General features: G+C 64.0%; 179 protein-coding genes, 1 tRNA gene and 7 pseudogenes (2 of these 187 only partly in view). 71 read left to right on the forward strand and 116 right to left on the reverse strand.

Features of this window, described 5'->3' with window-relative positions; translation table 11 throughout:
• The 5 genes from ACOYYX_RS18470 to ACOYYX_RS18490 form a co-directional block, all read right to left on the reverse strand.
• A protein-coding gene (locus ACOYYX_RS18470; RefSeq protein ID WP_422931387.1) for a WD40 repeat domain-containing protein crosses the window boundary here: on the reverse strand, window positions 1–326 show its beginning. Its footprint begins 538 nt before the window's first position; only the first 326 of its 864 coding nucleotides appear in the window; it begins with the start codon at window positions 324–326; its stop codon lies off the left edge, out of view.
• Window positions 323–883: a WD40 repeat domain-containing protein gene (locus ACOYYX_RS18475; protein ID WP_422931388.1), complete on the reverse strand. Its 561-nt coding sequence runs from the start codon at window positions 881–883 to the stop codon at window positions 323–325. Before ACOYYX_RS18475 ends, ACOYYX_RS18470 begins: the two co-directional genes overlap by 4 nt.
• A 329-nt stretch (window positions 884–1212) precedes the next feature.
• Window positions 1213–2109 carry a GIN domain-containing protein gene (locus ACOYYX_RS18480; protein WP_422931389.1) on the reverse strand — a complete coding sequence of 299 codons (897 nt, stop codon included), beginning with the start codon at window positions 2107–2109 and terminating at the stop codon, window positions 1213–1215.
• Window positions 2046–3515, reverse strand: a complete 1470-nt coding sequence (locus ACOYYX_RS18485; RefSeq protein WP_422931390.1) for a serine/threonine-protein kinase — start codon at window positions 3513–3515, stop codon at window positions 2046–2048. The genes ACOYYX_RS18480 and ACOYYX_RS18485 overlap by 64 nt, the downstream gene beginning before the upstream one ends.
• A gap of 20 nt (window positions 3516–3535) precedes the next feature.
• Window positions 3536–4135 (reverse strand): RNA polymerase sigma factor, encoded by a 600-nt coding sequence (locus ACOYYX_RS18490; RefSeq protein ID WP_422931391.1) that lies wholly within the window; start codon window positions 4133–4135, stop codon window positions 3536–3538.
• A gap of 1005 nt (window positions 4136–5140) precedes the next feature.
• On the opposite strand from ACOYYX_RS18490, the gene ACOYYX_RS18495 reads away from it, so the two are divergent.
• Together ACOYYX_RS18495 and ACOYYX_RS18500 are read left to right on the forward strand one after the other, a co-directional pair.
• Complete coding sequence (locus ACOYYX_RS18495) at window positions 5141–5560, forward strand: response regulator (protein WP_422931392.1); 420 nt, start codon at window positions 5141–5143, stop codon at window positions 5558–5560.
• Between the two features lie 395 nt (window positions 5561–5955).
• Window positions 5956–6902 (forward strand): annotated as a pseudogene (locus ACOYYX_RS18500) (IS1595 family transposase).
• Between the two features lie 370 nt (window positions 6903–7272).
• On the opposite strand, the gene ACOYYX_RS18505 reads toward ACOYYX_RS18500, so the two are convergent.
• Window positions 7273–7764 carry a response regulator gene (locus ACOYYX_RS18505; RefSeq protein ID WP_422931393.1) on the reverse strand — a complete coding sequence of 164 codons (492 nt, stop codon included), beginning with the start codon at window positions 7762–7764 and terminating at the stop codon, window positions 7273–7275.
• Window positions 7765–8038: 274 nt separating this feature from the next.
• Here ACOYYX_RS18505 and ACOYYX_RS18510 point away from each other — a divergent pair.
• Window positions 8039–8170 (forward strand): annotated as a pseudogene (locus ACOYYX_RS18510) (RNA-guided endonuclease TnpB family protein); the annotation flags it as partial.
• A 225-nt stretch (window positions 8171–8395) separates the two neighbouring features.
• Here the strand turns inward: ACOYYX_RS18510 and ACOYYX_RS18515 are convergent.
• The 3 genes from ACOYYX_RS18515 to ACOYYX_RS18525 form a co-directional block, all read right to left on the reverse strand.
• On the reverse strand, window positions 8396–12019 hold the full coding sequence (locus ACOYYX_RS18515; RefSeq protein WP_422931394.1) for a protein kinase domain-containing protein: 3624 nt from the start codon (window positions 12017–12019) through the stop codon (window positions 8396–8398).
• Between the two features lie 31 nt (window positions 12020–12050).
• A complete protein-coding gene (locus tag ACOYYX_RS18520) occupies window positions 12051–12674 on the reverse strand; it encodes an RNA polymerase sigma factor (protein WP_422931395.1) in 624 nt (207 codons plus the stop codon).
• Between the two features lie 262 nt (window positions 12675–12936).
• Complete coding sequence (locus ACOYYX_RS18525) at window positions 12937–13143, reverse strand: hypothetical protein (protein ID WP_422931396.1); 207 nt, start codon at window positions 13141–13143, stop codon at window positions 12937–12939.
• A 441-nt stretch (window positions 13144–13584) separates the two neighbouring features.
• Between ACOYYX_RS18525 and ACOYYX_RS18530 the strand changes: the two genes are divergently transcribed.
• Window positions 13585–16743, forward strand: a complete 3159-nt coding sequence (locus ACOYYX_RS18530) for a PAS domain S-box protein (RefSeq protein WP_422931397.1) — start codon at window positions 13585–13587, stop codon at window positions 16741–16743.
• Complete coding sequence (locus ACOYYX_RS18535; RefSeq protein ID WP_422931637.1) at window positions 16683–16931, forward strand: diguanylate cyclase domain-containing protein; 249 nt, start codon at window positions 16683–16685, stop codon at window positions 16929–16931. The genes ACOYYX_RS18530 and ACOYYX_RS18535 overlap by 61 nt, the downstream gene beginning before the upstream one ends.
• A gap of 169 nt (window positions 16932–17100) precedes the next feature.
• Here the strand turns inward: ACOYYX_RS18535 and ACOYYX_RS18540 are convergent, their stop codons facing one another.
• From ACOYYX_RS18540 to ACOYYX_RS18560, 5 genes are all read right to left on the reverse strand, one after another.
• A complete protein-coding gene (locus ACOYYX_RS18540) occupies window positions 17101–17448 on the reverse strand; it encodes a hypothetical protein (RefSeq protein WP_422931398.1) in 348 nt (115 codons plus the stop codon).
• A 621-nt stretch (window positions 17449–18069) separates the two neighbouring features.
• Entirely contained in the window at window positions 18070–18390 is a 321-nt protein-coding gene (locus ACOYYX_RS18545; protein ID WP_422931399.1) for a hypothetical protein, read from the reverse strand.
• Window positions 18391–18986: 596 nt separating this feature from the next.
• Window positions 18987–19199, reverse strand: coding sequence for a hypothetical protein (locus tag ACOYYX_RS18550; RefSeq protein ID WP_422931400.1), 213 nt, complete (start codon window positions 19197–19199; stop codon window positions 18987–18989).
• Window positions 19200–19880: an isocitrate lyase/PEP mutase family protein gene (locus ACOYYX_RS18555; RefSeq protein ID WP_422931401.1), complete on the reverse strand. Its 681-nt coding sequence runs from the start codon at window positions 19878–19880 to the stop codon at window positions 19200–19202.
• Window positions 19881–19941: 61 nt separating this feature from the next.
• Window positions 19942–20439, reverse strand: a complete 498-nt coding sequence (locus tag ACOYYX_RS18560; RefSeq protein WP_422931402.1) for a ferritin-like domain-containing protein — start codon at window positions 20437–20439, stop codon at window positions 19942–19944.
• Window positions 20440–20876: 437 nt separating this feature from the next.
• Here ACOYYX_RS18560 and ACOYYX_RS18565 point away from each other — a divergent pair, with 437 nt between their 5' ends.
• The 3 genes from ACOYYX_RS18565 to ACOYYX_RS18575 all read left to right on the forward strand — a co-directional run bounded on the left by ACOYYX_RS18565 (window position 20877) and on the right by ACOYYX_RS18575 (window position 22826).
• Complete coding sequence (locus ACOYYX_RS18565; RefSeq protein WP_422931403.1) at window positions 20877–21515, forward strand: cysteine hydrolase family protein; 639 nt, start codon at window positions 20877–20879, stop codon at window positions 21513–21515.
• Window positions 21516–21666: 151 nt separating this feature from the next.
• Entirely contained in the window at window positions 21667–22092 is a 426-nt protein-coding gene (locus ACOYYX_RS18570) for a low affinity iron permease family protein (protein WP_422931404.1), read from the forward strand.
• Window positions 22093–22412: 320 nt separating this feature from the next.
• Entirely contained in the window at window positions 22413–22826 is a 414-nt protein-coding gene (locus ACOYYX_RS18575) for a hypothetical protein (protein WP_422931405.1), read from the forward strand.
• A gap of 62 nt (window positions 22827–22888) precedes the next feature.
• On the opposite strand, the gene ACOYYX_RS18580 is transcribed toward ACOYYX_RS18575, so the two are convergent.
• The 3 genes from ACOYYX_RS18580 to ACOYYX_RS18590 form a co-directional block, all read right to left on the reverse strand.
• Window positions 22889–23239: a hypothetical protein gene (locus tag ACOYYX_RS18580; RefSeq protein ID WP_422931406.1), complete on the reverse strand. Its 351-nt coding sequence runs from the start codon at window positions 23237–23239 to the stop codon at window positions 22889–22891.
• Between the two features lie 108 nt (window positions 23240–23347).
• Complete coding sequence (locus tag ACOYYX_RS18585; RefSeq protein ID WP_422931407.1) at window positions 23348–23569, reverse strand: hypothetical protein; 222 nt, start codon at window positions 23567–23569, stop codon at window positions 23348–23350.
• 261 nt (window positions 23570–23830) lie between these two features.
• On the reverse strand, window positions 23831–24160 hold the full coding sequence (locus ACOYYX_RS18590) for a hypothetical protein (protein ID WP_422931408.1): 330 nt from the start codon (window positions 24158–24160) through the stop codon (window positions 23831–23833).
• Window positions 24161–25030: 870 nt separating this feature from the next.
• On the opposite strand from ACOYYX_RS18590, the gene ACOYYX_RS18595 reads away from it, so the two are divergent.
• Window positions 25031–28006, forward strand: a complete 2976-nt coding sequence (locus ACOYYX_RS18595; RefSeq protein WP_422931409.1) for a class I SAM-dependent DNA methyltransferase — start codon at window positions 25031–25033, stop codon at window positions 28004–28006.
• A gap of 339 nt (window positions 28007–28345) precedes the next feature.
• Here ACOYYX_RS18595 and ACOYYX_RS18600 read toward each other — a convergent pair whose 3' ends face one another.
• Window positions 28346–28879 carry a hypothetical protein gene (locus ACOYYX_RS18600; RefSeq protein ID WP_422931410.1) on the reverse strand — a complete coding sequence of 178 codons (534 nt, stop codon included), beginning with the start codon at window positions 28877–28879 and terminating at the stop codon, window positions 28346–28348.
• Complete coding sequence (locus ACOYYX_RS18605; protein WP_422931411.1) at window positions 28876–29250, reverse strand: hypothetical protein; 375 nt, start codon at window positions 29248–29250, stop codon at window positions 28876–28878. The genes ACOYYX_RS18600 and ACOYYX_RS18605 overlap by 4 nt, the downstream gene beginning before the upstream one ends.
• Window positions 29251–29389: 139 nt before the next feature.
• Here ACOYYX_RS18605 and ACOYYX_RS18610 point away from each other — a divergent pair, with 139 nt between their 5' ends.
• The 4 genes from ACOYYX_RS18610 to ACOYYX_RS18625 all read left to right on the forward strand — a co-directional run bounded on the left by ACOYYX_RS18610 (window position 29390) and on the right by ACOYYX_RS18625 (window position 33183).
• A complete protein-coding gene (locus ACOYYX_RS18610; protein WP_422931412.1) occupies window positions 29390–30175 on the forward strand; it encodes a hypothetical protein in 786 nt (261 codons plus the stop codon).
• Window positions 30176–30366: 191 nt separating this feature from the next.
• Window positions 30367–30771 carry a hypothetical protein gene (locus ACOYYX_RS18615; RefSeq protein WP_422931413.1) on the forward strand — a complete coding sequence of 135 codons (405 nt, stop codon included), beginning with the start codon at window positions 30367–30369 and terminating at the stop codon, window positions 30769–30771.
• An 81-nt stretch (window positions 30772–30852) separates the two neighbouring features.
• Window positions 30853–31182, forward strand: coding sequence for a hypothetical protein (locus ACOYYX_RS18620; protein ID WP_422931414.1), 330 nt, complete (start codon window positions 30853–30855; stop codon window positions 31180–31182).
• A gap of 795 nt (window positions 31183–31977) precedes the next feature.
• The gene (locus ACOYYX_RS18625) at window positions 31978–33183 is read left to right on the forward strand and encodes a tyrosine-type recombinase/integrase (protein WP_422931415.1); all 1206 of its coding nucleotides are present in this window, start codon (window positions 31978–31980) and stop codon (window positions 33181–33183) included.
• Between the two features lie 568 nt (window positions 33184–33751).
• Here the strand turns inward: ACOYYX_RS18625 and ACOYYX_RS18630 are convergent.
• The 4 genes from ACOYYX_RS18630 to ACOYYX_RS18645 all read right to left on the reverse strand — a co-directional run bounded on the left by ACOYYX_RS18630 (window position 33752) and on the right by ACOYYX_RS18645 (window position 37306).
• Entirely contained in the window at window positions 33752–34606 is an 855-nt protein-coding gene (locus tag ACOYYX_RS18630; protein ID WP_422931416.1) for a ParA family protein, read from the reverse strand.
• Window positions 34607–35116: 510 nt separating this feature from the next.
• Window positions 35117–35722, reverse strand: a complete 606-nt coding sequence (locus ACOYYX_RS18635; RefSeq protein WP_422931417.1) for a hypothetical protein — start codon at window positions 35720–35722, stop codon at window positions 35117–35119.
• Window positions 35723–35924: 202 nt separating this feature from the next.
• On the reverse strand, window positions 35925–36458 hold the full coding sequence (locus ACOYYX_RS18640) for a hypothetical protein (RefSeq protein WP_422931418.1): 534 nt from the start codon (window positions 36456–36458) through the stop codon (window positions 35925–35927).
• 62 nt (window positions 36459–36520) lie between these two features.
• The gene (locus ACOYYX_RS18645; RefSeq protein WP_422931419.1) at window positions 36521–37306 is read right to left on the reverse strand and encodes a hypothetical protein; all 786 of its coding nucleotides are present in this window, start codon (window positions 37304–37306) and stop codon (window positions 36521–36523) included.
• Window positions 37307–38080: 774 nt separating this feature from the next.
• Here ACOYYX_RS18645 and ACOYYX_RS18650 point away from each other — a divergent pair.
• The 3 genes from ACOYYX_RS18650 to ACOYYX_RS18660 all read left to right on the forward strand — a co-directional run bounded on the left by ACOYYX_RS18650 (window position 38081) and on the right by ACOYYX_RS18660 (window position 40545).
• Entirely contained in the window at window positions 38081–39031 is a 951-nt protein-coding gene (locus ACOYYX_RS18650; protein WP_422931420.1) for an alpha/beta hydrolase, read from the forward strand.
• A 308-nt stretch (window positions 39032–39339) separates the two neighbouring features.
• Window positions 39340–39522 (forward strand): hypothetical protein, encoded by a 183-nt coding sequence (locus ACOYYX_RS18655; RefSeq protein ID WP_422931421.1) that lies wholly within the window; start codon window positions 39340–39342, stop codon window positions 39520–39522.
• A 528-nt stretch (window positions 39523–40050) separates the two neighbouring features.
• On the forward strand, window positions 40051–40545 hold the full coding sequence (locus ACOYYX_RS18660; RefSeq protein ID WP_422931422.1) for a hypothetical protein: 495 nt from the start codon (window positions 40051–40053) through the stop codon (window positions 40543–40545).
• Between the two features lie 484 nt (window positions 40546–41029).
• Here the strand turns inward: ACOYYX_RS18660 and ACOYYX_RS18665 are convergent, their stop codons facing one another.
• Window positions 41030–42733 (reverse strand): ArnT family glycosyltransferase, encoded by a 1704-nt coding sequence (locus ACOYYX_RS18665; RefSeq protein ID WP_422931423.1) that lies wholly within the window; start codon window positions 42731–42733, stop codon window positions 41030–41032.
• 107 nt (window positions 42734–42840) lie between these two features.
• Between ACOYYX_RS18665 and ACOYYX_RS18670 the strand changes: the two genes are divergently transcribed.
• Window positions 42841–43647 (forward strand): glycosyltransferase family 2 protein, encoded by an 807-nt coding sequence (locus tag ACOYYX_RS18670; protein ID WP_422931424.1) that lies wholly within the window; start codon window positions 42841–42843, stop codon window positions 43645–43647.
• A gap of 185 nt (window positions 43648–43832) precedes the next feature.
• Here ACOYYX_RS18670 and ACOYYX_RS18675 read toward each other — a convergent pair whose 3' ends face one another.
• The 5 genes from ACOYYX_RS18675 to ACOYYX_RS18695 form a co-directional block, all read right to left on the reverse strand.
• The gene (locus ACOYYX_RS18675) at window positions 43833–44993 is read right to left on the reverse strand and encodes a peroxiredoxin family protein (protein ID WP_422931425.1); all 1161 of its coding nucleotides are present in this window, start codon (window positions 44991–44993) and stop codon (window positions 43833–43835) included.
• Between the two features lie 20 nt (window positions 44994–45013).
• Complete coding sequence (locus ACOYYX_RS18680; RefSeq protein WP_422931426.1) at window positions 45014–46099, reverse strand: DUF1559 domain-containing protein; 1086 nt, start codon at window positions 46097–46099, stop codon at window positions 45014–45016.
• Window positions 46100–46243: 144 nt separating this feature from the next.
• Window positions 46244–46864 (reverse strand): hypothetical protein, encoded by a 621-nt coding sequence (locus tag ACOYYX_RS18685; protein WP_422931427.1) that lies wholly within the window; start codon window positions 46862–46864, stop codon window positions 46244–46246.
• Window positions 46865–47964: 1100 nt separating this feature from the next.
• Window positions 47965–48462 (reverse strand): DUF1573 domain-containing protein, encoded by a 498-nt coding sequence (locus ACOYYX_RS18690; RefSeq protein WP_422931428.1) that lies wholly within the window; start codon window positions 48460–48462, stop codon window positions 47965–47967.
• Window positions 48463–48528: 66 nt separating this feature from the next.
• Window positions 48529–49008: a DUF1573 domain-containing protein gene (locus tag ACOYYX_RS18695; RefSeq protein WP_422931429.1), complete on the reverse strand. Its 480-nt coding sequence runs from the start codon at window positions 49006–49008 to the stop codon at window positions 48529–48531.
• Between the two features lie 1573 nt (window positions 49009–50581).
• Here ACOYYX_RS18695 and ACOYYX_RS18700 point away from each other — a divergent pair.
• Complete coding sequence (locus tag ACOYYX_RS18700) at window positions 50582–51388, forward strand: hypothetical protein (RefSeq protein WP_422931430.1); 807 nt, start codon at window positions 50582–50584, stop codon at window positions 51386–51388.
• A 132-nt stretch (window positions 51389–51520) separates the two neighbouring features.
• Here ACOYYX_RS18700 and ACOYYX_RS18705 read toward each other — a convergent pair whose 3' ends face one another.
• The gene (locus tag ACOYYX_RS18705) at window positions 51521–51865 is read right to left on the reverse strand and encodes a hypothetical protein (RefSeq protein ID WP_422931431.1); all 345 of its coding nucleotides are present in this window, start codon (window positions 51863–51865) and stop codon (window positions 51521–51523) included.
• Window positions 51866–52887: 1022 nt separating this feature from the next.
• Here ACOYYX_RS18705 and ACOYYX_RS18710 point away from each other — a divergent pair.
• From ACOYYX_RS18710 to ACOYYX_RS18735, 6 genes are all read left to right on the forward strand, one after another.
• A protein-coding gene (locus ACOYYX_RS18710) for an IS3 family transposase (RefSeq protein ID WP_422923185.1) occupies window positions 52888–54013 on the forward strand; the annotation gives its coding sequence in 2 pieces (ribosomal slippage) (window positions 52888–53171 and window positions 53170–54013; 1128 coding nt in all).
• Between the two features lie 69 nt (window positions 54014–54082).
• Window positions 54083–54610 carry an ECF-type sigma factor gene (locus tag ACOYYX_RS18715; protein WP_422931432.1) on the forward strand — a complete coding sequence of 176 codons (528 nt, stop codon included), beginning with the start codon at window positions 54083–54085 and terminating at the stop codon, window positions 54608–54610.
• Between the two features lie 89 nt (window positions 54611–54699).
• The gene (locus ACOYYX_RS18720; protein ID WP_422931433.1) at window positions 54700–57864 is read left to right on the forward strand and encodes a bifunctional serine/threonine-protein kinase/formylglycine-generating enzyme family protein; all 3165 of its coding nucleotides are present in this window, start codon (window positions 54700–54702) and stop codon (window positions 57862–57864) included.
• Between the two features lie 873 nt (window positions 57865–58737).
• Window positions 58738–58953, forward strand: a complete 216-nt coding sequence (locus ACOYYX_RS18725; RefSeq protein ID WP_422931434.1) for a hypothetical protein — start codon at window positions 58738–58740, stop codon at window positions 58951–58953.
• A 113-nt stretch (window positions 58954–59066) separates the two neighbouring features.
• Window positions 59067–59381 carry a hypothetical protein gene (locus ACOYYX_RS18730; RefSeq protein WP_422931435.1) on the forward strand — a complete coding sequence of 105 codons (315 nt, stop codon included), beginning with the start codon at window positions 59067–59069 and terminating at the stop codon, window positions 59379–59381.
• A 110-nt stretch (window positions 59382–59491) separates the two neighbouring features.
• On the forward strand, window positions 59492–59851 hold the full coding sequence (locus tag ACOYYX_RS18735; RefSeq protein WP_422931436.1) for a transcriptional regulator: 360 nt from the start codon (window positions 59492–59494) through the stop codon (window positions 59849–59851).
• Between the two features lie 98 nt (window positions 59852–59949).
• On the opposite strand, the gene ACOYYX_RS18740 is transcribed toward ACOYYX_RS18735, so the two are convergent.
• The 6 genes from ACOYYX_RS18740 to ACOYYX_RS18765 all read right to left on the reverse strand — a co-directional run bounded on the left by ACOYYX_RS18740 (window position 59950) and on the right by ACOYYX_RS18765 (window position 65708).
• Complete coding sequence (locus ACOYYX_RS18740) at window positions 59950–60153, reverse strand: hypothetical protein (RefSeq protein WP_422931437.1); 204 nt, start codon at window positions 60151–60153, stop codon at window positions 59950–59952.
• Window positions 60154–60161: 8 nt separating this feature from the next.
• A complete protein-coding gene (locus tag ACOYYX_RS18745; RefSeq protein WP_422931438.1) occupies window positions 60162–62495 on the reverse strand; it encodes a hypothetical protein in 2334 nt (777 codons plus the stop codon).
• Window positions 62496–62584: 89 nt separating this feature from the next.
• Window positions 62585–63022, reverse strand: a complete 438-nt coding sequence (locus ACOYYX_RS18750) for a hypothetical protein (RefSeq protein WP_422931439.1) — start codon at window positions 63020–63022, stop codon at window positions 62585–62587.
• 6 nt (window positions 63023–63028) lie between these two features.
• Window positions 63029–64891: a hypothetical protein gene (locus ACOYYX_RS18755; protein WP_422931440.1), complete on the reverse strand. Its 1863-nt coding sequence runs from the start codon at window positions 64889–64891 to the stop codon at window positions 63029–63031.
• Window positions 64888–65250 carry a hypothetical protein gene (locus tag ACOYYX_RS18760; RefSeq protein WP_422931441.1) on the reverse strand — a complete coding sequence of 121 codons (363 nt, stop codon included), beginning with the start codon at window positions 65248–65250 and terminating at the stop codon, window positions 64888–64890. Before ACOYYX_RS18760 ends, ACOYYX_RS18755 begins: the two co-directional genes overlap by 4 nt.
• Window positions 65251–65324: 74 nt before the next feature.
• Window positions 65325–65708 carry a hypothetical protein gene (locus ACOYYX_RS18765; RefSeq protein WP_422931442.1) on the reverse strand — a complete coding sequence of 128 codons (384 nt, stop codon included), beginning with the start codon at window positions 65706–65708 and terminating at the stop codon, window positions 65325–65327.
• A gap of 378 nt (window positions 65709–66086) precedes the next feature.
• On the opposite strand from ACOYYX_RS18765, the gene ACOYYX_RS18770 reads away from it, so the two are divergent.
• Complete coding sequence (locus ACOYYX_RS18770) at window positions 66087–66491, forward strand: hypothetical protein (RefSeq protein WP_422931443.1); 405 nt, start codon at window positions 66087–66089, stop codon at window positions 66489–66491.
• A gap of 369 nt (window positions 66492–66860) precedes the next feature.
• Here the strand turns inward: ACOYYX_RS18770 and ACOYYX_RS18775 are convergent, their stop codons facing one another.
• The 10 genes from ACOYYX_RS18775 to ACOYYX_RS18820 form a co-directional block, all read right to left on the reverse strand.
• On the reverse strand, window positions 66861–67325 hold the full coding sequence (locus ACOYYX_RS18775; RefSeq protein WP_422931444.1) for a hypothetical protein: 465 nt from the start codon (window positions 67323–67325) through the stop codon (window positions 66861–66863).
• Window positions 67326–67437: 112 nt separating this feature from the next.
• Window positions 67438–67827 (reverse strand): hypothetical protein, encoded by a 390-nt coding sequence (locus tag ACOYYX_RS18780; RefSeq protein WP_422931445.1) that lies wholly within the window; start codon window positions 67825–67827, stop codon window positions 67438–67440.
• Window positions 67824–69701 carry a hypothetical protein gene (locus ACOYYX_RS18785; RefSeq protein ID WP_422931446.1) on the reverse strand — a complete coding sequence of 626 codons (1878 nt, stop codon included), beginning with the start codon at window positions 69699–69701 and terminating at the stop codon, window positions 67824–67826. The genes ACOYYX_RS18780 and ACOYYX_RS18785 overlap by 4 nt, the downstream gene beginning before the upstream one ends.
• A complete protein-coding gene (locus ACOYYX_RS18790) occupies window positions 69679–70347 on the reverse strand; it encodes a hypothetical protein (protein ID WP_422931447.1) in 669 nt (222 codons plus the stop codon). Before ACOYYX_RS18790 ends, ACOYYX_RS18785 begins: the two co-directional genes overlap by 23 nt.
• Before the next feature lie 233 nt (window positions 70348–70580).
• Window positions 70581–70772, reverse strand: a complete 192-nt coding sequence (locus ACOYYX_RS18795; RefSeq protein ID WP_422931448.1) for a hypothetical protein — start codon at window positions 70770–70772, stop codon at window positions 70581–70583.
• A 101-nt stretch (window positions 70773–70873) separates the two neighbouring features.
• Complete coding sequence (locus ACOYYX_RS18800; RefSeq protein ID WP_422931449.1) at window positions 70874–71173, reverse strand: hypothetical protein; 300 nt, start codon at window positions 71171–71173, stop codon at window positions 70874–70876.
• 124 nt (window positions 71174–71297) lie between these two features.
• On the reverse strand, window positions 71298–71903 hold the full coding sequence (locus ACOYYX_RS18805) for a hypothetical protein (protein WP_422931450.1): 606 nt from the start codon (window positions 71901–71903) through the stop codon (window positions 71298–71300).
• Between the two features lie 710 nt (window positions 71904–72613).
• Window positions 72614–73408, reverse strand: coding sequence for a DJ-1/PfpI family protein (locus ACOYYX_RS18810; RefSeq protein ID WP_422931451.1), 795 nt, complete (start codon window positions 73406–73408; stop codon window positions 72614–72616).
• 118 nt (window positions 73409–73526) lie between these two features.
• Window positions 73527–74009, reverse strand: coding sequence for a DUF6010 family protein (locus ACOYYX_RS18815; RefSeq protein WP_422931452.1), 483 nt, complete (start codon window positions 74007–74009; stop codon window positions 73527–73529).
• A 34-nt stretch (window positions 74010–74043) separates the two neighbouring features.
• The gene (locus ACOYYX_RS18820) at window positions 74044–74655 is read right to left on the reverse strand and encodes a TetR/AcrR family transcriptional regulator (RefSeq protein WP_422931453.1); all 612 of its coding nucleotides are present in this window, start codon (window positions 74653–74655) and stop codon (window positions 74044–74046) included.
• Between the two features lie 555 nt (window positions 74656–75210).
• Here ACOYYX_RS18820 and ACOYYX_RS18825 point away from each other — a divergent pair.
• Window positions 75211–76584, forward strand: coding sequence for a hypothetical protein (locus tag ACOYYX_RS18825; RefSeq protein WP_422931454.1), 1374 nt, complete (start codon window positions 75211–75213; stop codon window positions 76582–76584).
• A 662-nt stretch (window positions 76585–77246) separates the two neighbouring features.
• Here the strand turns inward: ACOYYX_RS18825 and ACOYYX_RS18830 are convergent.
• Window positions 77247–78372 (reverse strand): IS3 family transposase gene (locus ACOYYX_RS18830; RefSeq protein ID WP_422931455.1). Its coding sequence is split into 2 segments (ribosomal slippage): window positions 77247–78090 and window positions 78089–78372, totalling 1128 coding nucleotides; the frame shifts between segments, so codons are not numbered across the junction.
• A gap of 258 nt (window positions 78373–78630) precedes the next feature.
• Window positions 78631–79057, reverse strand: a pseudogene (gene tnpA, locus ACOYYX_RS18835) (IS200/IS605 family transposase).
• Window positions 79058–79484: 427 nt separating this feature from the next.
• Here tnpA (ACOYYX_RS18835) and ACOYYX_RS18840 point away from each other — a divergent pair.
• The 3 genes from ACOYYX_RS18840 to pelA all read left to right on the forward strand — a co-directional run bounded on the left by ACOYYX_RS18840 (window position 79485) and on the right by pelA (window position 85381).
• A complete protein-coding gene (locus ACOYYX_RS18840) occupies window positions 79485–82457 on the forward strand; it encodes an FG-GAP-like repeat-containing protein (protein WP_422931456.1) in 2973 nt (990 codons plus the stop codon).
• A 35-nt stretch (window positions 82458–82492) separates the two neighbouring features.
• Window positions 82493–84295 carry a cation:proton antiporter gene (locus tag ACOYYX_RS18845; RefSeq protein ID WP_422931457.1) on the forward strand — a complete coding sequence of 601 codons (1803 nt, stop codon included), beginning with the start codon at window positions 82493–82495 and terminating at the stop codon, window positions 84293–84295.
• A 105-nt stretch (window positions 84296–84400) separates the two neighbouring features.
• Window positions 84401–85381, forward strand: a complete 981-nt coding sequence (gene pelA, locus ACOYYX_RS18850; protein ID WP_422931458.1) for a pectate lyase — start codon at window positions 84401–84403, stop codon at window positions 85379–85381.
• Between the two features lie 24 nt (window positions 85382–85405).
• Here pelA and ACOYYX_RS18855 read toward each other — a convergent pair whose 3' ends face one another.
• Window positions 85406–85744, reverse strand: coding sequence for a hypothetical protein (locus ACOYYX_RS18855; protein ID WP_422931459.1), 339 nt, complete (start codon window positions 85742–85744; stop codon window positions 85406–85408).
• Between the two features lie 286 nt (window positions 85745–86030).
• Here ACOYYX_RS18855 and ACOYYX_RS18860 point away from each other — a divergent pair, with 286 nt between their 5' ends.
• Complete coding sequence (locus tag ACOYYX_RS18860) at window positions 86031–86483, forward strand: YybH family protein (RefSeq protein WP_422931460.1); 453 nt, start codon at window positions 86031–86033, stop codon at window positions 86481–86483.
• 146 nt (window positions 86484–86629) lie between these two features.
• Here ACOYYX_RS18860 and ACOYYX_RS18865 read toward each other — a convergent pair whose 3' ends face one another.
• Window positions 86630–88603: a fructose-bisphosphatase class III gene (locus ACOYYX_RS18865; protein ID WP_422931461.1), complete on the reverse strand. Its 1974-nt coding sequence runs from the start codon at window positions 88601–88603 to the stop codon at window positions 86630–86632.
• Between the two features lie 1103 nt (window positions 88604–89706).
• Between ACOYYX_RS18865 and ACOYYX_RS18870 the strand changes: the two genes are divergently transcribed.
• Window positions 89707–91104 (forward strand): alkaline phosphatase PhoX, encoded by a 1398-nt coding sequence (locus ACOYYX_RS18870; RefSeq protein ID WP_422931462.1) that lies wholly within the window; start codon window positions 89707–89709, stop codon window positions 91102–91104.
• A 102-nt stretch (window positions 91105–91206) separates the two neighbouring features.
• Here ACOYYX_RS18870 and ACOYYX_RS18875 read toward each other — a convergent pair whose 3' ends face one another.
• Window positions 91207–92373, reverse strand: coding sequence for a family 16 glycoside hydrolase (locus ACOYYX_RS18875; RefSeq protein ID WP_422931463.1), 1167 nt, complete (start codon window positions 92371–92373; stop codon window positions 91207–91209).
• A gap of 378 nt (window positions 92374–92751) precedes the next feature.
• Between ACOYYX_RS18875 and ACOYYX_RS18880 the strand changes: the two genes are divergently transcribed.
• Window positions 92752–93837: a DUF1559 domain-containing protein gene (locus ACOYYX_RS18880; protein ID WP_422931464.1), complete on the forward strand. Its 1086-nt coding sequence runs from the start codon at window positions 92752–92754 to the stop codon at window positions 93835–93837.
• 80 nt (window positions 93838–93917) lie between these two features.
• Here the strand turns inward: ACOYYX_RS18880 and ACOYYX_RS18885 are convergent, their stop codons facing one another.
• From ACOYYX_RS18885 to ACOYYX_RS18895, 3 genes are all read right to left on the reverse strand, one after another.
• Window positions 93918–94199, reverse strand: coding sequence for a hypothetical protein (locus ACOYYX_RS18885; protein WP_422931465.1), 282 nt, complete (start codon window positions 94197–94199; stop codon window positions 93918–93920).
• A 131-nt stretch (window positions 94200–94330) separates the two neighbouring features.
• Window positions 94331–98602 (reverse strand): serine/threonine-protein kinase PknK, encoded by a 4272-nt coding sequence (locus ACOYYX_RS18890; protein WP_422931466.1) that lies wholly within the window; start codon window positions 98600–98602, stop codon window positions 94331–94333.
• Complete coding sequence (locus ACOYYX_RS18895; RefSeq protein ID WP_422931467.1) at window positions 98595–99188, reverse strand: ECF-type sigma factor; 594 nt, start codon at window positions 99186–99188, stop codon at window positions 98595–98597. The genes ACOYYX_RS18890 and ACOYYX_RS18895 overlap by 8 nt, the downstream gene beginning before the upstream one ends.
• A gap of 455 nt (window positions 99189–99643) precedes the next feature.
• Here ACOYYX_RS18895 and ACOYYX_RS18900 point away from each other — a divergent pair, with 455 nt between their 5' ends.
• From ACOYYX_RS18900 to ACOYYX_RS18915, 4 genes are all read left to right on the forward strand, one after another.
• Window positions 99644–100795, forward strand: a complete 1152-nt coding sequence (locus ACOYYX_RS18900; RefSeq protein WP_422931468.1) for a bile acid:sodium symporter family protein — start codon at window positions 99644–99646, stop codon at window positions 100793–100795.
• Between the two features lie 127 nt (window positions 100796–100922).
• Entirely contained in the window at window positions 100923–101402 is a 480-nt protein-coding gene (locus tag ACOYYX_RS18905) for a PepSY-like domain-containing protein (RefSeq protein WP_422931469.1), read from the forward strand.
• A 183-nt stretch (window positions 101403–101585) separates the two neighbouring features.
• The gene (locus ACOYYX_RS18910; protein ID WP_422931470.1) at window positions 101586–102278 is read left to right on the forward strand and encodes a response regulator transcription factor; all 693 of its coding nucleotides are present in this window, start codon (window positions 101586–101588) and stop codon (window positions 102276–102278) included.
• A complete protein-coding gene (locus tag ACOYYX_RS18915) occupies window positions 102275–103807 on the forward strand; it encodes a sensor histidine kinase (RefSeq protein WP_422931471.1) in 1533 nt (510 codons plus the stop codon). The genes ACOYYX_RS18910 and ACOYYX_RS18915 overlap by 4 nt, the downstream gene beginning before the upstream one ends.
• Window positions 103808–104003: 196 nt before the next feature.
• Here the strand turns inward: ACOYYX_RS18915 and ACOYYX_RS18920 are convergent, their stop codons facing one another.
• From ACOYYX_RS18920 to ACOYYX_RS18935, 4 genes and pseudogenes are all read right to left on the reverse strand, one after another.
• Entirely contained in the window at window positions 104004–104693 is a 690-nt protein-coding gene (locus ACOYYX_RS18920; protein ID WP_422931472.1) for a metallophosphoesterase, read from the reverse strand.
• A 23-nt stretch (window positions 104694–104716) separates the two neighbouring features.
• Window positions 104717–105153 (reverse strand): annotated as a pseudogene (gene tnpA, locus ACOYYX_RS18925) (IS200/IS605 family transposase).
• A 54-nt stretch (window positions 105154–105207) separates the two neighbouring features.
• On the reverse strand, window positions 105208–105918 hold the full coding sequence (locus tag ACOYYX_RS18930; RefSeq protein WP_422931473.1) for a response regulator transcription factor: 711 nt from the start codon (window positions 105916–105918) through the stop codon (window positions 105208–105210).
• Between the two features lie 179 nt (window positions 105919–106097).
• Complete coding sequence (locus ACOYYX_RS18935) at window positions 106098–106760, reverse strand: O-methyltransferase (RefSeq protein ID WP_422931474.1); 663 nt, start codon at window positions 106758–106760, stop codon at window positions 106098–106100.
• Between the two features lie 60 nt (window positions 106761–106820).
• Between ACOYYX_RS18935 and ACOYYX_RS18940 the strand changes: the two genes are divergently transcribed.
• On the forward strand, window positions 106821–107798 hold the full coding sequence (locus tag ACOYYX_RS18940) for a LysR family transcriptional regulator (protein ID WP_422931475.1): 978 nt from the start codon (window positions 106821–106823) through the stop codon (window positions 107796–107798).
• A 76-nt stretch (window positions 107799–107874) separates the two neighbouring features.
• Here the strand turns inward: ACOYYX_RS18940 and ACOYYX_RS18945 are convergent, their stop codons facing one another.
• The gene (locus ACOYYX_RS18945) at window positions 107875–109068 is read right to left on the reverse strand and encodes a potassium channel family protein (RefSeq protein ID WP_422931476.1); all 1194 of its coding nucleotides are present in this window, start codon (window positions 109066–109068) and stop codon (window positions 107875–107877) included.
• A gap of 399 nt (window positions 109069–109467) precedes the next feature.
• Here ACOYYX_RS18945 and ACOYYX_RS18950 point away from each other — a divergent pair, with 399 nt between their 5' ends.
• Window positions 109468–111255 carry a TolC family protein gene (locus tag ACOYYX_RS18950; protein ID WP_422931477.1) on the forward strand — a complete coding sequence of 596 codons (1788 nt, stop codon included), beginning with the start codon at window positions 109468–109470 and terminating at the stop codon, window positions 111253–111255.
• An 8-nt stretch (window positions 111256–111263) separates the two neighbouring features.
• Here the strand turns inward: ACOYYX_RS18950 and ACOYYX_RS18955 are convergent, their stop codons facing one another.
• From ACOYYX_RS18955 to ACOYYX_RS18985, 7 genes are all read right to left on the reverse strand, one after another.
• On the reverse strand, window positions 111264–112883 hold the full coding sequence (locus tag ACOYYX_RS18955; RefSeq protein ID WP_422931478.1) for an MFS transporter: 1620 nt from the start codon (window positions 112881–112883) through the stop codon (window positions 111264–111266).
• Entirely contained in the window at window positions 112880–114421 is a 1542-nt protein-coding gene (locus tag ACOYYX_RS18960; protein ID WP_422931479.1) for an HlyD family secretion protein, read from the reverse strand. The genes ACOYYX_RS18955 and ACOYYX_RS18960 overlap by 4 nt, the downstream gene beginning before the upstream one ends.
• Before the next feature lie 142 nt (window positions 114422–114563).
• Entirely contained in the window at window positions 114564–115697 is a 1134-nt protein-coding gene (locus ACOYYX_RS18965) for an AAA family ATPase (protein WP_422931480.1), read from the reverse strand.
• Window positions 115694–116434, reverse strand: coding sequence for an RNA ligase family protein (locus ACOYYX_RS18970; RefSeq protein ID WP_422931481.1), 741 nt, complete (start codon window positions 116432–116434; stop codon window positions 115694–115696). Before ACOYYX_RS18970 ends, ACOYYX_RS18965 begins: the two co-directional genes overlap by 4 nt.
• 171 nt (window positions 116435–116605) lie before the next feature.
• On the reverse strand, window positions 116606–117742 hold the full coding sequence (locus ACOYYX_RS18975) for a hypothetical protein (protein WP_422931482.1): 1137 nt from the start codon (window positions 117740–117742) through the stop codon (window positions 116606–116608).
• Window positions 117743–117959: 217 nt separating this feature from the next.
• Entirely contained in the window at window positions 117960–118748 is a 789-nt protein-coding gene (locus ACOYYX_RS18980; protein WP_422931483.1) for a CDP-alcohol phosphatidyltransferase family protein, read from the reverse strand.
• Window positions 118749–118801: 53 nt separating this feature from the next.
• On the reverse strand, window positions 118802–120334 hold the full coding sequence (locus ACOYYX_RS18985) for an amino acid permease (RefSeq protein ID WP_422931484.1): 1533 nt from the start codon (window positions 120332–120334) through the stop codon (window positions 118802–118804).
• Between the two features lie 840 nt (window positions 120335–121174).
• Between ACOYYX_RS18985 and ACOYYX_RS18990 the strand changes: the two genes are divergently transcribed.
• Window positions 121175–122038 (forward strand): hypothetical protein, encoded by an 864-nt coding sequence (locus ACOYYX_RS18990; RefSeq protein WP_422931485.1) that lies wholly within the window; start codon window positions 121175–121177, stop codon window positions 122036–122038.
• A 507-nt stretch (window positions 122039–122545) separates the two neighbouring features.
• Window positions 122546–123316 (forward strand): Rad52/Rad22 family DNA repair protein, encoded by a 771-nt coding sequence (locus ACOYYX_RS18995; RefSeq protein ID WP_422931486.1) that lies wholly within the window; start codon window positions 122546–122548, stop codon window positions 123314–123316.
• A gap of 132 nt (window positions 123317–123448) precedes the next feature.
• Here ACOYYX_RS18995 and ACOYYX_RS19000 read toward each other — a convergent pair whose 3' ends face one another.
• Window positions 123449–125605: a sulfatase family protein gene (locus tag ACOYYX_RS19000; protein WP_422931487.1), complete on the reverse strand. Its 2157-nt coding sequence runs from the start codon at window positions 125603–125605 to the stop codon at window positions 123449–123451.
• A 2019-nt stretch (window positions 125606–127624) separates the two neighbouring features.
• On the opposite strand from ACOYYX_RS19000, the gene ACOYYX_RS19005 reads away from it, so the two are divergent.
• The 5 genes from ACOYYX_RS19005 (at window position 127625) to ACOYYX_RS19025 (ending at window position 135049) form a co-directional block, all read left to right on the forward strand.
• Complete coding sequence (locus ACOYYX_RS19005; protein ID WP_422931488.1) at window positions 127625–129814, forward strand: alpha-amylase/alpha-mannosidase; 2190 nt, start codon at window positions 127625–127627, stop codon at window positions 129812–129814.
• 143 nt (window positions 129815–129957) lie between these two features.
• Window positions 129958–131010, forward strand: coding sequence for a galactose-1-phosphate uridylyltransferase (gene galT / locus ACOYYX_RS19010; RefSeq protein ID WP_422931489.1), 1053 nt, complete (start codon window positions 129958–129960; stop codon window positions 131008–131010).
• A 231-nt stretch (window positions 131011–131241) separates the two neighbouring features.
• Window positions 131242–133434, forward strand: coding sequence for an alpha-amylase/4-alpha-glucanotransferase domain-containing protein (locus tag ACOYYX_RS19015; protein ID WP_422931490.1), 2193 nt, complete (start codon window positions 131242–131244; stop codon window positions 133432–133434).
• A 155-nt stretch (window positions 133435–133589) separates the two neighbouring features.
• Window positions 133590–134522 (forward strand): DUF58 domain-containing protein, encoded by a 933-nt coding sequence (locus ACOYYX_RS19020; protein WP_422931491.1) that lies wholly within the window; start codon window positions 133590–133592, stop codon window positions 134520–134522.
• Window positions 134519–135049, forward strand: coding sequence for a hypothetical protein (locus ACOYYX_RS19025; RefSeq protein ID WP_422931492.1), 531 nt, complete (start codon window positions 134519–134521; stop codon window positions 135047–135049). The genes ACOYYX_RS19020 and ACOYYX_RS19025 overlap by 4 nt, the downstream gene beginning before the upstream one ends.
• Here ACOYYX_RS19025 and ACOYYX_RS19030 read toward each other — a convergent pair.
• The 6 genes from ACOYYX_RS19030 to queF all read right to left on the reverse strand — a co-directional run bounded on the left by ACOYYX_RS19030 (window position 134956) and on the right by queF (window position 140926).
• Window positions 134956–135990, reverse strand: coding sequence for an endonuclease/exonuclease/phosphatase family protein (locus ACOYYX_RS19030; protein ID WP_422931493.1), 1035 nt, complete (start codon window positions 135988–135990; stop codon window positions 134956–134958). The two genes, ACOYYX_RS19025 and ACOYYX_RS19030, sit on opposite strands and share 94 nt — an antisense overlap.
• 61 nt (window positions 135991–136051) lie before the next feature.
• Window positions 136052–137452: a hypothetical protein gene (locus tag ACOYYX_RS19035; protein WP_422931494.1), complete on the reverse strand. Its 1401-nt coding sequence runs from the start codon at window positions 137450–137452 to the stop codon at window positions 136052–136054.
• Window positions 137453–137513: 61 nt separating this feature from the next.
• A complete protein-coding gene (gene bioD / locus ACOYYX_RS19040; protein ID WP_422931495.1) occupies window positions 137514–138251 on the reverse strand; it encodes a dethiobiotin synthase in 738 nt (245 codons plus the stop codon).
• Complete coding sequence (gene bioA / locus ACOYYX_RS19045) at window positions 138248–139600, reverse strand: adenosylmethionine--8-amino-7-oxononanoate transaminase (protein ID WP_422931496.1); 1353 nt, start codon at window positions 139598–139600, stop codon at window positions 138248–138250. The genes bioD and bioA overlap by 4 nt, the downstream gene beginning before the upstream one ends.
• Before the next feature lie 90 nt (window positions 139601–139690).
• Window positions 139691–140473, reverse strand: coding sequence for an SAM hydrolase/SAM-dependent halogenase family protein (locus ACOYYX_RS19050; protein WP_422931497.1), 783 nt, complete (start codon window positions 140471–140473; stop codon window positions 139691–139693).
• A 72-nt stretch (window positions 140474–140545) separates the two neighbouring features.
• On the reverse strand, window positions 140546–140926 hold the full coding sequence (gene queF / locus ACOYYX_RS19055) for a preQ(1) synthase (RefSeq protein WP_422931498.1): 381 nt from the start codon (window positions 140924–140926) through the stop codon (window positions 140546–140548).
• A 259-nt stretch (window positions 140927–141185) separates the two neighbouring features.
• On the opposite strand from queF, the gene ACOYYX_RS19060 reads away from it, so the two are divergent.
• Both ACOYYX_RS19060 and ACOYYX_RS19065 read left to right on the forward strand, forming a co-directional pair.
• A complete protein-coding gene (locus ACOYYX_RS19060; protein WP_422931499.1) occupies window positions 141186–141479 on the forward strand; it encodes a MerR family transcriptional regulator in 294 nt (97 codons plus the stop codon).
• A gap of 90 nt (window positions 141480–141569) precedes the next feature.
• The gene (locus ACOYYX_RS19065; RefSeq protein ID WP_422931500.1) at window positions 141570–141941 is read left to right on the forward strand and encodes a TipAS antibiotic-recognition domain-containing protein; all 372 of its coding nucleotides are present in this window, start codon (window positions 141570–141572) and stop codon (window positions 141939–141941) included.
• A gap of 74 nt (window positions 141942–142015) precedes the next feature.
• Here the strand turns inward: ACOYYX_RS19065 and ACOYYX_RS19070 are convergent, their stop codons facing one another.
• Together ACOYYX_RS19070 and ACOYYX_RS19075 are read right to left on the reverse strand one after the other, a co-directional pair.
• Complete coding sequence (locus tag ACOYYX_RS19070) at window positions 142016–143251, reverse strand: virginiamycin B lyase family protein (RefSeq protein WP_422931501.1); 1236 nt, start codon at window positions 143249–143251, stop codon at window positions 142016–142018.
• A 493-nt stretch (window positions 143252–143744) separates the two neighbouring features.
• Window positions 143745–145169: a cytochrome-c peroxidase gene (locus ACOYYX_RS19075; protein ID WP_422931502.1), complete on the reverse strand. Its 1425-nt coding sequence runs from the start codon at window positions 145167–145169 to the stop codon at window positions 143745–143747.
• A gap of 590 nt (window positions 145170–145759) precedes the next feature.
• On the opposite strand from ACOYYX_RS19075, the gene ACOYYX_RS19080 reads away from it, so the two are divergent.
• The 3 genes from ACOYYX_RS19080 to ACOYYX_RS19090 all read left to right on the forward strand — a co-directional run bounded on the left by ACOYYX_RS19080 (window position 145760) and on the right by ACOYYX_RS19090 (window position 149943).
• A complete protein-coding gene (locus tag ACOYYX_RS19080) occupies window positions 145760–146155 on the forward strand; it encodes a thioesterase family protein (protein ID WP_422931503.1) in 396 nt (131 codons plus the stop codon).
• A 204-nt stretch (window positions 146156–146359) separates the two neighbouring features.
• On the forward strand, window positions 146360–147883 hold the full coding sequence (locus ACOYYX_RS19085; protein ID WP_422931504.1) for a fucose isomerase: 1524 nt from the start codon (window positions 146360–146362) through the stop codon (window positions 147881–147883).
• A 452-nt stretch (window positions 147884–148335) separates the two neighbouring features.
• A complete protein-coding gene (locus tag ACOYYX_RS19090; RefSeq protein ID WP_422931505.1) occupies window positions 148336–149943 on the forward strand; it encodes a DUF1570 domain-containing protein in 1608 nt (535 codons plus the stop codon).
• Window positions 149944–149973: 30 nt separating this feature from the next.
• Here the strand turns inward: ACOYYX_RS19090 and ACOYYX_RS19095 are convergent, their stop codons facing one another.
• Entirely contained in the window at window positions 149974–151263 is a 1290-nt protein-coding gene (locus ACOYYX_RS19095; protein WP_422931506.1) for a hypothetical protein, read from the reverse strand.
• Window positions 151264–151532: 269 nt separating this feature from the next.
• Between ACOYYX_RS19095 and ACOYYX_RS19100 the strand changes: the two genes are divergently transcribed.
• From ACOYYX_RS19100 to ACOYYX_RS19110, 3 genes are all read left to right on the forward strand, one after another.
• A tRNA-Ala gene (locus ACOYYX_RS19100) sits at window positions 151533–151605 on the forward strand.
• Window positions 151606–151714: 109 nt separating this feature from the next.
• Window positions 151715–152146 carry a hypothetical protein gene (locus ACOYYX_RS19105; protein WP_422931507.1) on the forward strand — a complete coding sequence of 144 codons (432 nt, stop codon included), beginning with the start codon at window positions 151715–151717 and terminating at the stop codon, window positions 152144–152146.
• Window positions 152147–152311: 165 nt separating this feature from the next.
• Entirely contained in the window at window positions 152312–152587 is a 276-nt protein-coding gene (locus tag ACOYYX_RS19110) for a hypothetical protein (protein ID WP_422931508.1), read from the forward strand.
• A 1087-nt stretch (window positions 152588–153674) separates the two neighbouring features.
• On the opposite strand, the pseudogene ACOYYX_RS19115 reads toward ACOYYX_RS19110, so the two are convergent.
• Window positions 153675–154255 (reverse strand): annotated as a pseudogene (locus ACOYYX_RS19115) (transposase).
• Complete coding sequence (locus tag ACOYYX_RS19120; protein WP_422931509.1) at window positions 154249–154647, reverse strand: helix-turn-helix domain-containing protein; 399 nt, start codon at window positions 154645–154647, stop codon at window positions 154249–154251. Before ACOYYX_RS19120 ends, ACOYYX_RS19115 begins: the two are co-directional and overlap by 7 nt.
• Window positions 154648–155021: 374 nt before the next feature.
• On the opposite strand from ACOYYX_RS19120, the pseudogene nth reads away from it, so the two are divergent.
• Together nth and ung are read left to right on the forward strand one after the other, a co-directional pair.
• Window positions 155022–155624, forward strand: a pseudogene (gene nth / locus ACOYYX_RS19125) (endonuclease III); the annotation flags it as partial.
• Between the two features lie 213 nt (window positions 155625–155837).
• Window positions 155838–156500 (forward strand): uracil-DNA glycosylase, encoded by a 663-nt coding sequence (gene ung, locus ACOYYX_RS19130; protein WP_422931638.1) that lies wholly within the window; start codon window positions 155838–155840, stop codon window positions 156498–156500.
• A gap of 557 nt (window positions 156501–157057) precedes the next feature.
• Here the strand turns inward: ung and ACOYYX_RS19135 are convergent.
• Entirely contained in the window at window positions 157058–157810 is a 753-nt protein-coding gene (locus ACOYYX_RS19135; protein WP_422931510.1) for a helix-turn-helix domain-containing protein, read from the reverse strand.
• Window positions 157811–158254: 444 nt separating this feature from the next.
• On the opposite strand from ACOYYX_RS19135, the gene ACOYYX_RS19140 reads away from it, so the two are divergent.
• The 5 genes from ACOYYX_RS19140 (at window position 158255) to ACOYYX_RS19160 (ending at window position 163535) form a co-directional block, all read left to right on the forward strand.
• A complete protein-coding gene (locus ACOYYX_RS19140) occupies window positions 158255–158719 on the forward strand; it encodes a hypothetical protein (protein ID WP_422931511.1) in 465 nt (154 codons plus the stop codon).
• 209 nt (window positions 158720–158928) lie between these two features.
• Complete coding sequence (locus ACOYYX_RS19145; RefSeq protein ID WP_422931512.1) at window positions 158929–159174, forward strand: hypothetical protein; 246 nt, start codon at window positions 158929–158931, stop codon at window positions 159172–159174.
• 97 nt (window positions 159175–159271) lie between these two features.
• Window positions 159272–160312: a DUF1559 domain-containing protein gene (locus ACOYYX_RS19150; RefSeq protein WP_422931513.1), complete on the forward strand. Its 1041-nt coding sequence runs from the start codon at window positions 159272–159274 to the stop codon at window positions 160310–160312.
• 102 nt (window positions 160313–160414) lie between these two features.
• Window positions 160415–161761 carry a peptidylprolyl isomerase gene (locus tag ACOYYX_RS19155; RefSeq protein ID WP_422931514.1) on the forward strand — a complete coding sequence of 449 codons (1347 nt, stop codon included), beginning with the start codon at window positions 160415–160417 and terminating at the stop codon, window positions 161759–161761.
• A gap of 136 nt (window positions 161762–161897) precedes the next feature.
• Entirely contained in the window at window positions 161898–163535 is a 1638-nt protein-coding gene (locus ACOYYX_RS19160) for an aldehyde dehydrogenase family protein (protein WP_422931515.1), read from the forward strand.
• Window positions 163536–163852: 317 nt separating this feature from the next.
• Here the strand turns inward: ACOYYX_RS19160 and ACOYYX_RS19165 are convergent, their stop codons facing one another.
• The 16 genes and pseudogenes from ACOYYX_RS19165 to ACOYYX_RS19240 form a co-directional block, all read right to left on the reverse strand.
• Window positions 163853–164557 (reverse strand): hypothetical protein, encoded by a 705-nt coding sequence (locus ACOYYX_RS19165; RefSeq protein WP_422931516.1) that lies wholly within the window; start codon window positions 164555–164557, stop codon window positions 163853–163855.
• A gap of 46 nt (window positions 164558–164603) precedes the next feature.
• On the reverse strand, window positions 164604–165719 hold the full coding sequence (locus ACOYYX_RS19170) for a redoxin family protein (RefSeq protein ID WP_422931517.1): 1116 nt from the start codon (window positions 165717–165719) through the stop codon (window positions 164604–164606).
• 150 nt (window positions 165720–165869) lie between these two features.
• Window positions 165870–166769 carry a polyphosphate kinase 2 family protein gene (locus ACOYYX_RS19175; RefSeq protein WP_422931518.1) on the reverse strand — a complete coding sequence of 300 codons (900 nt, stop codon included), beginning with the start codon at window positions 166767–166769 and terminating at the stop codon, window positions 165870–165872.
• A gap of 85 nt (window positions 166770–166854) precedes the next feature.
• Window positions 166855–167442 carry an HdeD family acid-resistance protein gene (locus tag ACOYYX_RS19180; protein WP_422931519.1) on the reverse strand — a complete coding sequence of 196 codons (588 nt, stop codon included), beginning with the start codon at window positions 167440–167442 and terminating at the stop codon, window positions 166855–166857.
• Window positions 167443–167519: 77 nt separating this feature from the next.
• Window positions 167520–169346 carry a tetratricopeptide repeat protein gene (locus tag ACOYYX_RS19185; RefSeq protein ID WP_422931520.1) on the reverse strand — a complete coding sequence of 609 codons (1827 nt, stop codon included), beginning with the start codon at window positions 169344–169346 and terminating at the stop codon, window positions 167520–167522.
• Window positions 169347–169410: 64 nt separating this feature from the next.
• On the reverse strand, window positions 169411–170361 hold the full coding sequence (locus tag ACOYYX_RS19190; RefSeq protein WP_422931521.1) for a YybH family protein: 951 nt from the start codon (window positions 170359–170361) through the stop codon (window positions 169411–169413).
• Window positions 170358–170786 carry an efflux RND transporter permease subunit gene (locus ACOYYX_RS19195; RefSeq protein WP_422931522.1) on the reverse strand — a complete coding sequence of 143 codons (429 nt, stop codon included), beginning with the start codon at window positions 170784–170786 and terminating at the stop codon, window positions 170358–170360. Before ACOYYX_RS19195 ends, ACOYYX_RS19190 begins: the two co-directional genes overlap by 4 nt.
• A 70-nt stretch (window positions 170787–170856) precedes the next feature.
• The gene (locus ACOYYX_RS19200) at window positions 170857–171759 is read right to left on the reverse strand and encodes an efflux RND transporter periplasmic adaptor subunit (protein ID WP_422931523.1); all 903 of its coding nucleotides are present in this window, start codon (window positions 171757–171759) and stop codon (window positions 170857–170859) included.
• A 462-nt stretch (window positions 171760–172221) separates the two neighbouring features.
• Complete coding sequence (locus ACOYYX_RS19205) at window positions 172222–174741, reverse strand: glycogen/starch/alpha-glucan phosphorylase (protein ID WP_422931524.1); 2520 nt, start codon at window positions 174739–174741, stop codon at window positions 172222–172224.
• Between the two features lie 99 nt (window positions 174742–174840).
• Entirely contained in the window at window positions 174841–175008 is a 168-nt protein-coding gene (locus ACOYYX_RS19210) for a hypothetical protein (protein ID WP_422931525.1), read from the reverse strand.
• A gap of 243 nt (window positions 175009–175251) precedes the next feature.
• Window positions 175252–175722, reverse strand: a pseudogene (locus tag ACOYYX_RS19215) (glycogen debranching enzyme); the annotation flags it as partial.
• 30 nt (window positions 175723–175752) lie between these two features.
• Window positions 175753–176148, reverse strand: coding sequence for a hypothetical protein (locus ACOYYX_RS19220; RefSeq protein ID WP_422931526.1), 396 nt, complete (start codon window positions 176146–176148; stop codon window positions 175753–175755).
• 42 nt (window positions 176149–176190) lie between these two features.
• Window positions 176191–176412 (reverse strand): hypothetical protein, encoded by a 222-nt coding sequence (locus ACOYYX_RS19225; protein WP_422931527.1) that lies wholly within the window; start codon window positions 176410–176412, stop codon window positions 176191–176193.
• A 242-nt stretch (window positions 176413–176654) separates the two neighbouring features.
• Window positions 176655–177053, reverse strand: coding sequence for a response regulator (locus tag ACOYYX_RS19230; RefSeq protein ID WP_422931528.1), 399 nt, complete (start codon window positions 177051–177053; stop codon window positions 176655–176657).
• Window positions 177054–177232: 179 nt separating this feature from the next.
• Complete coding sequence (locus ACOYYX_RS19235; protein ID WP_422931529.1) at window positions 177233–177871, reverse strand: response regulator; 639 nt, start codon at window positions 177869–177871, stop codon at window positions 177233–177235.
• Between the two features lie 33 nt (window positions 177872–177904).
• Entirely contained in the window at window positions 177905–179725 is a 1821-nt protein-coding gene (locus tag ACOYYX_RS19240) for an ATP-binding protein (protein WP_422931530.1), read from the reverse strand.
• Window positions 179726–179749: 24 nt separating this feature from the next.
• Here ACOYYX_RS19240 and ACOYYX_RS19245 point away from each other — a divergent pair, with 24 nt between their 5' ends.
• Both ACOYYX_RS19245 and ACOYYX_RS19250 read left to right on the forward strand, forming a co-directional pair.
• Complete coding sequence (locus ACOYYX_RS19245; protein WP_422931531.1) at window positions 179750–179998, forward strand: hypothetical protein; 249 nt, start codon at window positions 179750–179752, stop codon at window positions 179996–179998.
• Window positions 179999–180353: 355 nt separating this feature from the next.
• On the forward strand, window positions 180354–181163 hold the full coding sequence (locus ACOYYX_RS19250) for a sensor histidine kinase (protein ID WP_422931532.1): 810 nt from the start codon (window positions 180354–180356) through the stop codon (window positions 181161–181163).
• A 237-nt stretch (window positions 181164–181400) separates the two neighbouring features.
• On the opposite strand, the gene ACOYYX_RS19255 is transcribed toward ACOYYX_RS19250, so the two are convergent.
• Window positions 181401–182798, reverse strand: a complete 1398-nt coding sequence (locus ACOYYX_RS19255) for a hypothetical protein (RefSeq protein ID WP_422931533.1) — start codon at window positions 182796–182798, stop codon at window positions 181401–181403.
• A gap of 636 nt (window positions 182799–183434) precedes the next feature.
• Between ACOYYX_RS19255 and ACOYYX_RS19260 the strand changes: the two genes are divergently transcribed.
• The 3 genes from ACOYYX_RS19260 to ACOYYX_RS19270 all read left to right on the forward strand — a co-directional run bounded on the left by ACOYYX_RS19260 (window position 183435) and on the right by ACOYYX_RS19270 (window position 189971).
• Complete coding sequence (locus ACOYYX_RS19260; protein WP_422931534.1) at window positions 183435–183674, forward strand: hypothetical protein; 240 nt, start codon at window positions 183435–183437, stop codon at window positions 183672–183674.
• 242 nt (window positions 183675–183916) lie between these two features.
• A complete protein-coding gene (locus tag ACOYYX_RS19265; protein WP_422931535.1) occupies window positions 183917–186766 on the forward strand; it encodes a beta strand repeat-containing protein in 2850 nt (949 codons plus the stop codon).
• 292 nt (window positions 186767–187058) lie between these two features.
• On the forward strand, window positions 187059–189971 hold the full coding sequence (locus tag ACOYYX_RS19270; RefSeq protein ID WP_422931536.1) for a tetratricopeptide repeat protein: 2913 nt from the start codon (window positions 187059–187061) through the stop codon (window positions 189969–189971).
• A gap of 240 nt (window positions 189972–190211) precedes the next feature.
• Here the strand turns inward: ACOYYX_RS19270 and ACOYYX_RS19275 are convergent, their stop codons facing one another.
• The 4 genes from ACOYYX_RS19275 to ACOYYX_RS19290 form a co-directional block, all read right to left on the reverse strand.
• Window positions 190212–193379, reverse strand: a complete 3168-nt coding sequence (locus ACOYYX_RS19275; protein WP_422931537.1) for an efflux RND transporter permease subunit — start codon at window positions 193377–193379, stop codon at window positions 190212–190214.
• Window positions 193380–193453: 74 nt separating this feature from the next.
• Window positions 193454–194695, reverse strand: a complete 1242-nt coding sequence (locus ACOYYX_RS19280) for an efflux RND transporter periplasmic adaptor subunit (RefSeq protein WP_422931538.1) — start codon at window positions 194693–194695, stop codon at window positions 193454–193456.
• Window positions 194696–195064: 369 nt separating this feature from the next.
• The gene (locus ACOYYX_RS19285) at window positions 195065–195430 is read right to left on the reverse strand and encodes a hypothetical protein (RefSeq protein WP_422931539.1); all 366 of its coding nucleotides are present in this window, start codon (window positions 195428–195430) and stop codon (window positions 195065–195067) included.
• Between the two features lie 645 nt (window positions 195431–196075).
• A complete protein-coding gene (locus tag ACOYYX_RS19290) occupies window positions 196076–198037 on the reverse strand; it encodes a TolC family protein (RefSeq protein WP_422931540.1) in 1962 nt (653 codons plus the stop codon).
• A gap of 845 nt (window positions 198038–198882) precedes the next feature.
• On the opposite strand from ACOYYX_RS19290, the gene ACOYYX_RS19295 reads away from it, so the two are divergent.
• Entirely contained in the window at window positions 198883–199092 is a 210-nt protein-coding gene (locus tag ACOYYX_RS19295; RefSeq protein WP_422931541.1) for a hypothetical protein, read from the forward strand.
• Between the two features lie 115 nt (window positions 199093–199207).
• Here ACOYYX_RS19295 and ACOYYX_RS19300 read toward each other — a convergent pair whose 3' ends face one another.
• The 16 genes from ACOYYX_RS19300 to ACOYYX_RS19375 form a co-directional block, all read right to left on the reverse strand.
• Entirely contained in the window at window positions 199208–200293 is a 1086-nt protein-coding gene (locus tag ACOYYX_RS19300) for a glycosyltransferase family 2 protein (protein WP_422931542.1), read from the reverse strand.
• A gap of 30 nt (window positions 200294–200323) precedes the next feature.
• Window positions 200324–201193: a methyltransferase domain-containing protein gene (locus ACOYYX_RS19305; RefSeq protein ID WP_422931543.1), complete on the reverse strand. Its 870-nt coding sequence runs from the start codon at window positions 201191–201193 to the stop codon at window positions 200324–200326.
• 241 nt (window positions 201194–201434) lie between these two features.
• Complete coding sequence (locus ACOYYX_RS19310; protein WP_422931544.1) at window positions 201435–202685, reverse strand: DegT/DnrJ/EryC1/StrS family aminotransferase; 1251 nt, start codon at window positions 202683–202685, stop codon at window positions 201435–201437.
• Window positions 202682–203251, reverse strand: a complete 570-nt coding sequence (locus ACOYYX_RS19315) for a sugar transferase (protein ID WP_422931639.1) — start codon at window positions 203249–203251, stop codon at window positions 202682–202684. Before ACOYYX_RS19315 ends, ACOYYX_RS19310 begins: the two co-directional genes overlap by 4 nt.
• Before the next feature lie 171 nt (window positions 203252–203422).
• Entirely contained in the window at window positions 203423–204796 is a 1374-nt protein-coding gene (locus ACOYYX_RS19320; RefSeq protein ID WP_422931545.1) for a nucleotide sugar dehydrogenase, read from the reverse strand.
• Between the two features lie 139 nt (window positions 204797–204935).
• Window positions 204936–205862 (reverse strand): efflux RND transporter periplasmic adaptor subunit, encoded by a 927-nt coding sequence (locus tag ACOYYX_RS19325; protein WP_422931546.1) that lies wholly within the window; start codon window positions 205860–205862, stop codon window positions 204936–204938.
• 37 nt (window positions 205863–205899) lie between these two features.
• Window positions 205900–208176 carry a polysaccharide biosynthesis tyrosine autokinase gene (locus ACOYYX_RS19330; protein ID WP_422931547.1) on the reverse strand — a complete coding sequence of 759 codons (2277 nt, stop codon included), beginning with the start codon at window positions 208174–208176 and terminating at the stop codon, window positions 205900–205902.
• 313 nt (window positions 208177–208489) lie between these two features.
• Window positions 208490–210910 (reverse strand): glycosyltransferase, encoded by a 2421-nt coding sequence (locus ACOYYX_RS19335; protein WP_422931548.1) that lies wholly within the window; start codon window positions 210908–210910, stop codon window positions 208490–208492.
• Between the two features lie 54 nt (window positions 210911–210964).
• On the reverse strand, window positions 210965–212863 hold the full coding sequence (gene asnB / locus ACOYYX_RS19340) for an asparagine synthase (glutamine-hydrolyzing) (protein ID WP_422931549.1): 1899 nt from the start codon (window positions 212861–212863) through the stop codon (window positions 210965–210967).
• Window positions 212863–213960, reverse strand: a complete 1098-nt coding sequence (locus ACOYYX_RS19345) for a glycosyltransferase (RefSeq protein ID WP_422931550.1) — start codon at window positions 213958–213960, stop codon at window positions 212863–212865. Before ACOYYX_RS19345 ends, asnB begins: the two co-directional genes overlap by 1 nt.
• Window positions 213961–214130: 170 nt before the next feature.
• Window positions 214131–214994: a polysaccharide deacetylase family protein gene (locus ACOYYX_RS19350; protein WP_422931551.1), complete on the reverse strand. Its 864-nt coding sequence runs from the start codon at window positions 214992–214994 to the stop codon at window positions 214131–214133.
• A gap of 164 nt (window positions 214995–215158) precedes the next feature.
• Window positions 215159–216592 carry an O-antigen ligase family protein gene (locus ACOYYX_RS19355; protein WP_422931552.1) on the reverse strand — a complete coding sequence of 478 codons (1434 nt, stop codon included), beginning with the start codon at window positions 216590–216592 and terminating at the stop codon, window positions 215159–215161.
• Between the two features lie 71 nt (window positions 216593–216663).
• Entirely contained in the window at window positions 216664–217845 is a 1182-nt protein-coding gene (locus tag ACOYYX_RS19360) for a glycosyltransferase (protein ID WP_422931553.1), read from the reverse strand.
• 77 nt (window positions 217846–217922) lie between these two features.
• Window positions 217923–219041, reverse strand: coding sequence for an NAD-dependent epimerase/dehydratase family protein (locus ACOYYX_RS19365; RefSeq protein WP_422931554.1), 1119 nt, complete (start codon window positions 219039–219041; stop codon window positions 217923–217925).
• A 131-nt stretch (window positions 219042–219172) separates the two neighbouring features.
• A complete protein-coding gene (locus tag ACOYYX_RS19370) occupies window positions 219173–219763 on the reverse strand; it encodes an SIS domain-containing protein (RefSeq protein ID WP_422931555.1) in 591 nt (196 codons plus the stop codon).
• 73 nt (window positions 219764–219836) lie between these two features.
• Window positions 219837–221744, reverse strand: a complete 1908-nt coding sequence (locus ACOYYX_RS19375) for a polysaccharide biosynthesis protein (RefSeq protein WP_422931556.1) — start codon at window positions 221742–221744, stop codon at window positions 219837–219839.
• 1848 nt (window positions 221745–223592) lie between these two features.
• On the opposite strand from ACOYYX_RS19375, the gene ACOYYX_RS19380 reads away from it, so the two are divergent.
• The 5 genes from ACOYYX_RS19380 to pseC all read left to right on the forward strand — a co-directional run.
• Window positions 223593–224555: an SDR family oxidoreductase gene (locus tag ACOYYX_RS19380; protein ID WP_422931557.1), complete on the forward strand. Its 963-nt coding sequence runs from the start codon at window positions 223593–223595 to the stop codon at window positions 224553–224555.
• Window positions 224556–224933: 378 nt separating this feature from the next.
• Entirely contained in the window at window positions 224934–225476 is a 543-nt protein-coding gene (locus ACOYYX_RS19385) for a hypothetical protein (RefSeq protein ID WP_422931558.1), read from the forward strand.
• A 242-nt stretch (window positions 225477–225718) separates the two neighbouring features.
• A complete protein-coding gene (locus ACOYYX_RS19390) occupies window positions 225719–228346 on the forward strand; it encodes an O-antigen ligase family protein (protein WP_422931559.1) in 2628 nt (875 codons plus the stop codon).
• Window positions 228347–228641: 295 nt separating this feature from the next.
• Window positions 228642–229616 carry a UDP-N-acetylglucosamine 4,6-dehydratase (inverting) gene (pseB, locus tag ACOYYX_RS19395; RefSeq protein WP_422931560.1) on the forward strand — a complete coding sequence of 325 codons (975 nt, stop codon included), beginning with the start codon at window positions 228642–228644 and terminating at the stop codon, window positions 229614–229616.
• Window positions 229613–230686: the 5' portion of a UDP-4-amino-4,6-dideoxy-N-acetyl-beta-L-altrosamine transaminase gene (gene pseC, locus ACOYYX_RS19400; RefSeq protein WP_422931561.1), read on the forward strand. It continues 129 nt past the right edge of the window; only the first 1074 of its 1203 coding nucleotides appear in the window; it begins with the start codon at window positions 229613–229615; its stop codon lies off the right edge, out of view. Before pseB ends, pseC begins: the two co-directional genes overlap by 4 nt.

The raw sequence follows: 230686 nt of genomic DNA on the forward strand, positions 1-230686 counted from the left end.
AGCAACGAGCCGTCGGGCGAGAACGCGAGCGTGGGGACCCCGCCTGCGTGGCCCGGCAATGTCGCCAGCAACCGTCCCGTATCCGCGTCCCACACGCGCACGGCCTCGGACGCATCGCCGCCCGTCGCCAGGGCCCCGGCCCGGGGCGAGAAGGCCAGGCCGCTGACCAGCGTCGGCTGGGCCCGGAACGAGCAGAGACGCCCCAACCCCCCGGCGTCCCGCAGCGTGACCGTCCCGTCGAGCCCTCCCACAGCGACCGAACCCCCGCCCGGGGCATATGCGAGGGCACCGATGAACTGGCCGGCGTGCGCTCGGGCCCGGATCATGCCATCGCCCACATCCCACAGCGCGAGCCCGCCGTCGAGGCCGGCCAGGGCCAGCGTCCGGCCGTCGGGGGCGAACGCGAGCCGGTGGAATCGGCCCCCTCGATCGCGATCCGGCCGGCCATCTCCCCGCCCTCGGCGTCCCAGAGGCCGATGCTCGATCCCGATCCGGTCGCCGCCAGCGTCCGGCCGTCCGGCGAGATCGCGACGCGGGGATGCCAGCTCCAGGCGGCCGAGGAGCTCACGCGGCACGTCGCGAGATCCCATCTCATCACCCGGCTCTCTCGAGACGCCAGGAAGAGGCCCTCCCCGTCGGGGGCGTATGCCAGCGATGCGATCGCCACGTCGAGGGGATAGGCCCTGTGCCCCTTGGTTGCTCGCGATTCGCCTCCGCGACCCGACACCTCCCCTCCGAAGTCGAGCACGAGCCACCCCATCAGGGCCAGCAGCCCCGTCGCCAGGGACTGCGTCATCCAGGTGCGGGCGCGCTCCCGCGACCGTGCCGGGATGCGACAGGAATCATGTTCATGATTGTCAGCGATGGAACATCGCGTGGCCATCGAATCCTCCCTCAAGGATCACCTCCGCGCGGCAAATCAGGCCTGCCCCTCGCCACGCGGGAACGGTATCGGGATCGGCAGGGCCTCCCCCGAGCCGGCCCCTCTTCGCCGGGGCGGGATGACGCGCGGGCGTCGGTCTCTTGCCAGATCAAGCGGATCATCCGGCCGATCGGCGGGCACGAACCCCATGTCGATCGCGCTCGCCTGGCCGATCTGGGGCGCGGGCGGGAAATGGCTCCCGGCGGCCCGGCCATCAGACCGGGCCCTGGTGAGAGTGCCGGCACGAACGCCTGGTGACGCCAGGAGTCGTGACGTCGCCCCTTCGAAAATTAGTCCTCGGCCGGCGTGGATCGGGCCGAAGAATCGGGCGAGGCCTCGGCTCGCCCGATGGCCGGCCCGCCCAGGTATTTCAAAGCCGAAGAGCCCTCGACCGTGTAGTCGAGCTTCCCGTCGACGGCGACCGTCGCCGAGGAGCCGAGCTCGATGCGGACGTCGGCGGAACGCAGCCCGAGGCGACCGAGCTCGAGGACGCTCGACGCGGTGGCCCTGAGCTTGGCATCTCGCGTCGAGCCGGCGAGCCGCACCCGGCTCTCGTGCGATGCCTCGATGGCGACCTCATCCGCCTCGATATCGCCAATCAGCGTGCTGCACGCCGCGAGCCTGGCCTCGAGCCGTCTCGCAGAACGGAGGCTGAGCGACGCGGAAGAGTTGTGCTCCAGATCGACCCGGGCACCTCCGCCGCCGAGGGCGAGGCCTCCGAGCTCGAGATGGCCCGAGGCCCTGGCGATGAGTCGGGCCTCCTTCGCCGAGCCCCGGAGCGAGACCCGACCGCCATGCTCGACGCGGCAGATGAACAGGTCGGCGTCCAGTGTGCCCTCGAGCGTGCCCTCGGCGACCACCTCGGCCTCGAATCGCCCCAACCGCCCGAATCCGTCGAGCGAGGCGCGGGCCCCCTCCCCGAGGCGGATGCCCTCCAGCGAGGGCAGGGTCACGGCCAATCCGAGGGAATTTTTGCGGAGCCTGTAGCTCAGGCCTCCCTCGAGGGCGATCGTGAGGCGGCGACCCTGCCTGCGTGCCACGATGTGCCCGAGCACGTTGTCGTCGGCCGTGATCGAGACCCCGAAGGCGTCGGAATGCCGCACCTCGAGCTTGAACGGCTGCGTCACCTCGATCGCCGCGAAGTCCGCGAGGTCGAGCGACTTCGCGGCCGCCGTCCCCGAGCCCACGATGTCCGCGCCCTCGCGCCCCGCCGGGGCCGTCCGCGATGATGACCCGTGGGCCGCCGGAGACCGACGGAGAGCGAGGCGATGGGCCTCCCCCTTCGGCGGGCCCCGGCGGGATGCACGCGGGCGGCCATGCCTTTGCGACGGCCAGGGCGATCCCGATGCCCGCGAGGACGCAGAAGGCGAGGCCGGCCGCCCGGATTCCCCCCGCCGCGGAGAGCGAACGACCCGCCCGAGGGGGCCCGGTGCCGCGGCGGGATCCCGCCCTGCAAGTCGGCGAGGAGGCTCCCGAGCAGGTCGGACACCTCGGCGGCGGATTGATATCGGTCGGCCGGCTCCTTGGCGTGGAGCTTCTCGACGACGGCGGCCAGCCAACCCGGCACCTCGGGGTCGATCTCGCGGAGTGCCCTGGCATGCTCATCGCTCACGCGTCGCAGGACCGCGAGCGGGGACTCCCCCAGGAATGGGGGCCGCCCGGCGGCCATCGCATAGAGGACGCTCCCCAGGCTGAACAGGTCGGACCTCGCATCGATCGGCCCGCCCCTCGCCTGCTCCGGAGACATGTATTGCGGCGTCCCGGTCACCACGCCACTCTGGGTCAGGCTCGCGTCGTCCGTGGCGCGTGCGAGCCCGAAGTCGGTGAGCTTGACCCGCTCCATGCCATCCTCGAGGAGGATGTTGGAGGGCTTGACGTCGCGGTGGACCAGGCCCTGCGCGTGGGCCGCCGCCAGCCCGGCCGCGGCCTGCATGCCGATCCTCAGGATCTCCTTCGCCGCCAGCGGTCCGTCGCGGTCGATCCGCTCCTGGAGCGAGCCCCCGGCGACGTAGGGCATGACCAGGTAGGGCAGCCCGCTCCGGTCGTCGACGGAGACCGCGTGGATCGCCGTGACGTGCTCGTGGACCACGGCCGCGGCGGCCCTGGCCTCGCGGTCGAAGCGGCGCCGGGCGGCGGCGCCGGTGGCGAGCTGGGGCGCGAGGACCTTGATCGCCACGGCCCGGTCGAGGACCTCGTCGAACGCCCGCAGCACGACGCCCATGCCCCCGCGGCCGAGGACCTCGTCGACCCTGAAGTGACCGAGGCGACCGAGGCAGCCCGGATCCTCCGAGGGGGCGAGGAAGCCGAGCGCCTCGTCCCCCGGCTTCCCGGCGGCGCGCCGCATCCCGCGGCAGGCCCTCTTCTCCTGCTCGCAGCCCCCGCGGCGGTCCGTCGCCGACGGCCCCACCGCGTCGTCGAGGCGACGCAACGCGCCCCACCACGGGGCCTCGGCGGCCAGCTCGTCGAGGCGACGCTGGCATGCCCGGCATGCGTCGAGGTGGGCGACCAAGGCCGGCTCGTCCGCGCCCGGCAGGCGGCCCTCGAGCAGGAGTGCAAGCCGGGCCGTGTCGCATCGGTCGGCTCGTACGTTCATAAAGCGATTCCGCTCGTCGTTCATCGCTCGCCCTCGGCTTGCCCGATCTTCTGACGGAGACGGGCCATGATGCGGCTCTTGTATTGATAGACGGTCCCGACCGTCACGTTCAGCTCCCGCGCGACCACCCCCGCCGACTTGCCCTCGACCCCGGCGGCCCAGAAGACCTGCCAGGCTAACGCGGTGAATTCGCCGCGGACCTGCTCGGCCGCCCAGGCGAGCACTCGGCTCCGATATTCGTCGTCGAAGGCGGCCGAGTCCCCGCCGGAGGGGGCCGGGTGGGACTCGAGGAGGATCCGGAGCCCGGTATCGCCGGAGCCCGATGCCAGCGACTTCTGCCGGGTCATCAGGTTGATCATCAGGTTGCGGGCGATCCTGAAGAGCCAGCCCCGGAACGAGCCCCGCGCCGGATCGGGATCCCACCCGTCGATCGCTCCGGCCACGGTGCGGAGGACCTCCTGGACCAGGTCATCGGCGTCGGCGTCCTGCAGGCCACTCCGGCGCGCGAGCCGGTGGACCAGCGGGGCGTAGATTTGCTCGAATTCGCCCCAGGCCTGCTCATCACGCGGGTCTCGCAGGCGGACCAGCAGGCTGGGTCGCGTGCTCGGCATCTCGTCCATCCCATCCCTCCTGCCCGGTTACACACATCCCGGCCGGGGATCTGAATGGCTTTTTGCGCCGCTTCACCGAATTCGCCTCGATTCCGATGGCGATCCTTTGGGGGCATACCGTTGATCCGAGCCGGCACCCATCGTCGAGTGCACACGACGCGGGCGCTCGCGCGTCACGCTTGGGTGTGACGCGCGAGCGCCGCGACGAGCCGATCTCTCGCCCATCGGGGTTCCGGGGCGTCGTGCGGGAGCCATATCCTCGACGTGGAGCACATGGCCAAGTCGATGCCGATTGGGAGGTTACGGCGAGCCGGACCGCGTCGGGGTCGAGGGCATCACAAGAGCGACACGCCCCGTCACGCATCACGCGTGACGCGTCACGTTGCGAGCGCGTCGCGTCACGCCGTCACGCGCTCGGGTGTGACGGTGGAAGCGTGACGAGGCCCGTTCGACATTGCTGAAAACGTATTGTCAACATGAGGCACGGGGATGAGGGTCCGCACCTCGGATTGAGAGGTTTCTCAAATTGATATGCCTCAGTCGGGCCTCCGCGGCCTGGCAAGTCCGGCTTCCGTCAAAATTCCCAGTTCCTCAACTCATTGCCGCACAGTGCCTTGGATAAAGAGAGTGACCAATCCACCTCGCCCCGATGCCGTACGGCTCACTCTAGCCGCCTCGGTCGGCCCGCTTGGCATTCCCTTCGCCTTACATCCTCACAACGACTCGCGAGGATGCGAGGCGTCGCCGGAGGGGGTCTGGCCGACGACGATGACCGTCGCCGGTCTGAAGTAGACCGTGGCGCGATTCGGCGGACCATGCAGCGTCCGTCGGCGTCCGTCCCGGTTTGCTCGACCCGCTGCCGGATTCGCAGGCGAGTCCCGGGCGATGCACGCCCCCGCCGATGTCGGCGGTCCCCACGATGGAGTGGGAAGGCTTGACACGGCGAGGACGGGGGGGCCCCGGGGTCTTTATCGCATCCCCAGCACGGATGAAGGGGCTCGGAGGAATCCGCCATTGAGACACCTTAGGATCTATATAGCCGACGATCACGCCGTCATCCGCGATGGGGTGCGGCATCTCATCGACTCCGAGCCCGACATGGCCGTCGTCGGCGAGGCGTCCAACGGCGAGGGGGCCGTCGAGGGCGTTGGCCGGCTCTCCCCCCACGTCGTGGTGATGGACGTCTCCATGCCCGGGATCGGCGGGATCGAGGCGACGCGTCGGATCTTCCACTCACGCCCGTGGATCCGCGTCATCGCGCTGACCACTCACGAGGGAGCTGGGTATCGTCGGGCCATGTTCGAGGCGGGGGCTTGCGGCTACGTGCTCAAGCGTGCGGCCCCCGAATACTTGATCGAGGCGATCCGTAAGGTGGCGTCCGGAGAGGCGTTCATCGCACCCGGGGCCGACGACGGGCTGGAGTCCTCCCGCTGAACGTCACTGGGCGAATCAGGACGCCGATCTCCGCGGACCTCGGGAGCGACGACGGATGGGTTGGCATCCGGAAATGTATCGCGCGGCGCGAGGCCTTAGACCCATTCGAAAGGAGGTCAGGGCATGGGCCTCATCGCATCGATGCCCCGCGAGGGGGGATCGATGGCTTGTCCTCTCCCCCCGATCGCCCGCTCCCGGTTGCTCCCCTCGTAAGTCGATGGATTGTCGCCGGATCCGGGCATCGGTCAACGAGGGAAAGGAGGGCTGGGATGGGATAATATCGAAGGCTCAAGGCGGATTCCGGGGTGATGAGGAATTCGACGTTCTGCTCTGCTAGGATCGAGGGCCTTGCACGTCCCTGACCGCCGTCGCGATCGGCACCGCGAGCCCCCATCATGGTGAACATTCAGGACCTCTTCGACGACGCCAAGTGCTTCCAGACCGTCCGCGATATGCGGTGGCCAGATGGCGTCGCCTGCCCTTCCTGCGAATCGGCCGCGGTCGTCAAGAACGGCCGCGATGACACACAGCCCGAGCGCCAGCGATACGAATGCCATGGCTGCGGGAGGCGCTTCGACGACCTGACCGGCACCGTCTTCGCGGGCCATCACCAGCCGTTGAGGGCCTGGATCGCCTGCTTATATCTCATGGGGCTGAACCTCTCGGGATTGCAGGTCGCCCGCGAGCTCGGCATCGATAAGTCCGACGCCCGCGAGATGATCACGACCCTCCGCCGCGGGATCGTCGCCCGGACGCCGCCCGAGCCGCTCTCCGGCGAGGTCGAATGCGACGAGGTCTATGTCGTGGCCGGGCACAAGGGCCATCCCGAGGCGGTCAAAAAAAAGGGCGAGCCGGCCGACGGCGACGCCTGAGAGGGGGCCCGGGCCGGGGGACGCTCGAGAAGGAGAAGCCTCCGATCTTCGGCATGCTGCAGCGCGGCGGGCGGGTCGTGATCCGGATGCTGGCGAACGTCCAGTAGGCCACTATCCGACCCTTGATCGAGGCGACGATCGCCCCGGGGACGCTGATCCACACCGACGAGTACGACATCGACTGCCGGCTGGAGGAGTGGGGATATCGGCATAAGACGGTGTGTCACGGGAGAGGTGAATATGCCCGGGACGAGGACGGCGACGGCTTCCATGAGGTCCACGTGAACACGATGGAAGGCTTCTGGTCGCTCCTGCGGAGTTGGCTCCGCCCGCACCGCGGCATCCCGCAGGAATCGCTGCCGCTCTACCTCGCATTCTTCCAGTTCGTCCACAACGCCCGGGCCCGCGGGCGGGCACTCCTCGGCGCACTCATCGCTCAATTGCTCGCACCACCCTGGAATCCATCTTGAGCCATATCGAATTGCGGCATGAGCCGCGATGCAAGGGCGTGCCGCCAGGCTCAGCAACGGGTGCGGGGCACCCTAGGATCGCACGCAGTGCCTCGGCCGGATAGCGTTCGACACACAGGGTGCCGAATTCGTCATGGACTTCGACCTCGGCCCATTCCCAACGCCTCGGGGAGTTTCCCGAGAACATTAGGGCGAGAGCCTCCAGGCTCGCCACCTTGCATTCCTTGACGTCGAGTCGTCCATCTTCGTCGTGGCCATACAACAACACATCAACCATCTTCAACCTCCCTATCCTGTCCAATTGAGATCATGCCCATGCCGGGGCGGTCGGCCATGGCCCCCGAAGTCCGGAAGGCACTCGCCGCGTGCATCAACCGGCAGGGAGGCTTTCCTCGGCGGGCGTCGCCTTATGCTTCCGTGGCGACGAGGCGAAGGCTTCCCGCTCGATGACCGCGGAACAGATCGTCGAGATGTTGAGAGGCTTGCGGAGCAAGGCATGAGGCGAATGTTGATCGTCCTGCTCATACCGCTCCCGATCGCCACCCCCGGTGGTGGCGATGATCCAAGCCAAGGGACTCGTGTTCTTCACTGCCCTGAGGATCGTCTCGCCCTCCCCGTCGCAGAGCATCAGGTCAACGATGATATAGCCCGGGCCCATCTCGAGGAGCGTGAGGGCTTGCTCCAGGGTTGTCGCAGTGGCCACGGTCCACCCGCAATGGCGGAAGAGGCATTCCATAGCCCTTCGGGTTATCGACGGCTCTTCGATGATCAGGACGATCTTAGAAGGGCCGTCCGGCTTACATCCTGGATCCCTCGCACGTGTGGCGTGCATCATGGGCCTTGTACCTTTAAGGCGTACCATTGATTTGAATTCGCATCCTTGCCTCGTACATCAGCATCCACCGCAAGCTACTGCCGGTTTGATCACGGCGGTGTCCCCGCATTCATCCCTCCCCGCGGGCCCGGCGCCAGCGGCCCCGCGAGGAAGATGATTCTCCGCCCTCCTTTACCCCTCGCGGCCTCACACTCCCGTCAAGACATTCCGCGTGGCGATCAGCTAATGAATCTACGGCGGAGCCGGTCGAAACCTAATGGATCATGCCCAAAAATTTATGTAAGAACGATTCATTCGATTCATGGAGGAGAAGAATTTGGCTGGATACCGCCGCAAGCTCGGCTCGAAACGCCGGGAGGAGGCGAAGAAGCGGCCCGCCCACCGCAAGTCAAAGAACCAGCGGAAGGACTTCCTCCACGAGCTCAGCACCGACCTCGTGGATCGGCATGAGGCGATCTGCATCGAGGACCTGAACGTCGAGGGCCTTGCGAGAACCAAGCTGGCCGGGTCTTTCGGCGATGCGGCGAGGGGCGAGTTCCGGCGGCAACTGGAGTTCAAGTGCGCCTGGGGCCGCCGGGCTCTCGTCGTGACCGATCGCTTCTTCCCCTCGTCGAATGTCGATTGGGAGTCGCGTCGGCTCTGGCGAATGCAAGAAGGGTTAATCGCGGGGGATGCTCCAAATGCGAAGGTGGCCGAATACGTCGCATGTCGCGATGTACGGCACCCCCGGGGAACAGGCGAGAACAGTCACTTTCCCGGCATTCGTCAACTCGGGGCCGATCTGACGCCCGGTCCCTTCGTCCCATAAGCGAATACCGCCCGTCCAGCCGCCGGTCACTAGGAGATGCCTGACCGGATCGAATCCGACCGTACGGACGTTCACGCGATAGGGTAGACGCTGCGGGGGGCCCGTCGAGAGAGGATCCCAGAGATAGACGAATCCATGACTCTCCACTCCATAACCGGCCACGGCATAGGCCCTAGCGCCCCTGCCCGTGAATGCGGCCCGCCATACCAATTCCTCAATGAAGGCGGCCTCGGTGACGCTTCCATCCACCAAGTCCCAGCAACGCACCACTCTTTCATCATCGCCCGCGATCACCTTGCGTCCGTCCGGGCTGATGTCGGCGGAGAGGAATCGCCGGGCCGGCCGGAGCCGGACTTCGCCAGCGGGGGCATTTTTCTTGATATCCCAGAGGCCGAGCCCCGCACTATCTCGGTCGGTCACCACCATTCTCCCGTCGGGGCTGATGGCCGTCACCACGGACATGTCCCCGGGAGCCGAGGCCCAGGCAATCCTCCCGGTTCGCCAATCCCAAGCCTTCGCCATCTTCGAGGGCGCCTTGGCGAGCACCAGGTCGCCGCCGGGCGCGAAAGAGATTGAGGAGACGGGGCCCTCGAGCATCTGGTCGGGGCCTGCGGCTTTGTCGGAGCGTGAGTCGAGGACTCGGACCAGTCCATTCGCCATGCCCAATGCGTAGGAATTTCCGTCGGCGGATATTGCCAGGGAAAGGACGATCGACGGATGCTCGAGGGGATGACGGGCGGGCTTGCCGGTCTCGGTATCCCAGACCTGACTCCACCCCTTCCCCGCCGGATCCGGCCGCTCCCCAACCGTGACCAGCAGCTTGCCTCCACGGCCGAATCCCATCGAAATGCATGTGGACGACAGATGTCGCTCCGCAATCAAGGTGTGGTTCAATTTAAAGACACGTAGATGTCCATCCCTGCATGCGGTTGCAATCCGCCTGCCGTCAGGAGCGAACGCGAAGCCATGCACGACGTCGGGGTGGCTTAACGGTGTCGAGACCGCATTGCCGCTGGCGATGTCCCATAGCCTCACGCTTGACTCCCTGCGTGCCATCGATCCGAGCGAAGGGTTCTGCTCGATCTCACCCCCCCCGACCGCGAGAATCTTCCCGTCCGGAGCGAACGCCAGCGTCGTGATCCGGTCCGGGTGCAGGAATCTCAGGCCGGTTCGCCTGCCTTTCGACACGTCCCAGAGGGTCGCTACCCTGGAGTCGCCTCCCGTGGCAATGTGATTCCCGTCCGGGCAAAGGGCGATGGCGCGGACGATGGAATCATGGATGAGCCTCGGTCCCGCTCGCTGTCCGGTCGCCAGGTCCCACCGGCATACCTCGGCGCTGTCCGATTCGAGCGGCGTTCCGGGCACCCGGGACGCCGTCGCGAGCGTCTTACCGTCGGGGCTGAAGACAAAGGCGTCCACGGGACCCGCCAGCGAAAACGAGGCCGCGACCCGGTCCCCGCCATCCACTTCCCATAAGCATACCTCGCCTCGGACCGAGGCAAGCGACACCCCTCCTGCGGCGAAACGCCGACCGTCAGGATGGAACGCGATCCCGGAGAGGGAGCGCAATGCGCGGAGCACCGGCCCGACCGGGCTCCCCGTCGCAGCGTCCCAGAGTCGAACTCGCCCCTCGGCATCGCCCGTGAGGATTCGCCGCCCGTCCGGGCTGAAGGCGACGCATGCCATGGAGGCCTCGATCTGGAGTGCGGGGCCGACCGGCTTCCATCCCTCCGGATCCCAGAGCCGCGCAACGCCGGGGCCGGCCTTCTTATGGGCGTTGACCCACTGTCCGGCGAGGACCCGTCGGCCGTCCGGGCTGAAGGCGACGGACAGGACGCTCGAGCCGAGCGGCGGGCTCACCGAGGTCGTCGCCTGGTGATGACTCCAGCTCGCGATATTGGCACGGCACGCGTGCGCGATGTCCCGCAGGCCCGCGGCTTCGGCCTTGTTCCGGGCGAGGCCGAGCCCATTCAGGCCGGCCTCGACTTCGCCTCGCTCGCAAGCCGCCAGGCTCTCGTCCAGGAGCAACTCCGCGGCAAGGCGATCGGATTCTGCCCTGGCACTTGACGCCTCGTCCCTCTGCCTCGAGGCGATCTCCTTCGCCAATCCCTCCGAGACCACCAAGGCTTCGGCCCGACCGCGAGCGGCGGCGGCATCCCGCCACAACCAGAGGATGGCGGCGAATGTCGCGAGGGCGACCATGGCCGTGCCGAGCAGCAAGCCTGCCAAGGCGGGCTTGCGCCGGATCCAACGCGCCAGGCGACCGAGAGTGCCCGCCGGGCGGGCCAGGATGGCCTCCGAGGCGAGGTAGCGTCGCAGGTCCTCGGCCACGGCCGCCGCCGTCGGATATCGACGAGGAGTTTCCTTCTCCATGCACTTTGTGCAGATCGTGACCAGATCTCTGGGCAGCCTGGGCCGATTTATAGTCAATGGAGAAGGCTGCTCGTGGACCACCCTGAAGAGCGTCTTGAGCGGCGTCTCCGCGGGGAATGGGGGGTGGCCGGCCAGCAATTCGTAGAAGATAGCCCCCAGGGCGTACACGTCGGCTCCCGGTCCGATAGCCTCGCCGGTCAGGCGGGCCTGCTCCGGGGCCATATATTGTGGCGTCCCGACGATCAAGCCCGGCTCGGTCCGGGGGCCGGCCGGCGTCCCCAAGTCGTCGAGGACTTTCGCCAGGCCGAAGTCGGACACTTTAATCGGCGGCATTAGAACCTGATGCTTCGCGTCGCCAGGTGGCTCCTCGCCCTCCGATTCTGCCCCGGTTGTGTGGCCGATCAGGACGTTTGCCGGGGACAGGTCTCGGTGGAGGACGCCGTTCCGGTGGGCATAGTCGATCGCGATGGCGATCTTCATGACGACCCTAGCGGCGAGCCTCGGATCCTGGGGGAGCCCGTCCATCCAGCGGGACAAGCTCGTGCCCTCGACCAACTCGAGGGAGAAGAAGGGGAGCCCGTCATGCTCGCCGATGTCATAGACCTTGACGATATTGGGGTGGCGAAGCCGGGCGAGCGTCCGAGCCTCCTCGCGGAGCCGGTCCCGCGAACCCTCGTCGTGCCGTCGGCCCAGCAGCAGCATCTTGAGGGCCACGACCCTCCCGAGGCCGACATGCCTGGCCCGGAAGACGACGGCCATGCCGCCGCGGCCCAACTCGCCCAGGATTTCGTACCCCTCGATACGCGGCCACGCCTCCTCGGCCGCGGCGCATCCTTCCCGAGGCCCTGGCGGGAAGGAGTCCAGGCCCGCAATCCTCTCGACGACGTGGTCCCAGGTCTCCTGGGCCTCGATCGCGGGGCCGAGCCTGATCATGCGGCCCAGGGAGCTCGTCGACTCGGCCTCCTCCCGGGTCAGCCGGTCGAGTTCGCGCTGGCAGTCGGGGCACTCGTCGACGTGGGCCTCGACTGCCGCCCGCCGCGTCGCAGCGAGTTCGCCGTCCAGCAGCCGCGTCAACTCGGATTCGTCGGGGCAGTTTCCCATGGCGCTCGTCGGGGCTCGAACCCTTCCTCGGTCATATGCTCGGGGCGGAATCCCATTCTCCGCGCTCCAGCATGGCGACCACGTCCCGGAGCATCCGCTGGACTTTGCTGCGCGCGACGAAAACCGTCGCGGGCTTCATCCCAAGATGGCGGGCGGCATCGAGCCCCGACCAGCCGTCGAACGCCAGCAGTCGGAAGGCTTCCCAGGTCTTCGGCTCGACCCGGAGTCGGACCCTATCCATCGCCTCGCGGAACAGCTCCAGGTCGAAGGACTCCTCCAAGCATTCGGCGAGGCTCTTCCTGGCCTCGGCCCTATCGAGCATCAGCAAGACTGCGTCGTCGCCGCTCCCTCGATCCCGCCCGGCATGGCGGTCGGCCTGGTCACGCCAGGCATTGTGAGCGAGGGTCTTGAGCCAGCCGCGAAAGCTCCTAGAGGGGTCGAAGACGAACTCACGGAGCTTGAGCGCGAGTTTCATGAGCACCGCTTGGACGACGTCCTCGGCGTCGGCGTCCTGCACCCCCCATCTCAAGGCCCAGGCGTAGATGGATGGCCCGTAATGGCGGACGAATTCCTTCCAGAGTTCGGGATCGTCCGGATTGCGATGGAGCCTGCCGAGGAGTGAGGCTCGCGTCTTCCCATTCTTGACGGATCGCATTCAACATCACTCTTGCCGAGCGGCTGCACTCGCGTGGCAGGCAAGTCGTCGGGAGTCGATCGATCCTCGGCCGGGCTTGCCGCATCATGATTGCTAAAGTGACGCTTGACAATGGGGGTAGTCTTGCCTCCACCCATTTCAAGCCTCAAGAGCTAAACTCTCGTTGCCTTCATATAACAATGATCTTTGAAGTGCAAGATTTATGATTGGTTTTGTTGTTTTATTTCATCGTAGCCCGAGGCACGCTTCGGGACTGATCCCTTCATCGCCTCATCGCCGATTCCTCGAGGATTTTCCAGACCGCGTCCGACCACGCCTCGCCCTCCGTCGCCCCGGCCCCGTAAGATTCGTCGACGATCTCATCGGATCGAAGGATAATCCATCGGGCCTCATCGGCACCGGGCTCGCTGCCCCATCGCGCCAGGGCCGTCGGATATGCGGTCAGCACCGTCTCTTTGTCGCTCAGCATGAGGGCTCCTCTGCTCCCAAGGCCCGAGTTATAGCCAGCAGTTCCGGGCATCAAACTTGATGGCCGACGCATGGGTGAAGGATCGTCACCGGATACCAGCCCCCAGCCATAACCTAAGTGCGACACGCTGCGATTTGTGAACCAGGACGCCCGGATTTTGTTGACGGGGGGAATGGAGACAAATATTTACTTATCCGTGGAAAAATTTAGACATGTCTAAGTAAAAAAGGATGCGAATACTTATGGCGCCGAGGAGGCATGCGGGCATATCGAAGGACGGCCTCGATGGTGAGCCGCCGCAACACCCGTCCAAGGAATCGGCTCAATTTGCAATCACAGGTCCCGAACCTGTCCTACGTTTCGGTTAGGTATCATGTAGCGGGACGAAGCTCCGCCCGTCGGCGGGCTCGCCGTGCCGCCCTCCGACGCCGGACGAGGCCGATGATTGTCGATCCCAAGGACGAATTGGCGCGGCTCGCCGCCCTCGGGCGATACGCGATCCTCGACACCGGGCCCGAGCAGGCCTTCGACGACCTCGTCAGGCTGGCCGCCTTCATCTGCGGCGCCCCCATCGCCCTGATCAGCCTTGTGGACGCCGACCGCCAGTGGTTCAAGGCCCGATACGGCCTGGGAGTGGTCGAGACGCCGCGCGACGTCTCCTTCTGCTCCCACGCCATCCTCGGCGAAGGCACCTTCGTGGTCCCGGACGCGGCGCTCGACGACCGCTTCGCACGAAATCCGCTGGTGACGGGCGACCCGGGGATCCGCTTCTACGCCGGCTCCCCCCTCGTCGACCCCGCCGGCCACCCCCTGGGCACGCTCTGCGTCCTGGACCGGGTCCCGCGCGAGCTCGGCCCCGCCCAGCTGGAGATGCTCAGGGCGCTGGGACGCCAGGCCATGGCGCAGCTCGAGGCCCGCCAGGCCTGGTTCGCCGCCCGGCGTTCCGAGGGCGAAGCCCGCGAGTCGCAGGCCCGCAAGGCCGCCCTCTTCGAGGCCTCCGACGACGCCATCGCGACCGTCGACGTTGGCGGGAAGATATTGGAGTTCAACCCGGCGGCCGAGCGCATGTTCGGCTACACGGGGCTCGAGGCCAGGGGGCTGGGCCTGGACGAGCTCGTCCTCTGCCCGGACGGCGTCACCGCACGGCTCGCCGGGCCCGACGGGCCCCGGGCCCGCGACCGCGTCGAGGCCGTGGCGCGACGCAAGGACGGCGGGACCGTCCTGGCCGAGATGTCCTGGATCGCGGTCCGGCACGACGGCCGCCCCGAGTTCATCGTCCGGGCCCGAGACATCGAGGACAGGAGGCGGATCGAGGAGGAGCATCGGGCCCTGGCGGCCATCGTCGAGTCGTCCGACGACGCGATCATCTCCAAGGACCTCGACGGGATCATCTCCAGCTGGAACGCGGGCGCCGAGCGGCTCTTCGGCTACTCCCGGGAGGAGGCCGTCGGCCGGCACATCTCCTTCCTCATCCCCGACGAGCGGGCGGGGGAGATGGACGCGGTCCTGGCGCGAGTCCGCCGCGGCGAGCGAGTCGAGCACTTCGAGACCCGGCGCCGGGCCAAGGACGGGCGCATCATCGACGTCTCGCTGAGCGTCTCCCCGATCCGGGACGCCCGGGGGCGGATCGTCGGCTCCTCGAAGGTCGCCCGGGACATCACCGACCGGGTCCGGTCCGAGCGGGCCCTGCGCGAGAGCGAGGCCCAGGCCCGCAGGCTGGCCCTGGTGGCCAGCCGGACGGACAACGCCGTCATCATCACCGACGCCCACGGGCGGATCGAGTGGGTCAACGAGGGCTTCACCCGGGTCACCGAATATTCCCCCGAGGAGGCGATCGGCCGGCGGCCCGGCTCGTTCCTGCAGGGCCCCGGCACCGACCCTGAGGCGGTCCGCCACATGCGCGAGCGGCAGGCCGCCGGGCTGGGCTTCACGGCGGAGGTGCTCAACTACAGCAAGTCGGGCCGGGAGTACTGGCTGGCCATCGACGCCCGGCCGATCCGCGACGAGGCGGGCATGCTCAGGAACTTCATCGCCATCGAGAGCGACGTCACCCAGAAGAAGCGGGCCGAGGCCGAGCTGCGGCGGGCCCACGACGAGCTCGAGCTCCGCGTCCGCGAGCGCACGGCCGAGCTCCTGGCCCAGGCCGACTCGCTCCGCCGCGCCGAGGAGGCGTACCGGAGCATCTTCGAGAACGCGATCGACGGCATCTATCAGGTCGGCCCCGACGGCCGCTTCCTCCGCGCCAACCCGGCCCTGGCCCGCATCCTGGGCTACGCGTCGCCCGAGGAGCTGATGGCGGACCTCGGGGTCCTCGGCCGACAGCTCTATGTCGACCCCGCGCGGCGCGGCGAATTCCTCGCGATCGTCGACGAGCGCGGGCTCGTCGCCGGGTTCGAGTCGCAGGTCCGCCGCAAGGACGGGGCGGTCATCTGGATCTCGGAGAGCTCGAGGGCCGCGCGAGACGCGGCGGGGCACGTCCTCTACTACGAGGGCTTCGTCGTCGACGTGACCGAGCGACGCGAGTCCGAGGCGAAGATCCGCTCGCTCAACCGGGAGCTGGCGGCCGCCTACGACGAGACGATCGAGGGCTGGGCCAAGGCGCTGGACCTGAGGGACAAGGAGACGGAGGGGCACACCCGCCGCGTCACCGAGATGAGCCTCCGCCTGGCCAGGGCCATGGGGCTGGCGGGGGAGGACCTGGTCCACATCCGCCGCGGGGCCCTCCTGCACGACATCGGCAAGCTCGGAGTGCCGGACGCCGTGTTGCTCAAGCCGGGCAAGCTGACCGAGCCGGAGTGGGAGGTGATGCGGCGGCACCCGACGAATGCCCGCGACTGGCTGGAGGGGATCCCCGTGCTGCGGAGGGCGCTGGAGATCCCGTACGGGCACCACGAGAGGTGGGACGGCACGGGCTATCCGGAGGGCGTGGCCGGGGAGGCGATCCCGCTGTCGGCCCGGCTCTTCGCCGCGGTGGACATCTGGGACGCGCTGCGGTCGGACCGGCCCTACCGTGCCGCCTGGCCCGAGGAGGAGGTCCGCGGGCACCTGAGGTCCCTCTCGGGGACGCACCTGGATCCGGCCGTCGTCTCGGCCTTCATCCGCCTCCTGGAGGGGAAGCCGGGCCCCGCCGCGGCCGCGGCCAACGGCCGGGCGACTTCGCCGACCCCGGCCGGCCCGGCGGCTCGACGGCCTCGGATCCGGGTCGGAGATCCTCGGCCGGGGGGCTCGCCCGCACGCGTGAGGGAGCTCGAGCGGGAGAACGCCCGGCTCGCCGAGCTGGCGAACACCGACGACCTCACCGGGCTCCGGAATCGCCGCCACTTCCGCCGCGCCTGCCGGGCGGCGATCGAGGGGGCCCTGGCCCGGGACGCCGGGCTGACGCTGGTCGTGCTCGACCTCGACGGGTTCAAGGCCTACAACGACCGCCACGGCCACCCGGCCGGCGACGAGGCCCTCCGCGACGTGGCGGTGCTGCTCAGGTCGCGGACGGGCCCGGGGACCTGGTCGCGAGGTACGGCGGCGAGGAGTTCGCCGCCCTCCTGGCCGACGCCGACGAGCGCTCGGGAAGGGACTGGGCGGAGTCGGTGCGCGCGGCGTTGAAGGCCCATCGCTGGCCGCACGGCCCGGTTACGGCGAGCTTCGGCCTGGCGACCCTGTCGCCCGACGCCCGCACGCTCGAGGACCTGATGGGGCAGTCGGACCGGGCGATGTACCGGGCGAAACGCCTGGGCCGCGACCGCGTCGTCGGACACGAGGAAACCCCGCCGCAGGGCGGGGATGGCCCCTGAAGGCCAGGAGATTTCGGGGTGGAACTTCGAATCGTACCGTTAAGTTGATGAGGAGGAGCCACGGAGATCGGGCCCAATCCCGAGGAGCAGGGTTGCTCGAAGTTGCACTCTGCTTTCCTGGCCATGTTCGGTAAGGCGTATCGTCGCGGCGACGTGCTGAGTAAGCAGGTCAACGCCGGAGGAGCTCCAGGCGGACGAGGTCGCTCTCTTCGAGGTCGTAGTCCTCGGCGAAAAGGTGTTCGGCGAACAGGTCGAACATCGAGGTCTTGCCGAGATGATCCTTGATATCCCGCTCGAGATCGCCGACGGGCTCCTCGCCCTGACCGACTTGGCCGGCCTTCGACGCCTCCGCCTGGGGAGCCCCCGTCGCCGAGGGCTCGGCCCGCTCGCCCGCCACGCGGAGCGTCGACAGCCGGGCCGCCTTCTCCTCCGCCCGCTTCCGGTGGTAATTGGAGCGATCCTTGAAGTGCTTCTTCAGCTCGGGAGACGTGAACCTGAGTCGGAATCCCCTGACCATGCGACGTGAGCCCCTCCGTTGAATGATGGTGGATGCGAAGTAACCTTACGGGGGCGGTAAAGCCCCCGCGGGCTTTTCTTTCACCCTATGCGGATCGTCCCTCGCGAGGGTTGAGATCCGGCCTCGAAAATGCGCCCCCCGCGCCCAAGAGGCCCTGCGGCGAAGGCTCGCCGAGTCTCATGAGGGGCCGACCCGTCGTACCCCGGCTCGGCCGCCGATCCATCCCTCGACTTTGGTGACGGCGAGGACACCTTGTCCTAAGGTTTCCCCGAGCGGCGTGGCCCTCCGGCATGATGCCCTCCTTCGGTCATTGCCCCTGGAGGTGGCATTGCCCACGGCACCGACTCTCTCCACCACCGACGGAGAGCCCGGCTTGCAGCGTTGCAGCAACGCCATGCAACGCGTTGCAGCAACGCCATGCAACGCGTTGCAGCAACGGTGTCTCGGATTTGTCCGGGGCTACCTTTTGGAGGTAAGGAACTCGAGCCATCCCCGACAGGTTTGTAGCGCTACGCGTACGTTACCGTAACGTTACATCGACGGGGCTCGATCGACGCAAGTCTTGGAATGGTCCAGGGCGTCCGCCGTGGCGAAGCCCCCCGATAGCGAGGTTTTCGTGATTCACCCGTGGGGCAAGCCGGTTCGCCGACCTTTCCCGGCCTTGGACTCGGAGACGAACCCGAGCACGCCGTCGTAATCCGCGGCCGAGTCCTCGGTCCCCTCGTACACGCACTGGCCGCCCGACTCCAGGTCATCATCCCGATCGAGGAGGGGGACGGGGTCTACGACCCGGCCGACCCAGGTGATCGAACCCCGGCTCGGCTCGAACGTCGAGGCGACGACCCGTCCCGCGGAGTCGATCCAGAGGCGATCGGGGACCCGATTCGCGTGCCCGACGCCGGATGGAGCATTCCCCGAATGGGCCGTCCTCGAGCAGCACACGCATCGGCCTCCCGGCCGGGGCCGGATCCTCGGTCGCCCGGCTTTGGCCCGCAGGGGCTTACTCTCTCGGAGTGAGCTCACGATCGTCGCGATCGCTAATGGCGCCCTCGGAGACTTCCGCCACATCGAGCCGGCCGGCGAGACCGTCCGCGAGTCGGGCTTTCCGAGCGTTCCCCCCCTTGCGGCCGATGGCGGCCATATGCTCGCGATCCCGACTGACGGATCGGCCGCCTAGCTTGCCGGCCGAGGCGGCCTCCTCCGAACTGAACCGGCGAGTCGTCCCACGAAGTTTGGCAATAGGCCGGCCCTTGATGCAGTCAGCCCGTCGCTTCTACGGCTCTATCGACGCGGATCGTTGCTTGCCCTTCTCGGCCAAGATCTAACCTCCTGATGCCGACGCATGGGGTTCCGTGGCATTCCATTCGGGCGGGCGCCTGCGTTGCCGATCCGGGCTCCATGCGCCCTCGGTCGCTCGTCGATCGTGAGGTGCCCGTCTCGGCCTTGATCATTGAGGTGACTGACATCGAAGAAAGGGGTCGAGCGCGTCCCGCCCCATGCTCTCGTATCAAAAATCGCCCGAACGTTTATTGCCCGGATCATCCGCCGAAACGCTTTTCTGCCGCCCGCCAGGCCGGCAGGTCCACGATTTCCTCGAAAGCATCGAGGTTCATGACTCCCTCGCCCGGCATCGGCTCGCCCGCCTTGAGTCTCGCCAACGCCCGCTCGATGGCGCTGCCCACCTGGAAGAGCACCGTCGTCGGGTACATGATCATCGCGAACCCTAGCTCGTAAATCTCGTGCGGCGGCATCTACGGGAGTCGCCCGCCCCCCTCCATGAGGGTCGTCGCCAAGGGGACGTCCTTGAGCGCCTTGCCGACCCGCTTGAGCTCGGCTGCACTCCTCAGGCCCTCGATATAGACCCCGTCGGCGCCGGCATCCGCGTAGGCCTTCCCCCGACGGATGGCCTCGGCGACATCCTTGGCGCTGCGGCCGTCCGTGCGTGCGAGGATGAACGTGTCGGCATTCCTCCTCGAGGCGAGCGCGGCCCCGATCTTCCCCTCCATCTCGCGGATGCCGACCACCTCCCTCTTGCCCATCTGGCCGCAGGTTATGGGCGACTTCTGATCCTCGATGAAGATCGCGCCCACCCCGAGTTCCTCGTAGCCGCGGACCGTCCGCACGACATTCTTCACGTCGCCGAATCCGTTCCCGGCGTCGACGACGACGGGAAGCGGAGAGGCGGCGACGATCTGGCGGATCGCCTCGTTCTCCTCGTAGTAATGGATCAGGTCGATATCCGGGAAGGCGTAGCGGGACCCGGCCAGGGCGAAGCCGCCGACCTGGTAGGCCCTGAACCCGGCCCTGGCGATCAGGCGGGCCGTCAGGGCGTCGTGGGCCGCGGGCAGGACGAGCGGCCCGCCCCCGTCGAGGAGCGTCTTCCAGGAGGGGCGGGAAGAAGATGATATCAACGGGTGATCGGCTGTCGGCAAGGTGTTCGCTCCTTCCTCACGGGCGACCCGGGTTTTCGGATCCGCAACTTCGGCCGCGGCATCATTCGGCCGCGGCGGCCTCGAGGTTGATGGTCGACTCGGCGAGGCCGCTGAGCGACTTATCGGTCGCCTTCTCTTCCGTGAGCGTACGCTTCAGCAGCTTGACGACGGCCGACTCATTGAGCAGCTTCGCGTAGGCGAGGACGGACCCGTATCCGGCCATCTCGTAGTGCTCGACGCGCTGGGCGGCCGCGATGAGGGCGGCATCCTTGACCTCGGGCTCGGCGTCCTCCTCGATCGCTTCCTCCCCCTCCTTGATCAGGCCCTGGATGGCCTTGCAGGCCTTCTTCTTGGCCTTCACCCCGAGCAGCTCGAAGGCCTCCTCGAGGCGGGCGACGTGCCCCTCGGTCTCTCCCAGGTGCTTCTCGAAGGCGGCCTGGAGGTCGGCCGAGGTCGCCGCCTCGGCCATCTTGGGGAGGGCCTTGGTGATGCGTTGTTCGGCATCGTAGAGGTCCTGGAGCTGTTCGATCAGCAGGTCACGCAACGATTCGAGCTTCATGGAAATCCCTCGAGATTTGACATGTGTGGGTAGGCCGACGAGTGTGTCGGCTCCGGAGCGGGAATTGGGCAAATCGCGTTCCCGTCTTGAACGTCGCCCCTTGGATCGCCAATGATTTCGGCCGATCGTTCGGTGTGATTCTTGCCATCGAGACGGCCCTCCCGCGGTGCTTGACCGGGATAATCCCGGATAGCTGCGGGATCCGAGGCTGCTGTGGCCGACGTCTCCTGGGGGTCGGAGCGAACTTGACGATAGCTTGGGGACGCTCGCATTTCCCGATTCCTCGGGATCATCTCGAATTCTCGGTGCCGCCACATCCCGCGGCTCGCGTGTAGCTGGTGATCCTCAACTGCTCGGATGGTTCGGTGCGCCGGAGGCGATCTCCGGGCATTGGCGGTGTCAGCGACCCAGGAACCGATCGATAGAGGACGGCATCGATGGCAAAGACGCAGGACCTCCACGGCAATGCTCCCGACAAGTCGAGCGTGGCGCTGCTCATGATCGACACGATCAACGACCTGGAGTTCCCTCAAGGCGATCAGATCTTGGGGCCGGCCCTGGCGATGGCCAGATGCCTCGTCGAGTTGAAGCGGCGGGCGAGATCCGCGGGCATCCCCGTGATCTACGTCAATGACAACTTCGGGCGGTGGCGGTCGAATTTCCACACGCAGATCGAGCACTGCCTCAAGGATGGCGTCCGGGGCAAGGAGCTCGTCGAGATCCTGAGGCCGGACGAGGACGATTACTTCGTCCTAAAGCCCAAGCACTCCGCCTTCTTCTCCACGACCCTGGACATCCTGCTCGACTACCTGGGCACGCAGACGTTGATCCTGACCGGGCTCGCCGGGAACATCTGCGTCCTCTTCACCGCGAACGACGCCTATATGCGGGATTTCGCCCTGTTCGTGCCTCGTGACTGCACGGCGTCGAACACCGAGGAGATCAACTCCATCGCGCTGGCCCAGATGGAGCAGGTCCTCAAGGCGGACATCCGGCCGGCGTCGGAAATCGACCTCCACGCCCTCCTCCGACGTCCGCCCTCACCGCCTTCGGAGTCGAGGACGCGTTCGCAATGAGGTATGTTTGATCCGATAGGCAACCCACTGCGATGGAGCAATCGATATCGTGATTTGCTGCTCCGCATTGGTTGAGCGAAGGATTCCCCCCCCAATCGCGACTCATCTCGGAAAGGCCGATCCTCCGTCCCATGTTGGGAGGTTCACAAACGTGTTCAAATTGCGCACGACCGATCGGCTGGAATCCTTGGCCGGGTGGGCGGCCGATTTCGCCAGCGGGCCGTGGGGGACCCACGCGGGTTTCGGGCTGCTCGCCTTCTGGCTCGGCGCGGCCGTGGTCGTGGGCTGGTCCGAGGCCTATCAGTACGTCGACGAGGTCGTGACGATGAGCTCGTTCCTCCTGCTGTTCCTGCTCCAGCGGGCCCAGGCGAAGGACACGCTGGCCATGCAGGTGAAGCTGAACGAGCTGCTGGCGTCGGTGAACAAGGCGAGCGACACTCTCATCAACCTCGAGGACAGGCCCGAGGGCGAAGTCCAGCAGATCCACGACATGTACGAGAAGCTGCACGAGGGGAATGCCGATCGCTCGTCCATCGACGAGCTTGCAGGCGCCACGGAGGCCCAAGGGCCCCGATGAGCGGGACGTCGTCCCGTCCCCGCCCGGGCTCAACTGTTCGAATGCAGGCCGGGCTTCTCCAACCCAGCCCTTTGACATCTACCGAGTCAATTGACATAATCCGCCGACCTGCCCCGACCATGGGGCAGGACGGATCGAGGCCGGCGACGACGGCCACGCTCAGAATCGCCGGCAGCCGCTCCGCCCCCCGAGGATCATCCCCGCCCCGGGGCGACACTTCGCGGTGCAGCTCATCCGCCGAGATGATACGTCGTACCAGGAGGTCTCATGCCCGCCAGGGTGAGCCACAGATTTGCGATGACCACTTCGGGCGGCCGATCGTGATGACGCCGTTCCAAGGGGTCTTCGTCAATGACGAGATGCACGCTCGTGTGAAGTTCGCGGGGACTCTGCGCTTTGACGGGGAACCGGACATCTCGCGGATCAGGGAGTTCTACGGGACGTTCACACTGGAACTGAGCAACTTGCCCAAAGGGAACCGGCTCCTCTTCCGGAGATTTGCCGCCTCGGAGGACACGGGCCTGGACCTCGACTTCGACATTCCCGCGTACGGCCCGAATCCGACCCTCCTGCCATACTGCAATGGAAAGGGATTCTCGATCGAAGTTACCCGGATCGAAGACTCTGCCCCCCTGCCATCGCCCCTGAAGCTCGAGGTCTCCATCACGATCCTGGCCTACACGCGGGGCAAGTCGGTCGCCGTCGAGTGGCATAGTCACGGCCACAGTCTCTGATTGGTCCGGAGTCGACCGACCTGGCGGCGGATCGCCCAAGGTCGGGATCTGGATGGCCTCGACTATGGCCTCGTCAACGCGATGGCCCGCTCCACGGCACGACTTGCGATCGCGTACCAGCTCTCCTGCATGAACTGGTCCGAGCGATCCAATCCCCATTCGTCGAAGACGAGCCGGAACATGCCGGCGAGGTTGATCATCCCGATCGGCCCGCCGCGGGCGAGGTCCTCGGCCTCGCGGGCTTCGCCATCGTCATCCAGGGCTTCCTGGAAGGCTCGGGCGATATCGCGGCGGATCCGGCCCTCGTCGAGGCCCCGGTGCCGCCCCATGGCTACCTGGGCCTCGACGATGAACTCGATCGCCCGGCGGGATGTGCTTCGTCGCTTCGGTGATGGCGGATTCCCGTCGCTCATCGAGTATCCCTCGCTATGCCCAGGCTCTGCCGGTGAGTCCTTGATCGCTTGAGTGGCCGGCCGAGGCCTGGCTCCCGCCGCTCCGGTCGGGGGCGACAAAGCCGATTCCTACTCCCCGGAGTGACGCCGATTCTCGTCCTCCAATGCGACCGCCAGCCTGCGTTGCAGGTCGAACACCGCCAGGAACTCATCCCCGGGCAATTCGCCCGCAGGGACTCGCACCAGGACCGTCCCGTCGGAGATCCGGCGGACGATCGTGTCGCCCAGGGGATCGCCGGGCTCCCGGACAATCTCGAATCGTCGGATCGGCGGTCCATGGCCCTTGGGCATAGGTCTCGACGGCCTCCTCAGGATGCACGCTCCGAGTCACGGGGCGGCGGCATCGAAGCCGCCCCAAACACCCCCATTCGCCGTCCCGGCCTTCGCCGAGCCTCTGTCACTTGTCGCGGACCTGCTGGACCTTCCTCTCGAGCCGCCCCTCGAGGCGACGGTTTGCCGGCGGAGGTTTTGATTTCCGGCGGGTCGCGATCGCCGGGGGATGAGGGACCGGCTCTCGCGATGCATTTGTCGGTCGTATCGCCGGGGCGTGGCCTACTCGGGCAGGCCACCGCTCGCGGGCTTGTCGCCCGGCACCCAGGAGAGGGTGTCGGCGAATCTGAACACGACGTCAAATCCCTCCTCCGGCTCCGAGGTCCTCTCGTACCCGAATTCGGTGCAGGGCTCCCAGATGCCTTCCAACTCGAGGTGGGGCACGGGTTCGACCACCCGGCCCATCCACCGGGAGAGGCCCTCATCGCGATCGGTCGTCGCGTCGGTCAGCTCGCCCGCGCGATTGAACCACATCATGCGTGGGACGCAATCGGACCCGTCGAGCCTGAGCGTGCAGCCCCCGAATGGGCCGTTCTCGAGGAGGATGTGCACGGATAACACCCCGCGGGGATGAGATTGCGACAGGGCATTCGATTCACGCCCTATCGGGGTTCGAGCCATGCGAGGGGCCGGCATTCGCCGACACACAGGAGACAGGGTCGTGTCGCATCCGCCCAATTTAAATTAGTGAGGGTAAGAATGCAAAGGTAGGGATTTACCTGATGCAGAGCGGGTATAGGCGAAGCCTCGACGAGCCGATGATCGTCGAGGGCCACCCCTGCGCGAATGGGCCGGGGGTTCGCCCCGGCCCATTCGCCTGCTCCGCCGGATGTAATCTCATTCGGACCGCCCTCATTCGGCAGTAACCACCTCGACAACCCGCCAGCCGAGGATGCGGATGAAATAACCTCGGCCGCCCTCGTCGGCAAGTCCAGCGAATAAACCAGTTCGAAGTCCGCATGATCGGGCTCCCCCCATCCCGATCGATGGAGCAGCAGACCGTCGGGTTGAGGTCGGCCGCGATCGCATCGGTCGAACCCAGGCCCGGTCGGCACCTGAGCAGCGACCGGGCGATTGACGGCCATAGTGTGGGATACCGCGCCTTGAGCTCGTCGAACGTGGCACTTCGGGGACCGTCGGGGCCGATTCGTCGGTCCAGACAAGGTCGGCGAACCCAGAGAGTGCGATGGGATGTTCTCGGTTTGATCCCGATGATCCATCACATGGGGATAGGCCCGATGTCCGACTAAAAAATGCGGAACCTTAATCTTTGTTTGATCAATCCACATGTACGGAGCAACAGCTTGCGTTTGGTGAAATCCCCTTTTTAGCTTTATATTTCCTGATTCTATGGATAATCGGGACAATAGAGATAAGGAAGGAAAATACACGTCCCCTCCGACGCAGGCGGGAGCAGCCTCTGTGAACGTTTCTCAATTCGTATCCAAGTGGCGTAGGTCTACGCTGAAAGAGCGTTCGGGCTCTCAAGAACACTTTATTGATCTGTGCAGGGTCTTTGATCATCCCACGCCATCCGAGATGGATGGAGTGGGAGACACGTTTACGTTTGAACGAGAGATAGCCAAGGCAAATGGAAGGCGTGGACGGGCCGATGTCTGGAAGCGTGATTTCTTCGCTCTGGAATACAAGTCCCAGGGGAAAGAGCTTGATCAGGCCCATGAACAGCTGCGCCAATACCGCGAGTCGCTGCTAAATCCGCCCCTTCTTGCTGCATGCGATATGAGGATTTTGGACATCAGGACGAATTTCACGCGCAAGGCAACCAAGCGATACGCTGTCGAGCTGCTCGACCTGGGCAATACCGAGAATCGTCGCATTGTAGAACGTTTATTTTACGATCCCGACAAGCTGTCCCCCGACGAAGATGTCGAGGTCATCACGGACAAGGCCGCCGCGGGCCTTGCGAAGATCGCGCAGGATATGAGGGCCCGTGGTCTCGATCCGCACCAGGTGGCGATGTTCCTCGATCGCGTGGTCTTCTGCCTCTTCGCGCAGAGCGTGAGATTGCTCGATGGCCAGGTTTTCACGAAGATCATCGAGAAGACCCATCGCGACCCGCGATGGGTATCGAGGGAGATATTCAAGCTGTTCGAGACCATGAACACCGGGGGCGAATGTGCCCTCGAGAAGATCCGATATTTTAACGGTGACTTATTTGCAAACGTCCAACCGCTCGAATTGACGAGCTTCGAAGTCGAGGCGATCCACAGGGTGTCGCGCCTCAATTGGGCTGAGGTGGACGCTTCAATCTTCGGGACCTTATTCGAGCGGGGGATGGACCCCAAGAAGTTGGCCGAAGTCGGGAGGCACTACACGAGCCGGACCGACATCGCCACCCTGATCGAACCTGTCGTGTTGTCCCCGCTGCGGAGGGAGTGGGAGACAGCCAGGATCGAACTCGACGGGTGGCTTGATAAAGGCGAGGCCCGATCCCGCAAGAAAGTTCTCGCGAAAAAGACAAACCAGGATTCTCTGTGGTTGCGCAAAGCCAGGAGCATCGTCCACGAATTCTTGCTCCGGCTCAAGCAGGTCACGATCCTGGATCCGGCTTGTGGTTCCGGGAACTTCCTCTACGTGGCGCTCCAGAAATTGAAAGATCTCGAGAAGGAAGTCCTGGTCTATGCCTCCGAGAGGAACATCGACGGGTTCTATCCCAAAGTGGGGCCTGCACAGCTTAGGGGCATAGAAAAGAGCCCCTATGCCTACGACCTGGCCCGCGTCACGATCTGGATCGGATGGCTCCAGTGGACCCGGGCAAACGGGTATCAGGTGGACAAAGAACCGATCCTGAGCTCGCTCGACAACCTACTCAACGAGGATGCGATCCTGGATCTATCCCGCCCGGAGGAGCCGATGGAGCCCGTGTGGCCTTCGGCCGAGTTCATCATCGGCAATCCGCCCTTCCTGGGGGGGAAGCGGCTCCGGCACGGGCTCGGTGATGAGTATATAGATGCACTCTTTCGATTATGGAAAGGACGCGTTCGCCCCGAATCGGACTTGTGCTGTTATTGGTTCGACAAGGCCCGCCGCCTAATCGCCGATGGGAAATCCAAGCGAGCGGGGCTGATCGCCACGCAGGCCATCCGGGGAGGGGCAAATCGAGAATGCCTGAAAAATATTAAGGAATCCGGAGAGATATTTTTTGGAATAAGTGATCAGGAATGGATTCTAAATGGGGCCGCCGTCCACGTTTCCATGGTGGGATTCGACGGAGGCGTCGAAGCTTCCAGGTTCCTCAATGGCCAATCGGTCGGGCGGATCAATAGCGACCTGACCGCTTCCGAGGCAGATCTGACTTCATCGCGGCGGCTGTCGCGCAACCTCAGTATGGCCTTCATGGGCGACACGAAAGGCGGGAAGTTTGAAATCACAGGCCCCGAGGCGAGGGCGTTGCTAGAGGCACCGAATCCCCATGGCAGGCCTAATAGCGATGTCATCGTGCCCTGGATGAATGGATTGGATCTCGCACGGCGAAACCGAGACATGTGGATCATCGACTTCGGGCTCGATCGCTCGGAAACGATGGCCTCGTTTTACGAAGCCCCATACTCGAAGGTTGGGCATTTGGTCAAGCCGATGCGGGCCAATAACAAGAGGGAGGTATACCGCGAGCGGTGGTGGTGTCATGTGGAACCTCGCCCCGCTCTCCGGCGAGCAACCGGCAAGCTGGATCGGTTCCTATGCACGACGACGGTCTCGAAGCACCGACTATTTTCCTGGGTGGCTTCCCCGACGCTGCCCGATCATCAACTTATTGTTTTTTCGAGGGATGATGATTATTTCTCGGGGATCCTGCGATCTCGCGTCCACGAGGTCTGGGCCAGGTCCAGGGGGACTCAAGTCCGCGAGCGAGAAAGCGGATTCCGCTACACGCCGACGACGTGCTTCGAGACATTCCCGCTCCCCGAGCCTTTCGAGAATCTTAAGGCCGTGATAGCGGAGGCGGCCCGCTCCTTCGACGACTCGATAGAAGCCTGGCTAAATCCGCCCGAATGGACTCGCACGGAAGTCCTCGAATTCCCGGCGACGATCGAGGGGCCTTGGGGAAGACTCGTCCGGGCCCCTGATGAAAATGGGATCGGGATCGTTCGTCACGGGCGACTTGTCCCGAAGGACTCGAAGAGCTCGGATCTTCTTGCTCAGCGTACGCTCACGAATCTCTATAACCAGAGGCCTAGCTGGTTCGAGCTGTCCCGACGTGCGCTGGATGAAGCGGTACTCGCCGCATACGGGTGGAAGCCCGATGTGACTGATTACGAGATCCTCTCTCGTCTCTTAGCACTTAACTTAGAGGAATCGAAGGCTGTCGATGTTCATCAGGACCCGCCCGCGAATGATGCTCCGGCCATTCGCGTCTCCGAGGCAAGCAATTTGTAAAATCCGAGTTCCCAGGGATCCAATTCCAACTCTCACTTGGCGCGTTTTGATTCCTTAGGCCTGCCAAGGCATTAGACATCGGACCATGCTACGGGGAGGTAAAGAGGCCTTAGACGTCACGAGCTGTGACGGGATTTCTGGATAGGTTGACCGAGCTCTAATGAATTTCCTACTCCAGGAAGGGGATCAGTTCTCCAGCATCGGCGATCACCTTCGGAGAGGTGGTCGCCGATGCTGTTCATTAAGCCGATCCACGAACAAAGTGGCCACGCGGTAGCGTCAACTACCGAGGACCAGTGCGTTGGTTCAGGGATCGTGGTCCCTGACATCGGGGGACTGTCAAGCTTGTGAGTTTGGCACAGTCCGAGAGTCCAGCAAGCACGCATAGGCATATGCGAGGACAAAAGCAAAAATGTCATCGCCGGCTCGCTCGCCACGATGCTCGACATCCACACGCTGGGTAAATACGTTGAAATCGATGTCGAAATCATCGTCGAACTCGCCAGGCAATGCCCGGAGCTTTTCGACATAGGCACTGAGCCCATGGACGATGGGCTTGGCGAGTTCAAGCCATGTCTTGGGGTCATAACCCGCGGGGCTTCCTACCGCCCGCCACATCCGTGTGGCATTAATCACGGTGCTGACCATGCCCACGGTTTCGTCGAGCTCCTGCCATACGTACTCGGTGGCATACACACGACGCCACTTGGCCGAGATTGCGGTCAATGGAGAGGGGCCTTCCGAAAGTGCTGGCAGGTGGCTGAAGGAGTTGGATACACCTATAAGTCTCAGTGAGGGGACGTCACTCATCGGAATCCTTTCCTGTGCGATCTCAAAGTGAACGAAGTTGCCACATGGCAATGCGTCGCTCATCGATCGGGTGGTTCCTCTTTGAATCCGATTTTCCTCGCATAGTCGGACAATGCCATACCTACTAATGCGCTTAAAGAAACGGGAAGTCCGAGTTTTTTCGAAGTAAACTCGGCCAGGCGATTCGCCCATCCTCTCCACTCGTCGTGGCCACGGACGGTAATCGCGATAGGACGGCTTTTCTGGGATTCCCCACTGGAGTCGACATTTCTGTCAGATCGTGCCACAAGCAACATCCCATCAAGAGCCATATCCCGCCCCGTTGACTCAAGTCTTGTTCGAAGAGAACGCAAGTAATTGTACAGCAGTCCGCTGGCAAAATCAAAATCGCATCGCTCATCGTGTTTCGCCGAGATTTCTTCGATATTGCTCATCTTCGGAAGCTTGACATCCGCTAGCGGTTCGATAGACTTTTGGTGTTGAGGGAAGAATCGCTCTTCCCAGAAAAATGGCTCCGCTCGATGTACTAGATCGAGCGGAGCCGGTGGTAAGGCTGTCAGAGGAGCCCAACCGATGGCGATCGTACCCGCACGTACCGTCCGCGTCTACGTCTACCAGCTGCCCATCAAGCCCACCAGGGTTGCCCCCCATCACGACCGCCCCTTCGCCGAAGGGGTCCTGCCCGAAGAGACCCCGCTGTACTGCCCGATCGACCAGAGGCAGTTGCCGAACATCAACGGCTCCGGGCTGACTTGCGAGGAGTCGCGGCGGATCAACGGGGCGAAGAACCGGGCCTTCGCCGAGTACGCCAGGTCCTGTCCCGAGGCCTCGCTGCCCGAGTGCGAGCGGGTGGCACGCAAGGCCGCGGCCGACGAGATGCGTCGCCTGCTCAAGGAGCGGCCCCCGGCGCCGCCGCTCAAGGCCGCCGAGGATGAGCTCGAGGTCGTGCTGCTCAAGGATTCGCAGATGACGGACAAGGAGGCCAGGCGAGTCGTCAGCGCGTTCTGGCGGGGGTACTGCGACTTCGAGAACAAGCACCCGGGTGTCGATGCCGGCTGGTGCGAGCCGCATGGCCAGAAGGCCGCGGACGAGATGCGGTGGAGGATCAGCCGAGAGCGGGCGCTGGCCAAGCGAGAGGCCGAGAAGGCAGCCCAGGAGCCGGAACCCGCCCCGGTGACCAAGCCTGCCAGGAAGGCCGGGAAGACGCTGCCGTTCTCCCTGGAAGATGCCCAGTGGTGGGCTGAAAACTCGCCGACCCGGAACTACGGGTATGAGGTGCTCTCCATGGGACGCCGCTGGGATCGCCGGGCTGACGAGGCCGCGGCCCAGCACCTCCTCGAAGTCGGCCTGGCGTCCTGAACCCTCCCGGGGCCGGGGACAGACCCCGGCCCATCCCCCAACACCAACGGGAGGGCCCATCCATGGCCACTGCTTCTGCTGATCGAACCATCCTGGTGCACCTGATCGATTCGCGGGATGAACACAATGCTCCCGACACGATGACCATTCGCGTAACCGACGATTCAAGTGGGGATGAGCTCCGTTACTTGGTGGGTCGGGAACGACGCGGGATCAACTACGGACGGCCGTTCGACCTCGAATCGTTCGCGACACCCGAGGCGGCCGAATCCTACGCCGACGAACTGGCGAGTTGGAGCCGACAAGAGCTCGAGCTCGAAGCCTCCGAACGGCGGGAAGCTCGGGCCCAGGCGCTCCGCGACTTGGTGGCCGACTGTTACCGCAACGACCCGGCCCGCGAGATCGTCGAGGCCATCGCCGAGGCGATCCAGAAGGGGCTGGAGTCGAACGTCATCGCCGCCTTGGCCAGCCATGCCCCGATGCCGCAGAGGCGGGGGTCCACATCTGACGTGTACCCCCGCCGACGGCAAGCCGACTCGAGCCCTTCCAAGCTCGATGACCTCGACATCATCTCGGCGACCGGTTGCGTCGCCTGACCCTCGAAGGGTGTTGTCATTGACAATACCCCTCGGCAGCGGCGCCCCCACCTCATTAGCACACGCACCAGGATCTACATCATGACTAAAGCCAAGCGACAGCCCGCGAACCCGCACAAGCTCCTGAGAGAAGCCCTGGCCACAGGGCACCGCATCACGCTCTGGGTTGACGACTGGAGCGGAAACACGATCGACGATCGCGACCTCGACAAGCCGGGCGAGGATGGCATCACGTTCACCCAGACGCTGGCGGGCTACATCGAGGCTCGCGTCCGTAACGAGCTCGACGATGGCGACCCGCGCTCCGACCTGCTGATCGAGCATGCGCTTCTCCTTGTCGAGGAGATCCGGGCCTCGGGCTGCAAGAGCCTCGACGAGTTCATCGCTCACCGCGAGCGACTCTCGATCTGATCGTTCCCGATGACGTCGGGAGTAGCGACGTCATTGCCCGTTCGCCGTTCCTTCTCAATCCGGGCGCAGACAGGGGGACCGGGCGGGGGCTGCCTCGTGGGTGGCCTCGGCCCGGATCCCCAGGAATGTGACAGGCAAACTGGAGTGCGTCAGCCGCGCGGAGTCGTCAGGAATGTTCACACACGCATCAGGAGCATCTAAATTTAGAGCCTGACAAGGAAATCTCTCCGAAAAAAAAAATGAAAAACCGCGTTGACCGCGTTAATGGCGTAGGCTGATAGATCGCACGCGTGGCTACCGATCGCGTTAACCGCGTTAAAGGCGTCCTTCTGGGCTTCAAAAAAAGACCGAGAGAGGTGCCGTTCACCGTGGAAGAGACCGCGTTAATGGCGTCAATGGCGTTGCCTGTAGCTTTAACGACGTCAGCTTCATCCTCGTGGCCCCCTCCCCAGCAACCCGCGTCAGTCTCAAAGGCCCAGGCACGGTACTACTTGGTACTACCGAACCGCCGGGATACTACCGACAAATGGCGGTTTTTAGCGGCTTTCATTGGGGCTTGCAGCGATCTAGACATCGGCTAAACTCTCTGACGCCAATAGACTTCCGGGCATGACCGCGTATCTACTTTATAGCTCGACACGCTGGGGGTCGCAGGTTCGAGTCCTGCATCGCCCATTACCCGAAAGTGTTACGCCGAAAGCACTTACGCTTACCCTCCGGTGGTCGGAGGTGCGGCCCCAAACCCTTGGCTAAAGCGGTACATACCGCTTTGTGACCTCGGAATGGAACCGCACTATGCCCCGACTCACAAAGAAACTCCCCTCCTATCGGCTCCACAAGGCCAGCGGACATGCGGTCGTCACTCTGGGCGGCCGTCAGGTCTATCTCGGGCCCCACGGCTCTCCCGGGAGCAAGGCCGAGTACGATCGCGTCATCGCGGAATGGCTAGGAGGCGGGAGGTCCGCACGGGCCGTCGACGTCTCCTCCTCGCGGGGAGACCGGCCCCGGCAAGATGACCTCTCCGTCAACGAGCTCATGGTGCTGTACTGGCGCCATGCCGAGCGGTACTACACCCGAGAGGGCGAGGTCGCCCGTGAGCTCGACAACATCCGGGACGCGCTCAGGCACCTCAAGCCCCTCTATGGACACACGTCCGCGAGGGCCTTCGGGCCCAAGGCCCTCAAGACGATCCGGCAAGGATTGATCGACAAGGGATTGGCCAGGAGCACCATCAACGCCCGCATCCAGAGGATCCAGAGGATGTTCCGATGGGCGGCGGGCGAGGAACTGATCCCCGCCGACGTGCATCACGGCCTCAAGGCCGTCGAGGGCCTCCGCCGAGGCCGCGACGGAGCCCGGGAGGCCCCCGCGGTGAAGCCGGTCCCCGACGAGCACGTCGCGGCCGTCCTTCCCCACGTGACCGCGCCCATCCGGGCCATGATCCAACTCCAGGACCTGACCGGAATGAGGCCCGGCGAGGTCATGACGATGCGGGGCTGCGAGATCGAGCAGGGCGAAGGCGTGTGGATCTACCGGCCCGGCCGGCACAAGACCCTGGAGCGTGGCAAGGACCGGTCCATCCCGATCGGCCCCAGGGCCCAGGCGATCCTCGCCGAGTGGCTGCAGGCCAACCCGCAGGCCTACCTCTTCAGCCCGATCGTCGCGGTCGAGCGGAGGAACGCGGAGAAGCGTCGCAACCGCAAGACGCCGATGACTCCCAGCCAGGCGGCCCGACGCCCCAAGGCCTCCCCGAAGCGGGCACCACGCCGGCGTTATGACAAGCGGACGTACAACACCGCCATCGCCCGGGCGTGCGACAAGGCGGGCGTGCCCAAGTGGGCTCCGAACCAGCTCCGCCACGCGGTGGCGACCCGCATCCGCAAGCTCTTCAGCCTCGAGGCGGCCCAGGTCGTCCTCGGCCACGCCAAGGCCGACGTGACGCAGATCTACGCGGAGCGTGACCTGTCGCGGGCCTCGGACATCGCCCGGCAGGTCGGCTGATAAAGCCCCCTGCTCTTCTTCCTCTCTCCTCTCTTATTTTTCTTTTGAACCTCTCAAGATTGGAAACAACCGTCCCAACCGTCCCAACCGTCCCGAAACGACCAGGCGAGCGACGCAACTTGTTTCAGGCAAATAAGTTGCGGCTTGACCGATTTCGGGACGGTTGGGAAAGGTAACCGTCCCGACCGTCCCGGGCAACCGTCCCGGGTCGATGGGCCGATCCCGTCGAAACCGCTCATAGTCGACTGGTCCCTTCGACCGTCCCGACCGTCCCAGGGTCAAACCGTTCTCGACGCAAGCCCTTCGAAGGACATGGCTTACCATCCAGCCCCGGCGGGACGGTTCCTCACCCGGATCCGTGCAGCCGGTTCGGAGTTCGCGCCGAGCTGTCTCGCAACGGTTCGAGGAATGATGACAGGCTACTTGCCCCGGACGCCCCTCGAAGGACGATGAATGCCGCAAGGTCCTCGGCACAGGTCAGGTCGGGATTGAGTGTCGCTCGTCCAGGATGATTGGATCTGCGAGCGAGTAAAAGATGAAGTTACTCGACCCTGGGCAGCCGCACGCACTAGGCGAGAGGGTATGTCTCGAAGGCCGACTCACCAGTGGTCGACTCGTCAATTCGGGGGGCCGGAAGCGGCGTGGGTAACGCAAAGCTCGAGGAGTGCTTCATGTAGACCGGAAGCAGGCTCGACATCACGCCCATGGGATCCTTATGCCGCGAGTTCGATCGGACCATCCTCCCCTCCTTGTCGGCCCTGGCGGGTCGCTTGAGCGCCTCCAAAGTCGGGATGGTCATCGGCAGTACGTCCTTGCCGAAGTCTTCCCGGAGAAGGGACTCGTGATAGGTCGTGTCCAGAGATCTGGCCGGGCGTAGATTGACCACAACTCGGCTCTCGATCATCGTCCCTCTGGCCGCGGCCAGCGTCCAATTGATCCACCGGATGGTACGCCGGACTCCCCTGACCCCCGACGGCTCCGCCCTGGTCGGGATCAGGACGAGGTCCGCCATGAGGATGCAGCCCCTGGCACGCCGCCCGTTCCCCGACGCGCAGTCGATGAGGATGATCTCGAACTCGCGGAACCGGTCGTAGAAGTACATCTCGACATTCCCCCAAGCCTGACGCTCCCTGATCGGTATCCGCGCGAGCTCGTTCAGCTCGGAGCACGCGCGGATCCGGAAGAGGTTGGCGTAGCGGCTCCGGATGACCTCGTCCTTCAGGCGGACGGACTCCTTGTTCCCCGATGAGCGATACTCGTGCTCGTCCGCCGCGGCCAGCAGCGAGGTCAGGCCGTGCGACGCGTCGTTGTCGACGAGGAGCACCTTCAGGCCGTCGTTGGCCAGGGCCCCGCCCAGGTAGTGACATATCGTCGTCTTGCCCGTACCGCCGTTCAGGCCCGCCAGGACGATGACAGTTGTCATGAGCCCAACCTCCGTGTCGAGTTCAAATCCGGGTAACTTTCCTCCCGGAGTGAGAGTTCGGCAGGGCGAAGCAATCGCTTTAGTAAACATCTACTCATCGCTGATAGGCAGCCGAACGCGATTAGTGTTCAAAACTCAGTTTAGATCATATTCAACAACAGTTTGTTGTCGGGTTTCCGCGGCAAATTAACTACCCAGCAGCCACAATTTGTTGTCAGGCCCCGGTCAATGTTCCCGGAGAAAATTTTCGGTCCCGATCAAAATCTTAGTCAGAATGGACCATGAATGCATGGCCGCCCGCCCGTTCATGATGGACGGGCGGCCATGTAAAATACCGAGCACAGATTGTCAAAGATCATCGGGACGGCTTCGGGCGGTGCCTCTCCATCCCTCCCCTGCCCCACGTCGTTCGTGAGGCGAAAGGCAGAGATCGACGCGACCGGCAATATCGTGAGGCTTTAGACCCCGAAAGGGGCGATGACGTCGGTATGCCGACGTCATCGCGAGGGATCACTTGCAGTCGGCCACCTCGACCAAGTGAGGGAAGGCGCGGAACCTCGCGATGATCCTGTCGGCGTCGGGATCGGGGTCGGGAGTCGGCTCGGGTGCAGCCTCGACCGTCGGGCCGTCGTAGTCCTCGAGCGGGACCATGCAGGCGTCGAAACCCGGCCTGCGCCCCGATGCGAAGGCAGTGCATCGCATGCAGCGGCGGCAGGTGCTAACGTCACCCGGGTTCCAGACTCGCGCCACGCAAGCCATGCGACCTTCGCCGATGATCTCGGTCGAGACGGGCTCGGGCTCCGGTCCAGGGGTCAGGACCTCGTCGCGGTGGGCCCGCCGAAGGCCGAACCAGCCCACACCGGGGATGTGATCGAGGCCTTCGGCACGCTCCTCGTCAGATAAGGCCTCCCACGACCCTTCGGGCCAGAAGTCGAGGGCGAAGTAGCCGCCCGATAGCCCGAGGCCGTCCCCGTCATAGAAGATGGTCGTCGGCTCGGCCGCCTCCCGCAGGCTGGCAACCTTGCCGAACATCAACCCGTGCAGCAGGCTCCCCAGCATCGAGCGCCGGGTCTGCGAGTCGTCGGAGCCTTCGTGGTCGCGAGCGAGCATGATCATCGTGGTATCTCCTCAGGGGAAGCGCAGGCCGTGCGCCCCCTCGGTTGTGGTCTCTTGGATGGGTCGTCAGTCGTGAAGGGGTGTGCTAACTGCGCACACCCTCTGGGTTTGCCTCGAAGGGTATCCACTTAACGGATACCCTTTGCCTCGCTCGGGGCGGCGCCGGCCGAAGGGTATTGTCATTGACAACACCCTTTGGTGTTCAGCCGCAGCATCCGGTTGCCGTGATGACGTCGAGGTCATTGAGATCGTTTGGGCAGGAGTCGGCTTGCCGTCGGCGAGGGAGGCCATTTAGTGGACTCCCCCGCCTCCGCGGCATCGGGTCATGGGTGGCCAGGGCCGCGATGACGTCAGGCTCCAGGCCCTTCTCGATCGCCTCGGCGCAGGCCTCGACGATCTCGCGGGCCGGGTCGTCGCGGTACCAGCCCGCAACCAGGTCGCGGAGTGCCTGGGCCCGAGCTTCCCGGCGTTCGGTGGCCTCGAGTTGGAGCTCTTCTCGGCTCCAACTCGCCAGCTCATCGGCGTAGCTCTCGGCCGCCTCTGCAGTGTCGAAGGACTCGACGTCGAAGGGCCGGCCCGAGTTGATGCCGCGTCGCTCCCGACCCACCAGGTAGCGAAGCTCGTCCCCACTGGAAGCGTCGGTCACGCGGATGGTCAGGGTGTCGGGGGCGTTGTGCTCGTCCCGCGAGTCGATCAGATGCACCAAGATCGTTCGATCAGCGTAGGCAGTGGCCATGGCTGGGCCCTCCCGTTGTATTAGGGGATGGGCCGGGGGACAGGCCCCGGCCCCGGGAGGGTTCAGGACGCGAGGCCGACTTCAAGGCGGTGCTGAACCGCGGCCTCATTGGCCCGGCGATCCCAGCGACGTCCCATGGAGAGCACCTCGTACCCGAAGTTCCGGGTCGGCGAGTTTTCAGCCCACCACTGCGCGTCTTCTCGGGAGAAGCGCAGAGTCTTCCCGGCCTTCCGGGCCGGCTTGGCCACCGGGGCGGGTTCCGGCTCCAGGACAGCCGCCTCGGCCTCTCGCTTGGCCAGCGCCCGCTCTCGGCTGATCTTCCAACGCATCTCGTCGGCCGCCTTCTGGCCGTGCGGCTCGCACCACCCGGCATCGACGCCGGGGTGAGCATCTTCGAAGGCACAGAACCCCTTCCAGTACGCGCTGACGACGCGCCTGGCCTCCTTGTCCGTCATCTGGCTGTCCTTCAGCAGCTCGACCTCGAGCTCGTCGGCGGCGGCCTTGTGCGGCGGCGCCGGGGGGCGTTCCTTGAGCAGGCGACGCATCTCGTCGGCCGTGGCCTTGCGGCCCACCCGCTCGCAATCGATCAGGGAGGCCTCGGGACAGGAGTGGGCGTACTCGGCGAACGCCCGGTTCTTCGCCCCGTTGATCCGCCGCGACTGCTCGCAGGTCAGGCCGGAGCCATTGATGTTCGGCAAGGGCCTCTGGTCAATCGGGCAGGAGAGCGGTGCAACCTCGGGCAGGATCCCCTCGGCGAAGGGGCGATTGTGGTGAGGGGCAACCCTGGTAGGTTTGATGGGCAGAAGACAGGTGTAGACGCGGACAGTACGTGACGGTACGATCGCCATCGGTGAGGCTCCCCAAACAGCCTTGCTACCGGCTCCGCCCGATCTCGAACATCGGGCGGAGCCATTTTTTGTTTCTGAGAGACGTTCTCTCAGGCACACTCACAATGTAACACGATAAAGATTGCCGTCAATACCCAAGCAGGTCTTTTTTTGTGTGACAATGTCGTTGCATTAAAGGGGCGATGGCGTACAATTGCTCTGGGGCGAACCTGTGTTATTTCGTAAAACCTAAGAGCAGGAGTTTGGGAGATGTCCGCGTCACCCTTCTTGATAGGATCTCCAGCGATGGGCAAGAAGGGGAAACCTTCGCCTGAAGAATCTACGCCCAAACTTGGCCGGCCACCTATTTTAGGTGGAGCGAAGGTTGAGACGTTCACCCTACGCTCTAGGCCCGAGTGGAAAGAATGGCTCGCTCGATTCGCGGAGTTCTGTCGACGTGACAAAGCGGATGTAGTTGACGACGCCTTGGAAGCCTATGCCAAGTCGAAAGGCTTTGAGGCGCCGCCCAAGCGTTGAGCCCAAGGGTGAGCACTTATCGCGCTGCCTTTCGTCGGGCTCTTGCGAAGCGACTCGCCGCGAGTAGAATCCGACGCGAGCTACGGCTCGCGTGAGAGGCATCTATCCTGGCCATCCAGGCTGCCTTAATCGTGCTCGAAGCTCCTTCCTTTTTGGATGCACGAGAAAGCCAGAGGGTTTCGACCGCCATTCCCCCTTCGTGAGAGGTCAGCTATGAGACCTCGCCTCAACCGGCGGGCTTTCCTCGGATTGTCGGCCTTGGGGGCAACTTCTTGGGCGATGCCGACCGCGGCGTCAGGTTACGAGGAGGATGGGCCCCGCGAGACGTATGATTACAAGGTCGTCGACGGCTGTCGGATCAAGCTCGACGTCCACGGCGCCCCGCGGGACGGGGCCCGCCCCGTGATCGTCTGGATCCACGGCGGGGCGCTCATCTTCGGCCATCGCGGCGGCATCGCCCAAGGGAAGAGCGATCGCGCCTTGCTCGACGCCCTCACCGGGGCCGGCTATGTCGTCGTCTCCATCGACTATCGCCTCGCGCCCGAGACGAAGCTGCCGGCGATCCTGGAGGATGTCCAGGACGCCTGCCGCTGGGTCCGCGAGCGGGGGCCGAAACTGCTCCATATCGCGCCGGAGCGGCTCGCCGTGATGGGTGCATCGGCGGGGGGATATCTCGCCCTGATGGCGGGATTTCGGGTCGAGCCGCGTCCCAGGGCCCTCGTCTCGTTTTATGGCTACGGGGACATCGCCGGGGCCTGGCTCAGCCGGCCCGATCCGTTCTACCGCAGCCGGGCCATCGTCTCGGAGGAGGAGGCGCGGGGCTCCGTGGGCCGTGCGGTCATCTCGGAGGATCCCGGCGAGAACGATCGCTCGCGGTTCTATCTGTATTCCCGACAGCAGGGGCTCTGGCCCAGGGAGGTGGCCGGTCGCGACCCCGTCGCCGAGCCGTTGGCGTTCGACCCCCTCTGCCCCTTGCGCAACGTGACGGCCGCCTATCCTCCGACACTGCTCATCCACGGGACCAAGGACACGGACGTGCCCTACGAGCAGTCGGAGTTGATGGACCGGGAGCTTGCTCGCAAGGGCGTCGAGCACGACCTCATCACTGTCCCGGGCGGGGCACACGGATTGGGCGGGACAGATCCGGCGGTCCTCGCGGACATCCGCCGTCGCATCCTTGCCTTCCTGGCCGAGCATCTCCGGGCCTAGAGAGTCGACACCCTCCTCGGCCGAGCGTAATAAGATTGCATGGGTCGCCTCATCGGACGCTATCGTCCGCTTCAAGGTCAGCGAGAGTTGATCCTGGCCCGATTGGCACTCTCGTGTCGTCCCCTTGCAGCTTGGCCCGGCTCAAATCCGAGCGCCGGCTCGCCCAGGCTGGTGCGTCACGCGATGGCAAGGGGCCCTTGTGCCGTCGCACAGGCCCTGCGGGAGTTGAAGCTACTGTGGGGCCGCTTGTTTTCGCGTTAAGCCAGTGTGGCAGTTTGGAAACCTTTGCGATTTCACGAGGGCTAATTATGGAGACGAAGAGAAACCTGGAAAGGCTGGCCAAAATGACGCCCGAACAACTCGAAGCCTTGGAGCGACTCAAGGCCAGCAACCTGATCCCCGAGCGTCGCGAGGAGGATGCCCTAGAGGCCGGCCTGATCCGTGAGGAATTCCCCCCGCTCCAGCGAGATCATAAGACCATCGAGCCTTGATCGGATCGGCTCGAAGCGGAGTGGAACACTCGCCACTTTTCGAAGCCTCTGCCTCTGCAACCCGTTCGGCGCCATCGGGTTGGTGGAGTGTATCGATCGAACCGGACCAACTGGCCATTTCCAGAGCTATTCTCGCCACAACTATTGGCAGTGCCAGAGGTTATCCAATCGGATCAACCCGATCCATGCATCCGAACACTTTTAGGGCAGTTCGCGCCGCAAGGCTTGACGATGCCATGGCTTGACATCTCGCACTCCTCGCTGTGACCGAAGGGCGGGCCAGTCGGTGCGTGTCGATAACTGACATACACAGCTACCGTGTCGATAATCGATACAGGCCTGGAGATACCATAATGGTAGCACCAGGAAGTCCATAACGTCACGCAACGTAAATCTGGGCCGAGCCTCAAGGGCTGTTGCACCGACAAAAGTGGCGAGTCGGTCACCATTCACTCGAACGCCTTCGATTTCAACTACGTACGTGATGGGAGGAGCAGCCAAGAACGGGATGCCTTGCGGAGATAATGCGTGGATCATGACGGACTGGTAGTAGCTGCGCATCACGAAGCTGGTCACGCGATCATGGCCTTGGAGAGAGGCGTTGGGCTAATCTCAATCACCCTCGAACCCCCGTCAGGCGGAGAGACGAGGTACGACTTCGAGGGCGAACTAGAACTCGATGAGTCGAATGCCGAAACCTACCTCTGCCTCGCCCTGGCAGGATCGATCGCGGAAGCTATCTACGTTCACGCTGACGAGTACGCGCACGATAAATCACTGGAAGTTCTTAAAGCTCAGAATGATAGCTCCAATAATTCGACGGACCACGCGGCAGTCTTCAGCTGCACTAGCGTCTTACTGGGAATACCTATTGAAAATGTAAGCATTGTTCATTTCTTCAAATTCATCCCCAGGATCCACTCAATTCTCACCACAGCCGAGAATTCAGGTCTTGTGAATTCGATCGTGAATGAGCTTTTGGCCAAAGGTCACATCGCTTGGGATGAATTCATCTCTCGCTAGGGAGGCCCGACTGAAATGGCGACTCCATCGCCGCCCAAGGTTTGGTCAAAAGCCGCATACCTGGCTTGCGCGTAAAAGCAGCCCCGAGATAACCGGGAGGCTGTTTCGCGTGCACCTTGGGCGGAGCATCAATGTTCAGCCGGGTACCGACCCCGGCGTCGGAAACTTGTAGGGCTGTCGATTGGTACAGAGTCCTATGGATGCCTCGACGAGTCAAAGACTTGAATTTCGATCGAGCTGACGACGCAGCTCGAGCAACTCAGTCAGGTCTTGCTCCACATTACGCGCCGTCCTGCCCTTCGTTCAGGACGTTACGCTTGAGTTCGCCGAAAACATCGAGAATCGGTCCCAGGCGCTGTCGGTTACGCCACCGGTCCAGGGCGATCGCCTCCCGCTCACGAGGGCCGCATCGACGTCCTTGAGCCGCAGGATGAAGTTGCACACGTCGGCCGAAAAGCCCCGGTGGTTGGTGGCGATCGGTCGCCTACCTCTGATCGGCTTCCTGTTGCTCGAGGAGGAGGAAATGCCACTTGCCGGGGATCAGCCACAGGCGATATGGCTCGGAATCGAGCACGATGGTGCCGGGGATTTGCGAGAAGGCCAGCGCGTACCGCCCGGTGATGTGCGGATGCCTCACGTGGTTGAAGGGGAGCATGAGTCCGGGGGAGAATTTGCTCAAGGGCTCGAACGGCGAAGCGACGACCGGCCCAGGAGCATACCAACTGTCCCACTCGAAGCCGCCTTCGATGTCGTCGACGGAGATCCCCCTCGCCAGTGCGCGGCGGCCCAGGTCCCAACGCGCCGAGTTCCAGGCGTACCAGTCGTGCACCAGGCAGACGGAGAAGGTGGCGGATATCGCGAGCACGGCGAGCCCAATCGTCCAGCGTGCACGTCTCGCGGCCCCGGCCGTCAAGGCCAGGGCCCCGGGCATCAGGACGATCAGGTAGCGGTCGAATAATACCGGCGAGGCGAGCAAAATCGTCGCGTGAAGTATCGTGAATAAGAGGAATGGATTGGCGGCCCACCCGGCGCGGAGTCGTGCAAATCCCCGGTCGGCAAGCGCAGCGCCGCCCACGCAGGCCAGGACAGTCACCACCCATTGGGTATTGCGTCCCATCATCAGGGGGCGGGCCCCGACCCCGCAGAAGTTATCTTCCAGCACGCCCCACGGGGTGAACATGTGGGGCAAGTACGGGAAGAGGCCGCCGTAGAATGTCCGCGGCGGGAACATATGATCACCCAGCTGGATGCAGAGGGCGACCCCGTTAAGCAGCGCAAACAATGAGACGGCATACCGGACTCGGGACACGAGCCCTGGCCTCAGTGCCAGCAACGGAAGCACCGTCAGGCCCATGTAGATGGCCGCGGTGTAGCACAGCACGAGGACATCCCGCGCGGAGGGCATCCTCGGCTCCATGGGCAAGGAGTCGGGACGCGCCGTGAACCAGCGGTGGACCAAGATCCCCGCTATCAGCGGGAGGCCGACCCCAAGGTACCAGGATGGCCTCCATCGCAGATCGCGGCATTGCAGGAGCAGGATGCCCGCGACGAGGGGCACGACGACGGCATTCTGCCGGGTGATCGTGGCCAGGGTCGCGACGGCCGATGCTAATACCAACTGCCAGGAACCCCCTCCTCGCAAGGCGCGGATGTAGAGGGCGAGCGCCGCGAGCGAAATGGAGAGGGAAGGCACATCGGTCATGAAACATCCGCACATCATGACAAATATAGGATTCAACGCCAGAGATGCCGCAACGAAGCTCGCCTCGCCTCGCGAGAGGCTCGCAACCCGACGCAGCAGGTCGTAAAAAGCCAGGATGCCGATCATCGCGAGGGAGATCGTCACCACGCGGAGCGCGGCGTGCGACTCCCCAGCGACCAGTACGGCGGGATAGGCCAGGAGCCACTGGCCGAGCAGCGGCATCGAAGGCTGGTGGAAGTAATGGATGCCCTCGCCGCGAGCGAGCCCGAAGAGCCCCCTGCTATAAGCCCAGTCGTCGACCAGCGGGAAGTCCTGCCGCCCCGGCGGATGGATCGAGAAAATAAATCCCCAGAGGACGATGAGCGAACCGGCCGGGAGGAGGGGGATGATCCACTCACCGCGGAACGGGTTACGTCGCGTGACGAGCCGTCGCGACGGCTCCGGGGCTTCGGATTCCGCCCGATGCGTCTGGAAAGGTATGGCCACCGTGCAACACTCCGCGATAATAGTTACAGGTGTATTGAAGATTTCACAGATTTAAAATCTTCATTCCACAAGGTTAACCTCACCGACTCGGCTAACGGGTAATCACCATGATCACGCATCCAGGGACAATTCAACTCAGCACCATCCTCAGGCCATCCGGGGCCGCCGATAAGGTCGTCGCCGTGCTTCCGGCCTACAATGCCGAGCGGACTCTCGCCGCGACGCTGGCGGAGATCCCAGTGGGCTGCCTGGACGAAATCCTCCTCGTCGACGACGGCAGCCAGGACCGGACCGTCGAGCTGGCGCGGAGCATGGGCTTGAGTGTGCTCGTCCACCCCCGGAATCGCGGCTATGGAGGTAATCAGAAGACGTGCTATCGCTATGCCCTGGACGCGGGTGCCGACATCATCACCATGATCCACCCGGACTTCCAGTACGACAGCCGCGTAGTGCCCGTCGCCATTCGCCTCGTCGAGCTCGGCATCTGCGATCTCGTGCTCGGGAGCCGCATACGCTCGCGTCGCGAGGCTTTGGACGGCGGGATGCCGCTCTACAAGTACGTCAGCAACCGCGTCCTGACCACGATCGAGAACATCGCCCTGGGGCAGAACCTCGGCGACTTCCACAGCGGCTTCCGGGTCTATCGACGCGCCGTCCTGGAACGCATACCCTTCGAGCGGAACTCCGACGACTTCGTTTTCGACACGCAACTCCTGGCACAAGCCGTAAGGTTCGGTTTCAAGCTGGGCGACGTCCCGATGCCCGTGAGATATTTTCCCGAAGCGAGCAGCATTAACTTCAGGAGGAGCGTGAAATACGGGCTCGGGACACTCGGGACGATGGCCCTCTACTGGATGGACACATTAGGGCTGCGACGATCACCGCTATTTTCCGAGCATAAGCCCGTCTGCTAGGGCACTCCGCGTTCCGTGATAGATCCTGGATCTGGCCCACGCCTGACAAGTGTTCGAAGCCTCCCTTGCAAACCCGTGGGCCGTCCCGTCAACCCTGCCCGACTTGACACGTTTGACCTCCAAGCCGTTCAAAGTCGGCCAATCGAGGTCGAGGCATTTTTAAATGAAGCCGAGACCTCTCGGATTCATTTCCGATCGGCCTCAGTCAAGAGCTTGTCGATGGCCTCATCCAGGTCCTTTCCCTGCAGATTCTTGAAACGGATGACCCCCGAAGCATCGAGGACGTAAGTGGTGGGGAAGCTATCCACGCCCCAACCTTCCGTGATCGGGCCTTCCACGCCTCCGTCCGCCCAGCAGCGCCACGTGATCTCGCCGGCGGCGATCGACTTCTTGAGGGTCTCGACAGGGTCTGTGTTCACGCTCAGGGCGGCGAACTTGCGGCCCTTCAAGCGCTCCACGAGTTCGCGTTCATGGGGATAGGCTGCGCGGCAAGGCCCGCACCAGTTCCCGCTGAAGCTGAGGGCGACGACGCGTCCTTTGAATTCGCTCAAGCGGAAGCGATGGCCTTCCGCATCCATCCCGTCGATCTCGGGCGCAGCCTGGCCGATCTTCAGGCGGCGGAGCTCCGTCAGTTCGCCCGCGGAACGCTCACTTAGGCTCCGACCTCGGCGATCCTTGAGGTCTCCATATTTGTCCGCGACCTTCTCGTAGAGCCTTGCAGCCTCCTGGCGTAGCGGCTTAGGGTCCCGGGAGCGGAATGCCTTCAGTCGGTCGGCCCCGAGAGCGGGCTCGAAGAAGGCCGCGTACTCGGGGTGAGCCGCCCACTCGTCGAGCGTGTCGGCATACCATTGGAGGAATATGGCCATGGCGAAGCAGGCCTGCCCCCTTACCTCCCTATGGGGGCTGGAGGCCTGAACGGAGCGGAGGAAATTCTCGACCTCTTCGAACTCGCCGAGGACAACCCTGCGGGTATCGATGCACGCGGGGGTGAGTTTCGGACTCGTGATATAGTCTTTCCTCAAGGTCTCCAGCGCGCGGCCGGCCTCGGGAGAGTAGCCTTGGTTCACGACCCACATGAGTGCATCGACCGCCTCGGGGCTCGAAGGAAATCGACTCGCCAGGTCTAGCGCACGCCTCCCGAAATCGTGCGTCCGCCTTCGGTTCTCATCGTTCCACAGCTTCAGCGATTTCTCGTCCTTGGCCGCCTCGCGCGTCCTGGTCATCTCCGAGACGGCGACTTTCCACTCCTGCAGGAAGCTATCGAGAACATCTCGGGGCGACGCAGGAGCAGGAGCCGCCTTGCCGGAGCCCTGGGCGAGCGCGCAAATCAGCATTAGTGAGAACATAGACACCGACTCCCTGGAATCTACCAAGCTTCGTTGATCGGCTCATTGCCGGACTTGCTGGCCAATGACTGCCAGACGCCCCTGGGAGGCGTGTTCGACCACCAACCCCCGGGGCCACGCACGGCGCCGGCGGGGTTACCCGTCGACGGGTCGAATGGCCAACTCTGGATGGTGTCCCTCACGAAACGGACCGAACCGTCTGCCAGCAGGGTGTTGATCCCGTTAGGGTGCATGCTGCTCGCGGCGAACGCATGATTCAAACCCGCCGCGGCGGATACCTTGTGCGGCATGTTCGGCGGGAAGAATGTCGAGAAGAGCGTGTCCCCCCAATTCCCCGTGGTGTACCAACCACGCTCCTCGAGGATGGACGGATTGACGGCCATGAGCGAATGGAAAATGGAGACGGCCTTCTCGGACACGAAGATCGTGGAACTGAGCCCATCGCTGATCGAAGCGAGAGAGATCGGCGATGAGTCATTGAACGCGCCGTCGGATTGGGCCGAAACCTGCTGAGGCACGACGCAGTTCCCGGCGGGCCGCGGAACAGCATTCACGTAGTAGGATCCGTAACATGCCGAATAGCTGGTCAGCACCATCTTGATGGGCGACCCTCCGGGATCGCTGCACCAGGGGAGCATCTGGCCGGACGGCAGGAGGTGAGGGCGACCGGCCCCGGAATCGCTCGGGCAGGCGAAGATGCCCACCGACACGCCGTGGATCGTCACGTTCTCATCGGTCAGGATCGAGAGGCTGTTATTGATCGAATTATAGAGATTTTGGTTCTCAAGGCTCGGCAGCAAGAAGAGGAGGATGCTCTTGTCGACGATGGGCGAGGTGCAAGGGGGATCGGTACCCGCGTACCGGGGATCATACGTGAGGAGTCTGCCGGGAGGGAGTGATCCGTGCACGCCTGCGTAGTCGTGGAGGGCTAGCCCCACTTGTCGAAGATTCGATGAGCACCCCATACGGCGGGCCGCCTCGCGGGCCGCTTGGACGGCGGGCAGCAGCAGCAGGGCCAACAAGGATATCAGGCCGATCACGACGAGCATCTCGATGAGAGTGAAACCGGCAGTCGATCGACGGTGGATCAATGCTCGTGGCCTCATCGGTGCAAAATCCCCATTTGATCATCCTGTGAAATCGAACGAGATTTGACACCTCGGGTTATAAGCCAAGGGGCCCGCATAACGGCCCGAGCTCGAGGGCCGTGGCAAAACGGCTCAGTTACTAACCGCTTGTCCGCTCGCCTTTCAGGGGGTTCGCAACACGGCCCTTTGGTCCCGCTCCGTGTATCGCTTAATCGCAACCGAGGCGATGCCGCAGACGATGAGGGATGCCAAGAGGACATGGCTCACCGAGAGTCCCCCGGACGACGCCGGCGGACGCTCCAGGTCCGGCATTCCGTAATATGGCAGGGTGAACTCCGACTTTTCAGGCGGCTCCGACACCGATATTTCCGCCAACTCGAACTCGCGAATTGCATTGGGCTGGTTAACTGTCACGTGGCTGGGGATGATGCCTGCGACCCCTCGCGAATCGTCATAGCGTACTTCCGTCCTCAACGCTTTACCGCCGGTAAGTCCCAGAGTGTTCTCGCTCAAGACGATCCTCCAGCCCTCGTCGGGAGATACGACGAGAGACCCCGAGGCGATGCGGAACTCCTTGCTCCTATAATTGTATTCGATCTTGAGATGCTCCTTGCCGCCTTCCAATATCGGGGTCACGTTACGGATTGAGAAACTTGGGTCGGACATCATGCTGCTGACCGGCAGGCCGAAGACCGAATACGCCGCCCCGACGAATTGGTCGAGCGTCATCTTGAGCATTTCGTCGACCGTCGCATCGTCTCGCGACGAGAAACCCGAGAGCACGTAGGATGAACTCCCTTTGGACTTCGTCAGCGAGAATGAGGACGTGCCATTTCGGCAGTAGACATGCTCGGTTTGCCTGCTTTCACCTCGGTGATCGACCGAGGCCTCGGGTTGGATCGGCACGCGTTCGACCTTCCTGAGCCCGCCCGAGATCGCGAAGCGGAGCGTCGACGAAGTTGTGTCGACTATCTCGGCCTTGCGAAAGTGCGTTAAGGTCAGTCTCGCGGAGCCTCGAAATTGGCCGGCCCCCCGCTCGAGCCGTTCCAGGGCGGCCGGATATTCCGCCAGGACCCTCGCCTTGAGCTGGCTCGCTTGTTGGGCCGAGCTGCAGATTGGAGTGGCGAGGTACAGGATCGCTGCTGCCGAGCATAATCGCTTGATCATGGCAAGCATCTCCCTCCGGTGCGGCCCGGCGGATCGCTGCTCGATCCCGCCGGGCCGCATATCACCATTTGCTAGGGCTGGTTAATTGCACGCGCAATATCGGACCCCGAGCGTGCACGTCTCGCCGGCTGGGCAGGGAGGTACATTGGGACAGTCCGCCGTGCCAGCCGGGGGCGTGCCGCAGTACGCACCGCTGGCATCCGGCGCGAAAGGAGCCGTGGCCGCCGAGGCGACACCGCACGTTAGGGCGAGATACAGGCCACACTGCACCACGAATGCGGCCCCGAAGAATGCCGACGCGAACCGGTAGCAGCGAAGCATAGCAATCTCCTAAGCTGTTGATGCGAAGCGCGAAAGTCGTGCCCGATGCCGGGCATAAAACCGAATTCAGCGCGAACTCAAAAGTCGATGCGACATCCAGAGGAGGTTGTCCAATCATTAGGCCTTGAGCACGGTTCCAATCTGCTAGGCGACGACTTAGAACCATGTCGCCCGACGCTATCGCGAACATTTCATCATTCATGCTTGCTATCCAGCCCCAAGGGGGCGCAGGGGACCGGATAGTGAGGCAGGCATAATTACTTGCCTCCACTTGTAGCATCGCAACGCATTATGCGAAGGCTCGAACTCTTGGCTTTGCCGGATTGCTGATTAAGCCTTCAGGGAGCCTCCGCCGTCGCATTAAATCGCTTGCCTACATTCGAGTATCAAGCAAGTCAGGATTTCTCGGGGCCGCGGCCGTTCCTCCCATGCTCGCCCTTGACATTGCCGCTGATGCTGAGAATCAACCTTGTTTGGCTCGGGTTGTCGGTAAAGAACGTGGCACGCTCTGAAATCCAGCCGGACAAGGAACGATTCCGGAAATCGATCCTCAAATCCCCTCGTTCACCGGGCAGAATCCGCTTCGGTAGGTCGCTGGTGACCACGCAACTGCACGAGGATTCGGAGCCTAGGATGGTGATCGGCCTCCCCGAGTAGTTGGTCACATGGAAGGTCAGCGTAGCTCCCTTCCCCATTTCAATCGTCCCGAATGATTTAGACCTCGTGTCCACGATGAGCCGCTCGCCGGCCAAATAAGCCAGGGCCGACCCGAGCGATCCGAACCATATCATTGCAAAGGCCAGGACCAGGGCGACGCATATATTCGTGCATATAAATGTCAGCGTCAGCCAAGACGTCGTCTTCCGCTCGATCTGGACCGGCGAGCTCTGCATGCTGCACTCCTTCCAGGTTTATGGTTCCATGGCACGAATAGCGGGAGTGGCGCCGATGGCCTTTCCCTAATCGGTTCGGACTTCCAGATTGACAATAGTCTGGAAAACGATGGTGTTTCCTGGACCGTGCCCTACGACTTGGACCGCCAACCGGCCTCGGAATTCGGGGTCGTGAGAGGGATCGAAAGCAGCCTTCAGCGAGGTTGTCTCGCCCGGCGCGAGTCGGAGTGATCTCGGATTCACTACAACGCAACCGCAGCTCGTCTCGACGTTCTCCACCACGATTTCTCGCGAGCCCGGATTATGCAACTCCCCATCCGCCTCTGCCCCCTGATGCGGTTTGAGTATGCCCAAAGACAATGGATTGGGGATGATATCGAGCGGAAATCGTTGCGTCGGTGAATCGCTCGGAATCGCGGCCTCAGGGCGATGCAACCACGAAGAACCGATGAGTATTAGGGAAGCAAGAATGCCCCCTAATATCCCGAGTGAAGCTTGCCAGCCCCTGACCCTTAGGCGGCAAGCCGTCTCGCGGAATGCAAACATCTTAAGCCCTCGATTTGAAATCCGAAGGGGCTTCGACTGAGGAGCATCTTAATTAGGGAATCGAAGCACTGTCAAGCACCTCCTTGTCAGTCACGTTCGTGAATTTTTAGATAGGTTAGAGGCTGGAAGTTTGGCGAACTTGGGAGGGTTCTTTCAGATCGAAACTATATCTACTCCCAACCGATACATGTCATCACGTCTGTTACGCTTCTTCTCGAGCGGTCTCAGCATTGGCACTATGTGGACGGGCCCATTCGGAAGGGCCGTTCTCATGTTCCATCTATCCCGCGATCTACGCCATCTCGGTTTCAAATTGCCTTGCGAGTTCGACATGCATTCGCAAGAACCGCTTATGTCAAGTATCTCTATCAGGTTCACCTTGGGATTTGCATTGCGTGCGATTGTCCTGAAACTTCCTCTTAATGCATGTCGGAAGTATGTTTAACAAGCTTTTATAAGAGGGGTAAGCAAGTTGGAGCGTCCTCGCAGTTTCAGGCTAAAAATATTAGACACTGGATTGCCTGGTCGATTTCCAAGATTTTTCATTTCTATGACCTCAGCCTAGCCGACCGCCATGTTTGATATCCGGGTCATCCGGTGGTGAGAGGCAGTCCGTGGCGTCAAGCTCGGCCCGAGGCGGGGCTGTGGTCCCTCGCCGTGGAGCGTTCGACGGGGATAATGAGTTGCGGATGCTCGCCGCATGCCTTCGACGGCTCAAGGCGTCCATCCATCATCGCCTCGACGGCACCGACTTCAAGTGCGCCAGCTTGCCCCTGGTGGCCGCCCCTCCCTCGGTCCTCGATCCCGCCTACTGCGACTTTTCCCCGCGGTTTCGCCCTTACCGGATGTGTGTTGCGATTGGAGGCCCCCTCGCAGCGGACCGATGCCCCTCGCCTCATCACGCGAGGATCGAGCAAGGCAAGGGGGGAGGTCGCCAGGACGAACGCTCCGGACCAAATCAGGAGTTGCGTCGATCGAACCACGGCGATGTAACGTTACGGTAACGTACGCGTAGCGCTACGAGCCGGGAGGAGATGGTCCGAGTTCCTCACCTCAAAAGGAGCCCAGGACAAATCCGAGACACCGTTGCCGAAGCGTTGCACGGCGTTGCCACAACGTTGCGGCAACGCGTTGCATGGCGTTGCTGCAACGCCTCATAGCGGGCGGCCGCCGCGTGTCGAACGTGTCGGCAGAGCACGACCCCCTACTCAACTCGGCGGGCCCACCCGATTGTGAGGAAGCAAACTGGTGTATCTCTACTTACGGCATTCGGTCTGGCGGACGAATGGCACTTAGATTTTCACAAAGGGTTCCGTGCCTGCGGGATAGGAAACCATGGGCGTTCAGGCTCTGATGACGGTGGACTCCCCCCACCGGCTCGGAGCCAGAGTGATGTTCAATCACCTGCAAGGACATCTCCGTCGGCAAATCGGCTTCTTCCGGCAGCAGTTCACCTTCAGCAAGGCAGCCTCCCTTTCACTGAGGTCCTCTCGGAGGAGCATCTCGTGGACGCCCTCCAGGAGGTCGACGTCACCTGGAAGGACCGGATCTTCACCCCCTGATCACGCTCTGGGTGTTCCTCGGTCAGGTGCTCAACGCCGACCAGTCCTGCCGCGCCGCCGTCGCCCGCCTGATCACCCACCGCGCCTCGCAAGGGCTCGAGCCGTGCAGCTCCGAGACCGCGGCCTACTGTCAGGCGAGGGGACGCCTGCCCGAAGGGTTCTTCGCCGCGGTGGCCCGCCTCGTCGGGCGCAACCTGGACGGGCGGGTCGATCGGCGGTGGCTCTGGAGTGGCCGCCGCGTCTGCCTCTTCGACGGCTCGACGATCTCCATGCCGGACACCCCGGAGAATCGGCGTGAATACCCGCTGGCCTACAACCAGGTGCCCGGGACGAGCTTCGCACCCGCTCGGATCGGCGCGATCATCTCGCTGTCCTGCGGCGCGATCCTCGACCTGGGCGTCTGCCGCTACGCCGGCAAGGGCCAGGGGAAGGTCAGCCTGCTGCGCCAGCTGTGGGACGTGCTCCGCCCCGACGACGTGCTGCTGGGCGACCGCCTGATGTCGGGCTCGGTCGGCATGTACCTGCTGAAGGGGCGCGGCGTCGACACCGTCAGCCGCCTCTCGGCGCACCGCCGGGCCGACCTCCGCAAGGGGACGCGACTGGGCAAGGATGACCACCTCGTCGTGTGGAAGAAGCCGTCGTCGATCCGCTCGGTGGACCGGGCGACATACAACGCGTTGCCCGACTCGATCACGGTCCGCGAGGTCCGTTTCCGGGTGGGGTCGCCGGGGTTCCAGACCCGGTCGGCCGTCGTGACGACCATTCCGGACCTCGGGCAGGCGAGCGCGGAGGAATCTAGCTTCGCTCTACCGGGCTAGGTGGAACAACGAGCTGGATCTGCGTTCGATCAAGGCCACTGACCTGCCCCCGGATTCTGGTCCAGGCGTTATGAGAGTATCGGTTCCGGGTGACCTGCTCCCCGTAGGCTGGTCCATCTGAATGCCATTCAGTTAAGCCGCATCCGCCCGGTCGATGAGTCGTTTACGCAGGACCGATCTGGGTAGGATCATGAAAGAATAATTCTTGCCACGGCGTTTCTGGCATCGCGTCTCGACGCGTTCGGGCCGGTGAGAATTGACGATCAGCCTGGAGAGCAGCGTGCCCGGCGGCGACATCACCAGCCACCGCAACGCATCCACGAAGCTGACCCGCCCGGGCGCCACCCCCTGCCGTCGCCCCTCCTCGAGCATCAGCAGGCGCACGAGGTCGTACGCCACCGCGTAGAGCGTCAGCTCCTTGAGCACGCCCTCGGGCGCGTTGCATCGCAGGATATCCGTCCCCAGCGTCGTCTTCAAATGGCGGAGGTTGACCTCCACCTGTCACCGACTCAGGTACATCCCCGCCAGTTCCTCGGCGGGATAGGCCTCGGCGTCCGGGAGGGTCGTCGCCAGCGTGACCAATTTGACTCGGAACCCTGGGAGATCGACCCAATATCTCAGCTCGCGGACCGGCAGGCGTGCGCGGGCCTGGCAGTAGTCGGAGGCGATGAACTACGTCGACAGGTTCGCGACGTTCTTCAAGATCTCGCCCGAGGTGTTCATCGAGCGCCCGGCCGGGAAGTGACGTCACCGGCTCCCCCGAGTCTTCCCGGACCCCCGCCCGCCATCGACGCCGAGCGACGCGTCGCCACCCTCCCACGCCTCGGGCTTCGACCCGGGGCGTTCGTCGTTCACCAGTCGGGGCAGGGGAGGGCGCGAGGATTTTACGACATGCCGCCCGACCCCAACGCTTGCCGTGCTCCCGACCCTAACCATCACGCACCCCCGAAGTCAGATTCTCCCCGATCTCCTGAGCTCGGCGTGTTATCGCCTCAGCCTTAGTCGCCACGGGCTCGAGGCCACCTCGGAATGGTTCGGACCAAACGTCTTCTCTCGGATCGGCGGCATCCGCTGCCGGGAGGTAGGACGTCCGCCCGCACAGCGCCGTATGGTCACGTCGGACCATCCCACGGCCTTCGTCCGCCGACTACTATGTCGCGAACTTCGCCCCGTCGTGGATTACCTCGGGACCGATCGTTGCTTAACCGTTTGCAACGTAATGGTTTGCGAAACTTTTCGGCTGGAGGGACGCGAAGATTCTCGGAAAAATTTTAGGCGGTCGAATTCGGAATCCCTTTTTGATTACGCTCTCTTTATAGCGGCCGACGTTACTGCGCCCCGTGATCACGGCGAATCGACTCGAAACTCTCTCTCCATTGGAAGCGGGAACCGCGATGAGTGAGGTCACTCGGCTCCTTGAAGCTTACGCGAGAGTATGGTGGACCCCGAAAACTGGACCATCTGTTAAGCTACTCAGACGGGTCTGAGGAGGAGGACGGATGGCGAGGAAGCGGCAAGTCCACACGGCGGCGTTCAAGGCTCAAGTCGCCCTGGCGGCCCTCAAGGGAGACCGCACGATCAACGAGTTGGCCGGCCACTATGGCGTCCATCCCACATCGATCCATGGCTGGAAGAAGCAGCTCATCAGCAGTGCCGAGGAGGTCTTCGGGAGTCCGGCCAAGGCGGCCTCGGCTGACGCCGAGGCACGCCAGGCCGAACTCTTCGAACAGATCGGGCGCCTCAAGATGGAACTCGAGTGGCTGAAAAAAAAAGTCGCCCCATTCAGTTGAGGACCGAAGGCCCTTGATCGAGCCGGATCATCCCCGGTTGAGCGTGCGCCGCCAGTGCGAGTTGCTGGGGCTGAGCCGATCGAGCCTCTACTACCGACCTGCGGGTGAGTCGCCCGAGGACCTGCGCCTGATGCGGTTGATCGACGAGCAATATACGGCATGCCCGTTCTACGGCAGCCGCAAGATGACCGCCTGGCTGGAACAACGAGGTGAGGAGGTCAATCGGAAGCGAGTACAGCGCCTGATGCGGAAGATGGGCCTGGAAGCGATCTATGCCAAGCCCAGGCTGAGTCAGGCCGGGAGAGGCCATAAGATCTACCCTTATCTCTTGCGAGGTGTCAAAGCCCGGCGAGCGGACCACGTGTGGAGCACGGACATCACTTATGTGCCGATGAGTGGAGGGTTCATGTACCTGGCGGCGGTGATCGACTGGTACAGCCGGTACGTGATCGGCTGGCGGCTGTCGAACACGCTGGACGGCTCCTTCTGCCTGGAGATGTTGGAAGATGCCTTGAGGTCGGGGAAGCCCGAGGTGTTCAACACGGACCAAGGGGTCCAGTTCACGGCCGAGGCGTTCACCGGGAGGCTTGAGGCGGCCGGGATAGCCGTGAGCATGGATGGACGCGGCAGGGCATTGGATAACGTGTTCGTCGAACGGCTCTGGAGGACCGTGAAATACGAAGATATTTACATCCAAGGCTACGAGACGGTGCCGGAGCTGCAGCGAGGGTTGAGGCGATACTTCGGCTTCTATAACGAGGATCGGCTCCACGAATCCCTGGGGTACCGGACTCCAGGGACGGTCTACCGAGCGGACAGAGCCACGACGGCCTGATTGGACAGTAGCGAAGGATCGCCGTTTTTTGGTCTAGACAATGGGGTCCACCTCAGAGGAGACCGTCGGGTGCTGAACGACATTCTGGCGTTGGTGTACGACGAGTTAAGGGGGCAGGCCGCGCATCGCATGAAATCGGAGACGGTAGGTCACACGCTTGAGGCCACCGATTTGGTCCACGAAGTCTATCTGAGGTTGTTTGAGAGGAGCAAAATAACTCGGTATGCGAACAGCAAGCATCTGATCCGAACGGCGGCTGCGGTAATGGGTCATGTCCTTACAGATGCAGCTCGCGCAAGAAGGGCCGTCAAGCGTGGAGGAGGGCTGAGACGACGGGATTTGGATGGCGTCCAACCCGTAGACGATTACGAATCGGATCGCTTGGCTGACTTGATCGACCTGCACGACGCCTTACCAGGCCTCGAGGCGATCGATGCCCGGGCCGCGGACGTGGCGAGACTCAAGGTTTTCCTAGGGTTGTCCTCCCAGGAAGTGGCCGAATCGCTGGAGATCTCGATGGCAGATGCTGAGGGAAGTTGGCGATTTGCCAGAGCTTGGCTCATCGTAACTTTGCGGGGCAAGGTGGGAGGCCATTAGGAGGGGATCAACCGACGAACTGGCCATGAACGCGATTGCAGCAGGTGGTTGCTCATTGCTGAACAAATTCACCGTTAAGGAAACTCATCGTGCGTGACCACGAGATGCCTGAGGCGGCCCGAAAGATCTTCGACGAGGCCAGGAAGATCCTAGACCCAAACTTGCGGGTGGCCTACCTGGACAAGGAGTGTCACAACAACCCGCCCCTGCGGTCACAGGTCGAGGAGTGGCTGAATGCAGACGGCCGTTCTGACGCCTTCCTCGACGATGTCGCGAGTCCTAGCCACGGATTGCGCGAATCGCTAACCCTCAGCACGACCGTCACCGCTGCGAAGTACCCGTTCATCGACCCTGCCACTGAACCGGGTGTGCTCGGGCTCTTCGCCAACAAATTCAAATTGCTGCAGTTCCTCGGCGAGGGGGCGTTCGGCGCCGTGTACCTCGCAGTCGGGAAACGCCTCGATAAATCCATCGCGCTCAAGATCTTGCTTCCCAAGTACGCCGCAATGCCGCAGTTTCGGGAGCAGTTCCTGGACGAGGCCCGGAAGATCGCGAGGGTTGCTGATGACCACGTCGTCGAGATCTACGCGGTCAGCGAGGAAGCGGACCAATACCCGTTCCTCGTCATGGAATACATCGACGGGAAATCCTTGAAGAAGCTTATCGATGACGCAAACGGTCCCTTGACCATCCCGACGGTGCTCGAAATCTCGGAGCAGATCGCGGCAGGGCTGAAGGCAATCCACTCCAAATACCTGGTCCACCGCGACATCAAGCCTGCGAACATCCTTCTCTGGAACGGCGTGCAGCGGGTGAAGATCGCGGATTTCGGCGTGGCCATGGTGCTCGACGACTACGAGGGGGCGCCCGTCGCGGGCTCGCTGCCGTATATGTCCCCGGAGCAGGTCCACGGCAAGACCCTGGATCAGCGAAGCGACTTGTTCAGTCTCGGAAGTGTTATGTACGAGATGTGCACGGGTCACCGGGCATTCAGGCAGCAGATCCCCTACCTTTTGATGAAGCAAATCACGGAAGAGATGCTTCCTCCTGCTCGAAACTTGAACCCAGACGTGCCCGAGTGGCTTGACGACATCATCGGACGGTTGATGGAGAAGAGTGTTACCCGACGCTACAAGACGGCCGAGGATGTCATCAGGGCGATCAAGCTCGGCGGCGCAGAGGGTCGGCACGTACAACCCGCCGGCACGAGTGCGCCCGAGTCCTTGCGTCGCGGATCCAAGCGTAGCGTCCTCGTGATGGGGCCCTTGATCCTCTTGATGGTCGTTGTAGTGCTGGCGATATGGAGGCTGGGACCTGTCGTCGAGGGCCTGGAGTCGAAGGGGCCTGGTCCCCTCACCAGCGAAGGAAAGGGCGATGATCCTCTGCACCTCGCGGGCGGTTCGATAAAAACCCCGGAGCCAAATCCCAGCGGTGTCGAAACACCCACGGGGAAGGCCAAGGCGGCCCCGAATAGCTCCAGGCAAGTCACCGAGCCGGGCGCTCCCGCTGTAGCGAAGCACACGCCCCCCGACACAACAACCAAGGCGGCCGAGTTTGCCCAACCGCCCCCCAAGGGATTCCCATCAAACCCGGCGCCGGGCATGGTCCACGCGATCCGATTCGGCTCTCCTGCCACCACGATGAAGTTCTGCTGGGTGCCGAGCAAAGGGGTCATGGACGGCTTCTGGATGGCCCAGACGGAAGTCACCCAAGCGCAATGGAAGTCGGTCGGGGTCCGGGTCGAAGGCGGCAAGAGGAATGCCAAGAATCAGGTAGACACGGCCAATCCGAGTTTCGTCCTCGACGACGACATGCCTGTTACAGACGTGAGCTGGAACCATGCGGTCGAGTTCTGCAAACTGCTCGGCGATATGACCGGGTTGGAAATCCGGCTCCCGACGGAGCGTGAATGGGAGTATGCGGCCCGTGCGGGTACGACGACGGATTACCACACCGGCGACGGCGAGGCGGCTTTGGACAAGGCGGGGTGGTACAAAGGAAACAGCAAGGCCTGGCCCCACGTGGTCGGGGAGAAGGAGGCGAACGCCTGGAATCTTTATGACATGGCAGGCAACGTCTGGGAGTGGTCCCTCAACACCCTCGAGACTACGGGCAATCCCGCGATCCGAGGGGGCGGGTGGGATTCCCCGGATTGGTTTTGTACGTCCTCGGCCTACAGTAGCTTCGCCGCGGACACCTGTCTCGGTGGCTTGGGCTTCCGTCCGATCGTGGCGACTTCCTACGCCAGTGCCAGGAAGAATGCTCCGACCAAGTCGACCGCCCTCGACGCCTCCCTCGAGGCCCTTCGCCGGTGCCAACTGAAGGACGGGGCATTTCGGGTGAGTTCGAGCGGGGGGATCGTTTGGATCAACCCTTATTTTGCCAATTTCGTGGCCTTGGGGTTGATGGCTTCCCACGAACGATCCCGGCCCAATCCGCAAGATCTCCAGGCCGTTGGCCGCTGGCTGGAGTGGTACGCAAAGCATCAGAACAAGTCCGACGGTACGATCAACGACCAAGAGGGCAAGCTGGTAGAAGGGTACAAGGACAACGGCAAGCGGGACAGCGAGGACTCCTACGCGGCCACCTACCTGCTGGCCATTGCCCGTTACCACAGGCTTAATCAAACGACAAGCAAACAGGTCCAAGACGCGGCGAGACTGGCCATGATTGCGATCGAAGGAGTGGTCGACCCGACTGACGGCCTGACGTGGGCAAAGCGGGACTACAAAGTTAAGTTCCTGATGGACAATCTCGAGACGTACGGCGGTCTCATCAGCGCCGTCGAGTATTTCAGAGCGGTCGGAGACGAGGCGACTGCCGCCCGAGCTGCCAGGCTGGCTGCCGTCACGGCCGCATCACTGCCGAAATTCTGGAACGAAGAGAAGAAGATCTATGCATGGGCGTTGCACCCCGACGGCAAATTCGACATCGGGCTGAAGAAGCCGTATCCCGATGGGATGGCAAATCTAATGGGCCTCTCATGGGGAACGAAGGCGGAAGAATCGACCTGGGATGCGGCAAAAGCCGCCTTCATTACCGAGGGCAAGTCGCCCGCCGAGGTCGCCCCCGAATACTGGTATATGGCCTCCCTCCGTGTCGGGAGCGTGGAGGAACAGGCAGCATGGCAGTCCGTCGTGGTCAATGAGGCTTCTAGCTATATCGTCGATCGCGTGTACGCCCACCGAGCCGCGCTAACGATCCTGTCGCTGCTCGATGGTCGTTCGTGGATGCCGAACATCAGTGGGAAGTGAAGGGAGGTTGAGGGGCAAACTGGTCGATGGCCTCGGGTTCACGACCCGAGGCCATTCCCTTTCGGCGTCGGACGTCGCCGCCGCGGCTGAGGGGGGCTCGGCGGGTTGGCTGGGGAGGGGTAGGCGATTCTTGCGAGGGCGACGAAATAGATGAGCGTGGTGTGCGAATCCTGCTGTAGAAAGCATCGTGGTTCCTGCTCCTGCGCTTGGACTCGATCGTGGTGGCGGAACTCCGGGGCCGCCGGAAGGCGAACGAAATTGATCCGTCTTCCAGGCTATTAGGCGGCGCAAGACCGGATATTTCGAGCGATTACCCGCTACGAGCACATCAACCCCTACGGCAAATACGCCTTCGAGATGAGCCAGGACCTCGGTGGTGAGAAGCTTCGCCCACTCCGTCCGGGCCGGCCTCCGGCTTAGCGTTGTTTTTTGTCCGTCTGCTACGGGAAGGCCGGGATGGCGGTAGCATTGGAGCGTGACGCGTAACATCCCGAGCGTGACGCGCGAGCGCGTCACGCCGTGACGCGTGACTGGGCGTGACGCTCATGTGATGACCTCGACCCCGACGCCGGACGGATCGGCGTAAGCTCTCAAGTGTATTCATCTTGGCCATGTTTGCAGTCCTGCGAATGTGGCCCAGCCCCGACGCCGCGGGCCTCGGAATGGCGGGAGCACGCAATGTCCTCGGCGCTCGCGCGTGACGCGCGAGCGCTCGCGTCACGTTTGCGTCACATAGCGTCACGCGCGGCGAGCGCTCGCGAGCGCATTCACGGCTCGCCCCCGGCTTGGTAGGTTGGCTGGACAGCGTGGATCCGAATCAAGGCAGTCCAACAAGTCGCCAGGGATCAGGATATGAGTCGGAAGGTTGACCCTATGATTGATCCGGATGACACAGCCCCACGGCCGCCCGTCGATCCATCGATTGCGGGCCCGATCCGCACGGAGGATGAACTCGACCGGGCCATCGCGATCGCGAACAGGCTCGCGGTCCGCGGGGACCTGACCCGGGAGGAGGACGCCTACCTCGAGGAGCTCGGCGACAGGATCGTGGCCTATGAGGATATCCACTACCCCATCTCAGAGGAGTAGGCCCGAGCGGCTTCTCGCCCGGCTATCGGGGCCGGGTTTACCGGATCCAGGCCAGGCAGCATTTCCGGCGTCGACTCATCACAAGCCTATCCGAGGACGAAGGGCACTCGCCGATGGCGGAACCGACCGATAAACGTTCGGAGATCGAGGTCCAGCACCGACACGACCTGGCGCGGGCCCTCGATCAGTTCAACGCCGCGGACGTGCGAGAGCTCTCCCGCCGCTTCGGCCCGGGCACGCGCGGGATGCACGAGCTCTGGGACCGGCTGCATGTCCTGAACGACAACTGGCACGACTTCGTCGTCGAGCATCCGGCCTGCTTGCTGGATCCGGAACTCTACGAGGAGGCGAGCCGGATCGGCGAGCTGATCGGCCGCCTGTACCAGAGGGCCGGGCAGATGGACACCGGGGCATCTACACGGGCTTGAGCCGATCGGCCCTCGGGCGGTCTATCGGGCTGTCGCACGGGACCGAGGCCATGACCGCCGCCGAGAGTTGATTTGGATCCCCACCCTCGAGTCGACCGGGGCAACGAGTCATGGACAAGGCGAGGCGAGAAAGGCTGGAGGCCCGCGGGTTCAAGGTCGGCGACGCCGCCGACTTCCTGGAGTTGAGCCGCGGCGAGCGGGTGCTCCTCGACCTCCGGATGACGATCACGAGGCGGATCAGGTCCCTGCGGCAGGGACTGGGCCTATCGCCGGGAGAGGCCGCCGGCCGCATGGGGTCGACCGAGGCCGAGTACGCGAGGATCGAGGCGTGCTCGCCCGAGGTTTCGCTCGACCGATTGTTCCTGGCCTACCTCGCCCTGGGCGGCACGATGGCGAATCTGTTCGAGTCGTTCGAGATGACGCACCGCGCCCACATCGAGGTCTCGGGACTCGACAGAGCCGAACAGTAACCTTGAAAGGAGCCCGGCATTCGACCCCGGCACCGGGGCATCGTTAGCCAGATGCCAAGGTCGACTACCATGGGAGTTTCCCACGATGATCGCGAGGGTCAGGCCACGAGCGTCGCAGGGCCTAGCGTGGATCCGTCGGCCGACCGCTGGCCGTCCACCGTACGCTCGCGCACGCCATCCACGATGATCTCGACCGCGTCCAGGCCGATCGACTTCTTCCGGCCCTTGGCCCGCATGTTGAGGCAGCCGGCGAGGCGTTTCACCTCGCGCGTCACGTCGTTCAGGTTCGATCGCAGCGGCATGGATGGCCTCAGCGTTTGCGGTTGCGGCGGGGCCGGCGCTTCTTCGGCGGGGGCGTGCCCCGCCGGTCGGCCAGCACGAGGACGGTCTTCTGCTCGGGCTCGAGCTGATAGGCGATGGTGACGATGGAGGGGAGGTTGTCCGACTCGCCCTGGGCCGTGCCGAGCGTCTGGTTCAGGCCGATGTCGCGGCCGACGATCTTGTCCAGCTTGTCGCCGACCTTGTAGCCGAGCCAGAGCCCGTTGAGCTCGACGTTGCCGGCGAAGGTGCCGGCCTCCGACTCCTTGCGGAGGGCGTCGGCGAAGGACTGCGACTCCTTCTCGTCGTCGACCTTGAATTCGTCGTTGCCGCTGGCGCCCTTCTGCTCCGACTCCGAGCTGTACTTGGAGACGGTCCGCTTGTGGAAGCGCTCGCGGGCGTCATACCTCCGCTCGACCGTGAACGAGGTCATCGTGACCTCGCGCCGCTTCGCCGAGATGTCGATCCCGGCGTCGGCCTCGATGACGGTGGTGAGCCGGAATCGGGGGTAGGGGTAATCCGCGGTGGGGTTGGAGTTCCACTCGACGACGTTGATGAGTCCGCCCTGGGGATAGGCGACGGGTTCACCCTTGCCGGGGATGCCCCCCTTGAAGTCGTTGGGATTGTCGGCCGTGATGCGGAAGCCGAGCCGGTCGGGGAGCACGTTCCAGTTCGACGGGGCGATCTCCTGCCAGTCGTCCCCGGTCCCGTCCCAGACCCCCGGCATCTCTCCGGCATACTTGGCCGAGACGAAGAGCTTGGCCTGCAGCGGCTTGCCCAGCTTGTCGAGCGTGATCAGGCTGGGCTTCCCGGGCCGGCGGCGGATGACGTAGCTCCGCTTGTCGCCCGGCTTCTTGTCGGGATCCAGCAGCTTGTCGAGGTTCCCGGGGTAGCCCTCCTGCCACGAGTTCGATTGGAAGCTCCAGTGCCCCTCGCCGCACTCGTCGAAGACGTAGACCCTATAGTCGGTCGCCTCCTTGGTGCCGGTGTACTTCTCGATGGTGTCCTTGTCGCCGGGGCTGATCTTCCAGCCCGGCGCCAGGATGAACGAGGCCTCGATCTCCTCGATGTCCGTGTCGACCCGCCACTGGTTGACGATGTCGCTGCCGTCGCGGGCGAGCTTCAGGCCCATCACGTTCGTCAGGTTGGGGTCGAGGGCGTCGCCGGGCGCCTGGAGGTAGAGCGACTTGATCAGGAGCTCGTCGTCCTTGCGGTAGACGCGGAGGTGGTGGACCGGAAATCCGTCCTCGTCGAGCTCGACGTCGAACCGCATGGCGAAGCCGTAGGGGTCGATCAGGCGATGGAGCGCCACGGGCCAGGGCTCGCCGCGGACGTTGTAGTCCTCGACCTCGATATCCTCCTTCTTGAAGGTCGAGTCGTCCTGGAGGTTGATGAATGCCCCCTCGTACGCCGGGACGATGGCGACCAGGATGTCCTTGAGCTCGGCGAGGTCGGCATACTTGACGTAGCGCTGGCGTGGGTTGCCCACGCCGATGACGTAGCGTGCGGCCATCTCCAGCGTCCAGATGCGGATCGTCTTGCCCTTGATCTTGCAGAGCGGCTCCTCGGTCTGGGGGTCCTTATCGGTGGGAGGCCAGACCGGGCCGAGGAAGACGGGGTAGGCCGCCTCGTCCTCGCCCAGCTCGCCGGGGGGCTCGCCCTCGCCCCCGATGTAGCCGAAGCCGCCGTCCTCCGAGTCGTCGTCCTTGCCCTCCTCGGTGCCGCCGATGGTGGAGTCGAGCTTGGGGTTGCTGTCGGCGTCGTCGGGGGTGGCGTTGGGCTTGCCGTCGGGGTTGAAGCGGGGCTCGAGCCCCGACCGTATGTCCGCGCCGGGCTGGTCGGGGGTGCTGGCGTCCCGCATGATGGCGCCGCGGAGCGGGAAGTCGTACTCGCGGATGGGCGTGGCCAGGGCCTCGAACGTGACCATCTCGACGGTCGACCCGAGGTCGGCCTGCGGGACCTGCACGAAGCCGTCGAAGAGGATCTGGTCCTGACCCTCGCCGAGCAGGAACATCACCACGAGCCGGTCGTCGTGGTTGACGACGTTCTGGCCCTGGGCGTCGAGCGCGTAGACGTCCTCGACCCGCTTGGGATCCTGCGCATCCCCGAAGGGGTCGCCGAAGGCGTAGCGGAAGCGGGCGACGGCGGGGCTCGGCCCCTCCTGGATCTCGACGCCGACGCAGCGGATGTTGGGCAGGAGCTCGTAGCTGCCCTGGGGGTTGCCGAAGCCGTCCTGGCCGGTCTTGTAGCGCAGGACGACCGTGGGGATGGCCTGGAAGGCCAGGGACGCATTCGGGTCGGGCTCGTAGGTGAACTGTCCGGACATTGGTGAAATACCTTGATGATCAAATCTATTTCATGCCGATATTACTATGATATCGAATGCGCAAAGAATGCGGATAGTGCAGATTCGGCTTATTCGGAGAGTTCGCCCCGGACGCAATCCGACTTGCTGACTTCGAAAGGGCTCGTGACGAACGGGCCCTTTTTCATCGCGCAGTGCCAGGTCCTGTCGCAGCCGCACCCGGCCTCGCCCTTGATCTGCTCGCCGCGATGCTCGCAAGCTTCCACGAGCTTCAAAAGGTCGGTGTAGTGGTTGGTCGGCTCGGGGTCGCTGTTGATGCGGGTGATGGTCGGCTTCGCGTCTTCGTGCGAGGCCCCGCCTTGAATTGTCGCGGTCCCGGCCCCGCACGACTGATCCCGCTCGAATGGCCTGCCTGCGGCGATGGCCTCGATGTCCCGCCGGTAGACGAGGTGCCCGGGATGGTCCTCGCGAGTCAGGCGGCAGTACACCTCGCGAGTCGCCTCGGGTATGTCGAGGCCGTCGATCAGCGGGAAATGTTCGCATGCCATTCGGATTTACTCCACCACGGTCCACGTCCCGACGAGCTGGCTGAGGTCGGCGCTGATCGGTAGCTGGTTTGTGACGCGGTCGACATCGGCTTGTGTGATTGTCATCACGTCGTGTAGCGGGCAATAGGCGGTGACGTTGGCCCCGGAGCTGCCGACGGCGTCGACTGGAGTCCCGGCGACGAGCGCGACATGGAACAGAGGCCCGCCGCACGAACGGAATCGGAACAAGATCACTCGGCCCACGGAGTACCCCACCTGGAGGTCGATGTTGGCCGGCGCGTAGCTGTCTCCGAACGACGGCGGCAGGCAACTCGTCACGTTGGCAGACAGCGTCAGGATCCCGTCGTAGACGCTGGTTAGCGGATCGGTCAGGGTGGCGGTGAAGGCCCCGGCCGGGCCGGAGATCGTGACCGTAGGCGGGATCGTGACGGGGCGGGGGACGGCGAGGCAGCCGTAGCCCGGCAGCCGGTCGACCAGGAACAGTTTCGCCGTGGGCGTGGCCGTCTGCGATGGCGGCGCGACCCAGCCCGCGCAGTCGGGCGGGGGCGTGACCGAGAAGATGTAGTTGCACTGGTTGTACGCGCCGGTGAAGGTGAAGAAGCCGTTGCTGTCGGTCGTCCCCGTGGCGAAGTAGGGGGGCGTCCCCGATGCGTTGGTGATCGTGACCGTGGCGTTCGGGAGCGCCGGCCCTGCGATGGAGGTGCAAGCGATCACCTTGACCGTGTTCGTGATCATCTGTCCCTGGAGCGGGACGTTGACCACAAGGTTGTCGCAGTGCTCGATGTGCACGACCTGGGGCGGCAGCGGCGTCCCGTTGATGATTACATAAGAGAGCGTGAAGTCGCCCGCAGGGATGATTCCGCTGAAGGTCACGGAGTAGGGGTTGGCGAGCGTCGGCGTCAGCGTCTGGGAATAGCCGCCCGGGCCCGTGAGCGTGACGCTGAACACGCCCGCGAGCGTCGAGCACCCGTTCGTGATGAAGTCCACCCGCAACTTGGCGAAGCTGGGCATGTCCAGCTCGACCATCACGGTGTCGCTGTCGACGGGATCCACCGTCCCCTCGACGCTGAAGTTCCGGAGGGAGTCCTGGGCGACGATCCCGTAGGTCGTCAGCTTCCGGACCCCGAGGCAGCAGGTGGGCGCGACCTTCGCGGTGATATGGGCCCCCGTCCCCGGGCCCGCGAAGCTGGGGAGCGAGACGGTCGGGGCCTTGGTCATGCCGACCCCGGGGTTGACGATGCGGACGTTCTTGACCTTGCCGTCGGCGACGTCGAAGAGGCCGATCGGCCCCTGATAGGGCCCACTCATGCTGTAGTTGGTGAAGACCAGCGGATATCCGACTCGATCGATGTACCCCGAGCCCGGATTGTCGAGGGTCAGCTCGACGAGGCCCAGCATTGCGAAGCAGTCATTGATGATCGTCTTGTCCGGATCCGCGGCATCATACAGGCCGACGAAGGCTTGCAGGCCGGCGACGAGGGCCCCGCACTGGGTGAACTTCACGCAGATGATGGTGGCGCAGGCGTCGTAGTAGACCCACCGGCCGCCCTCGGAGATCGAGTGGGCGACGATCATGTCGCCGGGCCGCGGCGTGCAACTTCCGATGACCAGCACGTAGACAACCTGGTCCTCGTCGAACTCCGGCGCGTCGACGTGGGCCCCGGTCTGGTCGATCGGGGGGTACTTCGTGACGGGATGGATCTTCAGGTATTTGAAAGGCCCGAAATTCGCCTCAACGTCGTCGGCTACCCTCCCGACGATCGTGGAGGAGCCGATGATCGCGCGTCCTTGCGGCCGCTGCTCGAGCACCCGACGGACGTCGATCAAACTTTCACGGACCCAGTCGGACTCGGGATCATTAATGCTCATAAGTTACTCGTCGTCCCCCAGGAGAAGACCCACGACTCGCCCTCCCGGAGCAGCAGGAGTGGCGTGCCGGGCGGCGGAATCAGCGGTCCGCGGTTGGTTGCTTCGACGAATAGCCCCGGGATAGGCTCGAGCCTGGCCTTGGTTCCGGGCGCGATAGGTCCGTCGTCATGCACCTCGACGACCTGGCAACGCTGCGGGCCGGGGGACATCTCGGGGTAGCTGTCGTCGGCGTTCGGCGCGGCTAGGGCCAGCAGGCCGGTCGCGTTTTCGAGGTCGATATCCTTCGATTCGACCCAGCGGTCGAAATTTCGTTGCCCCGGGTCCTGGGCCGGCTCGAGGCCCCGTGTGTTGTGCGTCATTTTTGCCCTCCAAAGTGATGTGTCCCATCAGCGGTCCCTTTGGTGATCCGATCACCAAAGTTGTTTTTGGTGCGTCAAGGTCCCGAGATCTCGGCTTGGGCGGCGGCCAGCGGGTCTTGAGTCGATGGGCTGTCCTCCGGGGCTTGAGAGGCGCGAGTGCGTTCGGGTGTGGGGGCGAGGGCCTCGTCAATCCGATCTCGGATCGTCTGGAGAAAAAGCCGCCTGGCCCCGGGGTGGAGATCCGCGGATGCGCGTACCGACCTGGACATGAGGTCCTCGCGAATGGACTCGTCCGGCTCGCCCCGCCTGGCCCTCATCCGGGCATTAAGCCGTGTGTAGCGGGCGAGGAAGGAGAGCAACGCGGGCTGCTCCTGGCCGTCCCAGGATGCGACCCAGGCCAGGAATTCGGCCTCCTCGGGCGTGTGCTCGGCCGCCGGATCTTGGCTCGGGGTTGGCATGTCGACGATCCCGTGAGTTTCGATGGCGACGAAGGCTCGCCATAAGCCTAGACATTTTATATGCTTGTTTTGATGAGAACCGGCGACGAACCACAGCCCTGGGAGCGACTGCCCGACGAGAGCGGTCCCGCTTATCGTGCGTTCCTGGTGTATCGCGATCTCGGGGCCGGCCGTGCGATAGACGAGGTTGCGCGACGCCTCGGGGGGCACCAAGAGGGCACCAAGCGGGCACCGGGCAGGCTCAAAAAATGGAGTTCGGACCACGCTTGGCCCTCCCGTGCCCTCGCTTGGGACACGCATCAATCTCGGATCCGTCAGAAAGCCGTCGAGGAGGCCGAGCGAGCTTCCGCCCAACGCTGGGTCAGAAGGCGGGACGAGTTGCTCGAGCAGTCCTTCGAGACCGGCCAGCTTCTGCTGCGCCAAGGCCGCCTGCTGGCCACTTTTCCGATTCTCCAACAGAGCCACGACGCCGACGGCAAGGTCACCATCGTCAACCCGGTGCCTCCAGCCACTATCCGGGCCGCCGCCTCGGTCGCCAAGGAAGGAGCCGAACTCGCCGGCAACGCCATCGCCCGAGCCCTGGAGATCCAGGGCCAGGAGGAGCGAGTGGTGGTGATGCCTCGCCCTGTGACCGAGGCCCAGGGCGAAGCCACTCGCCGCGTCGAAGCCCACCGCGCAGCGATGCGGGCCAGGATGCTCACCATGTCCCCCATCGGCCCGGGTTTGTCGCTTGAAGGGTGTACCTCCGAAGCGGCGCAAAACCCTGGCGCAGGGGGCGATTGAAGCTCGCCTCACGGCTTCGCTGGCCTCCGCTCCCGACGAGCCCGAGGCTTGGGAGCCGGGGCTGCAGGGCACAACGTCTCGAAGGCCAGGACTCGCAGCTTATACGCCACCTCGAGGGCCTCGAGGGCGGCCGCGCGGGACCACTCCTGAGACGGCCTGAGAACAACTTGAGGGCCGGCAGGACCGGCCTCGAGTTGGGTATCGATTACCGGCCACGATAAGATCGTCGTTGCCCGGGTGACGAGCTCGTCAGCGAGTCCGGCTGCTCTCTTCGATGCTTCTGCATGCTTTGGCATGTGAGGTCTCTCGGGTCTATGAGGGCTTGGGCCAACTCCGTGAGTCGGCCCGCGTAGTAAGTTGGTGGCCGACTCACCAGCACCAGCAGCCTTCCCGGGGCGGCAGGTCGGCGAACTGGTAGCGCCTCTCGGCCGGGGTGCTGAGGCCCAGGTAGTCACCATCAGCACACGCGATGATCGAGGCTCGAGGATTCGAGGTGTCGTCGGAGGCCATGACCGTCGCCCCGACGAGCTGGCCGTTGCGCACGACCTTGACTCGGCTGCCCCGAGTGGGCGAGAGCGGGTGGGGCGAGAGCGGATCACTCGAGGCGGCCCCCGATGCTTGGCTCGTAGGCCAGCACCAGTGACCGGGGCGAGGGCCATCGCTGAACGGGATGCTTCGGCTCCAGTTCATGCTGAGGTCTCGGATCGGGTTGACGAGGAGCTCGCCCTGGGGATGGCCCGGGTTCCGGAGGCCGACGACCATGCAGGTCGCTTGGCGGCCCTCGCGGTCCATGACGCTGACCCGGTCATATAGCTGGGGGATTCGATAGCTCATTTGATTGACTCCCAAACGTGAAGATTGAACCACTGATTCCGAATGACCACGCCGCTTGCTCATGGCGTCAGCACCCCCCCTACCAGGCCGGGGGCCGACGCATTCGATCGACTCATGCCATGACTTTCCTCCTTCGAGGCCGGTCCGGCTCGATCGCGAGCATCTCCGCGCGGACCGAGTCGAACGCACGCATCTCCGCTTCCTTCCAGCCGGCTTCCTCTTCCTGCATGCGATTCGCTAGCATGCCCCATCGCCGGCGCCAGGAGCCCGGCCAGGATGCGATCTGCTCGCGCCAGGCATAGCTGGGAATCGTGTTGACCGGTGTCTCGCGTCGTTTGATCAGGTCGACGAGCCCCGCCTTGCTCTCGCCGATCACGGCCCAGTCGTCGTCGCTCAGGATTCCCCTGAGGGCGCGGACGAACAATTCCTCTCCCTCGACCGAAACCTTGACGCCGATACTGGCGAGCAGGTCGAGGAGGGCTTCGTCGGCGGGAGTGCTCATAACCTCGCCTCCTCGAAGCGACCATCTTCGCTTATGCGTACGGCTGGGACGGGGCCTGGCCTGCGAGTAGACTCGCCCCCCTGCCCTGCCCCCGGATTTGAACCGGAGGTAGTTGACCAGACGTCATCCGAGGAAATCGAGGCGAGCGGTCCGACTTCGTCGACCTGGCCTTGGTTCGTGATGCGGATCAATCGCTTCCGCTGCCCGCCTGCGGCCCGTTCATTGACGACCTGGATCCCGAACTTTCGCAAGGCGGGGATGACGCGAGCCAGGCTGCTGGACATGCCCCGCGGCGACTGCGGCCAGCCCTTCGAGCGCGTCACCTTCTCTCCGACTATGTCGCCCAACCGATCCATGAGCTCCTGCGCATTGCCCTCGAACGAGGCATCTGCGACAAGCTTGCAAATTGCCGATGCGACCACCGAGCCCTCGACCGCCCTCTCGTCGGAAGATCTCCGATTCCTCGCGTATGCCGAGATCGCTGCACCTTCTCCCCACCCCAGGGCACGCCCGACGGCCTCGGACCATCGCCCGAAATCCGCCAAACGGGGGAGCTTCTCGAGTCTCACCTCGTCAAGGATCCTGAGTCCTCCCGCGACGGCATCGAGCAATCCGCCAAGGATCAGGGGCAAGTCGTCCTCAAAATCGGCCCAGAATAGATTCTCCTCTCGCCGAGATTCCTCGGGGATGCTCGGGAGGGACAGGATGACGCTGCGATCGAGGAGGTCGAATCGCGACACGACGTCGTCGCCGATGCCGTTGAGGATCACAGGCCTCATGGCATCAAAGAAGGCCTCTTCGTCGTTCTCATAGAGCATCCGGACGGCATATCCGCCGCCGGTGGCCAACCGGCAGAGCGCATCGGACAGCCAAGGGACGACAGTGGACAGATTGTCGAGCGTGAGCACCCAGCTATTGCTCGCCCCTATCATCAAATCACGGACTTCGCGCGGCTCGCACCTGAGGAGCGTGCCGTTGGGATCGATACACTTGCGGATCACGCGAGTGGTCGTGCTCTTCGCTGAGCCTTGTTCGCCGTTGACGATGAGGACGGGAAATGGCCCGCCTGGCCTCAAGTAAGCGGCCATCGCTGCGACGAGGAGTCTCCAATCCTCCTCGTCCGCGACGTTGACATACTTCCTGAGGAGGTCGACGGAGCCACCCGGCTTCGGTGTCGGCAGGCTCCCCATCCCTTTCGCGCGTCGGAACCTCACCGGAGGATTCGAGATGACGCGCCAGCCCGACTTGTCGATCTCGACGGCGCTCCAAGCGTCATCGCACAGGTCCAGGTAGATCGAGCCGTCTGAACCGGCCGCAATTCGGGTCCAAACCACATCAAGCGGACTTTCGAACTCGCACTTGGCCTCGAGAACGCCCAAAGCCGCCGACATGGCATCCGACGATGGTGGACCTCCGGTCTCCAGGTAGAAGGCACGTACGAGCCAACGCCGGAAGGACGCACTCTTGATCTGGTGCACCTCGCGGTGTTCCTCGACGGCGAGGCAGGCGTAGAGCTTGGCATCGGCAGTTCGGAAAAATTCCACATCCTCGGCAAGCCGTATCAACGCCTGGGCCTGCGTCTCGAACCCAACCTTGTTCTCACCTCCGTCCTCTCGAGCATTGACGAGCGAGCCCACCAATTCGAGCAGCTTCGCGGCGACTTCCGCGGGGTCGACCCCCGGATGGGCCTGGGCGAAGGTAGAGACGTAACGATCTCGGTCGATGGTCTTCGTCAGGTCCAGAGTGTCGACGAAAAGCGGTGAATCGCCCTCGAACGCCGCCAAGGTCCCGCGGCCGTTGCGATTCACGGGCCTGAACTTCAGGACGACCTTCCGGCCGTAAGCATGTCCATTAGCGGAAGGTTCGGCGGACATGTCCCCCCCTGTTTCTCATTGGGAGGGGCAGGAGCTCGGTCGTAATCCGCATCTTCGTCTCGGCGGAGGCGCGGATATTTGTAAGGACCGATTCCCGGGTGGCGCCGGCCATTTTCCAGGCTCGCACGTCCTTGATGCCTTCGGGCGGAGTGACGATGACGACCCGAGGGCAAGAGACCATCAGGCGGCCCGCGAGTGCTTTCGCCCCTTCGAGGCCCGGTGCATCACCATCGGCCATGATTGCGACTTGGGACGGCCGTCGCCTCCTCACGAATTCGAGGACAATCCTGGTCCCACCGCGGCACGATGGACGACCGATCGTCTCAAACCCCAAATCCAGCAATGCACACGTGTCAGATGCACCCTCGGCGATTAGTAGGGGCTCCGACCCATGCAGATCAGCGGGGACAAAAATTCCCTCATGACCGCCGCGGATCGAGATTTTGCGGCCGCCGGAGAGTCTAAGCCGGACTCCGATCACCCGGTCGTCAGACCCCACCATCGGAAAGGTCCACGCGTCATACTCTTCAGCCCAGCCTACGCCGAGCCGTTGAAGCCCCGAAGGCGAAATCCCGAGCGAAGAGGCGAAGCGCCTGAGGCGCTCGGGGTCCACGTCCCGCTGGAATTCCTCGGCGAGACGCGTCATGTCCGCGAACGACGTCGAGGTCCCGAGGCGTATTGTCCTCCATCGGGGAGAACAGGGTTGCTCGGAGTCGAATCTGAAGAGCCAACCGGCATCGCCAATTCTGCGGACCGCCCCCTGCGAGGTGCGTGAGCAGATCGCCGCGGAGTCGTCGGGACTGCGCAAGCACCAGTCGCCCTTGCCGCAGACGGGGCATCGCTGGGTCGACGACACCCGCTCGAAATCCGACCTCTCGTTCATCGCCGGCCCTCCTCGGCGGAGGAGCAGACGAGGATTCCACGCCGGCCCAGGACGCGGGCGAGCCGCCGGGCGGTATCGCTACGACCGCGGCGGGCGGCCCTATAGAGCGCGTCCTCGATCTCGGCCTCAGTGGGTCGAGGCGGGGCTTGCCAGCTGCCCAGGGGAGGGATAGTATGTTGTGTAGCCATGTTGGGTCTCCCGACGGCCGCGCGAACGGCCGACAAAACGAACACACCGGATCGCCTCGAGGTTCTCGGCCTCGGGGCGTTTCTCTTTTTCCGACCGCGGCCTAGATCCCCAGGCGGGCCAGTTCGGCCGCGGCCGCGATGGCCGCGCGTGAGCGGGCCGAGGGCGAGACGACCTGCGGCCCCTTCGCCGGCTCGGCATTCAATGCCGTTCCGAATGCGGACCAGTCCTCCGCACCCACGTACCACCGGCCGCCAACTCTCGTGGCACGCAGTCGGATACGTTCACCATCGGGACCTATCACCCCGCGGCGGATCCAACGGTGGACGCTCGCGGCGTGCACACCTTCGTCCTGTGCCAACTGCGTCGTGCTGCGACGGGCTTGAGTATTAAGTGTTCGCATCGTCATCCTCGTGTGTTTCGCGTTATTGGTGCCGCGTCACAAGGATTGTACGATACGATCAAGATGTGCAGTTGCAATTATACGAAATTATACGCCCGGGGTTGGGCTTTCGCTCCGCGCGATTTCAACCTTCGCGTATCTCTTGGAGCTTCCCACGAGCTCTTTTGAAAAGCTCAAGGTCGACAAGCAAGACGGCGAATTTCTTACCCCGACGCTCGAATTTCAAAGTCCCTTCTTGCTCGAGCTTTTCGAGGTAATTGGGGTATTTTCTGCTGACGCCCAAGGCCTCATTGAGGTCCGCCCGACTTCCAACCAACCACTCCGGCTGCTCCTTCGGCGGCAGTTCTAGCTCGGCCGCTCGCTCCAGCAGATCATTCTGGAGCTTCATCGCAAGCTCCACTACCGCCGCCGCAGCAGCCAAGGGTGCGTCGGGCGAGCTTTCAAGTCCCCTGAGCCAGCGCTCTTGTTCGAGGGGAAACTCCTCGCTCCCCTTCCATTCGAAAGGGAAGTCCAAGTATCTCACGCTCTTTATCAGGGAAGGTCCGCCCTTGGAGAGTTCCTCGACGAAGCGGCGATGTTGATCTTCATCTTGTTCCGTGCCAGCCCTCGCGTCGTCTAGCACTTGGCGATAACGCGAGATCAGTGGGGTGTAGTGCTGTAGATATACCTCTATCTCTTCGAGGAGCTTCTGGATCAGGAAGATCGACCTGGGAAGCGGATGCGGTCGCATGGTGGGTCTACCCTCTATACCCGGGCCGACGCCCGGCGCGACAGAGGGTAGGGAGTTGCGCCGGACGTCGCTTGGGATGAATCGCTGGCCGGCGATACACCCACCCGTGCAATTCGATCATAGTGTTTCTTTGGCCAGGTTTCCACCTGGTCAGCGTCACAGGCCACACGCAGCACCCGGGTCTCCCCGAGGGACGGTTCGGGACGGTTGCCCGGGACGGTCGGGACGATCAGGCAGAGCAACCGTCCCGTAATTCTCCACTTCGCAAGTCTTTTTCAACAAAAGACTTGCGTCCCTCACAAAGCCCATCTGGGACTGTCGGGACGATTGGGACGATTGTTCCCCTACTCTTTACCGTCCGGCGTGTTTTCACCCCCGATGGGACTACCTGTAACCAAGTCCCCTACCCCATCAATTTGGCGATGCCAGGCCGTACCGTTTTGATACCTCTTTGCGCCCATGATACCGCGTATTTACGCCGTTTCTCGTACCCTTTTGTTTGCCCTTGCAACACAAGTCGTTTCCGCTAAACTTCCGCTCGCCCAAGGGTTTAGGGTGCTCGTGTCGGCTACAGCCTAATCTTTCGACACGCTGGAGGTCGCAGGTTCGAGTCCTGCATCGCCCATTACCCGAAAGTGTCACGCCGAAAGCACTTACGCTTACACGCCTTTTGAGCGGAGCGGCCAAAAGTCTCCAAGATATCCGGTAGACTACCGGATTGGAGGGCCGCTCCGTTGGCATTTCGAAACCGCACCCCGTCCTACCGGCATCACAATCCGACCTCCCAAGCCGTCGTCACGATCGACGGACATGACTACTATTTCGGTCGAGTGGAAGGGAGGCTCGAGGTCGTACTCCATCGCGAGTTGGGTCATCTTGGCGATGCCTTCGCCGAGGAGCTTGGCCAGGAGGACTAGTCCGAAGTCCAGGCCCGCGGTCACTCCGCCGCCGGTGATCCGATTGCGATCGACCACGACGCGTGCGTCGACGGGCGTGGCGCCGAATATCGATAGGAGGTCGCGGCAGGCCCAATGGCTCGTTGCTTTGTAGCCTCGCATCAGGCCTGCGGCGCCAAGCAGGAGAGATCCCGAGCAGACGGAGGTGATGTATCTGGCTCGAGAGCCGCAGTCTGCGAGGAAGGCGATGGTCTCAGGGTCGTTCATGATGCCGAACTGGCCGGGGCCGCCGCCGACGAAGAGGGCGTCAAGCTCCTTCGGGCAGTCGGCGAAAGCTGCGGTGGGACGAAGGGCGATGCCCGTGTCCGACTCGAGGAATTCGCGGGACTTCCAGATCAGGTGGACGTTGCACGAGATGGATAAGGCCGTCTGGGGGCCGAGCAGGTCCATCAGCGTGAGGCCGGGATAGAGCAGCATGCCAATCTCCGGTCGCCGATCCGAGTGCATCGGCTGGATCTTGAGGTCGGGTGACTGCGACTCGCCGGCTGAAGCGACAAAAGGGGCCGCAAGCGTCGAGGCGGCGATTCCGCCGAATTGCCTCCGGTTCATATCTACGATCTCCAAAGGGACTTCGATGTCGCGGCGCGCACCGGTGGCGCACCGCCCCAAGGACGTCTCGCCGAGAGAGGCGATCGGACGCGTTGGATCGCTCAGAGCGGCCCGAGACTCAGCGGGCGCTCTCGGTTGCGATGGATTGCGATTTGAGATCCAGGAGCGACGGCCCGCCCGCGAAGCACCAGAGGGCCAGGATCGTGTCGCAGATCGCGCAGCCCGCCGAAGAGGTCGGTGAGAAAGGGACGATGGGCGAGCCGTAGCGATGATGGACGACGTCCCAGGCCGTGTGCAGGAGCCAGCCGAGGCCGATGTAGCGGTAGTCATGTAGGCCCTTGAAGGCCAGGAATGTGATGACTGGGGTGAAGACGAACTCCCAGATCCCCATACCTCCGTTCAGGTACGCGGCGCCTGCCCCTGCGATCATGATCGCGTTGAAATTCCTCCGCGAAGGCTCCCTGATGCGCGAGCAAATGAGGACATATACGATCGCCACAGCAACGGGAGAGATAACATCAATCATGTGCAGATCCGATATCATTGGCATGGCTCTTCTCCGAAAATAGGGCGGCCGGTGCGCGCACGATCCCCTGCCCATTTGAGAATGATCGTGAAACTGACGCCGGTGAGGTTTATCGACGTACGGACTTTTCTGGCGTGGCCCGCTCCAACAGAGCCTGGAAAGCCGTGAAGGCCCGGTTGTCGGAGTCGGGGCGGCGGAGGAAGCGTTGGCTGGTGTGATGGCTCAGGTAGATGCCGCAGAGTTCCCAGACGAACTGCTCGACGTCGAGGTCGGCTCGCAGATGCCCCAGTTCGACGGCCCAGCGGGTGAAGCCTTCCAGCAGGTCACGCCACTCGGCCTCCATGGCGGCGACCTTGTCGCGGACGGGCCCTTCCGCATCGTCGAGTTCGAACATCGCGGCGGCCACTGGGCATCCGCCGGGAAGGCCCGCGCGACTCGCCCAGCCGAGCCAATTGCTGACGAGGGCTTCGAGCCGAGGAAGGCCCTCGGGGGCGGCCATGGCCGGTTCGACAACCACGGGAGCGGCAACTCTCGCCATCTGCTCGAGCAGGCCGATCTGGACCTCGTCCTTTGATCTGAAGTGGGCGAACACCCCGCTCTTCGACATCCCGACCTGCTCAGCAAGCTGGCCGAGCGTGACGCCCGCCATGCCATCCCGGCTCATCAGTGCGAGCCCCTGCTGGAGGAGCCGCTCGCGCGTTTCGTGGAGTTTCTTTCCCATGACCACAAAAATAGCACGACCGGTCGTGAAGCGACAAGCACAAAATCGCACGGTCGTTCTTTTTTGAAATGTGCTGCGAGATGAAGGGATGGCCCCAATCAGTCAACACTTCATCAAAAATAAAATATTAACTCACTAGACACTTTTAAAACTCTGGGTTCCAAGGATCTCCAGACTGAAAACCCAATCAGTCTGCATGCTTCAGATCCGGATAAATTCATTGCCGCGATACAACATTCCGTTTACAAGGACGGAATGAGGCGAGGCTCTTCGACCGCCATTGTTTCGCGCGTGAACGGCAATCCTCTTCACCATCCCGAAGGACATAGCATCATGGGCGAATCAGTTGGTCGGCGTGAGTTCCTAGCCGCTGCAGGTGGATTTCTGGGTTCGGCCGGTGGTGACCCAATTCCAAGAAGAGTCGATCAGATAGCAAGTGCCGCAGGCTCGACGGCGACGGGGCAAGAGGCGTCGGCCGCGATTTCTGTGGGGGATCGCAAGCAACTTTTTATCGATCGTCGTTTCGTCGCCAGGAGCGATGGCATCGCGCTGACGATGAACCCGGCGCAAAAGTTGGGCATCGTGCTCGACTCCTCGAAGGAGCCCTGGGAGAAGGGGACGGGCGGGTATTTCCGCGTCATCGAGGACGGCGGGAAGTTCAAGATGTATTACGGGGCTTTCCTCGATTCCGGCCACGGGCTCTGCTATGCCGAAAGCGACAATGGACTGCACTGGACCAAGCCCGCGCTGGGCCTGGTTGAGGTCGGCGGGAGTAAGGCGAACAACGTCATCTATCCCGACGACGCCATCGACGCCACGATCATGGTCGACTCGATCGACGTCCCCGAGCGGCGTTACAAGCTCTTCCGCTCGAAGGTCACGGACGACCCGGCCAGGGCGGGCGTCTATGCGTCTTATTCCGCCGACGGCATCCATTTCACGGAGGCGGGCCGGGTCCTGCCGATGTGGCCGGAGACTTCGCTGATTGCGGACTGGGATTCACGCATCAAGAAGTATGTCGTCTTCCTGCGGGTCTTCGTCCGAAATCAAGAGAATCAACGCCGGGTCGGTCGGATCGAGACGGATGACCTGCTCAAACCCTGGCCGTTCCGCCAGACCGACCCGCTCCTCAGCCCGCCTTCGCCGGAGAACATCCAGGCGGTCCTTTCTGTCGACGAGCATGACAACCCGCACAGCGACCTCTATACCAACGCGGCCTGCCTCTATCCCTACGCGCAGGACGTGTATCTCATGTTCCCCTCGGTGTTCCGCCATTTCTCGCCGAGGCAACAACCGTGGTTCCGCTTCAAGCCGGGCAACGACGACGGGATGTTCGAGGTGCAGATGGCGGTCAGCCGGGACGGGATCACATGGGAACGGCCGGATCGACGACCCTACGTGCCGATGGGGCTGCCCGACGAGTGGGATCGCTGGCTGGCGATGATGGGCGTGGGGATGGTTCGCCGCGGGAATTCGCTTTATCAGTACCACTGGTCGAGCGGACGGATGCACGACTCGGCCATCCTCAGGCCCGAGTACGACCAGGCCGTGCCCCCGAAGTCCGCCATCGGTGCGCTTCGCCAGCGCGTCGACGGCTTCATGTCGGCGGACTTCGCCTATGGGGGCGGGACGCTGACGACCCCGCCGATCACCTTCGTCGGCACACACCTCCGGCTCAACATCGACACAGGGGCGATGGGCACGGCCTTCGTCGAGATCCGCGACGAGCGAGGAGAGCCCATCCCGGGCTTCACGCGAGCCGATTGCGAGGAGATCGGCGGCAACTTCCTCGACGTGCCGGTTCGTTGGAAGGGGAAGTCAGACCTCACCGCGTTGCGAGGACGTCCCATCTCGCTACACATCACGGCACGCTCGGCCAAGCTCTATGCCTTCCAGTTCCCCGCGGATCCGCCGCCCTCGGGAGGGTAATGCCCTACCCCAGTCGATATCACTTATTCGCCGCCGAGAGACTCCCAGCAGCGGAGCAGAAACCCTCGAAACAGTTCCTGCTCCTCCGGTGAGAGTTGGGAGACGAGTTGGACCTCAACGCGGGCAACAACCGCACTGCCTCGCTCATGGAGTTGCTCGCCTTCGGGCGTGAGCCTGGCACACAAGATCCTTGCATTCTGCGGGTCGGGCGAACGGCTGATGAGGCTTCCTCGCACGAGTGACGTTAGCAGTTCGCCCATGCTCTGCGGCGAGACGAACGCAGCCTCGTCCGAAGCTGAACCGACTCGCCAATCTCGAGTTCTTCCTCACCCACGATGCCCCGGCCGTTCGACGGCACAGGCTCGACCTCGATGCGCTTCGCTCGGTGTCCTCGGCGATCGTCCCTGCCGTTGGCCTCACGTCGGAGAAGGCATTCCCTCATCAATGCGCCCTGGAGCTGGCCAGGACACTGGGGACTGAGGCCGCCAGATTTCCCGGTGGGCACGGCGGATTCTCCACTCATCCTAGGACGTTCTCGGCCAGGGTTCGAGACATCCTTGGCCAGAATTAAATCCACACCTCGCCCAGTTCTCTGAATTCTTTAGTCTGAGGTGGACCCCATTGTCTAGACCAAAAAACGGCGATCCTTCGCTACTGTCCAATCAGGCCGTCGTGGCTCTGTCCGCTCGGTAGACCGTCCCTGGAGTCCGGTACCCCAGGGATTCGTGGAGCCGATCCTCGTTATAGAAGCCGAAGTATCGCCTCAACCCTCGCTGCAGCTCCGGCACCGTCTCGTAGCCTTGGATGTAAATATCTTCGTATTTCACGGTCCTCCAGAGCCGTTCGACGAACACGTTATCCAATGCCCTGCCGCGTCCATCCATGCTCACGGCTATCCCGGCCGCCTCAAGCCTCCCGGTGAACGCCTCGGCCGTGAACTGGACCCCTTGGTCCGTGTTGAACACCTCGGGCTTCCCCGACCTCAAGGCATCTTCCAACATCTCCAGGCAGAAGGAGCCGTCCAGCGTGTTCGACAGCCGCCAGCCGATCACGTACCGGCTGTACCAGTCGATCACCGCCGCCAGGTACATGAACCCTCCACTCATCGGCACATAAGTGATGTCCGTGCTCCACACGTGGTCCGCTCGCCGGGCTTTGACACCTCGCAAGAGATAAGGGTAGATCTTATGGCCTCTCCCGGCCTGACTCAGCCTGGGCTTGGCATAGATCGCTTCCAGGCCCATCTTCCGCATCAGGCGCTGTACTCGCTTCCGATTGACCTCCTCACCTCGTTGTTCCAGCCAGGCGGTCATCTTGCGGCTGCCGTAGAACGGGCATGCCGTATATTGCTCGTCGATCAACCGCATCAGGCGCAGGTCCTCGGGCGACTCACCCGCAGGTCGGTAGTAGAGGCTCGATCGGCTCAGCCCCAGCAACTCGCACTGGCGGCGCACGCTCAACCGGGGATGATCCGGCTCGATCAAGGGCCTTCGGTCCTCAACTGAATGGGGCGACTTTTTTTTTCAGCCACTCGAGTTCCATCTTGAGGCGCTCGATCTGTTCGAAGAGTTCGGCCTGGCGTGCCTCGGCGTCAGCCGAGGCCGCCTTGGCCGGACTCCCGAAGACCTCCTCGGCACTGCTGATGAGCTGCTTCTTCCAGCCATGGATCGATGTGGGATGGACGCCATAGTGGCCGGCCAACTCGTTGATCGTGCGGTCTCCCTTGAGGGCCGCCAGGGCGACTTGAGCCTTGAACGCCGCCGTGTGGACTTGCCGCTTCCTCGCCATCCGTCCTCCTCCTCAGACCCGTCTGAGTAGCTTAACAGATGGTCCAGTTTTCGGGGTCCACCATAGTCATCACTTGTATTCGCAAATGAGGCTCCTCGGCCGGAGGCCGAGGTATCAGGAAGGCCCCCCGAGGGGGCCCGATACGTGAGGAAGCCCCCGTTGGGGGCGATGACTTGAGTCGCTCCGTCGGAGCCCGGTACATGCGGTAGCCCCCGCGGGGGGCGTAAGGCCAGGAAGGCCCCCTCGGGGCCTACGGGGTTACTCCAGGTTCAACTCGCCCTGCCGACGATCCAGCTCATCCTGCTCGCGGATGTACTGCCGCACCCGGGCCTCATCAAGGCCCACCGTGCTCACGCAATAACCCGTCGCCCAGAAATGCAGGCCCGTCATCCGGCGGCTCCTTCAACAGCTCACGATGGATCCGGACGGCGCTCTTGCCCTTCAGGAACCCGATCGTGTTCGCCACGCTATACTTGGGCGGTATGCTCAAGCACAGGTGGATGTGGTCGGGCATCGCGTGCCCTTCCAACAGATCGATCCCGCGTTGACGGCACAATTCCCGAAGGATCGGGCCGATCTGATGCCGAAGCCTTCCGTAGAAGACTTTGCGGCGGTACTTCGGTATGATCACGACGTGGTACTTGCATTCCCACCGGACATGGGAAAGGCTCTGCCATTCGTGCATAGGCTCCTCCTTCCTGCCCCTCGGGGCCTTCCTGGAAGGAGGAGCCTATTTCATTGCACGTCGGATCGCTCGAAGCTCTTCGGGTCGCACGGCCAGAGGCCGTGGATTTATGACGTATTAAGGAAAACGACCGCACAACGATAGAATCCTTTGAACTCTGGCTTCATGACTCCATGCTCTTCGGACTAACTTGCCTGATCGCCATAAGAAAAATTGTCATCCCGGAATGCGCGATGTTAACTTGATCTAGTGAATGTCTCGTCGATGTTGGAGAATCATCCGACCAGGGGCCCGTCGTCAATCGTCGGGCATGAGCTGGAGTCGATCGAGGTGGATCGGGAGTTCTCCCGACCCACGCAAGGTGGCCGCTGCCGATAGCAGCCCGATCGAACGGACTGGATGATTCAACAATCCTGGAGTCGAGACGATGTCGTCTCCTCAAGCCGCTCAGGTCGCCTCGAGGCGTTGGATCTGGATCGTCGGGGTGATCGCAGGTTCGGTCCTGCTTGCGATGTTCGCCTGGGGTGCCTGGCGATTGTCGCAAGGTCCCGCGGGCGGCAAGGCTCCGGCGAAAACGGCTCGCTGGGCCCCCATCCAGGCGGCCCTCGACCGAGGGGATTGGAACTCGGTCGAGCGCCGGCTTCCCGACTGGTTGAGCGAGAACCCCGACCACGGCCAGGGGTGGCTGACCGCCGCCGCCCTGAATGTGGCGAGGGGGAAACCCTCGGAGGCCCTCGAGCCGCTCAAGAAGGTTCGCAACGAAGATCCTTCCTGGGTCTATGCCCTGGGGATGACCGGCGAGCTCGAGCTCCAGCTCGGCGACGCCGCGGAGGCCGAGCGAGCCTTCCGCGAAATGGCCGCGGCCGACCCCTCGGCGATCCCCGCCCGGAAGCGTCTCGTCTATCTCTACAGCCTGGAGCTTCGAACTGCGGAGGCCCGCAGCGTGCTCTGGGAGATCTACCGGGCCCGACCCGATCCGAGCGTCCTGGCCGAACTCGTCGACGCACTATTCCTCATCGAGAACGATGTTCGCGGCTTCGGCCCCGATCTCGAGCGCTTCCTCAGGATGACGCCGGACGATCCCTGGCTCAGGCATGCCAAGGGTCTTTCGTTGCACTGGCGAGGGCAAGACGCCGAAGCCCTGACATATCTCGAATCGGCCTCGACCGCGCTCGAGAACGATCTCACGGGCCGGTTCGCGCTGGCTGAGTGCGTCCGCAGACTCGGCCGAGCCGAGTCGATCCCCAAATCACCTCCCGCCCCTGAGAAAGTCCTTGGCCGTCGCCCCGAGCGTCCTCGTGCGGTCGCCGCAGCATGGTCGGTCCTCGCCGGCAGGCTCGCCGAGGGGGCGCATGACGAGGCCGATGCCCTCCGGTTCTACCACGAGGCCGTCGCGACCCACCCGGAGAGCCGGGAGTCCCTTTTCCGACTGGGGCAGATCCTCACCCGGACGGGAAAGGCGAAGGAGGGTCGGGAATGCCTCGATCGCGCGGAGGCCATCCGGCTCCGCCATCGGGCACTGCAAAACGCGCTAGCCGATGCGCGAGGAGAAGGCTTCAACGCGACGAACTGCGAACGGCTCGGGACGCTCTGCCTCGAGGCGGGCATGCCCGCCGAGGCTCGCGCCTGGTTCGAGATGGCCCTCAGGTACGACCCCGAACTCGCGTCGGCGACGAAAGCCCTGGAGCCACTGACGAAGGTCGGGCCGCTCGAGGAACTCCCCTTCGCCCTGGCGAGCCCGGTTCGACGCGAGGTCGAGGCCGTCGCGACTCCGGTTCCTGTTGTGGCCGAGTCTCAAGTGCCCGCATCGATCCTCTTCGAGGAGGGTGCAGCGGCGGCCGGCCTCGACTTCGTTTACGACAGCGGGGCGAACGGCGACCACTTCGTCGTCGACACCATGGGCGGGGGTGTCGGCCTGATCGATTTCGACGAGGACGGTTATCTCGACATCTACCTCGTCAACGGCTGCCGACTCCCGATCGACCCGAACCATCCCCCTCGCCCCAACCGCCTGTATCGCAACAAGGGGGACAGGACGTTTGAAGACGTGACGGCGCGTGCCAACGTCGCGGGCTTCGGCTACGGCATGGGCTGCACCGTGGCCGACTACGACAACGACGGCCACGATGACCTCTTCGTGACCGGATATCGCCACACGATCCTCTATCGCAACAAGGGGGACGGGACGTTCGAGGACGTGACGTCCAAGGCCGGCGTCGCCTCCGGTCGCTGGACCACGGCCTCGGGCTTCGGGGACCTCGACGGCGACGGCGATCTCGACCTCGTGGTCGTCTCCTACGTCGAGGCCGACCCGGCCACGGCGCCCCCTTGCGTGGATCAGTCGGGGCATCCGATCCACTGCTCTCCCGGCCGTTTCCCCGATCAGTTCGACCAGATCTTCCGCAACAACGGCGACGGCACCTTCGCCGACGTGAGCCGCGAGGCCGGGATCGAGTTGCCCCGAGGGCGAGGTCTCGGCCTGGCGATCGCCGACTTCGACGACGACGCCAAGCTCGACCTCTTCATCGCCAACGACGCGACCCCGAACTATCTCTTCCGCAACCTCGGAGGCCTGAAATTCGAGGAGACGGGCCTGTCGTCGGGGGTCGCTTGCGACGGCTCGGGCCAGGCCACGGCGAGCATGGGGGTCGTCGCCGACGACCTCGACGGCGACGGCCGGATCGACCTCTATCACACCAACTTCCTCAACGAGCCGAACACCCTGCGGCTGAATGCGGGGGGCGGCCTGTTCGTGGACTCGACCCTCGCGGCCGGGCTCGATGCCCCAAGCCGGGCGACCACCGGCTTCGGCGCGGCGAGCCTCGACGTCGACAACGACGGCCGGCTCGACCTCTTCGTCGTCAACGGCCATGTCGACGACCAGCCCTGGGTCAACAGCCCGATGGCCCAGCCAGCCCAGCTCTACTGGAACCGGGGTCAGGGGCAGTTCCTGCTAGCGGGATCTGCGGCCTCCCCCTTCCTCGCGTCGCCCAAGGTGGGCCGAGGCCTGGCCCTCGGCGACCTCGACAATGACGGCCGACTCGACCTTGTTGCAGTCTTGCGAGACGCCCCGGTCGCCCTGCTCTGGAACCGCTCGGCCAACCCGGGTCACTGGCTCAAGATCAACTTGCGCGGGACGCGTTCGGGGAAATTCCCGGTGGGCACCAGGGTCGTCTGCGAGGCTGGGGGGACGAAGTCCACGCGATGGCTCACGTCGGGCACGGGCTACCTCTCGTCGCACGCCCAAACCCTGCACTTCGGCCTCGCCGGCGCGGCGAAGGTCGACCGGCTGGAGATCCACTGGCCCTCGGGAAAGTCTCAGTCCTGGAACAGTCTCGACGCCGATCGTGCTTACCTCGTCGAGGAAGGTGCCGAGCCCAGGGCCTTGAACAGGCCGTGACGCATAACCCGCGTGGATTACGTTATGCTGGGTAGATGCAAAACCTCGACCTGATCCTTACATTGACGGGCGGCCTCGCGGCGGCCCTCGTCTGCGGCTACATAACCCTCCGGCTCGGCCTGTCGCCCATCGTCGGCTATCTCCTCGCGGGGCTGGTCGTCGGGCCTTATACGCCGGGGTTCATCGCCGACCATCACCTGGCGGACCAGCTCGCCGAGATCGGAGTCATCCTCTTGATGTTCGGCGTCGGGCTCCAGTTCCACGTCGAGGAGCTGCTCGCCGTCCGCCGCGTGGCCGTGCCCGGTGCATTGGGTAGGAGCCTGATCGCCACGGCAATTGGGGCCGGTCTCGGGCTGGCGTACGGCTGGGGCTGGCAGGCGGGGGTCGTGTTCGGCCTGGCGCTCTCGGTCGCCAGCACCGTTGTCCTGATGCGCGTGCTCGCCGACAGCGGCGACTTGCAGACCCCGGCCGGCCACATCGCCGTCGGCTGGCTCGTGGTCGAGGACCTTTTCACCGTCCTCGTCCTCGTGCTCCTTCCGGCCGTCTTCGCGCCCGGCGGCGACGCGGCCAGCCTGGCCATGGCCGTGGGAACCGCCCTGGGCAAGGTCGCCCTGATGGTGGGGCTGACGATCGTCTTCGGCAAGCGCCTGATCCCCTGGCTCCTCACCCGCGCGGCCGAGACCCGCTCGCGCGAGTTGTTCACGCTGACGGTCCTGGTCGTGGCGTTGGGAATTGCGGTCGGCTCCGTCAAGCTCTTCGGCGTCTCGATGGCGCTGGGGGCGTTCCTGGCGGGGATGGTTGTGGGCCGCACCGAGTTCAGCCTGAGGGCGGGCACCGAGGCCTTGCCCATGCGCGACGCCTTCGCGGTGCTCTTCTTCGTCTCGATCGGGATCCTCTTCCGCCCGAAGTTCCTGCTCGAGTCGCCTGGGTTGGTGCTCTGGACGCTCGCCATCGTGATGCTGGCCAAGCCCATCGTGGCCTTCGCCATCGTGACCCTCCTGAAATACCCCTTCCGGACCGGCCTCACGGTGGCATTATCAACGGCACAGATCGGCGAGTTCTCATTCATCCTCGCGTCGGTCGGCGAGCGGATCGGTGTGGTCGACGACAAGGTGCGGAATGCCCTCGTCGCCACGGCGATCATCTCCATCACGCTCAACCCCCTTCTCTACCGCATGATGGGGACGATCGAGAAGTTCCTCAAGCTATACCTCAAGAGCCCTGCGCCCGTGGATGTACCGACGCACTTCGACGCGGCCAGCAAGCCATCGTCGAGCGACGGGGCCTCGCGAGAGTCCCGCTATCGGGCCGTCATCGTGGGCTATGGCCCGGTGGGTCGGACCCTGGCCAGGCTCCTCCAGGATAATCGGATCGAGCCGGTCATCATCGAGCTGAACATCGAGACCGTCCGCCGATTGACGAGCGATGGGACCAGGGCCATCTACGGCGACGCGACGCACCGCGACACGCTCGAGAACGCCAACCTGGCGAAGGCCTCCGTCCTGATCATCAGCAGTTCCTCGATGCACGGGACCGCCGAGACGATCCGTCACGCCCGCGAGCTGAACCCGAAGATCCTGATCTTCGTCCGCTCAAGCTACCTGCGCGAGAGCACCGAGCTTCAAATGGCCGGGGCCGACCTCGTCTTCTCGGGCGAAGGGGAAGTCGCGCTCGCGATGACCGAATCCGTCCTGCGTCAACTCCACGCCACCCCCGAGCAGATCGACCGCGAACGCGATCGGATCCGCTCCGACCTCTTCCGCGACCTCCCCACCGCCGCGACCGTTCTCGATGACCGGGAGCTGCCCGAGGCCGTGAGCGGCCAGGCCGCGGAGTGAGCCGGCATATTACTCATAAAGCCTTATCATAATTTATAAAATCTAATGTATCACACCGTTGCTCGACTCAAGAGGAAGACCTTCGCCATTCTCGTCGTCTTAGGGATGACGGGAGCCGGCGCTCAGTGGAGCCAGTTCGCGGAAAAGCCGGAGGACTGGTATCGCGGCCCGGAGGGGCGTCGAATCGCGGCCAACATCCTCTCATATCAGACAGCCGCGGGGGACTGGCCGAAGAATACCGACACCTCAGCCAAAACCTTCGAGGGAGACCCTGCCAAGCTCCACGGCACGTTCGACAATGGCGCGAGCGTCGGCGAGCTCCGATTCCTGGCTCGGGCCTACGCAGCGACGAAGGACTCGCAGATTCATGCGGCCTTCCTTAAAGGCATGGATCACATTCTCGCCGCGCAATATGAGAATGGCGGTTGGCCCCAGACGTCGCCCCCCGGCGAAAAATATCCCCGCTACATCACGTTCAACGACAACACCATGGTCAACCTCATGGGGTTCGTCCGAGACGTGGCCAATTCGCAAGATTTTGCATTCGTCGATGAGTCGCGCCGGGCGTCGGCCCGAAGGGCCTTCGACGCGGGGGTCGCGTGCATCCTCAAGTGCCAGTTGAAGGTCGACGGCGTGTTGACGGCCTGGTGTGCCCAGCATGATGAGAAGACGTTCGAACCGAAACCGGCGCGGGCCTATGAGCTCGTTTCTCTGAGCGGTGCCGAGAGTGCGGGGATTCTGTCCTTGCTCATGAGCCTCGAGCGGCCGAGCGCCGAGGTCGTGCAGGCGATCGAGGGGGGCGTCCATTGGTTCGAGCGGGCCAAACTCACCGGCATCCGCCAGGAGATCGTCTCCGGCAACAAGGTCATCGTCGACGACCCCAACGCCCCGCCGGTCTGGGCCCGATTCTACGAGATCGGCACCAACCGCCCATTCTTCTGCGGCCGGGATGGCGTGAAGAAGTACCGACTTGCCGACATCGAGGCCGAGCGACGCAACAACTATGCCTGGTACGGAATCTGGGGCACGAAAGTCAAGGAGAGCTTCGCCCGGTGGTCGGCGAGTCATCGACCTGGATCGAAGTAAAGGCGGTCGGTGACATCCCGTCAGCTAATTGGACAGCGGCAGTTCGGGTTCAATGCGGACCCATGGGAACAACATGGCTCGCTGATACCTGGATTTGATCCGGGCGAGGTGGACCGCCTGTTTCTTCGAGGTTTCGACGATCTTGGACTGCTCCTCGGCGTCGTAGCCATTCGGGGCGAAGAGTCCGGTCTCGATGACCTTTGCTCGCTGGCTCGAGATGCGCTCAAGCGACGCATAATGTCGGGCCATGCGCCGATACTCCATCGAACGCTTGCAGAGCGTGCCGAGATGGATGGCGAACGCCATGATCGCGATCCCGCACATCATCCTCGCCAGGGTGAGCCTAGGTCGCTTCGCTCGCATGTGCGGTTCGCTTCGGATGGAATTGATCGAGAGATCCGACGCCACGATGGCGGTTTGCCCCATCGTAACGACAAACGTCATGGACCGCCAGCACAACTCTTTGCGGGCGTTCCTCCATTGCCGAAGTTGCGTCAGCGACATACAACCAAGCTTGGTTCGGCGAGGGCGATCATGAAGACGTCCAAGAGCACTCGGATTTTCACCCTTAAGTACCTGACCCCGCTGGTTGAGCATACCGGGGACTTCATGGATACCAACGGCTCGAGACCTCCAGGAGTTTGATCCCATGGACCGACGCCATTTCCTCGCCGCGACGGCTTGCTTGACGACAACGGGCGCCGCCAAGGCAATCCAGCCCGAGGCAGATGCTGACGCCGCCATCCGGCGCGTGATCCAGAATTATGTCGAGGCGAGGGAAGCCAGCGACCCGAAGGCCATAGGCCTGCTCTTCGTCGAGGATGCCGACCAACTCGTCTCGGACGGCACCTGGCGTCGCGGGCGCGAGGAACTCGTCAAGGGCATGCTCGAGTCCTCCAAGAAGAACCCGGCCAAGCGGACGATCGAAGTCGTCTCAGTGCGACGGCTCGCCGCGGAGATCGCCCTGGCGGATGGCCGCTACGTCCAGAAGGCCAGGGATGGCGGCAGCGACCGCGTCATGTGGACCGCGATCACGCTGAAGCATGGCCCGGAGGGCTGGCAGATCGCCGCGATCCGGAACATGCTCCCAGCGAAGGCCTAGACCAATTGCCCGAACCAGAAACGATACCGGGTGGATCGCCCCGTCGGCCCCCATCGAAGGGGAACCGCCGAAGCCATCCACCCGCTGCATCTTCATACTTCGATATCGGCTTACGATCCGTGAAGTTCGCGTGAATCTGGCTCGCGTCAATGCCGCCGACCGTTCTGGCGAAGGTCGTTGTGGTGATAGGCATCGATGAGCCGCTCGAGCAGGCGGATCTCGCAGCGGATCTGGGCGCCGCGCTCGGTGTCGGCCATGCGGTGGATACGGTCCCAGGTGCGGACGACCGAGACCTTGGGGATGATGTCCACGCCGTCCCGGATCGCGGCCTCGACCGACTCGAAGTGCGAGTGCTCGGCGAGGAGCGTGCGATCGGCCTCGAGCACGAGGGTGAACCCGTAATCCCCGTAGGCCTCGGAGAAGGCCCCGTCGATCGTGATCGCCTTGCCGCTCCGCTTGATCGGGTTCTCGCCCGCCTCGATCTTCACCGGGACATGGCCGTTGACGATCAGGCCGTTGGTCGGATCGACGTCGAACTCCTCGAGGACCCGGTCGCAGAACCAGGGCTCGTGGATCAGCTCGAAGTAGGGATTCTTCGTCTCATGGTGCGTCGCCTTATCGGTGATGAAGTCGCGTTCGAGGGTCGTGATCCGGTCCTTGCCGAAGAGCGGCGAACGCTCGCCCCCCCAGAGGTACCAGAGCAGATCCAGGTCGCTCGTCTCCCTCCGCTCCACCGCGCGACGGATGACCTTCCCGATGGCGTCGAAGAGCGGCCTGCCGCCGAGGTCCTGCCCATCGATGTTCATCGTGAGGAACTGGCCGGCCCGATCGACGGGAGCGCATGCGTGGAAGAGTAGGGCGCCGTCGCGGACGAGGTACATCGAGCCTCGGCTCGCGAAATACTGCATGTGCTCCCAGAGCTTCTGGCTCGACATGAACGACCTGCGCAGGCGTTCGATGCAGATCCGCTCGTCGTCGGAGAGCTCGTACGGGTTCTTCGGGTCGACCGTCGGCAGGTAGGCGTCCTTAAGAGGATAGCGGACACCGTCGACCTCGATCGTCTTCGCCTCGTGGTCGATCCGATGGAGCAGGCGGCGGTGATCCATGCCCCACTTCGGATTCCGCTCGATCACCTGGCCTTCGAGCTTGAACTGCATGACCGCCGCGGCCTTCTGCATGCGGGCCACGAGCAGGTCCGGGCGCATCCCGCTGGACTTGGGGAAGAACCCCGACGCCGGGTCGTCGTTGTAGACGGTGCGGACGAGGTGCTCCAGCGGCGTGAGCGGGATGCTATACCCCTCGTCGAGCTGCCCGAGCCGGCGATACCGCAGCGAGATCCGCAGGACGTGGCAGATCAGGGCTTCGTGGCCGAGGCAGGCGCCGAGCCAGGCGGCGTCGTGGTTGCCCCAGATGAACGAGACGTTGGGCTGTTGCCGCAGGTAGTCGAGGACGCGGTCGCCCCGGGGGCCTCGGTCCCAGCAGTCGCCGCCGATGATCAACTCGTAGATCGCGAGGTTACGCACGAGCCTCGCGGTGAGGTGGATCAAATGGAGCGCGCGGCCGTGGAGGAGCAGCTTGTCCACGATGGCTTCGACGAACGACGTGTCGCGTTCGGTCGTCGGCATGTGGAGCATTTCCGTCATCAGCTCGCGGTACTCGGGGGGGAAGACCTCCATCGCCCGCTTCAGGCTGTAACGCCCCGCGAGCACCCGCACGAGCTCGAATTCATGTTGCAACATCCGTGTGCAATAAGAACGCCGCTGCTCGGGGTCCGGGAGGGTCTTCTCCAGTTGCTCGACCACTTCTGCCGGGTAGAAGATGAGGGTCAAGAACTCCTGGAGTTCCTCGGGCGACATCTTCGAACCAAAGAGGCTCTGGACGAGCGGCCTGAGCGTGCCCGAGGCATTGTTGATGACGTGCCGGAGCTTCTTGTCCTCGCCGTGGATGTCGCTGATGACGTGGATGGTCCCCTTCGGGAGCGTGAGCACCGCCGACAGGCGGGCAACCTCCGCCATGGCGGAGTCCACATCCGGGAATCGGCCGGAGAGTGCGCGGAGCGCGATCAACTCGTAATCACGAGGATTCTGGCTCTCGACGTCGACTTGATTTGGGGCGAGCAAAATCCTGGACTCCCAACACGGAGGGGGGGGCGAAGGCGGGGCAAGGGCTTCAGGCCACGCGAACGGCGCAAGGTGCGTGAAATAAGTCTTCGCGGCAGGCTCCAACACGATGACCGTCTCCTCCCGCCTTTGGCGGCGTGAGTAACGGCTCTCACTCCAGCACTCATCTAGCGATGATCTAGGCCTCTCAAAACCCGATGCGTGATCATACACTCTGGGCGATGATTTCGTCGACAGAATCGGTTAATTCGCCCAAGAACCTTTCCCCAGCATCGCAGGCAATTTCCTTCCCATAACACCACCGTTAACTCTACTCTTCGTGGAGTCGACAACGTAGCTCAAGAAATCCATGCGCGGCCTGCCCACCTTCACCATACTATCCCCAATCACACTTCCACGCGTCCTTTCCGACATAGTGCGTCTCAACGGAGGGAACTCTGCCGCATGCACCACAAAAACAAACGGAATCCCCCACTCCGACCATCCAAAAATATACATTTAATTACATAATTTATTTATTAAATACATAACATTATAATTTATTATAGCCTCTCAATTTCCTTCTCACATCATGCAATTCACATTCATCAGCCCGTGGCCCAACAAAGTCCTTCGGGGAGAACAAATTCGTGCGCCATGGGAGCGCCTTCCGCCGAGCACTCATCGGCACCCGGGCTTCCTCTTTCGGCATGCCGAGTCCTGAAATCATTTCGAATGGTGGTCGCTCCGGCCGTGGATAGCTCGCGCCACTTTCCGAATTCGGGGCAGGACCGACGCGGGTCCTCGGTGGAGGCTGCGAAGGGGCTCCCTTCGGATGTATTCATAGGACGAGTCCGAACCGCTCGAGCCTTTCGCCAAGGCCACATCGGTTCTTCGCGACATCTTCAGCGTCGGACCCTAGACTGGGTTGGCCTGCCCCCGTAAGCCTCGAGAGGAACTCGGAAAGTAGTTCATGGATCGAAGTGTCTTGCCGCACTTCGACTCGCATCGCGGACCTCGTCCGTCGAGCGAGATCGCCCAGTCGGCTCGGGCGCGGTGGCCAAATCCATCGACGCAAGCTATCAGCGGATTTCGTGCAATCATCTCGTTCCAGGGATCATCCGATGTCGACCACTCGCCGTTGTTTCATGCAAGGTGCGGCCGCTCTCGGGGCGGTTTCTTACGCCCTCCCGTTCGGGGAGTGGGCCAATCGCCTCCAGGCCGGGGAGACGCCCAGGGGTTCGGGCTTCGGGCCGCTCCGACCCGCGAAGGATGAGGCCACCGGGCTCGAGATCCTCGACCTCCCCGAAGGCTTCCGCTACACCACCTTCAGCTGGACCGGCGACAAGCTCTCGGACGGGGGCGTGACCCCGGGGTTCCACGACGGCATGGCGGTGATCGCCTCGAACGGCGACACGGTCACCCTCTGCCGGAACCACGAGGAAGAGGGCTCGGGCCAGGCCTTCGGCGCCGTCAAGTCGGCGTATGACAAGTTCGGCCGAGGCGGTTGCACGAACCTCGTCTTCAACATGAAGACGGGCAAACTCGAGTCGTCCTGGACGAGCCTCAGCGGCACGGTCCGGAACTGCGCGGGGGGCCCGACCCCGTGGGGGACCTGGCTCAGTTGCGAGGAGACCCTCGTCGAGGACGGTGACAAGGACGCCAAGGTCAACGGCGGCAAGCCCATGAGCTTCGAGAAGACCCACGGCTGGGTCTTCGAGGTCCCGGCCCAGGGGGTCTCCGAGGCCCGCCCCATCAAGGGCATGGGTCGGTTCACGCACGAGGCCATCGCCTTCGACCCGGCCACGGGAATCATCTACCAGACCGAGGATCGCAAGCAGGCCGGGTTCTTCCGGTTCATCCCCGTCGAGAAGCGGAACTTCCACGCCGGCGGCAAGCTGCAGATGCTCAAGGCCAAGGGGACGCAGAACCTGGTCAAGGGTCTCAAGGCCGGCCAGACGTTCGAGGTGAGCTGGGTGGACATCGAGGAGCCGGAAGCCCCTCACGCAGACGCGAAGCGAAGCGGCGACGGCTGCTTCCACAAGGGCTACAGCCAGCAAGGCGCCATGTTCTCGGGGCTCGAGGGCTGCTGGCACTCGCAAGGCACGATCTACGGTTTCACCGCCAAGAGCGGCGGCGATTCGGCCTCGGGGCAGATCTGGAGCTACGTGCCCAAGCAGGAGATCCTCTCGCTGGTGTACGAGTCCCCCAGCGGCGTCGTGCTCGACATGCCCGACAACATCACCAAGAGCCCGCGCGGGGGTCTGGTGATCTGCGAGGACGGCGACTCCGCCCCGCAGCAACGGCTCCAGTGCCTCACGGCCGAAGGGGCCCTCTTCCCGTTCGCCGCGAATGCCCTCGACCTGCGCAAGACCCCGACCCGCGGTTTCGACCAGAATTACCGCGGCAGCGAGTGGGCGGGCGCGACGTTCAGCCCCGATGGGAAGTGGCTCTTCGCCAATATCCAGACCCCCGGCCTCACCGTCGCGATCACCGGCCCCTGGCGTGACGGCCTGATCTGAGCCCCTGCCCTCGCGATTGAAACGACAGATCCCGGCTCGAGGACGATTGAATGTCCTCGAGCCGGGATCGTTTGCTTTGATCGGCTCATCAAAATCAACGTCTCACTGCGAGACCCGCTTCATGTCGCGTTCGCCGTCGCCGATCCGGAAATGGACTCCGGTGACGTTCCCCTTCTCGTCCTTCTTGAAGGTGTAACGGCCGTCGGTGTAAGGCATGTCGAAGACGGTCTCGGAGATCGGCTCGATCACCAGGGCCTGAGGACGGAACGGATAAGTGATGACCAGGTGATTGCCCTCGCGGGCAATGGTCGCCTTGGCGGAGTCGGGCTTGCTGTTGAGGAGGTACTCGCCGGCGTACGTGTCGAGGAGTTCCGTCGACAGCGAGACCACCGGGGGCCGGGCGCGGTCGCTGGGCGAGGGCGCCGGGCGCTCGGGCAGCTCACGGAGCCAGATGTTGCGGTAGCGGACGACGTGGTTGTGATCCTGGAGGGCGATCACACCTGCATTGCCCTGGTCGGTGTATGGGAGCGACTTGAGCCAGGAGGTCGGGCCGATCGGTTCCTCGTTGTCCTGGACGAGGATCCCGTTGTGGAACAGGGTGATCCGCGCCGGCTCGAGGAGCTTGCCCGAAGTATCGAAGCGGGGTCGGCGGAAGGCGATATCATACGACTGCCACTCGCCCGGCGGTCGCGACGCATTGGCCAGCGGAGGGAATTGCCCGTAGATGGCCCCGGCCTGGCCGTCGGCGTAGGTGTCGGCCTTGTACGAGTCGAGGACCTGGATCTCAAACTGGCCCATCAGGAAGATGCCGCTGTTGCCCCGATCCTGGCCCAGGCCGTGAGGCGGGTTGGGGGCGGCCCACTCGACATGGAGTTGCATGTCGCCGAACTTCCGCTTCGTCTCGATCTGCCCGGTGCCGGGGACTGTCTGCATCTCGCCATCCGTCACCTTCCAGTTCGCCGGTCCGCCATGCGACGACTGCCAGCCGTCGAGGTTCGACCCGTCGAAGAGGATGACGGCATCCTTCGGCGCCTTGCCCGCGATCTCGTTCGAAGAGGGCTCCACGACGGGAGGCTTTGGACGACGGATGTCGTGCTGCCTCCAGGGGGCGAGGGGCGACCCTGGCTGGACCTCGGCGGCGGTCAATGCAGCGAGGAGGCCGACGAAGGCGACGATCAAGCCGATCGACGCGATCCGGGGGATCTGGAATCGGGGCCGCGACGGGCTCCCAACTGGACGGCGCAAGCCATGCGATTCGACGCGATCCAAGGGAGGTGCTCCTTCGAGGGTCGTGTATGGAAGTCTCGCCCTACCAATGGGCCTGCATGCGTTCGGATGCTTCAACGCTACCACGTCCCCCGGGCGCCCGACAGGGATTGCCCTTGGAAATCGGCGACGCGAAGCCGGCGTGTCCACTCCCTACGCTTGAATGAATCGTAAGCGGCCATTGAGAATTCCAGACGACCTCACCTCCCCATCCCCCGGATTCACGCATCCGCCATCTCTTGTTGACCAATTTCATCAAGATGAAGAAGAGAATCCTTGTCACCAATCTTGAGGCTCGTTCTAATGTCCCAATTGACAGGATCATAGCGCCAAGTCGCCACGATTCGAGCGAACCTTCTGGGAATAGGCAAAGACACTCACATGCACAGTGACGGCAAACGTCGCGGATTCACGTTGATCGAGCTGCTGGTGGTGATCGCGATCATCGCGGTCTTGATCGCGTTGCTATTACCGGCGGTCCAGGCGGCGCGCGAGGCCGCCCGACGCGCCCAGTGCGTCAACAATCAGAAGCAGATCGGCCTGGCGATTCACAACTACGTCTCGGCGATGAACGTCCTGCCCCCGGGCCGGGTCAACACCCACATCGCGGGCCGCGGCAACTGCTGGGGGGCCTATGCCGAGATGCTCGGGCAGATGGAGCAGCAGCCGCTCTTCAACGCCTTCAACTTCAACCTCCCGCCCGACACCGACCCGACCACGACGACGGCCGCGGCCAACTCCACCGGCTTCATGGCGATCATCAATACCTTGATTTGCCCTTCGGATCCGTCATCGTCGAGCCTCGTGCAGATCAACGGTGGTTTCTATGGCGTGCATAATTACAACCTTTGCACGGGCTCGACCTATTCGGCCGTGCCCCAGCCGGGCGGGAACCTCGCGGGGATCCTGCCGAACGGGCTCTTCTATGAGAATTCGGCCGTCTCGCTCGCGGCAATCACGGACGGGACGTCGAACACGGTCGCCACGGCCGACACGATCCGGTCGACGGGGGGGTCGCCGACCGGCGTGAACTCGCTCACCTTCTTCCAGCAGAACCCGCTGAGCGGCTTCGTCATCACGGGCGACAACAAGACGAGCGGCCCGCCGATCACCAGCGACGCCGACTACCTCTCGATGTGCCTCTCGAGCTCGCCCCCGGGCTTCCAGGCCACGCGCGGGGTCCGCTGGCACTACGGGGCTCCCGGCCACAGCCTCTTCAACACTCGTCGCTCGCCGAATGACAAGGGTTACGACTGCCGCGGCGGATTGCCCCACAGTGACAAATCCGACCCGAACTGGAGCTACCTATCGCTGAACATCGCCGCCAGGAGCAACCACTCCGGCGGCGTGAACGCCCTCATGGCCGACGGCCATGTCCAGTTCATCAAGAACACGGTCAGCGTCCAGGTCTGGCAGGGCCTCGGCAGCCGCAACGGCGGCGAGGTCATCAGCGCCGATTCATTCTGATCTGAGCTCGACGGCAAACCGCAAATCCTCGGCCTTCGCTCGCGAAGAGACGGGCCGGGGATGCTCATCACCTCATAGCCTCATCTAAATGCCAAGTCTCCGCCGCCTGAGGCCGACTTCAGGAGTGCCTCGAAATGATTCACGGTGCGGGCCTTGAAGGAATGAAGACGGTCGCGCCTGGGCTGGCTGTCGCAGGCTTCGGCGAGGGCGACGGAAATTCGCTGGGCCGGCACCTCTGAGTGAGCGGTTCTGGCACCTTTCGGCCCGAAATTGAGGAAGCGGGCGAAGCGTATCCGGCGTTCCTGGGCGTACCAGCCTTGCCGGGCTTGATCTTTGGTACGGCGAGTTATCGTCGCGTCCATGGTCCCCTCTCGTTTCGAAGGCTCCATCGGTTCGGATGGAGTTCAGCCGCCGGAGGAATTATCAAAGCGCGAAGGGATGTCGGACACGAAATTCGCGAGATCGGGGCGTCCTGCGGCCAGAAAAACCCGGATCAGCGGTGTGGGAAACCCGGGGCGAAGAGGTCGGCGACGCGACTGGGATTCACGACACCCTGGCCGGTGAGCCATTCATCCGACTTCCGGACGAGGGCAGCACCCTCGGGGCCTCCCTGGATCTCGCCCAGGCGACGTTCGGCCACCGAGGCGCAGAGGAACATATCGCAGTCGCGGAACCGAGAGGCGGCCTGTTCGAGCTTGGCCTTCGCCTCGGATCGACGTCCGCTGATCTCGGCTAAGGTCGCACGGATCATCAGGGCCTGGGCATCGGCCCAGGGGAGCCGTTCGCGTTCGAGCCTGGCGGCATCCTTCTCGGCAGAGCGGACGAGCTTCGGATCGTTGCGGTGGGCCGCCAGAGCGCAGCGGGCGCGGATACCCACCATGGCGACGCGGATGAACTGGACCCGGAGCAGGAGCGAACGGGCGAGGTCCGGCCAGTAATTGCTGAGGCGTTCCCAGGCCCCGGCTCCGTCCCCCGAATAGAGGTCGACCTGGATCAGCGACCAGATAAAGTCATTGTGCTGGACATGGTTGCCGTCGTGCGACCATTGTTCCTCGATTTTCTCCGCCTCTTCGCGGGCCGTCTTGGGCTCGTCGGCCCCGAGCATGACCACCGTGCGGATGTACGTGCTCAGGTTCATGACGGCATACAGGTCGCCGCGTTCCCTCGCTTCGTTGATGAGGAGCGGGAACCGGCGGGCAAGCTCGGCCCAATGCCCCTGGTGCGAGAGGGCCCAGAGGGCGTAGGCGTGGATCGTGTCGAGCTCCCAGGAAACCCCCGTGCAATGCTCGCGGAAGTAGACCTCGGCGCGGTCGCAGGCCGCGAGGGCGGCGGTCCAACGGCATTCGAGATAGGACGAGACCCCCTCCGCCAGCAACGCCATGCCGATGGCATAGGGTTGCCCCGAGTTCTCGGCCAGCGTGGAAGCGGTATTCAGGAGCTTCGCGGTCTTTTTATGGGCGGTCACCCCCGCGGTGGCGGTCTGGGCCGCCTCGAGCGAGAAGGAGCGGGCGACGCGTGATGGCTCGCCGGCCTGCAACGTCAGCAGCAGGCAGCGGGCATGGAAGTCGGCACCTCGGATCCAGTCGACGTTGCTGAGGCCAATCGCCGCGGACCAGCAGACATCGACCTTCGTCAGCACGGCGGCAGGAATCTCGTCCACCGTCCGAGGCCGGAAGCGTAAGCCCTGCATGGCGAGGCGAGTACGATGCCAGAGCATTGAGATCATGGCCCGCCTCGCGCTAGTCGGCAGGGTCATTCCGACCGACGCCAGGACGTCTCGCATCGTCTCGAGCCCGCGGTCGATGTGCCCGCTGATGAGGTGCTGCATGGCCGCCCGTCGGCGGAGCTCGAGGCCACCGGACCTGGAGGCACCTTCACAGGACTTAAGATACTCCTGGGCTGCGTCGGCGCCACGGCCGGCGTTTGCCAACGACTCGGCCAGTGATACCCTGAGCCTTTGGGCTTCTTGCGGGCTCTCGGGCCCTAATTCGAGCGCGGTGCGATAGAGGGTGGAGGCCCGCTCGAAGGCGAGCGCCTCCACGGCCTCGTCGGCGGCCCTGCCGAAATGCACCCCGGCTCGCTTGAGGTCGCCGGCCTCGCGGTAGTTGACGCCGAGGACCTCGTGATCCCCCTCCCCGGCCGCCTCGAGGACAGTCGCGAGCCGGCCGTGGCATTCCTTCTTCTCGATCGGGGAGAGGTGGGCCACCACGGCCTCTCGGACGCGGTCGTGGTAGGCTTCGAGTTGGTCGACGTCCGAGGATCGGCCGCTGACGCGGATCAGTCGGCCGGTCCTGAGCAGCGAGAGCGCGGCGCGTTCGTCCCCCGGCTCATTCAGGCATTGCCAGGCGAGGTCCGCCCGGATCGTACCGCCCAGGACCGCGACGACCGCCAGGAGCTTCCTGGCCTCGATCGGGAGCCGGAGCACGCGCGACCAGAGGACCTCGTCAAGCGCGAGCGCCTTGCCGGGCTCATGGGCCAGGGCTTCGCCGGTCTCCTGGCTCTGAGCCGAGCGGGCCAACTCGGCGACGAAGAGCGGGTTGCCCGCGGCCTCCCTCGCGATGATCTCGGATCGCTGCTCGACGTTCGCATCCTCCGACGTGACGAGAAGCCGCGCGAGGGCCCGAGACTCGTCCTTCGAAAGCGGGCCGACGACGAGGTCGCGACATTCGACGCTCTTGGGGATCGGCCCTTCGCGCATCGCGAGAAGGAATGGGCTCTCGTGCATCTCCTCGCTCCGGAAACAGGCGAGGAGCAGGAGGACCGGGGGCTCCGGCGAGCGCAGGATCTCGGTGAGGACTGCAAGGCTGTCCTGGTCCCCCCACTGGAGGTCGTCGATCGCGAGGACCAGGGACTTGCGATCTCCCAGGCGGCCCAACAACTCGCGGAGGGCGGCATAGGCTCGGCGACGGAGTTCCTGCGGGTCGGGGATCGGCGCCGATCGGCGAGGGGAACCGGAGGCCGATGGTACCCGGCCCAGGACCGGGAAGACGCGGATCAAGGGGCCCACGTCGCGCGGCAAGAGGGCCTCGGCCTCGTGTGGCGGCAGGTGCCGTAGATACCGGCTCAGCGCGTCGATCAACGAGTCCAGGGCCTTATACGGTACCGACTCGCGTTCATAGCAGCGTCCGGCGAGGACGACGGTGTCGGGCCTCTGGGCGAGGTCGTCGAGGAAGCGGCCGACGAGGGCCGTCTTGCCGACTCCGGACTGTCCCTGGACGAAGACGAGGACGGTATGCCCTTGCGTCGTCGCCTCGAAGGCCTTCCCCAGCTCGGCCCGTTGCGACTCGCGTCCCACGAACGGTTGCTGACCCGAAGGGGTCGTGATCTCGGCGGTCGGAGGAAGCTGCTCCGCGACGGGCGTGGCACCGAGCCTCGAGAGCACGTCGGGGCCGGTCGGGCGTGCTTGCGGGTCGCGACGAAGGAGTTCGATGCAGAGCGAATTCAGGTCGTCGGGGACCTTGTCGGACCAGGCTCGGGGCGGGGGCGGCTCCTTGCGTTGCTTCTCCATGAGGACGGCGAGGAGTTCGCCCGTGAACGGGCGTCGGCCCGTCAACGCCTCGTAGAGCATGCCGCCGACGCTGTACCAGTCGGCCGCGGGGGTGAGCTGCGCCCCGGATGCCTGCTCGGGGGCCATGTAGGCCGCCGTCCCGACGAATTGCCCCTCGGTGCTGAGGTCTCGGGCGCTCCCCACGCGCGTGGCCATCAGGCCGAAGTCCATCAGGATCACGCGGCCCTCTCGGGTCACCATCACGTTCGAGGGCTTAATGTCGCGGTGCAACTTCCCCGCATGGTGCAAGGCGATGAGCCCATCGGTGAGCTGCTTCATGGCCGACCGCAGGCGAAGGTAGCCGTCGTCGCTGAGGGTGTCGGACTCTGCCTCGTCGCTGAGGGGGAGCACCGGGATCAGGTCCGATGTGAGATCGCCCGCGGACGGCTCGATGGCCCTGCCCGGCTCGAGCGCCGGACGAGGGACGCCGAAGGGCACCGGCTCTCCCGTCCAGGCCGAATCCTGGCCCAAGAGCAGGTTCCTGGCCGAGTGCCAGATGGATTGGCCGGCCTGCGGCCTCGGGCCGGTCCGGATGTGCTCGAGGAAGGTGACACCGTCGATGAGCTCCATCACGATGAACCATTCGCGGCCATCGAAAAGCAGCTCATACAGGCTGACGAGGTTCGGGTGCGAGACGTCGAGGAGGCCCCGGAACTCCTGCTTGAAACGGGCGACCGAGGTCACGTCGACCTGCTTCATCGTCTTGATGGCGACCATCACTTCTCGGCGCAGGTCGCGAGCCTTGTACACGACCCCCATGCCGCCACTGCCGAGGACACCGACGATCTCGTAGCCTTCGAGCGTCGGATACCCCGAGAACGAATCGAGCTGCAGCTCGACCGGCTCTCTCCCGCCGACGCTCCGGGGCCGGGAGAGCGAGGAGGAGGATTCCTCCAGGCTCCCCTGCTCGATCGCGCCATGAATCATGAACAGATCTTCGAGCGGCGTGGCGAAGCCGGGGAACCGGGACTGGAACTCGCTGAGAGCGGGAGACTCGCCGCGTTCCTCGCGCAGGACCACCTCATGGTAGATGAGGTCGAGCAATCCGTCGGGATCGGACGCGAGCGATGGGTATTTCTCGAGATAGGCCTCGACGTGGAAGGAGTCGCCTCGAGCCGCTCGACGTCGTTGGTCGGCCATCAGGACCTGGATCGCGGGGAGGAAATCCGCCCTTTCCTCCTCGGGGGGGAGCGATCGCTCCGGGCCGGAATCAGTCATCGTCGGATCCATCGAGCCCGATTTCGCGTGAGACGCGGTCGACGGCGCGGGCGAGCTTCTTGCGCAAGGCCTCGGCGCTGCCCCCCTCATCCGCGGCGATCGCCGCCCATTCGTCGCCGTCCTGCCGGCGTTCGAGGAGCCGGCGCTCCTCCTCGCTCATCCTGGAACGCGCGGCCTCGAGCAATTCGCGGGCGGCGACGACGCGGCTCGGCGTGCCGCCGCGATCGGCGACGACCTCGGCCCAGACCTCCCCCTGCTCGACCCTGCGGACGTCGCGACGGGCCGCTCGCTGGCCCTGCGCCTGGTTGGCCAGCTTGTTCCGGGCCATGGTTGCAAGCAAGCGGAGCAACTGGTCGGGCGTGTCGAGCTCGTACTGCCCCAGGGCGGCCCTGACGAAGAAGCTCGCCATGACCGACTGGCAGATATCCATCGAATCCAGCAGTCGGCCGAGCCGGGGGTCGGACAGACGAACGCGAGCCGCTCGGCGGACCATCGGCTCATACCGCTTGACCAGCTCCGCCGCGGCCGCTTCCTCGCCGGCGCGGACGCGATCGATCAGGGCCTGGAAAGACTCGGTCTCCGACATCGTAAGCTCCCCCGGACAAGGCTCGTATCCGACGATCTCGATCCGACACAACGCCAACTGACAATTCCACGAACGAACGACGGGAACCCCTTGTGAACAAGATGTCAGGAAAGCGTCGACCTGTTGAGTTGAAGATTTTAACTCAAGGCCACGCCCCGACCAATCCTCATCCCCGTCGAACCGGAAGCTAATTGCGCAATACGAGACGGTTTCGACCAATTACGCCCCATCTCACGAACGTGACGACCATGCCCGGATTGGGCGGGTTTTGTCGTCGTCCAAGAAGTCTGCCTACCTGGGATCCGCAAAACGTTGAATCCATGAGTTCGATCTTATCTAGAATTCACGGTCGTTTTATCTCCGCCCCCTATCCTTCTCGACGTCAACCCCGACGTGTCCGACTGCCCCTGTCCGGGCAAGTTCGAAGGCGTCCGGAGATCTCGGGAGTGAAAATCATGGCGGATCATTCGGGAACATCGGGACGGCTGGGCCACTGGATTCATCAACACTTCCTCTGGCTGATGGTCGGGTCATATGCCATCGCCGCATGCGTGCCTGCTCCCGGCCTCTGGATCCGAGAGGTGGCCTGGCACGTCGCATTTCCCGGGTTCGGGACGATGAAGGTCAGCCTGTCGATGCTGATGCTCACGGCCCTGCTCCTGAACGCGGGGCTTGGTGTTGATATCGCTCATCTACGCAAGCTTGCAAGGAACCCCTGGCCGCTTTGCGTAGGACTGCTCGCGAATCTCGTGATCCCCGTGGTTTTTATTTTCGCGGTGACCCGAGCGATGGGCTCCTGGCACAATGCGGACGAGGTCCAGAGCATTCTCGTGGGCCTCGCGTTGGTCGGCTCGATGCCGATCGCCGGCTCCTCGACGGCCTGGGCCCAGAATGCCGACGGCGAGCTCGCGCTCAGCCTGGGCCTGGTCCTCTTCTCGACCCTGCTCAGCCCTCTGACGACGCCCCTCGCCCTTCATTCCGTCGGATTGATGGCGAGCGGGGAATACGCGACCGACCTCCACGAACTGGCAGGCGGCGGGACAGGGATGTTCCTCACACTCTGCGTTTTGGCTCCCTCATTGATCGGGATTGCGCTACGTCCCGCGATCGGGCCGAAGCGTATCGCGGCGGCAAAGCCCCGCCTCAAGCTCTTGAACTCGTTGGTCCTGCTGACTCTCAACTACTCGAACGCCTCGGTCTCGCTGCCCCAGGTCTTCCGCGACTTCGACGCCGACTTCCTCGCCATTACTCTCGGGATCGTGACGACCCTCTGCGTCCTCACGTTCACGGCCGGCGGGGTCATCTCGCGGGTCCTGAAGGGTTCTCCGGCCGAGCGGGCCTCTCTGATGTTCGGCCTCGGCATGAATAACAACGGCACGGGGATGGTCCTCGCCTCGTTGACGCTGGCGCATCACCCGCGGGTCATGCTCCCGATCATCTTCTACAACCTCGTCCAGCACCTCGTCGCTGGCCTCGTCGACCGCCGCTTCACCCCGAACGCCCGGCCGGGCCACCAGGCCCCCGAGGGGATTCGCCAGGATCGGTTGCACGACAAGGCCGTCCATCCCTCGATGCCCGGGTACCTGGAAGCCGCGACCGGTCGATAAGCACGAATTTATCTTCGTTTCATCTTCGGTTTAGCGTGAGACTTTAGCCTCATCCCGCGACCCGGGAGCCCTCGAAACGGAACGCAGGGCCTTCCGGCGAGCACTCGAACCGTCCAGGAGGAATCCGATGCGGAAGTGGATCCGGAAGAGCATGCTGCTTGCGTCCATCCTCGCGACCTCGGCGGCCCTGACCCAGGCCGAAGAGAAAGAGGTACCGCTGAACGAGGTCCCGGAAGCCGTCCTCAAGAGCGTCAAGGGGAAGTTCCCCAAGGCCGAGCTCAAAAAGGCGGAGAAGGAAGTCGAGGACGGCGAGACGACCTTCGAGCTATCGCTCACGAGCGAAGGCAAGAAGATGGACGTCGCGCTCAAGGAAGACGGCTCGATCATCGAGGTCGAGACCCAGATCAAGGCCAGCGACCTCCCCGAAGCGGTCACCAAGACCCTCATGGCTAAATACCCCAAGGCCACCATCAAGAAGGCCGAGGAGATCGCCAAGGACAAGAAGACCTCCTACGAGGTCGTCCTCGTCGATGGCAAGGAAAAGCATGAAGTCCTCGTTGATGCGACGGGCAAGATCGTCAAGGATGAGGAAGAGGACGACGATTGATCGCGGCCTCCTGACCTTGCCTTGAAACCCGCGACGGCCCAGACACGTCAGGCTCGGCCCCCTCGATGAGATGAGGGGGCGAGACGGGCCGTCGGCGGCGCTGCCCGAGTCTCGGGTTGACGACCGTTGCGAGCCGTCGAAAATTGACGTCGGACCCTTGGACTGATGTTTCGGGTGACCGCAATGAGCTTCCGGATCCTGGTGGTCGAGGATGAGATGGAGCTGGCCGACTTCGTCGTCCGAGGCCTGCGCGAGGAAGGGTTCCATGTCGAGCACGCGGCCGACGGCGACGAAGCCTGGGGACGCCTGCAGTCGAGCGAGTGGGACCTGATCCTGCTCGACTGGTGGCTCCCGAACACGGACGGACTCGCCCTGCTCAAACGCTTCCGGCAGGCGAACGGCACGACCCCCGTCCTGTTCCTCACCGCTCGCGACACCGTCGGCGACCGGGTCCGCGGGCTCGACGGAGGGGCCGATGATTACCTCTGCAAACCATTTGCCTTCGACGAGTTGCTCGCCCGCGTCCGGGCCCTGCTCCGCCGCCACGATCGGGCCCCCGCGCTGACGATCGGCTTCGCCGACGTCACGGTGGACCTGGCATCGCAGAAGGCCCAGCGAGCCGGCCAGCCGCTCGAGCTGAAGACCAAGGAACTCGCGCTCCTGATCTTCTTCCTGCGACACCCGAGGCAGGTGCTCTCGCGAACCCGGATCTACGACCACGTCTGGGAAGAGAGCTTCGATGGGCTCTCGAACACCCTGGAAGTCCACGTGATGGAGCTTCGGCGCAAGCTCGAAGCCCTGGGGCCACGGATCATCAACACGGTCCGCGGCCGTGGCTATGTGCTTGAAGACGCCGGGACGAAGGAGGGTTCATGAGCCTGACCGGTCGCTTCTCGGCCCTCGTGCTCGGCACCGTCGGGCTGATCCTGCTCGGATTCTCGTTCACGCTCTATATGGCGGCGAGCATCTACCTTCATCGACAGATGGGCGAGCGGCTGACCTCGGCGCTCGCCATCCTCGCGGCAGCCGCCGAGATCCACCCCGACAGCGTCGAGTGGGAGCCCCAGGAGCGGGCCCTCCCCCTCGGCCAGGAGGCGGGGGAAGAACGACTGCGCTGGATGGTCTTCGACGATCGAGGCCACCGCATCGACCACTCGCGGAACCTCAACGACAGCGAGCTCACGCCCGCCTGGACCCCGAAAACCGGCGGCCGCAACCTGCCGTCGAGGCTCCGCGATCGACAGGGGCGGTCCTGGCGCGTCGCCCAGCGCGTGATCCTGCCGAACACACCGCGAGCCACCGGCTCGGAAGGGGCGAGTCACCTCGATGGCTCCAAGCCGCCGGACCCGGCCGAGGCGGTCTACCCGTCACTCGTCCTGACGGCCTGCGCCCCAATGGAGCCGATCCGAGCCACGCTCTCGACGCTCCTGGCCCTGCTCACCGCCCTCAGCCTGGGGATCTGGTCGGCCACGGCATTGGTCTGCCGCCGGCTCTCCAAGCGGGCGCTCCGCCCGCTCGCCCAGCTCGCCGACTCCGCGAGGAGCCTGGACGCCACCGAGCCGGGATGGAGGCTCGACGAGGCCCGCACTGGCGATGAGTTGGAGGAACTCGGCGAGTCATTCAACAGCCTGCTCTCACGCCTTCACGTGGCCTATGAACAGCAGAGGCGGTTCAGCAGCCACGCCTCGCACCAGTTGCGGACGCCCCTCACCGTCCTGATCGGCCAGCTCGAGGTTGCGCTCCGCCACGACCGAAGCGGCGAAGAGTACCGCCGGGCCCTGCGGTCGGCCCTCGGCCGGGCCATGCAGCTCGGTCAGATCGTCGAGGCCCTCCTCTTCCTCGCGCGGAGCGAGGCCGAAAGCGAACTCCCCGGCCGAGAGACCCTCGACCTCAACACCTGGCTTGGAGACCACCTCGCCAGCCGAAGCGCCGGCGCGACTCACTCCAACATCGAGCTCCATCTTCAAACCAACGGCCCGGCCTGGGTTCACGTCCACCCCGTCTTGCTCGGACAGTTGCTGGACAACCTGATCGACAACGCCGAGAAGTATGGGGTTTCGGCGGCTCCGATCCGGGTGAGGGTCTCGCGCGAGAATAGCATGGTGATCCTCGGCGTCGAGGACGAAGGGCACGGGATCGCCCCTTCGGACCTGCCCCGGGTTTTCGAGCCCTTCTATCGGGCGAGTTCCGCCCGCAGGCCGACGAGCCAGGGGGTGGGCTTGGGCCTGGCGATCGTGCATCGGATCGCGACGGTCCTCGGCGGCAGGGTGGAGGTCCAGAGCGAGCTCGGGCGTGGTTGCCGGTTCGAGTGTCACCTCCCCGCCGCGAACCCCGACGAGGCGAAGCTCGGCACAGAATCGGATCCCTTCGAAGCCCCGGAACTGCCGGAGGGGGCGAGGCGCTAATGCCTCGCCCCCTCCCGGTGTTACGCCTATCATTCAAGTCTCGCAGTCGACCCGGAGATGAGTTTCACTTCTTGATTTCGAAGCGATCATCTTCCTCGCCTTCGTCCGTGACCTGGCGGATGACGAAGGTCGAGCCGTCGATGTCGGCCAGGGTCAGCGAGTGAATATTGAAAATATGCTTGTTCGTAAATTCCTACTAAGACGACGGGTCGTCTTGCTGTTCGAGGTCGTAGAGGTGCTGCCCGCCGGCGCCGGTCACCACGTAAATCTCCCCTTCGAGGCTCGTGTCCGACTTGCCGTCGAACGACTTATCCAGCGTCCACTTGCCGTCGACGTACCGCATCTTGGACACTTTCCCGTCCATGTCGACGGACGGGACCGCGCCCGTCTCGGCGGAAGGGACGAACCGAAGCGGATACGAGCGCTGGTAGTTGTGAACGTGGCCGTTGAAGACCACATCGACGTTCCTCGCCTCGAACAGGATTCGCATGTACTGCTCGTCGAAGTGGTGCTTGGACGAGTTGAAGCCGGACTGGTGGAAGCTGACGAATCGCCAGGTCGAGCCCTTGGCCGCGGCGAGGTCGTTGGCGACCCACTCCTGCAACTCGCGGTTCGTCCAGTCCACCGTCGCGTTCGCGTCGAGCACGGTCCAGTGGGCGTTGCCGTAGTTGAACGAGAAGTTGGCCATGCGGGGGAAGGCCTTGACCGCCGTCTTGGTGAATGCCTTCACATGCTCGTCGGAGCCGATCAGGGGCGCGACGAGCGGGCCGCCGACCTCGCCGTTCGGTCCATTCTGCGGCTGGACCCAGCAATGAATGCTCCACCGCCTAAAGGCGAGGGCTTCGTTGTTCGGGACTCGAGTCCCTTTCCGAGCGAAGCTCGGCACGAGGTCCACCCTCCGGAGGCGGGCTAAAGTTCCTCCCCTTCCACGCGGAAATCCCCAGGCCCGGGCCTCCCTTGATTCGTGATGCATTCGGCCGCCACCTGATCCGTCACGTTACCGCTGCTGCAGCGGAAGTACCCCGCGCCCACACGTGACGGCCCCAGAACTGCTTCCGCAGCGGCCCGAACTCCTGCGGCATACGGTACGCCGTCTTGCTCTTCAATCGCTGCACCAGCCGGCTGATCGTCACCTGCGGCGGGATCGACACCAGCAGGTGCACGTGGTCCTTGCTCACATCCCCCTTCAAGATATGCACGTCCATACCGCCGCAGACCTCGCGGATCAGCTCCCGAACTCGCTGCCCGATCGGCCCTACGAGCACCGGCCTGCGATACTTCGTCACCCAGACCAGGTGGAGATGGATCTCGAACACGCTGTGTGCCCCATGACGGTACTCGCTCATGGGGGCTATCTTACCGCAACGGCACGCTAAAGCCGTCGCCTAAAGGCAAGGGTTTTAACCCACCCAGCATGCGACAATAATCGCCGCGGAACCGTGATTTGCCGAGGAAATAGCCCTCGCCGGCCGATTGTGGATGAGGCGAGGCCCGACAGCCTCGAGCTTGCGTCGGAGTTCCTTGAGGTGGACCTCGAAGGTGTTGGACGTCGTGTCGAAATCCTCGTTCCAGACCCCCTCATCGATGCGATTGCGGCTGAGAATCTGGCCGGGATGGCGAAGGAAGAAGAACAGCAGGGCCAATTCCTTGGCGGTGAAGTCGAGATCCTGGCCCGCGCGCTGCCCCTTCTGCGAGACAAGGTCGACGCTGACGTCCCCGTGGCGGACGATCATGTTCGACGGCCGCTCGCGACGACAGGCCAGGGCCCGGACGCGGGCGAGGAGTTCCGCGAAGGCGAACGGCTTGCAGAGATAATCATCCGCCCCGACATCGAGCCCCTCGCCCCGATCGTGGACCTCGTCTCGCGCGGTGAGGAAGATGACCGGGGCGTCGCCACCGGAGAGCCGATAGCCCTTGAGCAGGCTCAATCTGTCCTGACGGGGGAGTCCCCAGTCGAGCAGGATCAGGTCCAAGGAGCGATCCTTGAGCATCCGGCCCCCCTGGAGGCCGTCCAGGGCGTGCTCGACGGAGAAACCTTCCTCGGCGAGACCATTGATGATGAACTCGGCGAAGTCGAGTTCATCATCGATGATCAAGACGGAAAGGGCCATGGGCGTTTCCGCGTGAATCGAGCCGTACAAGCCCTCGGGGCCAGGCCTATGCATCCTCCACGAAAACACCCGTGCCCCGGGGCGACTCATGAAGAGCCGAAGAAGAGTTCGAGAAAACGCGTGACGACTCGTCCAGGATCGACTCAGTCGCCCGATGGATGGACAGTTGCCCCGGCTGGTCATGTCCTGACCGAGAATTCCAGGCGGTCGCCCAGCGGGATGTCGACCGAGGTATAACCGTGCCGAGGATCGCGAACGTAATCGAGGTAAGGACGAAGGGTCTCCTCAAGGATGTCGAGGTCATCGCCCACGACGATCGAGCCCACACGCAGGCGAGGCTCGAGCATCCTGAGGATCGGCAAGTACAGATCCTTCCAACCGTCGAGGAAGAGCAGATCGACGGGGCCGTCGAGATCCTTGAGCGTCTCCCGTGCGTCCCCCAAACGGATGTCGACATATTCGAGCAGGCCGGCGTCGGCGAGGTTCTTCCTGGCGCGGTCGGCCTTCTCCGGGTTCAGTTCGGTCGTGACGACGATGCCCCCGCCGTTGTCGCGCACGGCGGCCGCGAGGTGGATGGTCGAGATGCCGAACGACGTGCCGTACTCGACGATCGTCTTACTCCCCTGGGAACGGGCGAGGCCATAGAGGAAACGGCCCCCGAGCCGATCCACGGAGATATACATCTTGTCCAGGATGCCCGCGAGGTCGGTCTCGACGATGACGCCCCCTCGACGATCCACCTCGACGCGAATCTCGTCGGATAGAGGCGGATCCACGACCTCGGACTCGGCGAAAAGGCGGTCGAGGACATCGGCCACGGGGCTCGCATACAATGACGACATGAGTCTTCTCCGAGAGGAAGAATCGGCCCTCATGGGCCTTCCTCGGTCATGGTAGGAATCATGGCGGATTTCCCAAAGCGAAACTCGGACAATGAATACTTGCGTGCCATGCACTCCATGGACCTGAACCTCCTGGTCGTCCTCGACGCCCTGCTGAGCGAGGGGAGCGTCGCCGGGGCCGCGCGGAGGCTGAACCTGAGCTCGCCCGCGGTGAGCCGAGGCCTGGGGCGGGTCCGCAAGGTCATCGGCGACCCGATCCTCGTCAGGGCCGGCAAGCGGCTCGTGCCAACCCCGCTCGCCCTCGGCTTGCGAGTGCGGGTCCAGGCCCTCGTGCAGGAGGCGAGGGACTTGCTCTGCCCCTCGGGCGAGGTCGTCCCGCAATCCATCGAGCGGACCTTCACGATCCGATCGTCAGACATCGCCGTCGGCGCCGCCTTCGCGGCCAGGCTCGTGGAGACGATCCGCGTCGAGGCTCCGGGCATCACCTTGCGGTTCGTCGGCGAGGGGGAGGAAGACGTCGAGTCGCTGCGGGATGGGAGGGTCGACCTCGATATCGGCAACCTCGGCCCGACCGGGCCCGAAGTCCGCACGCAACTGCTGATGCGAGACCGTTTCGCGGGAGTTGTGCGGGAGGGTCACCCGCTACTGAAGGGCAAGATCACGCCGAAACGGTTCGTGGAGTATCCCCACGTCTCGGCCTCGAGGCGCGGCAAGGCTCGGGGGCCGATCGACGAGGCGTTGAGGGAACTTGGCCTCACGCGGTCGGTGACGCTCGTGGTCCCGACCGCGTATTCCGCCTTATTCGCGGTCGCCGCCTCCGACCTCGTGGCGGCCGTCCCCGAGCGATCCTCGGATCACGCCCTGGGCCGGCTCGGACTCCGGACTTTCAGCTTGCCCGTGAAGACCGAGCCCGTGGAGGTCCACCAGGCCTGGCACCCTCGGCTCGACGCCGATCCCTCGCACCGCTGGCTGCGGCAGAAGGTCTTCGCCGCCTTCCGCAAGGCATCGGCCGGGGATTCGGCGAAAGGCGAGCAATGAGCCGCTCGCTCGATTATATACTAAAGACATCACTTCAACATCTATTTTATATTAGAGATCCACATCATACCAATGCTTACTTCTGACGCTCATCTTCGTCTTCCGGTGCGGCCACCGGCGGATAGGTCGGCAAGGCGTCGTCGGGCTTGAGGAAGACCCGGCCGAGGAGGATAAGCTGATCTTCATCCTCGAGCGGCCCTGCCTCGCCGCCGATCGGGTTCAGGTGCATCTGCTCGCCGCGCTGGATGCCAATGAGAAGGCACGACTTCTTGTCGTTGCGGTGGCTCGAGAACATGGCGGAGAGTTCGGCGAACTCCTTGCCGATGAGGGAGGCCGGCGCGGGCAGGAGGTACATCTCGTTGGCGTCGCGCCCGACGGTCAGCAGTTCCTGGTAGACGCGGGTCATGCCGTGGAAGAGCGAGGCTCGGGCCAGGAGCCGCAGGCCGAGCTCGTCCGACGAGATGATCTCGTCGGCCCCGGCCTTCCTGAGGTGATGGCGATGTGACGGGTTCCGACACTCGACCGAGATGTTCGGCTGGTTCTCTCCCCGGCAGATGTTGCGCAAGGCGATGCAGATGAGGACGCTTTTGCCGTCGGCGTGCTTGCCCTCGCGGTCGTCGGAGAGGACGACGACGGAGTGCGCCTTGGGAACCTTGGCCCGCTTCAGGATGATCTCGCTGGTGGGATCCCCCTTCACGATGTAGACGTCGTTGAAGGCGGCCTCATCTTGCTTGTCGGGGAGGTCGATCTCGTCCGGGGTGTCGTGGATGATGACGACGGGGCGCTTATCCTGGATGATCTTGGCGTGGACCTCGCGGATCCATTCCAGGCCGCGGTTGGACCAGTTGCAAAGGACGAGGTGCCCTTCCATCTCGAAATCGCTCACGTCGCGTCTCCGCAGGTATCGCTGCACGAGCAAGGAGGCCAGGCTGGCGGTGAACAGGCCGGCGGTGCCGACCCCGACCACGAGGATGATCATCGTGATCAACCGCCCGGCCGAGGTCTTCGGCGCGTCGTTGACCCCGCTGAAGAGGATCACCCAGACGCCCCAGAGCGAGTCGGACCAGGAAGCGAAATCCGGGTTCACGTCGCGCTCGGCGTAGTGCAACGCGGCGGCCCCCAGCAACCACGCGCAGGTGACGCCGCCGAGGATCCGGCCGACCTGGTGCCGGTTCCACGCCGAGAGCGCGTAGAGGGCTGCGTCACGCCAAGAGTCGAACCCGACGAGCTTGAGCGCCTCGTTGATTCGCCGTCGTTTCGACTTTGCCATGAACCATCCGAATCGATCGTGGGTGCATCCGTAATCAGAGCGAATCTTATGTCATTCTCCGGCACTCGGCAATCTCCCGGGTGTCGGAGTTTGACGCCCGTCGTCGTGTCGGGAGTCCATCTCGCCGCGACGAGAAATCCTTTGCCTCGACCGGCAGTGAAGGACGGAGATACGGGCGAGGCCATGTCGACATCAAATTATCTTGCCGTGAATCAGATGAGCCTGGGAACGCAACCTGATCTCCGGGATGACGCCCCTAGTCCGCCCACCTCCACAGCAACTCGTTCGCATCGAAGAGGATCGCTCGCCGCATGGACTTGACGGAAAGGGCGTCCTGAGCCATAAGGGGCGCCGTCCAAGGATGGCCGATGGAAACGACCTGATCGAAATGAGTCGTCGATGCTAAGGCGCGTTGGGCTGACCCTATCTTCGTTCGGCCTCATCCTCTCCTGCCTCTCATGCGGTTGCATGCTCCAGCGTCACGACCTCGAGGACCGAGAACCGAAGGTCAGGATCTCGGGCACGAAGGAAATCCAGGCCCAGGCGAGCCGGTCATCTGACTCCCGTAAGGAGATCGATCTGGACCTCGTCAGGACGTCAGACCTTCAGCTCGAAAGCCCTCCCCGTGAAGGAGATGTGGCGAACGCTGCGGGCCGGATCACCCTGGAGCAAGCCTTGGCGATGGCCTCCCAGAGCAGCCCCGCCCTGGCCCAGGCCCGCGCGTCGGTCGACGTGGCGAGGGGCAATCTGAAGGTAACCGACTCGGGGTTCTATCCAACAGTCCAGGGGAATTACGCGTTCCAGGCGTATTCCTCCCAAACCGGTTTCAGCGGCACTCCAGTCGGCGGCAGGTTCCCCATCCTGCCCGTTCGCGGCTTCGGGCCCGGGACGCAGGAATTCAGCGTCTCCGAGGCCCAGCTCAAGTACACGATCTTCCAGTTCGGCAAGCAGTGGAACAAGCACAGGCAAGCGACCTGGAAAGAAGAGGTCGCTCGCCTCGAGAACGAGCGAAGCTGTCAAACCGTCGCCTATGAGGTGACGTCCGCTTATTTCCAGGTCCTGGAGGCTCGCTCGGCCGTGGAGACGGCGACGAGGGCCGTCGAGCGCGCCGAGGAATTCGCTAAGGAGGCGGCCGACACCCTCCGCCGCGGGGTCATCACGCAGGAGGAGAACCTCCGAGCCCAGGCCGCCCTCGCCACCATGCGCCAGGGGCTGACCGACGCCAAGAGCGAGGAGGAAGTGGCCGTCGCCGGCTTGAACCGCGTGATGGGTATCAACGTCAACGCCCCGACGCGCGTCGTCGAGCGTCGAGTGGCCCCGGAGCTGCACCTGGAGCTCGATGAAGCCCTGCGCCTAGCCGTCGACAACCGTCGCGAGGTCGCCGTCGTCCAGCGCGGGGTCGCGATCGCGCAGGGGGACGTGAACATCGCCAGGGCCGACTTCCTGCCGACCGTCTCGGTGCAGGCCGCGTTTTCGAACATCACCGGGACCAGGGTGCAGAATGCCAACGTCGGGGCCGGAGGCATCTTCCTCTCCCAGGATCTCTTCGCCGGCGGCAAGCGCAAGGGGATCCTCGGCGCGGCCGAGGCGGGGGTGAGGGTCGCGGCCGCCCAGGCGCAGCAGGTGCTCGACAGCATCGCCTACGAGGTGAACGTGGCCTTCCGCGGCGTCGAGGACGCCGAGGAGCGCATCAAGGCCTCGAAAGTGGTGATGGACCAGGCCCGCGAGAACGCCCGCCTGGTCGCGAGCCGGGCACGAGCCGGAGATGCCACGCCGGCCGAGACCATCGAGGCCCAGGCCGGCGAGATACGCTCGGAGCAGTCGTTCTTCGCCGCGACTTATCTGTATCAGCGGGCCCTCGCCCGACTCGAATACGCCGTCGGGACCTCCGTGCCGGTCGGGCCGGGGTCAATCCGCGAGACGACGGCAACAGCCCCGGCCGAGCCCAAGCCAGAACCGTTGCCGAAGCCGCCGGACTCGTCATCCCCCTTCGATCGCCAGTCGCGACCGGGCTCCTTGCCGGACCTACCGCCGCCGCCGGATCTCGGGGGTGCCGCCCCGGTGAGGACGGCCCCCTTGCAGTCACCAACCTCCCCTGCAACGTCGGACAACCCCCGCTTGACGCCTCCCCCTTCGCTGTCTAGGCCCCCCTACGAGGCGAACTCGCCCCTCGGCGGCAAGCCTTGACCCGCCCCTCAGCCCCGGATCGGGCCGGGAGCATGCGGAGGCAGCGGCTTGAGCAGGAACGCCAGGACGACCGCGACGCCCAGCGTGAGGGCAAGCACCTGGAAGGCCGACTGATAAGCGAAGACCATCGCGTTGTCGCGGACCCAACTCCCCAGGAGTCGGCTCGCCTGGATCGCCGCCTCGTCGGGCGCGGCCCCCTTGAGCGTGAACTGGTCGATGACGCCGAGCCGTACGTCGTCCCACGGAGGCCGATTCGGCGTGATGCTCTGACGCATCGCGTCGAAGTGGGCATCGCCCCGGCGCTCGATGAAGATCCCGAACAGGTTGTTCCCGACGAACGATGGCAGCACAAGCATCAGGTTCTTGATGCCGGCCGACGAGGCGACTTGCGCCGGCGTCATGTCCTCCTGGGAGACGCAGATCAGCGGCGAGGCGACCAGGCCCGCCGAGGCTGCCCAGAAGGCCATGACCGCGGCCGTCCAGGTCTTGTCGGTGTAGAGGTCGATCGAGGAGAGGGTCCAGGTCCCCAGCATCATGCCCGACAGCCCGAGGATCAGGCGGATCTTGCGATCCTTCCTTGAACCCAGCCAGGCCGTCAATGCTAAGGTCGTCCCCATGGCCGCGACCGCCGGGAGGAGCACCAGGCCCGTCGTCAATCGCTCATATTCGCGGGTCACGGCCATGTAGCGCACGAGCACCGAGACGACGGTGAAGAACCCCAGGTCGGCGAGCGCCTTGGTCGCAACCGCCACGGTGAAGCGAGGGAGGGCGAAAAGTCTCAGGTCGAGCAGCGGATGCTCGCACGTGAACTCCTGGATGAGGAACCAGGCGAACAGGAGGATTCCCCCCGCCGTGACGAGCCAGAATTCATTCGAAGTCGCCCAACCCCACTTCTGGAACCGGAAGAGGCCCATCATCAGGCAAAGGACCCAGCCTTGCAGCAGGATGAGGCCGACGAAGTCGAACGGCTCACGCTCCGACTCGGCGGGCTCGTCGGGCTGGAGTACATGATAGGTCAGGACCACCGCGGCCGCCGCGATCGGCACGTTGAAGTAGAAGATCGCGCGCCAGCTCGGCAGGTTGATCAGGTAGCCGCTGATGCTCGGCGCCACGATCCGGCCGAAGTAGAGCCCGAGGACGTAGGCCGCGATGGCGCCGTCGCGGTGGTCGGGGAACTCGCGCCAGAAGACGGTCAGGACCGTCGTGACGACCATGCCGTTGCCCCACCCCTGCACAAACCGGGACACGCCCAGAAGTTCCATGCTCGGCGACATCGCACAGGCCAAGCTGCCGAGCATGAAGATCGCGAGCCCGGTGACATAGCTCGCCTTAAGCCCGAACCGGCCGCGCAGCCAGGCGATGAGCGACATCCCGGAGACCGAGCCGAATAGCGTGCAGCCGAGGACCCACTGGTAGCGGTAGCGGTCCGACGCCAGTTCGTTGACCACGAACGGGCGAGCGAGGTCGGTGAACGTGGAGGTGATGCCGGCCAGCAAGAGCGTCGGCAAAATCGCCGCGACCACCAGCTTTCGGCGCTCGATGCCATGCCAGGGGCGCACGTCCGGGGCGATCGGATCTTCGGACGGTATCCGCACGGGCTGCCTGGCTCGCTCGACGACACTCATCATCGCGCCCCTTCGGCCGGGTCGAGGCCTTTCATCTGCCCGTCGAAAGCCGACGTGGGGCTCACCCCCAAGCGTCCCCGTTCCCGCTGTCGTGTCGCCTCGGCGTTGGCCCAGGCGGCATCGCCAGGGACGTGCGAGATCGCCACCGTCACCGAGAGCCCCGGCCGGAGCGAATCCCAGAGGGGCCCGCGATCGACGGCGATCCGCACGGGTAGACGCTGGGTCACCTTGGTGAATTCGCCCGAGGTGATATCTCGGGGGAGGAGCGAAAAGTTCGCCCCGGTCGCCTGGCCGATCCAGACCACCTTCCCTTGCTGGGAGCCCTTGAGGGCGTCGACCCAGATCGTCACCCGATTGCCTGGGGCGACCCCTTGGAGCCGGTCTTCTTCGAGATAGGCGGTGATATAAACAAGCTCGGGGTCATACATGCTGAGGACCGGCGAGCCGAGGGGCGCGTGGTCGCCGGGGTTGCGGTAGCGCCGGACGATTACGCCGTCGAACGGGGCCACGATCTTGGAGTTTTCCAGGCGGGTGGCGACCAGGACCTCGGCCTTCGCCGCCAGCTCGACCTCGTCGCGGCGGAGCTGGACCTGCCGCTTCTGGACCTCGATCTCGAGGTTCCCGAGCTTCGCCAAACGGAGCGATTCCTCGGCCTTTTCGCGGGCCCGGACCTTCTGGTCGAGGGACTTCCGCGCGATCTCGACCTGCTCGCGATCGGCCTCGGCCCGCTCGACCTTCGCCTGGGCTGCCTCGAGCTTTGCCTGCGCGGCGTGATACTCGCGGGTCACGTCCTGGAGCTTGCGCTCGGGGGCGGATCGCTCCTGGAAGAGCTTGGTGTAGCGGTCGAACTCTTCCTTCGCGTTCACGAGCATGGCCTTGACCGCGGCGGCGTCGGCCTTGGCCTCGTTGACCGACTTGTCCACGTCGAGGGCGGTCATCCTCAGCAAGGCTCGCGACTCGTCGCAGGCGGCCTCGGCTGATGCAAGCTCGGCCTGCGCCACCGCGACCCTCCTGGGATACTCCTGCTCCAACCGATCCAGCGTGGACTCTTCGAGCTTCAGGGTCGTATCGGCGACGCGACGCTTGGCCTGCGCCTCGGCGACGGCCCGGCTCAGCGGGACCGGGTCGATCTGGGCGAGGAGTTGCCCGGCCTTCACAGTGTCGCGCTCCTCGACGAGCACGCCGGTCAGTATGCCCGACTCCTGCGGGGCCAGGTGGACGATGTGCGTCTCCACGAAGGCGTCGTTGGTCATCGACGTCGTGAAGCGGTAGTAGGAGAAATCGGCGAGGACCGCCACGCCGACCAGGGCCCCGACGGCACCGATCGTCCAGACGCCCCAACTCGCCAGATTCCGGCGAGGTCGGGCGACCATCGCTGGCGGTTCCTGGGGAGGCGGGAGCGGCTTCGGCTCGGCAACAGGTTCCTTGGAATCCTGGTCGACATCGGCTTCATCGCGGCCTTCCATGCCGCCTTCGCTGACCGGTTGGCTCATCGTCCCACCCATGTAGCCGTGGCCGCCATCGGCGAGCGGACCCGGCATGCCACTCGGCTCGGCGCAGATCCGTCGTTGGACCAGGACCGAAAACCGAGAGTCGATTTCATGGTAGGCTCGACCTCTCCGGATTTCAAACGACGAGCGAGTGCATCGCCCCGACTTCCGACCGTTGACTCACGCCCAGACTTCATCCCGCCTTCGACTGCTCCGAAGCCTCGTGAAAGAGGATGCCATGGGCTTCGGTCAATGTCGGCGGTTCACATTTGGCGGCGAGCTTCCGGATGACCTTCTCGGGGACGTTGTAAACCCTACGCTTATTCTGGGCGAGCATGACGGACTCGGGAGGCTCGACGTAGACCATCTCGACCCGGGCCCCATAGCCGGCGAAGAGGTCGACCCAGCGCTGACGTGTCACGCGAAGGAGGTTCGTCGCATTGAAGGCGAACGATTCCCGCGAGCGGAGGTATTCGCGACATCGTTCTCGGGCCGACTGGATGACCTCGCCCTGGTCGTCGGTCGGCTCGATGTCGAGGCCGCGACGGACCTCGTCGAGCGAGACGACCGGGAGATCGGGGAGGCTCCTGGCCAGCCACGTATCCTTGCCCGAGCCGGGGAGCCCCGACATCATCGTCACCGTGCAGCGATAATCCTCGAACGGGACGAAGTGCAGGTTCGAATCCGCCTGTCGGTAGAAGAGGAACCGGGCCTGGTCGTTGGCGAACGGATAGGGCCGGTCGAAGCAGCTATTCTCCTCGGCGACGAGCTTCCAAAGCTCGAGGTTCTCCTCGGGCCGCCTCATCTCGGTCGTCTTGCGGCCGCGAGTGTCGGCGATCGCGAAGAGGTAGAGCAGCTTGTTACTGACCAGCCACGAGAGCGAGACGACCTCGCGTGCCGGGTCAGGCTTCTCGAGGAGGAAGCTCGGGCGGCCGTGGAACCGCACAAGTCGGGCGATCTCCTCCCGATTGGCGAGGTCACACCCCAACGAACGCAGGACCGCGCGGGCGAGATGCTCCCCCTTGATGGCGTGCTTGTGCGACGTGACCCGCCCCGTATCCGGATCAACCTCCGAGGTGATCGGCTTGCCCGCGTCGTGGAAGAGAGCCGCGAAGGTCAAGACCGTGCGTTCGCGAGGCGTGAGCGCGTCCCAGCCTTCGAGCTTCGGGAGTTGGGCACAGACCATCTTCGTATGCGTCCAGACGTCCCCCTCGGCGTGCCATCCGGCATCTTGCCCGCAGACGGCCATGGCACGGCACCAGGGTTGGTCGTCGGCCCAGGCGACGACCTCGTCGATCGCGGCATTCGCGAGTTCTTGCCAACTCATGACCAGAGGTCCGCCCCGTCTTCGAGTTGGTTGGGCGTCATCGCCTGATACTGCCAGTGGGAGCTCTGCTTCACCTTCTCCACGAACTCGGGCCGGACGACCTTCGCCCGGCCGGTGACCACGCCCGACGCCTCGGTCCTCAAGTAAAGCCCTTCCATCCGCTCGTCGACCTGCCCGGTCGTGGGATCTTCGAAGCGGCTCCCGAAGCGCGAGACGCCGATCAGGCCGCCAAGAGATTCGCGAGCGGCCGAGCCTCGATGGATGACTGGCACCGTATGAATCCCGGAGCCTTCGAGGATCGACAGCCGGCGTTCCAGGTCGAGGAAGACGCCGCCTTGTTTGTCATAGATATCGAACTCGAAGAAATAATGCGGAAGCCGGCGATACTGGATCGAGTGCCGGGCGTAGGCCCATTCGCCGAAGAGGATGTAGCGGTCCCGGAGCCGATCCTCGAGCACCGGTCGCTTGACGACGGCCCATTGCTTGAAAAGGTCGTACTGCGGGTGCATCCCTTCGGTGATGAGGTGTCCCCGGCACTGAAGCGACAGCCTCCCGTCGGCCGTGAAATGAATTCCGACGTTCGTGCCGTCGATCTTCTCCTCGACGATGAGCGAGACGTCGGAGATGAATCGCTGGGATTCGGCCTCTCCCATATGCTTATCGTCGTCGGTCCCTCTGGAGCCGAAGAGGTGCGGAGTCCTCGGATACTTGACGAACTCGTCGTGTGAACGACCCATGACCCACCCTACCCGCAGCTCGCGACCTGGCCTCGCATGTCATGAACGAACACATGACGTCCATTCTCGTGGACGACACGCGACGCGAATGCCAGGTTCACCGGATCGCCGCAAAGGTGAACAATCCGGAGATGCATGAGCGACCAACGGCACCTCGATCGGGGTGTTTCGTCAGCGGCCCAAGCGATCGTCAGTCTTCCGCACGATGGCCTTCGACTCTTCCAGGTCCTCGAGGGGGAGGTCGCTCGTCAGGGCTCGAAATGGGGGCAAAGGAACGACGCCTCGGCCCGCCCCTGAAGGCACGAGCCCGCGATCCATGATCGACGCGAGGGTCGTGGTCAATTCGGCCGCCCCTTGCTTGTCGAGGTGGTTGGCATCGACGAAGACGTCGGTCGGGTAGCCGGCGTGACGGCCGTCGACGACCACGACGTTATCGTATTTCCGCTGTATGGAAAGGACGAACTGCATCAGCCGTTCGTCGACGCCTCGACGTTCCAGTCGCCCCTGGCAGGCCGGGCTGAGCGGCGGCAGGAGCCAGTAGACTGGGATCTTCCGCGAGGACGCGAGTTCGAGGAACTTGCGGACATAGAGCACGTTGACCCCGTGAGGCTGCCATCCCTTATTCGGCTCGGAGCGGGTGATGTCGTCGGTATTCGGGGTCCGCTTGGCATGAGGGGAAGCGCCGAGGTTGATGAGGGCGTTCCGCCGGTTCGCGGCCATCAGCTCGCGTGAAGGCGGCGGCTCATCCCGGAGCGATGCGAGCAGTCCCTCGCGGAGCCCGTTGCGACGCCGAACGGATGGGAGGGCGATCGCCAGGGTCGTCGCCAGGAACAGGCGAGGGTCGCGGGCGTGCCAGCCCAGTTCGAGGGTCTCGCGGAAGGAGAGGAGTTCGGGCCAGAAGTGGAGCGTCGTGCGCGGGGGCTTGCTGAGGACGTTGGAGTGGAAGTCGACGACAAGGGCCTCGGGCCGGGCCCCGGCTTCGAGCGCCTTACGCAGGAGGAAATAGCTGGCGGAGGCGGGAGAGCCGGGCGAGGCCAGGTTGTAGGCCGATTTCCCCACCCTCGATTGGAGGAGGCGAGGCAGCACGCCGAGATGCACCAGGCTATCGCCCATGCAGAGGATCTTCGCCTGCTTCGCCTCGCGGACGGACGAGTCGGCACCCAGCCGCCAGGAGAGGATCAGCGGGTCGTCGAAGAGTTTGGGCTCGTGGCGCGCGACGGTCAACTCGGCGGCCAGGATCAGGGGCAGCATCCCGATCAGGCCCCACGGTGGTTTCCAACGTCGCGGAGCCTGCGTCGCCTCGCTCATCGCCCCCCCTTCCCTGGTGGGACTCCTCCGACCCGTCGAAGGCCGATTCCCATCGAGGAAAATGGCCGTGGCGACGTTGGTCGCCCTCGAGGACGGCATCGAACTCGAGGGGGGGCGGCGACCGCAGACAAAGTCACGGCGGATTATCGTGATTCAGCCTTTGCTCACAAGCCAAATCGCGACAGAGCTTTTATCGGCCGGACGCGGGCGCCTGACTTCAGCTTTCGGGCTGGAGCCAACGCTTTAACGTAACCGTCCAGGATGCTCCCATGTAATAGATCGGATAAAAAAGGGAGATCCAGGCCACGATGGCCATCGAATTCTGCGGCGAGGGGACGTGGCCAACCGGCATGCCCAGGAGGATCACCACCAGGAACACCGTCCAGATCGCGCCGAGGATGTTGCTGACCCGGTTCAGCAGGCCGGGTTGCGACGGATAGAGGTATCGGCTCGGCACGAACGTCATCAGGCTCAAGACGATCACGATCCCGAGCGCCACCCAGGGGTTCAGGTCGAGCACATAAAGATAGAACGCCACGATATTCCAGAGCGACGGGAAGCCGAGGAAGTAGCCGTCGTCGGTCTTCGCCTCGACCTGACAGAACCCATAGGCGCTCGCCAGCAACGGGAAGAGCAGCCAGGGCTCGCAGCCGGCGGGCAAGAGCTGGGCGCGCCAGATCAGGAGGAGTGGCAGGAACGTGTAGGTGAGGAAATCCGTCAGGTCGTCGAGCTTCCTGCCGTCAAAATTGGGCAGGACCTTCTTGACCCGGACCTTGCGCGCGAGCGTGCCGTCTGTCGCATCCACCAGCGTGGCGATCAGCATCAGGATGAACGACCAGCGGAAGGCATCGGGGCCGCCTCGGACCAGCAAGACGGCGATCGACGCGGCGAGCACGAGCCCCAGGGCCGTGTAGAGGTGGACGCCCCAGGCCAGGAACCTCAGCACCGGGAGCGGCAGCGATCGGGTCTGGACCTGCGAGGCGTCGAGGTCCAGTGACGGATTCACGTTCAAATCGAAACCAGGTGCCATGAGGCCGGCCCTCGCGTAAATCGATGCAATTAATGGAGATGAGGAGTGGCCAGGCCCGCGCGGTGGGATTCGAGTACCCCCGCTTTATGGCGCTGGATGAGTCCGTAGTAGGTGGCCCCGACCAGAAGCAGGATCAAGGTGGCCAGCGGGGCCCCGAAGAGGCGATACCAGGCCGTGCCGTAGACCTCGGGGCGAGGCCAGGCGACGTTCGTGATGATCAAGACGCCCCAGACCACGGCGAGGAAGTTCACGAGCAAACCCCAACGCCCGAGCGAGAAGAACCCTTGCGGGTGCAAACCGCCCCCGACCGGACGCCCGCGGAGCCGTCGAACCAGCAGAGGGGCCGTGACCAGGAGATACGCCAGGTTCGCCCAGACGATCGCGACCGAGGCCATGACCTCGATAATCTGGGGGAAGTCGACGTTGACGAGCAGGAGAAGCATCGCGCCCAACCCTAGCAGCACGACCGGCAGGAGCGGGGTCTGCGAGGACTTCGGGATCCGGGCCAGCCGCTCGGAGAACGGCAGGCTGTTGTCTCGGGCCATGGCGAAGATGAGACGAACCGCCCCGGCGTGGACCGTCAGGGTGCAGACGACGATCGCGAGCGCGATGTCGATCAGGAAAACCATGCCGACCTTCTCCCCCAACACGTCCCTGACGATCATCGGGAAGCCCCCGCTGATCCGCCCGAGCGCCGGGTCGTTCAGGTCCTTCACCGACTTCAAGGCGCCGATGATCAGCAAGGCCCCGGCCAAGCCGACGGCCCCGAGCGCCCTCAGGATCGCCCGAGGGGCCCTCCGCCTCGGATCCGAGATCTCCTCCGCGAGCGATCCGGCGGAGTCGAACCCGTACATCACGAACGAAGGCACCAGCGCCGCCGCCAGGAACGGCCCGAGGTATCCGAAGCTGAGGCCCTCGCCGTGTCCCAGGCGGTCGAGGACGACCGACGCGCCTCGTCTGGACCCGAAGAAGAGCAGCGAGATCAGGAGGACGGTCCCCGTCAGCTCGGCGATCACCCCGATGTTGTTGATCTTCGAGAGCAATCGGACCCCGATCGCGTTGACCAGCATGCTGAAGACCAGCAGCACGCAGCCGAGTAGCACCGCGTTCCTCGCCGCATCCTCGGGGTGATCATGCCGCCCGATGACCTGGAACACCGGGGAGATCTGCGGGAGCGTCGCCTGCAGCGCCAGCGCGACCGACGCCAGTGTAATAACCGCACAACCGAGATAGACCCAACCCGCCATCCAGCCGACCCAGGTCGGGCCGATCTGCCTCGACCACTGGTAGACGCCGCCCGCAAGCGGGTAGTACGCGCTCAGCTCGGCGAAGCAGAGGGCGACGAGGAACTGCCCGACGAAGACGATCGGCCACGACCAGAAGAAGGAAGGCCCCCCCGCCCCGTATCCAAGGTAGAAGAGTTGCGGCAGGCCGGTGAGGATCGAAAGATACGAGAACCCCGCCGCGAACGAGGAGAAGCTGCCGAGGGTCCGATCCAGGCGCTGGCGGTAGCCGAAGGCCGCGAGATCCGAGGTGTCTCGTTGAGAAGCCGACTTGGTCACGAGTGGAACTCTCTCCGTCGCAGACGACACCGGTTGACGTCCCTCGCCCGAGAACGGACGGAAATCCTTCCTGCCCTGAGGTTTCGGCCACATCTCAGCCGCATAACCGGGGGGAGAGGCTCCGTGAATCGTCCTCATGCCGATCAATCGGCGAGCGGGAAATCGGGGAGGATGGGCAACGGCTTCCGAACCTGAAATGGGTCTCGAGGCAGCCCGACGGAGCGGTGAGACGCCGTCGCCGAGGAGGGCCGTGAACTCGCTTCAAGACTCAGCGACACGAAGCCATCGCATCCGCTCGACGGGCGAGCGTGAAGGCCCAGAGTATATCACAAGAAGAACCTTCATCGAAAAGGCCCTTTTGTGAATTTTGGGTGCGTGTTGCGGAACAAAACGCCGTCACGCAACGTCTATTTGAGGGGATGTCCACACCAAACCCGGCGTTACACGATCTCTCGGGACCGCCGCGTTGAAGGCTCATTCGACTCGATTGGCGTAACCATCCTCCTCCCGACAACCCTCATTGCGTGAATTCCCCAGGTCCACCAAATTTCGCTGCTTGCCCGTCATCATTTGATGGGGTAGATTTTGTGGTAATCGGGCCTAGAGGTTGCGTCGAGACGATCCGGCAAGGATTTCCTTGTCGGCCAGATTGACGCGGAGATAAACTCGAAGGGTTACGTCGATCGCACGCCCCTCGGACCAGGTGCGACGACCCAACATCTCGCTGGATATTACAACACGGTCCATGCCCCCTTATCTCCGCTCTCATCTCCGTGGCGGCGGCAATCCAGGGGTTCTTGGCCGACTGTCTTCTCTTCTTCCGATGGGTAGGATGGGACTATGACGCTCGTTGGCAAGATCCTCGTACTCGTGATCACAGCCTTCGCGTTCCTGTTCCTCGGCATTTCCACCGTGGTCTTCACGACGGCCACGAACTGGAAAGACGCGAAAAACGCCGAGAAGAAAAAGTTTGATGACCTGTCTGCCAAGAACAGGGACGCCACGGCGAAACTGGCCGAGCTCGAGACGTCGCTGAAGACCGCGCAGAATGAAAATGCCGCGGCCAAGGCCGCCCTCGACCAGAAGATCGCCCAGACGAAAACTGAAACCGACCAGATGCAGCAGCAGATCACCGCGGCCCGCGGCGAGGTCGTGACGGCCCAGCAGACGGCCCACACGTCCTTGGAAGAGGCCGAGGCCTACCGCAAGCAGCTCGAGCAGCTTCGCGAGCAGAAGCTGGCCGTCGAGAAGCAGGCCAATGACTTCAAGATCCAGCAGACAGAGCTCAATGACCAGATCCGGATCCTGAGCCGAGAGCGCGACGTCGCCAAGAAGAATAACGACGACCTCCGCGACCGCGTGGCTCGCTACTCGAGCATGGTGCGTCAGCTCGGCTTCTCGGACGACATCAGCCGCATCAAGGGCCTCGAGAGCCCCCCCGCCGTGCATGGCATGATCCTCAGGGTCGACGCCCAGAACAAGAAGGTTGAGATCTCGATCGGATCCGATGACGGCCTCGTGGTCGGCCATGAGCTGATGGTGTACAGGACCCAGCCGCGTGCCGAGTATCTCGGCAAGATCAAGATCATCAGCGTGGACCCCGACCAATCTGTCGGCGTCGTGATTGGCAATACCATCCAAGGCAAGAAATTGAAGGAGGGGGACGTTGTCGCGACCTCGTTCAGCAGCGGCCCGCGGAGCTAACACCGGCCGGGCAGCGGGCGGCCGACCTGGCGTTTTCGTCCAGACCCCCCGCAGCGACATCTATGTTGGCCTGCTGGGCATCGCACTCGGGGCCATCGTCTTGGCCTGCATCCTCCTTGCGATGATCATGCAACGCTACGAATGGTCGATCAAGGCCGTCGGGGTCTTTAACCAGCCCCAATCCGCCCTGGCCGCAAATCTCGAAAAAGCGACTTTTTCGGATAGTGTACGCTTGTAAACCGGACTCCTTCCGGTTACAATCACTAACGTCCGCTCGAGCACGTGCTAATACACGAGTTCGAGCGGACGGCGGCGTTCCATAAGCCGGGCCATCACAAAAAATCCCTGTGCGTCAACAGGGGGTTGGCAAGGCTTGAGACTTCCCGGTCGCTTCGGCGGAGGGAGGGGCTCGACGGGCGCCGTCTCGCACCCGGTGTTTGATAACTGCCGAGGGCGGAGGGCCGTGTTCACTCACGGTTCGCCAGATCCTCCGGGGGGCGTACGCTCATGACTCAGCATCCCGACCTCTTCGCGGCCCTCGCCGCTCCCTTCGATCCCAGCGAAGTCAAAGTCCGAGCCCAGTCGAACCGGCAACTCCACTACATCACCGCCAGGACGGCGATGAACCGGCTCGACGAGGTCCTCGGCCCCGAGAACTGGTGGGACACCTACCGGCCCGGTGAGAACTCGGTCCTCTGCGAACTGACCATCCGCCTCCCGGACGGCGCCACGATCACCAAGTCGGACGCCGGCGGCTATGCCGGCATGGCCGACTCGGGCGATGACGACAAGTCCGGCTTCAGCGACGCCTTCAAGCGAGCCGCCGTGAAGTTCGGGGTCGCGCGTTACCTCTATCGCGACGGCGTCCCCTCATTCGTTCGGGATCGCGTCCCCGGCGTCGACGTTTCCGTGTCCGGCGGAGGTGCTGCGAACCACACGCCAAGCCACAATCCCCCGCCGGCTCCCGGCTCCTCCGGCGAACGCGGGTCGGCGAGTGCCACCGCCGTCGCCGCGCCCCCGGCCACGGAGCGTGCCGCGACTGGCAAGCAGCCCCGCACGGGCAAGGCCCTCTTCGCCTGGACCCGCGAGCAGGAGCAGCGCCACTCGGTCGGCCTTCTCAAGTACCTCAACGGCTGGGCCAAGCTCCAGGAGTATCCCGGCCGTATGGTCGACTGGGATGCCGAGCAGGTGAACAACGGCTACGTCGAGGCCTGCCGCAAGCTCAACGCGGTTGTCGCGGGGAGCACCGAAGCCTACGAGGAAGCCCTCTCCAACTGATATTGGCACTCGTTGCATCGGGCTGTTCACCGAGTCGACTCGACTTCGATCTCAAGCAAGAACCCCGAGGGCCATTCTGATGGCCTCGGGGTTCTTTGTTGCGCCGGGTGGTGGATAGGACTTCGCACTCGCTCAGTGCTGAACAACCGTCTGAGTCCCCCCCTGCCCGGTGTCCGTCAACTCGTTCAGCGTCGGAGGGGCCGGTGGGTAGGAATGCTCGAAGTAGTGCGGGTAATGGTGATAGGCGAGTTGCCGGCGCCGCCATTGTCGAAGGAGCGTGCGGAGCCTGTGGCTCATGGTCGGCTCGCTGACAAGCAGGTTCGTCGATTCCGAAGGGTCGCTCGCGAGGTCGAAGAGACTTTCCTCGCCGTTGCGGCGATCCCAGGCGAATTTCCAGCGGCCACCGAGCAGCAGGGCGTCGCAGCGCGTGAGCGGGTTCTCGGTGTGGAAGTAGAGGAGCCGTTCCTCGAGCCTGGGGCGATCGGCGGCGAGAAGGTTGATCCCCTGGAAGTTGGGATGCATCGGCCAGTTCATCATGCCGAGCGTGGTCGGGACGACGTCGACGAGTTCCGCGGGATAGTCCTCGGTCGCCGGCTTGAGGTCGCGCGGCGAGTGGATCACACACGCCACTCTCAGGGCGGGCTCCACCGGCTTTTGGGCATGAGTCACGAAGCCGTTTTCGTGGAAGGCCTCGCCATTTTCCCCGTACACGACGAGGATCGTGTCTTCGAGTCGGCCGAGGTCCCGGAGCGCGGCCACGAGGCGGCCGAGTTGCTTGTCGCAATAATACAGGGCGTTGAAATACGCGTTGCGGACCACGGGGGTCTTGTCGACCGGATAAGCGATGAAGGACACCTCGAAGTCGAACTTGCTGGGCTGGAACGGCAGCTCGGCCTTCGGGCCCAGCTCATAAGGGAAGTGGGAGCTCTGGAAGTTGAGACTCAGGAAGAAAGGCTTGTCCTTTCGAGCCTGGTCGCCGATCCATTCGATCGCCTTCGACGTGACGTCGCCGTCGTCGAGCTTTCCCGCCCGCAAGTTCCCCGCCCGGAATTCGTCGGAAAACCCGGAATCGGCCGTGGCGACCCGAGTCTTGAGTCCGCTGCTCTGGGCGTCGTAGAAGAGGTCCAGGCCGGGGGTCTTGAGGAAAGCATCCATGGCCCCCCAGGCTTCGTTCTGCGCCGAGATCACCGCGGTAGAGTAGCCCTCGGGCTTGAGCAGGTCGTAGATCAGGGTCTTCGGCCAGGGATCGTCCGGCCGATAGAAATGGTGCGAGCGGGTCCGGAGCGGGAACAATGACGAGGCCACGCACACATCCGAGTAATCCGAATGCGTGCTCTGAGCATAGGCCCGCGTCAGGTTGAGCCCGTTCGCCGCGAGTTGGTTCAGCGCGGGCATCACTTCGCGTCCCTGGTGCTTCTGATACACCACGTCATTCCGCAGCGATTCCACCGCCACGAAGATCACCGACCTGGGTCGCTTACCGTCCTTAGCGGGCCGGTTCACTCCCTGCGAGAGTGGGCGCAGGTCGGACGCGCTCAGGCAAGGCTCGATCTTCTCCTGATACCACGAGTCCTTGAGGCTCGCCGCCAGGGTGATGACCGGATCGAGCCTGCGCTCGATCGCTTCTTTCCAGCACTGCCGACGCACCGCGCTCTCCTCGCGCCGAGCCGCCTGGACCGAGCCGATCAAGACGAACGTCAGGACCGACCACGTGAGGAACCTCGCGGCGAGCAGTGACGGGGAGACCTGCACCGGCCAGCGCGACCGGCAGATCGCCCGCCAGGTCCAGGGGATCACGCCGATCAGCACCGCCGTCAGCAGACCGAGTGCGCAAAGGTCCGTCCATTCCACCTGGACGAGGTACAGCCAGATCATCCGCCGGTTCAGCAGCACGAACTCGAAGGCCTCGGCGTTGGCGAACTGGCCGAGTCGGAGATAGAGGCCCCAGCTCGTGAAGTCGAGGAAGAGCAGCACCGCCACGAGAAGTACCAGCCCGCAACGCGCCGAGGTCCGGAGCCCGGCCGGCCACGAGCTCGTCACCCGGGCGACGGCCAGGGATCCGCCCCAGATCATCCACCCCGCCGTCACCCAGAGCCAGGCCTCGAAAATGAGGGCCAGCCCCGTCATCAACTTCCCGTCGCGGAAGATGCTGCCGTTGGCCTGGCCGAGCAGCGCGACATCCAGCAAGCACCCGAACGCGATCAGGCCCAGGACGAGGGGGCTCGGGCAGAGGCAAGCGAGAAGACGAACCCAGATGCTCCCGCCATCGACGGAGAACTTTCCACACATGGAGGAAATAAAAATCTCGGTCCTCTTAAATTTTTTTAACACATCAACTTCTCCAATTGTTCACATTTCCAGAAAATGCCGGCGCGTCCCCGGGCCCGGCGCGGCCGGGTTTCGGGATGACGGGCCTGGCAAGTCGCAGGATGTCGAGAGGGTGATCGCCGGCAGGAATGCCGGACGACGGCGGTCGGGTTGGGGACTAGGCGCCGGCCTCGGGGTTCGTCACCTCGGCATGCGAAGGCGCGCCGGGCGTGAGCAACGAACCGACCCGATCACATGTCCTCAGGCGGGAATGCGTACGGCACCGATGCGGTCGTCGTGACGCGAGATCTTGCGAGCGTTTTGAGACGGATGAATTGGGAGGAGGGATCACCTTGTGGTGACATCTCATCATGTAGCCTCCATGCTTCCAGGGTGCGATGCAACAGACGCTTCCATGTTCCCGCATTGATGACGCTACCCGTCACCAACGGTTCACGCAATATTCATCTTCTGAAACATTGGCATTTTGATGCCAGGTGGGCCGAGCTTGCATCCATCACGACGGGCGGCGGAAAGAAGTTCCATTCAATCCGACTCGTTTTTGCAACAGACGACCCGAACCCCTACTCTTCTCGCTGACACCAAGGTGCTCAGTCAAGAGTTTTTTGGCCGGACGCAACCCTTTACTGCGATTAACCCGAGGCATTGTCAGATTGTGTAAAAAGTCAGCAAAAAAACAAGCAAAAATGACCTGCATGGAGGACTGCGAAAGCTACACGGCTTGCTTGGCCCCAAATTTGCTCCACTGGTTGTCGACTTAATATGCGATGGGTGTTGTGTACGACCAGCTCATTGCGTGAGGCTCATCCAGACGGATTTTGAGAAATCTTCTGCCTTCCTTAACCGTTAGCATCGCGGGGACTTATCGAGCAAAACCAAGATTCACCAAACAACCCATCTTCGCCTGAACACCAAAACAATTTATGTATCCTAAATTCAGTGTTTCAAAGGATTCTGCTTCGGATCGGATTTTCTCAAAAATTAGGATGCAAACCTGACGAGGGTGAAGCCCCTTTCAGTTTCCTCAACGGATTGGGTGAAATGAATTTACAGGCCACAGAACGACTCCGACTCGTTCACTTCGGCGAAATCGCATTCATCGGGTGGTCTTAGGGATGCTCCCCTTTATCACCCCAAAGGCTTGCCGTCATCTGCCACAACAGGGTGCATCGAAGCTCGTGCAGAACGAGGCAATGGCCCGAAGCACAGACATCGGCGTAAGAATCACGCATAGCCGCCACGACCCAGCACAAATTCCACGCTCCCACAGCAGCCCCTCAGAGCAAACATGCCGCCCACTTTCGGCGGTGGGCGACGATGATCTCGAGCACACAAATTCAGTAGCAAAATCCTTATCGCGACTGCTTCCAAAGCAGGCAATCTCGCCCTGCCGAGAAAAAGGCTGGGATGCGATCAGGAAAATGACCGATTTGAAGATAAGCCCCGTGATCCGGGAGGACGTCCCGGACATGGGCTTGATGACTCCTCGATGGAAAGGCAGCGACTCATTGAGTCACGCCTGGCTGAGAGTCCTTCGCTTCGGCAAAATGTTCGTTAGCCTCGATCGAGCAAATCGGCAACGCTCGGAAATCCGGGATCAGTTCGCTCTCTCCCCCTTCGCGATTCCATCCGAGCTCAGAGGCGGCCGGGCCCTTCGGGCAACATCCTCGGCGGGGTCGGCAATGCAGAAACCGATCCAAGATTGCCCGCAGATTAGCGCGAGACTTTTGCATATATTCATCCCGCGAGGTGCGGGCGTCGAGGTCCGACCCGGGACCGGAATCAGGCCCGAGGACAGCTCAACGCGGCTCCCGGCCTCCGGGAAACCTCGCATGGAGGCGAGATCGGTCGATTGAGTTGAGTTGAGTTGAGTCGTGGGGAAAACGTTCGCGGAAGGATCGCGAAGCAATGGCCACCGGGAATTGCCGATGCGCTCGGCCCCGGGGGCTCGTTGTCGACTTTCATGATTGAGGACTCGCGATGAGCACGGTTTCCCTGGCACTGATGTGGCACCAGCATCAGCCCTACTACCCGGACGATGTCGCGGGTGAGAACCCGATGCCGTGGGTTCGGCTCCACGGGACCAAGGACTACCTCGGGATGGCGCTCCATCTCGAGGAAGTGCCCGAGTTCCGCTGCACGATCAACCTCGTCCCCAGCCTCCTCGTCCAGATCGAGGCCTACGTCCACGGCGCCACCGATCGGCACCTCCAGGTGTCGCGGCTGCCGGCCGACGGCCTCGAGCAGGATGACGCCTACTACCTCCTCGACAACTTCTTCATGGCGCACGCCGACGCCATGATCCTGCCGCACGAGCGTTACCGGGAGCTCTACCTCCAGCGCGGGCTCGGCGTCGACTCGGCGCAGCAGGCCTTGCCCCGGTTCCGCGAGCGCGACCTCCGCGACCTGCAGGTCTGGTCCAACCTGAGCTGGATGCACCCCCTGCTCTTCGAGAAGGACAGCGAGCTCGCCGAGTTCAAGGCGAAGGGGCGGCGCTACACCGAGGACGAGAAGCAGTGGCTCCTCGACAAGCAGCGTGACCTCCTCGCGCAGATCATCCCGCTCCATCGCAAGCTCGCCGAGCGGGGCCAGGTCGAGCTGACGACTACCCCCTTCTATCACCCGATCCTCCCCCTGCTTTTCGACAAGCGCCTGGCCCGCGAGGCCATGCCCGACGTGACCCTGCCGAGCTACAAGGACGGCTATCCCGAGGATGCCGAGATCCACGTCCGTCGCGCAGTCGAGCAGCATGAGCGACTCTTCGGATCCGCCCCGCGGGGGATGTGGCCGAGCGAGGGCTCGGTCTGCCAGGCGATGCTACCTCTCCTGGCCCGCCACGGGATCGAGTGGATCGCGACGGATGAAGAAATTCTCGGTTGTTCAACCCACGGGAAGGTCGGGCGCGACAGCCGCGGGCATGTCCGCCACCCCGAGTTGCTCTACCGGGCCTGGAAGGTCGCCGAGGCCGGCAGCGAGCTCGGGATCATCTTCCGCGACCACTCGATGTCGGACCAGGTCGGCTTCCACTACCAGCGGAGCCCCGGCCACGCGGCATCGGCCGACTTTATCGGCAAGCTGCACGCGATCGGCGACGCCTGCCGCCATAACCCGGCCACTCTCGTCCCGGTGATCCTCGACGGCGAAAACTGCTGGGAATACTACCCGGACGGCGGCGTTTCGTTCCTGCGCGAGCTCTACCGAAACGCGGCGAGGGATAGCCGGGTCGAGCCGGTGACGGTCAGCGAATTCTTGCGCAAGCATCCGCCGGCCGATACCCTGCCCCGCCTATTCTCCGGCAGTTGGATCAGCCACAATTTCGCGATCTGGATCGGCCATCCCGAGGACAACCGCGCCTGGGACGCCCTGCACACGACGCGACAGTTCCTCGTCCGCGAGGCGAACGAGGGGAAGCATGATCAGGCCACGCTCGCAAGGGCCTGGGACGAGATGTATATCGCCGAAGGGTCCGACTGGTTCTGGTGGTACGGCGACGACCATTCGAGCGCACTCGACGGACTCTTCGACCACCTCTTCCGCAAGCATCTGCGGAATATCTACACGCTCTTGAACCACGAGCCGCCTGGAACCCTCTTCACGCCGATCTCGCAGGCGGGGACGCATCGGCCGATCCACGACCAGCCGAACAGCTTCCTCAAGGTGAAGGTCGACGGCCGCGCCTCGTACTTCGAGTGGATCAACGCCGCTCACTACATCTGCGGCAACGAGCGAGGCACGATGGCGCTCGTCACCCGAGGCATCCTCCAGGACATTCGGTTCGGGTTCGACCGTGATCGGCTCCTGATCCGGGTCGACACGGACGGAGGCCCCGCCGAGGAGCGACTGGCCGAGGTCAGTTCGCTCCGGATCGGCTTCGTCGACCCGGCGGCGTGCGAGATCACCATCGAGAACCCCTCGCAGCCCAGGCCGATCGGGACGATCACCCGCGCGGGGGAGCCTTCGAGCAACGGCAAATCCATCGAGGTCGCCACCGGCAAGGTGCTCGAACTGGCGGTGCCGTTCTCGAAGCTAGGGGTCAAGGTGGGAGATCCGATCCGCTTCTACGTCGAGTTGATCGGCGGCGAGTCGAGCCTCGACCGGGCCCCTCGCGAGGGAATCTTCGAGCTGGCGATGCCGTCCCCCGATTTCGAACGAATCATGTGGCAGGTTTGATGGATCGATAGGACGTCGCACGAAGCCGAGGCCATCCGGCCCGAAGTCGGGGCACACCCTCTCGCCGAGCGATCGGCGGTCGTGAGCCTCAGCGGAAGATCGGCGGGAGGTCGTGCCGTCCCCTCTCCCTTGGGAGGTCCGAGATGCCCGAGTTGCGTAAAGATCCGATCGTGGGACGCTGGGTGATCATCGCGCACGAGCGGGCGAAGCGGCCGCACGACTTCAAGGGGGAGGCCCAGACCACCGCCGAGGTGGGGCTCTGCCCCTTCTGCGAAGGCCACGAAGATAAGACCCCGCCCGAGATCCTGGCCTACCGCGAGCGAGGGAGCCGGCCCAATGGCCCCGGCTGGCGGCTCCGGGTCATCCCCAACAAGTTCCCCGCCTTGAAGATCGAGGGGAACCTCCACAAGCGCGGCGAGGGGATCTACGACAAGATGGCCGGCGTGGGTGCCCACGAGGTCATCATCGAGTCCCCCAAGCACCACGTCAGCATGGCTAGCCTCTCGGAGGAGAGCATTCGCGAGGTCCTCTGGGTCTATCGCGACCGCCTGGTGGACCTGAAGCGAGACACGCGCCTCGTCCACGGAATGCTCTTCAAGAACGTGGGCGCGGCCGGCGGCGCGAGCCTCGAGCACACGCACAGCCAGCTCATCGTCACTCCCATCGTGCCGATTTCGGTCTGGGAGGAGATGACGGGCTCGCTCGAATTCTTCAACTACCGAGGACGCTGCATCTACTGCGACATGGTGCTGGAGGAACTGGCCAACGAGAAGCGAATCGTGCTCGACACGCCGCACTTCACGGCCTTCTGCCCCTACGCCAGCCGCTTCCCGTTCGAGACCTGGATCCTCCCCAAGATCCACTCGAGCCACTTCGAGAACATCCCCAAGCCGGGCGTCGATGACCTCGGCAGCGTGATGCGTCAGGTCCTGAACAAGCTCGAGACGGCGCTCGACAACCCTTCTTATAACTACATCATCCACACCGCCCCGTTCGATCACCAGGAACTGCCGCACTACCACTGGCACATCGAGATCATCCCACGTCTGACCAACGTGGCAGGTTTCGAGTGGGGCTCGGGCTTCTACATCAACCCGGTCCCCCCGGAGGACGCCGCGGCCTTCCTACGCGACATCGAGGTCCCGCCGGCCTCGGCTTCGTCGCTCCTCCTGGGTTCGACCGCGGGCCTGGCTTGAGCCCGTCACTGAAGGGGTCTGGAAATAGGCCGGGCAAACGTGCCCGGCCCTGCCGATCGCTCATGACTGGGGAAAGTTTTTAAACCTTTCCATTCAGGAGGATGAGTCCGGCCGTCGAGGTCGTGAGGCCGCCGAACCCTCATATTCAAGATTGGCGGTCCGTCGACGATCTGCGAGGATAATGAGCACGGTCCGTTATCACCCGAGAGTTGCGAGCCAAGAGGGCCTCTCATGTCCGGCGTCCGCCTGATCCTGGCCTTGCATAACCATCAGCCGGTGGGGAACTTCGACGGCGTCTTCGAGGCGGCATACCGAGACAGCTACCTGCCGTTCCTGGACGTCATGGAAGACTATCCCCAGATCCCTTTTGCGCTCCACACCTCGGGGCCGCTGCTGGAATGGCTTGTCGAACGCCATCCCGAATACCTAGCCCGGGTGCGTCCCCTGGTCGCCTCCGGCCGCGTCGAGATCCTCGGCGGCGGGTTCTATGAGCCGATCATGACCATGATCCCTCACCGGGACAGGGTCGGGCAGATCCGCTCGTATTCCGCCTATCTCCGCGAGCAGTTCGGCGCCAAGATCCGGGGGATCTGGATGCCAGAGCGGGTCTGGGAACAGCACCTCGTCAAGGCACTCGCCGAGGCGGATATCGAGTACACGATCCTCGACGACTTCCACTTCCAGCGTGCCGGGGTTGAGGCCGACGACCTCTTCGGCTACCACCTGACCGAAGACGAAGGCCGCCTGCTCAAGGTCTTCCCGGGCTCCGAGCCGCTCCGCTATCAGATCCCCTTCCAGGAGCCTCACGCGACCTACGAATACCTGCGCAAGCTCGCAGACACGCACCCCGGGGCAACCGTCGTCTTCGCCGACGACGGCGAGAAGTTCGGCTCCTGGCCCGACACGTACGAGCATGTCTACACGAATGGCTGGCTCCGCCGGTTCTGCGACATGGTCATGGGGAACCGGGACTGGCTCGAGCCGACCACCTTCTCGCGTGCGGTGGACGAGACCCTGCCCGTGAGCAAGGTCTACCTCCCGGATTGCTCGTACCGCGAGATGACGGAGTGGGCCCTGCCACCCGATCGCTTCACCCACTTCCGGACCTCCGTCAAGGAGACCGAGGAAGACCCGACGGCGATCCGGCTCAAGCCCTACGTCAGCGCCGGGGGCTTCTGGCGGAACTTCAAGGCTCGCTACGACGAATGCGACGAGATGTACACGAGGATGCTCGGAGTCTCCCAGCGCCTCGCCCGGCTGGAAGCCCAGCCCGACTCCGACCCCGACTACCTCGACATCGCCCGGCAGGAACTCTACCGGGGCCAGTGCAACTGCCCCTACTGGCACGGTGCATTCGGTGGGCTCTACCTACCCCACCTCCGCAACGCCATCTTCAAGAGCCTGATCGCCGCCCACAATGCGCTCGACGAGGCCGAAGGTAAGTCGGGGCCTCGCGCCTCGCTCGAGGTCGGGGACTTCAACCTCGACGCCCGGCAGGAGGTCTGCCTCGAGAACGACCGACTCATCGCCCTCGTCCGCCCCGCGACGGGGGGGCATATCTACGGGCTCGATGATCGCCAGTCGTTGACGAACGTCATGGCGACGCTCACGCGAAGGCCCGAGCCGTATCACGCCAAGGTCGCCAGCGCCGCCCGGTCGAACACGCATCAGGCTGAGACCCCCGTCTTCTCGGAAGACCGGATCGTCCTCAAGCAGGAAGGGCTCGATAAGCTCCTCGTCTACGACCGCCAGCCCCGCAAGGCGCTCGTCGACCACTTCTTCCCGGCCGACCTGACGATCCAGGATCTCGTCGATTGCCAGGACGTGGAGCGGGGCGACTTCGCCATCGGGGCCTACCTCTCGCGCGTCGTGCGAGCGGTGGACCGCGTCTCCTTGCTGATGGAGCGATCAGGCTGGGTGAGCGGCCATCCCATTCACATCCACAAGACCATCGAGCTGGCCGCCGACTCCTCGAACCTCGACGTTCATTACGTCCTCGAGGAACTGCCGCCGGGCCAACCTTTGCACTTCGGCGTGGAGCTGAACTTCGCCGCGATGGCCGGGCACGCCGACGATCGTTATTACCTCGATGGCGAAGGCAACCGACTGGGGATGCTCGACTCGACGCTCGACATCTCCCAGACCACGGAGCTCGCCCTCGTCGACGAGTGGCTCGACCTCTCGGTCCGGCTCGACTGGTCGGTGCCGTCGGGTCTCTGGTGCTTCCCCGTCGAGACGGTCAGCACCAGCGAAGGCGGGTATGAGAAGGTGTATCAGGGGTCCGTGCTGATCCCGCACTGGACGATCGTCGCCAATGAGTCGGGCCGCTGGGAGGTCCGGATCCGCGTCCGCCTCGACCGTGCCGCGACAGCCTCGGCGGAGTCCAATGAGTCGAGCTTCGTCGAGGGGGTGGCCCGGAAGTAAAGGCTCTCACCGAAGAAGTTCGGGCACCGACCATCTTTCAACGGCATGATTTCCGGACAATCATGTTATCCTGCTGGGATCGATGGTCGGCGCCGAGGGGACGAAGAGCCTCGGCCCGGGGACTGTGGTCATTCCCGAGGTGGACGCGAAGGTTCATGATTTGGCCCTGGGGTCGTCGGAGACGTCGGATCGCATCCGCCTCGAACGTGGACGCCGCCGCCATCGTGCGGCAGGCGCGTCGGCTCCGGTTCCGGGTCCGGCCTGGGGCGGTTTCCCTCCTGGCGGGGGCCTATCACGGGGCAAGGCCGGGCCTCGGCCTGACCTTCGCCGAGTTGCGGGCGTATGAGCCGGGGGACGACGTCCGCCACCTCGACTGGAACGTCACCGCGAGGCAAGGCCGCCCCTATGTTCGCCGGTTCATCGAAGAACGGGCCCTGACTCTCTGGCTGATCGTCGACGTCTCCGCCTCGATGCGGTTCGGCCACGACGGCAAGACCAAGGCCGACCGTGCCTCACAATGCGCGGCGCTCCTGGCGACGGCCGCGATCCAGAATGGCGACCGCGTCGGCCTGGCGATGGTGAGTGATCGGGTCGAGGCCGAGCTTCCCCCGGGCGGTGGCACTCGACATCTCGCCAGGCTCGTGCGTGCCCTCGTGGCGACGCCGGCCTCGTCACGCAAGACGGACCTCAGTGTTGGGCTTTCCCGACTCAAGCGATCGGCTCGCAGGGCCCTGATCGTCGTGCTGAGCGACTTCCTGCCGCCCCCCTCGATCGGGCTCTGGCGTCGGGCCTCGCGACGGCACGAAGTCTGCGCCATCCGCCTCGTCGACCCGAGGGAAGATAACCTGCCCCCGGTGGGGCTCATCTCACTTGAAGATGCAGAGCTGGGCGGGAAGCGGATGGTCAACACGAACTCATCGAAGCTCCGCAAAACCTACTCTCAGGCGGCGGCCGAGCGTCGGCAGCAATTCCGGCGATTCTGCTCGACCGCAGGCATCACCGGCTACGAGATCTCGACCTCCGAGGATCCCATCGGGCCGCTGATCCGCATCTTCACCGGCAGGGCATCGCGTCGAGGTGGGTCGTGAACGAGGAGCCCAAGACCGTCCTCCTCCCTCCTCGACCGAACCTGGGGCCCGAGCCCCTGGTCTTGGTACAATCCCAGAGGGAGTTGATCTTCGCCGGCCTGTTCGCGTTCGTGTTCGCCCTGTTCCTGCTGATCTGGTTCACCAGGAGGAGGCGGGCAAGACGCCGGGCGACATTCCCTGGGCTGGTGCTACCCTCCTCGGGCGGCTCCGACGACTCGGAACGCGAGCAAATGATCGCCTGGTCGCTCGCCGTGCGCGAGGCCCTCGCCACGCGGTTCGGCAATGTCTGGAAGGCGAGGACGACCGAGGAGATCGCCTCCGATGCCGCGCTGCTCGCGCAATTCGGCGAAGAGCGCTCGGAACGCTTGATCCGCTTCCTGCGTGAGGCGGATCGGGCCAAGTTCGCCGACGCCTCGTCCGCATCCCCGCTCGCTCAGTTCGACTTCGAGGGGCTCGCCGAGTTCGTGAACGGCTCCATACCATCCGTCCCGGCGGCGGGTGCCAAATCCAGGATCAATGGAGCGTGATCCGAACCGATCGAGGGGCCGAGCCTCCGATCGACGACCGCGAGATCCGCGGAGAGAAACGCGTGGTCGATCGCGATCTGATAGGGGAGCCCGACCGGCCAGCTCAGCTGGCGACCGAAACCGAGCCTGCTGTCGCGCAGGCCAGTGATTTGGAGGAAGTCGGCGAACCGGGGCGACCCCTCTGTGCTGTTCATGTCCCCGATGACGACTTGAGAACCCCCTTCGGCGCGGACCTTCTCGGCCAAGGCGGAGAGTTCCGGTCGGCCTCGCCGGTGGAAGGGAGAGCTGGGGTGGATCAGCCAGAGGTGTGTCGGCTTGCCATCGATTTCGAAGGTGGCTCGCATGCAGGGCCAGCCCCCCGGGAGCGGCACCTGGACGGGGCCAATGGAGATCGGCTCCTTGCGGAACCAGAGGGCCAAGCCGCGGGCTCCGTCGGGCACGTCCAGATGGTAGGGGAACTCGCGCCGGAGTTCCTCCAGGCCAAGCTCCCAGCCCCTGTCGTACTCGACGAGGCCGACGATGTCGGGTTTTTCTCGGCGGATCAGTCGGGCCAACGCCTCGAAGTTCTGATTCTCGCAGAGGACGTTCGCCATCAGGATCCTGAGCCGCGAGGTCGATCGCGAGGCAGCGGGAACCGGGTTCCTCCCTTGGTAGCGGAGGATGGGCAAGACCTGGAACGCGACCAGGCCCATCAAGGCAATTGCCAGTCGAGGGCGACTGCGGAAGACGAGCGAGGCCGCCAGGCCAGACGCGAAGACCGCGGCGACCTGGAAATGCGTGAACAGGTCGATCCACCAGTAGTAGCGACCCAGGGCCGTGGCGAGGGGATGCAGCAATGCCGACGCCACGGCGACGAACTCCAGGCCGACACGCCATCGAGGTCGACGACTCGCAGGAATCGAGTCGATCCACTCGGGCGAAACCTCCTGTTCGACTTCCATCACGAGACGATCCTCGGGCCCTACTTGCCCCGCTCCGCACCGAGCCACCCTGCTCGGCCGCTCAACGTTCGACCTTGACCTCGGAGGACTTGAATCGGACGCCGATGGTCTCGGTCTGATCGATCCCGGTCCTCAGGCGGACGCGCCAGGTCAGGTCGTCCGGCAACTTCTCTGCGCCGTTAGAGGCACTCACGACCCAGGTGTCGAACGACTCGCCGGGTCGAAGCTCCTTGAACTCCTGGCCGTCGATCTGCCACTCGCTCGAGACCGCGAGGGGGTACATGACGATCTTCGAGCCGTCTGCGGTCTCGATCAGGCTGTCGAGGACGTCAAGCTCGCGCTCGCGCAGGAACGCCTCGTCGAGCGGGGCGAAGATCGTGTCCTTGGACACGTTCCGGAGCCGCAGGTTCAGCCAGAGGGCCTTCGAACCGCCGTCGCGCGACTCCTTGGGCGTCATGGCCCGACGCAGCCGGACCGGCTTGGATCGGACCCCGAGCGGCGTCACTTCCAGGCCGCCGAACGTCAAGGGCTTGCCGATGGTCGTGACGTGATCCTTGGCCAGGGGCTCGGGAGGCTCGACCTTGCGGGATTGATCGGCCCTGCGGCCAGGATCAAGCTTCGCCTCGGCCACTGGCGTGGCCTCTTCGTCCGACTCATGCAGCCGCCGGCCTGTATACAGGACCCAGCCCAACCCGAGCGTGACCGCGCTGGCGTAGCTCAGGAGCAGGAAGGTGAAGAGCGAAGGCCCGCGCGGGGCGTCATCGTCGTCATCGTCGTCATCCTCCTCGTCGTCCTCTTCCTCCTGGGCCTTCTTCGACGCGACGGCCGTCGGTTTCGCGGCGGGCGTGCCGAGGTCGAGGGCCGGGAACGCATCGAAGGATGTGGGCTGCGGAGGGGGCGACGCCGATTCCGGGATCGAGGGCAGCTCGAACATCGACGACTGGAGCGGATTGACCTGGACCTCGCCCGATTCGAACTCCCCGAAACCGGCGGCCGGCGGAGTTGCCTTCGGATCCGCGTGCGAGTCGGTGAATTCGGCGGAAGGCACCTCGGCCAAGGGCTCGTCCGGCTCGATCAGTTCGCCCAGCGGGTTGGGGTCCGTGAAGGCATTGATGGAGGCGACAGCGTCGAACGACTCGTGAACGACCTCCTCGGTCGGCTTCGGCACGGCCGAGGCGTTGGAAGCGGCCTCGGGAGTGGGTGAGTCGCCTTCGTGGCGTGCCTTCTTGGCGTCTGAGCCCGAGAAGTCGTCGAGGAACGGGTCGGGCTTGGGCTGATTCAGCGACTGCGAGAGCAGCGCGTTCAGCTCGTCCCCGCTCGTGCTGCTGTACGGCGGCATGGCCGGCGTGGCCGGCAGGTCGTCGAGGTCCGACGCGGACGAACCGGGAGAACCCGGCGCCTTGGGGTTTGGGGCATCCGACGAGTGCGGACCGACGGGGAACTCGGTCGTTTCGCTCGACATCGCTCTTCCAACCTCCCTTCGCGATCGGCTCGAAGGTGGACCATCGGGGGAATCGCCGGCCCTACCCGACGACGTTCTCGCCGCGAGGCCTGCTGGCCCTATCATACCAGTTCATGCAAACGGCCGCGATTGGGATCAAGGATTGATCGACACTATACTCGACCGTCACCAGCGGACCGGTCCCTTCCAGGAGTCGAGCGAGTTCCTCGGCATTCGTCGCCTCGGCGACCGTCCCTTGTGGCGGTTCCGAGCCGTTCAGCACGACGGCCGCAATTCGCAACCCCCGGCTGAGAGCGGCCTCGACGGTCAAGAGCGTGTGGTTCAGCGTGCCGAGCCCTTTCCTCGCGACGATGACGAGGGGATAGTCGAGGCGGATCGCCAGGTCGGCGATGCTCGCCCGATCGGCCATCGGGGTCAGAAACCCTCCGACCCCTTCCACGACCATGACCTCGGCTCGCTCTGCCCACCAAACAAGCGACTCATCCACAGCTTGGGCAAGGTCATCCCAGAGCAGCGGCGTCCCCTGCCGCCTCGCGGCCACCGAAGGGGCGAGCGGTTCTTTGTAGATCCGGGGGACGACCCTTTCGAGGGCAACGCCGCCGCCGATGGCCTCGATGAGCCGGTCGGCGTCGTCGCTCTTCCAACCATCGCCGACGCGCACCGCCCCGGTCGCGGCCGGCTTGAGGACCCCGACCCTCCGCCCCTCCTGGGTCATCACCCGCGCGATTGCGGCCGAGATCACGGTCTTGCCGACGCCCGTGTCGGTCCCGACGACGAAGAGGCCCGGGAGGCGGCTCATGACGCCACCTCCGTCACTTCGCGGAGGCAGGTGAGCATCACGTCGAGCAGTTCGTCGAGTTGTTCCCGGGTGATCGAAAGCGGGGGCATGATGACCAGGACGTCGCCGAGCGGTCGGATGAGGACGCCACGCTCGCGAGCCTTGCGGCAAACCCTGGCACCGACTTGCTCGGCCCAGGGATACGACTCCTTCGTAGCCTTATCCGCCACCAATTCGACCCCCGCGATCATTCCGCTCTGGCGGACGTCTCCCACGTGAGGCCGGGTGCGGAACTCTTCGAGCCGCCCGGCGAGATGGGCGATCTTCGGCTGGAGCCGTTCGAGCGTCCGCTCCTCGTCGAAGACCTCGAGGTTCGCCAGGGCCACCGCGGCGCCCAGAGGATTTCCCCCATAGGTATGCCCATGATAGAACGTTTTACCTTCGGTCGCCGTCCCCCGAAAGGCCTTGTAGATATCCTCGGTGGTGAGCGTGGCGGCGAGCGGGAGATAACCGCCGGTCAGCCCCTTGGCGAGGCAGAGGAAGTCGGGCGAGACCCCTTCCTGCTCGCAGGCGAACATCGTCCCCGTCCGCCCGAAGCCCACGGCGACCTCATCGGCGATCAGCAACACTCGGTGCCTGCGACTGAGTTCGCGGAGGCCTCGGAGATACCCCTTGGGGTGGACGATCATCCCGGCCGCACCCTGCACCAAAGGCTCTATCACGATGGCGGCGACCTCGCCGGGATGAGCTTCAAGAAGCCGCTCGGCCTCGGCAAGGGACGCCGCGCCGCAGTCGTCGGACTCGCTGCGGTATGGGTGCGGGCTCGGTGCCCGGAGCGCAGGAAATAGCAAGGGGCCGAACATGGCGTGGAACCGGTCGACACCACCGACGCTCACGTCGCCCAGGGTGTCGCCGTGATAGGCATTGCCGAGGGCCATGAATCGCGTGCGTTTTGGCTCGGGATCCGGCTTCTGCCGCCAGTACTGGAACGCCATCTTGAGCGCGACCTCGACGGCCGTCGCCCCGTCGTCGGAGAAGAAGACGCGAGTCAGGCCCTCGGGAGCGAGCTCGGCCAGCTTCCGGGCGAGCTCGATGGCGGTCGGGTGGCTCACCCCGAGGAGAGTACTGTGCGCCATCCGGTCAATCTGGGCCTTCAACGCGGCATCGAGCCTGGGATGGCGATGGCCGTGGACATTGCACCAGAGCGAGCTCACACCGTCGAGGTAGCGACGCCCTTCGATGTCGAAGAGGTAGACCCCCTCGCCCCGCTCGATGATGAGCGGGGGCTCCGACTCCCAGTCGGCCAGCGGGGTGAACGGATGCCAAAGATGGGCGTGATCCCACCGAGTCAACGTTTCGGATTTCGTCATGGCTCTGCAAAACAAGGAATGAGAGGAACGTCATGCCTCTTGAAATCTCAACTTCAGATGCCTGAAGAAGCCTCGTCGGGGATCGACCCGTCACGCATTCCCATCCTGGACATGCCTCGCCCAGACCTTCGCCCCAGGACCAACCGTCAGCAAGCGGGCCGCATCTCCGTTGACGACGGCGACCTCGAGCCAGCCGCCACTGCCGATCAAGGCGACCAGCGTGCCCGGCGGATTCTGCCCATAGGTGCGGGAAACGCCTCGGATCGTGACACCGGCGACCTCGACGAGCCAGTTCTCTGGTGGAAGACCCGCAAGCATCGAGTCGGGGATATTCGTGATCAGATTTCCAAAGCTGTCTCGAAACACGACATGGCCTATGAGCCGGTCTTCGCCTCGGGTTGCCTCGAAACCCTCATGTATCAAGAACGATGAGCGAGTCGGCCCCAACTCGGCCGGATCTCGCCCGAGCAGCAAATGGGCCGCGGCCGGGGCGAAGATGTCGCGACCATGGAACGTGTTCGAGACCCGGCTGCGGAGGATGGCCGGGTTGCTGATCTCGCGGATCTCGCTCCCCGTCTTCCCCCGGGCCACTGCACTGATGAGGCCGTTATCCGGCAGGACGAACCATTGATCGTCGATGGAAACGGCGATCGGCTTGCGGTCGGTCCCCACACCCGGGTCGACGACCGCGAGGTGGACGGTGCCCGGCGGGAAGGCCTCGACCACCTCGGCCAGCACGAACGCTCCTTCGAGGACATTCTGCGGGCTGATCCGATGCGTCACGTCCACGATCTGGGCACCCGGGGCCCTGCCCAGGATGATCCCCTTCATCGCGGCGACGTAGGATCCTTCGATCCCGAAGTCCGTCGTCAACGTGACGATTCCAGGCTGCATGGTTCGCCGACCGCCTCCCGCCCTTCGACCCCGAGTTGCCCCCCCGCCGACTCAGGCCAGGAGCGTGGCTTCGCTCTCGATCTTGTCGAAGTGCGAGCCTTCATAACGCGCGGTAATTTTGGAGGAGATCCCGCCTCGGGGAGTGAAGTTGCCCACGACCTTCATCCATCTCGGCTGGCACGACTTGACGAGGTCGTCGAGGATCGTGTTGATCGAGTGCTCATAGAAAATCCCGCGATTCCGATAATCGAACAGGTAGAGCTTGAGACTCTTGAGCTCGATGCAGGTCTCGGCCGGGCAGTAGGTGATGAGGATCGTGCCGAAGTCGGGCTGGCCGGTCTTGGGGCAGACGGCGGTGAATTCGGGGCACGTGATCTCGATCTCGTACTCGCGGTCGGGGAACTGGTTCGGGAAGACTTCCAACAACGACATCAGACGACTCCGATCTCGGCCGACAGGACATCCGGAGCGGACCTTCGTCTCGCTCGCATCCCGCCATTCTAACAGATCGAGCCCGATGCGCGACCGTGGCCGCGGGATCATCGCCCCCTTGCCCGGCCTGAGATCGAACCGGGGCCATCGGCCGGGACCGAAGATTCTCCGAAGAACCCCGCTTGACCCTCACGCAACGTGAGGCCGTACCATGCCTTCGTGGCCGCGACGGGACGATTCGATGCGGAGAGGAAAGGTTATGCGAGCGTTGGGTCTGAAGGTCGGGGAGCTCGCCAAGCAATCGGGCCTGACGGTGCGGACGCTCCACCATTACGACGAGATCGGCCTGCTGAAGCCCTCGCAGCACAGCGAGTCCGGCTATCGGCTTTACACCAGGGCCGAGGTCGTGCGGTTGCAACAAGTCCTCTCGCTCCGGCAACTCGGGTTCTCGCTCGAGGAGATCCGGGATTGCCTGGACGGCCCCGGCTTCTCGCCCTCGGAGTTGTTGCGGCTCCACATCGGTCGGCTCCGTCGCCAGGTCGAGTTGCAGTAGGCCCTGGCCGACAAGCTCGAATCCATCGCCGGCCACTTCGACGCGACGGAGGAGGTCTCCGTCGACGAATTCCTCAACGTGATCCAGGGGATGACCGTGATCGAAAACTACTACACCCCCGAGCAGCTCGCCTACCTCGAGAAGCGACGCGAGGCCGTCGGCGAGGAGCGGATCAAGCAGTCGCAAACCGACTGGGCCGAACTCATCGCCGAGGTCCGGGCCGAAAAAGAAAAGGGGACCGACCCGGCCGACCCAAGAGTCCAGGCCCTCGCAAAACGCTGGTTCTCGCTCGTCGAAGAGTTCACCGGAGGCGACCCCGGCATCCGGCAGTCCCTCACCAAGCTCTGGAAGGAGCAAGGCGACAACCTCGCCGCCCAGCACGGCAGCCAGTCCGACCCCCGCGACGTTGGCGACTACATCGGCCAGGCCAAGGCCGTCCTCGACGCGAGCGGATCTGCCTGATGGTCACGCCAGCGGCCATCCCCTCTGACTCGAGCCGACGAGTGGGGATGGCCGCGGGTTCTAGAGGCGTTCGATCAGTGCCCGCGCCGCTGCCGAGCCAGTCGGACCGGATGATGTGTGTGGAGGGCTCGGAGCCGATGGAAGGTCTGGGCCGTCGGGACCGGATGGCGTGCGCCGAGAGTCACCAAAGGCCTCGAACGCGTATGGACCGAAGTCTTGGCGACCTCCTGGTTCTGATGACTGCTCAGCACCCTGGCGAGGAACATCTCCTGCGTGCCGTTGCTGATGCGATTCGTCAAGCTCAACGGCGCCGGCTGAGGCCCCGTGGGCTGATTGACCGAGATGACCGGGTCGGATTCGGGGGAGCCGTGGTCGGGCGGCGAGTCTGATGGAGGCGTCTGGACCTGATCGATTGGGGCCGTTTTCCCATCGGGGATGGCCACCTTGGGATCAAGACGACCTATCTCCGGATACTCGGCCATGGTCGTAAACCAGATGGCTCCGTCGGCGCCCATGGTGATAGCCACAGGATTTTCCCAGCCGTGATTCGGCAGGTCTATTGTGTATGTATCGAAATCCACGCCATCCGTGCTGATTCGATAAACCTCTCCGAGTTCGCGACTTGTGAACCAAATCGCTCCGTCGGGTCCGGTGGTGATTCCACCCGGCAGCCCATCGATCGGGAAAAGGCTAACCGTGCCCTGGGGAGTCAACTTACCGACCGCAAAACCATCCCCAGAAGCGTTCGCATCCTCTAGGGTAAACCATAGGTTGCCGTCCGGTCCTGTCGTCAACCCCATGAAGTTAACGAATCCCTCGGCAATCGGATACTCCGTCACTTCTCCATTCGGCGTGATTCGATCGATCATACCTTCGGATTGGCCAGACCCGGTCGACCTCGTGAACCAGACGTCCCCGTTCGAATCGGCGGTCATCGACTCTCGCCAGAAAATATGATTACCTGAAGGCAAAGTGAATTGGCTGAAGGTCCCATCGACAGAATAACGCCCGATCACATCAGGATTTTCTTCTGTGAACCAGATATTACCGGCACGATCGGTCGCCAATGCATAGGCCGACATTCCATCAGGCATCTTGATCTGCGACACCATCCCATCAGGCGTGACCTTAGCAAGGTAATTCACGTCGCTGAACATAACATTGGTGCCAAACCAGATATTACCATCGGGGCCAACCGTCATTCCTGATGTGCCGTAATCGTAGACCGTCGACTGGCCGTCCTCCGTCATCTTACCAATTTGGCCATAAGTTCCCTTGAACCAGAGGTCTCCATCCGGGGCGCGGACCAAGACGGTGGGCCAATCACCTCCTGTATTCCCTCCTGTCGGATAAGACGTGATCCCGTCGCCGGATAAGAGGAGCCTTTGCTCGCATGTTTCGAGGACGAAACGTATTCCTGCGCGGCGCGCAGCGGCAGACCGTTCGAGTTGGCGTCGATATCCCATGGGGGTCCCTGTCGTCCTGGTGTCAATCCATCGTCAGTCATTCAATAGCGACGGCATGGGGAGGAAGGCCATCAAGCATCGGAATACCGAATTGTTTCGTCAAGACTACATGACTCAAATCAAGCATTTTTAAAATGGTCGTCGAAGCGATTCGAATTTTAGCGCGATGAAATGATGGCACGATCATCAGCTCTAACTTGGCCTGGAGAATCTACGATCCAACCGAGTGGAATGTTGGGCGCTTCTACGAGAAACGAAGACGCCCGCCGAGGCTTGCACCTCGGCGGGCGTCTTGAAGATCGATTCAGGCGAAAGCCGAGAGCAAGGATCAGCCCGCTCAGTGGACAAACCCCGGGTGGAAGGCGTTGAAGGCGGCCTTCGCCGTGGGCATCTCGAGGGCTTCCTTGGGGTCCGGGCTCTTGCCATCGGCGCCGGGGGGCAAGGTCGGCAGGGCGACCTTGATGGGCTCGCCGTCGAGGGCCTTCATGAAGGCGACGAGGTCGGCCTTCTCGCTCGGAGTCAGATTCAGCTTCTTCATATCCTTGTCGAGCGACGGATTGGGCGTACCCCCTTTGTCGTAGTGCTCGACGACGTCCTCGAGGGTCGCCAGGCTGCCGTCGTGCATGTACGGGCCGGTCTTCGAGGAGTCGCGGACGGTCGGGGTCTTGAAGGCACCGAGCTCGGCCGAGTTCTTGGCACCGATGGGAGAGATCGCCCAGCGGCCGAGGTCGGCGAACTCGTTCTTCTTCTCATCCCAGCCGATGCCAAGGTTGTGGAAGTTTTCATCCGTGAAGTTGAACCCGGCATGGCACGACGTGCACATGGCCTTGGCCTTGGTCACGCCCGGCTTGAACTCGTCGTCGCTGCTGAGCGAGATCCCGAAGAGGACCATCCCGCGCTTCTCGCTATCGGAGAGGGCCTTCAGGTCGCCGCCGCGGGTGTACTTGTCGTACTTCGAGTTGCCCGAGAGCGACGCGACGCGTTCGAACGAGGCCACGGCCTTCGCGAACCCGTCGAGGGTCACCTCGGTGCCGAAGACTTTCTTGAACTGCTCCTGGTAGGCCGGGATCGTCCGGAGCCGCGTGATGATCTCCTTATACGACTGCTTGCCCATCTCGATCGGGTTCTGGATCGGCCCCTGAGCCTGCCCTTCGAGCGAGGGCGCGCGGCCGTCCCAGAACATCGTCCGGCCGAAGGCCGTGTTGATGACCGTCGGCGCGTTGCGGCCGCCGAATTGCCCGTTGATGCCAGCGGAAGTCTTGAGGCTGTCGGTCCAGCCCTTCTCGGGGTTGTGGCAGGTCGCGCAGCTCACGGTCCCGTCGAGCGAGACGCGGGGGTCGAAGTAGAGCTGCTTGCCCAGCTCGACCTTCCCCTTCGTGAGGGGGTTCGAGGCCGGGACGACGCCCGCGAGTGTCGAGGGCAAACCGAGGGGAGGCGTGAGCTGGTACGGCTCATCCTGGATCAGGCTCGTGTTCGGCAGGAGCCAGAGGACGCTATCGGGGCTCGGGCCCGCGCTCGCCTCGCCCCCTTCGACTTCCTGCTCGACCACATCGATGAGCTTCTTGGGGTCGACGTTCCGGCTCGGGGTGACGAGCTCGGCCTTGCCGGAGCCCTTGGCCGCGGGGGTCTCCGGCTTCGCCTCGGGCGAGGCCGCGGGAGTCTTCGCCGTTTCTTCCGTACCCGTCCCGCCGCAGCCGCCCAGGGCGAGCAGCAGGGGCACCGTTCCGAAGAGGGGTGCGATCGCACCGAGATATCGCCGCATTCCGATGTTCTCCCGTCGGGACCTCTAAGTGGAGTCAACGCCCTGGGTCGAGGGGGGCAGGGCGCGGAGCGAACGTGTCCGGCTTCGATCACGCCGAGTCACGCCTTCTCAAGTGGAGCCTAAGAGTCGATCCGGCGTCGGACCTCGTCGATCATGGCTTGTTGGCGAGCGGCCCCTATTTTCTGGTGCCGAAGCCGAGCGGAGTCAATCGTCTCGTGCCCGCGGTTCGCGTCGCGGCGGGGTCCTGGGCATGATGCTTGCAAAAGGATCAATGAGGCGGGCCGGTCGTACGGTGGCCACGAGACTTCCCTTGGTCCCTGCCTGCACGAATCGCAAAATCGTGATTTCGCAAGGCGGGCAGTTGCGTCCCGGGGGATTGAACTCGAGACCAAGCCCCGACTTGCACGAAGGAATGACTCGGAGGATGGCACCTTCTACTCAACGAGGCGACCGGCCTCCTCGAGAATTCTCGCGAGGCTCGCTATTCTTATCGATAATGATTATCGGTGTCGGGCGGACCAGGGTCAAGCCTCGGGACTTAAAAGCGTAGGGCGACCACGAAGGCGGGGAAACTCCCCGAACAGCGAACCATGAAAACTCCGATCAAGATGGGCATGACGGGCGAGGAACGCGTCGTCGTGGGACCGAATAACCGGATCAGCTTCGCCGACGACCGCATGCCTGCGGTCCTGGCAACCCCCTGGCTCGTGGCCCACCTCGAGTACGCGGCGCGACACGCCATCGCCCCTTGTCTCTCCGAGAACGAGCGGAGCGTCGGCACCTTCGTGGAGGTCGAGCATCTCGCGCCGGCGCCCGAAGGCTTCACCGTCGTCTGCCGGGCCCGCGTCATCCACATCGACGGCCCGGTCGTCACCTTCCAGGTCGACGCCTCCGACGGGACGGAGCCGATCGCCAGGGGCCTGCACCGACGCCGGGTCATCGACGTCGACCGCTTCGCACGCCGGATCGCGAGGAAAAAGGGCTAATACCCCCCGCGGAGAGGTCCATCGACCGAGGGGGCGAACGTTTCGGGGAAGCGGACTGGTCGATGGCCAGGCGTGGGCGGGCCTTATACACTCTCTAGGCTCCCGGAGGGCGAAGACGGTGACGAGGCGTGCCGCCCATCTCGGGACGCGGTTCCTTTGCGGTCCAATTGCAGCATCCCGACAACGATCAGCCTTGGGTGAACTATGTCGAAGAAGGTCGCCGTCTTCTGGCCGGGGGATTACCGCGCCAAGCCGAACGAATGGGCGTTGGCGCAGTCTCAGGAGACGACCACGCAACTGGTCGCCGCGCTCAAGAAGCTCGGGAGGGATCCGTACATCGTCGAGGGCTACCTGACCCGCCCCGACGAGTCGATCTCCAAGCTCGGCCCGATCGACGACCCACTCGTCGGCGTTTTCGTCCACTGGACCTACGCGCCCCACACGGTCGATGGGGTCGTGGGCAAGGAGAATCCCCTGCTCCTCGCCTCCAACTTCTCGGGGACCTGGCCCGGCCTCGTCGCCTTGCTGAACACCGCGGCGTCGCTCGAGAGCGTCGGCCGCGCCTGCTCAAGGGCCTGGACCGACGCCCCCGACTGGACGGCCGACCCGGCGTTCATGGAGCGGCTCGACGAGTGGTGCTCCACCGGCCGGATCCACGCCGACGCCAGCGAAATCCACGGCGCGGGTGCGGTCTCGGCCGAGGCCCTCGCCACCGCCAACACGATCCGCGAGCAGATCCGCCAGAAGCGGATCCTGGCGCTCATGCTTGGCGACACGTCGATGGGCATGATCAACGGCTACTTCGGCCCGAGGCTCCTCTACCCGATCGGCTTCAGCGAGCACAAGGTCGACCAAGCCTGGGTCGTCGAGCGGTCGCGGTCGATCTCCGACGCCCGCGTCGAGGACGCCTTCAAGTTCGTCAAGGATCGAGGGGTCACCTTCCACTGGGGCGAGGAAGACGCTGCCGACTTCACCCCCGAGTCCACCAAGGAGCAGCTCCGCGGCTACCTCACGGTGCTCGACCTCCTCGACGAGTTCAAGGCCGACTGCCTCGGCTGGCAGTACCAGCTCGGCCTCCTCAAGCTCGTCCCGCCGAGCGACTTCGCCGAGGGGCTCTTCAATTCCCACGCCAGGCCCGAGGGCAACGGCCACGTCGTCATCACGAGCACCGAGGCCGACCAGGGCAACCTCGTGCCGATGGAGTTGATGAAGCGCGTCCTCGAGGCCAAGGGCCTGCCCGGCGCGGTGATGTTCCACGACGTGCGCTGGGGTGCGTTGCACGAAGGCCGTTGGCTCTGGGTCCTCCTGAACTCGGGGAGCTGCGGGGCCTACGCCTTCAACCACGACGTCGCGTCGCTCAAGGGCGTGCACAGCTACCGCCAGCCCTCGGGCTACTTCCCCGTCCCCGGCGGCACGTTCGCCGGCGAGAGCCTCCCCGGCGAGATCACCTGGGCCCGCGCCTGGATCGATCGCGAGGGGGACCTCGTCATGGACCTCGGCAAGGGCGAGTCGGTTACGCTCCCCGAGCAGGTCCGCGAGTCGTGGTGGAGCGGCACGACCCGGCAATGGCCCTTCATGGCCGCCGACCTCGGCTGCTCCATGGAGACCATCATGTCTCACTACATGAGCAACCACATCGCCGTCGCCTACGGCGACATCTTCGGCGAGATGGTCGCGCTGAGCCAATCGCTCGGCTTCAAGCTCCGGATCTTCTCGAGCGGCCGTTGAGGCACCGGGAATCGCAGACCTTCGTCGCCGGGGCGGGTACGAGCCATAAGTCGTGCCCGGCCCTGACGGAGGACTTCCAGGTCGGCCGCGAACCCGGAACTTCCCTTGAAAGGCCTCTATACGAAAGAACTCGTTGGAGCCTTCCGCCGTGGCAGAGGGGTTGATAGACTCGGGGAAGTCGACTTGAGCAGCGAAACCGACGAATCGACCACGACGAGCTAACAAGATACGACTTCCAGGGGATTCCCGAGATGGAACCCGCGGTTGTGACTTGCACTCGGGGTCGCCTCGTGGGCCTATCCGGCAGGATGGACCCGACGGGGCGAGGTCCCGCATTGGCGATGCCACGACTCCTCGGCAACTCCGCCGGAGGGTCCCGCCTCGGGCCGTCCACTACGCGTCTCGAAGATCCGCAAATTGCCGGGCAAGTTCCGAAAATTCTTCGGCCGCTGATGAGGAGCCTTGTCGCCTTCCTCCTCGGCTTGCCCCTCTGGCTCGTCACTCCCGCCGAGGCCGCGGATGAGTCCGCTCCGGACACCAAACCTCGGGTCGATGCCTCGACCAACCGCAAGACCAAGGTGAAGGCCAGGTCTTTACCGAGCCGTGCGCCCGTGCGCAAGGTCGCCGATCGGAAGCCCGAGGCCTCGGGAGTGAAGCCTGCTCCGATCGTCGAAGGGCCGCCGGATCAAAGTCAGCCCTCGAAGTCGTCGAACCCCCTCGATGACGTGGCGATGACCCCAGGGACGATCTCGTCCCCCCTGCAGGAGAAACCCGGAGGCCTGTCCAGCCTCGCCGAGGGCTCGACCGAGGCCAGGCGCCTTCGCGTGCGGACCGAGGACGGCAGTATCGTGGTCGCCAAGGTCCACGGGGCCTCGGGGGATAGGGTCAGCCTCCTCCTGCCCGACGGGCGCATCGGGTTCTCGACCGGGCGAGCCCAGGCCGAGGAACCGTTCAAGCCCTTGAGCGCCGACGAACTCCGCGAATCCTTACTCCGCGAGCCCGTCTTCGCCGACTTCAAGGTGCGCCAGTCCCCGCACTACGTGGTGCTCTACCAGTCGACCGACAGCTTCGCCGAGGAGAGCATCAAGCTCCTCGAAAACCTCTACAAGAACTTGAGTGATGTCCTCCGCAAACGTGGATTCCCGGTCCACGAGCCCGAGTTCCCGCTCGTGGCGATCATCTTCCGCACCGAGCGAGACTTCCGGGCCTACAAGCGGATCGACCCCGACATCCAGGCCTATTACGAGCCAATCTCGAACCGGATCGCGTTCTACCAGACCGGTGAGCACGATAAGGATTCGCCCGAGGTTGCGACGCTCCGCAAGCCGCAGACCGTCGCCCACGAGGGGACGCACCAGATCCTCCAGAACATAGGCATCCAGCCGAGGCTGAGTGCCTGGCCGCTCTGGCTCGTCGAGGGCCTGGCCGAGTATTGCTCGCCGCCCACTATCACGCGAAAAGGGGTCGCGGCCTGGGGCGGACTCGGCCTCGTGAATCCGTTCCACATGGCCACGATCCACGACCTTAACGACACGCTCCCGATGGAGGTCAAGGGGGTGGCCCGCCCCCAGGTCGGCCGCGACCCCAAGACCCCGCTGGTCGAGTACATCGTCACCCGCAAGGAGCTGACCCCCACCGACTACGCGCTCTCGTGGGCCCTCACTCATTACCTGCTGATGAAGCGGAGCAACGAGTTCCTCGCCTTCCTCAAGACGATGAGCCAGATCCCGCCCCTTGAGGAACGCACGCCCGAGGACCACCTCGAATCCTTCCGCGCCGCGTTCGGGACGGAGCTCTCGAAGATGGATAAGGCGATTGGCGCTTATTTGAACAAGCTGAAATTCGACCCCCTGCCCTATTACGCCGTCATGTTCGAGCAGCCGACGCAGGGGGGCATGATCCGTCGCGCGGCGATGGTGAGCCAGTCTCCGTCGGTCATCCGCCAGTGGATCGAGTCGATTAGTTCGCCGCAAGGAGGCCCGACCTCGTGGGATCTGATCCCGCACCCCACCAAGGCCAGGGCCCAGCTCACCGCGGAGCAATGGATGCGGAACCGCTGACCGGCCCCGCATCTCTCCTCACGGCTCATCTCAGTCCACCACCTTCTTGAGGGCCCTGACCGACCCCTCAACGAGGGTCTGCCCCGCCCACGGGGCCATCTTGGCACTCCTCGCCGTACGAGGCTCGTATCCGCCCGCATAGTAAGCCGAAGGCGTGGCAACGTACCCAATCCACTGATTGGCCAGGCTGACCACCCAGGTCCGCTTGAACGGGCTCGCCGCCTTGATGTCGAGCCCGAGTTGGCAGAAGAACTCCGCGCCATTGGTCACAAGCCCGAGATCTCCGATCCGGATCGCCTGGACCTCGCAATCGACCACCGGCTTGATCGCCCGTTCCTTCGCCACGAGCTCAAGTTCCCTCGCGTAAATCTTATCCGCCACCGATCCGGCCCCGAGCCCTTCGCTGGGCGAGTGTCGTCTCGACTCGGCCTCGTCGCGGATCGGAATCGGAACGGTGGTCCGCACGGCTTTGATGACCGCGTCCTTCTTCCACTCCATCCTGGCGATGGTCTGAGCCACCTCCGCCCCTAGAGCGAGCCCGAACATCTCGCCCCACTCCGGCCCGAACTCCTTCCCCGGCCGCAGATTATCCACCTGCGTCACATCCCCGGCCGCGCCAAGCAAGAAGCCCACATGAAGCTTCGGCTGCTTGTAATACCGGCGGAGCATTTCCCTCAAATAATGGACATAATCCGCGGTAAACCCGCCCCCGCCGACCACGGTGAGGTGGCACGCGAAGTTGACGAATACCCCCAGCAACTCCCCGCTCGGGGCCCTCGCCGCCAGTACGCCGACATCCGGGTCGATCGGCCCTGCCGACTTGACGATCTCCTTGTTCCCCTTCCCCGGATGCGTGAGTTGCTGCCCATCTCGCATGAGGAACCGGCGGTTGAAGCTGATGCTCGGCTCGTGCCCGAACCCTTCGCCCAACTCGGCCGTGTGCATGGCATGAAACGCGGCCGTCACTGCCTCGACGATCCGCTCCACGACGAGCGTCACATACTTCGGGTCCTCCTCCGACTCGAAGCACCCGATGATCGGCCCCCCGCCGTGGGTATGGCTCGCCCCGATCAGCACATGATCGGGCGCAATCTTCGTGGTCTTCTCGATGACGCCTCGGGCGAGCGCCACCGCCTCTTCCCCGATGAACAGGGCGTCGATGCCTACGAGGGCGACGGTCTTCTCATCCCCCTTGATGACCATCGCCACGACCTTGAGAGGGTCATGCACCTCCTTGAGCTCCCTCGCCTGCATCCCGCCCGGGCTCTGCGCCCCGACCACCGGGGTGATGTCCGTCTCGGCGAAACCCACGCTGATCATCGAGCCAACCTCCCTCTTCCCGACCCCGCGTCAACCTCGACCAGCCAACGGCGTATCCATCCAACTCGAGCCGTCCGCTGCAAGCCTTTATTGCCAATTCAGGCAACATCCTACCTCTAGGCGCACGACTTTTTGCCCTCGACTCGAACTTGTCCAGGACACCTAGCCAAACACCGAGACGTTCTGTAAGATCATCCTCGATCCGGCGACGCCTTTCGAGCATCTACCGCCTCAACCCCGGTAGCCACCTCGCCGAGATCTCCTACCGAGGGGACGTAGCTCAACTGGGAGAGCGCCTGCTTTGCAAGCAGGAGGTTACGGGTTCGACCCCCGTCGTCTCCATTAACGTAAACTCTGCCGAATGCTAGACTTGCATACCCATCCGGCGACGGATGGTGCGGCCCAGACGACTCCTAAAATCCGGTAGTCTACCGGAACGGAGGGCCGCAGCATGTCCGCAAGAACGCCGTCCTACCGGCTCCACAAATGCACGAACCAGGCGGTGGTCACCCTCAACGGGAAGGACCATTACCTCGGGCGGTACGGCTCGAACGAGAGTCGGGCCGAGTACGATCGCCTGATCGCACATTGGCTGTCCAACGGGCGGCAACTCGCGAAGACCGGCGACTTGACCGTCAGCGAACTGATCGTCTCCTACCTCAAGTTCGCTGACGGGTATTATCGCAAGGACGGGGAGCCGACGTCCGAGGCGGGGTTGCTCCGGCTCTCGCTCAAGGTGTTGCGCCTGCTGTTCGGGCCCACTCTGGCGTGCCAGTTTGGGCCATCCGCCCTCAAGGCCGTCCGCCAAGGCTTCATCGATCAGGGCCTGTGCCGGACAGAGGTCAACCGCAGGACCCGCCACGTCGTTAGGATGTTCAAATGAGCGGTCGAGAATGCGCTCGTCCCGCCGAGCCTGGACCACGGGCTCAAGGCGGTCCCCGGTCTCCGCAGGGGCAGGACGGAGGTCCGGGAGAACCCGCCGGTCAGGCCCTTGCCCGACGACGTCGTCGACGCGATCCGGCCCTACGTGTCGAAGTAGGTTTGGGCGATGATCGAGCTCCAACGCCTGACCGGCATGCGGCCGGGCGAGGTGACGATCATGCGGGCCCGCGACGTCGACATGTCATGGAACGTGTGGGCGTACGCCCCCGGCCGCCACAAGACCCAGCATCACGAGAAGGGGCGGACGATCTACCTGGGCCCGAAGGCGCAGGAAGTCCTCCGGCCCTGGCTCACGCCCGACCCTTCGGCTATCTCTTCAGCCCGCGGGCGGCGATGGAGGAGTTGCGGGGCGAGCGACGGGTGGCCAGGAAGACGCCGCTGACCCCTTCCCAGAGAGGGCGGACGTTAAAGGCAGAGCCCAGCAAGACGCCGGGCCCGCGATACACGACGAACTCGTACCGCCAGGCCATCGCGTCCGCCTGCGAGCGAGCGTTCTCGCATCCGTCGCTGGAAGGTGCCAGGGCGATGACGGGAGAGGAGCGGGAGCAGTTGAAGGCCTGGCCGTCGGCAACACGGCAGGCACCCCAACCGGCTCCGGCACAACGCCGCGACCTCACTCCGCAAGGAATTCGGCCTGGACGTCGCGAGGGTGATCCTCGGGCACTCCTCCCCGGCGGTGCCCCTGATGTACGCGGAAGCCGATCAGGACAAGGCGAAGAGCGTGATGGAGCGGGTAGGTTGACGGGCGGGGGCTGTGCGTTCACAGGAGCCAGCTTGGGAAGTCCGTAACCTTGCCCTCTCTGGCATTATTTCGATAGGCAGGCTGCAAGATGCTCAACTCCTCACAAATCCGCTTGCTCCTCGAGTCATGCCAGAAGCGATTCGAGGCGAACACCGATCGCGACTTACGTGCCGTGGTAATTGGGGCAACCAACGACGACCATCTGGACGATACCCGTCCTGGTCGAGACCTCGCCGATAATCCGGAGGATGGTCCGGATGAACGGGGCTCGTTTCCGTCTCCCGCATCCCTGGGAACAAAGGCGATCCTACTGAGGAAGTCGCTCTCAGATGTGTACCATCCCAACGGTACGAAGAGGCCTCGCGACTTGATTTATCTGGGGGACCGCGAAGCCCTGAAGGAATACAGGTCCATCGCGATGGTCGCCATGGAAGCCTATCTGGGACATCGGAATAACCTATCTATACCCATAGTATCCGAGGAATTATCGCAGGCCTTCGAAAATTTAGAGATTGCTGATACGATTATCGAGCTCGAGGCTCCGATCCGGACTTGTGGACAATGCTTCTGATCGACCAGATCGACATAGCTGATGGCGGCAGCGGGCAACTTGTTAAACGATGGGTTTGGGGCGGATGGGAGGAGAATCCATAAGGAGTCGACCGACCTGCGTCGAAACGGCACGGGACCACCCATGGACTCGATGCTGAAGGCTCCGCGTTATACTCTACGCGGCCATAAGTGAGACGTCGTCGAATTGCTGGAAATTGAGCCTCATCAGCGTCTCCAACGACTTGGCGTGAGTGGCTGCCAGGGCGTCGAGCGTCTCCTGGATGGCGGCTTGGAATTCGGCGAACGTCGGGTGGTAGCGGCCGTAGAGCGAGCGGCGCTTGATGAATTTCCACAGGCGCTCGATCAGGTTCAGGTTGGGCGAGTACGAGGGGAGGAAAATAGCCCGATCCCGCACTCTTCCGCTAACGACTGGACCACAGCGTTGCGCTGATAATGGGCGTTGTCCAGCACCAGGGTGATCGGCCCGGTCAATCCCGACCCGGCGATCTTCCGGAGCAGCTCGCACATCGTCTCGGTGTTGACCACGGTGGTGTTGGTCACGGCGATGAGCCGGCGCGTCACCGCATCCCATGCCCCCAGGACGTTGAATCGCTGGCGACCCGAGGCCGCGCGGACGAAGATCCGCGAGGACGACCACAAGCAGCACAAGAACGTCCCGTAGACGAAGTGGGCCGCGTCGACGAAGAAGAGATGTCCTTGTCCCGCGACGGCCGCGTCGAGGCGGGGCTTCAGCACGTCTCGGAGGAATTGGGACTGGCTCTCGACGTGCTCGGCCAAGTTTTTTTGGGCGGCACGGGCACCATGCGGACCCGCTGGTACTTCAGCCCCAAGTCCTTGACGAACTTGCGCACCTGACTGGGACCGCGCCGTAGGCCGGTGAGCTGGAAGATCCGCTCGCCGGCCTCGGCCAACGTGCGAACCGGCTGCTCCTCGAAGGATTCGCGGATCGATTCGCGAAATGCAGCCATCTCACTCTCGGGCCGGTTGGGGTTCCATCGCCGTAGCCCGTCCAATCCTCCATCGCGGAACGCGGCGACGAACCGCTGGACGGTGGCCCGACCCACCCCGGCGATCTCGGCCGCCTTCTGACGAGTCACCCCGTTGTGCAACAGCCAAAGTACGAGCATTCGCTCGCGAATCCGCTCGTCTGTGATGGGAGATCCTTTCCTCGTTGACGACTTCCTGCTCCTCGTTGGTCAACTGCACGCGAAGCCAAGCCATGATGGACGTCCTTGCATCGCGCCTCGAACCCGATCCTCATCCAACGTCGCACGATACAAGAGTAACAAGTCAGCAAACCGGCGAGAATGTCTCAGCCACAGCCGCGGCGAGTATAGAAAGTCCGCTGCTGACTCATCTCCCGCGGCGTTCATCTCGGAACGGAGTGACTTCCGGTTGTATCACTCGATGGAGATCGATACCTTCACCACATCGGCACTCTTCACAACCGAACCTCGGCCGGCGGTCTCCCGGGCCGGGGTACTCCATGGAACTCCCGACGATGGCGCGATCCCGATCGATCGAGGCTCTGCCGACGATCTTGCAACGACTCAAGACGGAGTATCCCGACGCTCGGTACGAGTTGGACTGGGAGAACCCGCTCCAACTCCTCGTCGCCACGATCCTCGCCGCGCAATGCACCGACGAGCGGGTGAACGCGGTGACGAAGTCGCTGTTCCCGAAGTATCCGGACGCCCGCTCATACGCCGACGCTGATACGACAGAGTTGGAGGAGGATGTCCGGCCGACCGGCTTCTACCGCAACAAGGCCAAGGCCATCCAGGGCGCCTGTCGCACCCTGGTCGAGCGCTTCGGCGGCGAGGTCCCGCGCCGGATGGAGGACATGCTGACCCTGCCCGGCGTGGCCCGCAAGACGGCCAACGTGGTACTCACCAATGCCTTCAAGATCCCCAGCGGGGTCATCGTCGATTCTCACGTCGCGCGCGTCAGCCAGCGCCTCGGTCTGAGCGAAGAGAAGGATCCGGATCGCATCGAGGCCGACCTGATGCGACTCGTGCCCAAGGACGAGTGGGTCTCGTTCGGGCCGGCGATGGTACTTCATGGCCGCTACACCTGCACGGCTAAATCCCCCAAGTGCGGGCAGTGTGTGTTCGAGGACGTCTGTGAAAAGCGAGGGGTCGTCGAGGCGGAGCCCGGCACGAAGACGAAGCGTCCCACGGCCCGCCCCGCACGCGAGGAGCGGCCCCTCCTCGCCCGAATCCCAACGGAAGATAAGGACATTGACATGCAACCCTCTCGCCCCGAACCTTCCCCGGCGACGTCGTCGCGGCACGAGAGCGATACCGTCGACGGCGAACTGCCCGAGAGCTGGCGATCGGCACTGGCCGGGGAGTTGGCGAAGCCCTACTTCCATCAGTTGCAGCAATTCCTGGCCGAAGAGCGCCGGTCGCACCAGGTCTTCCCGCCCGAGGCCGACGTCTTCAATGCCTTCCGCCTGACCCCATTTGAGCGGACGAACGTCCTCTTGCTCGGCCAGGACCCGTACCACGATGACGGCCAGGCCCACGGGCTCTGCTTCTCGGTCCAGCCTGGCATCAAATCCCCTCCTTCCCTCGTGAACATGTTCAAGGAGCTTCGGGACGATCTAGGCTGCCGCATCCCGAACCACGGCTTCCTGGAGGGATGGGCCCGGCAGGGGATGTTGATGCTCAACGCGGTGCTGACCGTCCGCGCCCACGAGCCGAACTCGCACAAGGACCGCGGCTGGGAGACCTTCACCGACGCAGTGATCCGCGCCCTAGACGCCCGGGAGGATCCGGTCGTGTTCGTGCTCTGGGGCAACTACGCCCAGAAGAAAGGCCGGCTCATCAACACGGGGCGGCACCGCGTCCTGACCGCTGCCCACCCGTCTCCGCTGTCGGCCAAGAAGTTCTTCGGCAGCCGGCCGTTCTCGGCGATCAACCAGGCTCTGGAGCAGTTGGGCAAGCGGCCGATCGACTGGCAACTGCCGAACCATTGATCGCGACGCCGGGGGACATCCTCGAGGGCGTCCCCATCGCCCTCGCCGGGGCACAACGAGCGGCCTTCACCCCCCTGCGATCCCACAGCAAAGGCGAACGGCCCACCCTGATCGCCCATCGACCGCACGCTCGCCGAACAGCTCGGCCGTTCGTCGGAACCGGCTGAATTGTTACCGAAGCTCATTCCTCTCTAAGGATGGGACGATACGGCTCCAGCCTCGGCTCCGTCGGGAAACAGAAGAGGCGGAATTTCCGTGGGGCGAATCTTCGAGAAGCGCAAGGCGTCGATCTTCAATGCCGCCGCTCGGAATCCAAGCTATGCTCAAACTTCTGGACACAATCGTGCATGGCGACCAAATTGGAATGTCCGACCCGGATACCAATCCGACGCTACGCAGCCTCGTTGAGAAAGCCAAGCGTGAAAACGTGGCGAGACATGTGATTTAAAAAGGAGATCCAGAAGGCGGCCGGCACGTGGGGCGAGGACCTCCACGCCGCTCGTTATGAAGAGTGATGAGCCAAGTCCAGGTCGATTGGCCCATTCACACGCCCTGGCTTAGCGGACCGAAGCGGGACGGTGGGCGGCGCGGTACTCCTGGGGAGTCAGTCCCGTCGTCCGGCGGAACTGGCGGGCGAAGGCGCTTTGGTCGGCGTAGCCGCAGGCCAGGGCAATCCCTGCGGCCGGGTGCAGGGTGTCGCGGAGTTGTTCGGCGGCGGCGTCCATCCGGAGCTTGAGCAGGAGTTGGCCGGTGGTCAGCCGGAAGAGCCTGCGGACACGGATGTCAAACTGATAGGACGATAGTCCCGCAATCGCCGCGAGTTCGCCCAGGGTCGGGCGTTGTTCGAGGTGGCTGCAGGCGTGGCGGATCGCTTCGGCCACGTCCTGATATCCCTCGGCCGCCTCGTCCGGCGGGTGGAGGTCGCGCGAGACCCCGGCCAGGCCGATCACCCTACGGCCGGCGTCGTGGAGCGGCAGCTTGTTCGTCAGGCACCAGCCGGTCTGGCCGCTCGGGTAGAGGTGCAACTCGAGTTGGTTGACGATCGCCACGCCCGACCGGATCAGAGCCTCATCCTGCTCGCGATACGTCCGCCCGAGCGGCGGCGGGAAGACCTGCTCGGCGGTACGCCCGATGAACCGCCGCTTCTCGGACGACCCGCAGCGCTGGGCCAGGGTCCGATTCACGACCACGTACTCAGCCCGCTCGTTCTTGACGAAGAAGACGACGTCGGTCAAGCAATCGAACAGCGCCTCGCCCGTGAAGGGCTCATCCAGATGGGCGAAGAACTCCGCAGCGGGCCCGCTCGTCATGGGTTCGTCTCGGTGTTCGCGTCGAGGGCGAGACGCCGGGGAGACAACGGGCAAACCTCGCCCGATCCGCCTCCATTATGCGCGGAATCGAGTCGATGCCACCAGCCCTTCCGCTCTTCTGACGGTGACGAGGAACGCGTAAGCCGAGCCTCCGTTAAGAGTAAGGCGGTCGGCCTGGGATCGCCCGAAGCTCGATCCGGAGGGCGAGCGTCTTCGCTGGAGGGTGCCCCCTCGCCACTGCCGAGATGCCCGAGCATTCCGCCTGAGATCGCCTCGTGATATGCAACGGTGGCATGGAAACCGACAGTTTTCGGACCGTGTCGTCCGGATAGACGGCATTATGCGCGGAATCCAGTCGCCGCCGCGAGTTCTGCCAAGACTGATGCCGAGCGTTCCAAGTAAGATTCGTTGATGTCGGTGGAGACGCATCCGGACCCAACAACGATGGGTGAGGGCTCGATGATGGAGTTCGCCGGGCACGACACCAGGCTCAACAGAAAATTCGGCTGGCGCCCGATGACTCCGGGCGACCTCCCGATCATCGGCCCCTGCCCGGCTCTCCGAAATCTCAACACCGCTGCCGGGTACACGATGCTCGGCTTCTCGATGACCCCCGCGAACTCTCGACTCGCGGCCGAGCTCATCACCGGGGCCGAACCGCAACTCGACCCCAGACCTTGCCCTGCCCGTCGGTTCCAGAGCCCCCGCATTCATGCCCAACACGGCGAGGTTCTCCCCAAAAGCCGAACTGTCATCAAGGAGGTGAGCCGCCAGACTCGCCGCGTGGCGAGCCTCGTCTCAAGCTATCTCGAAACCGAGCCGGTTTGTCGGACAGCCCCACACGCCTCGGATCATTCCTCTCCCATCGATGATCGCGTGATGGCCGCCTCGATGCCCACGGCGACATGACAGAACCACGGCCGGGCGTCTCCTCCTCTCCCCGCCCCGGCCGGCCATTGCGGCGGTAAGTTCCCATGTGTAAGGCGCATCGCCAACGTACGTAGACGCGGCTTCCGCGGCCCCGGTCTTCCGGCCCTCGCGTCATGGGCGGCGGGTCTCCAGGTGCATCGTAAGCCGCGTTCAGCGCGATGCGACAGTCTTAAAGAGGAGTGTTTTGGATGGACGAGTCGGTCTGCTTGAGATCGAAGTCGAGGTTTGCCGTCGCTTGCCTCGTGGCGGCATCCCTCATGACCGTCGGAACCCTCGGCTGCTCACCGGATGGGTTCGACAGCATCGACATGGACGCCTCCAAGGCCAGCGCCGCCCAGAAGGGCATGGGACCGGAGGCCCCCAAGCCGGCCTCTGCCAAGAAGCCCAAGGGGCAGCCCCTCGCCGTGCCCGCTCCCCCGCCCATGCCCCAGTAACCGAGGCCTCCCCGGCCCCTTTGCGCTGATCTTTCGAGTCGTGACCGACCGTCACCAATTCCCTCATTCATGATCCATGATAAGGTGAGAATACCTCATGAAGTTCCCCTCTCGCGGCCGCACCCGCGGTTTCACGCTCATCGAGCTGCTGGTCGTCATCGCCATCATCGCCGTCCTGATCGCCTTGCTGCTGCCGGCCGTGCAGGCGGCGCGTGAGGCCGCCCGCAGGGCCCAGTGCACCAACAACCTCAAGCAACTCGGCCTCGCCGCCGCGACCTACGAATCGTCGGCGGGCGCCTTCCCGCCCTCCTTCCTCCCGGGGCAACTCTGGCCCGGCGTCTACTACTCCGGGCCTAGCGTGTTCCTCCACCTGCTCCCGCAGATGGAGCAGACCGCGATGTACAACGCCTGGAACACGTCCCTCTCCGTGCATATGGGGGCCAACTACACGCTCGCCGGCCTCTACGTCTCGACGCTGGCCTGCCCGAGCGATCCCGCCGGCCTCGAGCTGACCCAGCTGACGGCCAACTACTACACGGGCACCAATGCCAAGCAGGCGCACACCAGCTACGCCGCCTGCGAGGGGCTCTGGGCGGTGAAGATCTATGACAGCTTGACCGAGCCCTGCATCCAGACTGCGAAGTCCTCGGCCTACGGCGTGATTTATCCTTACAGTGCCGTGAGGATCGCGGAGATCACCGACGGCACCAGCAATACCATAATCTTCGGCGAGCGTGCCCGAGGCGCCATGAGTTCCCCCTCGCGCGACAGCTATTTCCTCTGGCAGTCGGGCTACTGGTATCAGTCGCAGTTCAACACCATCGTCCCCCCGAATGCCTGGCGTCAGCTCCGCCAACAGGTCCAGGGCGGTTGGTGGTGGGTGATGACCTACGGTGCCTCCAGCTTCCACCCCGGCGGGGTCAACACCGCCTTCAGCGACGGATCGGTCCGATTCCTCAAGGATTCCATCGCCTCTTGGCCGATCGACTCCTCGCCGACGGGCTATGCCACCCCCCTCGGCATGAACGCGTGGGGGGGCACGTGCGGGGAGAACCAGATGGGCACGGCCAAGCCCTCCGTCTATCAGGCCCTCTCGACCCGGAATCTCGGCGAGGTGCTCAGCTCCGACCAATATTGATCGACGCCCCGCGGTCCTCTCCGGCGCGTCGCCCCTGCCCTCGGGCGACGCGCCGTCTGCAGACCCGACGACCTCCACATCTTGCGAACCAGGAGTGACGCCGTGCACCCCGATTCGATCCGAGCCCGATCCCATCGACGGCTTGCGGCGATGGCACTGCTCGTCCTCGCCAGTTCGTTTTCTTCAAGCCGATCGATCGCTGCCGCCGAGGTGAGGCCCGTCCCGGCCGATCTGCGCGATCGTCTGAAGCTCGATCCGTACTATCAGAAGTACCTCGACGTGGAAGGCCTGCCGGTCCTGGGCTCGGCGAAGGTGAGCGACGATGCGATGGCGGAGGCCGTCTGGATCATCCGAAGCATGGTGGGCGGGCGTCGGGATATCCTCAAGGCCATGGCCGATCAGAAGGTCCGGGCCGTCGTCATGGCGAGTGATGAGTACACAACCGACGTGCCCGAGCACTCCGACCTCCGCCCCAAGCTCTTCTGGGACCGCCGGGCACGGGGCCTGGGGGCGACGCCCCACGCCCCGGCCGTGAGCGGCGGCGAGGAGAACCTCCTGAGCTTCCGCCGCGACCCCTACCCCAACGAGAACATCTTCCTCCACGAGTTCGCCCACGCGATCCACGAGACGGGCCTGAATAAGGTCGATCCAACCTTCGACGGTCGTCTCGAGGCGGCCTACACTTCGGCCGTGGCCCACGGTCTGTGGAAGAACACCTATGCGGCCACGAATCGGCAGGAATACTGGGCCGAGGGGGTCCAGAGCTGGTTCGACGACAACGCCCCGCCGGATGCCCTCCACAACGACGTCCGCACCCGGGCCAGGCTGAAGGAGTATGACCCCGCCCTGGCCGCCCTATGTCTCGAGGTCTTCGGCGACGGCCCCTGGCGGTACCTCAAGCCCCGCGACCGTGCACCCGAGGGCCGCGCCCATCTGACGAAGTATGACCCGGAGCATGTCCCGCAGTTTCGCTGGCGGTCGACCGAGCCCGGCGAACATCCGTTGGCCACCGTCCAGACCTCGGCCGGCGACTTCGACGTCGAGCTGGACCCCAAGGCGAACCTGGCCGCGGTGAAGAACTTCCTCCTGATCGCCCTCGACGGCGGCTACCACTCCGGGCGGTTCGATCGGGCGGCGGGCGGCGGTGCCTGGGCGACGGTCAACCCGCGGTGGAAGGAGAAATGGGCCAAGGAGCTGAAGCTGGACGAGGTTCCGGTAGCGAACCCGGAGCTGACCGACGGCACCGTGGCCCTCGTCCGGGACGAGGCCGGCTGGGTCGGGTTTGCGGTTTTCCTCGGGGAGCGGATCGACATTGGTTCGACTGCGGTCGTGCCGATCGGTCGCGTGAAGAAGGGGCGTGAAGTAGTTCGCGCGATCCTGACATCCCTGACGAAGGACCGCGAGTCGGCAAAACCGGTGGAGATTCGTCGGGTGATCCGAGAGAGGTGACGGCCGACTCGCCAGAAAGCAGTCCGGTCTATCTTCGCCGATGGCGAGTGGCCACAATGGGCCAGGGTCATCCGAGGCCAAGGCCAGGGCACGTCTCCATGCCCCATGCCTGCCGCACGCTCCAGAGAGAACGAATATGTCTTCCGCAACAGGTTCCGCCGCAGCGTCGACCCGCACCGAGAACCCCAATGACGTCTCGCCCGTCCTGATCGGCGGCGAGTGGCGGGAGGCCCGGTCGGTCGAAACGTTCCAGGCGACGGATCCGAAAACCAGGCAGACCTTGCCCGGACTCTACCCGGTCAGCGGGATGACGGACGTGGAGGACGCCCTCGCGGCGGCCGAGGCGGCCTCGAGGGTGCTCCAGGCCCTGCCCGACGCCGCCGAGCGGATCGCGACATTCCTCGAAGGATATGCCGCGGCCATCGAGGAGAACGCCGAAGCCCTGGTCGCCGCCGCGGCGAGCGAGACCGGCCTGCCCTCAACGCCTCGGCTGGCCAATGTCGAGCTCCCGCGTACCACCGGCCAGCTACGACAGGCGGCCGCCGCGGCGCGAGACGGATCGTGGCGGCGGGCGACGATCGACACAAAGGCCGGGCTCCGGTCGTGCCTGGCGCCCCTCGGGCCGGTGTTCGTCATCGGGCCCAACAATTTCCCCTTCGCCTTCAACGGCGTGGCCGGCGGCGATTTCGCGGCGGCGATCGCGGCGGGCAATCCGGTCATCGCCAAGGCGCACCCGCTGCACCCGACGACGAGCCGCTTGCTGGGAGAGGCCGCGCATACCGCCGCTCAAGCGGCGGGGCTCCCGGCCGGGGTGGTCCAGATGCTGTACCACGTCGAGCCGGCCGACGGGCTGCGGCTGGTCAGCGATCCTCGGCTGAAGGCCGTCGCATTCACCGGCAGCCGAGGCGCGGGCCTCCGGCTCAAGTCCGCGGCAGACGCCGCCGGGAAGCTCTTCTTCGGGGAGATGTCGAGCATCAATCCCGTCGTGATCCTGCCCGGGGCCCTGGCCGAGAGCGGTGATGGGATCGCCGACCAGCTTGCCACCAGCGTCATGATGGGCTGCGGGCAATTCTGCACGAAGCCTGGGTTAGTCCTGCTCCAGGTCGGCGCGGCCGGCGAGAAATTCGTCGAGGTCGTCGCCGCCAAGCTGGCCGCGACTCCCGCCGGCACGCTATTCTCCGCCGCGGGCGAGGCCTCCTTGAAATCGGCACTCGAGACCCTCCAGGGCGCCGGCGCGGAGGTCGTCACCGGAGGCACCTCTGAAAAGGGCGGAGGGTTCGGACTGCCGAATACCCTGCTCCGAACTACGGCGAAGCGCGTCCTCGGCGATCCGCAGACGTTCCAGACCGAGGCCTTTGGGAATGCGGCTCTCATCGTCCTGGCCGACGACGAGCCGGAATTGCTCTCAGTGCTCGAGACGCTCGAGGGCAACCTGACGGGCACGGTCTACTCTGCAACAGACGGCTCCGACGACTCGGCATATCAGCAAGTCGTCTCCGTCCTTCGCCCGAAGGTGGGCCGTCTGCTGAATGACAAGATGCCGACCGGCGTGGCCGTCTCCCCGGCGATGAACCACGGCGGCCCCTTCCCGGCCACGAGCCAGCCGCACTTCACGGCGGTCGGCCTCCCCGCCAGCATCCTGCGGTTCACCCAGCTGGAGTCGTACGACAATGTGCGAGAGCACCGGCTGCCGCCTTGCCTGCGGGACAAGAACCCGACCGGTCGGATGTGGCGCCAGGTCGACGGCGACTGGACCCGAGGTGACATCCAATGAACTCTCTAGGATGACACGGATGACGCGCCAAATTTCCGGGGAGATTGCGTCGCCTCCGAGTTGGCCGACCGATGTCGACCGACGTTATCGCCATGCCCAGTGATCCGGCGGTATCACCGACGACGCAGCCGCGTCGAGAGGAGCTCCCACTCGACGCGGGTCTCACACCACGTTGGACAGTCCGACGAATAGTCCTCGGATCGCCCTCCGGCAAAGCCCGCCCGGGCCACTCGGAACCTACGAGCCGGGCCTCGTCTCACCGCCGGGCATCCCGAAGGCTTAGGTCCCAGATCCAGCCCCGATGGTCCTCGACCGGGTCACGACGCAACGGCGTCGGAGGCCTCATCCAGCGACTGGTCGAGGAAACGCAGGAAGTAGTGGAAGATGTCAGCCACCGTCCTTGATCGAGTGGACCTGACCTCGACGAGGGCCCTCTGCCCGTAGTTGATCAGCTTCCTCTTCGCGACTCCGACGCTCTGCGCCTTCGCCTTGCCAGAAGCCCGGATCTCCTCGCGAACAGCCTTGATGGCCGCCTCGGCCTCCACACGTGCCGGGAGGAGCTCGGCGGAGTCGGGTGCGTCATGGGGCCAGTCCAGGCTCCCGCTGATAAGGAAGTAGGCATCGAGCGGGAGCGCGGTGGGCTGTGAGGGGGCCTGCTTCGGCGGCGGGGCCGAGCGTCGGCTGAGACTCTGCCGCGACTGGACGTGGTAGGTAGCTTCTCCGGAATAATCGCGGAGGTGGTTGAAATAGGCATTGGGGTTGCGATCCGTCGCTGCCGTCGAGCTGGCTGCGGCCTGCTGCGGGAGGGGGTTGGCGAAGGCGGATATCCGTGCCTGGTCGCGTTGGTAAAGGTAATCGGTCGGGCTCGGCACGTTCTGGGGCGTGTAGTAGAGGAATGGGACGCCTGGATAGGCAACTCCGACCCCCACCTGCGCTCGGGCCGATCCCGCCCAGGAGATGATCAGGATCGTCGCCGCCACGACAAGACGCACTTCATGCCTTGAAATCCATGTTGCTCGCATGGGGTTCCCTGTCTCGCTACGGGAGAGTATTTGCCGAGCTCGGGCCTTAACGCCCAGTGCTGCCTCTCGGTTGATTCGAGGATCCGATGGCCTGCGACACGGTTCGCAACAGGTCTGCGCCACCGAGGTCGAGTGTGATGACCTTCCCGTCGCGGCCGATGAGGACGTTCGCAGGGATCTCCGCGACGCCGTAGGCGTCCGCGATGTCGGCACCTCTCTCGCCGCTGAGGACGTTCGGCCAGGGGACACCGAAATCGACGACGAACTGCCGCACGAGCCGAGCCCGGTCAGGCCCCGTATCGAGGTTGACACCCAGGATGGCGAAACCGTCTTTCTCGTGCAGTTCCAGGGCACGATTCATCATCGGGATCCGCTCGACGCAGGGATTGCACCAGGTCGCCCAGAAGACGACGAGGACGACCTTGCCCTTGAGGTCCGCGATCTTGACCTCGGCCCCGTCGACGTCGACGCCACGGATGACTGGCGCAGGCCGACCGACGAGGTCGAGTCGCCGCCGGTACCCGGAGAAGTGATCCCGGATCGCGGGGGACTCGGCCTTCCGGGCGACGAGGTCGCAGACCTCGCGGGCGAGGTCGAATTTCTGACCGCGGACGAGGCGACGGAAGTAGGCCTCGCCGAGCATCAGCAAGGTGCGGGGGGGAATCGGGGCGCCGGCGGGACGGGCGTCCGCGTAGGCCTTGAGGTCGCGCAGCGATCCCTCGTAATCGCCCCGTTCAGCCTCCGCGATGATCTTCACGAGCTGCGCGAGTAAGGCGACCTCCTGGCCCGATGCGCCGGTTCGGATCACCAAATCGGCGGCGGGTTCGGCCTCGACATATCGTTCGGATGCGATGGCGAATCGGAAGATCTCGAGATAGGTCACCTCGGCCTCGCCCGCCTTCTGAGTCGCCGCCAGGCGAGTGAGGCGCTCGATCCGCTCTCGGTCGATGCGGGCACGCTGCTGCTGGTACTCCGCATCGATCGTCGTGAGCGAGTCGGCCCCTGCGTGTTCGTTGGCCCGTCCGGCCGGCTGGGCGAACGTCATTGCGGGTAAGATCAGGAGGACGGCGGTGAGTCCGGCGCGAATGGACGGGGGCGACAGGCCGTCCGAGAGTCTCGGGAGCGTCGCACGATCCACCCACATTGGAAGCTTACGGATCAAGGTTTGACCTCTATTTATGCAAATATGACAAATACTTCGGGATCAATTTTGCCAAAACTGTCGGAGGCGGCGACCGTGCCTGCAGAACGAGATTTGTCCCCGCCCATGATGTCGTACTGATAACGCCCGGCCATCGGGTGCGGACTTGCGTCACTCCTCCAAGAGGCGACGCTTCGCGTCGGCCAGCCGCCCCCGCTGCTCGTCGGTCACCTCCGGATATTTCAGGTCCAGGGACCGGATCGTCGTCGTGACGACGTCGGCGACGACAGCCCGGGCGACCCATTTGTGGTCGGCCGGGACCACGTACCACGGGGCCCATTTCGTGCTGGTGGCCGAGAGACAATCCTCGTACGCTCGCATGTACTCGTCCCAATGAGCACGTTCGGCCAGGTCGGCCGTGGAGAACTTCCAGTGCTTCTCGGGCCGCTCGAGCCGTTCGAGGAAACGCCGCTTCTGCTCGTCCTTCGAAACGTTGAGGAAGAACTTGAGGATCACCGTCCCGTTCCTCACCAGGTGACGTTCGAATGCGTTGATATCCTCGTACCGATGTTGCCAGAACTTCTTGCCGACATCCGACACCGATAGGCGCTGCGCGGCCAGGAGATCGGGATGGACCTTGGCCACGAGGACGTCCTCGTAATAGGACCGATTGAAGATCCCGATGCGTCCCCGCTCGGGCAGGCACCGCATGTACCGCCAGAGGAAGTTGTGGTCCAGGTCCTCGGCACTCGGCTTCTTGAAGCCGAAGATCTGACAGCCCTGGGGATTGACCCCGGACATGACGTGCTTGATCGTCCCATCCTTGCCGGCCGCGTCCATCGCCTGGAGGACGATGAGCACCGCAAACCGGTCGTCGGCATACAGGAGTTCCTGGGCCTGGCTCAGGTCGGCACGGCTGGTGTCGAGGATCTCGCGAGCCCGCTCCTTCAGGGCGTCCTTGCCAAGCTCCTTCATCTCGTCCATCTGGTCCCAGCCCGGATTGTAATCCTTGAGCCGGACCTTCTCGCCGACCGGGACGCGAAAAATCTTGATGATATCTTTGCGAATCAAGCGGACCTCCCGGGATGAAATCGATCCTTCTCGAGAAGGTGGCGTCACGACCGCGGAGTAATCCGAGCGCTCTCGAGTCGACGCATCACGGCTGCGTCAGGGGCGGGAGCGATCGTAGCGTCAGGCCGAGCGCGACCCAACTGGCGCCACGGAATAGGAGATTGATCCCCAGGAATAACCCGATCACCCATAGCGCCGATGTCGGCAACTCCTGCCAGATCATCACGCCCAGGATCAGGTCGATGACCCCTCCGACGAGCGACCAACCCCATGTGCCGAATCGGTAGCTGAGCGCTCCGACGATCTTGAAGATCCCGCCGACCATCAGGAAGCACGCCACGAGGAGCGTCAGGGCGAGCAAGGCGCCCATCGGCGCCCTCAGGAACAGGATGCCGACCACGATCGAGAGGACGCCGGAGAGCAAATGGATGAAGAACCCGCTCCAACCGCGACACCAGAACGCACCGACCATTTCAGCGATGCCGCCCAGCAGGATGAGGACGCCGATCACCACGGCCGAAGCGATCGACGCAATCACCACCGAGCCCAACGCGACGAGGCCCAGCACGGAGATTGCAATCCCCAGCAAAACGAACCAGATCCAATTTCCGCGAAGGGTGTCCAGGCCGTGCCGCAACTCCGCGGCGAGGGGACGTTCAAATGACGTTGACATTGCCGAGATCTCCTGAGGAAAAGCCTGATTCGTGATCTTCGACGCGAACTTGCAAACAGGGTTTCATCAACACTCCATCACTTCGTGAAAACAAGCCCAGGGTCATCGACTGCTGTCCCGATCGTCCGGAACTGGAATCGATCCCCGGTTTGCCAGGTGACGCGGCCGACCAGGGCTCCCCCTTCGCCGGCTTGGGCGAGTGTGAGCACGTCGTCGCCGAGGGTCCACTTGCCGACGAGTTGGTGTGTCTTGCCCTTGGTGTCGACCTTCCAGGTGAAGTTGCCGTCGTCGGCGATATTCACGCGGATGGTCGTGTCGTTGTTCGGGCGTGCAGTCCATTCGCCGGGCAGGCGGCCCGGCTTGGCCTGGGCCACGGTCTCCGTCGGGGCCGGCTTCGCCTGTTCCGTGGCGGGCTTGGAGAACTGCTTGAGGAGTTGAGCGGAGAGCGTGTCCTGTGGGTCCAGGGCGACGACCTGCTTGAACTGGGCGACCGCATTGTCGATGTGGCCCTGGGTCAGGTAGTGATAGGCGAGGACGAACCGGCCGGACGTCGAGGATCGGTTGGCCTTGGTGAAGGCCTCGAGATTTCGCAACTGTCCGGTGTAGACGTCGACACCCGGGTAGAGCCCGACCATGGTCGTCCAGTCCCAGCCGGGGCCGACCGCAAGGACCGCGTAGAGCGGGCCCGCGGCGAGGTCGTACTTGCCGATCGCGAAGAGGATCAGGGCCCGGAACTCGTGGAGTGTGGCGTCGTTCGGCAGTACCTTGAGCACCTCGTCGGTCAGCCTGAGCGACCCGGCATAGTCGCCGGAGCGGAAGGCTTCGCGGGCGGAGGCGAACTTCTCCATGGCCGGGTCGACGACCTCCGCGGCGGGCGGGGACGACTGGGTATCAATGGGCTGGCTGTAGTCGTACACGAGCGCCGGAACGCTCACGGTTTGAGCCTCGCCGGCGACCGTCTGGTCGACCATGATCGGCTGGGCCATCATCGCTGCCGCGTAGTAAGGGTTCGCGTAACCGCCGCCATAGCCCCAGCCGTAGAACGACGAGCCGAGCTCCCAGGCCGACATGCCGACGGCCGTCCCCGCGGCGAATGATCCCCAGCCCCAGTTGTTGGCATTGTGGTAGCCATGCCAGTACCCGTTGGCCCAACCCTTGTGGTATCCCCAGTACGCACCTCGCCAGTTGTTGTAAGCGGGAGGGCGAACTCCGTAGCCAGGGTCGACGCCGTTCCCAGCCAGGTTGTTCTGACGGATCCCCCCGACGTTGACATCGCCCCGATTGATCGTGTTGCCGCTACCGACAATTGCACGGCCTCCGACCGGGTTATTGGCAACACCTCCGACGCCGCCAACTCCTCCGACGCCGCCGACGCCTCCGACGCCGCCGACGCCTCCGACGCTACCAGGCCGGCTATCGATGCCCGGGCGATTGGCAACGCCTCCGACGCCGCCCGGGCGGCTGTCGATGCCCGGGCGGCTGTCGATGCCCGGGCGGCTGTCGATGCCCGGGCGATTGCCGACACCACCGACCCCTCCTGGGCGATTGCCGACGCCTCCCGCGCCACCAATGCCTCCCGCGCCACCGACGCCTGGTCCGGCACTTCCCGGACGACCGCCGCCGACCTGTGGGCTAGTGGGGCGAGAGTTCGCGGGACGATACGCGTTACCCGACGGGCGCTGGGCCGGCCTCGGTGCGCTGACGGATGGGCTGCGGCTGAATCCACCACCACCCATCCCGCCGCCGCCGCCACGCGGCATCCCACCGCCGAATCCGCCGCCACCCCCACCCCCGCGGAAGCCACCTCCGCCGCCGCCTCGCCCCCCGCGGGCGAAGGCCGTCGGGGTCGACATCGCGCATGCCAGGGAAATCACCAGAAGACCTCTGCCGAGTCGGGCTGCCATCGCAATCCTCCCATTGTATCGCTTTGATGCTTCGCAACTCTCGGTTCGGGCTCCCCCTCCGCAGTCACTCATTTCCAGGTTGCGGCGCCCGTCGGACCAACTCGAACTGGTCGAAGTTTCGCGTGGTCTTTCCTCCGACGGTTCGTTCGAGGATCTCCCAGCGGATCCGGTCCTTATCGAGGGGAGTTATGGCGTTGGTGAACGAGACCGACTGCCCGTCCGACCGGACGCCCGTGCCCTTCACGAACCAACTGCCGCCATCGGACGAGAGGAGTCCTTCCGCGAACCCGCCGCGGTCGTCGAAGACCCACATCCGGAACTGCCCCCGCTGGGCATCCCAGCCGATGCGCTGGGTGCCGGTCAGGGCGATGGAGCCCTCGATCTTCACGTCGAACTGCCTGACCAGGAAATTGCCATTGTCGGACCACTTGCAAGTGGTGTAGACGACCTCGTCGTCGCTCTCGTTGACCCACTCGCCGAGCATCCATTCGAGTGCCTGGAGATGCTCGCGTGCGGGGACTTCGACCTCCGGCTCGTCGCGGATCCGAGCGTGAAGCCAGCGACCGTCCTCCCGCGCGTAGATGACGGTGTACCGGTTCGAACTCGGCGTGCCGTCAGGACCGCTCGTCAGCGTCGCCTTACCCTCCTCGACAGCGAGATCCTTCCCGAAGAAGCGGAGCGATTCGGTGTCCAAGGCGAGCGTGCCTCGGTCCTCGCCGGCGAACTTGCTCGTGAAACGCTTGACGATGGAATCGCGGCCCTGCGTGACCTCGCCATCATCGTCCTCGATCAACGCCTCGGCGGTGAATAGGTCGCCGAGCGCCTTGGCGTCGCCGGCGTTGTAGGATTTGACGAAGGACGCAAGCAGATCGGTGATGGCCCGGATGTCGGCTTCCCTCTCCTGAGGTTCGCCTCCGACCGGTGCCGACGCCGGCGCAGGCTGATCCTTGGCCGCGACCAGGCCCAGGGTCGCGGAGAGTGCCAGGATCGCCAGAACTATTGCATACTTTTTCATGGTGATGGCTCCAACGGATCGGTCGGCGAGAGTGCCGCGGAACGGCGGGAACTTCGTCTCGCCGAGCTTGGGGCGGAGGAAGACCCGGGCGATGCCGGGGTGGACGTCAGGGAGTTAAACGCCGAGAAGAGGAACGAGAAGGCGAACGTGGCGATGATGTTGGTCACGCCATTCGACGTGCTGTCGGAGCTGAAGTAGATCGGGCCCTTGACGCCGTTGATCTGCTGCTCGACGGGGGTCGTCACGGTATCGGCGACGCTCTGGGCGTCCGCTCCGGTGTAAGTCGTCGTGACCTGGACCTGGGGCGGCACGATCTCGGGATAGAGCGAGATCAGCAGGACGAAGGCGCAGATGCCGCCGACCAGCAGCATCAGCAAGGCCAGCACCGTGGCGAAGATCTGGCGGCCGATGAAGAAGTTGACCATGGCTGTTCTCGCAACGGTGAGACGCGTCTGGGATCGTCGTGGGATTCCGGTGCCTTGGGGATCGCAAGGATCACGGCTTCTGGGCCGGCTCGCGGGGCTTGTCTCCGTCGCGCAGGGTCTCCTTCGCGGTCGCGGGAGACTCGGCCTTGCGGGGCGTCTCCGGCGAGGTCGCCGCGATCTTGACCGTCTGGCCTCCTCGGACGAACTGCATGCCCTCCACAATCACCTGAAGGTCGGGTTCGAGTCCCGATTCGAGGACGCAAAGGCCCTGGTAGATGAACGTCGCCCCGACCTGGACGACCGCGACCTTGCCCGCCCCATCGACGGTGAAGACCGTCGGACCGGCCTGCGTCTCGATCACGGTCTGCTCTGGGACGACGATCGCATCCTTGGTCTCGCCCACCTTGACGTCGGCCTTCACGCACTCGGCGGGAGGGATCGTCGCGCCCGGGTTGGGGACCTCCGCCTGGGCGGCAAGGATATCGGTGTCGAAGTCGGCCCCCGCCTGCTCGAGGCTCGCCTTGTCCGCGTCGACTTGCGCCGCGTCCTTCTGGTGAATGGCCTGCTTTCGCTGGACGTCCTCGATGCTGGTGGCGACTCGCTTGAACAGGTTTTGCACTCGCCATTCCTCGACCTCGGCCAGCTTCAGCGCCGCCCGGCTGAGCTCCAGTTGCTCCGTCGCGACTTCTCTCGCCTTGGAGTCCTTCGCCTTCTTCAAGGAGGCCTCGGCCAGTTCGAGGGCAACCTGGGCCTCCACCTGCTTGGCCTTGAAGGGATCCACGTCGATGACGAAGAGGAGCTGGCCGGCCTTGAAGTCTCCCCCCTCCGCGAAGTGGAGGTCGTCGAGGACCCCGCGGACCCGGGCCCGGATGGAGACCTCCTCGAGGGCCCTGGTCGTCCCGATCGGTTCTGCCATGATGGGGACGGTCATCCGACGGGCCGCGACGACCGAGACGACCGGGGGCGGCGGCACGCGACCTGCTTCGGCCCGGGGCGAGCAACCTGCGGGGGCGGCTGATATGCATGCCGCGGCCGTTATTATCCAGAGCATGGTCCTTGATCCAAACTCACCTATGCTCAGCATGGTCGATCTCCCCATGGTGGCCTCGCGCAGGATGCCAGGCCCTCGCCTCCCAATGCAAAGGACCGGGAAACGACTATTCGTCAAATTCATTTCATTGACAATCTTATGAATTTTCAAGCGATTATATCGTTAATTTATATCGTTTTATCTTCTTCCGCCATCATGGCGGTGAGGGGCGAGTGTGGGGCAGGTTCTCGCAGATGATCTTCAGCATCGCCGTGAGGGGGCCGCCAACAGCATCCCGGTCAGGCCCAGCAACGGCACGGTCTCGATCTGGGGAGGCGATTCGGAGAGGGTCATCGGCACGCTCGAGTTGAGTGGGTCGGCGAATGCTGTCTCGGAAGCTCCGGCCTAGGAGATAGGGACGGGGACCGCCTTCCAGATCGACGCGGCGTATTCGGCGATCGTCCGGTCGCTGGAGAACTTCCCCGACGAGCCGACGTTGATGATCGCCTTGCGGCCCCAGGCCCCGCGGTCCGCGTACAGCTCACACACGCGAGCCTGCGCGGCCGCGTACGACGTCAGGTCGGCCAGGTGCAGGTAGTAATCGCCTTGCGCGAGTAGGGCATCGCGGATCGGGTCGAAGAGCCTCGGTTCCTGGCGGTTGAAATGCCCCGAGAAGATCAGGTCCAGGGCTGCGCGAGTCTCTGACTCATGCTCGTAGTGCCAGCGGGGGTCATACCATCCCCGAGACTCGGCGACCTGCTCGGCCGTGAGGCCGAACAGGAAGACGTTCTCCTCGCCCGCCTCCTCGGCGATCTCGATGGTCGCCCCGTCACGGGTGCCGACGGTCAGGGCCCCGTTCATCATGAACTTCATGCTGCTCGTGCCGCTGGCTTCGTAGCCGGCCGTCGAGATCTGCTCGGAGACGTCGCTGGCGGGGATCAGCCTCTCGGCGAGCGTGACCGAGTAGTTGGGCAGGAACTCGACCCGGAGCCGGCCGCGCATGTCCGGGTCGCGGTTGACGGCCGAGCCGACGTCGTTGATCAGCTTGATGATGAGCTTGGCGAGCCGGTATGCCGGGGCCGCCTTGCCGGCGAACAGGTAGGTCCGAGGCGACACGTCCAGCGAAGGATTGTCGCGGAGCCGGTTGTAGGCGATCACGACGTGGATGATATTCAGCAACTGACGTTTGTACTCGTGGATCCTCTTGATCTGAGTGTCGAAGATCGAGTCCGGGTCGAGCGTCACGCCGTCCCTGGCCTTGATCCAGTCGACGAACCTGGCCTTGGCCGAGCGCTTGGCGGCCAGGAACTTCTCGCGGAACGCCGAGTCGTCGGCCAGCGGCACGATCCGCCTTAGCATGGCGAGGTCTGTGACCCAGCTTTCGCCCACAGCCTCGGTGAGCAGCGCCGCCAGGTCGGGATTGGCGAGCAAGAGCCAGCGACGCGGGGTGACGCCGTTGGTCTTGTTGCTGAACCTCTCGGGGAACATCGTTGCGAAATCGGCGACCGTCCTGGTCCGCAGGAGCTGCGAGTGAATGGCCGCCACGCCATTGGTGCTGTGCGTCCCGACGATCGCCAGGTTCGCCATGCGGATCTGGCGGGAGGGAGTCTCCTCGACCAGGCTCATCCTGGCGACCTTGGCATCATCGCCAGGGTGGTCCGCCCTCACGGTATCCAGGAAGCGCCGGTTGATCTCGTAGATGATCTCGAGCTGGCGAGGGATGAGAGCCTCGAACATCTCGACCGGCCACTTCTCCAGCGCCTCCGGCAGCAGGGTGTGATTGGTGTACGCAAGGGTGCGCACGGTGAGGTCCCAGGCCTCGTCCCAGCCGAGCTTCGCACCGTCGAGCAAGATCCGCATCAACTCGGCCACGGCCATCGCGGGGTGGGTATCGTTGAGCTGCACAGCGACCTTGTCCGCCAGCGTCGACCAGTCGTTCCCGCGGCGGCGGAAGCGGGCGACAATGTCGGCGAGGGAGCAGGCGACGAGGAAGTATTCCTGGACGAACCGGAGCGAACGCCCGCGGGGCGTCGAGTCATCCGGATAGAGGACGCGGCTGACTGTCTCGGCGAGGATGCGGTCGGACACCGCCCCGAAGAAATCGCCGCCGCTGAACTCGCCGAAGTCGAAGACGTCGGGCGTCGACGCCTGCCAGAGCCTGAGCGTGTTGATCGTCCGCCCGCCGAAGCCGACCACCGGCCGGTCGTGGGGGATCCCGAGCAGATGAGAGGGCTGCCCTCGATGCACCGTGATCACGCCGCGATGCGCCTCGAACCGCGAGCCGAGCGGCACGTTGACCGTCTCGCCGGGGCGCTGAACCTCCCAGGGATCCGGACGGGCCAGCCAGTGGTCGGCCTGCTCGACCTGGCTGCCGTCGCGGATCTCCTGGCGGAAGATCCCATAGTCGTAGCGCAGGCCATAGCCGACGGCCGGGATCGCCATCGTGGCCATCGACTCGATGAAGCAGGCCGCGAGCCGGCCGAGCCCGCCGTTGCCGAGGCCGGCGTCGGGTTCCTGCTCGAGGATCTCGGCGAGTTCCAGCCCCTTCTCGCGCGCGGCGGCGTCGACCAGGGGCGAGAGCGCCAGGTTGATGACGTTGTTCGCCAGCGATCGGCCGATCAGGAATTCCATCGAGAGGTAATAGACCTGCTTCGGATTCTTCGCGTCGTACTCCCGCTGGGTGCAGACCCAGTGCTGGGAGAGGATGTCGCGTATCGCGGAGGCGACGGCCTCGAACCGCTCGCGAGGGCCGGCGTCCGCCGGGTCGAGGACGTGGTCGAACACCAGCCTGCGCTCGTACAGGGCGTCGTCGTTCCCGGTGAATTTCACGGGGCCGCAACCGTATCTGGCGAGGAGGCCTGCGGGGCCGTCGCCGTCGCGGGCTTCGGCCAGGGGGTTCTTCGTGCGGGGGCTGGTACGGCTCATGGGTTGGCTTCCTCGTTCGCTTTCCAGCGGGAGTAGTGTTCGCGGAGGGCCTCGAGGATCGCGGGCCCGCCCTTGCGGCAGATCGGGATGTTGAAGTCCTCAGATCATAACGCGGTGGGGCTGGCCTCTGGCAGGCCGCAGCCTCGCGAGGCTATTGACGACCTCCCGCCGGCTGAGGATGGCTTGCGAGAGCACGCGCTGCGTCGCCTCCTCGTCGTTTAGCCGGATCTGCCCAGCGGTCAGGTTGAAGAGATCGTGCTGGCTCACCGTTTCATAACCTCAATGCATAATTCTTGTGGGGGGGCGCTCCGCCTCGCGGAGACCAGAGAAATGGCATCACGGAATTCTCATATTATCATTCAAATGCATTAATACATCGCGACGAAATGGGCTCCGACCCGATACGAGCGGCCGAGGGCCGTTGTCGCCTCCTCCCACGGGACGATGCCCTGCGGCGAGTTGAAGGTCGCGTCGATCCAACGTCGCCACGCGGCCTCCCCGCCCAGGCTAGGTGACCAGGTCGTTGAGGGTGAAACCGGCGTGGCAGGCCACTAAATTGACGCTCTGCTCGGCCTCGCAGCCTTTGTGGTCGTAGATTTCGGGGCTGCCGACGAGCCGGTAGGCGACCCGGCGCACCGAGCCGGACTCGCCGCGGAACCGGCCGTTCCACTCCTTCCAGGCGTCGCCGATGAAGCTCCCGACCTGATAGAGCCCGGCCGCGTCCCAGGCCTCGGCGATGAGCTTCGTGCCCGCGAGGGCCGGCTCCGACTCGATGTCCCAGAGGACCGGCGGGTTCGGCAGCGGATGCCCGGAGGGGTCGAGGGCCAGGATCGACGCGAGGTCGAACCGGAAGCCGTCCACATGCATTTCTTCGACCCAGTAACGCAGGCTGTCGACGATCATGCGGCGTACGATCGGCTGGTTCCCGTTCAGCGTGTTGCCGCAGCCGGTGTAGTCGGCATACCGAGATCCCCCTTCTTCGTGGAAAAGGTGCCTGGACGGCAATGTGGCTCATTGGGGCAGACCATGCTTCATTACGAGTTCGCGACGGCTTGCTTCGCTGATGAAGTCGTAAGTCGAACCGTCAAAATCGAGCGTGGCAGCCGTGAAGGGCCCCGGGAAGCTGACACCCGCGACCGTGTCCGAGACCATCACCCGCCGCTCGTGCTCCTTCGTGTCGTGCATCTGCATGTAGGTCTTCGCGAACTCGATGATGCGGTCGTCGAGCCACTCCTGCACGACCGCCTCGTCGTAACCCTCCAGGGGGATCTCCAGCCGCGCGTGCGGATTGAATTGGAAGAAGACCGGGACGATCTCCAGGTTGTAGTCGAGCTGGATCTGCCGTACGTCCACGTCGTGGGTCAGTCGGAAGGTGAGCTTGACGACGCCCGCGAGATCGGACCGCATGTTGAGGGTGACCGCCCGGGAGTAGAACCGCTCGTTCTGGACTTACGCCGGGACGATCTCGACTTCGAGCTGCTCCCTCAATTGCTCCAGCTTCTCTCGCGCAATCCCGACGATCTGCTCGGCAATGAGGAATTTCTCGAACCGCCCCCGGATCTCTTGCTGTTCCGATTCCGCACCCGCCTGGAACGCCTCGACCTTCCCCCGAGCCTCCTTGATCACTCTCTCCGGGCGTGCGGAAAGATCGCTCTTTGTTGCCGTGTTCATCTCGATCGTCCCCGATATTGAGGCCGCAGCGGCGCGACCGAGAAGTCACCCGCGGATCCGATGCCGCCGGGGCTTCGAGACGACATCGGTGGCTAATGGCCCCAACGACCCCTCGAGAACGTACCCCTTAGCCAAGGGCATTGCACCTGTCAAAAGTGACAGTATCAACCGGACTTGGTTGTATGGCCTTTCCCTAAAAAACGACAATTCATCAAATAACGCAAAAACATAGACGCGATCACTTATTCCGGATAGATAGAGGCCGAGACGAACTGGCGGCCTGCCGCGACCTCTCTCAACGCCGGGATGAGGTCTGCCGCCAGGCGGGATTTCACCACGTATCCCGAGGCCCCGGCCTCGAAGCCGGCGCGGACGAAGTCCGGGTCGCCATGGACAGTCAAGAAGACGACCTTCGCCAGGGAGCCGGCCGCTCTGAGCAGCCTTGCCGTCTCCATGCCGCTATAGATGGGCATCGTGATATCGAGGACGAGGATGTCGGGGCGGAGCCTCGTCGTCTCCTCGAACGCCGCTTTGCCGTCGCGCGCGGTCGTGGTGATGTCGAACTCCGGTTCGAGGAGCTTCGCTTCAACCTCGAGGAACTCCTCGTGGTCGTCGGCGAGGAGGACGCGGGTCCGGCTCAAGAGTCCCTCCCGGTTCAGGATGGGACAGCGGCCCCCGCAACCCCACGTCGGGCGAATTTACCCGATGGGCGTCGCGTCAAAAGGGGCGTCGAGAGGTCGAGGATAGTCTCGAACGGGGGGCGTGGACACTGGCAGATCTGACAGTTCTCGGTCAGGAAAGGCAGACGTTTGGGTGATTTCTAGAGGTTGACGATGTGATGCCTGATCGCGAACTGCACGAGCTCGGCATTCGTCCTGATCTCCAGATTTTGCATCACGCTATATTTGTGGAAGGCGACGGTCCGGGGAGTGATCGCCAGGGTCCGGGCGATCTGCTTCATGGAACGGCCCTCCGCCAGGAGTTGGAGGACCTCGCGTTGCCTCGAGGTCAGTTGCCCGGCTGCTTGCGTCGCAGCCGGCTGGCGGATGAGTGAGGCGACCAGGGCCGGGGTGGCCAGTGGCGTGACGTAAGGGCGTCCCTCGAAGACGTCCTGGATGGCCTTGATCAGCTCCGAGGCGGCCGAGTTCTTGAGGAGGTAGCCGGATGCCCCCAGCCGGAGGGCCTCGGCGGCGAGTTCGAGATCTTCACTGACGGTCAGGAAGATCAGCCTTACCTCGGGCATCATGGCCTTGAGTTGTCGACCGGCGTCGAGGCCGTCGAGCAACGGCATGGAGATGTCGAGGATGACGATGTCGGGCCGGAGCGCCGGGGCCTCCGCGAGAAGGGCGCGGCCGTCGGCCACGGCCCCCACGACGTCGCAGCCGGGGGCGAGCAGTTGCGCGAAGGCCTCCCGGAGCAACCGGTGATCGTCGGCAAGCAGGACACGCGGGCGCTTCATCGCTGACTCACAAGAGCCGGGGTATTGTCACCATCATACCGACAAGACCTGTGACGAAGGAGATGGCGCCGACCGGCCATCCGACTCCGGGCCGGAAGGAGCGAGCGGGACGTGGACGTCGATCTGGGTGCCGGCCCCAGGCCGGGAGTTGATCCGGATCTCACCCCCGACAAGTCGCAGCCTCTCGCGCATGCTGACCAGCCCGAGCCCCTCCTTGCCATCGAGCGTGTCCGACTCGAACCCGGCCCCGTGATCGACGATCCGCAGGGAAACCCCTCCCTCATCGCCGAAGAGTTCAACCCGAGCCTGCCGGGTTCCGCTGTGCTTGATGACATTGTGGAGGGCCTCCTGAGCGATCCGATAGAGGGAGAGCGCGGTGTCGGCCGGGACCGACGACGGCATCGAGCGATCGAGGAACTCGATCGCGACGCCGTGGACCTGAGTCTGTTCCTTGCACAGGCTTCGGATCGCGGCCACGAGCCCCAGTTGCTCGAGCTTCGATGGGTGCAGGTGGGTCGCAAGGCCGTGAACGGCGGAAGATAATTGCTTGACCCTGTCCGATAGCCCTCTCAACTGCTCGTCGACCTGGGCGCGATCCTCCGATGGCTCCTGGCTGAGGAGGTCGAGTTGGACGGCCAGGAGGGCCAGGCCCTGATTCAAGTCATCGTGCAGCTCGCGAGCGATTCGCCGACGCTCCGACTCCTGTGCCTGGAGCAACCGACCGGTCAGCGCCCTCAGCTCGCGCTGGCTTTCTCGCAGGCCCGCCTCCGCACGCCTCCGCTTCGCCCTCGCCAGCAGCAGGCCGACGATGAGCAGGGCCTCGAGTATGCAGAGCGCGACGACCCCGCTGATCCGCCACCCGTAGAGGTCCCAGTAGCTCGGCTCCTTGAAGAAAATGATGCTGCCATGCGGCAAAACATCCTCGTCGATCCCCCATCGCCGAATCTGGCGCCAATCAAACATGAATGAATATTCATGTTTTCCGAGAATGATGATACTCTCGGGCTTCTCTCCGGCGAGGACGCGCAGGGAAACGCGGGCGGCATTGACGCCCTCGGAATGGAAGCTGACCGGGCAGCCGCCGACGATCCCGCGTCCGAGGTAGGTGTGGTCGTGTCCATAGACGGGGGCGTTCGCCGCCGAGGCGACGAGCCCCGCGGCCTCCGCCGGGACGAAGGACTTCCCACGACCGTCCTCGAAGATGTGCAGATAATAGATGAGACTCTTCGCCGGGAGGTGGGCAACTTCGTCCAGAAGCTCATCCATGGGCAATCCGGCCAGGTAGACGAACTCCAGATCGCCCTCGCGGCCATGGAACAACCGCCGCGCCTCCGCGATCCGATACGAATCCGTCGCCGACTTACCCGCCACGACGACGACGCGTCGGGTATCGGGATGGAGCCGCAGGGCCGCGGAGAGCGTCGACTCCAAATCGACGCGCATCGGTACACCCGCAATGCCGGCGCCGATCTTACGCGCCTCCAACTCGCCCCGTTCGACCGCGCCGTACACGATCGGCACGCCCGTGAACGTTGGCTCGCGAAACTTGAGCACGAAATCGAGCGAAGGCGCCAGCCCCGGGATGACGACATCGATCTTCCGGTCAGCGTACTTTCGCCGGAGGAACTCCGCCAGGCGACGCTGGTAGTCCTCGCCGGGGAAACGTGATGTGTCCAAATACTCGTTGTAGAGTTCGATCGTCTCTCGCGACGAGGATTTGAACGTCGAACGGAGGCCTTGATCGAATTGGAGGTTCCCCGGTTGCCCCTCGCTCGACGGGTAGAGCACCAGGACTCGCCTGATCGCCTCGGTTCCGGCGGCTGGAGTGAGAGGAACGAGGCTCAGTACCGCCACCACCCGGAGCCACGAGCAGATCCGATGTCGCCGCGATGCCCGCGGCTCTTCGGCACGACCGCCTGTCACTTTAGCACCTTCACGGGGTGCAACGTCGGGCGGTTCTCCGCTTACGTTGCGTCCGCCCCGCCCCCAACCCAGCCGCTTCAGGCGACGGCGGGAGATCGGATCGAGATTCGATCTCCCGCCACGTCCATCATCGTACCGCACCGGGAGATCCGCAACACGACCCATCTCGATCCTTCGCTCAAACTCGAGGTCATCCCTCGGTGAAGCAAAAGCGGTGGTGGACATGTCGTTCCTGACCGGCTCGGAGGCCGTGAACGTCACCCCAACCAAGCGATATGGGCCGCAGGTCCAGGGGCCGTCGTGCGCCACAACTTCGCCCCCTGCCCCGACGGCTCGCCGTTTGTCTACGGTCACGTCGGCGCAGTGGTTCGGCATGGAGCCCGCCCCAAATACCCGCACGGCATATTGACATTTCGATCCCGAGTCGTCAAACATACGGGAAATAGAGCTCCCGGCTCGCGATTGGGCCGGGAGATCTCGGCTAAGGTGGCCCCGCGGTGCGAACCTCGCACTTCGGGGCCATTTTTGTTTCCTGGACCGAACTTGGAGGTGCTTATCCATGCAGTTCCCGAACTCGGTCGCCCTGCCCGACCCGCGTGCCAAGTGGAGCCGCATAGATCGCATGCGGCGAGCGCCTGCTTGCCTCCAGGAGCGAGCGGAATCCCGCCCGGCCGAGCGTATCGCGGAGGAGTTGGTTTCCACCGTTGCACACGAATTGAAGTCGCCGCTGTCCAGCCTCTTGATGACCGTCCACCTGCTGAGAGAGCAGATGGACGGGCCGATCACAGCGAGGCAGGCGGAGCTGCTGGACATCACCCGCCAGGAGAGCGAGCGGATGCTCGCGATCGTCGAGAATCTGCTCGACCTGTCGCGGCTCAAGGGAGGCTTGAGCCGTCCGGACCTCCAGATCATCTCGGCGAGCCGACTACTCGAGGACGCCGTTCAGCGGTCAAGGTCCAGGGCAGAGGGTGAAGGGATAGACCTCAAAGCCGAACCGGAGTCCTCACTTCCCGACGTCCTGGCCGACCCTTTGCGCATCGGGTTAGCGCTCGACAACCTGATCGCCAATGCCTTGAGACATACGGAGATTGGGGACAAGGTCCGGGTGTCGGCCCACCTCGCCGCCCAAGGCGTACGCCTCACCGTCGAGGACACCGGCGAGGGGATCGCTTCCGAGTACCTGCCGAATCTCTTCCGGCGGTTTTATCGCGTGCCGGGAGCAGGCCGCCGGGGCTCGGCCGGTCTTGGGCTGGCGATCGTCCGCGAGATCGTGGCCGCACACGGCGGCAGCGTCGAAGTCGAGAGCGAGCCCAGTCGCGGCTCGTCGTTCTCCTTCTGCCTGCCGACAGCCACGAGCGAGCGTTCGTGACGTCTCCAGGCATAAGGACTAACTATCTCGTGCCTTTCGCCCCTGATTGATCCGACTGTCCTGGAAGGGCGCGACCGTTGGATAGCCACAATGACCGCAGCAGGTCCCGAAAGGGAAGGCGACCACCTAGCGGTTGCGGCTTCTGCTCCATGACCCGCGGATCCAGCGAACGGACGCGGGTCTTTGTTGTGCACCTGGAAGGTTAAGGCTCGTGGAGGCGCAAGCCCTCTTCTCGCCTCACTCGCCGCGAGTGCGGCGGAGTTTGACTAGCTGATCGCGTTTGAAGTTCTTGTCTCGTTGGTCGAGGAAGATCTGGAAGAGGTCGTCCTTCTCGCCGCCGTAGGTGAGGTCCTGGCCCTTCTTGACGACACCTATGTAACCGATGCACATCTCTTCTTTCACGCCATGGCCCCAGCGCACGACTCGAGGCGGGCGGTGCGGGTTGCGAGGGTGGTCCGAATTGTCGAAATTGGCCGCGATATGGACCACCGTTCCTTTGGGGAGCGTGACGGGCTTCTCGAAGTAATAGGTCGCTTGCCAGGCCGGGTCCCAGTCGGGGATGTGGATCAGGGGTTGCTTGCGGCCCCCGGGCAGGATGGCGAACATCCGGAAGTCACGGCCGAGCTGGTGCATGTGGGGCGTGACGGCGAGCGCCTCGGTATCAACGGGGACGTACCAGCTCGCCTTGATCGGGACGCACGATTTGCCGGCGGGGAGGACGATGTCGGGGCACGACGCATTGTTCCAGTGGAGCGTCTGCTTCACGGGCTTGCGCGAGAAATAGAACCCGAGTTGGGTCCGGTCGACCTCTCGCCTCCCGGTTGGGTGATAGTGGATCTGCAGGATCACGTCGGCGCCCTGGGGGAGCAAGCGTCCGACGCCCTCCGGGAGGTGCGTGGGGTCGGTGCCGGCGAGCCAGCCGCCGAGGTCGCCGTAGACCTCCGCCCCAGGGCCGGAGAACTCGGTATATCCCGGCCCCGGGTCCGCCTTATCTCGCAATCGCCCCCCGCCCTCGGTGTCGATGAAGGCCATCATGTGATGCGTGACGCGCCGATTGCCCGGGCGGAACTCGACGGCCGAGAGGTATACATCCTTGGGCAGGTTCGTCGGGATCACGAAGCAGCGGTAGAGGTCGGGGCCGGACGCGGGGAGTTCGAATTTCTCGGGCATCTCGAGCACGAGGTCGGGCGTTCCGAGCGCCCATTCGTCCGAGAATTTGGCCGGCGGCGGCATGTCCTTCTCGTCGCCGCGAGGTGCGCCCGCGTCGGCCCACGCCTTGAGGATGCCGATCTCGGCGGCGGTAAGCACCCGTTCGTCCTTGAGCGTTGGCCCGTAGCCGTGGGCGGGCTTCCACGGGGGCATCTGCTTTTCCGCCACGACCGTGGCGATATCCGCCGCCCGCTTGCGTGCATTCTCGTACGTCACGAGGGGGAACGGGCCGATCTGCCCGGCGCGGTGGCAGACCTGGCAGTTCTTCTGGAGGATGGCCGCAACGTCCCCCGTGAACGTCGGCTTCTCGACCTTATCGGCGTGGCCCCCGGCGGCGTGGCCCGATGGGATCAGGAACGCGCTCCATGCTGCGAATCCGAGGCAGACGACCCGGAGACGCACTCCGACCACATCTTTGATTCTCATGCGAGGGGGGTTCCTGAGGCGGGGCTACGATCGCCTCAATGGGCCGAGACACCCGAGGGGAGCGTGCGTCCACCGGGTACGCTCGAAGCTCCGCACGCGGGCTTTCGCGTGATGGAAGACGGACCGAATTCGTGACACAATTGAAGACTTCGCGAGATCATCGTCGATCGCAGTCCCGCAAGCACGCGGGACTGGCGACGATTTCGCGTCGAGTCTCGGGAGAGATTGGATAGAGTGTTTAGAATAACGAGCTGCGACGAGGAATTCAAGTGTTCGGACTGGAAACCCAAAATTTACAATCCCCACATGTATGGATACCACTCCTCTTTGTATCGGGAGTACCTCGGACGCGATGTCATCCCTTCTCGCACCGGGGACGCCAATCTTCGGGCGATCGCCCGCCGTCCTGATCCGGTCGCCCGATCCTCGACGGCCGACGGTAACTCTGCGGTAAGCCGGTGGCTGCGCATATACCGCATGGCCGGAGACGGCCCGAAGAAAATTGGAGTCGGCCTGACGTCTTCCGGGCCCCTACGTCGCATGGGTGTGGTGACGAGCACGGCGATCTTCGTCCGCGGGGCGTTGGATCGGTGTGAGCTTGACCTCTCCCATGCTTTCTCGGATTCGGGAACCGTGATGAAACCGGAGCGGGCGAAGGATTCGATCCCCGGCACCCATCTCGAGCACATCGGCAAGGCCGAGGCCGAGAAACTCGGCGCTGCCGAAGGTATGGGCCGGGCGATTCTCGTTGGACAGTACCTCGCGGCCGGATACGAGGCCTCGGCGAGCGACACCACCGCCCCCTCCCCCGCCTCTGCGGCTTTATCGGATATCTCGCCATCCGCCACGGCTTGGGGCTGCACTCATAGAAGGTAGGGCCACAACCCGCGTGTTGGATGGATCCGAGTCGGCTCGGAACGCGACGAATCCGCATCCGACGCAATGACCCGTCGGCCCCGTTGAAGACCTCGGCCCACGCCGGGATGGCACGTCGGAAACCGTCGGCACGGCTTCCCTTCATTCGTGGGGGAGGTCCGACGTCGAGGATCCGACTCCGACCCTAGCTCGGGACCTTCGCGCCATACGTTCGCTCACAGCCAGCCAGAGAGATGACCACCATGTGGAAGCGCAAGAACAGAGACGCCGCTCTTCGACTCACGAATCGCCGACGCCCATCGCGACGCGTCCTCCCGCTCGAACTCGGGGGACCCGAGTTCCTCGATTGTCGGATCCTGCCGACGGTTTCGGCCACGTTTTCAGCCGCTCAGGGTGTCCTGACGGTCTTCGGCGATGCCCAGGACAATAACATCACGGTCGGACGCGACGCTGGAGGCAACCTCCTCGTCAACGGAGGCGCGATCAACATCGTGGGCGGGACGTCCACCGTCGCCAACACCACCTTGATCCAGGTCTTCGGCCAGGCGGGCAACGACACGATCTCGCTCGACGAGACCAACGGGGCCCTGCCCGGTGCCGACCTCTTCGGCGGCGGCGGCGACGACACGCTCGTCGGGGGGAGCGGCAACGACCTCCTCTTCGGCCAGGCCGGCAATGACACCCTGCTCGGCAAGGGGGGCAATGACCTCCTCTTCGGCGGCGACGGCGACGACACGCTGACCGGCGGGACCGGCTCCGATCAGGTCTTCGGCGAGGCCGGCGACGACGTGATGACCTGGAACCCCGGCGATGAGACCGACCTCAACGAAGGGGGCGCCGGCAACGATACCGTCGACGTCGAAGGAGGCAACGGCTCCGAGGTCTTCACGATCACGGCGAACGGGACGCGAGTCCGGGTCGATCGCATCAGCCCGGCCCCCTTCAGCCTCGACATCGGCACGACCGAAAACCTGGTCGTCAACGGCAATGGCGGCGATGATACGATCAGCGCGGGCAACGGGCTCGCCGCCTTGATCAGGCTCTCCGAGAACGGCGGCGCGGGCAATGATACGCTGATCGGCGGCGATGGTGACGACACGCTGATCGGCGGCGACGGCAACGACATGGTCTCGGGCGGTCGCGGCAACGACGTGGTCACATTGGGGGCTGGCGACGACAACTTCACCTGGAACCCCGGCGACGGCAGCGACGACGTCGACGGCCAGGGGGGCAACGACAAGCTGGTCTTCAACGGCGCCAACATCAGCGAGAAGTTCGGGATCAATGCCGACGGCAACGGCGTCCGGTTCACGCGAGACGTCGCCAACATCACGATGGAACTCCACGGAGTCGAGGGGAGCGACCTCAACGCCCTCGGCGGCGCCGACACCGTCACCGTTGGCGACCTCACCGGCACCGGCCTCACCAATCTCAACGTCGACCTGTCCGGCACGTTCAACTCGGGGATCGGCGACGGCCAGGCCGACTCCATCATCCTCAACGGCACCAGCAACGCCGACCTCGTGAACATCGCGGGCTCCGGGGCGGGCTACACCGTGACGGGTCTGCCGGCGCTCGTGCGAGTGGCGGGCTCCGAGGGTGCGAATGACTCGCTCGTCCTGAACACCCTGGGGGGCAACGACAACGTCAAGGCGGCGACCCTGCCCGCCGGGATCGTGAGGCTGACCGTCGACGGCGGTACGGGGAATGACACCATCTCGGGAAGCCAGGGCGACGACCTGCTGATCGGCGGCGACGGCAACGACACCGTCATCGGCAACCGCGGCAATGACGTGGCCTTCCTGGGGGCCGGCAACGACAGCTTCACCTGGAACCCGGGCGACGGCAGTGACACCGTCGAGGGCCAGGACGGCCACGACATCCTGGCCTTCAACGGCTCCAACGCCAGCGAGAACTTCAACGTCTCGGCGAATGGCGGCCGGGTGCGGTTCACCCGCGACGTCGCGAACATCACGATGGACCTCGACGGCGTGGAGGGGCTCTTCCTGTACGCGTTCGGCGGATCCGACACGGTCGCCGTCAACGACCTGACTGGCACCGACCTCAAGGATATCAACCTCAACCTCGCGGCCGTCCCTGGCCAGAGCCGGGGAGACGGCCAGGCGGACGACGTCATCGTCAACGGGACAGCGGGCGCGGACCAGATCTCGGTGGCGAGCTCGTCGTCCGGCATCAAGGTCTCGGGCCTGGCCGCGACGGTGAACATCCAAAGGAGCGACGGCCCGGGCGACGGCCTCGCGGTCAACTCCCTCGGGGGCGACGACACCGTCGACGCGAGCGGGCTCTCTCCCAACTCGATCGGCCTGGCCATCAACGGCGGCGACGGGAACGATACCCTGACGGGGAGCCGGGGGAACGACATCATCAATGGAGGTCGGGGCAATGACCTGGCTCTGATGGGCGACGGCAACGACATCTTCGCATGGAATCCGGGCGACGGCAGTGACACCGTCGACGGCCAGGGCGGGGATGATTCGCTGCGGTTCAACGGTGCCAACGTCTCCGAGAAGTTCGTCATCTCCGCCGACGGCGACCGCGTCCGTCTCACTCGTGACGTCGCCAACATCACGATGGACCTCCATGGGATCGAGGGCATCGACCTCAACACCCTCGGCGGCGCCGACACCGTGACCGTCAACGACCTCACCGGCACCGACCTCAATCGACTCAACATCGACCTCGGCAGCCCGGCTGGCAGTGGACTCGGCGATGGCAGCGCCGACACGATCATCGTGAACGGGACCAACGATGCCGATCAGGTCACCGTGGGCGGCAACGCCGGTTTGGTCGCCGTGACGGGCCTCGCCGCGACGGTGAACATCACGGGCGCCGAGGCCGCGAACGACCGGCTGGTGGTCAACACCCTGGGCGGCGATGACGTCGTGGTCGCCTCAGCCCTGTCCGCCCCCGCGATCGCCCTCACGGCCGACGGCGGCGACGGCAATGACGTCCTGATCGGCGGCGACGGCAACGACACCCTGCTCGGCGGCAACGGCGACGACATCCTCATCGGCGGGCCGGGCAACGACATCCTCGACGGAGGCTCGGGCGACAACATCCTGATCCAGTAAGCCGGCCCCGGACCGGATTCAATCTCGGCTCCGATGTGTTCCGGCTCCCGTTCTCCCCCCGTCCTGGATCCCTCTGCGCCGTATCAATCGGCAAGGGAGGTGGCCCGGGACGGGGCCCTTGAATGCGAGTCATCAGACGGGCTGGGGTCTTGCGGACGGATAGCTCGAATCATATGAAGAGACGGTCTTTCGTTGTGTCGATGAGAGTCTCGGGGCGGCTCGACCAGGCCGATCCCCTTCCCTGCCGTCCGCGTTTCCACCTCCGGGAGCTGGCGGATCTGGAGTCGGTGCGATGGACGAGGAATCGCTGTTCGTCGAGGCCCTGCAGAAGCCGACCATGGCCGAGCGCCAGAAGTTCCTGGACAAGGCCTGCGGCGATGACCTCGCGCTCCGACGACGGATCGAGCAATTGCTCAAGGCCCACGACAGGACCCTCGGCATCCTCGACCGGCCAGAGCCGCCGGGTTGGACGCTCTTCGCCGGAGGCACCCCTGACGATTCCCCGGATGCTCCGAGCGCCGGTGCGGTCCTCGCCGGGCGCTACAAGCTGCTGCAAGAGGTCGGCGTCGGCGGCATGGGGACGGTCTGGAAGGCCGAGCAGATGGAGCCGGTCCGGCGTATCGTGGCGCTGAAGCTCATCAAGCCGGGGATGGATTCGCGGAACGTGCTCGCGAGGTTCGAGGCCGAGCGCCAGGCCCTCGCACTGATGGAGCACCCGAACATCGCCAGAGTCCTCGACGGCGGCACGACCGACGCCGGCCGCCCCTTCTTCGTCATGGAGTTCGTCGAGGGGGTCCCCCTGACCCGCTACTGCGACGACGAGAAGCTGAGCGTCGCCGAACGGCTCGAGCTATTCGTGGCCGTCTGCCAGGCCGTCCAGCACGCCCACACCAAGGGCGTGATCCACCGGGACCTGAAGCCGAACAACATCCTGGTCAGCCGCTACGAGGGCCACGCCGTCCCGAAGGTCATCGACTTCGGCCTTGCGAAGGCGACCGGCGAGCGCCTCATCGAGGAGACCCTGCAAACCGCCCACGGCGCCGTGCTGGGAACGCCGCTCTACATGAGCCCCGAGCAGGCCGAGGTCAACAACATCGACGTCGACGCGAGGGCCGACGTCTACGCCCTCGGCGTGATCCTCTACGAGCTTCTCACCGGCTCGACCCCGCTCGAGCGTGGCCGATTCAACGAGGCGGCCCTGCACGAGATGCTCCGCCTGATCCGCGAGGAAGACCCGCCTCGCCCGAGCGCCCGCCTGAGCAGCAGCGACTCGCTCCCGAACCTGGCGGCCGAGCGTGCCACGGAGCCCGGGCGCCTGGCCCGGCTAGTGAAGGGGGAGCTCGACTGGATCGTGATGAAGTGCCTGGAGAAGGACCGTACTCGGCGTTATGAAACGGCCAGCGGGCTGACGCGCGACATCCGGCGCTACCTGGCCGACGAGTCGGTCGAGGCCTGCCCTCCCTCCGCCGGCTACCTCCTCGGCAAGTTCGTGCGTCGCAACCAGGGCCCGATTGCGGTCGCGACCATCATCGTCGTCCTGCTGGTCGGCGGGATCGCCGGGACGACCTGGGGCCTGATCCGGGTCGATAGCGCCCGAAAAGCCGAGGCCGAGCGGGCCGAGGGTGAAGCGAGGGCCAACGCCGCGGCGCAACGACGGCTGCGGCAGGTCGAGAAGGCGAGCGAGGTCCTGGAGTCGGTCTTCGAAGACCTCGACCCCAATGCCGAAGTGAAAGAGGGCCGCCCCCTGCGGGCGATCCTCGGCGATCGCCTGGATCGGGCCGCCGCGGATCTGGAAGGAGACGCAGTCGGCGACCCCCTCGTCGTGGCGAACCTGCAATACCGGCTCGGCCGGACCTACCGCGCCCTCGGGTTTCCCGCCAAGGCGAAGGACCTGTTGACGAAGGCCGTCGCCACCCGCCGGGAACGGCTCGGCCCCGAGCACAAGGACACCCTCGCGGCCCAGTCCCAGCGGGCTTCCACGATCTTCGAACTCGCCGAGCCGGCCGAGGCCTTCGCCTTATATGAACAGGTTCGCGACACCCAGGCGCGGACGCTCGGGCTCGACCACGCCGATACCCTCTCCACCGACCGTAACCTCGCCATGGCCTACTATAAGTCCGGCGAGGCTGACAAGGCCCGCGCCATCCTGGAGCGATCGCGGGGCATCCTCGTGGCCAAGTTCGGGCCCGACGATGCGCAGGTCCTCGACATCCTCACCATCCTCGCCGGGGTGTATTCGGCCCTCGGGAAGGGGAAGGAGGCGATCGCCATGGCCGAGCAGGTGCGCGACGCCCGTCTGAAGAAGCACGGCCCCGACCACCTCCTCTACATCAACTCCATAAACGCCCTGGCGCTGAGGTATCGCGCGGCCGGTCAAATGCGCAAGGCCCTGGCCCTCTTCGAACAGGCGAGGGACGAGATCGTACCCAGGCTCAGCGCCGATCACCCCTATACCTTGATGATCCTCGACAGCCTTTCCGGCACGTATCGGGCCTTCGGGAGGTTGGACGAGGCGATCCAGCTCGGCGAGCGTGTCCGAGAGGCCCGGGTCCAGAGCCTCGGAATCTATAACCCCTACACCGTCCTCACGATGTGGAGCCTCGGGGCGGCGTACAAGGCCCGCGGCGACAACGACAAGGCCCTGGCCCTGCTCCTGCAGGCAGGCGCCGGCATCGAGAAGCTCGACTTCAACCTCGCCGACGGTGGCATCATCATCGGCGACCTCGGCGATTGCCTGGTCAAGGTCGGCAAGACCGACGAGGCCGACGCCTGGCGGCGTAAATGGATCGCCGCAGCGAAGCGTAAGCATGGCGCAGACTCCGTCACCTACGCCGGCGTCCTCCTGGACGAAGGAGAAAGCTTCCTCAGGAGCGAGCGGTTCAAGGACGCCGAGCCTCTCCTGGCCGAATGCGTCGCCATCTACGACCGAAAGCCCCCCTCGGACATGACCTTCTACGCACAGTCGACCCTCGGCGCCGCCCTCACCGGCCTGGGCCGCTACGCCGACGCGGAACCTTTGATCGTCAAGGGCTACGAGGGCCTCAAGGCCCGAGAAGGTGAAATCCCACCTCTCTTCACCCGCCACCGGCTCGCTATGGCCAGCGAGAGGGCCGTTCGACTCTACGAAGCCTGGGGCCAGCCTGCGAAGGCCGCGGAATGGCGGACGAAGGTGGGCCCTCGCGCCCATGCGAAGCCCCGGCCTTGAGCGAGCGACGTCGCAAGAACTCCAGGGCCGGCCTGATGCGCCCTGGCCATACGAGCCAGCAGCGATCGATTCGCAATCGAGATCCCGGATCAACTACCGCTCGCAATGAGGGAAAAAGAAAAGCGTCGGCCCGGGGAGCGAGGCTCCCCGGGCCGACGTCTTGTCATCGGGGCTTTCTGAGCCCCATCGAATCTGGTGACACAATCGGCGAGGTCGTGTTGAACGACCGCCTTCGATGGATCAATGATGTGGGGCCGCGATGACCTCGGTCAGGGGCTCATCGGCATGGTCCTTGATGAGCGAACGATTGTCGGCCATCACCCCGAAGATGTAGTAGAGCCCGGGGATGATGACGACGCCGATCAAGGTGCCCATGAGCATCCCGCCGACAGATGCGGTGCCGATGGTGCGGTTGCCGATGGCCCCTGGGCCTGTCGCGATGACGAGCGGCAGCAAGCCGGCGATAAAGGCGAAGGAGGTCATCAAGATCGGGCGGAATCGCAGCTTGCCGCCTTCGATGGCCGCCTCCTTGATGCTCAGGCCTTCTCGGCGACGCTGGACCGCGAATTCCACGATCAAGATAGCGTTCTTGCCGAGCAAGCCGACGAGCATGACCAAGCCGATCTGGGCGTAGACGTCGTTCGCCAGCCCCATGACCTGGAGGAGGAAGAACGCGCCGAAGATCCCGACCGGGAGGGACAGGATCACCGCCAGCGGCAGCAGGAAGCTCTCGTACTGCCCGACGAGCACCAAGTACACGAAGATGACGACGATCAGGAAGATATAGACGGCCATATTTCCCGCATTCGCCTCGTCATACGTGAGACCCTCCCAGCCGACGTCGAAGCCGGGGGGCAGCGTGTCCTTGGCAACCTCGCGGATCGCCTTGATGGCCTGACCGCTGCTGAAGCCCGGGGCCGGTGCACCCTGGATGGCCGCGGAGGTATACAGGTTATACCGGTTGATCTCGTTCAAGCCCTGGAGCTTCTTGATCTCCATGAAGGACGAGTACGGGACCATCTCACCCTGGTCATTCTTGACGAACATGTTCTTCAAGTCTTCGGGATACCGGCGGAACTCCGGCGAGGCCTGGACGAAGACCTTGAAGAACTGGCCGAAGAGGATGAAGCCCTGTTCCCAGGTGCTGCCCACGACGATGGAAAGGTTATCCATCGCGTCGCCGATCGTGACCCCCTTCTGCATGGCCACGTCGTTGTTGATGACCAGCTCATACTGGGGATAGTTGCTGGCGAAGAAGGTGAAGAGGCCCTTCACCTCCTTACGTTTCCCAAGCGCCGCCAGGTACTTTTCGGTCACCTCGCCGAGCCGCTTGTAGTCGCCCGAGTTGGTCTTGTCGAGCACACGCATCGAGAAACCACCGGCCGCACCGAAGCCCGGAACCGCGGGAGGCTCGAAGAACTCGAGCTTGACGTTGGCCATCGTCTTACACTTTTCCTCGAGCTCCGCGATGATCTCCTTCGAGGTCATCTTGCGGTCGTTCCAGTTCTTCAGGTTGATCAAGCAGGTCCCTGCATTGGAACCGCGGCCTTCCGTCAGAACCTCGTAACCGGCGAGCGAAGAGACCGAGGTGATGCCGTCGATCTTCTTGGCGATCGCCTGCAACTCGTGGGACTTCGAGTTCGTGTACTCGAGGGTCGATCCCGGCGGCGTCTGGATGATCCCGTAGATCATCCCCTGGTCCTCCAGCGGGATGAAGCCCGAGGGGAGTTGCGTGGTCACCGCGTAGATGAAGAAGGTGAAGATCCCGATGACGGACATCGTGAACATTCGACGCGTGACGATCCTGCGGAGGATGCTCGCGTAACCCCCCGTCACCTTCTCCACGCCGCGGTCGAAGAGATGCAGCATCATGGCCAGCGGCCCGCGCTTCTTCGCGTGCGAGTGGGGCTTGAGGAGCATCGCGCAGAGCACCGGCGTGAGCGTCAAGGCGACGACGCCGGAGAGGACGATGGACGTGGCCATCGTGAGGCCGAACTGGCGATAGAAGGTGCCGACCGGCCCGGTCATGAAGGTCACCGGGATGAACACCGCGGTCATCACCATGGTGATGGCGATGATCGCGCCGCTGATCTCCTGGATGACTTCCATCGTCGCCCGATAGGGCGAGAGGTGCTTCTCCGCCATCTTGGCGTGTACCGCCTCGACCACCACGATGGCGTCGTCGACCACGACGCCGATCGCGAGCACGAGCGCGAAGAGCGTGATCAGGTTGATCGACATGCCGAGCAAGAGCATGACGAAGAAGGTGCCGATCAATGAGACCGGGACCGCCAGCGTCGGAATCAACGTGGATCGCCAGTCGCCGAGGAAGAGGAAGACCACCAGGGCCACCAGCACGAAGGCCTCGAACAGCGTGTGGAGCACCTTGTCGATGGAGGCCTCGAGGAAGCTGGAGACGTCATAGCTGACCTGGAAATCCATGCCGCTCGGGAACGTCTCCGCCTTCAGCTCCTTGAGCTTCTCCTTGACCTCCTCGATGACGACGGCCGCGTTCGAGCCGGGGCTCTGCTTGAGCACGATGGCCGCGGAGGGGTAGCCGTCGATGTCCGAGTAGAGGTTGTAGTACGAGGCGCTCAGCTCGACCTTGGCGACGTCCTTGAGCCGCAGGATCTCGCCGTCTGGGTTCGCCCTCAGGACGATGTTCTCATATTGCTCCGGCTTGTTATAACGTCCCACCCAGGTCAGCACATATTCGACGGTCTGCGAGGTCCTGCCCGTCGCCTGCCCGAGTCGCCCAGGCGACCCGATCATGCTCTGCTTGCCGATCATCTTCATGACGTCGTCGGAGGAGACGCTGTAGGCCCGCATCCGATCGAGATTCAGCCAGACCCGCATCGCATACTGGCGGCTTCCGAGGATCGTGGCGGTGCCGATGCCGCGGATCCGCTTGATTTCGGGCAGGAGGTTGACGAAGGCGAAGTTGTAGAGGAAGTTCTGGTCCGCGCCTTCCGCCGTACTATAAACATTGACATACATCAACATGCTCGTCATGGCCTGCATGACGATGATACCTTCGCGCTCCACGAGGGGTGGGAGGCGGTTCTTCACCATGTTGATGCGGTTGTTCACGTTCAAGACGGCCACGTTGGGATCCGTGCCCGGCTCGAAGATGATCTGGATCGTGGCCTCGCCGGCGCTGGTGGCGGCGGAGGCCATGTAACGCATGTCCTGGACGCCGTTGATGGCCTGCTCCAGGGGAATCAGCACCGAGTCGACCAACACGTTGGCACTGGCACCGGGATAAGCCACGGTGACCAGCACGCTCGGGGGGGCGACGGAGGGGAACTGGGAGATCGGTAATGTCACGATCGCCAGCCCCCCAAGGAACACGATGACAATCGAGATCACGATTGCCAGCGCAGGCCGATGGAGGATGTTTGAAAACATGGTTCCGCGATATTGGGGTGGAGTTGGATGCGTCCGGGACGTCTTCCGAGGCCGATTTCCGGCGGGGGCGGACCTTATTCCGCCCTGTTCTTCAGCGAGGCGAGAACCTGTTCCACGGGCTTGAACTCGTAGTCCAGCTTATCGCCGTCGTGAATCTGCCGGATCCCCTCGAGGACGATCTTGTCGGTCACCTTCACACCCTTATTCACCACGAAAATGTCATCCATCTCGTTCTGGATGCTGATCTCTTGCTGATGTGCCTTGTTGTCCTTGTCGACGACGAAGACGAAACGCTTGTCGAGGATTTCGAAGGTCGCGCGCTGGGGGATGACGATCGCATCATGCGCCGTCCGGTGGAGCGAGACGGTGCCGGTCTGGCCGTGACGCAGCAGGCCGTCCGGATTCGGGAAGTCGGCACGGAAGGCGATGTTGCCGGTCATGTTGTTGAACTTGGCCTCGATCGCACCGATCTTGCCGAGTTGATTGAACTTGGAGCCGTTCGCCAGGATGAGCTCGATCCCCTGATTTTCCTCGTGCTTGCCCACGGCGGACATGTACTCGAGGTAGCGGGCCTCGGGAACGTTGAAGTAGACCCACATCAGGCTGTTGTCGGAGAGGGTCGTGAGGATGTCCCCTTCCTTGATCAAGCTGCCGAGCTGCTCGTGCAGGCGGTCGATGATGCCGTTGAAGGGAGCCTTGACATCGGTGAAATCGAGTTCGGCCCGCGCCAGCTTCGCCTTGGCATTGGCCTTGGCCAGCTTCGCCTGGAGCAACTGCACCTCATTCGGGGAGACCACCTTCTGTTCGGACAACTTCTTCGTGAAGTTGTATTCCAGTTGGGCGAGATTGGCCTCGGCCGTCTCGGCGTCCAGCTTGGCCTCGTAAAGGATGGGGACGATCTTGAACATCACATCCCCCTCCTTCACCGCCTGGCCTTCCCTGACGTTGATCTTCCTGAGGTATCCGCTGTCCAGAGCACGCACGTTAATATGTTGCTGAGAGTGGATCTGGCAGACGTACTGCTGGTTGATGACGATGTCTTCAGCCTTGGGGCTGGTGACCACGACCTTGTGGGGCTCGTGGTGGACCTTCTCCTCTTCCTTGTGGAGGTAAGACTCGACCTGGGTGACGACGCGATCCTTGATGGGCTTGGCCTTCACGCCAATGTAATCAAAATACGCGTAAACTTTGCGGGTATTGAGTTGCGGGATGTCGACGCGATACCGGTAAAGGCCGTAGACCCCGCCGCCGAGCACGGCAACCAGCAGCATCAGGGTGGTAAACGGCCGTCGTATGGCAAATTTGAACGGATTCACAAGAGGCTCCTTCTCAAACTCGACTCTCTGCCGATTCCTTGGGCAAGGAAACGTGACGTGGAATAGGAGGGGATGTTGAGTACGGATGGCAATCCGACTCGATTCGACGCCAGAGGGGGAATTGGCGTCGGAGGGGGTGCGGGAGGATCTCCCGGCCTGGTCGTCGTCGATCGATCGCGGACGTCAGCTTCCGTTTCGCGCCAGTTTGATGACCCCACAGGGCATCTCGCCCAGGATGAGGGGATTGGCGAAAAGCGGTCTAGCCGGTCGGCGTCATCAGTGGCTCGTCTACACCCAGGCTCGGGCCGGGATGATGGCCAAAGGATCGGCGACATATCAGCCGGCGATCACCACTATATCAAGCGACGATCAACAGCGGAGGGGGTAGAGGGAGAGAATCGAGCGAGGAGCGATCACCTTGCGATCGAGATCCTTGCGGAAGAACGAAAGCACCAAGAATGCAACTCGAGGCTCATCCAGGATATCGGTTCGATCCTGCTCCTCGATTTCGAATGGAAGTGCGGTCACCTGCCGGACGACGTCCGTGGCCATCGCCGCGCTGAAGCTGGACGTCGAAGGACCCGGGCACAGAGAGCAATGGCGATGCGGGCAATCGGGCTGAGACGTGACGGTGATGAAGGCCGACGTCGGGACCGGCGCGAGCAAGATCGACGCCAGCAACGCCACCAAGGACGTGAGCCATAGCGTGAAGACGAGACTCTTACGGTCGGGCACGGCCCCTCGCTTCTCGAATGTCAGGATTCGAGGCTCGCTCGCCGGCACCCGGCGAGATGGCGTTCTACCAGATCGCGTCGTGGATTCTCTCTGGCGGGGTGGTGGAGCCCGCAGCTCCACACTATATACTCTTTTTCGACGTGCCAGGCGAATCTAAATTCGGGAAAACGAAAACCTGAAGATTGGATCAGGGAAATTTTAGAGAGGCAGTCGACGGAAGTCAAGAAACCACGAATAGTTGCTCGAAACATCGCTAATAGACTCAGTCGGACATGCCTGAGCTTCTACGTTCACTTCATCCTCCTGGATCGCGACAATTCCAAGGTCCGCTCTAGGAACAGGAATGCCCATCTTTAAAGGACCCCGCCATGGGCCACGATCGGTCTCGTTGCCGGTAGCTGGCCTTCGAGACGCCGCCTGACCGTCCAACGAATCATTTCGCCGTTCCGCAGCTCGGCCCTCGGCATCAACGAGTTCGTGTCGAATCTTGCCAAACGCTTTCGAGAGTAATGGGAGCTAATCAACGACTCAGCCCCCCTGCCCGCCTCGTTGTGGCGGATAGGGGGGCCGTCGCATGTCGTTCGCAGTCTCAGTCGACCGAGGCAGGGAGTGCTGGAAGAATCCCGGCCAAATCGTGCCGGATGGTCACTTCACCGTCGTCGCCGGATCGAGCGGGACCGGAGGGAGTTCGGGTAACGCCGAGGGGCTGACCTCCTGCGGGCCTCCCGGAGCCGGCAGATTCGCGGCCGGAGGGACGACCGCGGTGGGTAGAGCAGCGGCACCCACGTTGGGCTCCTGCGGTCCCGCGGGGGCGGCCGGCACGCTTCCGGAAGACGGAACCGCTGCGGGGGGCTCGGTGGCGGTGGGAGAATTGGAATCCGGTCCGACAAACGGCCCGGGAGCGGCCCCGGCGGGGGGCGGGGGCGGGGCGGCCGTCGGGTCGCCGGCCGGCAACGCGGCGAGGGCGGGAGCCGGTTCGGGGTCAGACCCGGCCTCGATCAAGGACGGTTCGAGCTGATCCACTCGCGGGATGATGATCTTCTCGCCGACGGCCAGGCGGTCCATCGAGCGGACGACCTTCTTGTTGGCGGCCCAAAGAGACTTCTGATACCGGGCCGACTTGTAGTACTGTGTCGAGATCGACGAGAAGGTGTCGCCGTTCTGGACGACGTGGATGATCGGGAACTGGCTGCCCAGGCCTCCCGGGCCGGCGAGCATCAGCATGTTGCCACCGCCGAGGGCCTGATAGGCGTTCACGATGGCGGACAACTGCTCCGCCTTGGTCTGGATCAGGACCATCCTCGCGTCCATGAGGTCACGCTGGGCGAACAGCACGTCGATGTACTCGGTTCGAGCACTCTGGAAGAGCCGGCCGGCGAGATCCACCGAGGATTCGAGAGACTGCAACTGCAGCTTCTTGATCTCGATGCTCTTGCGGTAGTTCTCCACCATCGCCAGGCGGTTGATGACCTCGGTGAAGGCGTTCAAGATGGTGCGCTGATAGTTGTACACGGCCTGCAGCTGGCGGGCATTTGCGGACAGGTACTGGGCCTTGATGGCTCGCCTGTTGACGAACGGGGCGACGAATCCGCCCGCCGCGTTGGCGATGAATGCCTGCGGGTTGAAGAGGTACTTCAGGTTGAAGGCCTCGTATCCGATGCCCGCGGTGATTACGAGCTGCGGATAGAAGTTAGCGCGGGCGACTTTCACATCGAGACCGGAGCCGACCAACTCACGCTCGGTCTGGCGGATGTCCGGCCGGTTCTGGAGCAACTGCGAAGGTACACCCACATTCAGGGTGTTGATGGTCAGGTTGAAGAAGTTCGAGGAGTCGCGCTGGACCGGCTGCGGGAACCTGTTCAGGATGTAGTTGATCCGGTTCTCGGTCTGCACGATGTCCTGATAGATGATCAGCTTTTCGCTCTGGTTCTTGCGGACTTCCGCGAGGAAACGCTGAACGGCCAGTTCAGTGCCGCGAGCCGCTTCCTTCCTGGCCTGGGCGATCTGGAGGCTGCGTTCCTGCAACTCGATGATCGTATCCAGGTTCTCGATCCGCTTGTCGAGGCCCATCAACCGGTAATAGTTCTCGGCGATGTCCGCGACCATACGGGTCACGAAATAGTTCCGCCGATCGATCGCGGCCTGGTAGCGCTCGAGGGCTGCGTCTCGGGCATTACGCAACTGCCGATAGATGTCGACTTGCCAGTTGACGTTGAAGCCAGCCATGAAGTTTCCCAGTGGGTTGGGAAAGGCCTGGCCTGGGATGATATTGAGCTGGCGGTCGACGGCCCCGTCTCGCGTGAAGCGACTGGGCCTGTCCATCCCCGCGCCCGTCGCGGCGCTGACGAAGGGGAGGTAGGCACCGGATCGGGCCAGAACCTCGTTGCTGGCGACCTGGACTTCCTGTTCCAGATTCTTCAGCTCTCGATTGTTGGCCAGGCTCTGGTAGATGAGGCCTGAGAGATTGGCGTCGTGGTAGAACTCATCCACCCCGAGCATGGACGAGTTCTCGGGGCTGGTCGTCCCGTTGAAACTCTCGGGTAAGTTCGGCCCCGGCTCCGGCTTGTGGAGACGGGGGATCCCGCAGGACGGCAGAACCAGCAACATGATGCCGCAAGCGATTGATCTCGCAATCGCTTGCTTCATATGCCCCACGTTTGGAATTTTGATTGACTGGTTCATCTGCCTCGTCCTTGAGGAGTTTTCGCCCGTCGGCAATCCCGCCGAGCCAACAAAAGTGATCAGCTCCTTGCTCGAGCAGGGCCCCTTCATGAGCGTCCTCAGCGAATGGTCGGAATGGCGTTGCTGGGGGGAGGACGTCTATATTGATCGGTTCGTGCGGGTTATGACTTTACTAGCGGCCTGCGCGAACAAGCGACATGGCAGGATTTTCCGACCTTTGCGTCGACAACCCCCTTGGTTCAGAGCCCTACGCCTAACAAATTCGCGGCCCGCTCGATGGGGCTCCGTGGAAGCCTGGACAAGAACGCTCTCCCACCATTCTCCCCCAAGCCCGCAAATCACCAAACATCAGTGGTGATGGTGAAATTGAGCTGGACCTCGAGCAGCCAGTATTGCGAGTGGCTCGCTGGAACCTGACATCGCTCACACGACGACATCACATCCCAAACGTGCACCCTCAAGCAATCATGGACTAGACACCATCGAATGCCTTGAGGGTAGGCGAACCTCCTCCGATTCAACTCGGTAATGAGGCGGACCCCGGCCTCATCGGCTCGATTCCTGTCCGATGTTCTCACCAACACGGATAACCCATCGTACGAAGCCGACGGGTCTCTCAACCGTGAAATGGCGAGTCATGCAATTGCGTTCATTCCTTCCTAACGTCGCTCGGATCTCGAGGAGCGGCGGCCCAAGTTGAGGAATCACGCGCGGTCACTGATGATGGCCAGGGCTGCATGACAATCACTTGAAACGAAGGGAAAAGTCCGATGTTCTACAAGACCGTGATGTTCCTGGGCGTGATTTCGCTCCTCTCCAGTGCGTTCTGGTTCTACCGGGTCTTCGCCGGTCTGAAGCACCTGACCCACGACGATATCCTCCCGATGACGGTCGGCGGGGTCGCCGGCGGAATCGGAGCCTGGTATTTCGTCCCGTGGCTCATGAAGCGCGAAGCGGCACGACGACAAGCCATGAAGTGACCCGCAGCGAGCCATTTGCCATGCTGTCTCGATCAATGACTTGGGGAGTCGACCCGCCATCCCGGATCGACTCCCCAAGGATTTTTAATGACTCGCGCGGACCAACTCAAATTCATCAACTGGCCTGAGTTGTTCCCACCTCTCCCAGGGCCTGAGGATGAGTCGCACGCGTCAGATGAGTCATCGTACTTCGCGCCCCGCGACGCAGGATGATGAAATCGACGATCCCCAGGGCAAACCCCAACCCATATCCGAATTGATAGCCGAGGAAGACGATCGGCAGGATCGGCAGTAGCTCCCAGCCATGCGATGCGGCGGCCTTGATCGAAAAGGAGAGGTTGACGAGGCCGTAGATCCCCAGCACGGCGAGATAGGCGATGCCAAGGACGGGATGGATGAGCGACGCGAGCCAGCCGAAGCACACCCCAAGCACGAACATCACCGGGACGAGATGCCGCAACGAGGCGGGCCGGCGGTGCTTCTGAATCACCCGGACCTTCCAGTAGCCATACTGGAGATACTGGCGGAACAAAGCCCTGAGCGACGACCTGGGCTGATAGGAACTCCGGATCCTCGGCGATTGCCAGATTCGGCCTCCTGCCTTGATGATCCGGAAGTTCAGCTCGTCGTCCTGGTTGCGGACGAGTTCCTCGTCGAAGAGGCCGAGCCGGATCAAGGTCTCCTTGAGCCAGCATCCGAGGTAAACCGTATCGACGGGGCCTTCATAGTCGGGGGCATGCGCCTTGTTACCACCGCTGGCAAAGGGGCTCTTGAATGCGGCGGCGATGGCGCGTTGCCGCCAGGTCTCGCCGACGGCCTGCCAGGGCCCCCCGACATTGTCGGCACCCGTCGATTCGAGGGTGCGCAGGCACTCTTTCACATAGTCGGGTGCATACTTCGTGTGGGCATCGACGCGGATGATGATGCGACCCCTCGCGGCGCGGATGGCCGCGTTCAGCCCCGTCGAGACGATCCGTCCGGGATTGTCGACGACCCTCACGCGAGAGTCGGTCGCGGCGATCGCGTCGAGCCTGGCTCGCGTCCCGTCGTCGCTCATCCCATCGGCGATCACCACCTCGAACGTCCGGGCGTCGGGCAACGTCTCCTGGGCGAGGATCGACCGCAGGCACACCTCGATGTGACGGGCCTCATTGCGGCACGGGATGACGATCGAAACGTGGGGTCCGGAAGCGTTGGCCATCGAATTCATCCCAGCTAGGCCTGTCACCGATCATGCATCCTGACCGACGACGAGTCGGCCGTGGGCCTCGCGCTCTTTCCTGGCGAGGACGATGTATTGCCTGGGAATCGAGGCATATCGTGGAGTCTCGGCCGCGAGGACCTCGCATCCCCCCTGCTTCAAACGCCGGGCGATCCACTTGAGCGTGGCGAACGTGCGTCCGCCTGCGAATCGCTGTCCCGGCGTCATTTGCCGGCCGGTCATGCCGAAGACTACCCCGTGGGCGAAGTGATGCAGTTCGCCGAGGATCCGGTATGGGTTTCGCGAGTGAAACAGTCGCTTGAGGTCGTGACCTGGTCCCTCCGCGCGGCAATAGATCAACCCGCCGGGCCGAAGCACGCGGGCCATCTCGGAGAGTGCCGTGGCCTGATGTACATAATTAAGTGCCACGCGTGAGATGACGTGCGTGAAGCTCGCATCGGGGAACGGCAAAGACTCGGCGGATCCCCGCACGAACTGGATCCGCTCGCCGCAAGCCTCCGACATCCGGCATCCGAACGCCAATGCCACGAGATCGATGTCCACCCCCGTACGCCCTTCCACGCCGAGGGGGCCCAGCAGCCGGAGCGATTGCCCGGCCCCCGCGCCAACATCCAGGACCCTGGAATCCGGCCCGAGTTCCATCCGATCCAGCATCGACCCTTCGATGAAGTCTCCGGCGGCCTGACGCTCGTACTCCGCCTGGTGATAAGCCAGGATCCGGCCGACGCCCGTCAATCGCCCTTCCATCGTCACGAGCCCCAACTCCTCGAGCTCCACGAGCCGAGCGTGGCGGAAGTCTCGACCCTGGCGAAGGCTCAGCAGGTCGGAGGCGATGCCTGCGACAATGCCCAAGGGCCAGGACAGGATCGACTCCGCCATGGCACCCTCGCCGCCCAGGAAGTCGGCCAACCTCCCCCCTCGGGCCCGGGCTTCCCTCCCGCACGACGCGCAGAGTCCCCCCTCAGATCCGAGCGGCAACGGCTCCCGACATGACGGGCAAGCCAGACCCGCAAGCATCCCCTTGGAGCCCGAGCAACCGGCCTTGGTGCAGATGACACCATCCGCTTTCGAGGGGGACTCGGCTGAATTCGTCGTATTCAATGTAGGCCTCCCTCGACAATCAACCGAGGCAATCGACCAACGAATCCGTGATGTAACGCAGGTCGTCGTCACACAATGAGGGATACAGGGGCAGCGACAGGCAGCCTCGCCAGAGCCGCTCGGCGCCGGGGAATCGACCGGGATCGAGCTCGTAACGCTCCCGATAATACTTCATGCGATGTAAGGGTTTGTAATGCACCGACGTGCCGATCCCTCGCTGCGAAAGCAGCTCGATGAGTCGGTTCCGCCCGACCGTCTCCGGCTGGACCACGATCCAGAAGAGGTGCCAGGCGTGATCCGCGAAGGGGACCCGGATGACCGGCAGGTCGAGATCCGCCCGGTCGCCCAGCACGTCGAAGTAATACCTCGCGCAACGCTCGCGGGCGTCTCGCAGGACGTCGGCCCGCTCGAGTTGGGCGAGGCCGATCGCCGCGTTCAGGTCGGGCATATTATACTTGTAGCCGGGGGCGATGACGTCATATTCCCACATCGGATATTCGGAGATAAACCGTTTCCAGATATCTCTATCAATACCGTGCAATCGCATCACCCGCACGCGTTCGGCGATCTCCGGATCATCGGTCGTCAGCATCCCGCCTTCGCCCGTGGTGATCGTCTTGTTCGCATAAAAGCTGAAACAGGTCACGTCGCCGAGGGAACCTACCGGGCGCCCCCCTTCCCTGGCCGGGAAGGCATGCGCCGCGTCCTCGATCACCCGTACCCCTCGCTGGCGACAGAGTGCCAGGATGCCGCCTCGCTCTCCATCGAGCATCGCCGCGGCCTGACCGCCGAAATGGACGACCGTCAGGACCTTGGCCTCGGGGTGCGCATCGAGGGCCTCCTCGACGATCGCCTCGGTGAGCAAAGCCGTGCCGAAATCGACGTCGAGGAAGATGGGTTCGGCCCCCAGGTAGCGAATGACCTCCGCGCTCGCGGTGAAGGTCATCGTCGGCACCAGCACCTTGTCCCCGGGCCCAACTCCCAAAGCCTCCAGGCCGAGGTGGAGCGCCGAGGTGCAGGAGTTAACCGCGCAGCAGTACCGCGCCCCCACGACCTCGGAGAACTTCTCCTCGAAGGCCTTGGTCTTGCTCGCGGTCGTGAGCCAGCCGCTCTCCAGGACCTCCCGGATATACGCCAGTTCGTTGCCATCGCAGACGACCTTGGAGAAGGGGATAACGCGGGCACGTCCCCCCTGCCCGGCCGACTCGCGGCCCGGTGGCGGAATAAGGACGTTCGACGACTCCATCCCCGTGGTCACGCGTTCGTTCACGACTCGTTTCTCCGGCCGATCCCGACGATGGCGAAGGACGTCCTGGCGAGGATCAGGCAGTCGCCCAGGAGGCTTCGCGTCCGCACGTATTCCTCATAGAGACGCAACTTATGGGGGAGGATCTCCTCGCGATACGCCCGCTCCGGATCGGCGGACGACGCCAGGATCCGCTCCTCATGGCGATAGACGATCGCCGCCGGGTCGGTGATTCCCGGCATCACAGTATGCACAAACGCCCATCTTTCCGGATACGCGGCCACCCAGCGATGCACCTCGGGGCGAGGCCCGACCAGCGCCATATCCCCCTTCGCCACATTCCAGAGCTGCGGGAGTTCATCCAGCTTCGAGACCCTGAGGAACCGCCCCACGCTCGTGACTCTCGAGCCGTCCCCGGCGTCGAACGATCCCGCCTCGCTCCCCTTCCGGACCGTCATCGTCCGGAACTTGCAGATGGAGATGTCCTTGCCCCCTAGGCCCGCGCGCACCTGGCGGAAGAGGATCGGGCCAGGCGAGTTGAGCTTCACGGCGACGGCCAGCGCCGCCAGCAACGGCGAGAGCGCGATCAGTCCGAGCCCCGCGCAGACTCGCTCGGCAGCGGCCTGGAGTCGAGATCGGGCAGTGCCTGTTTCGACGGCATAGTCCTGTTCGGATCGCACGGATGATCGCACGAGCATTCTCCCACGGGATCGGCCGAGGCCATCCGACAAGCCTGCGTCGGATGGCCGGCCACCACGACCTCAGGCCATGACGATGACGGCACGCCCGGCACGCCCGAGCCGGCGCGTCGCCCCTCGCGTATCCACGACCAGCGACGCATGCTCGACGACGAATCCCCAGTCATAAGCGGCGTGATCCGTGGCGATCAGCACGCAATCCTGCGACGAAAGGACCTCCGCGGTGAGCGGGGTGCTGTCGAGCCGCACCGAGTGGTGGCGCATCGGCGGCAGGCTCGGGATGTGCGGGTCGTTATAGCTGATGACGGCGCCACGCTCCTCGAGCAGTTCCATGAGCTCGAACGAGGGGCTCTCACGACAGTCGTCGACGTTGGGCTTGTACGCCGCACCGAGGACCAGGATCCGGCTCCCCTTGAGCGGCAAGGCCCGCTCATTGAGCGCGGCGACGACTCGGTCGACCACGTGATGCGGCATCGCCGTGTTCACCTCGCCGGCGAGCTCGATGAACCGCGTGTGCAGGCCGTACTGCCGAGCGGCCCACGTGAGGTAGAATGGGTCGATCGGGATGCAATGCCCGCCGAGCCCCGGACCGGGGTAGAAGGCCTGGAAGCCGAAGGGCTTGGTCTTGGCCGCGTCGATGACCTCCCAGACGTCGATCCCCATCCGATCGAAGACCAGCTTCAGTTCATTGACGAGGGCTATATTCACGGCTCGATACGTATTCTCGAGGATCTTGCAGGCCTCGGCGACCTCGCAGCTCGAGACGGGCACGACCTCGGGGACCGCCGCGCCGTACAGTGATTGGGCCAGCTCGGCGCTCGTCTCGTCCCAGCCGCCGACGACCTTGGGGATCGTCCCGGCCGAGAACTTGGGGTTGCCCGGATCTTCTCGCTCGGGGCTGTACGCCAGGAAGAAGTCGCGGCCCGCGATGAGGCCATTGGACTCGAGTTCCGGCCGGAGGACGTCGCGAGTGGTGCCGGGATACGTCGTGCTCTCGAGCACCACGAGCGTCCCGGCTCGAAGGTGACGGCCGATCGCCCGGCCGGTCGCGATCACCGCCGAGAGGTCCGGCTCGCGATGCGTACCGAGCGGCGTCGGGACGCATATGATGATGGCGTCGGCCTCGGCGAGGCGGCTGAAGTCGGAGGTCGCCTCGAACTTCCCGCCGCGACGGAGCGTCGCGATCCGCTCCGACTTGATGTGGCCGATGTAGCTCACGCCCGCCTGGAGCTGATCCACCTTCGAGTCGTCGACGTCGAAGCCCAGGACGGGGAATCCCGCCTGGCTGAACAGCTCGACCAGCGGTAATCCGACATATCCCAGTCCGATGACGCCGACGCGGGCGCTTCGCTCCTGGATGACCCGCCCGAGTCGGACGGCGGCGTCGGACTCGATCGTCTGCGGCGGGAGTTCCGCCAAACCGTTTGTCTTGGACATCGTGATGCGCCTGGAAGAGGAGTACCGGTCGAAGTACGACGAGCCTGCATCGCTCGAAAAGGTTGGGGCGACTGAGCCCGGTTCGGGCTGCATCGGCCAGGGAACTCGCGAACGAGTCGGCCCCGAAGAACGCCGAGGGTCAAGGGGCTCCCTGGGCGCGTCCGGACGTGGCGGACTGAGCATCGAGATATTTGGGCAAGATCTCCATATGGGCATCGATCCCGGCGCGGAGCAGCCCCGAGCGGTTCTCGACCTCGGCGATGACCTTGCAGGTGCGGAGCCTGGGATCGATCTCGCTATCGACGAAGGTGATGCGTCCGTCGAAGACCTCCTGCTCCACCGCCAGGTCCGCCCCCTGGACGTCGGGCATGACCCGCACGCGCTGGCCCGGGGTAACCCGCCAGGCGTCCGTTATATCTAGATGCCCGATAATGCTGAGATTTTCCGTATTGACGACCCGGATGAAGCTCTCGGTCGCGAGGATCGGCTCACCCACGCTCTTCCCGACGAAGACGACCACGCCGTCGAAGGGGCTGACGATCTCGCGGGAGAGCAGCACCGCCTCGGCCTGCTGCTTCTGGATCTTGGCGAGCCTCTGACGATGGATGGCCCCTTCGACCTCCTTGGTGGCGGCGGTGACCTCGAGTCTCAGCCGGTTCATATCCTCGTCGCTGACGAATTTGCGCTTCCGCAATTCTTCGGCGGCGCGAGAACGGCTCATGACCTCGGCGAGCTTCGCCTTGCTGAGCTCGATGTCGACCATGCTATCCGCTTCCATCGACCAGCGTTCGTAATCAATCCTGGCATCGTGATTGAAGAGGTGGCCGAGGGCCTGCCCCGCCTTGACCTTATCGCCCGGCCGGACGAGGCAATCTTGCAGGACGCCGATGGTCGAAGGGCCCAGCCGGGAGGATAACTTGTATTCCACGCTGCAACGCTTCACGAGGATGATGGGCTGCCCCGGCTTGGGCGGCTCGCCCGCGCAGACGGTCCGCGCGACGGCGGCCAGTACGATCAAGGGCGTTATGCTGAATAATCTCGCGTTCCACGGCATGCGGTAGGCCATCGTCGTCACCTCGAGTGTCACGTCGGAGTAAGCCCGTTCAGATCGATACGCCTTCGCGCCCGCCTTGGCCATTCTGCGAATGGTGAGTCGTCTTCTCTCCATGCTGGACCGGCGTCCTCATGCCGTCGTCGCTCACCTGGGTCGTCCCGGAGTTGTTTCCGTACACCCCGTATACGTCGCCATACCCATATCCGTAGCCATAGCCATATCCGTAGCCATAGCCACCACCCTCGCGACCGATGCCGTTGATCAGGGCGCCGACGATGGGCGTGCCGAGGTTCTCGAGGAGCTCGACGGTCCTCGCAGCCTCGTTGTGCCGCAGGCTCGTCGCCTGCACGACGAGCAGGATCCCGTCGACCAGGGCGCCGATGATCGACGAGTCGGTGACGGCGAGGATCGGGGGAGAATCGATGATCACGAAGTCATACGCGTTGCGGACCTCCTCGATCAGCTCGATGAGGCGGGCCGACGTCAGGAGCTCGGCCGGGTTGGGGACATCCGGACCAGACGTAAGCATGTCGATGTTTTCAACCTGCGTCGACTGCACGACTTGCTCGAACGGCAGGAGATCTCGGAGGACGTGGCAGAGGCCACGCGCCCTGGAGACGTTGAAGTTTTTGTAGATCGACGGCTTCCTCATATCCGCGTCGATGATGAGGACGCGACGACCGGCCTTGGCCAGGCTGATCGCGATGTTGCCGGCCGATGTGCTCTTGCCGTCTCCCGCATGCGGGCTCGTGACCATGAGCACCTCGAGCCGCTGATTCCTGCGGATGAATTCGATGTTGGTGCGCACCGCCCGGTAGGCCTCGGCCCATGGGGAGCGCGGCATCGAGTGGACGACCAGGCCCGGCTCGCCGATCGTCTTCCTCTGTTCCTCGTGCATGTGCATCACCTGGCCGATGACGTTGAGCCGCAGCGATCGCCGCAAGTCGTCGATCGAACGGATGCGCTGATCGAGCCGGTCGGAGACGAAGGCCGTGCCCACCCCCACGATCGCCCCGGCCAACAGCGAGGCGAGCAGGATGAGGGCCGTCTGCGGCTGAACCGGGATCGCGGGCGCGTTGGGTGCCTCGAGGAGTTGGGCGGTGATCCCGTTGAAGTCGCTGATGAATTCAGCCTGCTTGAGCTGACTGACCACGGTGTTGAACAGGGCCCGTTGACGGTCGAGGGTCTCCCGCAGGTTCGCCTCGCTCTGCTGGTCGAAGGCCCCCTGCTTCGCCTTCTCCTTGTCCTCGTCGAACCGGGTGAGGATCTCGGCCCGCATCGTATCCAGGGATTTGAGGCTGTCCTCGATCGAGCCGAGAAGCTCGTCGATCTCCCCGTGATTCTGATGGTTCTTCTGGACTCGCTCGATCTGATCATGCAACTCCTTGACTCGGGCATAGTGCGGGCCGAACCGCTCCGTCAGTTCCTGCGCCTCATTGGCCAGTTGCCGGGAGTAATCCGCCGTGGTAGAGAAGGCCTCCGTCACGTCGACCAGGGAGTGGAAGTCCCCCCCGAGTTGCCCCAGCGCCGTGATCAACGTCTTCATCCCGACCCCCTTCTTGGCCAGGCGACGTCCGAGTTCGAGCTGGGCTTTCAGCTGGACGGAGCGGACCATCGCCTCATTCCCAGCCCGATCCCACTGGTCGAGCCTTCGCACCAGGAAGGACTGCCCCGTCTCATCGCCGATCAGCATCGGATTGCGCAGCCGCAACTCGAGGTGCTTGGCCGAGAGGTCCGAGATTTCCTTGGAGAGTTCGTCTCTAGCCTTCGAGATGAGGGCCACGACCTCCTTGTTGTCGCTGCGGTAGCTCTCTTCGAGGACAAGCTTGTAACTCTTGACGATCCCATCCAGCATCCGCACGGCCTCTTCGCGAGAGGCGGCCTGATAGTCCACCTTCAAGATCTTGGCCTGGCGGTCGGGGCGGCCGACGGTCAACCGGCGGATGGCCTGGGAGACCGGATTGCTGCCCGTCAAGGTCGGCAAGTTCTTGCGGCCGATGAGTTCGATAGCCCTCGAGACGACGAGTTGGCTGCGGATGATCAGGGAGTGAGTCGGGATATAATCATCCCCCCCCTCGAATCGGCTCTGGTCGTGGGCGGTCACGTTGATCGGCCTGCCGCCATGCTGGAGGATCAAGAGCCGGGCCGTCGCCTGATACTCGCGCTGGGTCTGGGCGAGGACGATGCATGCGACAGTCATGCAGACCAGAATCGAGATCGCGACGAGCCGCCATCCGCGACGGAGGACCCCAATGAAAAGGTAAAGGTCCTTCGCGAGGCTCTGATTCTGCCCGGGAGGAGCATCTGTTGTCGGGTGATCTGACATAACGCGTTCCCCGTTCCTCAAATGAATGACCAACCCTTGCTCAACAGAGCCTTCGGGCGTGGCGCCGCCTCAAAGGCTGAGCCACCCCAGCTCGATCCGACCGCAACAGCACGATTCGACCCGAGTCGATGCAGGACGCGCACTCGCACGGCCGATATTACAATAGATTAAGACTTACTGCATTGACATAGCAATCCCGCTCATTCGATCACACTTTTGGTGCCTGGATTCATTGCACTCTCGTGTCTTTGAGGCCATCGGGCGACATTCGGCCGGAAGCGCTCTCCATGGAGTCACGGCCAGCCATCGCCCGCTATCCGCCCCCTTCGTAAGCTCCCAGATCGATCCCGGAACCCTCCGGCCTCGAGCGACCGAGCACATCGATCGAAGGAGCACCGAGGCTCGTCCCGCGGTCCTGAAAGGCACCATTCGAAGCCGGCCGCCAATCGCCTCGTTCGGCGTCTCGGAAGCCTAAATCCGCCTCGAAACCGTGCCTTTCATGCCCCTCGGCGCGGATTTCGGCGAGCGTGGCATGGACCTTCTTCCCACTCCGCCAACCCCTGCCGCCGAGATAGGCGTTATAGTCGGCAAGTGGCATGGCCTGCTCGGCATTCATGTAATAGCCGCCTGCCCGAATGATGTTATTCGTGATGCGGTTGCCGCTGCCCCAGAGGGAGATTGCCGCGCCCCCGTCCACCAGGATGGTGTTATTCGTGATCCAATTACCGTCGCTATGGATGTCAAGGGCCGGCCCGAATCTTCCCACCACCACGTTATTGCAGAAGCGATGACCACCTAACCCCCAGCCGACGAACGCCGAATAATAATGCTTCGGGCGTTCCGTCAGTCCTTGCTTGAGGTCTCCCGGGCTGGTGAAAGGCTCGGGATCGGTGATGATGTTCCCTTCGTAATTACCCTGGAGGGCCTCCGGGAACGCATGGATCGCGGCCCCCGTGATGGCCTGAAACCGGCAGGAGCGTACGGACGTCCGGATCCCGCCCGTATAGATCCCGTGCTCGAACTTCGTGAGCCCGATGTGGTGGATACTCAGGTTCCGGAAGGTATTGAATTGCGGAGCTGCCTGAGCGTCGGTGCGGCCGACTTCGAGAATCCCCTGATGGTGGTGGCGGATCTCGGCTTTCTCGATCACGTTATGCGACGATCCGCCTTCGAGCTTGAACCCATCGAGGCCCCACTCGGTGCCGATCCCCGTCCAGTTCGTGTGCTGTGTTGCATGCAGGAGGATGCACGAGTCGTATCCGATCCTCATGACATGCTGATTCGGGTCGCCATCATCATGGAGCCGGGCGAAGAGCCAACGCCCCTCCTGAACACACTCGCCGCGGCGGAGCTTCCCTTTGGCAGGCCGCAACGCGGCGAAGCTCTGCTGATAGTCGGGGCCGTGGAGTTGCCGGGAGTCGTTCCAGACAATGTGCACGGTCCCCCCAGGAACCTCGACGGCATAGATACCATCGCCCTTCGACTGCCAGCCTTTCACGACCTGGCTCCCATCGATGGTGACCGGCCCGCCCTCGGCCGCGAACGAGATGGGTTGGTCCTCCGAACCGCTGCAATTCGAGACGGACCAGCAACGTCGATAGACCCCCGCCTTCACATGGACGACATCGCCGGGCCGAAGCCTGCGGGCGACAGGCTCGACCGATGCCCAGGGGCGCTCGACAGTGCCCGGGCCTGCATCGTCCCCATCCACGGCGATGTGATACGAGGCGGCCCGGGCTTCGTTGACTGATCCCGGGAACAGCGCCATCATCGCAAGAACCAGTGCAGAAACCGCCTGCAACGCGGGTCGGGCCAGTGCCCGTCGATACACGGAACGTACGCGCTCGGCGATGATCTCCTCGGAGAGATCGGCGACGTGCAACCTGCCGTCGCTGCGTTGGCGATCCCGCAGGATCTCGGCGAGCCGCTCGCCGAAGGCTTCGGGATCGCGAGGGACGATGTGGCACCGGCTGACGCCGTCCAATCGCTCCGGTGCATCGCCGCAGGCGGTCGAGACGACCGGCAAGTTGCAGGCGAGGGCCTCCTTCAGAAGATTGCTCGAGCCCTCATGTCGGGATGTCAGCAAAAGCGCATCGGCGGCGCTGAGGATGAGGGGCATCATCCCGGGGTCGGCCCCCATGATGACCTTCAGATCGGCCTCGGGGATATGACGCTGGAGGCTCCGGAACGCTGCGTGAGCCAGCGCCGGATCCTTCACCCACGCCCCCTTGCGATCCACGAAGACGACCGTCGGACGATCAGGCTCCCAGCCCAGGGCCGCTCGTGCCGACTCTTGCGAGACCGGTTGAAAGCGTTCCAACGCGACGCCGTTGGGTATGACCTCGCACTTCGCCCGGCAACGTCGGAGCCAGAGGGTTCGGCGCAACTCTTCCGTCTTGGCAATGCAGCGACGCGCCCCGATCGCGGCGAGTTGCGAGAGGAGGGCCGAGAGCCTCCCGCCCCGGGTCTTGCTCCCTCGCTCGTCGTAGTGCCCCATCAAATCGCTCCCGCAGAACGAGACGATCACGGGACAGGGCGAGAAGAGCACGGCAATCAAGGCCTGGGCCGCGCCGTAATGGACGTGGACGAGGTCGGCCCCGAACCGCTTCACCTCGCGACGAAGGCCACGCCCCCCCGCCAAGAGCCCCGAGATCCGACGCCGATCTCGGAAGTAATAGGTGCCGACTTCATCGGATGTCCCCGATACGGACTCGACCTGACGCGACGCCCACACGGGGGGTGCGTTCGATCCGGCATCAGGGGGTAAAACCATGAGAATTTTCATCGATTATTCGCTGAAGAGGACGACGGCCAGGAGCATGATGGCCCACTGATACTGGTGTCTTCGAGAGAGCCCGGGGTAAGGCCGATCGTCGCAGAAGGCTTCCACGCGAGGCCGGTAGATCTCCTCATGGAAGATGTCGGGGAGGGGGCTATCCTTGCCCAGAAGCTTGATCCGGAGTCTCTCTCGGAAGTCACGATCGACCCAGCGGTCGATCGGAATGCCGAACCCGCGCTTGGGCTTCTCCGCCACCGCCGTCGGCAACTTCCGCCGGGCGATCTCGCGTAAGACGAGCTTGCAGGTCCGCGAGCGGACCTTGAGTCGATGCGGCAGTTGCAGGCCGAAGTCGAATAGGTCCTCGTCGAGCATCGGGACCCTGACCTCGAGCCCTTCTCGCATGCTCGCCATGTCGACCTTGCACAGGAAGTCGTTGGGCAGCACGAGGCGGGTATTCACCTCGGTCGCCAGCGCGGAGAGCCTTTCCAGGCGGTTCGACTTGCGCGGCAGGCTGCGGTTCCACTGCGGCTCGAAATGCCGCACGACGGGCTCGAACCCATTGTCCCGGCAGAGCCGCTTATGCATCTTGTCGGGGATGAAGCAGATCAGGTCGCGGACTATCCCGGAGTCATCGGTGCCGGCGAGTTGGTCGAAGCGTCCCGGCAGCCGCGAGGAGATGAGCCCGAGGCGTGAGAGCGAATTCAAGGTGACCTGGGCCCCGTTCCAGACGGGCGTCGGGAGTTGCTGGAGCCTGGCGATGCGGGCGATCTGCCAGAACAGGTTGTAGCCGCCGAACGCCTCGTCGCCTCCGTCGCCGGAGAGGGCCACGGTGACATACTTCCTCATCAACTTGCAGACGGCGTGGGCGGCGAAGAACGAGGTATCGGCATAGGGCTGGCCGACGTGCCGCAGCAGGCTCGTGACGTGCTCCCAGGTCCCGCTCTCGCCCTCCATCGGTAGGGTCTGATGGGTGCTGCCGATGTGCCGAGCCACTTCGACCGCCGCCCAGGTCTCCTCGAAATCCTTGTCGGGGAACTGGACGTTGAATGTCAGCAGTGGGTCGCGTCCCCGGTGGGCCTGCGCGGCGAGGCTCACGAGCGACGAGTCGATACCGCCGCTCAGCAAGGAGCCGAGGGGTACGTCGCTCTCAAGTTGCTTCTCGACCCCCGTGTCGAGCAACTCGAACGCCCTATCCGCGGCGTCTTCGAGGTTGAGCGACGTGGAAGGCGTCAGCGACCACTGATGATAGGGTCGCGTCGCGAAGGTCGTCTTCTCGCGGCCCCACTGGGCCTCGAGTATCTCGCCAGGGCCAAGCGCCCGGATCCCTTTGTAGAAGGTCTCGGGCGCGGGGATGAAGAAGAGCGAGGAGAAGTCGTAGAGGGCCTGCGGGTCGGGCCGAGTGTCCACATCGGGAAGCCTGCGTAAGGCCCAAAGCTCGCTCGCGAAGGCGATCCCGTGGGAATTCGCCGCGTAGAAGAGGGGCTTGATGCCGAAGCGATCGCGAGCGAGCAAGAGTCGGTTCTCGCGCGTGTCGAAGATCGCGATGGCGAACATGCCTCGGAGCAACTTCACGAACGAAGGGCCGTGTTCCTCATAGAGATGCGGGATGACCTCGGTATCGGAATGCCCCCGGAAATTGTGCCGAGTCTCGAGCTGGCGGCGGAGCGAGCGATGGTTGTAGATCTCGCCATTGAAGGCGGTCCAGATGGTCCCGTCTTCGTTGGACATCGGCTGGGCCCCGGCCTCGGAGAGGTCGAGCACGCTGAGGCGGGTATGGATGAGCGTCGCCGTGGACCCGTGCCAGACACCGTGGGCGTCGGGCCCGCGATGGCGCAGGGAATCAACCATCCGCTCGGCGGTCGCCTCGCGGTCGGTTCGCTCACCGATCCATCCGCCAATTCCGCACATTAGATTTCACCTCGCCAACCGAGGGCCCTGTAAGCGTCGAGGGTCTCCGAAACGAGGCGATCGAGGCTGAATTCGCGCTCCGCCTTGGCCCGAGCGTTAGCCCCCATCCGGGCCCGCAACTCGTGATCGATCACCAGACTGTCGAGGCGGTCGTGGAAGGCCTGGTCGTCGCCGCAGGGGACGACGAACCCCGTGACCCCCTCAGAAACCAGGTCGGGGATGTCTCCGGCGACCATCGCGACGACCGGGCGTCCGCAGGCCATCGCCTCCATCACGGCATTCGGGCAGCCCTCGCTGTCCGAGACGTGAACGAGCAGCGACGCGAGGGAGAGGGCCTCGTGGATCGAACGACTCGAGCCGCTCAAGGTCACGCGTTCCGCGACCCCAAGGTCGCGCGACTCCTGCTCCAATGCAGATCGAAGCGGGCCGTCGCCGATGATCCGGACGTGGCAGTCGCGGCCTCGACGCGTCAGTTCATGCGTGGCTTTGACGAGGCGATCCCATCGCTTGATGGGCACGATCGAGCCGACCCCGACGATCTGCGTCGTGCTCGATGCGGGCGGAGGGCACTCGCGGAAGAGGGCCAGGTCGATGGCGTTGCGAACCACGAAGATTCGCCGAGGCGTGAACCAACCGCCCCACTCCCGGGCCGCATCGGACGCCGCGCGACTGTTGTAGACCTGGGCCCTCGGCCATCGCCCATTCAATTTCCCGAGCGTCGAGCCGTATTTCTTCTTCGCGGTCCGGAAGTCGCTCCGCATCGAACCCACCGCGACGACCCTCGTCCCCAGCGTCGCCACGCGTGCAGCGATATTGATGTAGAACGTGTAGCAATGGAGGACGTCGGGCCGAAGTTTTCGGATCAGCCCGCGCAACGCGATGATCTTCCTCCAGCCCGCGACGCCCGAAGGCAAGGAGTGCAACGGGATGCCGAGCTCTCGCACGCGAACCGCGAAGACGTCGGCGTCGTCGTGGTCCCAGACCACGACTTCGGGCCGATAGCCCTTCTCGCGGAGCGCCTGGAGCATATACGTGAGTTGACGCTGCAACCCGCCGAAGTCCAGTTTGTGAACGAGATACAGCAACCGGCCGCTCACGAGTCTCACCTCGATTCGATGGCGAACAGGCAATCCACGTCAAACCTCACGAAATCCTGGATTCGTCACGTTTGGATATTTCCCACATCTTTTATTTCCAACGTAACGCAATGCAATCATTCTTGTGACGATTCTTCCTCAACGCGACGTCAAAATTAAGGCCTGGCAGCCTAGACGATGCCGGTCATTCGCAGGTCGAATAGGGGCCGGGAAAGTCGAGGGCCGACCCCGACTCGTCGGAGTTCAAAGGGGTCGGTGGTCCCCGAGTTGAGGCCGTTGATGGTGGTCACGGCGCCGAGGAAACCTTCCTCGCGGGCGATCTGCTTCGTCTCGGCGTTGAAATCGGATCGGGAGCCGTTGGGGTAGGCCAGGAGATCGGCCTTACCAAGCCGCTCCATCAGGATTGCTCGCGAATTCCGTAGTTCCTCGGTTTGCGTCCGGCGATTGCAGCGAGCGAGGATCGGATGCGTATGCGTATGCGCCCCGAAATCGACGAGGCCCGTATCGGCCAGCTCCTCGATCTCTTCCCATCCCATCGTGGCCAAGGTGGAATTGTGGGTGATGCGAGGCCAACCGAGAGCCTCGCGCAACTCCTCGAGGGCTTCGAGCCGCTGCTGATTCCCGCACGATTTCAAGCTCTTGCGGATCTCGCGGCAGGCGGATGCACAATCGGCGAGAGACCTCAGGGGCCAGGTAAGACCATTCCAGTCGAACTCCTCGCGATCGGATTGGGTAATCGCATGTTCGAGTTGATCAGGCCACGGCGGCTGATTCGTCCCGACCAGGCTGGTGACCAGGAAGATCGTCGAGGGGAGCCCGTGATGCTGCAGGATCGGGAAGGCCGTCGTCATCACGTTGCGGAAGCCATCGTCGAACGTGATGCAGGCGGTGTTCGGCGGGAGCGGCGAGCCGCTTCGGATCCGGCTCATCACTTCGTTCAGGGGCAAGACCCGATATTCGTCGGTGATGAACGAGATCTGGCTCTCGAATTCGTGCACAGGGACCTGGCACCAGTTCGAGACGGGCAGGCTCACTTCGGCGACTCCATGATACATCAGAATAGCGATCGAATTCCGCCGCGCATGCCGCAACGCGTGCACACCTCCCGGGAGGTGGCAGACCCCCGTAAGTACCCTTCGCATCAGGCCGCCTCGAACGAAACTCACGGACCCAGTCATATGGACCTCGTTGATTGCTCTCAATCGACCGCGGGGCTGGACGACATCGTCCTCGGCTCCTGTTGGACTCGCGAGTTCGATGACCCTGCCGGGGATTCACGCCGATTCGCGAACGGGCTGCGTCGATCGGTCAGGGCCCAGCTCGTGTCGATACCTTCCTGGCGAGGCGACGGAGCGAAGTCGAGTTTGGGCTTGCCGGCTCGCAAGGCCCACTGCGCCCCGACGAGGATGCCAACCCCCAGCGAGAAGTCCTTGTCGTAGAGGTTGTGCTTCACCAGCAGGACCAGGAAGAGTGTCGTCGCCAGGCCTCTGAGGCAGAGCGTCAATGGCTCATCCGCACGGACTCGCGGCACGCATCGGTACACCTGCCAGACGACGAACATGAGGGCCAGGAGCGCGATGATTCCCCAGTAAATCGTGATTTGAAAATAACAATTATGGGCGCCCGTCACCCCGTGCCTGAGGTTGAAGGTCGTCCCCAACCCCCAGCTATTCCAGAATCGGCCCGATCCGACCCCGGCTATGAAGTACTCGGGGAGGTATTCCAGGGCCGCCGTGTAGACCCGCGCACGGCCTTCGACCTTTCCATCGACGGCCTCCGTGGAATACGTGAACCGCGAATAGACCGACGACGGAACGACGACCCACATGGCCAATCCCAGCAACCCGGCGAGGATGAGCCCGCGTGTCATCTGGGCACGATGGCCGATCAGCACCGAGAAGAGCGAGACGGACGCGATGATCATGCCACTCCGCGAGAGCGGGAGGAATGCGGCGAAGAGGCCCAGCATAGAAACGGCCGCATATCCCAGGCGTCCTCCCCTGCCCGACGTCAATGCCATGGCGAATGCCACGGTGGCCCCTTGCGACGCGATGAACGCCAAGGCGTTGAGATTGATCTTCACAGGGGCGTCGCCGAAGGCCTCTTCGCGGAGGACGCTCGCCTCCTCGAAGTCGCTCGCATCGCCGCCGCTGATGGCTCCATAGGACGACCCGATGATCATCAACGAGAGCCAGACTCCAGCGATCGGATAGCCGAGCAAGCTCGACTTGAGCAATCGACGATCGGCGCAGCAGGCCGCGACGACGACCGCCCCGATGGTCATCTGGGCAATCCTCGCCAGTTCGATGTAGCTCGCCTCCTGATGCATCGATTCGATGAGGATCCCCAGCGCGATGAGCCCATACATCGACAGAAACACAGGGTGGAAGGCCAAGCTCATCAGCGTGCCGCGGAACGCCACCAGTGCGTAAACGCCCAGGAGTCCGAAGTAGAAGAAGAGCAGGCCGAACCCGCCGATCGAGGGGACCTGCTGCTCGAGAGGCAGGATTGAGACCAGGACGAGCATCAACGCCTTCCCGATCGCCACGATATACCGGTGCGATTCGCGCGGCTCCGCGACGATCTCGGGCGTGAATGAGCTGTTCCGTGATTTTAGAGTCGAAGACAGCATGCGATCCCTACCACGAAGTCCTGGAATCAACCCTCTCGACATCCCCGGCAGACGACCGACTCTCGAACGGCTCAAACCGCCACGGTGACCGCGGCATCCTCCATCACCCAGTTATTCAGCCTGGCGGCGTGGATGGAACTGTCCCTCGACCGCGCCTCGCGCAGGGCTCCTTCGACCAATGATGCGGCCAGCGCTTCGTCGGTAGCGACCTTCCGGATTCCCGCCGCGAGGGCCTCGGGCGAATCCTCGTCGACGACGTACCCCCAGCCTCGATCCCGAGCCGAACGAGCGTGGTGCGAGTCGCCCGGCGCGAAGACGACGATGGGACGCCCGGAGACGAGGTACTCCAGGAGCTTGGTGGAGAAGACCGTCCGCACCTCGTCGGCCGACCCATCCTTGAACGACAGGGGAGCCACCAGCACATGGGCCTCCGACTGGAGGCGCTGAACCTCGCTCCGAGTGACGTATCGGGCTTGCAACCTGCTCGAACGGATCCCTATCTCCGCCAGGGCCGCCTCGTTCGAGGCCGTGCAGAAGAGGAGGTCGTAATCCGGCGGCAACAACTCCGACGACCGGGCCAGGACCCTGAGGGCATCCTCATTCATCGGCTTGCTGACCGATCCGACGAAGAGGACCGTCGGCTTTTCCATCTTCGGCGCCCGCATCCCTTTCGGGGCGGACGTCAGGTCGCGGGCCCGGATGCAATGCGGAAGCAGCTCGGTGCGGATCTTGTACTTGCGCTCGTAATGCTCCTGCATGGCCTCGGTCATGCAGAGGACGCGCGTCGCCCCTTTGAGGACGAACGGCTCCCACTTCGCGGCGAAGTCGCCGCGCCGGGTGCCCGGGACGCGGTTCTCTTGCCACAAGTCGTGCATATGAGCATAAAACGGCAGTCGCAACTTCCGGGCGGCCCGGTATGAGGCGACCAGATAATCCTCATAGGGGAAGACACCGAAGACGGCCTGCGCCTTCGAGCGTCGGACCGCGTTGAGGATCGACCCCTGAATGCCCCGGCACATCAGCCCCGGTCTACGGCGGAATAATCCGTCGTAGACCGGGGCCAGGACGCGGGGCAGCCGCAGGTAATGCGTGGGGCAAGGCGGCGTGAACGAGGCCTCCGTCGGGGAATCCTTGGTGTAGCCCGCGATCGCCCGAAGTTCCCCCGGGTAGTCGGAGAAGAGGTTCGAGAGCAGGATCGGGCTCCCCTGCACCTGGGGCGGCCAACTGCGAGAGACGACCGTCAGCATCGGCATCGCGGCTTGACTCCGCCTTGGTTCGGGCTTGTCGAAACGTGGACGACCCGCCGGACTCCCCGTGGAGTGTAACTTGCTCATGCGAGCAAACCTCGGCTCGAGAGCTCGTGCCAGGCGCTATCGACCCCGTCTTCCGCCGCGCCTTGCTGCGTCTGGACCCAGGAGATGAGTTCGGGCACGTTCTCTCGGAAGGGCCTGGCCGGCTCGTAGCCGAGGAGCCGACGTGCCTTGGAGATGTCGGCGAAGCAGTGGCGGATGTCCCCCTTGCGATACTTGCCCAGGATCTCCGGCTCGATGTCCTTGCCCATGGCGTTCGCGAGGGTCGTGGCGAGGTTCGTGATCGTGGTGACCTCCCCCGAGCCGATGTTGATCGCCTCGCCGGGGGCCGGATTCTCGGCCGCCAGCACGACCGCCGACGCGATGTCCTCGACGTGCACGAAGTCGCGACGCTGGCGTCCATCCTCGAAGATCAATGGTTGCTTATCATTGAGGAGGCGGGCACAGAAGATCGCGGCGACACCCGTATAAGGATTCGAGAGGGCCTGACGCGCACCATAGACATTGAAGAAGCGGAGCGCCGTCGCCGGGATGCCATAGGCTCCGCCTATGCAGAGACACATTTCTTCCTGGTCACGCTTATTGATGGCATAGAGCGAGATCGGACGGAGCGACTTCTCTTCGTCGGTCGGGACGGGCGTGAGGACGTGGCCGTCGAGGTCGCGAACTTCCCAGTCGCCGGCGGCGAGTTGCTCTTCGGGGCGGACCGGGGGATCGACGAGGCGGCCGTCGGAGCGGGCGTATCGTCCTTCGCCGTAGGATGAGATCGACGAGGCCACCACGAAGCTCTTCAACTCCATCTTCCGCTCGACGATCGTCTGGAGCAGCACGGCCGTGCCCATGACGTTCGCCTGGCAGTATCGCGTGATCTCGTACATCGACTGGCCGACGCCGACCAGAGAGGCCAGGTGGATCACCGAGTCGATGCCATCGAGGGCTCGCGAGACGACCTCGGGATCCTGCAACTCACCGACGATCAGCTCCACGTCGGGATCGAGATAGGCCGGCCGCCGACGTTGCGGGCCGTGGACCTGCGGGACGAGCGCGTCGACGACGCGGACGGTATGGCCGCGCCTCAGGAGGATGTCGACCGTGTGAGACCCAATGAAGCCCGCGCCTCCGGTTACCAGCAGCCTCATCGCTGTTCGCCTTTCTCAAGTGGTGATCATCGACCTCGAGCCGAGCTCGACGAAACCTGCGGCCTCGGGACCAACACGCGAAGATGTTGACGCGCGTTGCCGACCTGGCATGGAAGCGGACGACGCTTCCGTCATGCGTAGGTCACGTCGTTCGCCTTCCTCTGGATGACCGACGAGTCGATCCACTCGCAGAGCAGATGTCCGATCAAAACATGGGCTTCATGGATACGCATTGTGGCGTCCGAGGGGACGACGAGGCACAGGTCGCACGCGGCGACGAGGTCGCCACCGCCCCCGCCGGCCAGGCCGACGGTCAACGCCCCGAGCCGCCGCGCCCTGCGGACCGCCGAGAGGATGCTCGGGCTCTGGCCGGAGATCGAGAGGCCGACGACCACGTCGTTCGGCTGGCAGAACGCCTCGATCTGGCGCTCGAAGACTCGCTCGAATCCATACTCATTCGAGAATGCCGCCATCGACGAGGAGTCGACCGTGAGGGCAATCGACGCCAGGCCGAGCCGCTCCCTGCGGAACCGGGCCTCCAGGGTCGAGGCGAGGTGCTGGCTGTCGGCCGCGCTCCCGCCATGTCCCATCCAGAGGATCTTGCCTCCTTCGTCCAGGCGGTCCGTCATGCGTTCCGCCACCTCTCTGATCCCCGAGGCCAGGGGGCGGAGTGAGGCGATCACTTCCTGATGCTCGAGGATGGCCTCCGCAATATCGATCAAGGACGTCACCTCCGGGGAATTCCCCAAATTCGGAAGTACCGGGATTTCTATCGTCTTTCATCGCAGGCCGCACTCAGGACGAGAACGGCAAAGGTGCAGAGCGACTCATCACGGGATGCTTCGATGTCACGACCTCGGGTTTCTCCAGGTCACGACCGATCTCGAGGGCGCCGACCTCGCTGCCATCTTTCATCCCCATGAGGATGTTGTTGATCAGCGAAAGTGGCGGCTCCCTGGAAGGGTCCGACGGCGTCGCTACGGCCTCGGCCGCGTCGGATCGCTTCGGCTGGTACTCCGGCACGATCTCCTGGAGGAGGGCCACCAGCTCGTCGTGACGCGTCTCCGCGCTCCGGGAGAGTTCCTTGAGCCGGAGTCGAAGCCAGTCGAGCGAGCACTGACGATGTTGCGCCTTGAAGATCTTGGGGTGAGGCGTGGGGAGCCGCCGCTCTCGCGGGTCGTAGAGTTCTTCGTAGAGCTTCTCGCCCGGACGAAGCCCCGTGTAGACGATCTCGATCTCGCGATAATCCTGGAACCCGGAGAGCCGGATCAGGTCCTGCGCGAGGTCGGCCACCTTGATCGGCTGCCCCATGTCCAGCACGAAGATCTCGCCGCCGGAGCCGAGCGTCCCGGCCTGGAGGACGAGCTGGGTGGCCTCGGGGATCGTCATGAAGTAACGCGTCACATCGGGATGTGTGACAGTGACAGGACCACCCCTTCGGATCTGCTCCTTGAAGACGGGGACCACGCTGCCGTTGGAGCCGAGCACGTTGCCGAACCGGACCGTCACGAGTCGCGTATCCACCTTGTCGGAGAGCGCCTGGACGTACATCTCGGCGACGCGCTTGCAAACCCCCATGACGCTCGACGGGTTGACCGCCTTATCGGTCGAGATCATGACCAGGGCTTCCGCCCCGGCGGCCACGGCTTCGTCGACCAGCGTGCAGGACCCGATGATGTTGTTCTTGATCGCCTCGCCGACGTTCATCTCCATCATGGGGACGTGCTTATGGGCGGCGGCGTGGAAGACGACCTCGGGCTTATCCTTCTCAAAGATCGCGCGGAGGCGTCGGGCGTCGGTGATGCTCGCGACCCTGGCGACGATCTCGGTCGAGTCCGCTCTCTCGCGTAGCTCACGCTCGATCGCGAACATGCCGTTCTCGGAGTGGTCGAGCAGGATCAGACGCTTCGGCTGAAAGTTGAGCGACTGCCGGCAGAGCTCCGACCCGATGCTCCCCGCCGCGCCGGTCACCAGCACGACCCGATCTCGCAGGAACCGGCCGATCGCCTCGGTGTCGAGCGTCACCGGCTCCCGGCAGAGGAGGTCTTCGATGTCGACGTCGCGCGGCTGGACCGTGAGCGATCCGGTCAACAGCGCGTCGAGACTGGGCACGACCTGGACCTTGACGCCGACCTCGTTGCAGTCGGAGACGAGCGTCCGCATCACCTCAACCGGGACGGAAGGGGTCGCGATGAGGACCAGGTCGATCCGCTTGCGAGAGGCGAAACGTCCAATCTCGTCGGGACGCCCGAGGACCCTCACCCCCGCCACGACCCTTCCCTTCATGCTGGCGTTGGGGTCGAGCAGGCCGAGCACTCGCATCCCCAGCCCCGGCCGGCTCTGCAACTCGCGGACGAGGGCGACCCCCACTTCCGACGAGCCCACCACGAGGGTACGCCGATGGTCCTGCGACTTGAGCATGGGGTAATAGTATTCGCGGAGCAGTCGCGTGCTCCCACGGATCGCGCCGAAGAGGAGGAGCGTCGTCGCCCAGTCGAGCAGGATGATCGACCTCGGGATCCCCGTCGAGCCCGTCGTGATCCAGGCCTGGTTGATCAGGAAGATCACCAGCGAGCTCAGCGTGGCGGCCTCGGCGAGCTTGACGATGTCGGCGAACGTCGCGTAACGCCACCAGCCTCGATGGCTCCCCATCGCCATGAAGATCGCGAGCTTGGTCGCGAGGACCAGCGGGACCGTCCTCAACGCAAGTCGGCCCTGGAACGCCGGTATGTCTCCGTCAAATCGGAGGAGATACGCAATCTGATAGAAGCATACGAAGGCAACGACGTGCCCTATGAGGATGATCCATTGCCGATATTTCGTGATTCGATGAAAGGCTTGCGACCCTCGGACCGCGCTTAAACAGAGCGGTAAGATCATGGACGAGTGAAGAGCTGCGGGACGCTTAACAGTCGGCGGACTGTATTGTCTCATGGCGGTTCAGTCCTCACGTGGTGCAAGCATACGGTTCCTCTCCACGCGGCACGGGCGGGGATCGGCTCGATGGCGCAGGGCCGTACGAGACCGGCGGGCCTCGGCAACGGCGGCCGTGGCCCTCCCCTCCCTTCGAGCGGGAGATGAACGAGGGGCGAGACGTGGACGTCACACGGTCCCCGCCATCACCTGGGACTTGCCCCTTCAGCAGTAGTCAACCGATTGAGCTTCGCACTACCCAGTGTGGAACGTGGTACGCACGGCTGATTCGCGTCGACCGGGTCGATCCGTCCTGAGCCGACTTCGCCTTCAATCCTCGAAGGCTCGAGCGATATATCTTCAACGCCGCTCGCGAATGACTCACGCCGGATGACCCTCGCCCGCATGCACGACTATGCGGACGGGGACCACTCCGCGGAGCTTGAGACGCTACAACAAGCCAGTTACAACAACCAAACCCGTCGAGTGATATTCGGTGTCGAGGCTATTGCCACAGGATATTAGACCAAGAGTCGACCGACCCGAATCGCACTCTCCGGGCCCTCAAGACCAACTTCGATCGCCGACGGCACTGTCGGCCAAGCAACAACCCACAAGCCTCAACACAACCTACACACATCGAATTCATCCGAACAAGACCCAACTCCCACGGAAGAGCACAATCCGCAAATTTTTGTCGGCTTCCGGGTCCCATTCATCGCCTTAAATCTTCGAAATTATCTGGAATTCATCGTCCATGAATTCGAATCATTCTCTTCGAATCCAGTTTCGAAGACGTGTTATCTCGAAGTTTTATCGCCGAGAGCACGACTACCCACGAGCGCGGACCCTTCCCGAAGGAACTCATGGCCGAGCCATCTCCGTTCAGCGATATCGCAACCTGGGCAATGATTTAGGGAGTGCGTTCCGATCCAACCAGGGGAGACCCATCCCCTTAGGAGTGGCATTCGTCGGGGGGAGCGAGCCACACGCAGTCCGAACAACACAGCGATGATTGTGGATACAGCGTATATTGGTGGGGGATCGCCTGTCAAGGATCACTCGACGGCGGGGAGAATCACCAGCATGGCAGCAGTAATGCGATCCAGCCGGCAAATAGTGACACAAAAAATTTCGAATGTGAGAAATCCTTCGATCCGACATTCCTCGTGTTAGGCTTGGTCGGACGGCTACTTTCCACTCCGACCGGTCGTGCGGCGGAGAACGAAGGGCGGGGCGAATCGAAACGAATCGGGTGTCACCGATCGCGTGGCCGGCTGTAGTGTGCTTGAATCGACGGCTTTGTCGAATCAATTCAACTCGAATTCCCTATAAGTTTTTTGAGAATCACTAATGTGTTGCTTGACATTCGAATGAGGAGCACTTAGCTTCTCTTCAGGTCGTGCGATTTCTCTGCCTAACCGCTAAGAACATCTTTCAAGCCTCTTAAGCCATCGTCGCCGCCAATCCTCCCTGGCCGCGTGCGTGAGCGAATCCCTACGTCTTCAGTTCGCCTTGGATCGCCGCCTCAACTCGAAGGATGAGTGGGCCGGCAAGGCGCCTCGACCCCATGCGATCCTGCGACGGCCGGCCGTGCATTAAGTCCATTCCGAGGCATCCGAAGGTAACAACGAGACCATGTTACACAGCGGAAGAGAACTCGCCCTCGTCACCGGGGGCGCCGGCTTCATCGGCTCCCACCTCGTCGAGGCCCTACTGGCCGAGGGGCTCCGGGTTCGCGTCGCGGACAACTTGAGCACGGGCCGACGTTCCAACCTCCAGGGGATGGAAGGCGCGATCGAGTGGTTCGAGCTGGACCTCTCCAACTTCGAGAATTGCCGCAAGGTCGCGGAAGGGGTGGACTTCGTCTTCCATCAGGCGGCGATCCCGAGTGTACCCCGCTCCGTCAAGGAACCGCTGACCTCGCACGAGAATGGGCCGACGACGACTCTCAACGTGCTCGAAGCCTCGCGACAGGCCGGTGTCCGCCGGGTCATGTTCGCCGCGTCCAGCAGTGCCTATGGCGAGACGGAAGAACTCCCCAAGCACGAAGGTATGCCACCCAATCCGCTGAGCCCTTACGCCGCCGGTAAGCTCGCCGGCGAGCACTACGTTCGCGTCTACGCAAAATCGATGGGCCTTGACGGCGTAAGCCTGCGTTACTTCAACATCTTCGGCCCTCGTCAGGACCCCTCGAGCCCTTATAGCGGGGTGATCTCGCAATTCTCCAAGGGGATGGCGGAAGGTCGACGCCCCTCGATCTACGGGGACGGCCAGCAGACCCGCGACTTCACCTTCGTCGCCAACGCGGTCGCCGCGAACCTCCTGGCGATGCGGGCGCCGCATCCGCTCAAGGGCGAGGTCTACAACGTCGGGGGCGGCGAGCGCATCAGCCTGCTCGACCTGGTCGCCTCGATCAACGCGATCCTCGGGACCGACCTGGAACCCACGTTCCTGCCGCCGAGGGCCGGGGACATCCGCGACTCGCTCGCGAGCCTGACTCGCATCAAGGCCGCGATCGGTTATGAGCCGGTCGTCAACTTCGAGGAAGGCCTGTCGCGGACCGTCCAGAGCCAGGCCTCCGTCGCGACGGTCGGCTGACACGCATTGATATCAAAGGGAAGCACCGCGGGCCGTGACCGGAATCTCAAACCAAGGTGGAGGGCAAGACCGCCAACTCGTGTTCGCCGCCGAGAGCCTGGGAACCAGGACCGCGGCCGGCGAGAACCTCCCGGAGATCGCCCGGGAGTGCCGTCGATACTCGGGCCGGGACTCGATCCACGCCCGAATCAGTCTCCCAACTTCGGATGCCAACTGATTTCAAGCGACCACGGTGGAGATCGTCGCGGGGTCTCGGAGGCCTGGGGCCCGCCAACGGTCTCGCGGATGTCGGATCTCGTCCGGGAAGGAACCTCAGGAACCCAAAGAGCCAAGAGAGCGACCTCCATCGCCCGCCGGAATCCAAGGAGCGCCTTGCGCATGCTCATACCAATCCGTCGAAAAATCGCCTGGCTATTGCCACTCGTGGTGGTCGGCCTGGGCCTGAGCGAAGCCCGGGCGCAATCGCCCACGAACCGTCGCACTCGGGATGCGAGCTACCTGAATTTCCTCCTCGGCGCGCAGGAAGAGGCGATCCTCGCCAACCTCACCGCGCGAGCGACGACGATCCAGCAGCAGCTCACGCGACTCTCGCTGTTGACCCCGAAGACCCCGCGAATCGACGCCCAGGAGCGGAGACTCGAAGCCGCCGCGCAGCGGACGGCCTTCCTCCTCCAGAATCCGCCGCTGCCGCCGCTGTATCGCGTGCTGAACAACCGGCTGCAGGCGATCCAGGCGTCGTTGGTCTTGCTCGACAACCGCCTGAATCAGCTCCTCTCTCTGGTCCCCAGGAACCCCGTGCAGGCCCAGCGGATCCAGCGCCTGGAGCAGCAATTGGCGGCGAGACGAAGCATCCTCCAGCTCAATGAGCAGTTCTATGCCGCGGCCATCGCAGGCCGAGGGCCAGCCACCCCGGCGCGTTGACGCGTCGGAACGACGGCTCCCCTAACGCAACCCAGAGGCCTTGAGCGCCCTCTACGTTCCTTCGGGAACATCGAGGGCTCGCGAACGGCCCGACGGATCGTCGCCCTCGATCCAGGCGGGGTCTCGCTGTTGTCATCCCTGCGACGTTGCCAAGGGTGTCAGGCATCCCGGTTGTGCAAGGGACCAACAGGTTCACGGACCCCGACCTATCCTCGGGAACGCCCACGCTCCGATGGCTCCACATGACTACACAAACCAACATCGATAGACAGGCCAGATCTCGGCTCCTGGACCAGGCGTCGGAGGCGGTGATGCTGGCGATGGCCTGCCTCACCCCCTGGGCGTTCGGTTCCGTCGACGGGTGGGCGATGCTCGGCATCCTCCTCGGGACAATCGCGCTGGCGCTCCTGGGGTTGGTGCGAGGATGGGGTGAGGCCGGGACTCGCGGAGCCGCGACGTGCCTGCCCAGCCTGGCCCTGCTCGGCCTGATCGCCTTGGCGCTCATCCAGTCGAGGTCCTTTCCCGAGCGGCTCCTGGCCCGGATCAGCCCGCAGGCGGCCGGTCTGCGTACGAGCCTGTTCCCGAAGGCGCTCGAGGTCGTGGCCGGCTCCTCCCTGCCCGCGGCCAGGGGCGCCGAATCGACGCTGAGCCTCGTGCCCGAGGAGACCATCAACACCTGCCTCGCACTGACGGCGGCCTGGATCCTATTTCAGTCGGTGCTCAACCTGGGAGGAGGCCTGGCCTCGTTCCGGAGGTTCGCCACGGCCATCGCGATCAACGCCGCGTTTCTCGCCTTCTTCGCCTTGATCCAGTCGCTGAGCTGGAACGGCAAGATCTACTGGATCCGCCCGTCGTCGCAACCATTCGGGCCCTGGTACTCGGGGGGGCCATTCGTCTGCCATAACCACCTCGCCGCCTACCTCAATCTCGGCCTCGGGCTCTGCATCGGGTCGTTGCTCGCCGCGGGGCGCGAGCCCAGGCGGACACGCGCCGGCGGCTCTTGGCTCTGGTATTCGTACGCGATGACCTTGATCGTCGTCGGGCTGCTCAGTTCGCACTCGCGAGGCGGCTTTGTCTCGGCGGTCGTGGCTTCGCTCGTGGTGCTGGTCCTCTGGCGTCCCAGGGTTTCTCGACCCCAGGTGGGCCTGCTCGTCTTCCTGGCCATGGCCCCGATGCTGATGATGGCCGTCGGCAGCCTCTCGCCGTTCCAGCGACTCGGCACGATCCTCGGCCGAGACGCCTTCGCACCCAGGCTGAAGATCTGGGGGCAATCGCTCTCGGTCTGGCGGGATTATCCCGCGGTGGGGACGGGGCTCGGCTCATTTCCGTTCGCCGTCGCATCCTACGGGAAGGTCGATCGAGGCGTCTTCTACGGGCATGCCGAGAATGAGTATCTCGAACTCCTCGTGGAAACCGGCATCATCGGGCTAGGCATCGGCATCGCCGCCATCGCGGCAACCCTGAGGCTCGCCGGGCGAGCCTTTACGAGCACCCGCATCGCGAGCGATCGCCTGATCGTGCTCGGCGGCTTGTGGAGCCTCTTCGCCTTGCTTGTCCAATGCATGAGCGACTTCTGCCTCCACATCCCCGGCGTGGCGGTCACGGCGCTCATGCTGATCGGCCACCTCTGCCGCCTCGGCCTCAGGGCTCGGCAAACTTCGGAGGTCGCGGGCGCGGATGCGCAGGTGGTCGGACCACGCCTCGCGGGACGCGCGGTCCTGCTCGCATCGGCCGTCGCCGCGGTCGCGATCCTCATCCCGACCTTCCGGCTCGCTCGTGCCGAAATCCTCCTCTCGAGGGGGAACGTCCCCTTGCCTGGGTCATCGGTACCGACGATCCAGCCCACGAGCCTGCCGCTGGAACAACTCGAGGCGATGGAGCGTGCGCTGAAGGCCGCGTTGGCCGTCCGCCCGAACTGGGCCGAGGGGCACCTCCGGCTCGGCCTGACGCGACTCGATCTCTATCGCACGATCACCGATCAAGCCATCGGCGACCAGGTGCCCGATGCCGACCGTAGGGCGCTGCTGTCGGACCCGTTCTGGCTCTACCGCCTCGCTCACGCGGGAAAGGTCGGCGACGAGATCGAGGTTGACTCGTTCCTCGAGCAGGAGCCAATCCGCCGCTTCATCCTCCCGGCGGCCACTGATTTCCTCGAGGCCAGGCGATGCGCACCGACGCTCGCACTGTCACACGCCGGGCTCGCGACCGTCGATTACTTGCTCGAAGGTAGAGAGCCCACCAGCGTCTACCTCGAGAGGGCGGCGAGGCTGGCAGGCGCCGACACGCGATCTCTCCAGTACGTCGCCAACCTCTCCGCGATGGCGGGCGATTTCAAGCTCGCGGCCTCCTGCTGGAAACGAGTGCTCGAAGGGTTCGTGGTCGACTGGACCGAGGTGGCCGATTCCGCGACGACGGTCCTGACGCCGGAGCAGATCCTTCGGGACGTCATCCCGCCGCGCGGCCGCTATCCGCTCTGGTTCGCCGACCGACTCTACCAGGGCATCGCGTCGCGCGAGCCTCGCGAACTCTTCCTCCGCGAGGCGTTGGTGCGCCTGCCCGACGAAACGGACTTATCCGAAACAGAGAAACTCCATGAAGAGTACTTGATTCGTTGCCGGCTCGGGGAGATTGCAAGAGCCCGCGAGATCGCGAGCGAGATGCTCGAACGGGAGCCGCTCCAGACGCGATGGCGCGTGGAATATATCGATAGGCTTTGCGATTGGGGGCTGTTCAAGGCCGCTCGCGAGCAGGCGTTGGTCGGGCTCCAGATCGATCCCGAATTCCCCGAACTCAAGCACAGGCTCGACATCATCGCGGACAACCTAGCTCGCAACGGGCAGTCGCGGTCGCCTTTCATCAGGATCCCCTGACGTCGTAGACAGGGGTGCGATCGGTTATTCCCGAACCTCGAGATTTCCCCCGGGCAACGTTGCCTGAACACTTTTTGAGTTGTGTCCTCTTGAGATATCTGCGCGAAGCCAAATGACGCTTCGGGCGAGCAGAAACCTCGAAACGCGCAGGCTCGGCGTCCGGGCTGCGGGCGATTCATCGCGATCGCTCCCGCGGCTTTCGGCAACGGATAACGCCCGATCCGGGCTCGTCCCGCTCACCGTGCCTCGTCGGCAGCCTTGATGCGATAGCTACCGGTCTAGAAAGGAACGACGCATGAATTGGTCCGGGTTGAGTGTGCTGGTGACTGGGGGCACGGGCTCCTTCGGTAAGAAGTTCACGGAGACCATGCTCCGCGACCATAAGCCGAGGCGGTTGATCATCTTCAGCCGGGATGAGCTCAAGCAGCATGAAATGCGGACGTCGGGCTATGATCACGAAAGCCTCCGCTATTTCATCGGTGACGTCCGGGACGTCGATCGCCTGCGAAGGGCGATGCAAGGGGTCGACGTCGTCGTCCACGCGGCGGCGATGAAGCAGGTCCCCGCCTGCGAGTTCAACCCGATCGAGGCCGTGAGGACGAACGTCGACGGCTCGCGCAACATCATCGACGCCGCGCTCGATTGCGGCGTGAGCAAGGTCCTCGCCATCAGCACCGATAAGGCCGTCAGCCCGGCCAACCTCTATGGCGCCACCAAGCTCGTGGCCGAGAAGTTGTTCGTCCAGGCGAACTCCTATCGAGGAAACGGACCCTCGCGTTTCAGTTGCGTCCGCTACGGCAACGTGGTCGGCAGCCGAGGCAGCGTCATCCCGCTCTTCGTCGAACAGCGCAAGAATGGCCGCGTGACGATCACCGACCCGCGCATGACCCGGTTCTGGCTGACGCTGGACAAGGGGGTCAAGTTCGTCATCCGCTGCATCGAGGAGATGCAAGGCGGCGAGGTCTTCATCCCCAAGATCCCCAGCACGAACATCATGGAGCTGGTCAAGGCCGTCGCGAGCGACTGCCAGGTCGACGAGATCGGCATCCGCCCCGGCGAGAAGTTGCACGAAGTCCTCATCTCGTCCGATGAGTCGCGACACACGATCGAGCTTGAAGACATGTACGTCCTCCAGGCCGCTTATGCCTCGTGGAGCCAACTCGCTTCGAAGGGCCGCCCCCTGCCCGACGGCTTCTGCTACAGCAGCGACAACAATGCCCAGTCGCTCAAGGTCAACGAGTTGCGGGCCCTGGCCGAGGAGGGGCATTGAACTCCCAACGCGAGCGACTCGCCGCGCAAGGCGGGACTCCCGTCCGGCGGACCCTGCTCCCCTACGGCAAGCAGACCGTCGACGACGACGACATCGCGGCGGTCGTCGACGTGCTCCGTTCCGACTGGCTGACGACCGGCCCCGCCGTCGAGGAATTCGAGCGGGCTCTGGCGAAGGCCGTCGGAACGATCGAGGCGGTCGCCATCAGCAACGGGACCGCCGCCTTGCATGCGGCGCTCTATGCCCTCGGAGTCGGCCCCGGCGATGAGGTCATCGTGCCGGCGATGACCTTCGCCGCCACGGCGAACGCCGCGGTGTTCCTGGGGGCAACCCCGGTCTTCGCCGACGTCGACCCCGACACGCTCCTGATCGACCCCGAGCAGGTCACGGCCAGGATCACCCCGAAGACGAAGGCCGTCATCGCCGTCGACTACGCCGGGCAGCCCTGCGACTACAATGCCCTCCGCGAGGTGACATCCCCGCGAGGGCTCCGGCTGGTGGACGACGCCTGCCACGCCATCGGAGGGAGTGATCGAGGCCGACGCGTCGGATCACTGGCCGACCTGAACACCTTCAGTTTCCATCCGGTCAAGCATATTACGACAGGAGAAGGCGGCGCGATCACCACCGATGACTCGGAACTGGCCCGGCGGATGCGGCTCTTCCGCAACCACGGCATCACGACCGATCATCGTCAGCGCGAGAAGCAGGGGCGTTGGTCCTACGAGATGGTCGATCTCGGCTTCAACTACCGCCTGAGCGACATCCAGTGCGCCCTCGGCATGAGTCAGCTTCGCAAGCTCCCGGACTGGATCGCCAGGCGGCAGGAAATCGCCCGTCAATATGACGAGGCCTTCCGTGCGATGCCCGGCGTCAACCCCCTGGAGCGGCGAGAGGACGTCTCGCACGCGTACCACATCTACGTGGTTCGGTTCGACCCGAATTTCCTGAATACCGATCGGGGGACACTCTTCAGCGCCCTTCGGGCCGAAGGGATCGGCGTCAACGTCCATTACATTCCGGTGCATCTGCATCCGTTCTATCGCGAGCGGTTCGGGACGAGACCGGGC

Source organism: Singulisphaera chitinilytica (assembly GCF_049331405.1).
Taxonomy (GTDB): Bacteria; Planctomycetota; Planctomycetia; order Isosphaerales; family Isosphaeraceae; genus PoT.

Excerpts from the sequence above, each read along its gene's own strand:
- ACOYYX_RS18625 (WP_422931415.1), top strand. The coding sequence starts at position 31,978 with ATGCCCCGACTCACAAAGAAACTCCCCTCCTATCGGCTCCACAAGGCC.
- ACOYYX_RS18905 (WP_422931469.1), top strand. The coding sequence starts at position 100,923 with ATGCGGAAGTGGATCCGGAAGAGCATGCTGCTTGCGTCCATCCTCGCG.
- ACOYYX_RS19365 (WP_422931554.1), bottom strand. The coding sequence starts at position 219,041 with ATGAGGCTGCTGGTAACCGGAGGCGCGGGCTTCATTGGGTCTCACACG.
- ACOYYX_RS18730 (WP_422931435.1), top strand. The coding sequence starts at position 59,067 with ATGGCGGAACCGACCGATAAACGTTCGGAGATCGAGGTCCAGCACCGA.
- ACOYYX_RS18755 (WP_422931440.1), bottom strand. The coding sequence starts at position 64,891 with ATGAGCATTAATGATCCCGAGTCCGACTGGGTCCGTGAAAGTTTGATC.
- ACOYYX_RS18910 (WP_422931470.1), top strand. The coding sequence starts at position 101,586 with ATGAGCTTCCGGATCCTGGTGGTCGAGGATGAGATGGAGCTGGCCGAC.
- ACOYYX_RS19140 (WP_422931511.1), top strand. The coding sequence starts at position 158,255 with ATGGGTGAGGGCTCGATGATGGAGTTCGCCGGGCACGACACCAGGCTC.
- ACOYYX_RS19145 (WP_422931512.1), top strand. The coding sequence starts at position 158,929 with ATGGACGAGTCGGTCTGCTTGAGATCGAAGTCGAGGTTTGCCGTCGCT.
- ACOYYX_RS18760 (WP_422931441.1), bottom strand. The coding sequence starts at position 65,250 with ATGACGCACAACACACGGGGCCTCGAGCCGGCCCAGGACCCGGGGCAA.
- ACOYYX_RS19120 (WP_422931509.1), bottom strand. The coding sequence starts at position 154,647 with ATGCTCGTACTTTGGCTGTTGCACAACGGGGTGACTCGTCAGAAGGCG.
- ACOYYX_RS19380 (WP_422931557.1), top strand. The coding sequence starts at position 223,593 with ATGTTACACAGCGGAAGAGAACTCGCCCTCGTCACCGGGGGCGCCGGC.
- asnB (WP_422931549.1), bottom strand. The coding sequence starts at position 212,863 with ATGTGCGGAATTGGCGGATGGATCGGTGAGCGAACCGACCGCGAGGCG.
- ACOYYX_RS18520 (WP_422931395.1), bottom strand. The coding sequence starts at position 12,674 with ATGCGATCCGTCAAGAATGGGAAGACGCGAGCCTCACTCCTCGGCAGG.
- ACOYYX_RS18675 (WP_422931425.1), bottom strand. The coding sequence starts at position 44,993 with ATGTTCTCACTAATGCTGATTTGCGCGCTCGCCCAGGGCTCCGGCAAG.
- ACOYYX_RS19245 (WP_422931531.1), top strand. The coding sequence starts at position 179,750 with ATGTCGCCGCGATGCCCGCGGCTCTTCGGCACGACCGCCTGTCACTTT.
- ACOYYX_RS18970 (WP_422931481.1), bottom strand. The coding sequence starts at position 116,434 with ATGGGTCGTTCACACGACGAGTTCGTCAAGTATCCGAGGACTCCGCAC.
- ACOYYX_RS19265 (WP_422931535.1), top strand. The coding sequence starts at position 183,917 with ATGTGGAAGCGCAAGAACAGAGACGCCGCTCTTCGACTCACGAATCGC.
- ACOYYX_RS18530 (WP_422931397.1), top strand. The coding sequence starts at position 13,585 with ATGATTGTCGATCCCAAGGACGAATTGGCGCGGCTCGCCGCCCTCGGG.
- queF (WP_422931498.1), bottom strand. The coding sequence starts at position 140,926 with ATGTCGTTGTTGGAAGTCTTCCCGAACCAGTTCCCCGACCGCGAGTAC.
- ACOYYX_RS19290 (WP_422931540.1), bottom strand. The coding sequence starts at position 198,037 with ATGTTGCTGGTTCTGCCGTCCTGCGGGATCCCCCGTCTCCACAAGCCG.
- ACOYYX_RS19260 (WP_422931534.1), top strand. The coding sequence starts at position 183,435 with ATGAAACCGGAGCGGGCGAAGGATTCGATCCCCGGCACCCATCTCGAG.
- ACOYYX_RS18630 (WP_422931416.1), bottom strand. The coding sequence starts at position 34,606 with ATGACAACTGTCATCGTCCTGGCGGGCCTGAACGGCGGTACGGGCAAG.
- ACOYYX_RS18885 (WP_422931465.1), bottom strand. The coding sequence starts at position 94,199 with ATGGACGCGACGATAACTCGCCGTACCAAAGATCAAGCCCGGCAAGGC.
- ACOYYX_RS19095 (WP_422931506.1), bottom strand. The coding sequence starts at position 151,263 with ATGATCAGCGTGGGTTTCGCCGAGACGGACATCACCCCGGTGGTCGGG.
- ACOYYX_RS19150 (WP_422931513.1), top strand. The coding sequence starts at position 159,272 with ATGAAGTTCCCCTCTCGCGGCCGCACCCGCGGTTTCACGCTCATCGAG.
- ACOYYX_RS19295 (WP_422931541.1), top strand. The coding sequence starts at position 198,883 with ATGTTCTACAAGACCGTGATGTTCCTGGGCGTGATTTCGCTCCTCTCC.
- pelA (WP_422931458.1), top strand. The coding sequence starts at position 84,401 with ATGACGGGAGCCGGCGCTCAGTGGAGCCAGTTCGCGGAAAAGCCGGAG.
- ACOYYX_RS19360 (WP_422931553.1), bottom strand. The coding sequence starts at position 217,845 with ATGCCGATGCTGACGGTCGTCTCTCGCAGTTGGCCGCCCCAGGTGCAG.
- ACOYYX_RS19390 (WP_422931559.1), top strand. The coding sequence starts at position 225,719 with ATGACTACACAAACCAACATCGATAGACAGGCCAGATCTCGGCTCCTG.
- ACOYYX_RS18820 (WP_422931453.1), bottom strand. The coding sequence starts at position 74,655 with ATGGGAAAGAAACTCCACGAAACGCGCGAGCGGCTCCTCCAGCAGGGG.
- ACOYYX_RS18810 (WP_422931451.1), bottom strand. The coding sequence starts at position 73,408 with ATGAACCGGAGGCAATTCGGCGGAATCGCCGCCTCGACGCTTGCGGCC.
- ACOYYX_RS18680 (WP_422931426.1), bottom strand. The coding sequence starts at position 46,099 with ATGAGGCCACGAGCATTGATCCACCGTCGATCGACTGCCGGTTTCACT.
- ACOYYX_RS18975 (WP_422931482.1), bottom strand. The coding sequence starts at position 117,742 with ATGAGCGAGGCGACGCAGGCTCCGCGACGTTGGAAACCACCGTGGGGC.
- ACOYYX_RS19110 (WP_422931508.1), top strand. The coding sequence starts at position 152,312 with ATGATCGAGCTCCAACGCCTGACCGGCATGCGGCCGGGCGAGGTGACG.
- ACOYYX_RS18915 (WP_422931471.1), top strand. The coding sequence starts at position 102,275 with ATGAGCCTGACCGGTCGCTTCTCGGCCCTCGTGCTCGGCACCGTCGGG.
- ACOYYX_RS19325 (WP_422931546.1), bottom strand. The coding sequence starts at position 205,862 with ATGGCCTACCGCATGCCGTGGAACGCGAGATTATTCAGCATAACGCCC.
- ACOYYX_RS19235 (WP_422931529.1), bottom strand. The coding sequence starts at position 177,871 with ATGAAGCGCCCGCGTGTCCTGCTTGCCGACGATCACCGGTTGCTCCGG.
- ACOYYX_RS18565 (WP_422931403.1), top strand. The coding sequence starts at position 20,877 with ATGGCAAAGACGCAGGACCTCCACGGCAATGCTCCCGACAAGTCGAGC.
- ACOYYX_RS19180 (WP_422931519.1), bottom strand. The coding sequence starts at position 167,442 with ATGTCAACGTCATTTGAACGTCCCCTCGCCGCGGAGTTGCGGCACGGC.
- ACOYYX_RS18735 (WP_422931436.1), top strand. The coding sequence starts at position 59,492 with ATGGACAAGGCGAGGCGAGAAAGGCTGGAGGCCCGCGGGTTCAAGGTC.
- ACOYYX_RS18860 (WP_422931460.1), top strand. The coding sequence starts at position 86,031 with ATGGACCGACGCCATTTCCTCGCCGCGACGGCTTGCTTGACGACAACG.
- ACOYYX_RS18855 (WP_422931459.1), bottom strand. The coding sequence starts at position 85,744 with ATGCGAGCGAAGCGACCTAGGCTCACCCTGGCGAGGATGATGTGCGGG.
- ACOYYX_RS18635 (WP_422931417.1), bottom strand. The coding sequence starts at position 35,722 with ATGATCATGCTCGCTCGCGACCACGAAGGCTCCGACGACTCGCAGACC.
- ACOYYX_RS19355 (WP_422931552.1), bottom strand. The coding sequence starts at position 216,592 with ATGCTGTCTTCGACTCTAAAATCACGGAACAGCTCATTCACGCCCGAG.
- ACOYYX_RS18655 (WP_422931421.1), top strand. The coding sequence starts at position 39,340 with ATGGAGACGAAGAGAAACCTGGAAAGGCTGGCCAAAATGACGCCCGAA.
- ACOYYX_RS19250 (WP_422931532.1), top strand. The coding sequence starts at position 180,354 with ATGCAGTTCCCGAACTCGGTCGCCCTGCCCGACCCGCGTGCCAAGTGG.
- ACOYYX_RS18540 (WP_422931398.1), bottom strand. The coding sequence starts at position 17,448 with ATGGTCAGGGGATTCCGACTCAGGTTCACGTCTCCCGAGCTGAAGAAG.
- ACOYYX_RS19320 (WP_422931545.1), bottom strand. The coding sequence starts at position 204,796 with ATGTCCAAGACAAACGGTTTGGCGGAACTCCCGCCGCAGACGATCGAG.
- ACOYYX_RS18995 (WP_422931486.1), top strand. The coding sequence starts at position 122,546 with ATGACTCAGCATCCCGACCTCTTCGCGGCCCTCGCCGCTCCCTTCGAT.
- ACOYYX_RS19085 (WP_422931504.1), top strand. The coding sequence starts at position 146,360 with ATGTCGAAGAAGGTCGCCGTCTTCTGGCCGGGGGATTACCGCGCCAAG.
- ACOYYX_RS19225 (WP_422931527.1), bottom strand. The coding sequence starts at position 176,412 with ATGAACACGGCAACAAAGAGCGATCTTTCCGCACGCCCGGAGAGAGTG.
- ACOYYX_RS18955 (WP_422931478.1), bottom strand. The coding sequence starts at position 112,883 with ATGATGAGTGTCGTCGAGCGAGCCAGGCAGCCCGTGCGGATACCGTCC.
- ACOYYX_RS18785 (WP_422931446.1), bottom strand. The coding sequence starts at position 69,701 with ATGTCCGCCGAACCTTCCGCTAATGGACATGCTTACGGCCGGAAGGTC.
- ACOYYX_RS19060 (WP_422931499.1), top strand. The coding sequence starts at position 141,186 with ATGCGAGCGTTGGGTCTGAAGGTCGGGGAGCTCGCCAAGCAATCGGGC.
- ACOYYX_RS19015 (WP_422931490.1), top strand. The coding sequence starts at position 131,242 with ATGTCCGGCGTCCGCCTGATCCTGGCCTTGCATAACCATCAGCCGGTG.
- ACOYYX_RS18845 (WP_422931457.1), top strand. The coding sequence starts at position 82,493 with ATGCAAAACCTCGACCTGATCCTTACATTGACGGGCGGCCTCGCGGCG.
- ACOYYX_RS18695 (WP_422931429.1), bottom strand. The coding sequence starts at position 49,008 with ATGTTTGCATTCCGCGAGACGGCTTGCCGCCTAAGGGTCAGGGGCTGG.
- ACOYYX_RS18485 (WP_422931390.1), bottom strand. The coding sequence starts at position 3,515 with ATGAACGTACGAGCCGACCGATGCGACACGGCCCGGCTTGCACTCCTG.
- ACOYYX_RS19000 (WP_422931487.1), bottom strand. The coding sequence starts at position 125,605 with ATGTGTGGAAAGTTCTCCGTCGATGGCGGGAGCATCTGGGTTCGTCTT.
- ACOYYX_RS19255 (WP_422931533.1), bottom strand. The coding sequence starts at position 182,798 with ATGAGAATCAAAGATGTGGTCGGAGTGCGTCTCCGGGTCGTCTGCCTC.
- ACOYYX_RS18930 (WP_422931473.1), bottom strand. The coding sequence starts at position 105,918 with ATGGCCCTTTCCGTCTTGATCATCGATGATGAACTCGACTTCGCCGAG.
- ACOYYX_RS19080 (WP_422931503.1), top strand. The coding sequence starts at position 145,760 with ATGAAAACTCCGATCAAGATGGGCATGACGGGCGAGGAACGCGTCGTC.
- ACOYYX_RS18550 (WP_422931400.1), bottom strand. The coding sequence starts at position 19,199 with ATGCCGCCGCACGAGATTTACGAGCTAGGGTTCGCGATGATCATGTAC.
- ACOYYX_RS19030 (WP_422931493.1), bottom strand. The coding sequence starts at position 135,990 with ATGGAAGTCGAACAGGAGGTTTCGCCCGAGTGGATCGACTCGATTCCT.
- ACOYYX_RS18620 (WP_422931414.1), top strand. The coding sequence starts at position 30,853 with ATGACTAAAGCCAAGCGACAGCCCGCGAACCCGCACAAGCTCCTGAGA.
- ACOYYX_RS19165 (WP_422931516.1), bottom strand. The coding sequence starts at position 164,557 with ATGCGAGCAACATGGATTTCAAGGCATGAAGTGCGTCTTGTCGTGGCG.
- ACOYYX_RS18840 (WP_422931456.1), top strand. The coding sequence starts at position 79,485 with ATGTCGTCTCCTCAAGCCGCTCAGGTCGCCTCGAGGCGTTGGATCTGG.
- ACOYYX_RS18780 (WP_422931445.1), bottom strand. The coding sequence starts at position 67,827 with ATGAGCACTCCCGCCGACGAAGCCCTCCTCGACCTGCTCGCCAGTATC.
- ACOYYX_RS19190 (WP_422931521.1), bottom strand. The coding sequence starts at position 170,361 with ATGAAAAAGTATGCAATAGTTCTGGCGATCCTGGCACTCTCCGCGACC.
- ACOYYX_RS18945 (WP_422931476.1), bottom strand. The coding sequence starts at position 109,068 with ATGGCAAAGTCGAAACGACGGCGAATCAACGAGGCGCTCAAGCTCGTC.
- ACOYYX_RS18895 (WP_422931467.1), bottom strand. The coding sequence starts at position 99,188 with ATGTCGGAGACCGAGTCTTTCCAGGCCCTGATCGATCGCGTCCGCGCC.
- bioD (WP_422931495.1), bottom strand. The coding sequence starts at position 138,251 with ATGAGCCGCCTCCCGGGCCTCTTCGTCGTCGGGACCGACACGGGCGTC.
- ACOYYX_RS18900 (WP_422931468.1), top strand. The coding sequence starts at position 99,644 with ATGGCGGATCATTCGGGAACATCGGGACGGCTGGGCCACTGGATTCAT.
- pseB (WP_422931560.1), top strand. The coding sequence starts at position 228,642 with ATGAATTGGTCCGGGTTGAGTGTGCTGGTGACTGGGGGCACGGGCTCC.
- ACOYYX_RS18585 (WP_422931407.1), bottom strand. The coding sequence starts at position 23,569 with ATGCCCAAGGGCCATGGACCGCCGATCCGACGATTCGAGATTGTCCGG.
- ACOYYX_RS18670 (WP_422931424.1), top strand. The coding sequence starts at position 42,841 with ATGATCACGCATCCAGGGACAATTCAACTCAGCACCATCCTCAGGCCA.
- ACOYYX_RS18610 (WP_422931412.1), top strand. The coding sequence starts at position 29,390 with ATGGCGATCGTACCCGCACGTACCGTCCGCGTCTACGTCTACCAGCTG.
- ACOYYX_RS19270 (WP_422931536.1), top strand. The coding sequence starts at position 187,059 with ATGGACGAGGAATCGCTGTTCGTCGAGGCCCTGCAGAAGCCGACCATG.
- ACOYYX_RS19005 (WP_422931488.1), top strand. The coding sequence starts at position 127,625 with ATGAGCACGGTTTCCCTGGCACTGATGTGGCACCAGCATCAGCCCTAC.
- ACOYYX_RS19205 (WP_422931524.1), bottom strand. The coding sequence starts at position 174,741 with ATGAGCCGTACCAGCCCCCGCACGAAGAACCCCCTGGCCGAAGCCCGC.
- ACOYYX_RS18935 (WP_422931474.1), bottom strand. The coding sequence starts at position 106,760 with ATGTCGTCATTGTATGCGAGCCCCGTGGCCGATGTCCTCGACCGCCTT.
- ACOYYX_RS18515 (WP_422931394.1), bottom strand. The coding sequence starts at position 12,019 with ATGGGAAACTGCCCCGACGAATCCGAGTTGACGCGGCTGCTGGACGGC.
- ACOYYX_RS18750 (WP_422931439.1), bottom strand. The coding sequence starts at position 63,022 with ATGGCATGCGAACATTTCCCGCTGATCGACGGCCTCGACATACCCGAG.
- ACOYYX_RS18600 (WP_422931410.1), bottom strand. The coding sequence starts at position 28,879 with ATGAGCGACGCATTGCCATGTGGCAACTTCGTTCACTTTGAGATCGCA.
- ACOYYX_RS18940 (WP_422931475.1), top strand. The coding sequence starts at position 106,821 with ATGGCGGATTTCCCAAAGCGAAACTCGGACAATGAATACTTGCGTGCC.
- ACOYYX_RS18990 (WP_422931485.1), top strand. The coding sequence starts at position 121,175 with ATGACGCTCGTTGGCAAGATCCTCGTACTCGTGATCACAGCCTTCGCG.
- ACOYYX_RS18525 (WP_422931396.1), bottom strand. The coding sequence starts at position 13,143 with ATGCTGAGCGACAAAGAGACGGTGCTGACCGCATATCCGACGGCCCTG.
- ACOYYX_RS19065 (WP_422931500.1), top strand. The coding sequence starts at position 141,570 with ATGACCGTGATCGAAAACTACTACACCCCCGAGCAGCTCGCCTACCTC.
- ACOYYX_RS18640 (WP_422931418.1), bottom strand. The coding sequence starts at position 36,458 with ATGGCCACTGCCTACGCTGATCGAACGATCTTGGTGCATCTGATCGAC.
- ACOYYX_RS19300 (WP_422931542.1), bottom strand. The coding sequence starts at position 200,293 with ATGGCCAACGCTTCCGGACCCCACGTTTCGATCGTCATCCCGTGCCGC.
- ACOYYX_RS19305 (WP_422931543.1), bottom strand. The coding sequence starts at position 201,193 with ATGGCGGAGTCGATCCTGTCCTGGCCCTTGGGCATTGTCGCAGGCATC.
- ACOYYX_RS19185 (WP_422931520.1), bottom strand. The coding sequence starts at position 169,346 with ATGGCAGCCCGACTCGGCAGAGGTCTTCTGGTGATTTCCCTGGCATGC.
- ACOYYX_RS18775 (WP_422931444.1), bottom strand. The coding sequence starts at position 67,325 with ATGAGCTATCGAATCCCCCAGCTATATGACCGGGTCAGCGTCATGGAC.
- ACOYYX_RS18690 (WP_422931428.1), bottom strand. The coding sequence starts at position 48,462 with ATGCAGAGCTCGCCGGTCCAGATCGAGCGGAAGACGACGTCTTGGCTG.
- ACOYYX_RS18950 (WP_422931477.1), top strand. The coding sequence starts at position 109,468 with ATGCTAAGGCGCGTTGGGCTGACCCTATCTTCGTTCGGCCTCATCCTC.
- ACOYYX_RS18490 (WP_422931391.1), bottom strand. The coding sequence starts at position 4,135 with ATGGACGAGATGCCGAGCACGCGACCCAGCCTGCTGGTCCGCCTGCGA.
- ACOYYX_RS18805 (WP_422931450.1), bottom strand. The coding sequence starts at position 71,903 with ATGCGACCGCATCCGCTTCCCAGGTCGATCTTCCTGATCCAGAAGCTC.
- ACOYYX_RS18765 (WP_422931442.1), bottom strand. The coding sequence starts at position 65,708 with ATGCCAACCCCGAGCCAAGATCCGGCGGCCGAGCACACGCCCGAGGAG.
- ACOYYX_RS19385 (WP_422931558.1), top strand. The coding sequence starts at position 224,934 with ATGCTCATACCAATCCGTCGAAAAATCGCCTGGCTATTGCCACTCGTG.
- ACOYYX_RS18605 (WP_422931411.1), bottom strand. The coding sequence starts at position 29,250 with ATGAGCAATATCGAAGAAATCTCGGCGAAACACGATGAGCGATGCGAT.
- ACOYYX_RS18870 (WP_422931462.1), top strand. The coding sequence starts at position 89,707 with ATGTCGACCACTCGCCGTTGTTTCATGCAAGGTGCGGCCGCTCTCGGG.
- ACOYYX_RS19075 (WP_422931502.1), bottom strand. The coding sequence starts at position 145,169 with ATGCGGCGATATCTCGGTGCGATCGCACCCCTCTTCGGAACGGTGCCC.
- ACOYYX_RS19160 (WP_422931515.1), top strand. The coding sequence starts at position 161,898 with ATGTCTTCCGCAACAGGTTCCGCCGCAGCGTCGACCCGCACCGAGAAC.
- ACOYYX_RS18740 (WP_422931437.1), bottom strand. The coding sequence starts at position 60,153 with ATGCCGCTGCGATCGAACCTGAACGACGTGACGCGCGAGGTGAAACGC.
- ACOYYX_RS19135 (WP_422931510.1), bottom strand. The coding sequence starts at position 157,810 with ATGACGAGCGGGCCCGCTGCGGAGTTCTTCGCCCATCTGGATGAGCCC.
- ACOYYX_RS19195 (WP_422931522.1), bottom strand. The coding sequence starts at position 170,786 with ATGGTCAACTTCTTCATCGGCCGCCAGATCTTCGCCACGGTGCTGGCC.
- ACOYYX_RS19105 (WP_422931507.1), top strand. The coding sequence starts at position 151,715 with ATGTCCGCAAGAACGCCGTCCTACCGGCTCCACAAATGCACGAACCAG.
- ACOYYX_RS18790 (WP_422931447.1), bottom strand. The coding sequence starts at position 70,347 with ATGACGCGTCTCGCCGAGGAATTCCAGCGGGACGTGGACCCCGAGCGC.
- ACOYYX_RS18560 (WP_422931402.1), bottom strand. The coding sequence starts at position 20,439 with ATGAAGCTCGAATCGTTGCGTGACCTGCTGATCGAACAGCTCCAGGAC.
- ACOYYX_RS18505 (WP_422931393.1), bottom strand. The coding sequence starts at position 7,764 with ATGGTACGCCTTAAAGGTACAAGGCCCATGATGCACGCCACACGTGCG.
- ACOYYX_RS18880 (WP_422931464.1), top strand. The coding sequence starts at position 92,752 with ATGCACAGTGACGGCAAACGTCGCGGATTCACGTTGATCGAGCTGCTG.
- ACOYYX_RS18745 (WP_422931438.1), bottom strand. The coding sequence starts at position 62,495 with ATGTCCGGACAGTTCACCTACGAGCCCGACCCGAATGCGTCCCTGGCC.
- ACOYYX_RS19220 (WP_422931526.1), bottom strand. The coding sequence starts at position 176,148 with ATGCGGTCCGATCTCGCGGGCGTCGTCAAGCTCACCTTCCGACTGACC.
- ACOYYX_RS18815 (WP_422931452.1), bottom strand. The coding sequence starts at position 74,009 with ATGGGCAGGGGATCGTGCGCGCACCGGCCGCCCTATTTTCGGAGAAGA.
- ACOYYX_RS18960 (WP_422931479.1), bottom strand. The coding sequence starts at position 114,421 with ATGCCGGGTCCGCTCGCCGATGGCGGCCACGGCTACATGGGTGGGACG.
- ACOYYX_RS18580 (WP_422931406.1), bottom strand. The coding sequence starts at position 23,239 with ATGAGCGACGGGAATCCGCCATCACCGAAGCGACGAAGCACATCCCGC.
- ACOYYX_RS18825 (WP_422931454.1), top strand. The coding sequence starts at position 75,211 with ATGAACCCGGCGCAAAAGTTGGGCATCGTGCTCGACTCCTCGAAGGAG.
- ACOYYX_RS18645 (WP_422931419.1), bottom strand. The coding sequence starts at position 37,306 with ATGGCGATCGTACCGTCACGTACTGTCCGCGTCTACACCTGTCTTCTG.
- ACOYYX_RS19090 (WP_422931505.1), top strand. The coding sequence starts at position 148,336 with ATGAGGAGCCTTGTCGCCTTCCTCCTCGGCTTGCCCCTCTGGCTCGTC.
- ACOYYX_RS19020 (WP_422931491.1), top strand. The coding sequence starts at position 133,590 with ATGATTTGGCCCTGGGGTCGTCGGAGACGTCGGATCGCATCCGCCTCG.
- ACOYYX_RS19035 (WP_422931494.1), bottom strand. The coding sequence starts at position 137,452 with ATGTCGAGCGAAACGACCGAGTTCCCCGTCGGTCCGCACTCGTCGGAT.
- ACOYYX_RS18965 (WP_422931480.1), bottom strand. The coding sequence starts at position 115,697 with ATGAGTTGGCAAGAACTCGCGAATGCCGCGATCGACGAGGTCGTCGCC.
- ACOYYX_RS18475 (WP_422931388.1), bottom strand. The coding sequence starts at position 883 with ATGGCCACGCGATGTTCCATCGCTGACAATCATGAACATGATTCCTGT.
- ACOYYX_RS18795 (WP_422931448.1), bottom strand. The coding sequence starts at position 70,772 with ATGGCTACACAACATACTATCCCTCCCCTGGGCAGCTGGCAAGCCCCG.
- bioA (WP_422931496.1), bottom strand. The coding sequence starts at position 139,600 with ATGACGAAATCCGAAACGTTGACTCGGTGGGATCACGCCCATCTTTGG.
- galT (WP_422931489.1), top strand. The coding sequence starts at position 129,958 with ATGCCCGAGTTGCGTAAAGATCCGATCGTGGGACGCTGGGTGATCATC.
- ACOYYX_RS19330 (WP_422931547.1), bottom strand. The coding sequence starts at position 208,176 with ATGTCAGATCACCCGACAACAGATGCTCCTCCCGGGCAGAATCAGAGC.
- ACOYYX_RS19275 (WP_422931537.1), bottom strand. The coding sequence starts at position 193,379 with ATGTTTTCAAACATCCTCCATCGGCCTGCGCTGGCAATCGTGATCTCG.
- ACOYYX_RS18890 (WP_422931466.1), bottom strand. The coding sequence starts at position 98,602 with ATGACTGATTCCGGCCCGGAGCGATCGCTCCCCCCCGAGGAGGAAAGG.
- ACOYYX_RS18725 (WP_422931434.1), top strand. The coding sequence starts at position 58,738 with ATGATTGATCCGGATGACACAGCCCCACGGCCGCCCGTCGATCCATCG.
- ACOYYX_RS18800 (WP_422931449.1), bottom strand. The coding sequence starts at position 71,173 with ATGCGAACACTTAATACTCAAGCCCGTCGCAGCACGACGCAGTTGGCA.